The organism is Cereibacter azotoformans, assembly GCF_021391315.1.
Taxonomy (GTDB): Bacteria; Pseudomonadota; Alphaproteobacteria; order Rhodobacterales; family Rhodobacteraceae; genus Cereibacter_A; species Cereibacter_A azotoformans.
Window position 1 is genome coordinate 114,069 of record NZ_CP090022.1, and the last position, 223,929, is coordinate 337,997.

The window sequence follows — 223,929 nt, forward strand, 5'->3', positions numbered from 1 at the left end:
ATCAGGTCGGGGGCGATCTCGTTCTTGTGCTCGGCATCCGATCCCATGGCGGTGATGTGCTGCCCCGGATGGGCGGCGTGCAGGATCGGCGTCGTGGCGGGCGTCGCGGTCACGATGATGTCGGCGCCACTCGTGGCCTCGTCGGCGGTGGCGCAGGGCATGGCCTCCAGCCCGCGCTGCGCCACCCGCGCGCACAGCGCCCGGGCCTTGCCCGCATCGCGCGCCCAGACGCGGGCCGCACGGATCGGGCGGACGAGTTGCAGCGCCGCCACCTGAAGCTCGGCCTGCATCCCGGCACCCAGAACCGCCACCGTTGCGCTTTCGGCGCGGCTCAGGTGGCGCGCGGCGACGGCGCCCGCCGCGGCGGTGCGCATGTCGGTCAGGTAGCCGTTGTCGAGCAGGATCGCCTGAACCAGCCCGGTGCGCGCCGAAAGCACCACCATCAGCCCGTTGGTCGAGGGCAGGCCGAGCGCGGGATTGCCGAAGAAGCCGGGGCTGATCTTGATGGCGAAATGGTCGAGGCCGGGGATGTGGGCAGTCTTGACGTCCACCTCGCCGCGATGCTCGGGGATGTCGAGCCGCAGGATCGGCGGCATGGCGATGGGCCTCGTCGCGAGCGCGCGGAAGGCATCCTCGACGCAGGCGACGGCCTCGAGGTCCAGCGGCACCAGCGTCCGCAGGTCGGCCTCGGTGAGCAGAAGGACGGGATCTCTCACGCGCGGCCCCCGTCAAGGATGCGGGCGAAGGCCTCGGGCGCGATGTTGCCGCCGGACAGCAGCGCGACGGTGCCCGCGGCGGGGGCGCGCCCGGCCAGAACGGCGGCCACGCCGACCGCCGCCGCCCCCTCGACCGCGTCGCCGGTCACGGCATGGATATGGCGCATCGCGGCCGCGATCTCGTCCTCGGACACGAGGATCACCTCATCGAGGAGCGCCCGGCACATGGCGAAGGTGATCCGGTTTTCCAGCCCCACGCCGCCGCCAAGGCTGTCGGCCAGCGTCGGCAGTTCCGCGACCGTCACGGGATGGCCTGCCGCAAGGCTCGCGGCCATCGCGGCTCCGCGCTCCATCGAGACGCCCACCATCCGGGTCTGCGGCGACAGCGCCTTCACCGCCGCGGCCACGCCCGAGGCCAGCCCGCCGCCCGACAGCGGCACCAGAACCTGCCGGGGCGCAGGGAGATCCCCAAGGATCTCCAGCCCCAGCGTGCCCTGCCCCGCCACCACCGCCGGATCATCGAAGGGCGGCACCTCGGTCAGCCCCTCGGCGGCGACCGCGCGCGCCACCTCGGCCATCGCCTCGTCCTGACTGTCGCCCGTGATCCGCACCTCGGCGCCCAGCTCGCGCACCGCCGCGACCTTGTTCGGGGGCACCAGCCGCGACAGGCAGACGACGGCGCGCACGCCCGCCGCCCGCGCCGCATGGGCCAGCGCCCGGCCGTGGTTCCCGGTCGAGGCCGTCACCACCCCGCGCGCCAGCCGCTCGGGCGGCAGCGACAGCACCGCGTTGGTCGCCCCCCGCAGCTTGAAGGCGCCGGTTTCCTGCCGGTGCTCCATCTTCAGGACCAGCCCGGAGAGGCGCGGGTCGGCCAGCATCGGCGTCCGCCGCACATGGCCGCGAATGCGCGCCTCGGCAGCCCGGATGTCGTCGAGCGTCACGGGCAGCGTCATGCCGGCAGCCCCAGCGTCATCAGGTGGCCGGGCGCCAGCGCCGCCGCAATGCCGATGCGGCGGGCGACCTCCCACGCGGCGGCGTGGTTCGAGGACAGCGCCGGCCGCCCCGTCGCCGCCTCGATCCGGTCGATGACCGACGCCGCCCGCACCGCGGTGCAGGAGATGAAGGTGGCCTCGGACGCGGGATCGGTCGCCTCGCGGGCCAGATCCACCAGATCGTCCAGCGCGATCCGCGCCATGTCGCGGTCGTCGGCCATGGCCAGACAGGTGAGCCGGTCGATCGCGAACCCCTCGGCCTCGAACATCGCGGCCATCGGCCGCGTCGTCTCGACGAGATAGGGCGTCAGCACCGAGATCCGCCGCGCGCCCATCGCGCGAAGGCCGTTCAGCGTGCCCGAGATCGGCGTCACCACCGGACAGCCCGGCTTGCCGCGCGCCACCTGCGCCCGCACCGCACCGTCGCCGATGCAGACCGAGGCCGAGGTGCAGCCATAGACCACCGCATCCAGATCCTCGCCGGGCAGGATCAGCGCGGCCCCCTCGGCCAGATCGGCCTCCATCGCCCGCAGCGTCGCGGGCGTCACCGGATTGGCGAAGGGGATGCGGTTGACATAGATCCCCACCCCGGCCGGCGCGAGGATGCGGGCGAAATCCACCTCGGTCGTGTGGTCGGTGGCCAGCGCGATCAGCCCGATCCGGTGGGCCACCGGGCGTGGGTCCAGCCGCGGCGGACGCGGGGCGACGATGGGGTCGGTCATTTCGCAAGCCTTCCGTAGCGATGTTCAAGCCAGCGCAGCAGCACGACCGAGACGAGGCTCATGGCCAGGAACAGCACGCCCACCAGCGTCATCGGCTCGACATAGCGGTAGCTGGAATTGGCCACCGACTTCGCCTGGTTCATCAGTTCAAGGACGGTGATGGCCGACAGAAGCGGCGTCTCCTTGAACATGGCGATCAGGTAGTTGGCGAGCGCCGGGATCATCGGCGGGATCGCCTGCGGCACGATCACATGGCGCCATGTCTGGGCCGCGGTCAGGTTGGTGGCGCGCGCGGCTTCCCACTGGCCGCGGGGCACGTTCTCGATGCCCGCGCGATAGACCTCGGCGGCGTAGGTCGCGTAGTGCAGGCCCATGCCCAGGACGCCCGCGACCAGCGGCGGAAGCCGGATGCCGGCGTCGGGCAGCACGTAGAAGATGAAGTAGAGTTGCACCAGAAGCGGCGTGCCGCGGATGAAGCTGACGAACAGGCCCACCGGGCGCGCGATCCAGGCCCGGGGCGACCGGCGGGCGATGGCGAAGACCAGCCCCAGGCCCGCCGCCACCCCCGCCGACAGAAGCGTGATGAGCAGCGTCAGCTGCAGCCCCTGCAGCAGGACCGGCATGATCTCGGCGACGAAGGCCCAGTCCCATTCCATCAGCGCACCCCGTCAAGACCGCGCGTCGCGCGTCGTTCCAGCAGCCGCACCCCGCCGCCGATCGCCATGGCCATCGCGTAGTAGAGGACGAGGATCGTGACGAACGGCAGCAGCGTGTTGCCCGTCTGCGCCCGCACCACCTGCGCCTGAAAGGTCATGTCGGGCAGCGAGATCAGCGACACGACCGCGGTGGCCTTCAAAAGCTCGATCGCGTTGTTGCCGAAGGTCGGCAGCATCAGGGGCAGCGCCTGCGGCAGGATGACGTGGCGCATCCGCTGGAAGCGGGTCAGGTTCAGCGCCACCGTCGCCTCGACCTGATCCTTCGGCACCGACAGGACGGCGCCCCGCACCACCTCGGCGCCATAGGCGCCCACGTTCAGCCCCAGCGCCAGCACCCCCGCCGCCAGGGGCGACAGCGTGATCCCGGCGAAGGGCAGCACGAAATAGACCCAGAACAGCTGGACGAAGATCGAGGTGCCGCGGAAGAACTCGATATAGACCGTGGCCAGCGCCCGGACGGCGAAGAAGCGCGACAGCCGCGCAAGGCCAGCGGCGAAGGCTGCCACCAGCGCCAGCGCCGATCCGTAAAGGGTCAGCTGCGCCGTCATCAGCGCCCCCCCGGCGATCAGGGTCAGATATCCGGACCAGTCGGTCATTCAGCGCGGCACCCACGGTGAAGGGAAAGAGGCGGGCGGAGGGGCCGCCCGCCGGCCGGGTCACTCGCCGCAAAGCGCGGCGCGGCTGGTCGATTTCGCGGCCTCGGCCGAGAAGCCGTAGGGCTCGATGAGCTTCGCGAACTCGCCCGACTCCTTCATCTTCGCCAATTCCACGTCGAAGGCGTCGCGCAGCGCCGTGTCCTGCTTGCGGAAGGCCGCGCCGTCGCAATAGACCGGCGCGCCCTGAACCGGCGCCAGCATCTCGAGGTTCGGATCGGCCGCCTTCGCCATCAGGTCCGAGATCGACAGCACCGGCAGCGAATAGACGTCGATCCGGCCATCCTGCAGCATCTTCAGGCCCGACTGCCCGTCGGGAACCACGATCACCCGGTTGCGCGGAACGCCCGCCTCCAGCGCCAGCTTCTCCTCGGTGCCGCCGCCGGGGGCGCCGATGGTGGCCGTGGGGTCGGCCGCGATGTCGGCGTAGGAGCGGAAGCCCTTGGGGTTGCCCTTCGGCAGAAGGAACGCCTCGGCGTCGCAGAGGATCGGCTCGGAATAGGCGACGGCCTGGCAGCGTTCCGGCTTCATGAAGAGGCCCGCGGTGATCGCGTCGTGGCGGCGGGCCTGAAGGCCGGGGATCATCGCGCCATATTCGCTGATCGAGGCCACCACCTCGGGCACGCCCAGCCGCTTGAAGACCTCGCGCGCCACGTCGGGGGCCGCGCCCGAGACGGTGCCGTCGGCGGCGACGGCGGTGAAGGGCGGCTCGTTCGCGATGGCGATGCGGGCGAAGCCCTGTTCGCGCAGGCTGTCGAGCGTGTCGGCCACCGCCGCGGCCGGGGCGGCGATCAGCGCAAGCGTCAGAAGCGTCTTCTTCATCGGATCTCTCTCTGCTGGAGGGTGAGGGTCAGACGCGGTGCCCTGCGGCGATGATCTTGCGCAGGAAGGATTGGGTGCGTTCATGCGTCGGACGGGTGAAGATCTGGTCGGGCGGTCCCTGCTCGACGATGTGGCCGCGGTCGAAGAACAGCACGCGGTCGGCAAACTCGTGGGCAAAGCCCATCTCGTGGGTGACGAGAAGCATGGTCATGTCGGTCTCGGAAGCGAGGCGCTTCATGACCAGCAGCACCTCCTCGACCAGTTCGGGGTCGAGCGCGCTGGTGATCTCGTCGAACAGCATGATGCGGGGCTGCAGCGCCAGCGCGCGGGCAATCGCCACGCGCTGCTTCTGGCCGCCCGACAGCTGCGAGGGCATCGCGCGGGCCTTGTCGGCAAGGCCCACCATCTCGAGCAGGTCCATCGCCCGCCGCTCGGCCGCGGCCCGCGGCTCACCCTTGGTCAGGATCGGCGCCAGCGTGATGTTGTCGAGCACGCACTTGTGCGGAAACAGGTTGAAGTGCTGGAACACCATGCCGATGTGGCGGCGCATGTGGTGCAGGTGCGCCTCGTCCGCCGGCCGCTCGGCCCCGTTGCGCCGCATGTGGAACAGCTGCTCGCCGCAGACCTCGACATGGCCGCCGGTGATCGTCTCCAGCGTCATCAGGATGCGCAGGATCGTCGTCTTGCCCGAGCCCGAAGGCCCGATCAGCGCCAGCTTCTCACCCGGCATCACGTCGAACGACAGGCCGTCAAGAACCTTCAGACTGCCGAAGGATTTCTCAAGGCGATCGATACGGATGATCGGCTGCGTCACGCCTGCCCTCCTGGGGTGGTTCGCAGACAGGATCGGGGCGCGACAATATCATGTCAAAAGGAAAATAATATCATAACAATCTGCGGAGCAACCGGGACAGGAAGTCGCTCAGATCGTGGGCAACGGCGGCTCGGGCGTGTCCTTCAGAAGGCCCGCGATCAGCGACAGGCCGCGGCGAAGGTCCTCGGCGCGGGTCGACCCCAGCGAGACCCGAATCGCCTGCGGCGGCGCCTTGTCGCTGGCGCGGAAGGCATGGCCCGCGGCGACGCCCAGCCCCATGAAGCGCGCCTGCTCGACAAAGGCCTCCTCGGTCCAGCCCTCGGGCAGCGGCAGCCAGAGATGCAGGCTGTTGGGGTGGCAGACGGGCATCTGCGCCCCCAGCACCTCGCAGGCCAGCGCGTGCCGGTCGGCCATCGCGCGCGCCTGCCAGGCGGCCAGTTCGGTCACGGTCCCGTCCGTCACCCAGTGCGACAGCAGGTCCGCCATCGGCGGCGTCGCCATCCAGTTCGAGACCAGATGCCGGTTGGCGGCGGCGGTGGCAAAGCGCGGCGGCGCGTGCAGATAGGCCAGCCGCAGGCCCGGCACGGTGATCTTGGTGAAGCCGCAGATATACAGCGTCCGTTCCGGCGCCAGCGTGGCGAAGGCCGGCGCACGGTCGGCGATCATCATGTTCAGGATGTCGTTCTCGATGATCGCCAGATCGTGGCGGCGGATCACCTCGACCAGTTCGGCGCGCCGGTCGGCGGGCATCATCACCGCCAGGGGATTGATGACATTGGGTTGAAGATAGACCGCGCGGATCTGGCCGCGGCGCGCGGCCTCGTCCAGCGCGGCGGGGATCAGCCCGTGGGCGTCGATCGCCAGCCCCTCCAGATGCAGGCCCAGATAGGTGCAGAGCGGCTTCAGCGTGTGGTGCGTCAGCGCCGCCGCGGCGATGCCGGCGCCCGGCGGGGCCGCGCTCATCACCGCGGCCGTGATGGCGGGGGTGGCGCCGTTCGTCAGCACGATCCCCGACGGCTCGGCCGGCACACCCAGCCCGTTCAGCCAGTCGACCGCGACGGCCCGGTGGTGGGGCATGACCATGTTGGGCCGGAAGGACAGCGCCGAGGCCGCCGCAAGATTGTCGGCGAGCCAGGCGAAGCCCTCGCGCAGGCGGTCCATGTGCAGCGTCTCGACCACCGGCTTCAGGATCGACAGGTCGATCACCTCGCCCGGCCGCTCGGGCAGGTAGGGCTGGCGCGCCTCGCCCCCCGGCCCCAGTACGAAGGAGCCCCGCCCCACCTCGCCCTGGATCAGCCCGCGCCGGATCAGCTCGTCATAGGCGCGGCTGACCGTCTGCAGCGACAGGCCCAGCCGGTCGGCCAGCTTGCGCTGCGGCAGAAGCCGCGCGCCGGGCGGCAGGTGTCCGCCCTCGATGGCACGGGCGAACTGCTCGGCCAGCGACAGGTAGGCGGGACGGGACAGGGTGTCGGGGTTGGGCATCCAGATTGTCATGATTGCCATGCTGACGCCAATCATGTCATTCTGCAATTCATTCCTGCCGGAGGATGACATGAAGCTGGACCCGATCGACCTGCGCATCCTCGAGGCCGTCCAGAGGGAGGGGCGGATCACCAAGCTGCGGCTGGCCGAGACGGTGGGCCTGTCGCCCACGCCCTGCTGGCTGCGCCTGCGCAAGCTGGAGCAGGCGGGGCTGATCGCGGGCTACCACGCCCGGCTCGCGCCGCGCCGCGTGGCCCCCTTTGCGACCGTGCTGGTCGAGGTGACGCTGGCCAACCACCGGCAGTCCGACTTCGACCGGTTCGAGCGCGCGGTCTCGGCCCGCGACGAGGTTCTGGCCTGCTGGTCGGTGGGCGGCGGGGTGGATTACATCCTGAAGGTCGTGGCGCGCGACATCGACGCCTATCAGCGGCTGATCGACGGGCTTCTGGCCGACGAGATCGGGATCGACCGCTATTTCACCTACATCGTCACCCGCACCGTCAAGGAGGACGGCCCGCTGCCGATGGCGCTTTTCGCCGGCCCGTAGAGACTTTCTCCATCCGCCCCCCGCAGGCCCGCCCGGATGGACCATGCCCCCGCCCGACTTTGGCCCCCTTCTCTGCCTGTTTCGCTCAGGATGAACGGAGCTGAAGGAGGCCCGCATGAACGCCCGACCGCTCCAGACCCCCCACCCCGCCCTGTCGCGCCTGACCGACCGGGCGCTGTTGCGCACCCTTGGGCATGTGGGCGGCCGCTGGACCGCCGCCCCGGACGCGGCCGATTTCGCCGTGACCGATCCCGCCAGCGGCGCGCTGGTCGCGCGCGTCGCCCGGCTGGGTCCGGCCGAAACCGACGCCGCGATCGCCGCCGCGCGCGCGGCCTTCCCCGGCTGGCGCGACCGCCTTCCGCAGGAGCGGGCGCGCATCCTGCACCGTTGGGCCGAACTGATGCGGACGGCGATCGAGGATCTGGCGCTGATCATGACGCTGGAGCAGGGCAAGCCGCTGGCCGAAAGCCGGGGCGAGATCGCCTATGCCGCCGAATTCCTCGACTGGTATGCCGGCGAGGCGCCCCGCCTGAATGTCGAGGGCGTGACCCCGCATCTGCCCGAGGTCGAGATGATCGTGCGGCGCGAGGCGCTGGGTCCGGTGGGCGTGGTGACGCCCTGGAACTTTCCCAGCGCGATGATCACCCGCAAGGTGGCCGCCGCGCTGGCCGCGGGCTGCACGACCGTCGTCCATCCCAGCGCCGAAACCCCGCTGTCGGCGCTGGCGCTGGCCGAACTGGCCGAGCGCGCGGGGCTGCCTCCGGGCGTCATGAACCTGGTGCCGGGCGAGGCCGCGGGGATCGTCGGGCAGATGTGCACCGACCCCCGGCTGGCGGCGCTGTCCTTCACCGGCTCGACCGAGGTCGGCCGGCTGATCGCCACGACTGCGGCGCCGGGCCTGAAGCGGCTGGTGATGGAGCTGGGCGGGCACGCACCGATGCTGGTCTTTGCCGACGCCGACCTTGACCGCGCGGTGGATCTGGCGATGGATGCAAAATTCGCCACCTCGGGACAGGACTGCCTTGCCGCCAACCGCATCTATGTCGAGCGCCCGATCCTGCCCGCCTTCACCGAGCGCCTTGCCCGGCGGATCGCCCGGCTGAAGGTGGGGCCGGGCCTTGATCCCGGCACCGAGATCGGGCCGCTGATGCACGCCCGCGCGCTGGCGAAGGTCGCAGCACAGGTCGAGGATGCGCTGGCGCGCGGGGCGCGGCTGGTCACCGGCGGCCACGCCCATCCCGACCTGCCCCTCGCCTACATGCCGACCCTTCTCGTCGGCGCCCCCGACGAGGCGCTGATCCACCGCGAGGAAACCTTCGGACCCGTCGCCTCGCTGCTGGCGTTCGACGGCGAGGCCGAGGCGATCGCCCGCGCCAACGCCACCGACTACGGGCTGGTGGCCTATGTCGTGACGCGCGACGGGGCCCGCGCGCTGCGCATGGCAAGGGCGCTGGAGTTCGGGATGGTGGCGGTCAACCGCGTCAAGATCACCGGCGGCCCCGTTCCCTTCGGCGGCTGGAAACAGTCGGGCCTCGGCCGCGAAGGCTCGCGCCACGGAATCGAAGCCTTCACCGAACTGAAATACCTCTGCATCGACACGGCCGCCTGAGCCGGAAAGGACGAACATGCTCGACCGCGACAACGACCTGAACGCCTGGGACCGCGACCACTTCTTCCATCCCTCGACGCACATGGGCAGCCATGCCCGCGGCGAGACCCCGCGCCGGATGATCACCGGCGGCACGGGCTGCCGGATCACCGACGCCGAGGGCCGCGAAAGCCTGGACGCCTTCGCCGGCCTCTATTGCGTGAACGTGGGCTATGGCCGGACCGAGATCGCCGAGGCCATCGCCGAACAGGCCCGCCAGCTTGCCTATTACCACGCCTATGTCGGCCACGGCACCGAAGCCAGCGTCACGCTCGCCCGCATGATCATCGAGCGCGCACCCGCGACCATGAGCCGGGTCTATTTCGGCCTGTCCGGATCGGACGCGAACGAGACCAACATCAAGCTGATCTGGTATTACAACAACGTCCTCGGCCGCCCCGAGAAGAAGAAGATCATCAGCCGCTGGCGCGGCTATCACGGCTCGGGGCTGATGACCGGCTCGCTCACCGGGCTGTCGCTGTTCCACGCGCAGTTCGACCTGCCGCTCGCGCCGGTGCTGCATACGGAAGCCCCCTATTACTTCCGGCGCGAGGACCGCAGCCAGACCGAGGAGCAGTTCAGCGCCCATTGCGCGACGAAGCTCGAGGAGCTGATCCTGGCCGAAGGCCCGGACACGATCGCCGCCTTCATCGGCGAGCCGATCCTCGGCACCGGCGGGATCGTGCCGCCGCCCGCCGGCTACTGGGCGGCGATCCAGGCGGTGCTGAAGAAATACGACATCCTGCTGGTGGCCGACGAGGTGGTGACGGGCTTCGGCCGCCTCGGCACCATGTTCGGCTCGGTCCATTACGGGATGGAGCCCGACCTGATCACCATCGCCAAGGGGCTGACCTCGGCCTATGCGCCCCTGTCGGGCTCCATCGTCTCACAGCGCATGTGGGAGGTGCTGGTCGAGGGATCGGACCGCTTCGGCCCGATCGGCCACGGCTGGACCTATTCGGCGCATCCGGTCTGCGCGGCGGCGGGGGTGGCCAACCTGACGCTGATCGACGAGATGGACCTTGTGCGCAACGCGGGCGAGGTGGGCGCCTACTTCCGCGCGGCGCTGGCCGATGCGCTGTCGGACCATGCCCATGTCGGCGAGGTGCGCGGCGACGGGCTGATGGCGGCGGTGGAGTTCGTGGAGGACCGCGACGACCGCCGCTTCTTCGACCCGGCGCGGAAGGTGGGGCCGGCGGTGTCGGCGGCCCTGCTGGAAGGGGGCGTCATCGGCCGCGCCCTGCCGCAGGGCGACATCCTGGGCTTTGCGCCGCCGCTGTGCATGACGCGGGAGGATGCGGACAGGGTGGTGAGCGCCACGCAGGAGGCGGTCAGAAAGGTGCTTGGGTAGTTCAGCCGGAACACCGCGATCCGGCGGCCGCGAGCGTGGACCTGGTGCCGAACTCGTAGCGCACGCGGGCGTTCGGGCTTCGCAACGCTCCACCGGAGCGTTGCGCGGGCAGGCCCGGGCCGGGGGCGGGCGGCTAGTCCAGCCAGACGCAGCCGGCCGCCTCCAGCGCCTTGTCGACCCAGGCCCGGTCCAGCGTGCCGGCCTCGGTCTCGGCCATCTGCCGCGTCTCGGCCGCATGCTTCTTGCGGGCGGCGGCGAGGATCGTCTCGGCCTCGTCCTGCGGCACGGCCACAAGGCCGTCGTAATCGCCAAGGATCAGGTCACCCGGCCGGATCACCGAGCCCCCGAGCGAGATCGGAAGGCCGATCTCGCCGGGGCCTGTGCGATAGGGGCCACGGTGGGTAATGCCGCAGCCATAGACCGGCAGGTTGCGCTCGCGGATCGCCTCGGCGTCACGAATCGCGCCATGCAGGACGAAACCCGCCACGCCGCGGCGAATGGCATGGGCCAGCATCAGCTCTCCCATCAGCGAGTTGGTCATGTCGCCGCCCGCATCCAGCACGATGACATCGCCCGGCTCGGCCATGTCGATGGCCTTGTGCAGCATCAGGTTGTCGCCGGGGCGCGAGCGCACCGTCAGGGCGGGACCGGCCAGCACGCCCGAGCGGTGCATCGGCCGCAGTTCGGGGCCGAAGGCCGCCAGACGGGACATGCTGTCGCTGACATTGGCCACCGGCAGGTCGCGGAAGGCCGCGACCATGTCGGCTCCGATGCGGGTCCAGGTGCGTTTGATGCGGAAACCGTGGGTCATGTGTGGTCCTTCAAGCGGCAAGGTCTGCGGGGCGCGCGAGCGCGCGTTCGTCGGGCGGATTGCCGTCCAGAACGCTGATGATGTGGCGCGCGGCGATCTCGGCCATCGCGCGGGACGAGCCCGCCGTGACGCCCCCGATGTGCGGGGTGGCCACCAGCGTCGGCAACTCCCACAGCGGGTTGTCGGCCGCGGGCGGCTCGGTGGCGAAACTGTCGAGCGCCGCACCGGCGATGGTGCCCGCCCTCAGGGCGTCGGCCAGCGCCGCCTCGTCGATGATGCCGCCGCGGGCGGTGTTCACGATCACCGCCGTGCGCTTCATCATCGCCAGACGCCGCGCGTCGATCAGATCGCGGGTGGCACTCGTCAGCGGGCAGTGCAGGCTCAGGATGTCGAGCGCGGGCAGCATTGCCTCGAGATCGGCGGCGGTGGCGAACCCGTCCGCCTCGGCCGCCTCGGGGGCGTAGGGATCGTGAACGACCACCTCCATCCCCAGCGCCTCGGCCATGCGGGCGGTCTCGCGCCCGATGCCGCCGTAGCCGACGAGACCGAGCGTCGCGCCCTGGAAGTCCTTGCCGATGAAGGTGGGCTTCGGCCACGCGCCGCCCTTCACCGCGGCGTTCAGCGGCTGGATCTCCTTCACCAGCATCAGCGCCAGCGCGATCGCATGTTCGGCCACCGCGCGGGAGTTCGATCCCATCGAGCGCAGCACGGGTATCCCGCGCGCCTCGGCGGCGGCAAGGTCGATATTATCGACACCCACCCCGTGCTTGACGATGACCTTCAGACCGGGCGAGGCGCCGATCACCTCATCCGTGATCCGGCCCTGCCGCACCATCATCGCGTCGATGCGCAGCTCGGCCGCGCGGGCCGCGACCACATCGGACGGGTCGTAGGGCGGCGAGAAGAACACGTCGATGTCATGGTCGTTCAGCAGATCCACCGCGCTTTGCGCGATCTGGGTGTGGGTCACGAGGATGCGGCGGCGGCGGCCGGAGCCGTTCGGGGCGCGGGTCATGCTTGGTCCTTGTCGAAGCGGTCGAGAAGCCTTTCGGCGCGGGTCACGATGGGAAGGTCGATGAACCGGCCCTCCAGCGTGAAGGCGCCGCGTCCGGCGGCCGCCTCCTCGCGGCTGGCCGCCACCACGCGGCGGGCCCAGTCGAGCTCCTCCGGCGAGGGGCTGAAGGCCGCGTTCAGCACCGGCACCACCGCCGGATGGATGCAGCTGGCCCCGTCGAAGCCGAAATCCCGGGCCTCGAGCGCCGCCGCGCGGATGGCATCGGTGTCGGAGAAGTCGGCGGTCGAGCGGAACAGGCCGAAGGACATCACACCCGCGGCCTTGGCGGCGTAATGGATCATGAGCTTGGGTTGGCGCAGCACCTCGGGCGTGGGCTTCGCGCCCATCGAGGTGGCGAGATCCTCTCCGCCGGCCGAGAGCGCAAGGACGCGCGGCCCCCGTGCGATGGCACGGGCCTCGAAGAGACCTTCGGGGTCCTCGATCAGCGGCACGAAGCCCATGGGCGCGCGACCGCCCTCGAACGGGGCCAGATGCTCCGCCAGCCGATGCAGCAGCGCCACGTCATTGACCTTGGGCAGGTAGAGCGCGTCCGCCCCCGCCTGCGTGGCCGCCACGGCATCGTCAAGAAGCCGGTCGGACATGTTCACGCGGACGAAGACCTGCCCGCCGCCCGCCGCCACCATCGGCACCGACCGGGCCAGCATCTCGCGCGCCCCGGTCTTGGCCGCCTCGGGCACGGCATCCTCAAGGTCGATGATGACCGCATCGGCGCCGCGCTGGCCGGCCTTTTCCAGAAAGCGGGGCGTGTTGCCCGGCACATAGAGCAGCGAGCGGATCATGCGCCCTCCTCCAGATCGGCAGGCGTCATGCCGATCTCGGCGAGGATCTCGGCGGTGTGCTCGCCCAGATCGGGCGCCGGATAGCGGAAGCCGCCCGGAGTGGCCGCAAACCGCGGAAAGACATTGTGCTGCGGCAGGCTGCCGTTCCGGGCATCCTCCACCTCGACGATGATCTCGCGCTCGGCGAAATGGCGGTCGGCGGCGATGTCGGCGATGTCATAGACGGGGCCCACGGTGGCGCCGGCCGCGCGCATCTCGGCCAGGGCCTCATCCCGGCTGCGGGTCAGGAACCATTGCGCGACCGCCGCATCCACGAGTTCGCGGTGCTTCACCCGCCCGGCATTGCTGGCAAAGCGCGGATCGGTCTTCATCTCGGGCCGGCCGATCACCTCGAAGATGCGGAAGGCGACGGTCTGGGTCGAGCCCGAGAGCGCTACGAACTTGCCGTCGTTGCAGCGATAGACATTGCGCGGCGAGACCGTGTTCGAGGCGGAGCCCGACCGTTCCTTGATCTTGCCCGTGGTCTTGTAGATCGAGGCCTCGGGCCCCAGCACGGCGAAGATCGGCTCGAGCAGCGACAGGTCGATGACCTGCCCCCCCGCCGCGCCGCGCTCGCGGGCGAAAAGCGCCATCATCACCGCATTGGCCCCGGTCATCCCGGCGATCATGTCGGCCAGCGCCAGCGGCGGCAGCACGGGCTCGCGGTCGGCAAAGCCGGTGCGGGCGGCATAGCCGCTCATGGCCTCGACAAGCGTGCCGAACCCCGGCAGTTTCGCGTAAGGCCCGGTCTGGCCGAAGCCCGAGATGCGCAGCGTGACGAGCCGCGGGTTCAGCTCGGCGAGCGCCTCGGGGCCGAGGCTCATCTCCTCCAGCGTGCCCGGACGATAGTTCTCGATGAAGACATCCGCCCCGGCGAGCAGGCGGCGCAGCGCCTCCATCGCGGGGGCGTTGCGCAGGTTCAGGCTGATCGAGCGCTTGTTGCGGCCGTAGGTCTTCCAGTGCAGCGATTGTCCGCCGTCGCGCCAGTCGCGCAGCGGATCGCCCTGCGGCGGCTCGACCTTGATGACCTCCGCGCCGAAGTCGGCCAGCTGCAGCGAGGTCATGTTGCCGGCCACCAGACGCGACAGGTCGATGACACGGATGCCGTGCAGCGGGCCGCGCAGGCTTGCGTCGAAGCTGATCATCTCAGGCCCCCGCGAACTTCTCGGCGAAGACCGCGCAATGTTCGGGCGGGAAGCGCAGGGTCACGGTGGGATCGTCGATCTCCCACGTGGTCTGGATGCGGAACTCCATCTCGCCCGAGCGGACGACATATTGCCAGACCGAGCCGAGATAGACCTTCTGCATCACGCTGGCGCGGAGACCGTTCGGCCCCAGCTCGCGCACGACCTCGATCCGCTCGGGGCGGATCGCCACGACCAGTGCCCCATCCGCACCGGCGCGCCCGGGCGGCGTCACCAGTTCGGTGCCGTCGGCCAGCCGCACGCGGGCCTGATCCGTGCCGCTCTCGATCATCCGGCCGTCGAGGAAGTTCGACGAGCCGATGAAATCGGCCACGAAACTGTCGGCGGGCCGCTCGTAGATGTCGCGGGGGCTGCCGAGCTGGCGCATCCGCCCCATGCTCATGACGGCGATCCGATCCGACACCGCCAGAGCCTCGGCCTGGTCGTGGGTCACGTAGATGGTGGTGACGTTCAGCCGCTCCTGCAGCTCGCGCAGCCAGACGCGGGCGCGCTCGCGCAGCTTCGCGTCGAGGTTCGAGAGCGGCTCGTCGAGCAGAAGGAGCGGCGGGCGGTAGACCAGCGCCCGCGCCAGCGCCACGCGCTGCTGCTGGCCGCCCGACAGTTCGAACGGGAAGCGGTCGGCATAGGGCAGCATCTCCACGAGGCCGAGCGCCTCGCGGATCCGCTCGTCGCGCTGCGACTTGCCCATCTTGCGCAGGATCAGCGGGAAGGCGAGGTTGTCGGCCACGGTCTTGTGCGGCCAGAGCGCGTAGGACTGGAAGACGAGGCCGATGTTGCGCCTCTCGGGCGGCACCGTGTTCCGGGGATGGCCGTCGAACAGCACCTTGTCGCCCACCCGGATGATGCCCGAGGTGGCGTGGTTGAGGCCCGCCACCGCAAAGAGCGAGGTGGACTTGCCGCAGCCCGAGGGGCCGAGCAGGGTCAGGAACTCGCCCGAGGCCACATGGATGTTCAGGTTCTCGACGGCGGTGACTTCGCCATACTTGATGGTCAGGTTCTCGAGGACGAGATCAGCCATAGATCTTGGCTCCCAGCAGGCGGCGCGCGAGGATGACGAACAGCGCCGTGATGATGACTTGGATGGTGGCCAGGGCGGAGACGGGGCCGTTGTCTCCCTGGGCCACCAGTTGCAGCATGGTGGTGCCGATGATCTCGGAGCCCGGCTGATACAGGAACGCGGCGGTGACGTATTCCTTGAAGAAGTGGATGAACAGAAGCGCATAGCAGCTGAACAGCGCGGGCTTCAGGATCGGCAGGATGATCCGGGTGACGGTCGTCCACCAGTCGGCGCCCGAGATGCGCGCGCCGCGGTCGAGCTCTTCGCCGATCTGCGCCAGGGCGGGGGCGATGGCGCCGAACCCGACCGGGATGTAACGGATCATGAAGGCGAGGATCAGCACGAAGATCGTTCCGCGGATCAGGTCCGCTCCGGGCAGCCACAGCACGGCGTAGAAGAAGCCGAGGCCCGCGATGATCCCCGGAAGCGAGCGGGGGAACAGCGCCACATATTCAAGCGGCCGGCGGAAGCGGAAGTCGGACCGGCGCGCGATGAGCGCCACGACGGCGATGAAGAAGGTGCCGATGGCCGCCCCGACGGTCGCCACCACCACCGAGTTCACGATCGAGCGGACATAGGTCGAGGAGCCGAAGACCAGATCGAAGTTCGCGGTCGTCATCACCTTCCAGAACGGGATCAGCGGCGTGAGGAAGGTCACGGCCGAGCGCAGGAAGATCCCGCCGAAGATCGCGAGGATGGTGAAGAAGACGAAGGCAAAGACGAAGGCGAAGGCGGGCCAGCGCCACGCGCCCAGATCCAGCGTCGAGGGCCGGCTCGCCTTGCCACGGACGGTGACGAAGCGGCCCGAGGCCTTCATCAGATGGCCCTGCAGCCAGACCAGCGCCGCCACGATGGCCAGAAGGATGATCGCGGCCGCTCCGACGATGCCGTATTCCGGCCGCACGGCGGCGTTGATGCCCTTGTCGTAGAGGAAGGTCGTCACGGTCTGGATGCCCGAGGGGCCGCCGAACAGGAGCGGGATGGCCAGCATCTCGATGCCCACGACAAAGTTCAGCACGGCGGAATAGATCAACGCCGGGCGGATCATGGGGATGGTCACCGACCAGAGCGCGCGGAAGGGGCCGGCGCCGGTGGAGCGCGCCGCATCCTCGAGCTGCGGGTCGGCCTTGGTGACGGCGGCGAGGCACATCAGGTAGGTCAGCGGCGCCTGGCTCAGGCCCGCGACGATGCCCATGCCGGTGACGGAATAGAGGTTCCACGGCGCTCCGCCGAGCCAGCCCTTGGCGGCAAGGGTGATGAAGCCCGAGGGGCCGTACATCGTGAACCAGCCGAAGGCGATCACGAGGTTCGACACGAAGAGCGGCCAGATGAAGATCTCGCCCATCCACTTGCGGCCGGGCAGGTTGGTCCGGCCGACGAGGACGGCCATGACCGCGCCGAAGACCTGCGCCATGATCATCGTCAGGGCGCCGAAGTAGAAGGTGTTGAAGAAGACCTGCGCCATGCCGGGCTCGCGCACCAGCCGGGCGAAGTTCTCGAAGGTGAAGCCGGCGGTGCCGTCATAAAGCGGCTTGTCCAGGAAGGCCTGGGTGACGATCGGCAGGATCGGGCCAAGGACCAGAACGGTCGTCAGCGAGGCGACGCCCCAGTAGATCAGGCGTGACCTGTCGATCGGCCGTGCTGCACGGCCGGTTTCGGAGAGATCCGTCATCGGAATACCTTGCGGGGTTGAAGGGGGCGGCTGCCAGCCGGCGGGCCGCCCCGAAAGCGTTACTTGCCCGACAGGGCCGCGGTGAATTTTTCCGAGAAGGCCCCCGCCTCGGAGATCAGCCGCTCGTCGAAGCCCGCGATGACCAGATTGTCGGCGCCGACGATCTCGCCGATGCCCTGATAGGTGTAGCGGACCTGATCCTCCGGCACATCCTCGCGGTAGGGCACGAGGCCACCCTTGCCGATCAGCGTCTGGCCCTCGGTCGAGAGCGCGTAATCGAGGAACAGCTTGGCCGAATTCGGGTTGGCCGCGCCCTTCGGAATGCCCATGCCGCGCAGCATCATGATGGTGCCGTCGTCGGGGAAGGCGAAGCCCAGGATCTCGCCGCCCGGCTGCTCGAGCCGCGGGAAGATGGTGATGCCCGAGACGGCCACGCCGATCACATATTCGCCGGTCGCGATCTTCTCGTTCATCGGCCCGCCCGAGGTCTCGCCGCGGATCATCGGGCCGATGGCGCGCAGGTCGGTCCAGCCGGCCTCGCCCTTGGCATCGAGATAGTTCCACCAGGCCGCCAGACCAAAGCTGTTGCGCGCCGCGTCATAGGTGGTGATCCGGCCGTCGAAGGTGCCGGGATCGGCCACCGCGGCCGCCGCCAGCGAGGCAAAGCCGGTCGGACGCTGGTCCTCGGACAGGAGGGCCGCGTTGTAGGTGATGACCAGCGGATCCGAGGACATCACCGAGACGCCGGGATAGGGCTTGGCGAAGTCCGGCAGATGGGCGAACTCGGGGCTCTCGTAGGCCTCCATCAGCCCTTCCTTGCCGTAGCTGGCCCAGCGGTCGTTCGCCCCCGAAACCAGGATGTCGGCCGTGCGGGTGCTCGAGCCCTTCTCGGCCTCCCAGCGCGAATGCACCGTCCCCGAGCCGAGATCGACGGTCTCGACCCTGATCCAGGGGTATTTGGCGCGGAAGCCCTCGAGGATCGGCGCCCAGTTGTTGTCGGCCATGTTGGAATAGATCATCACGCCGGACTCGCCACGCGACGCCTCGACCAGCGCCGAATAGTCGGCCGGATAATAGTCGGGCAGGTCCTGTGCATGGAGCGCGGCGGGCGCGCCCAGGGCCAGCGCAAGCGCCAGCGTCTTCACCATGGTCATGGTTTTCCTTCTCCTCCCTTGGAAATTCGGCTGCCACGGCGGCGCAACTCCTCGGTCACCTCGGTGGCAGTCTTCAGAACGGCCGCTCCGACCAGCGCCGCATGGGCAGCCAGTCGCGGTTGCGGACCGGAAATGTTGATGGCGCCGACCGGCCGGCCGGTCGCGTCGCGGATGACCGAGGCGGCCCCTGCCGCCCCTTCGACCACGCCCTTCAGATTGAGGAAGAACCCCGCCTCCCGCGCCTTGTCGACCGCCGAAAGGAGAGCCGCCCGCTCCTCGTCCGAAAGGCCCGCGGCCTCGGCATGGGCCTCGAGCGCCGCATCGTCTCCCGCCGCGAGCAGCACCACGCCGCTGGCCACCTTGTGGGCCGCGCGCGTCATCGAGATGTCGCGGTCGTAGCGGATCTCGCGCGCGGGCAGGATCTTGTTCAGATAGCGGATCTGGCCCTTTTCAAGCACGGCGAGAAAGCCGCTCTCGCCGGTCTCCTCCACCGCGCGCGCGAGATAGGGCCCGACCAGCGCAAGAAGCGCCCCCTGCCCGGCCGCGCCGTCGCCCGGCAGGCGGCGCAGCGCGTAATCGCCCGCAGGCAGGCGCTCCAGATAGCCCCGCTCGGTCAGCGACCGAAGCATCAGAAGGGTGCTCGACTTGGGCATGTCGAGAGCGGTCGAGATCGCGGACAGCCCGTAGGGGCCCGGCGTCTCGGCCAGCCACTCCAACAGATCGAGCATCCGTTCGACGCCTCTGCCGCTCATCCCGCTTGACACCCCTCTGCTGTTCACTATACTGAACATCTGCACTATAATGAACTTCTCATTCTGCGTCAACGCGCCGCGAGGGCCTGGCTGCTGATTTTCGCCGGGAGCCGCCCTGCAGGTCATGAAGCGAGCGGCCAAGACCAGGCAATCTTGCAGTGGTGGGCGTGCGACAGCCTTCGCGCGACACCTCGCATGCGCCGCAAGGCAGTCACGAAGGCCAAGTTCGAAGAGACAGCCGCCCGACCGTGACCCGGACAACGATCCGGGCGCCGCTAGGAACCTCGGCCTCGGCGCCGGGACTGCTTGTCGGCTCACGCCGCCCAGGTGACGAAAAGCTCGGCATGCTCGGCCATCACGTCCCGGGACGTGTGGCGGGACAGGAGCTTCTGGGCGGCCTTCAGCCGCTCGATGAAGACCTCGGCGCAGATCAGGACCAGGCTCTCTCCCCGGCTGGGACGGCCACGGTGGATCCGCCCCACAGTGCCGATCAGCGCGAACTTGAGATCGAGACATGTCCCGCCCGCGGCGTCCCTGCCAAAGCGGCCATCCAGGCCGAGAATTTCCGAGCGCACGTCGTCGATTGCAGGCCCGTCCTCGAAGCGCGCGCCGACCGTGCTGCCGATCAGGCTGCGAATTCTTCCCTCGCGGATGCCGTGGCGGGCGGCGACGGCCTCCAGCGCCTCGACCAGATCCTCGCTCGGGCGCACGGGCCACGACGGGATCGCCGCCCTGAGACCGACCCGCCACCGGCACGAAGAGCGTGCGTCGCCACCAGTTCGACGATCGTCGCGTCCCCGCCGATCGCCTCCAAGGCCACTTCGCCTTGAAAGCGCGCTGCACCGTTCCCTCTTTCCTGGCACGCTGCCCGTCCCGTCCATCAACGGCACTAGCTTTGCCGACTGTCCGGGGCCGACCTCACTTCGGAAGGGATGCCCTCAGGCGCTCCGTTTGCCGAGACCGCATCCGCGCGTTGCGATCCGCGACGACGGCCCTGATGAGCGACAACCAAGTTGGCCGAAACCGTCAGGCAAGTTGGCCGCTGGGTTCAGCCGGAGGACGGGCGTAGCCCGTCCCGGAGGCTGAACCCAGCGGCTGGCCCTCGTTTCGGGGGAGAAGGGTAGGTGCTGGCCGCTGCGGGCCGGTAGGGTCGAGGTCTCTGCTACCAAACGGAGATCCGACCGTGCCGGGCAAACCCGTCACCGACCAGCAAGTGAGAGTCTACATGACCGACCGTCTCCAGCACAGCCAGCGTGTCGCCGCCGCCCGCGCCGGCTTCAGCGAACGCACCGCCCGCCGCATCGATGCCGATCCGCGCCTTCCATCGCAACGTCCGGCCCCCCGGGGCCGCACCGTGCCCGACCCGCTCGAGGCGGTGTGGGAACCGGTGCTGCTGCCGATCCTCGCGCGTGATCCAGCCGTTCAGGCCGTCACCCTGTTGCGGCACCTTCAGACGAGCGATCCGGAGGCCTTCCCCGACGACCGCGTGCGCCGGACGCTCGAGCGGCGCGTCCGCGACTGGCGTGCCCTGAACGGACCCGAGCGCGACGTGATCTTCCGCCAGACGCCGGAACCCGGCCGGATGGCGCTGTCGGACTTCACCGATGCGAACGAACTCTGCGTGACGATCGCGGGGCAGCCGCTTGAGCAGCGCCTCTACCACTTCGTCCTGGCCTACAGCGGCTGGGAACATGCCGCCGTGGTGCTGGGCGGCGAGAGCTTCCCGGCGCTGGCCGAGAACCTCCAGAACGCGCTCTGGACCCTTGGCGGAGTGCCTGGCGAGCATCGCACCGACAGCCTGTCCGCAGCTTATCGGAACCTCGATGCCGAGGCCGCGGCGGACGTCACCAAGCGCTATGACGCCTTCTGCGCCCACTACGGCATGCTCGCCAGCCGCAACAATCCGGGCGAGGCGCACGAGAATGGATCTGTCGAGGCCCACAACAACCACCTGAAGGTCGCCCTTGATCAGGCCCTGATCCTGCGCGGCTCCCGCGACTTCGCCGATCTCGCCAGCTGGCGCCGCTTCGTCGATGAACTGGTTGCTCGACGCAACCGCCGGCGCGAGTCCGCGGTGCGCATTGAGATGGCGGCGCTCAGGCCGCTGCCGGCCCGGCGCACCACCGACTTCACCGAGGTGGTCGCGCGGGTCACGAAGACCGGGGGCTTCCTGGTCCACCAGGTCTTCTACTCGGCGCCCTCCCAACTGATCGGCAAGCGGTCGAACCGGAGGTTCGCCTCCGGCGAAACGGGTCCATGTCTACGACGACCGGATCGAGGCCTTTCTCGGAGCGACCCCTGTCGTCACGCACCCCCGCCGTCGCGGCCGCGATGACGGCACCCGCGTCCACTGCGTCAACTATCGCCATGTCATCCACGCCCTGCGCCGCAAGCCGCAGGCGCTGGCCGGTTCCGTTTACCGCGACGGCCTGTTCCCGCGATCGGAATACGCCGAGGCCTGGGTCGCGTTGTCCGCCGCCTTGCCGCGTCGCGACGCCTGCCGTCGCATGGTCGATCTGCTGTGGCTCGCCCATGAGGAGGGCTGTGAGGCTGAACTGGCCGCGCTGATTGCCCAGACCCTCGGTCATGGCGAATTGCCCGAAGCCCATGCGCTAAGGAGTAAGCTGGAGCCGCGCCGGCGCGAGCTGCCCGACGACACGCCCGTCAACCTCACCGATCTCGCCCGCTTCGACGAACTGCTGGAGGCGCGCGCATGACCGCCGCTGCCCCGCGCCCCGTCGATGTGCATGCGTTGCCCGCCATGCTCACGGCTCTCCGCCTGCCCAGCATCCAGCGCCACTGGACGATGCTCGCAGACCGCGCCGACGCCGAGGGCTGGCCCGCGTCGCGCTTCCTCGCAGCTTTGGCCGAGGTCGAGCTCGCCGATCGCGATGCCCGCCGCATCCAGCGCCATCTGCAGCAGTCCGAACTCCCCGGCGGCAAGACGCTGGCAACGCTCGACTTCAAGGCACTGCCCGGCGTGACCCGGGCCCGCATCGAGGCGCTGGCCGCCGGGGATTGGGTTGAGACCGGCGCCAATCTCATCGCCATCGGCAACTCGGGCGCCGGCAAGAGCCACGTTCTCTGTGCCATCGGCCATGCTCTCGTCGAGGCCGGCAAGCGCGTCCTCTACACCCCCACCACCGACATCGTGCAGAGGCTGCAGGCCGCCCGCCGCGATCTGGTCCTCGAGGCCGCACTCGCGAAGCTCGACAAGTTCGACCTGATCATTCTCGACGACATCACCTACGCCCAGAAGGACCAGGCCGAGAGCTCGGTGCTCTTCGAGCTCATCGCCCGGCGCTACGAGACGCGAAGCCTCGCCATCGCCGCCAACCAGCCGTTCAGCGCCTGGAACCGCGTCTTCCCCGATCAGGCCATGACCGTCGCCGCCATCGACCGGCTGGTTCACCACGCCACCATCCTCGAGATGAACGGCGAGAGCTTCCGCCGCCGCGCCGCCGCACGACGCCGATCCTCCGAGCCTGTCGCTGCGCCGACAGCCTCCAGCGACAACATCGGCGTCGAAGCCACCGACAACATCAACGACAAGCTTAGGGAGATCAGCGCCGAGTAACACCAACGACCGCAGCGGTCAAAACCGGCCATCCTGGTTGTCGGTCACGGCCAAGAAGGTTGACGCTCTACACGGCCCGGCGACTCAAGTCCGCAGCTCGCGATTGCGGCACAGTTCGGACGGCCCGCAGAGGCTGCTCATCGGTCACGTCTCCTTGCGCGGCCTGAATCACGCGAACCGCCCTAGGCAAAGGGTCTGGAGCCTATGCAAGGCGGGGCAAGACCGACACGTCCGATGTCGAAGCCATCTGCGACGCGGTCCGCACGAAGAGCTGCACGCTCGGCCGGTCGGAAACGCCGGCTGAACATCTCTGCCCCAGACACACGTCGGCGGCGCATCGCGTCCCGGCCGGGGGTGACAGGGGCCGGCAATTCGGCCAAAGTCGCCGGCATCCGACCTCGCACCCTCCCGGAGCCCCATGAACCCACGCCTCCTCGCCCTCGGCCTTGCGGCGCTGCTGCTCTCTTGCGGCCGGCCCGAAGTCACCGCAGAGCTGCCCTCCGGCCAGACCGTCACCATTGCCCCGCCGAGCTTTGGGGACGCCAAGCCGCACCCGTGGGCCGGGCGCGCGCCCTCGACCTATCCGGTGCACGGCATCGACGTCTCGCGCTTTCAGGGTCCGATCGACTGGCCCACCGCCGCCTCGGCGGGCGTCTCCTTCGCCTTCATCAAGGCAACCGAGGGCGGCGACCGGCTGGATGCCGCCTTCCACGAGAACTGGCGCGGTGCAGGCCGCGCTGCTGTGCCGCGCGGCGCGTACCATTTCTTCTACTTCTGCCGCCCGGCCTCGGAACAGGCCGAGTGGTTCATCCGCAACGTGCCGAACGCGCCGCGCGCCCTGCCCCCGGTGCTCGACATGGAGTGGAACCCCTTCTCGCCCACCTGCACCTTCCGGCCGGAACCGGCCGTCGTCCGCGCCGAGGCGCTGACCTTTCTTCGTCAGGTCGGGCAGCACTATGGCAAGCGCCCGATCATCTACACGACCGTGGATTTCTTCGAAAGCAACGAGATGTGGCGCCTGACGGGCTACGACTTCTGGCTGCGCTCGGTCGCCGCGCACCCGCACGAGCGCTACAACGGCCATCCCTGGACCTTCTGGCAATATACCGGAACCGGCATCGTGCCCGGCATCGACAAGATCACCGACATCAACGTCTTCAACGGCAGCGCCGCCCAGTGGGCCGCCTGGCTTGCGCGGAACCTGCGCTGAGCCCTTCACGCTGGTCCAAATATCCTCGGGGGGACGCCGTCGGCCCCGGCCGGCGGCGCGGGGGGGCAGACAGCCCCCCGGCCTTCCGGTTCAGCCGTCCTGCCGGATCCGGGCATTCTTCGGATCGTAGGGTGAATCCTCGGCAACCACGGCCTCGTATGTCTCGCGGAACATCCGCACCTGCAGCTTCGTGCCCACCTGGGCCAGGTCGGGGCGCACATAGCCCATGCCGATCTGCTTGCCGAAAGCCACCGACCAGCCGCCCGAGGTCAGGCGGCCCACCTTCTCGCCGTTCAGCAGAAGCGCCTCCTTGCCCCAGGGATCGGCATCCGCCGGCCCGTCGATCAAGAGGGTCACGCATTTCGACCGGATGCCGGTGTCGAGCATCGCCTGCTTGCCCTGGAACTCCTTCGAGAGGTCGATGAAGCGGTCCAGCCCCGCCTCCATCGGTGTCGCGTCGCGGCCCAGTTCGTTGCCGAAGGCGCGGTAGCTCTTCTCCTGCCGCAGCCAGTTCTGCGCCCGCGCGCCCACGAGCTTCAGCCCGTGCGTCTCGCCGGCCTTTAGCAGCAGGTCCCAGAGATAGGTGGACATTTCGATCGGGTGGTGCAGCTCCCAGCCCAGCTCGCCGGTGTAGGCCACGCGCACCGCGCGCACCGGGCACATGCCAAGCTCGATGGTGCGCCAGGACAGCCAGGGGAACCGCTTGTTCGACAGCACCGTCGCGGGATCGGCGTCCTTGACGATCTCGTTCAGGATGGCGCGCGCGTTCGGCCCCGCCAGCGCGAAGACGCCCCATTGCGTGGTCACGTCGTGGATGTCGATCCAGCCGAAGTCGGCGATCTTCTCCTCGGCGCATTTCCGCAGGTAATCCGCGTCATAGGCCGTCCAGGCGCCGGCCGAGACGAGGTAATATTCGTGCTCGGCGAGCCGCACGATGGTGTATTCGGTGCGGGTCGTGCCGGTGGGCGTCAGCGCGTAGGTCAGGTTGATGCGCCCCACCGCCGGCAGCTTGTTGCAGGTGAACCAGTCGAGGAACGCCGTGGCACCCGGGCCGCGCACCAGATGCTTGGTGAAGGCGGTCGCGTCGATCAGGCCGGCGGTCGCGCGCAGCGCCTCGGCCTCTTCGCGCGCGAAGGGCACCCAGGCGCCGCGGCGGAAGCTGCGGCTGTCGTGGTCGAAACCGGGCGCGGCGTCCCGCGGGCCGTAGTAGTTCGGCCGCTCCCAGCCGTTCACCTGCCCGAACTGCGCGCCGAGCGCCTTCTGCCGGTCATAGACCGGCGCGGTACGCAGCGGACGGCAGGCCTCGCGCTCTTCGTCGGGATGGTGGAGGATGAAGACGTGCTCGTAGCATTCCTCGTTCTTCCGCGCGGCGTATTCGGTCGTCATCCACGAGCCGTAACGTTTCGGGTCCAGCGAGGCCATGTCGATCTCCGCCTCGCCTTCCGTCATCATCTGCGCGAGGTAGTAGCCCGTGCCGCCCGCCGCGGTGATGCCGAAGCTGAAGCCCTCGGCCAGCCACATGTTGCGCAGGCCAGGCGCGGGGCCGACCAGCGGGTTGCCGTCCGGCGTGTAGCAGATCGGGCCGTTGTAATCGTCCTTGAGCCCCACGGTTTCCGAGGACGGGATGCGGTGGATCATAGACATGTATTCCGCCTCGATCCGCTCCAGATCCAGCGGGAAGAGGTCGGCGCGGAAGCTTTGCGGCACGTCATAGAGGAAGCGCGCGGGGGCGTTGCGCTCGTAGGGACCGAGGATCCAGCCGCCGCGCTCCTCGCGGACGTACCACTTGGCGTCCGCGTCGCGCAGGACGGGGTGCTGGGGGTTCGACTTGCGCCACTCGACGAGCGCGGGATCGGGCTCGGTCACGATATACTGGTGCTCGACCGGGATCGCGGGGATCTTGATGCCCAGAAGCCGCGCGGTGCGCTGCGCGTGGTTGCCGGTCGCGGTCACCACGTGCTCGGCGTGGATTTCGAAGGTCTCCTCCGAAGCGACCAGGTTGCCGCCCTGCTCGACCATCCGCGCGCAGGAGACGATCCATTCGCTGCCCGTCCAGCGATAACCGTTGACCTGGATTCGGCGCTCGATGGTGCAGCCGAGCTGCCGCGCGCCCTTGGCCATCGCCTGCGTCACGTCGGCGGGGTTGATGTAGCCGTCCTGCGGATGGAACAGCGCGCCCTTCAGATCCTCGGTCCGCACCAGCGGCCAGCGCTCCCGGATCTGCGCGGGGGTCAGGAATTCGTGATAGACGCCCGCGGTCTCGGCCACGCTCGAATAGAGCATGTATTCGTCCATCCGCGCGTCGGTCTGGGCCATGCGCAGGTTGCCCACGACGTAGAAGCCGGGGTTCAGACCGGTCTCGGCCTCGAGCCCCTTGTAGAAATCGACCGAATACTTGTGGATGTGGGTGGTGGCGTAGCTCATGTTGAAGAGCGGCAAGAGCCCGGCCGCGTGCCATGTGGAGCCCGCCGTCAGCTCGTCGCGCTCGACCAGCATCGTGTCCCAGCCCGCCTTGGCGAGATGGTAGGCGATGCCGGTCCCGACGGCGCCGCCGCCGACGACAAGGGCTTTCACATGGGTCTTCATCCGCGCACTCCGTCACCGCAGGGTTTGCCGCATCAATGACTCATCGCCGCGGTTCGGGACAGGTGGGCCCGACATTTGGCGTCCGAAAACGACATGCGCCCCGGATGACGGGATCGGGACGCCCGTGGGCCGCCGTCGCCGGGGGGCCTTGCGCCCCCCGTCCGCCGCCCCGCGCCGGGGCGCGGCCCGGCGGACTTCGCCTGCGGCGAAGCCCCCCGCAGGATATTTGGACAGAGTGAAAGGATCAGGTGCGGCGCAGGAGCGCCGAGACGAGGAAGGCGAGCGCCGCGGCCGCCACGATCGAGGGACCGGCCGGCGTGTCGAAGGTGAGCGAGGCGCCAAGGCCCGCGATGCTCGCCCCTGCCCCGATCAGCGCCGCCAGCAGCGCCATCGGCTCGGGGTTGCGGGCGAGACCGCGCGCCGCCGCCGCCGGGATGATGAGCATGGCCGAGATCAGCAGCGCCCCCACCACCTTCAGCGCGACCGCCACCGTGACCGCGAGGGCAAGCGTCAGGATCAGCCTCTCGCGGCCGGGATCGATGCCCGAGGCGGCCGCCAGATCCTCGTTGATCGTGGCGGTGAGAAGCGCCGTCCAGCGCCAGATGAGGAGCGCGAGAACCAGCGCCGCGCCCATCCAGATGAAGGCGAGATCCGGCAGCGACACCGCGAGGATGTCGCCAAAGAGCCAGGCGGACAGGTCGGTGCGCACCGACGGAAGGAAGCTGACCGCCAGAAGGCCAAAGGCGAGCGCGGAATGGGCCAGCACGCCCAGCATCGTGTCCATGGCCCAGCCGCGGCCGCTGAGCATGGCAACGGTCGCGGCCATCACCAGCGCGACGATCAGCGTGCCCAGTCCCACCGGCAGCTCCGTCGCAAGCGCGAGCGCCACGCCGAGGATTGCCGCATGTGAGGTGGCGTCGCCAAAATAGGCCATCCGGCGCCAGACGACGAAGGCCCCGAGCGGCCCCGCCGCGGCCGCCACGCCAATGCCCGCGAGCGCTGCGCGGATGAGGAAATCGTCAAGCATGGTGGTGATGATCATCGTGGGTATGGTCGTGATCGTGTTCGTGGCGGTAAAGCGCCAGCACCCCCTGCGTCCCGTGGCCGAAGAGCGCGCGGTATTCCGGCGCGTTCGAGACCACGCGCGGTGTGCCCTCGCAGCAGACATGCCGGTTGAGGCAGATCACCCGGTCCGAGGCCGCCATCACCACATGCAGGTCATGGCTGACCATCAGCACGGCGGCGCCCGTGGTCGAGCGGACCTCCTCGATCAGGCGGTAGAACGCGGCTTCGCCCGGCTGGTCGAGACCCTGCGTCGGTTCGTCGAGCATCAGAAGCTCGGGATCGGTCAGGAGGGCCCGCGCGAGAAGCACGCGCTGGAACTGCCCGCCCGAGAGGTCGGCCAGCTGCCGGCCCGCCACGTCGGGCACGCCCACGCGGCGCAGGGCGGTCTCGACCTCGGCCGTCCCGTGCCTGCGGGGAAGCGACAGGAATCGCGCCGCGGTCAGCGGAAGCGTTCCGTCCACCTGCAGCCGCTGGGGGACATAACCGATCCGCAGGCCCGGCTTGCGCCTCACGGAACCGGCGGCGGGCGGCAGGATGCCCAGAAGCGCGCGCAGAAGCGTGCTCTTGCCCGACCCGTTCGGGCCCACGATGGTCACGATCTCGCCGGGCGCGACCGCGAGGCTCACGTCCGACAGGATCTCGTCCCGGCCGCGCCGCACGGCCAGGTGATGGGCAGCAATGAGGCTCATGCGGCCTCCCGGCAGGCGGGGCAGAGGCCCACGGCTTCGATGTTCGTCCGTTCGATCACGAAGCCCAGCTGCCCGGCGGCCGCGTCGAGCGCGGCCCGCACCGGTTCGGCCGGGGCCTCGGCCACCGCCCCGCAGCGGCTGCAGATCAGGAAGGCGGGCGCATGGGCCTCGCCGGGATGCATGCAGGCGGTGAAGGCGTTGAGCCGACGGATGCGGTGCGCAAAGCCCTGCTCGACGAGGAAATCCAGCGCCCGGTAAGCGACGGGGGGCTTGTTGCCGAACCCTTCCTGCGCCAGCCGGTCCAGCACCTCGTAGGCGCCGAGCGCCCGATGCTCCTCGAGCAGGATCTCGAGCGTCCGCCGTCGGACGGGTGTGAGACGCAGGCCCGCCGCGGCCGCCACCTCCTCGGCATGCGAGAGGATCGAGGCCGCGCAACGGCTGTGATCGTGCGGCTCGAAGGCCGCCGCCCCTCGGGTCCGGGCGTCCATCCACTGTCCCCCATTGACGTGTTACGTTATAACCACATAAACCTGTGCCGATCCGAAGGAAAGGCAGCCCCATGCGTTATACCATACCACTCGCCCTCGCCAGCCTGATTGCAGCCCCTGCCCTTGCCGAGGTGCCTCGCGTGGTCACCGACCTGCCGCCGGTCCATTCGCTGGTGGCGCAGGTCATGGGCGATCTCGGTCAGCCGACCCTGCTGCTCGACCGCGGGGCCGATGCCCATTCGTTCCAGTTGCGTCCAAGCCAGGCAAAGGCGCTGGCCGATGCGGATCTCGTGGTCTGGGTCGGACCGGACATGACGCGCTGGCTCGAACGGGCACTCGCAGGGCGCAAGGGAGAGGAAATCCGTCTGTCCACGCTCGAAGGCACGCATCGGCAGGATTTCGGGGACACGGCCGGCCACGACCATGACCATGACCATGACCATGACCATGACCATGACCATGACCATGACCATGAGGGAGAGCACAACCATTCCGCCGTCGAGGATGCGCATGACGACGAGCATGGGCACGAGGGCCACAGCCACGAGGGCCTTGACCCGCATCTCTGGCTCGATCCGGCCAACGCCAGGCAGTGGCTGGCCCATGTTGCCGACGCGCTGGCCGATCTCGATCCGGCCAATGCCGCAACCTATGCCGCGAATGCCGAGGCGGCGCGCGCCGACGTTGACGCGCTGGACACGGAAACGGCTCAGCGGCTCGAGGCGGCCCGCGGCCAGCCGTTCTATGTCTTCCACGACGCCTACGGCTATTTCGCAAGCCACTACGGGTTGACCATCGCCGGCAGCATCTCGGCGGGCGACGCCGCGTCGCCGGGGGCCGCGCATCTGTCCGAGCTGCGGGCGGCGATGTCGGGCGAGTCGCGCTGCATCTTTCCCGAGGCGCAGCACGATCCAAGGCTCGTGCAGCAGATCGCCGAGGACACGGGCGCCCGGATCGGCCCGCCGCTCGACCCCTCGGGCAGCTCGATGGAGCCGGGTCCGCGGCTCTATGGCGACCTCATCCGCGGACTTGCCGACGGGATCCTCTCCTGCGTGGCGCCTTGACCTCGTGCCACCCCCGGCGCAGCCTTGCGGCCTGCATCGGAGGCGGGCATGACCATCACACGCTTCGGCACCGCCCCCGACGGGCGGGCCGTCCAACGCATCACGCTTCAGGCCGGCCGCCTGCGGGTCGCACTTCTCGACCTCGGGGCCATCCTGCAGGACGTGCGCCTTGCGGGGATCGACTGGCCGCTGACGGCGGGTGCCCCGGAGCTTGCCGCCTACCTCGGCCCGTTGCGCTGGTTCGGCGCGATCGTCGGGCCGGTGGCCAATCGAATCGGAGGCGCCTCGGCCCGGATCGGCGGGCGCGACGTGAGGTTCGAGCCGAACGAGGGTCCGAACCTTCTCCACTCGGGTCCGCAGGGCTTTCATGGCCGCCTCTGGCAGGTGGTCGAAGTCGGATCGTCGCGCGCGCTCCTCCGCCTCGATCTGGCGGACGGCATCGACGGCTTTCCCGGCAACCGGCGGATCAAGGCCGAGTTTACCCTGACACCGCCGGCCACGCTCCGGCTGGTGCTGACGGCCGTCAGCGACGCCCCGACGCTGATGAACCTCGCCAACCACAGCTACTGGACGCTGGATCCCGAGCCGGGGATCGGTGGCCAGCACCTGCGCCTTGCGGCCGGGCACTGGTTGCCGAGCGCCGACGGTCTGCCGACGGGCGAGATCCGGGCCGCCGAGGGCGCCTTCGATCTGTGCAGCGGTCGACCGCTCGGACCCGCGGAAGAGATCGACCACAATTTCTGTCTGGCCCACAGCCCGCGCACCCTGACCGAGGTGGCCCGCCTCACCGGCCGGTCCGGCGTCAGCCTGACGCTTGCCACGACGGCGCCGGGGCTGCAGGTCTACACCGGGCGTGACATCGACAGCGGTGAACATGCCGGCCATCACGGCCGCCCCCTCCGCGCGTTCGACGCCCTCGCACTCGAGCCGCAGCTCTGGCCCGATGCCCCGCACCACCCGGCCTTCCCGTCGATCGACCTTCAGCCGGGGGCGCTCTTCCGGCAGGAGACCCGGTTCAGCTTCTCGGCCTGAGGTCGCGCGAGCCGGGCACCGTCCCCTTGCGGCAACCCCGCAGGGCTGCATCGACATGCGACACCTGTTTTGCCCGCTGCGGATCCTCCGGCGGCCGGCCGCGGCATTGCCTTTTGCGCAACTTGTGATTGCCGCGCCGGCACGGTCTGTTCGCGCCATCCTTGGCATTCCTGCCAGAAAAGAAGATGACGCTACGATCCTTCTCCGCCTTGACCGATCAGGAGCCGCTGTTCCGGGACCTTGCGCCCGCGGGCAGCTATGTGGCGCTGCGGGTGGGCTTTCTGGCGCCCGAGGAAGAGTCGAACCTCTTTCCATCGGAGTGGATCCGTTTCTACACGACCCACGCCTACGGAATGAAGGACCCGCTGACGCGATGGGCGGCCACCGCCAACGGCGCCACGCGCTGGAGTTCGGTGACCCTGCCTGACGAGGCGGGCGTGATGGCGGCCTATCGCCTCCACGGGCTGCGCTACGGCTGCGTGATCGGCCTGCCCGCCCGCATCTCGCGCAGCCGCAAGCGAACCTTCGGCATCTTCGCCCGCAGCGACCGCGAGATGACCAACGCCGAGATCGGCGCGCTCAGGGCGAGCCTTGCGGAACTCCATGCGCCCGAACGCGATGCCCTCACGCAAAGCCAGGCCGAGGTGCTGCGGATGCTGAGCGAGGGCGTCCGATACAAGGAGATCGCCTGGCGGCTCGGCATCACGGAAGGCGCGGTCAAGGCCCGCTTCAAGGCCGCCTGCCAGCGCCTCGGCGCCCGCACCGCCGTTCAGGCCGCCAACATCGCCCAGAAGCGCGGGCTTCTCTGACCGCTTTTTCCGTGGCGTCCGCAGCCGGTGCGACGGAACAGGCACGGGTGGCGGACGTTGGACCGGCTCTGGCAAATGGAGGTCCATGATGAGTACCCAGTCCTACACCCCCGACACGGCCGCCGCGGACGCGCTCGAGGCGCTGCACGACCGGAGCGTTGACGTGCTGGCGGGCTTCGACACCATGGTCGGGAAGGCCGAGCCAGAGTTCCGCCCGCTGGCCATGCGGTTCCAGGAACTGCACCGCCGGCACTCGACCGAACTGGCGGGCCTTCTTGCCGCGGCCGGGCGCACCCCCGGCAACGAGGGCACCTTCATGTCCACCGTGAACCGCGCCGTGGTCTCGCTGAGGTCGATCTTCGACGACATCGACGAGGACATTCTCGCGCAGGTCGAGAGCGGCGAGCAGCATGTCCTCGACGCCTTCGACGAGGCGCTGGCCCAGCCGCAGGTCCCCGATGCGCGCGCGAAGCTGAGCGACATGCGGCAGGAACTTGTCCGCCTCCTCGACGAGGCCAAGGCGGCGCGAGCCTGAGCCTGAGCCTGAGCCTGAGCCTGAACCGCGCGCTCTGGGCGAGGACGGTCCCCGACCATCGGAACGACCTTGCCCGCGGCAGGCGAGCCGGTGCGGCCACTTGACGCGGCGGCACCGGCCACTAGTTCCCCCGGAGGCCACCGGGGGAGGCAGCCATGCTCACACTGTCCGTCAACGGTCGCGACCTCAGTCTCGACGTCGATCCCGACACGCCCCTTCTGTGGGTGCTGCGCGATGAGCTGCGCCTGACCGGCACCAAGTTCGGCTGCGGAATGGCCCAATGCGGAGCCTGCACGGTGATGCTGGACGGATTGCCCACGCGCTCGTGCGTGACGCCGGTCGGCTCGGCCACGGGCGCGAGAGTCACCACCATCGAGGGCATGCGGGGCCGCGAGATCGAAGCGGTTCAGGCCGCCTGGGCCGCCATCGACGTGCCCCAGTGCGGATGGTGCCAGTCGGGACAGGTGATGTCGGCCACCGCCCTGCTGCGCGAGACGCCCAAGCCCAGCGACGCGGACATCGACCGGGCCATGAGCGGGAACCTCTGCCGCTGCGCGACCTATCTCAGGATCCGGCAGGCGATCCACGCGGCAGCCCGCACGCTGGAGGGTTGAGCCATGCCGATCCTCTCTCGCCGCAATTTCCTGTCCGCCGGCGCGGGCTTCACGCTTCTTCTGGTGCTGCCGGTGCGCTCGGGCCGGACGCAGGGCGGCCCGCCTGGCCTGCCCGCCACGCCGAACGCCTTCATCCGGGTGGGTGCGGACGACACCGTGACCGTCATCATCAAGCATCTCGAGATGGGTCAGGGCCCCTACACGGGCCTTGCGACGCTGGTCGCCGAAGAGATGGATGCGGACTGGAGCCAGATCCGGGCCGAGGCCGCCCACGCCGACGATGCCCTCTATCGCAACCTCGCCTTCGGCGTTCAGGGAACCGCCGGTTCCACCGCCATCGCCAACAGCTACATCCAGATGCGCAAGGCGGGCGCTGCGGCCCGTGCCATGCTGGTGGCCGCGGCGGCCGCGGACTGGGGCGTGCACCCCTCCGAGATCACGGTGCGCGCGGGCCGTCTGTCGCATCCGAGCGGCCGGGAGGCGGGCTTTGGCACCTTCGCCGCGGCCGCGGCTGGGATGGAGGTGCCGCAGGACCCGCCCCTCAAGGATCCGGCCGACTTCGTCCTGATCGGCACGAATGTCCCGCGGCTCGATTCCGCCGCCAAGTCGAACGGCACCGCGGAATTCACGCTCGACCTCTACCGCGAGGGGATGCTGACGGTGGTGGTCGCCCATCCGCCCGCGTTCGGGGCGACGGTGGCCTCGTGGGACGATGCCGAGGCGATGAAGGTGCGGGGCGTCGAGATGGTCCGCCAGATCCCCTCCGGGATTGCCGTCTATGCGCGCAACACCTTCGCCGCGATCAAGGGGCGCGAGGCGCTGCAGATCCAATGGGAGGAGGCCAAGGCCGAGCGCCGCAGCACGGCCGAGATGTTCGAGGACATGTCCGAGGCGCTGGAAGGCGCCCGCGTGGTCGAGCAATCCGGCGAGGCGGATGCGCTCGACGGGGCCGCCGAGCTGCTCGAGGCCGAATACCGCTTTCCCTATCTCGCCCATGCGCCGATGGAGCCGCTCGACGCGGTGATCGAGGTGACGGACGGGCGCGCCCAACTCTGGTATGGCTGCCAGTTCCCCGCGATCGACCGGCCGATCGTGGCGCAGACGCTGGGTCTTGCCACCGATGCCGTGCGGATCAACGTGCTCTTTGCCGGCGGCTCCTTCGGGCGGCGTGCGCAGGGCGACGGGCATTTTGCGGCCGAGGTCGCGCATGTGGCGCAGGCCGCGGGGCGTGACGGCGCCTTCAAGCTGCTCTGGACGCGCGAGGATGACATCCGCGGCGGCTACTACCGGCCCGCCACGCTCCACCGCCTGCGGGCGGGGCTGGACGCCGAGGGCCGCATCGTCGGCTGGGAGAACCGGATCGCCAACCAGTCGATCATGGCCGGCACGGCGCTCGAGGCCTTCATGCAGAACGGGCTCGACCCCAGCTCTTACGAGGGCTCGAACGACCTGCCCTACGCGGTGGGCGCGCGGCGCATCGCGTGGGCGCGCGTGGACAGTCCGGTGCCCGTTCTCTGGTGGCGGTCGGTGGGCCACACCCATACCGCCTTTGCGGTCGAGGTCTTCCTTGACGAGGTGCTCGAGCGGGCGGGTAAGGATCCGGTGCGGGGTCGGCTCGAGCTGCTCGGGCCCGAAGCCACCCGCCATCGCGCCGTTCTCGAAAAGGTGGCGGAGTTCGCGGACTGGAAGGGGCGCACGCGCGAGGGGCGCGGCTATGGCGTGGCCCTTGCCAAGAGCTTCGGCAGTCATGTCGCCCAGATCGTCGAGGTGGAAAACGGCGGCTCTCTCCCAAGGGTCACGCAGGTCTGGTGCGCCATCGACTGCGGCGTGGCGGTCAATCCCGACATCATCCGCGCGCAGATGGAGGGCGGGATCGGCTATGCCCTCTCGGCCGCGCTCTACGGGGCCATCACGCTCGACGGGACCGGGCGCGTGCAGCAGTCGAACTTCGACAGCTACCGTCTGCTCAGGATCGAGGAGATGCCGCAGGTGCATGTGGCGATCCTGCCATCGGCGGAACCGCCGACCGGCGTGGGGGAACCCGGCGTGCCCCCTCTCGGGCCGGCCGTGGCGAATGCCTGGCGCGCCCTGACCGGGCGGCCCGTCCGTCAACTTCCCCTCGCGCAACTGCCGGCCTGAGCGCGCCGGCCGGCCTCGCCCATCGGTTTCGTCACCGCAGCCACGCCTCCGGCTGGACGTCCTGCCGCCCTTTTGCGATCAGTCGGACATCAGCGACATCGAGGGAAGCGGGATGAGCAAGACGATCTACATTCTGAACGGGCCCAACCTGAACCTGCTGGGCCAGCGCCAGCCCGAGATCTACGGCCACGACACCCTCGCGGATGTCGAGCGTGCCTGCGCCGCCGTCGCGGCCGAGAAGGGGTTCGAGATCCGGCTTTTCCAGTCCAACCACGAAGGCGCCATCATCGACACGATTCACGAGGCGCGCCACTCGGCCTGCGGCATCGTCATCAATCCCGGCGCCTACACCCACACCTCCGTCGCGATCCTCGACGCGCTCAACGCCTTCGACGGGCCGGTGATCGAATGCCACATCTCGAACATCCACAAGCGCGAGGGCTTCCGCCATCATTCCTACGTCAGCCTGCGGGCGGACGGGGTGCTGGCGGGACTGGGGGTCGAGGGCTACGCGCTGGCCGTGCGCCGGATCTGCTCGCTCTGCTCGAAGTAGCCGGCAGCCAGCGCCGGGGCGCGGCTCGTTTCGCCAGGGCGGCACGGACCCGCGACGAGGTGGAACAGCAGGCCCGCCGGCGAAGTTGTGCCTCCGATTGCCGCCCCTGTGCGGCGTGCCGGCCGGAAGGCCCTCGGGGGGAACCATGCAGAACGAGCCGACGGGCGAGCCGGTCACAGGCGTGGTCGCGGCCCGGGATGCACCGCCAGCGCCCGCCCCGACCGGGCCCGAGACGGTGCAGCTCAACCATCTCGTCGCGATCCGCAGGCTTCTCGGGTTCATCCTGCTCGTTCTCGTCATCATGGGGCTCTATTTCGCCCGCGACGTGATCCTGCCGCTGATGATCGGGCTGCTGATCGCGCTGACCTTCAGCCCGGTCGTGCGGTCGCTGCACCGGATCGGCATCGCGCCTCCGGTGACGGCAACGGCGCTGATCGTCTCGCTGGCCGCGGTGATCGGGATCGGAGCCTTCATCCTGAGCGGCCCGGTCTCGGACTGGATCAGCCAGGCGCCAAGGCTGGGCGACCAGCTGCGCGAGCGGGCGCAGACCCTGCTCGCGTCCTTCGAGGCCGTGCAGAACGCCTCCGAGCAGGTCTCGGAACTGGCCAATGATGCCGAGGATCCGACGGTGCAGCGGGTGGCGGTGCAAACGCCGGGCATCCTGTCGTCGGCGGTGGGCAGCGTCGCCTCCGTGCTCACCACCACGATCGTGACACTCGTGCTGGCGCTGTTCCTCCTGGCCTCGGGCGATCTCTTCTACATCAAGCTCATCGAGGCCTTTCCCCGCTTCGGCGACAAGAAGCGGGCCCTGCGGATCGTCTATGGCATCGAACGGCGGGTCTCGCGCTACCTGCTGTCGGTCACGATCATCAACGCAGGCCTGGGCGTCGTCATCGGCCTCGCCATGTGGGGAGCGGGAATGCCAAGCCCGATCATCTGGGCGATCGGGGCCTTCCTGCTCAACTTCCTGCCCTACATCGGGGCGATCTCCGGCGTGGCGCTCTCGGCCGCGGTGGCGATCGTCCATTACGATCACCTGTCGCAGGCCTTCCTCGTGCCCGCGCTCTATCTTGCGGCCACCGCGATCGAGGGGCAGCTGGTGACGCCGATCGTGCTCGGGCGCCGGCTCGAGCTGAACACCGTCTCGGTCTTCGTCACCGTCATCTTCTGGGGCTGGCTCTGGGGTGTGCCGGGCGCCCTGATCGCGGTGCCGTTTCTCGTCTGCCTCAAGGTCGTCTGCGACAATGTCGAGGCGCTGCACACGTTCGGAAACTTCCTCGGCGCCCGCGAGCCGCTGCCCGAACTGGAAGCCGAGCCGGCCGAATGAGGGAACCGCCGGCGCCTCCGGCCGTTCGCCCCGCAGACCCTGAACGGAGAATCTTCCTTGACCGTCATCTGGACCATCATCATCGGCTTTGTCGCGGGCGTCATCGCCAAGTTCCTGCATCCGGGAGACAATGAGCCGTCGGGCTTCATCCTGACCACGATCCTGGGCATTGCCGGCGCCTTCGTCGCCACCTGGCTCGGGCAGGTCGTGGGCTGGTATGGTCCGGGCGAAGGCGCGGGCTTCATCGGCGCCATCCTCGGCGCGATCCTCGTGCTGATGATCTGGGGCGCCCTCACCCGCAAGCGGGGCTGACCGCGCCCGCCTTATCGCATTCCGTGCGCCATCCCGGCCGCCTCGGGCATCCGGCGCAGGGCGAGCATCGACCAGGCCCCCAGGAACGGGCCTGGCACCAGCGCAAGAAACACCCAGCGCCAGCCGATGATGCCGGCCAGCAGCGGCAGCGCCCAGATGGTGAAGATCGTCAGGGCAAAGCCCACTCCCATCTGGAAGGCCAGCGCCGAGCCCACCAGATGCGGCGGCGACAGTTCGGTGACCGCGGCCGAGAACTGCGCGCTGTCGGCCACGACAGCGAGCCCCCAGAGCAACGCCAGCCCCACGAGCAGCCAGGCCGGGCCGCTCCAGGCCAGACCGATCGCCAGCGCGCAGCAGCCCGAGACGCCGAGGGCGAGGGCGGTCGTCCGGCAGCGCCCGATCCGGTCCGACAGCAGCCCGCCCAGCACGCAGCCGGGGGCGCCCGCCGCCAGCACCGCAAAGGTCAGAAGCGAGAGGTTGCCCAGCCCGAGCCCCGCCTCGGAAGCCGCACGGGCCCAGGCCAGGAACCAGCCCCACATCGCGTAAAGCTCCCACATGTGGCCGAAATATCCGAGGTTGGCCGCCATGACCGGGCGGTTGCGCAGGATCGAGAGCGTCTGGCGCAGGTCCACGCGACCGGCTCGGCCAAAGGGATGGGGCCCATCTCGCAGCGCCAGCCCGAAGATCGGCGCCGCCGTCAGGCTGAAGAGGCCGGCGGCCGCGATCACCAGCCGCCAGTCGAGGACCTCGCCCACGCCCCGCACCAGATGGGGCAAGGCGGAACCGAGGGTCAAGGCCCCGATCAGGCAGCCGAGCGCCAATCCCCGGCCGCGCAGGAACCATGTGGCCATCAGCCGGATCGCCGGAGGATAGACGCCCGCCAGGGCGATCCCGGTCACAAGCCGCGCGGCGATGGCCGCCGCCGGGCCGGGCTCCAGCAGGAGGATGAGGGTCGAGGCACCCGCGAGCGCGGCGGCCCCTGCCATCAGCCGGTTGGGATGCAGCCGGTCAGGCAGCCCCAGGACGCTCGAGGCAAGTGCGCCGATGACAAAGCCGGCCTGCACGCCGTTCGTCAGCCAGGCCGCCTCGGAGGGCCCGAGGCTCCAGCGTGCGACAAGCTCCGGCATGACGGCGGTGGCGGAGAACCAGGTGGAAAGCGACAGGACAAGAGCGGCACAGGCCACTGCGAGAAAAGCCCAGCGGTTGCCGCTCATGCCTCACCTGCGCCCATGCGATCCTGCCCCCGGTTCCTGCCGCAAGGGCATCATCGCGGGCTTTTCGCGCTTCGCCAATGGAATTGCTTCACCACGGCGGACGGAGCGCGACGCAGAAATGAGTTTTCATCGGCAGATCGAAAATCTCTCCCACCGTCGCTCACCGGGGAAAGAGCGCAAGGCTGGCGGTCCGGGCGGCGGCAGGCGCCGCCCGGCCGGTTGGCAAGAGCCCTCAGAGGCTCCGCGCGCGCTCGACGGCGTCCATGCAGGCGGCTTCGTCGCCGCGGGCGAGCGCGCTGCGCGCCTCTTCGATGGCGCCTTCGCGGGTGGTGGCACCTTCCGCCGACGCGCCTTCGGCCGCCATCGACTCGCCGCTCTGCTGGGCGGCCGCGTCGTCGCCCGACATGGCGATGGTCGAAGTGTCGGTGCCGCCGCCGCCCGGTTGCTCGAGCGGGGCCAGCGAGCCGTCCTTGGCGATGGCCTCACCCTCGCCCGAGCCAGCCGCCGTGCCCGACCCGCCGGCCGCCATGTCGGACCCGCCCACCGCATCCGCCGTTCCCGGCCCGGTCGAGCTGGTGCCCGTGGTGCCGCCGGCCGTATCCGTTCCGCCCGTGGTCGATCCCGCCGTGCTTCCGCCCGTGGTGTCGGTTCCGGCCGCCCCACCGGCCATGTCGGTTCCGCCCGTGGCCGATCCCGCCGTGCCCGTCGTGTCGGTTCCGGTCGTCCCGGTGGTGCCGCTGGCTGCGGTATCGGTTCCGGTCGTCGAGCCGGACGCGCCACCGGCCGAAGCCGTGTCCGATCCGCCCGACGTGCCAGAGCCCGTGCTCTCCGTGCCCGTGGCCGCGGTGCCGGCCGCTCCGCCACCGGCCGTCATGTCGCTGCCCGTCGTGGACATGTCCGAGCCGGTGGCGCTTGCCGTGGCATCGCCCCCGGCCGCGGCACCGCTCGTGGCCGGCATGTCCGCCGCCCCGCCGGTGAGGGACGCCAGTTCATCCGCGCAGTCGGCATGGGCCGCCGTGGCACCGATCAGGGCCAGCGCGCAGGTCGTGAGTGTCAGGCGTTTCATGGATCTCCTCCTCTCCAAGATGGAGGCGTGCAACCGCGGGGGCCGGCGCTTGTTCCGGGCAAAGCGCCGCGCCGCGGGGCGGGCCTTTCCCGCGCCCCTCAGGACGGAAAGGAATTTCGCCGACTTCCGAGATGGCTCGGCGGCCCCCGGCGGGCGAGGACCGCCATCGATCCAGTGGGATCAGGACGCGGCGACCTCGGCACCCACATAGACGGGATTGCCCTGCCGCAGCACCTTCAGCAACAGGACCCCGCGGCCGCGCGCCTCCGCCACGGCCGAGGCAAGATCCCGCGGCGTCGCGATCGCACGCCCCCCGGCCTCCTCGATCACGTCTCCGGGCGCCAGCCGGTCGGCGTTCGGGCCGGCCGGATCGACCGCCGTCACCACCACGCCCGAGGCATCTTCGGGCAGTCCGAGTTGCCGGGCCAGCGCAGGCTCCAGCGGCTGAACCTCGAGCCCGAGCGGCGCGCCCAGCCCCTCCGGCGCGGCGGCCGCGGCGGGCTCCAGCCGGTCGGCCGACAGTTCGCCGATCGTGACCGTCATCTCACGCTCGCGCCCGTCGCGCTGAACGGTGAGCCGTGCCTCCTCGCCGTTCGGGATGGCCGCGATCAGCCGGGGCAGGCTGGACCGCTCGCCGATCTCCTGCCCGTTGACGGCGGTGATGACATCGCCGCTCTCGACGCCTCCCGCCTCGGCCGGGCTGTCCGGCTGCACCTCGGCCACGAGCGCCCCCCGGCTGCCCTCGAGACCCATCGCCTGCGCGATCTCGGGCGTCAGGGGCTGGATCGTCACGCCCAGCCACCCGCGCGAGACCGAACCCGTTTCCTGCAGCTGCGCCACGACATCCCGCACCGTGTTGGCCGGGATCGAGAAGCCGATGCCAACCGAGCCTCCCGTGGGCGAGAAGATCGCCGTGTTCATGCCCACCACCGTGCCGCTCGTGTCGAAGAGCGGTCCGCCCGAGTTGCCCCGGTTGATGGCGGCATCGGTCTGGATGTAGTCGTCATAGGGGCCGGAGTTGATGTTGCGCCCCATGGCCGAGACGATGCCCGACGTGACCGTCCCGCCAAGGCCGAACGGGTTGCCGACCGCCACGACCGCATCGCCCACGCGCAGCCGGTCGCTGTCCCCGAACTCGACGAAGGGCAGATCACTCGCATCCCGCAGCCGGATCACGGCAATGTCGGTCATGGGATCGGCGCCCACCATCTCGGCCTTGAACTCGCGCCCGTCCTCGAGCTTGACGGTCATGTCGGTGGCATTCTCGACAACGTGGTTGTTGGTCACGATCACGCCGTCCTGCGAGATCAGGAACCCCGACCCGAGCCCGTGCATGACGCGGTCCCGCTCCGGCGGGGCGGGCATGCGGAATTGCGGGTCGATCTCTCCGAAGCGGCGAAGGAACTCCTCGAGCGGGGATGCCGCCCTCGGGGCCGGCTCCTGCGACTTGGCGGACACCTCGATGAAGACGACGGCCGGCGAGACGCGGGCCACGAGATCGGCGTAGCCCTGCATCGGCACCTCGGCGTGGGCAGGCGCCACCGGCAGCGCGGTGCCGACGGCCCCTCCGGCAAGGAGGGTGCTGGCAATCAGGACGGCCTTCAGCGAGGATCGGGGGGTGGGCAGGGACATGAAAACTCTCCTTGGGTTGACCGGCGCCTGTCGGGCCAGCGGCTGGAACCGACGCGGCGCGTCCGGGCCTCGACACCAACATGGGCTGCAAGCTTGCGGGTCCGCTTACGGGCGGATTACCATTCCGTAAGCTCGCACGGACGTGATCCCAGACCTCGCGGCGCGAACCTTACCAAACGGTGAGAAGCCGGAAAGGTTGCGGCAAGCCACCCCGTCCAGAGTCGGCCCGATGGAGAGAGCCATGAAGATCCTGCTTGCCGAGGACGACAGCCAGACCGCCGCCTACCTCCGGCAGGGCCTCTCGGCCGAGGGTTACAGCGTGGATCATGTGCCCGACGGCCGCGACGCGCTGGTGCAGGCGACGCTGCAAACCTACGACCTGCTGGTGATCGACCGGATGATGCCGGGGCTGGACGGGCTGTCGCTGGTCAAGGCCCTGCGCAGCGCGCAGGTCAAGGCCCCCATCCTGATCCTGACGGCGATGGGGGGCGTGACGGACCGGGTCGAGGGGCTTCAGGCGGGGGCCGACGACTACCTTGTGAAGCCCTTCGCCTTCTCGGAGCTTTCGGCGCGGCTTGCGGCGCTTGCCCGCCGCCCGGCCCTTGCCGAAACCGGGCGCGACGTGCTGCGCGTGGGCGATCTGACGCTCGACACGACGCGCCGCACCGCAACCCGCGGCGGCGTCGAGATCGACCTTCAGCCGCGCGAGTTCCGCCTGCTCGAGCATCTGATGCGCTCGGCGGGGCGGGTGCAGACCCGGACGATGCTGCTCGAGGCGGTCTGGGACTTTCACTTCGATCCCGGAACGAGTGTGGTCGAGACGCACATCAGCCGGCTGCGCGCCAAGATCGACCGGCCCTTCGAGAAACCGCTCCTCCATACGGTTCGGGGGGCGGGCTACATGCTGAAGGCATGAAGGCGACACCACATCCTTCCCGGCTCCGGGCGGGGGCCGCGCGCCTTCTGGGCTCGTCCTCGCTCCGGCTGGCGGCGCGGCTGACCCTGATCTTCGTGGCGGCGACGCTGCTTGCCGGGGTGGTGTCGGTGCCGCTGCTGACCGGGGCGCTGAAGGACCGGCTGCGCGCCGATGCCCGGCAGATGGCCGAGGCGCTCGCCGCGACATGGCAGGTGGCGGGTCTGGTGGACCTTCACGCCCAGATCGCCACCAACATCGCCACGACCCGCGACTTCGCCAACCTCTACCTCTTCATCGACAATTCCGGCCGGATCGTCTTCGGCAACTTCCATCTGCCCGAGCCCTTTGTCGGGGCGCGCGAACTGGTTTCGGGGCGCGACATGCGGCTGCCCGGCCCCGCGCCCGAGGGGCTCGGCTTCTCGGCCTACGGGCTGCGCATTCCCGCGGGCTACGTCATGGCCGCGCGCCAGACGACGGCCCTCGACGAGGTGAGGGCCATCGTGATCCGCTCGGTGGCCTTGGGCCTCGCGCTCGCGATCCTGCTCGCCGTGGCGGTGGCGGGCGTGCTTGCATGGCGGGCCGAGCGGCGGATCGCCCGCCTGTCCGATGTGCTGACCGGCGCCGCCGGCGGCGATCTGTCGAACCGGATCCGGGATGGCGGAAGCGACGACATCGGGCGCATCGCGCAGGCGGTGAATGCCATGCTCGACCAGCTCGAACTGACGGTCGAGAGCCTGCGTCAGGTCTCGTCCGACGTGGCCCATGATCTGAGAACCCCGATCACCCGGCTGCGAAGCTCGCTCGAGCCGCTGATGCTGCGCGAGGATCTGCCCGAGGATGCGGCGGCCGAGGTCGCCCTTGCCGTCGGCCAGGCGGACCGGATCGTGCGGATCTTCAACGCGGTGCTGCGGATCGCCCAGATCGAGGGCGGCGGTGCGCGGCCGCGCTTCGCGCCGCTGGATCTGGGCCAGCTCGTCACCGACCTGCACGAGATGCTCGAACCCGTCGCGGAAGAGCTGGGTCACAGCCTCACCGCCGATGTCGCGCCGGTGCGGGTGGAGGGCGACCGCGATCTGCTTGCGCAAGCGATCTCGAACCTCGTCGAGAATGCCTTCCGGCATTGCCCTGCCTCGGCGCGGATCAGCCTCGCCGTCCGCACGGTCGGCGCGGAGGCCCTGCTCACGGTCACGGACGATGGTCCCGGCATACCGGGGCCGGAACGCGAGGCGGTCTTTCGCCGCTTCTACCGGCTCGAGCGGAGCCGCAACAGCGAAGGAAGCGGCCTCGGCCTCAGCCTCGTGGCGGCGGTGCTGCGCCTCCACGGTGGGCGGGTGGACCTTGAGGACGCGCAACCGGGGCTGCGCGTCCTGCTGCGACTGCCGCTCAGCGCCGGGTGATATCCATGCCGGCGAGCGGGCAGTTGCCCTGATCGGCCACGGCGAGCTTGAGCGCCTGCGCCTCCTTCACGAGCCGGCAGACCATCGGAAAGCTGCTCGAGCCGCTGCCGCCCTCGGGGTCCGACAGGGTCAGAAGGCCGTTCACCGCCTCCCACTGGCCGGTGACCGAAGTGTCAAGCTCCACGTTGCGCATGGTGAAGGTGCCGTCCGGGACGAAGGTCGCGAACAGCGGCCCGATCCCGTAGGTGCCGGCCCGCAACTCGCCCACTTCCGCGGCCGGAGCAGGCTGAGGAGCCTCCGCCGTCTCGGCCGCCGGTTCGTCCTCGGCCGGTGCCTCGGCGGGGGCCGCGTCCTCTGCCTCTGCCGCCTCGTCGGCCGCGGCCTCCTCAGGGGCGGCGTCCGTGGGCGCGGCTGCGGCGTCTTCGGACGCGTCAACCTCCTCGGCCTGTGCCGCGGGCTCGTCAACCTCCTCGGTCGGCACGTCAGGCTCCCCGGCCTCTTCCGCCTCGTCAGAAGCGGGAGGCGCCTCTTCGGATGCGGGCTCGGGCGCCGCCTGTGCCCCTGCCCCGGCCGCGGCCGCAAGGGGCGCCGGGCCTTCGGTGGGCACCTTGAGATCCTGCTCGCCGATCCGCCGCTCGAGCTGCACGAGTTCCTCAGACCGCGAGGCCAGAAGCTGAGCCAGCGTCTCGACCATGCCCTGCAGGTCCGTCCGCTGCCGGGCCGCCGACTGGGCCGCCGCCACCAGCGCGCCGCTCTCGGACCGCAGCCCCTCCATCCGGCGATCGAGATCCTGCACCTCGCCGGCAAGCTTCGAGACGGTCGCGCGGAGTGTGTCCTCGCGGCCGGTCAGCTCCTTCAGCCGGGCATCCGCGGCCTTGAAATCCTCGATGGCCTTGGTCGTGCCCTGCTCGGCTTCGGCCCTGCGGCTGTCGAAACTCGCAATCTCCTCGCGCATCGGCGCCAGTTCGGACGAAAGCCGCTCATGCTCGGCCTCGACCGTCGCGAGTTCGGCCTGGGCCGCTTCAAGGTGGCTCCGGCGCTCGGCAAGCTGGCTCTCGGCCGCCTTCACCTGCGAGGTCAGCCCCGCCACTTCCGTCTCGAGCGCCGCGATCGAGCCGCTCAGCGCCGACTGCCGCGCCAGCTCTTCCAGCGCAAGATTGCGCTCGTTGTACATGTAGGCGCCGAACCCGGCGCCGCCCACGGCAATCACCGCCAGCGTCGCCGGCACGGCAACCGCCATTCCCATGCTCTTCGGCATGATACCCCCTTGCTTCCAACCTGCGACCGGGGGCCTGCCCGAAAGGCCGGGCCCCGGCACCGGAAGCAAGCTTACTGGTAGCGGCCGCCGCGCTCCAAGACTTCAATCTGGTATCCGTCGGGATCCGCGATGAAAAAGAACCGGGCGATCACCTCGCCCCCGGGGGCAAAGTCCACCAATTTCCGCGGGTTGAGCCCGGCTGCGGTCAGCCGGGCATGTTCGGCTGCGACATCTGCGACCGACACGGCCAGATGGCCGTAGCCGTCGCCGAGGTCATAGGGCTCGCTCCGGCCCTTGTTGACGGTCAGTTCCAGCTCGAACCCGCTCTCCGGGTTCGAGAGATAGATCAGCGTGAAGCTGTCGAAATCCAGCCTGTCGGCCACCTCGAGGCCAAAGGCCTCGCGGTAGAAGGCCACCGAGCGCGCCTCGTCCTGCACGCGGATCATGCTGTGGATCAGCTTGGCCAAGGAACCCTCCCAAATCCGTGAAACCGGGGCGGCTCGGCCGGCCGCCCCCAACCCTCAGGCCGCCGAAGCGCCGATGCCGGCCGCGCGGCGGCGCTCGACGCGGGCGCGGATGGCGGCAACATCCGTCACCGGCGTCGCGGCAAAGAGCGTCCGCGTGTAGTCGTGCTGCGGCGCGCCAAAGACCGCGTCGCGGGTACCGTATTCCACCACCTCGCCCTTCCACATCACCATCACCTCGTCGGCGATGTAACGCACCACCGACAGGTCATGGCTGATGAAGACATAGGTCAGGTCGAACTCTTCCTGCAGGTCGGCGAGCAGGTTCAGCACCTGCGCCTGCACGGAAAGATCCAGCGCCGAGACGGGTTCATCCAGCACCAGAAGCCGCGGGTTCACCATCAGCGCCCGCGCGATGGCGAGGCGCTGGCGCTGCCCGCCCGAGAACATGTGCGGATAGCGGTGGAAGTGCTCGGGCGCGAGGCCCACCTTCACCAGCATCGCCATCGCCTTCTCGCGCCGCGTCTCGGCGCTGTCCTTCGTGTTCAGGATCAGCGGCTCCATCAGCATGTCGCCGACCTTCTGGCGCGGGTTGAGCGAGCCGTAGGGGTTCTGGAACACGATCTGCACCTTGCGGCGCAGGCCCGGCGGCAGTCCTTGCGTCGCGATATCGATCTTTTCGCCGTCGATCAGCAGATCGCCCTCGGTCGCGGGGTCGATCAGGGTGATGATCCGCGCCAGCGTGGACTTGCCGCAGCCGCTTTCACCCACCACGGCCAGGGTACGGCCCTGCTCGACGGCAAAGGAGATACCCTTGAGCGCGCGCACGGGCCGCGCCCGGCGGAAGAGCCCGCCGGAGCCTGCGTAGTCGCGCACGATGTTGCGGGCTTCGAGAACCGGGGCCATCAGACGCCTCCTGCCAGAGCTTCGGTATCGACGAAATCCGAGACCGTGGGCAGGCGGTCGCCGGTCGCAAGTTCGGGCAGCGCCTTGGTGTAAGGATGCTGCGGCGCCTCGAAGATCCCGAGCACACCCGCCTCCTCCATCTTGCGGCCCTTGTACATCACCACCACCCGGTCGGCGGTCTCGGCCACCACGCCCATGTCGTGGGTGATCATGATCATCCCCATCCCGGTGTCCTCCTGCAGCTTCATCAGGAGGTCGAGGATCTGCTTCTGGATCGTCACGTCGAGCGCGGTCGTCGGCTCGTCCGCGATCAGGAGCTTCGGCTTGCAGGCGATGGCCATGGCGATCATCACCCGCTGGCACTGGCCGCCCGACATCTGGTGCGGGTAGGAGGCCAGCCGCGCCTCGGGGTCGGGGATGCCGACCGCCTGGAACAGTTCGATCGCGCGGGCGCGACGTGCGCGGGCGCCAAGGCCGAGATGGACGCGCAGCACCTCCTCGATCTGGAAGCCAACGGTGAAGCAGGGGTTGAGCGAGGCGATCGGCTCCTGGAAGATCATCGAGATGTCGCGCCCGATGAGCTTGCGCCGGTCGGCGTCCGACATGCTCAGCATGTCGCGGCCGTCAAAGCGGAGGAGGTCGGCCTCGACCCGCGCCGTCGCGGGCAGAAGGCCCATCGTGGCCAGCATCGCCACCGATTTGCCCGAGCCGCTCTCGCCCACCACCGCCAGCACCTCGCGGCTGTTGACGGTCATGTCGATGCCCTTCACGGCGTGGAAGCGGCCGGTCGAGGTGGCGAAGCTGACCGAGAGGTTGCGGATTTCGAGAAGCGCCATGATCTCAGCTCCGCTTCAGTTTCGGGTCGAGCGCGTCGCGCAGCCCGTCGCCCACGAGGTTGATCGCCAGCACCGTGGTCAGGATCGCAAGGCCGGGGAAGGTCACCACCCACCAGGCGCGCAGGATGAACTCGCGCGCCTCGGCGAGCATGGTGCCCCATTCCGGAGTCGGCGGCTGCGCCCCCATCCCGAGGAAGCCGAGCGCCGCCGCATCCAGAACCGCGTTCGAGAAGGAGAGCGTGCCCTGCACGATCAGCGGCGCGAGGCAGTTCGGAAGGATGGTGCGGAACATCAGCCGAAGCCGCCCCGCCCCCGCCACGCGCGCGGCCATGACATATTCGCGGTTCTTCTCGGCCATCACCGCCGCGCGGGTAAGCCGCGCGAAGTGCGGTTGCAGCACGATGGCAATGGCGATCATCGCGTTGGTGAGGCCGGGCCCGAGGATCGCCACCATCACCAGCGCCAGCAAGAGCGACGGGAAGGCGAGGATGACGTCCATCACCCGCATGATGACGGCATCGACCCAGCCGCCGAAGAAGCCCGCGACGAGGCCGAGGATGATCCCGCCCGTCAGCGCGATCGAGACCACGACGCAGCCGATGAAGAGCGACTGCCGCGCGCCGAAGATCAGCCGCGAGAGGATGTCGCGCCCCACCGCATCGGTGCCCAGAAGGAAGGTCGTGCTGCCGCCCTCCTGCCAGAACGGCGGGATGAGCAGCGCGCCGCGGTTCTGCAGCGTCGGGCTGTGCGGGGCCAGAAGCGGCGCAAAGATCGCGACCAGCACCAGCGCGAGGAAGACGCCAAGGCCGATCACGGCGCCGCGGTTTTCCGAGAAGTAGAACCAGAACTCGCGCAGGATGCGGCGCTTTTCCGAGGTCGGCGGGGCGGGGGGTGTCACGGCGGTCATGGAACCCTCACGAATGACGGATGCGGGGGTTGATCACCCCGTAGAGCAGATCGACGATCAGGTTCACCACCATCACGACGCCCGCCATGAGCAGGAGGCCCCCCTGCACCGACGGATAGTCGCGGCGCGAGATGGAATCGATCATCCACTTGCCGATGCCGGGCCAGGAGAAGATCGTCTCGGTCAGGATGGCGCCGGCCATCACCACGCCCACCTGCAGGCCGATCGTCGTGACAACCGGGATCAGCGCGTTCCTCAGCGCATGGACCGAGATCACGCGGAACGGGCTCATGCCCTTGGCGCGCGCGGTGCGGACATAGTCCTCGCCCAGCACCTCGAGCATGGCCGAGCGCGACTGGCGCGCGATGACCGCCATCGGGATCGTCGCCAGCACGATCGCCGGCAGGATCAGGTGGCGCACCGCCGAAGTGAAGGCGCCCTTCTGCCCCGAAACGAGCGAATCGTAGAGCATGAAGCCCGTGCCGTTCGGGAAGTAGTAGAGCAGGTCGATCCGCCCCGAGACCGGCGTCCAGCGCAGGATGCCCGAGAAGAAGATGATGAGCAGCAGGCCCCACCAGAAGATCGGCATGGAATAGCCCACCAGCGCCGTTCCCATCGAGATCTGGTCGAACCAGCTGCCCCGCTTGATCGCGGCGAAGACGCCCAGCGGAATGCCGATCAGCGTGGCCAGCGTGACCGCCACAAGCCCAAGCTCGACCGTCGCCGGGAAGAGCGTCAGGAACTCGGTCAGGACCGGCTTCTTGGTGGTCAGCGACAGGCCGAAGTCGCCCTGGAAGAGATTTCCCAGAAAGTCGAAATACTGGACCCAGATCGGGCGGTCGAAGCCGAGCTGGGCCGAGAGCTGCGCATGACGCTCGGGCGTGATGCCACGCTCGCCCGCCATCAGCAGCACCGGATCGCCCGGCAACAGCCGCACGAAGCCGAAGGCCACGATGGTGATGCCGATGAAGGTCGGTATCAGATAGGCAAGCTTGCCGATGAGGAATCTGATCATCTGAACCCTGAATGATGAGAGGCGCGCCGGGATCCTCCCGACGCGCCTGCCCGTTACTTTAGCCGTTTCACTCTTCGATATCGACGCCCGAGAAGCCGTGTTTGCCCAGCGGGTTCATCACATAGCCCGAGACCTTCTTCGACATCGGCATGAAGACCGTCGAATGGGCGATGGTGGCCCAGGGGTTCTCGCGCTTGAAGACGAGTTGCGCCTCTTCGTAGAGTTTGGCGCGCTCGTCCTGATCCGCCGTGACCTTCGCCTTCTGGATCAGGTCGTCGAACTCCTTGTTGCACCACTGGGCCCGGTTCGCGCCGCCGTCGCCGGTGGCCGCGCAGCCCAGAAGCACGCCGAGGAAGTTGTCCGGGTCGCCGTTGTCGCCCGTCCAGCCGAGGATCACCGCGCCCTTGCGGGCCGGGTCGGTCGATTTCTTCAGATACTCGCCCCACTCGTACGAGACGATCTCGACGTTGACGCCGATCTTGGCCAGGTCTTCCTGCATCAGCTCGGCCGTGCGGCGCGCGTTCGGCATGTAGGGCCGCTGCACCGGCATGGCCCAGATCTCCATCGAGAGATCCGAGACCCCGGCCTCGGCCAGAAGCGCCTTGGCGGCCTCGGGATCGTAGGGGTTCTCCTCGACCGCGTCGTTGTAGCTCCACATGGTCGGCGGGATCGGGTTCTTGGCCACCTGCCCCGTGCCCTGGAACACGGCGTCAAGGACAGCCTCCTTGTTCAGCGCCATGTTGAGCGCGCGCCGCACATCGGGGTTGTCGAAGGGCGCGATGGTGGTGTTGTAGGCGAGATAGGCCACGTTCAGGCCCGGCTGCTCCATCACCTGCAGGTTCGGGTCGGCCTTCAGCGCCTCGATGTCGGCGGGCGCCGGATAGGGCATGATGTGGCATTCGCCGGCCTGCAGCTTCTGCATGCGCACCGCCGGGTCGGGGGTGATGGCGAAGATCAGGTCGTCGATCTTCTCGCGGCCGGCCCAGTAGTCGTCATGGGCCTGGTAGCGGATCACCGCGTCCTTCTGGTAGGCCACGAACTTGAACGGGCCGGTGCCGACGGGGGCGTTGTTGAGGTCTTCCTTGCGGTTCTCGGCCTCGAGCTTGTCGGCATATTCCTTCGACAGGATCGAGGCGAAGTCCATCGCGAGGTTCGCGAGGAAGGGCGCCTCGGGACGGGTCAGGACGAACTTCACCGTCAGGTCATCGACCTTCTGGATCTCCTTGATCACGGTCGGCATTTCCATGCCGCTGTAATATTCGTAGGTGATCCCGGTCACATACTGGTGCCACGGGTTTTCCTCATCGCCCTGGCGCAGGAACGAGAAGATCACGTCATCGGCGTTCAGGTCGCGCGTGGGCGTGAAGAAGTCGGTGGTGTGGAACTTGACGCCCGGACGCAGGCGGAAGGTGTATTCCAGCCCGTCGTCCGAGATCTCATAGCTTTCGGCAAGCCCCGGGGCGATCTCGGTCGTGCCCGGCTTGAACTCGACCAGCTGGTTGTAAACGGTCTGACTCGCGGCGTCGAAGGTGGTGCCGGACGTGTAGGGTGCGGCGTCGAAGCCCTCCGGCGAACCTTCCGAGCAATAGACCAGCGTCTTGGCGTGGGCTCCGGCAGCAGCCATCAGGGCCAGCGACGACGCGGCCAGCAGATGAGCGAATCTCATGGGTGAACCTCCATCATGTTGGAAGTGCCGTCTTCTTGCGAACGAGCGGCGCCTCGGAGCGGATCAAATGCCGTCGTGAGAACGTTTGCAAGGCCGATTCTCAAGCATGACGTAGCGGCTCCGCGGCAAAATGGGAACCTGCATTGACTATTTGCGTTCCGCAAAGCGGGCAGCGACGGTCCGCCGCAGGTCCGCAAGGAAGAGGGTGATGGCGAAGGAACTCAGGCAGGGCGACAAGGTAGCCTGGAACACGAGCCAGGGGGAGACCGAGGGCCGGATCGTGAAGAAGCAGACCCGCGACACCAAGATCAAGGGACACAAGGTCTCGGCGTCGCCCGACGATCCGCAGTATGTGGTTCAGAGCGACAAGACCGGCGCGAAGGCCGCCCACAAGCCCCAAGCCCTCCGCAAGAAGTAGCAACGCTCGCGGGTCTTTGGGGCGACATCTGGCCTGCGACCAAGCACCCGCCCTTCGGCAACCGCTCGCCGAAGCGATTTGCGGCCCTTGCGGTTTCGGATAGGCTCGGGAGCCGAGGCAGAACCAACAAGATCACAGGAGAGCGGGATGCAGGCAACGCGGCGGATGATGATGCTCGGGCTTCTGGCGGCGGGCTTGGCGGGTTGCGGCGGCGGCGTGGGTCTCTCCCCCGCTCCGGAGCCCGCCATGCGCGCGGTGCCGAACCCGGCATGGGACGCATGGGTGGCGGGCTTCCGGCCGCGGGCGCTCGGCGCCGGCATCGCCCCGGACACGTTCGACCGCGCCTTTCGCGGCGCGGGCTTCCTGCCGCAGGTCATCGAACGCGACCGCAACCAGACCGAGTTCACGCGGACGACCGAAGATTATCTGGCCATCGCCGCCTCCGACGAGCGGATCGCCCTGGGCCGGGCGGCCCTTGCCCGCCACGCGGCCGTGCTGTCGCGCATCGAAGCCCGCTACGGCGTCGAGGCCGAGGTCGTGACGGCGGTCTGGGGCCTCGAAAGCCGCTACGGCGAGCGCCGCGGCGATGTGCCTGTCATCTCGGCGCTCTCCACCCTGGCCTTCGACGGCCGCCGGGGCGCCTTCTTCGAGAGCCAGCTGATCGCAGCCCTCAAGATCGTGCAGGCGGGCGACACCGATCCGGCGCACCTGACCGGCAGCTGGGCCGGCGCGATGGGCCACACCCAGTTCATCCCCACCTCCTACCTCGCCTATGCGGTGGATTTCGACGGAGACGGCCGGCGCGACATCTGGTCGGACGATCCGACCGACGCGCTGGCCTCGGCCGCGGCCTATCTCTCGCGCTCGGGATGGCAGCGGGGCCAGCCCTGGGGCGTCGAGGTGCAACCGCCTGCGGGCTTCAATCCCGGCCTGGCCGGGCGCGGCACGACCCGCAGCCCCTCGGCCTGGGCGAGCCTCGGGGTGCGCGACATGGACGGGCGGGCCGTGCCGGACCACGGCCCCGCCTCGATCCTGATCCCGATGGGCCTCGCGGGTCCGGCCTTCATGGTGTTCCGCAACTTCACCGTCATCACGCGCTACAACAACGCCGAGAATTACGTCATCGGGGTCGGCCATCTCTCGGACCGCCTGCGCGGCCGTCCCCCGATCCGGGGCAGCTTCCCGCCCGATGCCCGCGGCATGACCATGCGGGACCGCCAGGAGCTTCAGCGCCGTCTGACCGCCGCGGGATACGACACCGGCGGGACGGACGGGGTGATCGGCTCCAGAAGCCAGGGTGCGATTTCCGCCTACGAGGCGGCCAACGGCCTGCCCGTAACGGGGCAGCCCTCGCTCGGCCTGCTTCGCAGACTGGGGGGCTGACCCGCATCCGGCCTCGACCTCACGGGCATGGCACGAGGCCGGAACCCTTGAACGCGGGCGAAGACTGCGGTATGAGCACCGGGTGAAGCCGGTGGCGCTCTGCCACCCCTTCATCATGCGGACGTAGCTCAGTTGGTAGAGCACCTGCCTTCCAAGCAGGATGTCGCGAGTTCGAACCTCGTCGTCCGCTCCAAGCCCCCTTGATTCAGTGTCGGGCCAAGCCCATAGACCTGCGGCCTTGTCATGGGCCAAATGCAAGAGGCGCCAGCAGTGCCAGCGCCCCGAGCGTCGCGATGATGGGCGTCGTGCACACGCGAAGATCGCGCGCGCCGGATCAGTTCTTCACCTTGCCGGCGGAATCCACAAGCTCGGCCTTTTTCCGTTGCGCCCACTCGCGGCCCGGATCGCCCCCCCACAGCAACCAGCCGACATATTCCGGCGACGGATCCTCCTCGTTGCCGAAGTTCTCGTCCTGCTTGTGCACTTCCTGCCGGTCGAAGAAGTTCACCATCCGCTTGATCGTCTGAGGGGACAGCGACTTGCGCCCCTTCAGATCGCGCGCCCGTGCGACACCCACATTGGTGCCCCCCCGCTTGTACTTCCGGCGGAGTTCGAGCCCCTTCTCCGCCACCGAAGCGACCTCCGGCGGCGGTGTAAGATCGATACTCTTGTCTTTCATCTTGACCATCACCCCAAAGTCTCCCCCCAAGGAAACACCTGACAACGCACAGGAAGGGAAATGGTTCCCGCTATCTCACTCCGATGAACGGAGAACTTGCGCAGGCCGCGCCCGCAGCGGGCGCAACGCAAAGCCAAGGCCCGCGAGCAGCGTGGCGACCACGCCGCCGGCGACGATGGCCAGCGCCGAGACGGGCTCGAACCGATAGCTGGCCTGCATGACGAAGGTCATCACGGCCCATCCGGCCAGACCTCCGGCGAGGATGGCCACAAGTCCCGCCGCCGCCCCCAGAAGCCCCGAGCGCAGCGCGAAGCTCGCGAGGATCCGGCCCCGCGTGGCCCCGAGCGTCTTCAGCACGGCCGCCTCGTAGATCCGCCCGCGCTCGCCCGCCGCAGCGGCGCCGATCAGCACCACAAGGCCCGTCACCAGCGTCGCCGCCGCGGCCCAGGCCGTCGCCGTGGCGATGGCCGAGAGCGCCTCGCTCACCCGGTCGATCGCATCCTTGACGCGGATGGCGGTGATGTTGGGATAGTCCGAGGCCAGCTCCCGAAGGATGCGGCCCTCGGCCTGCGGCTCGGCATAGACGGTGGCGATGAAGGTGTGGGGCGCGCCCTGAAGGGCGGCCGGGTTCATCACCATCACGAACCCCATGCCGGCCGACGAGAAATCCACCTCGCGCAGGGATGTGATCTCGGCCTCGATGTCGCGGCCCAGGATGTTGACGGTCAGCCGGTCTCCGAGCTTGAGGCCGATCTCGGCGGCCTCTTCAGCGGCAAAGGACACCTGCGGCGGCCCCTGATAATCCTCGGGCCAGAAGGTGCCCGCCACCACCCGCGCGGTCTCGTCGGGTCGGGCGGCGTAAGAGATGCCGCGGTCCCCCCGCACGACCCAGTGCTCGCCCGCCACCTCGCGCGCGGGCGTGCCATTGATCCGGGTGAGGACGCCCCGCAGCATGGGCGCCGCATCGACGCGGCTCACCTCGGCGTCGGCCTCAAGCCGGCCGAGGAAGCCGTCGATCTGGTCCTGCTGGATGTCCACGAAGAAGTAGGACGGCGCGCGCTCGGGCAGGTCGCGCGAAATCGCCGAGCGGAGGTTGGCGTCGATCTGGCCCACGGCGGCCAGCACCGAGAGGCCGAGGCCGAGCGACAGGATGACGGACGCCGCCTCTTCCCGCGGTCCGCCGATCGAGGAGAGCGCAAGACGCAGCGCCGTGCGCCCGCGGGCAAGGCGCGAGCGCGCGGCCCGCCGTGCGGCGCGACGCAGCGCAAGCGCGGCCAGCGCCAGCACCGCCAGCGCCCCTGCAATTCCGCCCGCCGATCCGAGCGCGAGAAGCGCCGTGCCCGAGAAGGCCACCGCGCCCCCCACGAGCAGCGCCGCCACCGCGCCCGTGGCCAGCAGCCACGGCCACCGCGGGCGCCCTCCGCCCCCGGTGCCGCGGTAGAGGGCGGCGGCACGGACACCCTCGGTGCGCGCCAGCGGCCAGAGCGTGAAGAGCAGCGCGGTCAGGATGCCGTAGAAGGCCGCCTCGGCCAGCGGCGCGGGGTAGATGCCGAAGGCGATCGGGAAAGGCAGCGAGGCCACGATGAAGGGCGAGGCCGCCAGAGGCAGGAGAATCCCGAGCAGCAGGCCCGCCGCCACGCCAAGCGCGGTCAGCACGCCGATCTGCAGCAGATAGGCCAGGAAGATCGTGCTGCCCTCGGCGCCCAGGGTCCGCAGCGTTGCGATCGTGGCGATCTTGCCCTCGAGATAGGCCCGCACGGCCGCCGAGATGCCGACGCCCCCCACCGCAAGACCGGCCAGCCCGACGAGGACCAGGAAGGATCCGGTCCGGTCCACGAACCGCTCGACGCCGGGGCTCGCGCGGCGGCTGTCCGACCAGCGCATCCCCTTGTCGCGGAAGGCCGCCTCGGCCTCGGCCTGCGCCGCTGCCAGATCGGTCCCGGCCGGCAGGTCGAGCCGGTATTCCGTCTCGTAGAGCGTGCCGGGGCCGAGCAGCCCCGACGCCCCCAGGGCCGAACTGTGCACGAGCGTGCGCGGGCCGAAGGCAAAGCCTCCGGTGATGCTGTCGGGCTCGCGCACCAGAACGGCGCCGAGCCGGAAGTTCTGGTTGCCGAGCCGGAAGCTTTCGCCGATGCCGATCCCGAGCCGGTCCGCCAGAACCCGGTCCATGACCGCGCCGGGCAGACCGCGGCGGGCCAGCGCCTCCTCGAGCGGGAACGGCGGATCGAGTTCCACCTCTCCCACCAGCGGGTAGAGATCATCGACGCCCTTGACCTGCGTCAGGGCGCGCTCTTCGCCCACGACGGCCATCGAGCGGAATTCGACCACCTCCGAGACGCGCTCGGCCCGCTCATCCATCCAGGCGCGCTCTTCGGATGTGGCGAAGCGGTAGGTGAACTCCATCTGCGCGTCGCCGCCCAGCAGCACCGCGCCCTGATCGGTAAGGCCGGCCTCGATGGCCGACCGAACCAGCCCCACCGCCGCGATGGCGGCCACGCCCAGCGTGAGGCAGGCGAGAAAGACGCGGAAGCCGCGAAGGCCGCCGCGCAACTCGCGCCGCGCGATCCGTGCCGCGTTCCTCATGCCGCCTTGCGCTCCTCGCCCGCGACCAGCCCGTCGGCCAGCCGCACCACCCGGTCACAGCGCGCGGCAAGCTCCGGCGCGTGGGTCACGAGCACGAGCGTCGCCCCGTGCCGGTCACGCAGCCCGAAGAGCAGATCCATGATCGCGGCCCCGTTCACCCCGTCGAGGTTGCCCGTCGGCTCGTCGGCCAGAAGGATCGCGGGCCGCGGAGCCGCCGCGCGGGCGAGCGCCACCCGCTGCTGCTCGCCCCCCGACATCTGCGAGGGATAGTGATCCATCCGCCGACCCAGCCCCACCGCGCGCAACTCGGCCTCGGCCCGTTCGAAAGCGTCGCGCACGCCCGCAAGCTCCAGCGGCACCGCCACATTTTCCAGCGCCGTCATGGTGGGGATAAGGTGGAAAGACTGGAAGACCACCCCCATATTCCCCCGGCGGAACCGCGCGAGCTGGTCCTCGTCCATCGCCGTCAGATCCTGGCCCAAGGCCATGACCGAGCCGCCGGTGGCGCGTTCCAGCCCGCCCATCAGCATCAGGAGAGACGACTTGCCCGACCCCGAAGGCCCCACAAGACCCAGCGTCTCGCCGCGCCGGATGTCCAGGTCGATCCCCTTCAGGATCTCGACCGGCCCCGCATTCCCTGCCAACGTCAGCCGCGCGTCCCTCAGCGCAAGGATCGTCTCGCTCATGCACCTCGCCTCTCTCAACCTCAGTCCCCGATATGGCGCGCTTCGCGCGATGCGCAACATGTCGCTGGCCCTTGTCTTCTCGGCCATGCCGTCGCTGGCCGCCGAGGACGTCACGGTGCTGGCCCTGGGCGACAGCCTGACCGCCGGCTACGGACTGCCGGAAGGAGAGGGCTTCGTTCCGCAGTTGCAGCAATGGCTGCGGGACCACGGCCAGGCCGTCGAGGTGGTGAATGCGGGCGTCTCGGGCGACACGACGGCGGGGGGGCTCGCGCGGCTGGGCTGGAGCCTGACCCCCGAGGTCGATGCCATGATCGTGAACCTCGGCGGCAATGACATGCTGCGCGGACTCGACCCCGGGCTCAGCCGCTCGAACCTTGAGGCGATCCTCAAGGAGGCAAGGGCGCGCGAACTGCCCGTGCTGCTGGTCGGGCTCGAGGCGCCGGGCAACTACGGCCCCGACTACAAGCGCGACTTCGACGCCATCTTCCCGGACCTCGCCCGCAGCTACGAGGCCGATCTCGAGGCCAACTTCTTCGCGCCGCTGACCGCCCGTCTCGACGAACCCGACGCGCGCCAGCGTTACATGCAGCCCGACGGCATCCATCCCAGCACCGAGGGCGTGGCGGTGATCGTCGAGGAGATCGGCCCCAGGGTGCAGGCGCTGGTCGAACGCGCGCGGAACTAGGCGATCCGCAAGCCTCGCGCGCGGCCGGCGGATCGGACAGGCACGATGGCGGGACGCGCAGCGAAGGTCCCCTCCCCGCCCTCCCGAACGGCTTGGAGCGGCCGCGCAGGCGACCTATATGACGGGCCTCTGCCACGGAGAATCCCCCCATGTCCGGCCATGTGAACATCCTGAAGCTCTGCGTCGGCGCGGAGGCCGTGGAAGATCTGCTCGACTGGCAGAAAAGTCAGCACCACCGCTGGCCCGACGGCCATCCGCGCCACATCACCCGGATGTGGCCCAAACGCGAGGCCGAGGTGCTGGCCGGAGGCTCGCTCTACTGGGTGTTCAAGGGGCTCGTGCTGGCGCGCCAGCCGATCCGGGCCCTCGAGAGCGTCACTGGCGCGGACGGGATTGCGCGCTGCGCGCTGGTGCTTGATCCCGAGGTGATCCGCACCGTCCCTGCCCCGCGGCGGCCCTTCCAGGGCTGGCGCTATCTCTCGCCCGAGGAGGCGCCAGCGGACCTGCCCAAGGGGCGGGCGAAGGAAGAGGCCCTGCCCCCGGAACTGGCCCAGGCGCTGGCCGACATCGGCCTCAGGTAGCGACGAGGTCCGGCAGCTCCAGGCCGAGGCGGCGGCCAAGCACCTGCAGCGGCGCCGCGGCTTCGCACCAGTGGGCCCTGCGCGAGGCAAAGAGCACGGCCTGCGAACTGTGGATCAGCGCATCCGACAGGATCTTCAGATTGTTAGCGCGCAAGGTCTCGCCCGACGAGGTGATGTCCGCGATCGCCTCGGCGGTGCCGTTCTTCACCGTGCCCTCGGTCGCGCCCTGGCTGTCCACCAGTTGATAGTCGGCAACGCCATTCTCGGTCAGAAACTCGCGCACGAGACGATGATACTTGGTGGCGATCCGCAGGCGGAAGCCGTGCGTGGCCCGGAAGGCCGCCGCCACCGCGTCGAGATCGTCCAGCGTGTCCACGTCGATCCAGAACGACGGCACGGCAATGATGAGGTCGGCATGTCCGAAGCCGAGCGGCGCCAGCTCGGCCACCTGCGTCCGCCAGTCGGCCAGCTTCTCGCGCACGAGATCGGACCCCGTGACCCCGAGATGGATACGCCCCGCCCCCAGCTCGCGCGGGATCTCGCCCGCCGAGAGGAGCACGAGTTCGACGCCCTCGATCCCCTCCACGGCACCGGAATATTCCCGTTCGGCCCCCGTCTGGCGCATCGTCACGCCGCGCGTGCCGAACCAGTCGAAGGTCTTTTCCATCAGCCGGCCCTTGGACGGCACTCCGATCTTCAGCGTCATGCGAGCCCCTTCAGCCTGGCCACGAGGCCCGGACGGATCACGCCACCCACGGCGGGGATGGATCGGCCCTGCCCCAGCACCGCCGTCAGCGCATCATACCGTCCGCCGGTCGAAACCGGCGGCAGTGCCGGATCGGCGGCGTGGAAGCTGAAGACGAAGCCATCGTAATATTCGAGCGAACTCTGGCCGTGGCTCGCGTCGAAGGGCAGGTGCTCCACCGCGATCCCGCGCGCCGAGAGGGCGCCCAGACGGCGCGCGAAGCGGGCGACCGACGGCCCCAGCGACGGCATCCGGCGGGCAAGCCCCTCCAGCCGGTCCAGCGCGGCCGGCGCCGCATCCTCGAGCGACAGGAGGTCGTCAAGGACCGCCGTCTCCTCGGCCCCCAGCGGCGCGGCCGCGGCATCCTCGACCAGCGCGGCGGCCCGAGCCTCGATCTCGCCCGGCTCGCGCAGGCCGATGGCGGGGCCCGCAGCCTCCATCAGTTCCACCGCGCCCGCCCCCGACAGCCGGTCCAGAAGGCGCAGCCGCGCCTCGGGCACCGGCGTGCGGCCTGCAAAGCGGTCGAGCAGCGCGCGGAACCGGTTGGGCCGCCATACATGACGCAGGAGGGCCGCCTTGCGCTTCTCGGTGGTCGAAAGACCGCGCACTGCCGCCATCAGGATGCCGATGTCGCCCGTCGCGGCCCGAAGGTCCAGCGGCGCCAGAAGCTCGGCAATCAGCGCGAAGACCTCGGCATCGGCGGCCTCGGGTTCGGCCCGGTCGAACAGCTCGAAGCCCACCTGCATGTATTCCGACGCGCGCGGGCCGACATGTTCCTGCCGACGGAAGACCTCGCCCATGTAGGTGTAGCGCGCGGGTTCGGCCCCTTCGCCCATGTGCGCCTGCACCACCGGCACGGTGAAGTCGGGGCGCAGCATCATCTCGCCGCGCAGCGGGTCCGAGGTGACATAGGCCCGTGCCCGGATATCCTCGCCATAGAGGTCGAGGAGCGTGCCCGCGGGCAGCAGGATGTCGGCCTCGACCGGCACCGCCCCCGCCGCCTGAAAGGCCGCAAAGAGCGCCTCGGCTTCCGCGCGCACCGCAGCCTTGGTCACGAGAGCATGTCCTTCACGCCCTGCGCGAGCGCCGCCCGCGGCACCTCGACCTGCGCCGGGCGGCTCTTCCATTCCTCGAGGCTCGCGCCCGCGGCGATCTTCGCACCCAGCACGAGATCCTTCAGCACCACCACATCCCGCGCCGCCTCGTCCGAGCCCTGGATCACCGCCACCGGAGATTTCCGCGCATCGGCATATTTCAACTGGTTGCCGAAGTTCTTCGGGTTGCCGAGGTAGAGCTCGGCCCTGAGGCCCGCGCGGCGCAGCTCGCCCACCATCGCCATGTAGTCGCCCATCCGGTCGCGGTCCATGACGGTCACGACCACCGGGCCCTGCGCCTCCTGCCCCGCCCGACCCTTGGCGCGCAGCGCCGCGAGCAGCCGGTCCACCCCGATCGACACGCCGGTCGCCGGCACCGACTGGCCGGTGAAGCGCTTCACCAGATCGTCGTAGCGCCCGCCGCCCGCGACCGAGCCGAACTGCCGCTTGCGGCCCTTCTCGTCGAGGATCTCGAAGGTCAGCTCGGCCTCGAACACGGGGCCGGTGTAATAGCCAAGGCCCCGCACCACCGAGGGGTCCACCACGATCCGGTCAGGCCCGTAGCCCTGCGCGTCGAGCAGTTCGGCGATGGTCTCGAGCTCCTGCACGCCTTCGCGCCCGAGGGTCGAGCCTCCGACCAGCTCGCGCAGCCGCGTCGCTGTCTCGGCGCCGGTGGCACGTTTGGCGGCCATGAAGCCCATCACCACCTCGGCCTGTTCGTCCGAGAGCCCCGCCCCCCTGGTGAAGTCGCCCGAGTCATCCTTGCGCCCCGCCCCGAGCAGGGCCCGGACACCCGTCTCCCCCAGCCGATCGATCTTGTCGATGGCGCGCAGGACGATGCCGCGCTCGGCCTCGAACTTCGACGGGTCCGAGGGATCGAGCACACCCGCCACCTCCATCACCCCGTTCAGGACCTTCCGGTTGTTCACCCGCACGATATAGTCGCCGCGGGGAATGCCCACGACCTCGAGCGCATCCGACAGCATGGCGCAGATCTCGGCATCAGCCGCGACGCTCGCCGAGCCCACCGTATCCGCGTCGCACTGGTAGAACTGGCGGAATCGCCCCGGCCCCGGCTTCTCGTTGCGCCAGACGGGGCCCATCGCATAGCGGCGGTAGGGGCTCGGCAGGTCGTTGCGGAACTGCGCCGCCACCCGCGCGAGCGGCGCCGTCAGGTCGTAGCGCAGCGCGAGCCAATCGCCATCCTCGTCCTGCCAGCCGAAGACGCCCTCGTTCGGACGGTCCACGTCGGGCAGGAACTTGCCGAGCGCCTCGACCGTCTCGACCGCCGAGGTTTCCAGCGGATCGAAGCCGTAGCGATGATAGACCTCGGCCACCGCATCGAGCATCACCTTGCGCTCGGTCACATCCGCCCCGAAATAGTCGCGGAAGCCCTTGGGCGTTTCCGCGCGCGGGCGGCGGGAAGCCTTGTCCTTGGCCATGGATCGCACCCTTCGCTGTTCGTCGCGCGCGGTGTATCGGATGGGCGGCCCGCGGACAAGCGCCGGGCGAAGCAGGAGGAGACAGGCGATGGACGACCGGATCGAGGCGGCCGAGGTGCAGATCGCGCATCTGGTGCGCAGCGTCGAGGATCTTTCGGAGGTGGTGGCGCGGCAGGCGGGCGAGATCTCGCAGCTCCGCCGCCGCGTCGAGATGCTGCTCGAACGCGAGGCCGAGCGCGAAGCCGACGGCGTGGCCGTCCTCGCCGACCAGCGCCCGCCGCACTACTGAGCGCCCGGATCAGATCTCCTCGACCATCTCGACACCCGGAACGGCGCGAAGCGCGCTGCGGATCTGGGGCGAGACGGCAAAATCCTGACCCAGCTCGATGTCGATCTCCTGCCCGCCCGAGGGGTCGCGCACGCAGATCCGCACCGGCGCCCGGGCGCGTCCCTGCGCGCGGGCGAGCAGCGCCGCCACCGAGGCGGCGGCCTCGGCGCGGTCGAGATGGACGCGCAGGCTCATGGCGCCCGCATCGGCCGCCACCGCATCAATGGGCGCGACCCCACGGGCGAGCAGCTTCAGGCTGTCGCCCTCGAGCGTGGCCTCGACCGTCAGCACCACATGGCCGCCCGGTTCCAGCAGGTCGCGCGCCTGTTCCAGCACGTCCGAGAAGACGGTGCATTCGTAAAGCCCGGTCGGGTCCGAGAGCTGGACGAAGGCAAAGCGGTTGCCCTTGGCCGACTTCTTCTCCTGCCGCGACGAGACGGCGCCCGCGAGCTTGGCCACCATCGGCCCCCGCTGCGCCAGATCGGTCAGCGCCGCGAGTGTGGTCACGTTCCGCCGCTTCAACGCCCCCATGTAATCGTCGAGCGGATGGCCCGAAAGATAGAAGCCGATGGCCTGATGCTCCTGCGCCAGCCGCTCGACCGGCAGCCAGTCGTCACGGTTGGGAAGGCGCGGCTCGGGAATGTCCGCCCCCGCCTCGCCGAAGAGCGAGACCTGGCTTGAATTTCGCGCTTCGTGAATGGCGGCGGAATAGGAAACCAGCGCGTCCAGCGCCTCGAACACCCGCGCGCGGTTGCGGTCGAGCGCGTCGAAGGCCCCGGCGCGCGCCAGCATCTCGAGCGGGCGCTTGCCGATCTTCTTCAGCTCGACCCGCCGCGCCATGTCGAAGAGCGTGGCGAAGGGCCGGTCGCCGCGGGCCTCGACGATGAGCCGCATCGCCTCGACGCCCACGTTCTTCAGCGCGCCGAGCGCATAGACCACCGCCCCGTCGCGCACCGTGAAGGTGGCGAGCGAGGCATTCACGCAGGGCGCCACGGTGCGGATGCCGAGCTTGTCCACCTCGCGCTTGTAGACGGCGAGCTTGTCCGTCAGGTGGATATCGCAGTTCATCACCGCGGCCATGAATTCGACCGGATGGTTCGCCTTCAGCCAGGCGGTCTGGTAGCTGACGACCGCATAGGCCGCGGCGTGCGACTTGTTGAAGCCGTAGTTCGCGAATTTCTCCAGCAGGTCGAAGACTTCGCCCGCTTTCTTCGTGTCGATCCCGTGGGTCTTCTTCGCGCCCTCGATGAACTTCGGGCGCTCCTTCGCCATCTCCTCGGCGATCTTCTTGCCCATGGCGCGGCGCAACAGGTCCGCGCCGCCCAGCGTATAGCCCGCCATGACCTGCGCGATCTGCATCACCTGTTCCTGATAGACGATGATGCCCTGCGTCTCCTTCAGGATCGGGTCGATGGTCGGATGCAGGCTCTCCAGCTCACGCAGCCCGTGCTTCACCTCGCAATAGACCGGGATGTTCTCCATCGGCCCCGGACGGTAGAGCGCGACCAGCGCCACGATATCCTCGATGCAGGTGGGCTTCATGCGCCGCAGCGCATCCATCATCCCCGAGCTTTCGACCTGGAACACCGCGACGGTCTTGGCCTGGGCGTAAAGCTCGTAGGTGGCCTTGTCCTCGAGCGGAATGTGCCCGATGTCGTTCTCGGCTCCCGGCGGCGGGTCGTAAAGCACCCGCCCGTCCGCCGCCATGTGCAGGGGCCGCCCCGTGCCGCGGATCAGGTCGATCGCGTTCTGGATCACGGTCAGCGTCTTGAGGCCCAGGAAGTCGAACTTCACCAGCCCCGCGGCTTCCACCCATTTCATGTTGAACTGGGTGGCCGGCATGTCCGAACGCGGGTCCTGATAGAGCGGCACCAGCTCGTCGAGCGGCCGGTCGCCGATCACCACGCCCGCGGCATGGGTCGAGGCGTTGCGCAGAAGCCCCTCGACCTGCATCCCGTAGTCGAGCAGCCGCTTGACCACCTCCTCGGTCTTGGCGGCCTCGCGCAGGCGCGGCTCGTCGGCCAGCGCCTTCTGGATCGAGACGGGCTTCACCCCCTCGACCGGGATCATCTTCGACAGCCGGTCCACCTGCCCGTAGGGCATCTGGAGGACGCGGCCCACGTCGCGGACGGCGGCCTTCGACAGGAGCGCGCCGAAGGTGATGATCTGCCCCACCTTGTCGCGGCCGTACTTCTCCTGGACGTAGCGGATGACCTCCTCGCGCCGGTCCATGCAGAAGTCGATGTCGAAGTCCGGCATCGAGACCCGCTCGGGGTTCAGAAACCGCTCGAAGAGAAGCTGGTAACGCAATGGATCCAGGTCGGTAATCGTCAGCGCGTAGGCCACGAGGCTGCCCGCGCCCGACCCCCGCCCCGGCCCCACCGGGATGCCGTTGGCCTTCCCCCACTTGATGAAGTCGGCCACGATCAGGAAGTAGCCCGGAAAGCCCATCTGCTCGATGATGCCAAGCTCGAAGGCAAGGCGCGCCTCATAGTCCTCGACCGGCGCCGCATGGGGGATCACGGCGAGGCGGGCGGCCAACCCACCCTTCGCCTGCCGCCGCAGCTCCTCCACCTCGTCGTCGGCGAAGCGCGGCAGGATCGGCGGGCGCTTTGCGGCCTTGAACGCGCAGCGGCGCGCGATCTCGACCGTGTTCTCCACCGCTTCGGGCAGGTCGGCGAAGAGCGCGACCATCTCGGCCTCGGACTTGAAGTAATGCTGCGGCGTCAGCCGCCGCCGCGGCGCCACCTGATCGACATAGGCACCCTCGGCGATGCAGATCAGCGCATCATGCGCCTCATACATTTCGGGCTTCGGGAAGTAGACGTCGTTGGTGGCCACCAGCGGCAGGCCCATCGCATAAGCGAGCTCCACATGCCCGGGCTCGGTCGCACGCTCGGCCTCGGTCAGCCGCCCGCCCTCGCCCGGATGGCGCTGCAACTCGACATAGAGCCGCCCCGGATAGACCGCGGCAAGCCGGCCCAGCAGCGCCTCGGCCTTCGCCCGCTGCCCTTCCCGCAGATGCCGGCCCACCGGCCCGTCCGGCCCGCCGGTGAGACAGATCAGCCCGCTCGCATGCCGCTCCAGCTCCTCCAGCGTCACCTGCGGCAGCGCCCCCTCCTTGCCGAGATAGAGGCAGGAGGAGAGCTTCATCAGGTTGCCGTAACCCGCTTCGTTCTGGGCGAGCAGCACGACGGGCGCGGGCGGCTTCGCCCGCTCGCCGAGCGCCGCCGTCTCATAGGCGACCGAGACCTGACAGCCGACAATGGGCTGGATCCCGGCGCCGCTTGCCAGCACCGAGAATTCCAGCGCGGCGAACATGGCGTTGGTGTCCGTCACCGCCACCGCCGGCATGGCGGCCGCGGTGCACAGGCCGATCAGCTTCTTGACCGGCACCGCGCCTTCCAGCAGCGAATATTCGGTATGGACGCGGAGGTGGATGAATCGGGGGGCGTTCGACATGGCGTGAAGCCTACAGAACCCGGGCCGGGCCGGAAAGACGCCGTGGCGCCGTCTTGTCGAAGGCCGGACCCCCTTGCCATCCGGCGTCCCGGCAGGCTTTCATGACACGATATGTCGCAGGCCCGCTTTACGCCGCATCGGGCGGACCTGCACCGGCGCAAGCAAGGCACCACAGAAGGCGGCAGGTTCTCACATGACGGACATCGCGTTCATCCTGAACGGAACGCCCCTCAGCGTCTCGGCCGAGCCCACGCGGACGCTCCTCGACTTCCTGCGCGAAGACCGCGGCCTCACCGGCACGAAGGAGGGCTGCAACGAAGGCGACTGCGGCGCCTGCACCGTCATGGTGGCTGATGAGACCGGCCCGCGCGCCCTGAACGCCTGTCTGCTCTTCCTGCCGCAACTGCAGGGCAAGGAGGTCCGCACCGTCGAGGGCCTCGCCGCGCCCGACGGCCGCCTGCATCCCGTCCAGCGGGCGATGATCGACGAACACGGCTCGCAATGCGGCTTCTGCACGCCCGGCATCGTCATGTCGCTCGCCGTGGCGCACGCAACCGGCTGTCGCGACCATGACGACACGCTCGCGGGCAACCTCTGCCGCTGCACAGGCTACGCCCCCATCATCCGCGCCGCCCAAGCCGCCGAGACAGAACCGCAGCCCCACTGGCTGCCATCCTTCACTCTGCCCCAAATATCCTCGGGGGGGACCGTGAGCGGCGGGAGCCCCTCCCCGGGAGGGGCGGTCGCGAACGCCCGCCCGGCGGGCGGGCACGGGGGGGCAGACAGCCCCCCCGCCGCCGCCAGCCGCCCGACGAGCGTCGAGGAGCTTGCGCGTCTCTACGAGGCCCGTCCCGAGGCCACGCTGATCGCGGGCGCCACCGACGTAGGCCTCTGGGTCACGAAAGAGCTGCGCGACCTGCCGACGCCGATCTTCCTTGGCGCCATCCCGGAGCTCCGCCGCATCGACGACGAGGACGGACAGCTCCGCGTCGGCGCCATGGTCACCATCGCCGAACTGCGCGCGGCGCTGGCACCCCGCCTGCCCGCCTTCGCCGAACTCCTGCGCCGTTTCGCGAGCGTGCAGATCCGCAACGCCGCCACGATCGGCGGCAACATCGCCAACGGCTCGCCCATCGGCGACACGCCGCCCGCCCTGATCGCGCTCGGCGCCACGCTGCACCTGCGTCGGGGAGAGGAGCGGCGCTCGCTGCCGATCGAGGCGTTCTTCCTCGACTACCGCAAGCAGGACCGGCGTCCGGGCGAGTTCGTCGAGGCGGTCACGATCCCGACCGAGGCCCCGGGGCTGCGCTGCTACAAGCTGTCGAAACGGTTCGATCAGGACATATCGGCGGTCTGCGGCTGCTTCAACATCGGGCTGGACGAGGGCCATGTCGTCTCGGCCCGCGTGGCTTTTGGCGGCATGGCGGGGATCCCGAAACGGGCGTCGGCGGTCGAGGCCGGTCTCATCGGCCGGCCCTGGACGCTCGCCACGCTGGAGGCCGCCCGGCCGGCGTTCGCCGAGGATTTCACCCCGCTTTCGGACATGCGCGCCTCGGCCGCCTACCGGCTGGAGGCGGCGGCCAACATGCTGACCCGCGTCTTCCACGATCTCGACGGCGGCAGGGTCTCGGTGCTGGAGGTGGGCGCATGAGCCTCGGCAAGCCCCTGCCGCACGACGCGGCCCCGCGTCATGTCACCGGCGCCGCGCGCTATGTGGACGACATCCCAACCCCGCGCGGCACCCTGCATCTGGCCTTCGGCCTCTCGCCCGTGGCGCATGGCGAGATCCTGTCGCTCGATCTCGATCCGGTGCGGCGCGCGCCGGGCGTCGTGCGGGTGATCGGCCCCGATGACCTCGATCCGATGCCGGACTGCTCGCCCTCGACCCACGACGAGCCGCTCCTTGCGCGCGGTTGCGTCCATTATGCGGGACAGCCCCTGTTTCTCGTGGTGGCCGAGAGCCATCGGGCGGCCCGCCGCGCGGCGCGTCTGGCGCGGCCCGGGATCCGGCCGCTGCCGGCGATCCTCACCGTCGATGAGGCGCTGGCCGCCGGCTCGCGCTTCGAGGAGGGGCCGGTCGTCTGGGAGAAGGGCCGGGCCGCGGAGGCCATCGCGGCCGCCCCGCACCGTGTCGAGGGGTCGATGGAGGTGGGGGGACAGGAGCATTTCTACCTCGAGGGTCAGGTGGCGCTCGCCCTGCCGCAGGAGGGGGGCGACATGCATGTCCATTCCTCGACCCAGCATCCGACCGAGATCCAGCACAAGGTGGCCCATGCGCTGGGACTGCCGATGAGCGCGGTGCGCGTCGAGGTGCGGCGGATGGGCGGCGGCTTCGGCGGCAAGGAAAGCCAGGGCAATGCGCTGGCCATCGCCTGCGCGCTGGCCGCGCGGATGACGGGGCGGCCCTGCAAGATGCGCTACGACCGCGACGACGACATGATCATCACCGGCAAGCGCCACGACCTCAGGATCGACTACCGCGCGGGCTTCGATGCGGAAGGGCGTCTTTCGGGGGTCGAGTTCCGCCACCTCTTCCGCTGCGGCTGGTCGCAGGACCTGTCGCTGCCGGTGGCGGACCGGGCGATGCTGCACGCCGACAATGCCTATCACCTGCCCGCGGTGCGGATCGAGAGTCACCGGCTGCGCACCCACAGCCAGAGCGCCACCGCCTTCCGGGGCTTCGGCGGGCCGCAGGGCATGATCGGGATCGAGCGGGTGATGGACCATGTGGCCCATGCGCTCGGCCGCGATCCGCTCGCGGTGCGGCAGGCGAACTTCTATGCGCCGATGGCGGAGGGCGGACAGGAGAGATGCGCGCCGGAGCCGGGGACAAGGCCGGGGGCTCTGCCCCCGGACCCCCGGGATATTTCCGCCAGAATGAAGGAGGAGGATGCCGCGGCGCGGAAGCGCCTCGGCGCGGAAGAGGTGGATCTGACCTCGCGCGGGGCGGAGGCCATCGGGCATGAGCTGCCTCCGCCCGTGCCCGAGGGGGTACAGACGACGCCCTACCACATGCCGGTCGAGGATTTCATCGGCGATGCGCTGGTGGCCGCACTGGCGGAGAGGGCAGGCTATGCCCGGCGCCGCGCCGAGATCGCGGAATGGAACCGGCAGAGCCCGATACTGAAGCGCGGCCTTGCAATCACGCCGGTCAAGTTCGGGATCTCCTTCACGCTGACCTGGCTGAACCAGGCGGGGGCTCTGGTGCACATATACCAGGATGGATCGGTGCATCTGAACCACGGCGGGACCGAGATGGGACAGGGGCTGTTCCAGAAGGTCGCGCAGGTGGCCGCAGCCGAGCTGGGGCTGCCGGTCGAGGCGGTGAAGATCACGCCCACCGACACCGGGAAGGTGCCGAACACCTCGGCCACGGCGGCCTCGTCCGGGTCGGACCTGAACGGGATGGCGGTGCGCGCCGCCTGCGTGACGCTGCGTGAGCGGCTGGCGGATCTGGTGGCCGGACGGCATCAGGCGCGGGCGGAGGAGGTGCGGTTCGAGGAGGGGCGGGTGCGCGTCGGCGGGGCCGACCTCTCCTTCGCCGACGTGGCGGCCATGGCCTATCAGGCGCGCGTGCCCCTATCCGCCACCGGCTATTACCGGACGCCGAAGATCGTCTGGGACCGGCTGAAGGGGCGCGGGCGGCCCTTCTTCTACTTTGCCTACGGGGCCGCGGTGTCGGAGGTCGTGATCGACAGCCTTACCGGCGAGAACCGCATCCTGCGGGCCGACATCCTGCACGACACGGGCTCGAGCCTCAATCCGGCGCTGGATCTGGGCCAGATCGAAGGCGGCTATGTTCAGGGGGCGGGCTGGCTCACCACGGAAGAGCTGGTCTGGGACGGCGAGGGGCGGCTGCGCACCCATGCGCCCTCGACCTACAAGATCCCCGCCTGCTCGGACCGGCCGCGGATCTTCAACGTGGCCCTCTGGGACCGGCCGAATCCCGAGGAGACGGTGGGGCGGTCGAAAGCGGTGGGCGAGCCGCCCTTCATGCTCGGGATCTCGGTGCTGATGGCACTTTCGGACGCGGTGGCGGCCTGTGGCGACGGCTCGGTCTATCCCGCGCTGGATGCGCCGGCCACGCCGGAACGCATCCTGATGGCGGTGAGGCGGCAGCGTGGCTGAGGGTTTCCACCTTGAAGGGTTGCGGGCGGCCGTGGAGGAACACGGGCGCGTGGCCCGGGTGGTGGTGGGCGCGGTCGAAGGATCGGCGCCCCGCGCGCCGGGCGCGGCCATGCTCGTCTGGGAGGGCGGGAGTTCGGGCACCATCGGCGGCGGCGCGCTGGAGTGGGAGGCCACCGCGCGGGCCAGGGCCCTTCTGGCGGACGGCGGGCGGCGGGTGGACCGGAGGCCGCTTGGTCCCGCGCTCGGACAATGCTGCGGGGGATCGGTGACGCTGGTCACCGAGGTCTGGGACGCGGCGACGCTTTCGACGGTTGCGGGGCCGCTGGTGGCGCGCAGCCTGGACGGGCGACCCATGGGGCTCGAGGTGAAGCGGCTGATCGACCGGGCGCGGCGCGAGGGGGCGCGGCCGGCGGTGCAGATCCGGCAGGGCTGGCTGATCGAGCCCCTGGCGATGCCGGAACGGCAGGTCTGGATCTGGGGCGCCGGCCATGTCGGCCGGGCGCTGGTGGCGGTGCTGGCACCCTTGCCCGATCTCGCGCTGACATGGATCGACGTGGCGCGCGACCGCTTTCCCGAGGCGCTGCCCGAGGGGCCGCGCGCGATCTGGTGCAAGCGGCCCGAGGAACTGGTGGCCCATGCGCCGCGCGCGGCCGAACATCTCGTGCTGACATTCTCGCACGCGCTGGATCTCGAGCTTTGCCACCGCATCCTCGCGCACGGGTCGGCCGGGCTCGGGGTCATCGGCTCGGCCACGAAGGCTGCCCGCTTCCGTGGCAGGCTGCGCGCGCTTGGCCATTCCGAGGGGCAGATCGCGCACATGGTGTGCCCGATCGGCGACAAGTCGCTCGGCAAGCATCCGCAGGCGATTGCCTTGGGCGTCGCGGTAAGGTTGCTGGGGGAAAAGCGCAGAGCGGGGGCGGAGATCGCGTCATGACGGAACTTCTGCGGATCGAGGGGGTGACCAAGGCCTATCCGGGCGTGGTCGCGAACTCGGACGTGTCCTTCTCGATCCGGGAAGGCGAGGTGCATGCGCTCCTCGGCGAGAACGGCGCGGGCAAGTCCACGCTGGTCAAGATGATCTACGGGCTGGTCCGGCCCGACGAGGGGCGGATGCGGCTGCGCGGGCAGGACTATGCCCCGCGCGAGCCGCGCGAGGCGCGGGCTGCGGGCGTGGCCATGGTGTTCCAGCATTTCAGCCTGTTCGAGGCGCTGAACGTGGCCGAGAATGTGGCGCTCGGGATGGAGAACCCGCCGAGGCTGCGTGATCTCGCCGCGCGCATCCGGCAGGTCTCGGAGGAATATGGCCTGCCCCTCGATCCGTCGCGCATGGTGGGCGACCTCTCGGCCGGCGAGCGGCAGCGGGTCGAGATCGTGCGCTGCCTGCTGCAGGATCCGAAACTGCTCATCATGGACGAGCCGACCTCGGTCCTCACCCCGCAGGAGGTGGAGATCCTGTTCCAGACCCTGCGCCAGCTGGCGGCCGAGGGGACCTCGATCCTCTACATCAGCCACAAGCTCGAGGAGATCCGGGCGCTCTGCGACGAGGCGACGATCCTGCGCCGCGGCAAGGTGGTGGCGACCTGCACCCCGCGCGAACGCTCGGCCCGCGAGATGGCCGAACTGATGGTGGGCACCGTCCTGACCCCGCCCGAGCGGCACGCGACCCCCAAGGGCGAGGTGGCGCTCGAGGTGGCGGGACTGTCGGTCGCCTCGCCGATCCCCTTCGGCACCGCGCTCAAGGACATCAGCTTCAAGGTGCGCCGCGGCGAGGTGCTGGGCATTGCGGGCGTGGCGGGCAACGGGCAGGACGAACTGCTGATCGCGCTCTCGGGCGAGCTGCGCGCGCCGAAGGATGCGGTGCTGGTCGAGGGGCACGGCGTGGGCGACCTCGGGCCGAACGAGCGCCGCACGCGGGGGCTGGTGGCCGCGCCCGAAGAGCGGCTGGGCCATGCGGCCGCGCCCGACATGAGCCTTGTGGAGAACGCGCTCCTGTCGGGGGTGGTGCGCAAGCGGCTGACATGGCGCGGCTTCATCGACTGGGCGGGCACGCGCGCCTTCGCCTCCGAGATCGTCGAGCGGTTCGACGTGCGCACGCCCGGCACATGGGTGGCCGCGCGGGCGCTTTCGGGCGGCAACCTGCAGAAGTTCGTGGTGGGCCGCGAGCTGTCGCAGGATCCGTCGGTCATCATCATCAACCAGCCGACGTGGGGCGTGGACGCCTCGGCCGCGGCGGCGATCCGGCAGGCGATCCTCGACAGGGCGGCGGCGGGGGCGGCGGTCGTGGTCATCAGTCAGGACCTTGACGAGCTTCTGGAAATCGCCGATCGCTTCGCGGCCCTGAACGAGGGCCGGCTTAGCGTGCCCCGGCCGACGCAGGGCCTGTCCATCGAGGAGATCGGCCTGATGATGGGCGGCGCGCACGGGATGGAGGTGGCCCATGCTCACGCTTGAGAAGCGGCCCAACCCGTCGCGCTTCTGGAACTGGGCGACCCCGGTGCTGGCCGTTGTCCTGACCATGCTGGCGGGCGGGCTGATGTTCGCGCTGCTGGGCAAGAACCCCGTCGAGGCGATCCGCACGATCTTCTGGGACCCGCTGTTCGGCGAGTTCGCCTGGTATTTCCGCGGCCAGCTTCTGGTGAAGGCGGGGCCGCTGATCCTGATCGCGGTGGGGCTGAGCCTCGGCTTCCGCGCGGGCGTCTGGAACATCGGCGCCGAAGGGCAATACATGATGGGCGCCATCTTCGGCGCCGCGGCGGGGCTTGCGCTCTATCCCACCGACAGCCGGCTGATCTTTCCGCTGATGGTGGCGGCGGGCGCCTTCGGCGGCTGGATCTGGGCGATGATCCCCGCCATCCTGCGCACGAAGTTCCGCACCAACGAGATCCTCGTCTCGCTCCTCCTCGTCTATGTCGCGCAGTCGATCATGGCCTCGATGGCGTTGGGCGCCCTGCGCAATCCGCAAGGGGGCGGCTTTCCCGGCTCTCGCAACCTCTCGCAGTGGCCGTCGTCGGCCAACCCCGAGCTGATCGCCGGGACGGGCATGCACTGGGGCGTGGTCGCGGCCTTTGCCGCAGTGATCGCGGCCTACATCCTTCTCCAGCGTCACATCCTCGGCTTCCAGATCCGGCTTGCGGGCCAGGCGCCGCGGGCCGCGCGTTTCGCGGGCGTCTCGCCCAACCGGCTCGTGCTGATGTGCATGGGGATCTCGGGGGCGCTTGCGGGCCTGGCGGGGCTGTTCGAGGTGACGGGGCCGGCGGGGCAGATCTCGATCGACTTCGCGCAGGGCTATGGCTTCACCGCGATCATCGTGGCCTTCCTCGGGCGGCTCAATCCGGTGGGCATCCTGCTCGCCGGGCTTCTGATGGCGCTGACCTATGTCGGCGGCGACAACGCCTCGACGAACCTCGGCCTGCCCGCGGCCTCGATCCAGGCCTTCCAGGGGATGCTGCTCTTCTTCCTCCTCGCCGTGGACCTTCTGTCGAACTACCGCATCCGCCCGCGCCGGAAGGAGGCCGCCTGATGGACCTGTTCGGAGGCATCAATCCCGCCGTCCTCGTGGCCTCGCTGATGATGGCCTCGGTGCCGATCATTCTCGCGGCCATCGGGGAACTGGTGGTCGAGAAGTCGGGCGTGCTGAACCTCGGGGTCGAGGGGATGATGATCATCGGCGCGATCTGCGGCTTTGTCGTCGCCGTCGAGACCGGAAGCCCGTGGGCGGGCTTCATCGGCGGCGCCGTGGGGGGGGCCGCGCTGAGCCTGATCTTCGCCTTCCTGACGCAGGTCCTGATGGCCAATCAGGTGGCCAGCGGCCTCGCGCTGACCCTCTTCGGCCTCGGCCTCTCGAGCCTCATCGGGCAGGGCTATGTGGGCGTGAAGCCGCCCGCGACGGGCCGGCTCGACTTCGGACCGCTGTCGGACATTCCCGGGCTGGGAACGATGCTCTTCCGGCACGACATCATGGTCTATCTCTCGATTGCCGCCGTGGCCGCGGTCTGGTTCGTGCTGCGCCACACGCGCACGGGCCTCGTGTTGCGGGCGGTGGGCGAGAATCACGAGGCGGCCCATGCGCTCGGCTACCATGTGGTGCGGATCCGGGTGCTGGCGATCCTGTTCGGCGGCGCGATGGCGGGGCTCGGCGGCGCCTACCTCAGCCTCATCCGGGTGCCGCAATGGACCGACGGGATCACCGCGGGGGCAGGCTGGATCGCGCTGGCCATCGTGGTCTTTGCCAGCTGGCGGCCGTGGCGTGTCCTGCTCGGCGCCTATCTTTTCGGCGGCATCACCGTCCTCCAGTTGAACCTGCAGGCCGCGGGCGCACGGATCCCGGTGCAATACTTGTCCATGTCGCCCTATCTGATAACGATCCTCGTGCTGGTCATCATGTCGGCGGACCGGCGCCGGAGCAGCTCGGCGCCGGCGTCGCTGGGCAAGACCTTCCACGCCTCGCGCTGAGGCAGCACTATCGGCCGGCACCGCCGGCAGGGAACAGGGAGCAAAAGAATGGATCGCAGAACGCTTCTCGCAGGCGCCGCCTCGGGTCTCGCGTTGTCGCTGGCGGGAGGCCAGGCCGCGATGGCCCAGGCCAAGGACAAGGTGAAGGTGGGCTTCGTCTTCGTCGGCCCGATCGGCGACGGCGGCTGGACCTTCCAGCACAACGAGGGCCGTCTGGCCGTCGAGAAGGAGTTCGGCGACCGCGTCGAGACGATCTACCAGGAAAGCGTTCCCGAAGGCTCGGACGCCGAGCGCGTGCTGACGCAGATGGCGCTGTCGGGCTGCGACATCATCTTCACCACCTCGTTCGGCTACATGGACGCCACCAACAACGTGGCCGCCAAGTTCCCGAACGTGAAGTTCGAGCATTGCACCGGCTTCAAGCGCGAGCATCCGAACGTGGCGACCTACAACGCCCGCTTCTACGAGGGCCGCGCGGTCTGCGGCACGATTGCGGGCATGATGACCAAGTCGAACAAGATCGGCTACATCGGCTCCTATCCGATCCCCGAGGTGGTGCAGGGCATCAACGCCTCGTTCATCCACGCGCGCAAGGTGAACCCCGATGTGACGATCTCGGTCGTGTGGGCCTACACCTGGTTCGACCCCGCGAAAGAGGCCGACGCCGCCAAGGCGCTGATCGAGCAGGGGGTGGACGTGATCCTTGCCCACACCGATTCGACCGCCCCGCTGGCCGAGGCCTCCAAGACGCCGGGCGTGATCGGCTTTGGCCAGGCGTCCGACATGGCCAACTACAAGCCCTCGCCGCGCGTGTCCTCGATCATCGACAACTGGGCGCCCTACTACGTCAAGCGCGTGGGCATGGTGCTCGACGGCACCTGGGAGGGCACCGACGCCTGGGAAGGCATCGCGGGCGGCGAGGTGCAGATCGGCGAGATCACCGAGGCGGTCCCGGCCGAGGTGAAGGCCAAGGCGATGGAGGTTCACGACGCGATCGCCGATGGCACCTACCATCCCTTCACCGGCCCGCTGAACAGGCAGGACGGCTCGACTTGGCTGGCCGAAGGCGAGACCGCACCCGATGCCGATCTGCTGGGCATGAATTTCTACGTGGAGGGCATTTCGGGCGAGATCCCGAAGTAAGGCCCACCCTTCAAGACCTATGGCCCGGACCGCAGGTCCGGGCCATTCTCTTGTCGTGACCCTTTCGCCAGACCGAGCGGCTCAGCGCGACGCTCCGCCAGGGCCAGGGTCAGGGGCTGCGTCGCGCGCGCTTCGGATCGGATGATCGGCTTATTGCGAGGCGAGGCTGAAGGCCACCGGCTCGGCGCCCACCGTCACCCGATCGCCCGCACGGGCGAAGGTGTAGATCGTGCGCAGGTCCGAAGGCATCGAGAACTGCACCCGGTCCTGGTCCTGCAGCAGCATCTTGACGACCTGCGGCTCACCCGACGGAGTGCGCGCACGGAAGGCCGCGGTGACTTCCATCCCGCCATCGGCGAGGTCATTGCGATAGGCCACGAGATCGAGCGCCCCCTCGTGCAGGCTGCGGGCCTGCATGGGGGCATCGAGCACCAGCTCACCGGCGGAAACGGACGAGGCCAGGGCCAGGGCGGCAGCGGTAACAGCCAGAAGGTTTTTCATCGTGAGACGCTTTCCAGAGGTTTGGCCCTTTGTGCACAGGCCGATTGATGAGCGGAACATAATGCTGCGCCGCAGCGGCGTCTACGTCCGGCCCTGCAGTCCCGCCATGCAGGCGGCGGGACGCTAACCGCAACAATATGCCGCACTTTCCATCCCTTGCCCGCGACCCGGTCACGCCCCGCGCGGCCCGGCCAAAGCCATTCGCAGGCGCAGCATGGTGCCCTGGGTCAACCACCCGCCCAACGGTCGATGCCTGATCTTGCCCACCGACGTTACGGAACGTCACGATGCCCTTTGACCTGCCATTTGCACTTCCACCGCACGAGCCTGCCGGATTAGCCTTCGCCGGTCAGCAGGAAGGGAGGGCTTGATGACAGCGGAACCGATCGTGATCGCGGGGGCGGCACGCACGCCGATGGGGGCGTTTCAGGGGGCGCTCAAGGGTCGAACGGCGGTCGAACTTGGCGCCACGGCCATCGAGGCCGCGCTGACGCGCGCGGGACTGGCGTCAGAGGCGGTGGACGAGCTGATCATGGGATGCGTCCTGCCGGCGGGGCTCGGGCAGGCTCCGGCTCGGCAGGCGGCGATGGGGGCGGGGCTGCCCCAGTCGGTGCCCTGCTCGACCCTCAACAAGGTGTGCGGCTCGGGCATGAAGGCCGTCATGCTTGCGCACGACCTGATCCGGGCCGACAGCGCGCGCATCGTGGTGGCGGGCGGCATGGAGAGCATGTCGAACGCGCCCTACCTTCTCGACAAGGCGCGGGGCGGCTACCGGATCGGGCATGGCCGCGTCATGGACCACATGTTCCTCGACGGGCTCGAGGACGCCTATGATCGCGGTCGCGCCATGGGCACCTTCGCCGAGGATTGCGCCGAAGCCTACCAGTTCACCCGCGACGCGCAGGATGCCTACGCGCTGGAATCCCTCTCGCGCGCGAAGGCCGCGATCTCGGGGGGCCGCTTTGCCGAAGAGGTCGTGGCGGTCAATGACGTGGCCGATGACGAGGCGCCGGGCCGGGCGCGTCCCGAGAAGATCCCGCAGCTTCGTCCCGCCTTCCGCGAGGGCGGCACGGTGACGGCTGCGAACAGCTCCTCGATCTCGGACGGGGCGGCCGCGCTGGTGATCACCAGCCTGAGCGCCGCCGAGGCGCAAGGCCTCACGCCGCTGGCGACGATCCGTGGCCATGCCAGCCATGCGCAGGCGCCGAACCTCTTCACCACCGCGCCGATCGTCGCGATCCGCAAACTGCTCGACCGGATGGGCTGGGACGCGGGCGATGTGGACCTCTTCGAGATCAACGAGGCCTTTGCCGTCGTGGCCATGGCCGCCATGCGCGACCTCGACCTGCCGCATGACAAGGTGAATGTGAACGGCGGCGCCTGCGCGCTCGGCCATCCGATCGGGTGTTCAGGGGCGCGGATCATCGTCACCCTCTTGTCCGCCCTGCGGGACCGCGGATTGACGCGGGGCGTGGCGTCGCTCTGCATCGGCGGCGGCGAGGCGACGGCCCTGGCGGTGGAGTTGCTCTGATGGATGTGAGGGATCAGGCGGCACTGGTCTCCGGCGCCGGGTCGGGTCTGGGCGAGGCCACCGCGCGGGCGCTGGCGGCGGCGGGGGCGCGGGTTGCGCTGCTGGATTTCAACCTGTCGGCGGCCGAGGCCGTGGCGGCCGACATTGGCGGGCTGGCCCTCGCCTGCGACGTCGCTTCGGCCGAGAGCGCCGAAGAGGCGGTGGAAAGGGCCGCGGCCGCGCATGGTGCGGCCCGCATCCTGGTCAATTGCGCGGGCGTGGCCCCGGCGAGGAAGATGCTGGGCAAGGGCGGCACGATGCCGCTCGACGACTTCCGGCGCACCATCGAGGTGAACCTGATCGGCAGCTTCAACCTTCTGCGGCTCTTTGCGGCGGGCGCGGCCGGGCTGGCTCCGCTCGACACGGCCGAGCGGGGCGTGGCGATCAACACGGCCTCCATCGCGGCATGGGAGGGGCAGATCGGCCAGACGGCCTATGCGGCGTCAAAGGGCGGGATCGTGGGTCTCACCCTGCCCGCCGCGCGCGAGCTGGCGCCGCTCGGCATCCGGGTGTGCGCGATCGCCCCCGGCATCTTCGAGACCGCCATGCTCAAGGGCCTGCCCGAGGCCGCGCAGGAAAGCCTCGGCGCCGCGGTGCCCTTCCCCTCGCGCCTTGGCCGCCCCGCCGAGTTTGCGGCGCTGGCGCTGCATATCCTCACCAACCCGATGCTGAATGGCGAGACCATCCGCCTCGACGGGGCGCTCAGGATGGGGCCGAAGTAGGGCGGGCCACCCTGACCCGTCCGCACAGGTCCAGGCATCCTGCGGCCAGCGGACGGGGCGGCGCTGTCAGCCCTCCAGCTCTTCGCAGCGGACGAAGAAGTGCGTCAGCGTGTGCGGGCCGAACGAGTGGATCAGCGCGACATCGGCCGCGTCACGGCCTCGCGCGACGGTGATCCGGCCGATCCTGCGCTGGTTGTTGCGCGGATCGAACGTGTGCCAGCGGCCGCCGAGATAGACCTCCATCCAGGCGCAGAAGTCCATCGGCCCCCCTGGCGGCACGCCGATGTCGCCGAGGTAGCCATTGACGTAGCGCGCCGGGATGTTCAGGGCCCGGCAGAGCGCGATCGCAAGGTGGGTGAAGTCGCGGCAGACGCCGGTGCCGTCCTCCCACGCCTCATAGGCGGTGCGGGTCGAGCTGGCGTTGGCATAATCGAAACGGATGTGGCGGTGCGCAAAGTCCGAGATCGCCTGGACCCGCCCCCAGCCCGGAGCCAGCCCGCCGAACAGGTCCCAGGCGATCTGGCTGATCCGGTCCGTCTCGCAGTAACGCGATCCGAGCAGAAACGGCAGCGTCTCGTCGGGCAGGCGGGCGACGGGCACCTCCTCGGCCGTCGGGTCTTCGGGATCGGGATGGCCCGGATCCTCGATCACACCGTCGCCGCGGATGGTGAAGTCGCCGGCCGGCACCACAAGCCGTCGGCAGATGTTGCCGAACATGTCCCGGTGGAGCGCCATCGGAACCTCCGGCTCGGTCGTGACCACCTCGGCCGAGCGGAGCTGTGGGCGATGCTCGTCCCGGATGTCGAGCAGGCAGTTCATCGGCGTGTCCCCGGCGCAGTTCACCGAGATCTCGTATCCGAAACGTATCAGCATGAACTGCCCCCTGTGGTCCCGCATTCGGCAACCCCTGCCAGACCGGCCGGTTCCGAGGCCATGCGACCAGAAAGGGCCGATCCCGCGGATGCTGCAGGCGCAGGCGAAAGGGCCGCCGATGTGCCTGTCAGGACCGCTTGAGGCGGATCACCACATCGACGCGGCTGAGTTCGGCGCCTTCGGGAAGCTCGGGGATGCGGGTGATCTCGAGCTGGTCGGCCGGGGCGTCGAAGAGGTCGGCCGTATCTTCCCAGAAGAAATGGGGGTGATTGTCCACGCGCGTGTCGAAGTAGCTGCGGGCGCCATCGACCACCACTTCCTGCATGAGGCCGGCTTCGCAGAAGGCGCGGAGCGTGTTGTAAACGGTCGCGAGGCTGACCTTGTCGCTGGACTGCCCGGCTGCGGCAAAAAGACTCTCCGCCGTCACATGCCTGTCACGCCCGTCACCGACGAGCAGGGCCGCCAAAGCCACCCGCTGACGCGTGGGGCGCAAGCCCCCCTTCGTCAGCCATTCGGTGCCGCGTTCGATCGCCGTAGGTGCCATGTTTCCATCTGCCATGAGATGCATCTTATCCCATTCCGCGCCCCGATTTCAAACGGAAACACCCGTGCGGGTCCGCCCGGCCTGCGCCGGTGACGCAGGGCGCCGCCCTTGCCAGTCCTTCGGTGCCGATGCTAAGGGGAAGCGGTTGACCCAGGGACGGACGGAGAATGATGGCGGACTATCCGACGAGCTTCGACAAGGAGGCGCTGCTGGCTTGCGCGCGGGGCGAACTCTTCGGGCCGGGCAATGCCCAGCTGCCGCTGCCGCCGATGCTGATGATGGACCGCATCACCGAGATTTCGGCGGATGGCGGACTTCACGGCAAGGGTCATGTGGTGGCCGAGTTCGACATCCACCCGGACCTGTGGTTCTTCGGGTGCCACTTTCCGGGCAACCCGGTCATGCCCGGCTGCCTCGGGCTGGACGGCCTGTGGCAACTGACCGGCTTCAACCTCGGCTGGCGCGGCTGGCAGGGCCAGGGCTTCGCGCTCGGCGTGGGTGAGGTGAAGCTCTCGGGCATGGTCCGGCCGGATCGCAAGCTCGTCACCTATCACGTCGATTTCACCCGCGTGATCGACCGTCGGCTCAAGATGGGCGTGGCGGACGGCCGCGTCTTCGCCGACGGCGAGGAAATCTACACCGTCAAGGACATGAAAGTCGGTCTGGCCGCTGCTGCCTGACCCGGGGGAGGAAAGCCCATGCGCCGCGTCGTCATCACCGGGATCGGCATCGTCTCGCCGATCGGGAACAATGCCGCCGAAGTGGAAGCGAGCCTGCGTGCCGGCCGCTCGGGCATTTCCTTTTCGGAGGAATATGCCGGGCACGGCTTCCGCAGCCAGGTCCACGGCATGCCGAAGATCGTGCTCGAGGACCATATCGACAAGCGCGACCTGCGCTTCATGGGCTCCGGCGCCGCCTACAACTTCATCGCGATGGAGCAGGCGATCAAGGACTCCGGCCTTGAGGAGAGCGACGTCTCGAACCCGCGCTCGGGCCTCGTGATGGGCTCGGGCGGGCCTTCGACCTCGAACTTCTTCCAGGCCCACAAGATCGTCATCGAGAAGGGCTCTCCCAAGCGGATGGGGCCGTTCATGGTCACCCGCTGCATGAGCTCGACCAACTCGGCCTGCCTTGCCACTCCTTTCAAGATCAAGGGCGTGAACTACTCGATCACCTCGGCCTGCTCGACCTCGGCCCATTGCATCGGCAACGGGACCGAACTGATCCAGATGGGCAAGCAGGACGTGGTCTTTGCCGGCGGCGGGGAAGAGCTGGACTGGACGCTCTCCTGCCTCTTTGACGCGATGGGCGCCATGTCGTCGAAATACAACGACGCACCCGAAACGGCCTCGCGCGCCTTCGACGCGACGCGCGACGGCTTCGTGATCGCGGGCGGCGGCGGCGTCGTGGTGCTGGAAGAGCTGGAACATGCCCGCGCGCGCGGCGCGAAGATCTATGCCGAGGTGACGGGTTACGGCGCCACCTCCGACGGGGCCGACATGGTCGCGCCCTCGGGCGAGGGCGGCGAGCGGTCGATGCGGCTGGCGCTGTCCACGCTGCCCGAGGGGCGGCGGATCGACTACATCAACGCCCACGGCACCTCGACGCCCGCGGGCGATGTGACCGAGGTCAAGGCGATCCGCCGGATCTTCGGCGAAGGCAACGTCCCGCCGATCTCCTCGACCAAGTCGCTGACCGGCCATTCGCTGGGCGCCACCGGCGTGCACGAGGCGATCTACTCGATGCTGATGATGCAGGGCGGCTTCATCGCGGCCTCGGCCAACGTGAGCCAGCTCGATCCCGAGATCCGGCCCGACGAGATCGCCACCAGCCTTCGCGAGGGGGTCGAGATCGACTCGGTCCTGTCGAACAGCTTCGGCTTCGGCGGCACCAACGCCACGCTTGTCCTGAGCAAGTTCAACAACTGAGGTCGCACGGATGGCCGAGCTGATGAAGGGTAAACGCGGTCTGGTGATGGGGGTCGCGAACGACCGCTCGATCGCCTGGGGCATCGCGCGGGCGCTGGCCGCCGAGGGGGCAGAGCTGGCCTTCTCCTATCAGGGCGAGGCGTTCGGCCGGCGGGTCGAACCGCTCGCCGCCTCGGTCGGCTCGGACTTCCTCGTGGATGTCGATGTCACGAAGGACGAGTCGCTCGACGCCTGCTTTGCGGCGCTCAAGGACCGTTGGGGGACGCTGGACTTCGTGGTCCATGCCATCGCCTATTCCGACAAGGGCGAGCTCGCGGGCCGCTTCATCAACACGACGCGCGAGAACTTCCGCAACTCGCTGACGATCTCGTGCTTTTCCTTCATCGACATCGCACGCCGCTCGGCCGAGCTGATGCCCGAGGGTGGGGCGCTGCTGACGCTGACCTATCAGGGCTCGAACCGGGTGACGCCCTATTACAACGTGATGGGCGTGGCGAAATCGGCGCTGGAATCGGCCGTGCGCTATCTGGCCAATGATCTCGGGCCCCAGAAGATCCGGGTCAACGCGATCTCGCCGGGGCCGATGAAGACGCTGGCCGGCGCCGCGATCGCGGGCGCGCGCGCCACCTACCGTCATTCCGAGGCGAACGCCCCGCTGCGCGCCAATGCCACGCTCGAGGCGGTGGGCGGCACGGCGGTCTGGCTGGCCTCGGACTACGGCGCCTGCACCACGGGCGAGATCGTGCGGGTGGACGGGGGCTACCATGTCCTCGGGATGCCCCAGCCCGAGCATCTCTAGCGCGACGGAGGGAACGCGGGCACCCACGGCCCCGTTGCAGGTCTGCGGCCCCGGCCGCATCACCTGACACCGAGGGAACCTGTCATGCCCCAGTCGATCTTCGTCAACCTGCCCGTGTCCGATCTCGCGCGGTCCATCCCGTTCTACCGGTCGCTCGGGTTCGGCCTGGACGCGCAGTTCTCGGATGACACCGCGGCCTGCATCACGGTCTCCGACACGATCCGCTTCATGCTGCTGACGCACGAGCGGTTCGAGGGATTCTGCACCCTGCCCCGCGCGGACACGAGCGCAAGCACGGCCGTCCTCATCGCGCTGTCGCGCGACAGCCGCGACGCGGTGGACGACCTGCTGGCCGCCGCGCTCTCGACCGGCGGGAAAGAGCCGAAGCCCGCCGACGATCACGGCTGGATGTATCAGCGCACGGTCATGGACCCGGACGGCAACACGCTCGAGATCTTCTGGATGGACGCCGAGGCGGCGTCGGCCGCGCGCAAGATGAACAGCGGCTGACGAAGCCACGACCCGGCCCGCCGCGAAACAGGGGTTGGTGGCACGGAAGGTCTGGTAATCCGCGGCAATCCGGCGCAGGAGAGGGACAGCCAGCCCGCCGTTCGAGGGCCCGTGCCGGAGGGTCCGGCGCGCCCCTCCGGCCATGCCAGCCGCCGCACCCGATCCCGCACGAAGGCCCTGCGATGCTCCGTCAGTTCTTCGCCTATTACCGGCCGTGGCTTGGCCTCTTCTGGTTGGACTTCGGCTGCGCCGTCGTCTCGGGCCTGCTGGAACTGGCCTTTCCGCTTGCGGTGCAAGGGTTCATCGACCGCCTTCTGCCGCGCGGCGACTGGGGGCTCACGCTTGTGGCCGCGGCGGCGCTTCTGCTGATCTATCTGCTGAACACCGGCCTGATGGCCGTGGTCACCTACTGGGGCCACATGCTGGGCATCAACATCGAGACCGAGATGCGGCGGCGGGCGTTCGAACATCTCCAGAAGCTCTCGTTCCGCTATTTCGACCGTGTGCGCACCGGCAAGCTGGTGGCGCGTGTCACGCGCGATCTCGAGGAGATCGGCGAGGTGGCCCACCACGGCCCCGAGGATCTCTTCATCGCCGTGATGACCTTCATCGGCGCCTTCGCCCTCATGCTGTCGATCAACAGCCAGCTTGCGCTGCTGACGGCGCTGATCGTACCGGCGACGGTGGCGCTGGTGACCATCTACGGCGGCCGGATGACCGCCACCTGGAGGGCCATCTACGCCCGCGTTGCTGATTTCAATGTGCGGCTCGAGGAGAATGTGGGCGGCATCCGCGTCGTGCAGGCCTTCGCGAACGAGGGGCACGAGAAGGCGCTCTTTGCCCAGGACAACGCCCGCTACCGCGACACCAAGCTTGCGGCCTACCGCGTCATGGCGGCCTCGCAGGCCCTGAACTACATGGGGATGCGGTCGGTCCAGCTGGTGGTGATGGTCGCGGGAGCGGGGTTCGTGCTCTCGGGCGAGCTGTCCACCGGCGGGTTCGTGGGCTTCCTGCTGCTCGTGAATGTCTTCTTCCGGCCGCTGGAAAAGATCGCCGCGGTGATCGAGACCTATCCGCGGGGCATCGCGGGCTTCCGCCGCTACCTCGAACTGCTCGAGACCGAGCCCGAAATCGCCGATGCGCCCGACGCCCGCCCGGCGCCGCGGCTGTCGGGGGCGATCCGGTTCGAGAAGGTGGGCTTCGACTATGACCGCGGCCGCGCGGTGCTGAGAGGGATCGACCTCTCGGTCCGGCCCGGCGAGACGCTGGCCTTCGTGGGGCCGTCCGGCGCGGGCAAGACGACGCTGCTGGCCCTTGTGCCCCGCTTCTACGACCCCGACGAGGGGCGGATCACGATCGACGGCATCCCGTTGGCGGACATGACGATCGAGAGCCTGCGCCGCCAGATCGGCATCGTGAGCCAGGACGTCTTCCTCTTTGGCGGCACGCTGCGCGAGAACATCGCCTATGGCCGGCTGGACGCCTCCGAGGCCGAGATCCGTCTCGCGGCGGAACAGGCGCAGCTTGGGCCGATGATCGCCTCACTTCCCGAGGGGCTCGACACGGTGGTGGGCGAACGCGGTGTGATGCTGTCGGGCGGGCAGAAACAGAGGGTGGCCATTGCGCGCGCCTTCCTGAAGAACCCGCCGATCCTGATCCTCGACGAGGCGACCTCGGCCCTCGACACCGAGACCGAGCGCGAGATCCAGACGGCGCTCGACGCGCTGGCGGTGGGCCGGACCACGCTGATCATCGCGCACCGCCTCGCCACGATCCGCCATGCAGATCGGATCGTGGTGATGGAGGAAGGCCGCATCGCCGAGCTGGGCACCCACGCCGAGCTTGCCGCGCGCGGCGGGCGCTATGCGCGGCTCTCGGCCGCCTGATCCTGCCAGTAGGCCGCGACGCTCATCTCGCGCTTGTGCAGGCCACGGCCGCGCAGCCTGTCGCGCGCGGCATCGGCCAGCCCGCGGTCGCCCGCCACCCACACGAGCCGGTCGGCGTCGGGCAGATCAAGCCGCTCCAGAGCGGCGAGAAGGCGGGGCCGCGCCACGCAGGCAAGCGACAGGCCCGGCGGGCGCGGCAGGTCGGGAAGGTCCGAGGGCCGCACCGCCAGATGGGCCGCCCCGCGCGTCGTCGGAGGCAGGGCTGCAAGGATGCGCGCGATGGCCGGCAGCGCGGTCTCATCGCCGAAGAAGGCGCAGAAGCCGGCCTCGGGGATCCAGCCGCCGCCCGGCCCCATCACCCCGACGACCGCGCCCGGCTGCACCTCGCGCGACCAGCGGGCCGTGCGGCCGCCCGGATGCTGGAAGATGTCGATCTCGAGCCACCCCTGGCGGGGATCGAGCGCCCGGATCGTATAGACCGGCGCGTGCAGGGCCGCGGCACCTTCGGGCCAGCGCGTCCGGCCCGAGGCGTCGATCACCGGCCATTCCGGCGGACGCCCCTCGGGCGGCAACAGCAGGCGCACATGCAGCCCGCCGTTCGCGAAGCGCGAAACGTTGCCGGTCAGGCGCACCCGCCGGAAGCTGGGCGACGCGTCGCGCACCCCCTCCACCCGCAGCAGCGACAGTGTGGGCGGCAGGTCGCCGGTGGCCACACGCTCCCACATGGGCCGGGCGCCGGCCGCCTCGAACAGGAGCGTCATTGCCTCCTGCAGCACGAAGAGCTGGCAGGCGTCGGCCGCCTCGAGCCTCAGCTCGAGCCCCGAGAGCCGAACCTCTCCGCCCCAGACCTGGACCGCGAACCCTCCGGGCACGGCCCGCACGGGCCAGTCGTCCGCCTCGGCACGGGCGAGCAGTGCCACGGCGGCACAGCCCGGCAGGCAGGCGGTCAGCGAGACGGGCATCCCGGCATCCTTTTCAACAGGCGAGAGGGCGGCGGAGATGCCCCTTCTCGCGAGGCAGGGCGTGGCGTGCCCGGCGGGCTGGCTGACCCTGCACTACCCTATTCCGACAAAAACCGTCAAGCACCCGCGACTTGATCTGTCGCAGCCGCGGTGCCATGCCGGATGTCTCCGACACCAGAGAGTTGCCCATGCGCTCCACCTTGCAGAACCCGCGGCGCCAGCCCCATGCCTTTCATGTCATGGCCAAGCCGGTCGGCCCACGCTGCAACCTTGCCTGCGGTTATTGCTACTACCTCGGGAAGGAGGCGCTCTACCCCGAACGGCACCGTTTCCGGATGGACGAGGATGTTCTTGTCCGGTTCATCCGCGACTATGTCGCGGCGCAATCGGCGGCCGGGTTGCGCGACATCACCTTCAGCTGGCAGGGCGGCGAACCCTTCCTGATGGGGCTCGACTTCTTCCGCCGTGTGGTGGATCTGCAGCAACGTCTCTGCCCTCCCGGACAGCGGATCGGAAACGCGATCCAGACCAACGGGACGCTCGTCACCCCCGAATGGGCCGGCTTCCTGCACGCGCACGAGTTTCTCGTGGGGGTGAGCCTCGACGGACCGCCCGCAATACAGGATGCGGCGCGGCCGGACCGGCGCGGGCGGGCCAGCTCGGCCAGGGTCCTTCGGGGGCTGGGGCTTCTCCAGCAGCACGGGGTCGATGTGAATGTCCTGACCGTGGTCAGCCGCGCCAACGTGGACCAGCCGCTCGAGGTTTACAGATACCTGCGGGGCCTCGGGGTCGAGGTGATACAGTTCATCCCGGCTCTCGAACGGCGGATGCCGGGGGGCGGGCAGGCCGGCCCTCCGGGAAGGGGCGACCGCGGGGCGACGCTGGCGCCCTTCTGCGTCAGCGGCGAGGACTATGGCCGGTTTCTCTGCGCGATCTTCGACGAGTGGGTGTCGGCCGATGTGGGACGGGTGTTCGTCCAGCATTTCGAGGTGATGCTGGGCATCCTTGCGGGCGAGCCCGCCTCGCTCTGTGTTTTTGCCGAGACCTGCGGCGACGCGCTCGCGCTCGAGCACAACGGCGACCTCTATGCCTGCGATCACTATGTTTACCCCGATCATCGCCTCGGCAACATCCGCGCACGCAGGATCGGTGAATTCGCCGCCCTTCCCCGGCAACGCCGGTTCGGCAAGGAGAAGGCCGGTCTCCTGCCTGCAAGTTGCCGCCACTGCCGATGGAGGGCCGCCTGCCACGGCGGTTGCCCCAAGCACCGGATCGCGCCTGAACCCGGAGGCGGCCCGGGAAAGGTGAGCCACTTCTGCGCCGGCTACCGGATGTTCCTTGACCATGCCGGAGACCGACTTGCCAAGATCGTGCGCCTCGTGCGTGCCGGCCGGCCGGCGGCGGCGATCATGGAACGGGCTGGCGGAACAGCCTGATCACGAAGACGTATTTTCTCGGACTGCGGCTCTGGCGGGACCATGCCCGGCAAAAACGTCCCGATTTTCGAGGGACTGTTGGAGGATTTCCCGCGCCGCACGGGAGAAAGATGCAGCCGGGGCTGGACATTTTGCGGCTGCTCCGTCACAAGGCCGCCGTTGCGGGAGGGCCGTCGGCCCTCCCGAAGCGCAACCTGCAGCATTCGGGAACCCTGCAACCGCAGTCGATGTTCCTGTCGTCAGGAAACCTCATCCGGTTGGATCGGGGGAATTGCGCGATCACGGAGGCCCTCCGGCCCGTCGCGTCGGGGCCTCTGCATGACAGATAGACCGGAGGGACAAACCGATGGCCGATGCCACGCATCCGACGACCCCACCTGCCGACGAGGCGATCCCGTCGCCGGAAGGCCCCACGCAGATCATCGAAACCGAATACGAGATCGGTCAGGACAATATCAGCTACCGACGAAGGTTCGTCTTCGAAATCGACATCCACAACGTCGTCTTCAGCGTCTCGGCGCTCAGCATTGTCGCCTTCACGTTCCTCACGCTGATGTTCCAGACGACGCTGGGCCCGGTCTTCACCGCCATCCGCGACACGCTGACCTCGAACCTCGCCTGGTTCTTCCTGCTGTCGGGCAACCTCTTCGTGATCGTCTGCCTTGTGCTGGTCTTCCTGCCGCTGGGCCGTATCCGGCTGGGCGGCCCCGAGGCGACACCGGACTACAACCGCCTGTCCTGGTTCTCGATGCTCTTTGCCGCGGGCATGGGGATCGGGCTGATGTTCTACGGCGTCTCGGAACCGCTCGGGAACTTCACCGCGGCCTTCCAGGGCCCTGTGTTCGAGAACGGAGTGCGGACGGACTGGGCGCCGCTCGATGGCGCGCCGGGCGATGCCGAAGCCGCGCGGCGCCTCGCCATGGCGGCCACGATCTTCCACTGGTCGCTGCACCCCTGGGCGATCTATGCCGTCGTGGCGCTGTCGCTGGCGCTCTTCGCCTACAACAAGGGCCTGCCGCTCACGCTGCGTTCGGTCTTCTATCCGATCTTCGGCGAGCGCGTCTGGGGCTGGCCGGGCCATGTCATCGACATCCTTGCGGTCTTCGCCACGATCTTCGGCCTCTCGACCTCGCTCGGGATCGGGGCGCAGCAGGCGGGCGCGGGGCTTGATTTCCTCTTCGGCCTGCCCTCGACCATGGGCATGACGGTCTTTCTCGTGATCGTCATCACCGGGATCGCCGCCGGATCGGTGATCGCGGGGATGGAGAAGGGTGTGAAGCGCCTGTCGGAAATCAACATGGCGCTGGCCTTCCTGCTGCTGCTCTTCGTCATCCTCGTGGGCCCCAGCCTGCAGATCCTGCGCGGCTTCTTCCTCAACCTCTACGCCTATGTCCAGAACCTCCCCGCGCTCTCGAACCCGTTCGGCCGAACCGACGACAACTTCCGTCACGGCTGGACGGCCTTCTACTGGGCGTGGTGGATCAGCTGGTCGCCCTTCGTCGGCATGTTCATCGCCCGCGTCAGCCGCGGCCGCACCGTCCGCGAGTTCGTGATCGCCGTGCTGCTGATCCCGTCGCTCGTCTCGACGCTCTGGATGACGGCGCTTGGTGGAACGGCGATCAGCCAGGTGGTGGTCGAGGGGCTGAGCTCGGTCCAGAATGCCGCGCTCGAGATCCAGCTCTTCGAGATGCTGTCGCACCTGCCGCTGACACAGATCACGTCGCTGATCGGCATCGTGCTCGTGATCGTGTTCTTCGTCACCTCCTCGGACTCGGGCTCGCTGGTGATCGACACGATCGCCGCGGGCGGCAAGGTCAATGCGCCGGTGCCCCAGAGGGTGTTCTGGGCGACCTTCGAGGGGCTCGTGGCGATCGCGCTGCTGCTCGGGGGCGGCCTCGCGGCGCTTCAGGCGATGGCCGTCTCGACCGGCTTCCCCTTCACCATCGTCCTCCTCGGCGCCTGCTACGCGCTGATCAAGGGCCTCGCCGCCGAGCCGCGGTGAGATGAAGCCGCGGCGCCTGCCGTCGCGCAGGCGCCGCCCATCCGGGCTTGACGCGCGCCTCAGCCTCGCTAGCTCTCGCCGGCGGGGCGACCGGAGGTGCGGCATGACGCGGCTCATCCTTGTGCTGGGCGACCAGTTGACAGAGACGCTTTCGGCCCTCCGGGCTGCCGATCCGGCGCAGGATCTTGTGGTCATGGCCGAGGTGGCCGAGGAAGGCACCTATGTTCCGCATCATCCCCAGAAGATCGCCCTGATCCTGTCGGCCATGCGCAAGTTCGCGCGGCGGCTCGAGGCCTTGGGCTTCGATGTCGCCTATTCCCGCCTCGACGATGCGGACACCGGGCCCTCCATCGGGGCCGAGTTGCTGCGCCGCGCCGGCGAGAACGGCGCACGCGAAATCCTCGTCACCCAGCCCGGCGACTGGCGGCTGATCGCGTCCCTTGAGGCGCTTCCCCTGCCGGTCCGGTTCCTGCCGGACGACCGGTTCATCTGCCCGGCCGATGCCTTCGCCCGCTGGGCCGAGGGGCGCAAGCAACTGCGCATGGAATGGTTCTACCGCGACATGCGCCGCAAGACCGGCCTTCTGATGGAGGGCGACCAGCCGGCGGGGGGCCGGTGGAACTTTGACACCGAAAACCGCAAGCCGGCCGCGCCGGACCTGCTGCGCCCGCGTCCGCTGCGGTTCGAGCCGGATGGCGAGGTCCGCGCCGTTCTGGATCTGGTGGAGGCGCGCTTTCCGCGTCATTTCGGCCGCCTGCGCCCCTTTCAATGGCCCACCGATCGAAAGGAGGCGCTGCAGGCGCTCGAGCATTTCCTCCGCGAGAGCCTGCCGCGCTTCGGGGACGAACAGGATGCGATGCTGGCCGATGACCCGTTCCTGAGCCACGCGCTCCTGTCCTCATCGCTGAACCTCGGGCTGTTGGGGCCGATGGAGGTCTGCCAGCGGGCCGAGGCCGAGTGGCGGGCCGGGCGTGCGCCGTTGAACGCGGTCGAGGGCTTCATCCGGCAGATCCTCGGCTGGCGGGAATATGTCCGCGGCATCTGGGCGCTGTCGGGGCCGGACTACATGGCCTCGAACGGCCTGGCTCATCGCGCGCCCCTGCCCGCGCTCTACTGGGGGGCGCCCACGCGGTTGGCCTGCCTCGCGGCGGCGGTGGGCCAGACGCGGGATCTGGCCTACGCGCACCATATCCAGCGGCTCATGGTGACGGGCAATTTCGCACTGCTGGCCGGCGTCGATCCGGCCGAGGTCCATGAATGGTATCTCTCGGTCTATATCGACGCGCTGGAATGGGTCGAGGCGCCGAACACGATCGGGATGAGCCAGTTCGCCGACGACGGCCTGATGGGGTCGAAGCCCTATGTCTCGTCGGGCGCCTACATCGACCGGATGTCGGATTATTGCCGCGGCTGCGCCTATTCCGTGAAGACGCGGACGGGGCCCGACGCCTGCCCCTTCAACCTGCTCTACTGGCATTTCCTCGCCCGCCACCGCGAGCGGTTCGAGCGCAATCCCCGGATGGTCCAGATGTATCGCACCTGGGACCGGATGGAGCCCGGACATCGGGACACGGTGCTGGCCGACGCCGAGAGGTTCCTCGCACGGCTTCATGCGGGCGAGCCGGTCTGAAGGGAAAAGGCCCGCCGGGACGCGCCTGCAGGCCGTTCCTGGAAAGACCGCAAGGCTGCGCGCCCGCGCGGCTCGGGCGCGCGCGGGGGCTACACGGGCGCCAGAACGGCCACACCGAACATTTGGTCCTCGTCGGTCAGGAAATCGGCAAGCCGCCATCCCGCCTCGGCCGCGCGGAGGGCGAAGCTCTCGGGCGAGAACTTGTGGCTGTTCTCGGTGTGGATCGTCTCTCCCTTCGCGAAACGGATGGTGCGCGGGCCGATCTGCACGCTCTGCGCGGCGAGGCTCTCGAGATGCATCTCGATCCGCGCCTTGTCCGCGTTCCAGATCGCGCGGTGGGCGAAGCGGTCAGGGTCGAAGTCCGCGCCGATCTCGCGGTTCATCCGGTGGAGAAGGTTGAGGTTGAAGGCCGCCGTGACGCCCGCCGCATCGTCATAGGCGCGCACGAGGGTTTCCTCGTCCTTGATCAGGTCGATCCCCACGATGAAGCCGCGGATGCCCGGCCAGTCCCGCACTCCGCGCATCAGCGCGCGCGCGCCGTCGGGATCAAGGTTGCCCAGAGTCGAGCCCGGAAAGAAGCCCACGCGCGGGTGGCCTTCGTCGTCCAGCCGCAGCGGCCGGGTGAAGTCGGCGGCCACAGGCCGGATCGGCAGACGGGGATAGGAGCTGGCCAGCCGCCGCGCGGTTTCCTTCAGGAACGAGGCGGAAATATCCACCGGCACATAGGCCGACAGGCCCTCCAGACGGTCGAGAAGAAGCCGGGTCTTCACGCTGGCCCCGCTTCCGAGTTCCACCAGTTCGGCCCCTTCGGGCACATGCGAGGCCAGCCGATCCGCGCCCGCCGACAGGATCGCGGTTTCGGTCCGGGTGGGATAGTATTCCGGCAGTTCGGTGATGCGCTCGAAAAGCGCGCTGCCCTCGGCGTCGTAGAACCACTTGGGCTCCATCCGCTTGGGCGTCTGCGACAGCCCGCGCAGCGCATCGGCCAGAAGCTCGGGGTTGCGGATGACCAGCGCGTCCATCACACGTCCCTCGCCAGCCGCAGGCCCATCATCTGCCACCTCTGATGGGGATAGAAGAAGTTGCGGTAGGTCGGCCGCATCTGCGCCGCGGGCGTCGCACAGGAGCCGCCGCGCAGCACATGCTGGTTGACCATGAACTTCCCGTTGTATTCCCCGATCGCTCCCTCGGGAGGACGGAATCCGGGATAGGGGCTGAAGGAGCTTGCGGTCCATTCCCAGACGTCGCCCCAGGGGCTGCCGCCGGGCAGCGGCCGCAGCGCCCCCTGCTCGAGGAAGTTGCCGGCGATGGGGCGATCGCGGAAGGCCACCTCCCATTCGGCCTCGCTGGGCAGCCGTCCGCCCGCCCAGCGGGCAAAGGCCTCGGCCTCGTAATAGCTCACATGGCAGACGGGCGCGTCGAGATTGACCGGCTGGGGCCCGCGCAGCGTGTAGGTCCACCAGACGTCGTCCTGCTGCCACCAGTAGAGCGGCGCATCCCACCGCTCACGCTCGCGCACGGCCCAGCCTTCCATCAGCCAGAGGGTCTGCTCGCCGTAGCCGCCGGCCTCCATGAAGGCGATCCACTCGCGGTTGGTGACGGGCCGCTCGGCGATCTCGTAGGGATCGAGCCAGACACGGTGGCGCGGACCTTCGCAATCGTAGGAGAAACCGCCGCCCTCATGTCCCACCTCCACAAGCCCGCCCTCGTGGCGTGCGAAGCGGAGCGGCCGCTCCTCGGTCACGCCTACGGGCTCGGGGTCGCGGTAGGCCGGCAGCAGCGGATTGTAGGAGAAGGCATGGAGCAAATCAGTGACCAGAAGCTCCTGATGCTGCATCTCGTGATGGCAGCCCAGTTCCGCGAGCGCCGCGACGTCGGGATTGTCGCTGTGCTCGAGCAGGGTCCCGAGAGCCTCGTCCACATGGGCGCGGTAGTCGAGCACCGCCCGCACGCCCGGCCGCGAGACCAGCCCGCGCCGGGCCCGCGCGTGGCGGGGCCCGGCCTGCACATAGTAGGAGTTGAACAGGAAGGCGAAGCGTTCGTCGGGTGAGCGATAGCCCTGCGCATGCGGCTTGAGGATGAACTCCTCGAAGAACCAGGTCGTATGGGCGAGATGCCACTTGGCCGGGCTCGCATCCTCCATCGACTGAAGCATCATGTCCTCGGGTGCCAGCGGCTGGGCGAGACGGGCCGTCATCGCGCGGGTTTGGGCGAAAAGATCCTGCGCATGGGACCGCGAGGGCGGTGCGGCGGGCTTCAGCTGGGGCATGGGCTTCCTCCTCCTCCGGGTGCCTCCAGCTAGGGCTGAGACCGGGCCGGTCCACCGCCAGACGTCGCTTTTTGACCGCTCCTGCGGCGCCGGCGGCCCGCTGGAGCGCAAAGACGGAGCCTTCAAACAATCGTCACCGAGCCCGCCTCTGCGCAGCTTTCCGCAAAGAAGGGTTGATTTTCGAGCAACGAAAGCGCAGTCGTCGGGCCCGAGAGATGCCAGCCGGAAAGACGAGACATGCCCGCATACCGTTCCCGCACCAGCACCCATGGCCGCAACATGGCCGGCGCGCGTGGCCTCTGGCGCGCGACCGGGGTGAAAGACAGCGACTTCGGCAAGCCGATCATCGCCATCGTGAACAGCTTCACCCAGTTCGTGCCGGGCCATGTCCATCTCAAGGACCTGGGCCAGCTCGTGGCGCGCGAGGTCGAGGCCGCGGGCGGCATCGCCAAGGAGTTCAACACCATCGCCGTCGATGACGGGATCGCGATGGGCCATGACGGGATGCTCTACTCCCTGCCCTCGCGCGAGCTGATCGCCGACTCGGTCGAATACATGGTGAACGCCCATTGCGCCGATGCGATGGTCTGCATCTCGAATTGCGACAAGATCACCCCCGGCATGCTGATGGCCGCGATGCGCCTCAACATCCCCGCCGTCTTCGTCTCGGGCGGGCCGATGGAGGCGGGCAAGGTGACGCTCGGCGACGGCCGCACGGTCAAGATGGACCTGATCGACGCCATGGTGGCCGCGGCCGACGAAAAGGTCTCGGACGACGATCTGACCCGCATCGAGCAGGCCGCCTGCCCGACCTGCGGCTCCTGCTCGGGGATGTTCACCGCCAATTCGATGAACTGCCTGACCGAGGCGCTGGGGCTGTCGCTGCCCGGCAACGGCACCACGCTGGCGACCCATGCCCTCCGCAAGGACCTGTTCCTCGAGGCCGGACGCCGGGCGGTCGAGCTTTGCCGTCGCTACTATGAGCAGGAGGACGAAAGCGTCCTGCCCCGGTCGATCGCGACGAAGCAGGCGTTCGAGAACGCCATGGCGCTCGACATTGCGATGGGCGGCTCGACCAACACGGTGCTGCATATCCTGGCCGCCGCGCAGGAAGGCGGCGTCGATTTCACTATGGACGACATCGACGCGATGTCGCGCCGGGTGCCCTGCCTCTGCAAGGTCGCGCCGAACAAGGCCGACGTGCATATCGAGGACGTGCACCGCGCGGGCGGCATCATGTCGATCCTGGGAGAGCTGGACCGCGGCGGCCTTCTGCACCGCGATTGTGCGACCGTTCACGCGCCGACCCTGGGGGCGGCGATCGACCAGTGGGACATTGGCCGCTCGAACGCGGGCGAGGCGCGCGAGCTGTTCCTGGCCGCGCCCGGCGGTGTGCCCACGCAGGTGGCCTTCAGCCAGTCCTCGATGTGGGACAGCCTCGACACCGACCGCGAGACCGGCGTGATCCGCTCGGTCGCGGCGCCCTTCTCGAAGGACGGCGGGCTGGCGGTGCTGAAGGGGAACCTCGCGCCCGACGGCTGCATCGTGAAGACCGCGGGGGTGGACGAGTCGATCCTCGTCTTCGCGGGCCCCGCCAAGGTGTTCGAGAGCCAGGACGCCGCCGTCTATGGCATCCTGAACGGCGGGGTGCAGGCGGGCGACGTGGTGGTGATCCGCTACGAGGGTCCCAAGGGCGGGCCGGGGATGCAGGAGATGCTCTACCCGACCTCCTACCTGAAGTCGAAAGGGCTGGGCAAAGCCTGCGCGCTGATCACAGACGGGCGGTTCTCGGGCGGCACCTCGGGCCTCTCGATCGGCCATGCCTCGCCCGAGGCGGCGTCGGGCGGCACCATCGGGCTCGTGCGCGAGGGCGATCGGATCGAGATCGACATCCCGAACCGCACCATCACCCTCGCCGTGCCGGAGGCCGAACTGGCTGCCCGCCGGACCGAACAGGATGCGAAGGGCTGGAAACCCGCCGGGCCACGCAAGCGCAAGGTCTCGCAGGCCCTGAAGGTCTATGCCCAGTTCGCGGCCTCGGCCGACAAGGGAGCCGTGCGCGTCCTGCCGGAGTGAGCCGCAGGGCCTGACGGACCGGAGATCGACCTCCGGTCCGGGACGGGGGCGCCGACCGGCCGCTCCCCCCGCTTGCGCCACAAGAGCCGCTCTGGCCAAGGGCGCCATCGCGGCACCGAATGAGTGCCGGCCTCAGATCACCCGGACCTGCGCTCCGATGGGGCAGAGCTCGAACAGCTCGGCGATCTTCTCGTTGTAAAGCCCGATGCAGCCGTCCGAAGAAGGGCGGCCGATCTTCCGCGTGTCGTGCGTGCCGTGGATGATGTAGGCGGGCCAGCCGAGATACATGGCGTGGGTGCCGAGCGGATTCTCGGGGCCGGGACCGATGGGCTTCCAGTCGGGATAACGCTCCATCTGCGAGGGCGTGGGCGTCCAGGACGGGCCCACCTTCTTGCGCACGATCTCGGTGTAGCCGCGCTTCGTCAGCTCTTCCGACATCGGCACGGAGGTCGGATAGACGCGGTACTCCTGCCCGTCCCCACTCCAGAAATGCAGCGCGCGCGAGGTGGTGTCGGCCACGATGGCGCCTTTGCCGAGACGATCGAAATGGTCTTCCCAGCTCTGCATGGTGAAGGACGAGATGTTCGCCCGGTTCACGGTCCGGGCGATGGCCGGCATCGGCAACAGAAGGCCACCCGCTGCCGCAATCCCCAGACCCAGCGCATGGCGTCGGTTGAACGATTTCATCTGTCTGCTCCTTTGCTTCCTCGCGCCCCGGATGGGGAACGGAGCTTAAGAGCAGCTTAAGGATCGGCCCGGCCAGCGGTGACGCAGGGTCGCTCACACCGAGTTGATGGCTGGACGGAGCAGCCCGCGCCGTCACTCGGGCTGGAAGCCGTGGATCAGCTGGCGCAGGCCCACCGCGGCGCCGACGACGATCGCGGCCAGCGTGACCGGGCTCGACCAGGCCAGCGTGGCGAAGCCCGTCACGCCCTGCCCGATCGAGCATCCCACGGCGACCACTCCGCCCACCCCCATCAGGGCCGCCCCCGAGACCTGACGGCCAAGCTCGCGCGGGTCCTCGCAGGCTTCCCAGCGGAAGAGGCCGCGGATCATCGATCCCGCCAGCGCGCCCAGGATCACCCCGGTGATCGAGCCCACCGAGAAGGTGATCCCGCCCGCGGTCGAGGTCATGAGGAAGATCAGCGTCCGCCCGATCGGCGCGGTGAAGGATGGCCCCTCGATGCCAACGGCGCCGAAGCTCGCATGGTTGAGCCAGCTGGTCGCGGCCAGGCACCAGACGACGGCCAGCCCCGCCGCCACGCCCCAGGCGATCATGCGGCGGTTGCGACGGAGCGGCTCGTGCAGCAGGGCCCAGGCCCCCAGCGCCAGAGAGACGGCCAGCGCCACCAGAAGCGAGCCCGCAGCGCCCGCAAGACCCAGCGAGGCCGCGATCCCCTGCGGCCCCGCCGCCTCGACCTGCGGGAAAAGCGCGATGCGCAGCGGGGCAAGCGGTCCCGACAGGGCGATGAAGGCGAAGATCCCCATCACCACCACGATCACCATCGAGCGAAGATCGCCGCCACCGAAACGGACGAGGGCCCCAAAGCCGCAGTTGCCCGCCAGCGCCATGCCATAGCCGAAGACGAGCCCGCCCAGCACGCTCGCCCAGGGGTTCCAGACCATCTGGTGATAGATCGTTCCCCCGAGATCCACGAGCCCGGCCGCGGCCAGCAGATGCGTCCCGAGGATCGCCGTGGCGAGAACGAGCCCCCAGAGCCGCAGTCGCCGCTGATCGCCCCCGTAGAGAGCCGTTTCAAGTGCGGCGAGGGTGCAGAAATCGCCCAGCCGGGCGGCAAGGCCGAGCACGATGCCCCCGGCAAGGCCAATCAGCGCCGCCAGGACGCCAAACGGTAGGCCTTCCATTCCCCTCTCCTCCCAAAGAGGTTCCGCGCGCCGTGATCGCTAGTCGCGGCGGCAGAAGAGTTCCGCGAGAAGGCGCACCATCCGCTCGACCTTCGGATCCAGGATCGAGTAGAAGATCGCCTGGCCCTCGCGCCGCGCACTCACCAGACCTTCCAGACGCAGCCGCGCGAGCTGCTGGCTGACCGCAGCCTGACGCGAAGAGAGCAGCGTTTCAAGCTCCATCACGCTCTTGGGCCCCGAGGACAGATGGCAGAGTATGGTGAGCCGCCCCTCGTGCCCGAGCGCCTTGAGAAAGCCTGCGGCATCCTCGGCCGAGGCCACGAGATCGGCCGGACCTGGCGCCCCCGTTTCCGAGGGCACCTCTGCCTCTGCCCGTTCCGCCTGCTGCCGCGACATTGCCCGCCTCTCGATCCTTTCCAGAAATGCCACGATTTCCCGGGCGGCTTCCAGCGGGAATCGGTCAGACCGGCCGCCGATCAGCCCTCGGGCCGGCCGGCAAGCATCTGCCCGAGCAGCGCCCAGAAGAAGGAGTCGCCCGGATAGCCCTCGATCCGGCCGACCTCATGACCATCGTCGGTGAGCACGAAGGTGGGCGTGAAAGTGGCGGGCCGGGCCAGCGAGACGCCCTCGGGCAGGTCCGCCCTGAGCTGCTGCCGGACGAGCGGGGCGGCCTGACCCTCCGCCGTGCGATCATAGACCGGCGCCACCTCACGGTCCCAGGCCTCGCACCAGACACAGCCCGGCTGCTCGATCATCATCAGCCGCAGCTCCGCCGCCGCCGGGGCTGCGCCCAGTGCAAGCAGAACGAAGGTCGTTCGCAACAGCATGATTGACGTCCGCCATGAAATATCGAAATATCCTAATCTATCTGGGGCCGCCTGCAAGCCACTTCATGCCCCGGTTTCGGGATCCGGTCCCGGCGAGGGAGGACAGCGGCATCGCGGGGAGGCGGTGCCGCCATCAGCGACAACGAGTGACGGGCTTCGGTCCGGCCAGTGCCCCGCAGGCGCTGCCGGCGGCTCATGAGTGCGCGGGGGGGAGGGTGGATGTTCGAGATGAGCTATGGCGGGGCGGCACTGGCGGGACTGCTGTCCTTCCTCTCGCCCTGCATCCTGCCGATGGTGCCGTTCTACCTCTGCTACATGGCCGGGATCTCGATGCACGAGATGCGCGGCGCGGCCGGGATCGCGCCGGGGGCGCAGCGGCGGCTCGTGGCTTCGGCGCTGGCCTTCGCGCTTGGCGTCACGACGATCTTCGTGCTCCTCGGGCTTGGCGCCACAGCCCTGGGCCAGGCCTTCGCCCGGTGGAAGGAGCCGCTCTCCTATGTCGCGGCCGGCGTCCTCTTCCTGTTCGGGCTGCATTTTCTCGGTCTGCTGCGCATCCCGTTCCTTTACCGGGAAGCCCGGATCGAGTCGCGGGCCGAACCGTCGAGCTTCCTCGGCGCCTATGTGATGGGGCTGGCCTTTGGATTTGGCTGGACGCCCTGCGTGGGCCCCGCCCTCGCCGCGATCCTGATGATCGCGAGCGGCATGGGCGAGCTCTGGCGCGGCGCCTCGCTGCTGCTGACCTACGGGCTTGCGATGACGCTGCCCTTCGTCCTGGCCGCGCTCTTTGCGCAGCCGTTCCTTGGCTGGGTCGGCCGCCACCGCCGCCACCTCGGCCATGTCGAGAAGGCGATGGGCGCCATGCTCATCCTGTTTGCCGTGCTGATCGCCACCAACTCCGTGAACCGGATCGCGGACTTCATGATCCGGCATTTCGACTGGAGCGGAACGCTCACCTGAGGGAGGAGAAGATGCGACTTCTGACACTGGCCGCGGCGGCCGCGCTCGCCCTGCCCGTTCATGCGGCCGAGCTGGGCGATGACGGGTTGCACAAGCCGGACTGGCTGCGCGACACCTTCAAGGATCTGCGTGAGGATCTGGCGGGGGCGAATGGCGAAGGCAAGCGGTTGCTGGTCACCTTCGAGCAGCGGGGCTGCATCTATTGCACGAAGATGCACGAGGAGATCTTTCCCGACCCCGAAATCGAGGCGCTGATCCGCGACCATTACTTCGTCGTGCAGATGAACCTGTTCGGCGATACCGAAGTCACCGATTTCGACGGCCGGGTGATGAGCGAGAAGGAGGCTGCGGCGCGGTGGGGCGTGATGTTCACCCCCACTCTGATGTTCCTTCCCGAAGAGGTGCCCGAGGGGACCACCGCCGCACAGGCCGCGGTGGCGACGATGCCGGGCGCATTTGGCAAGGGCACCACGTCAGCCCTGCTCACCTGGGTGCGCGACCACGGCTACGAAAGCGGCGAGCATTTCCAGAAGTTCGTGGCCGAGCGCATGAAGAACGACCCGTCCGAGCAGAGCCCCGGCAACTGATGCGCGAAGCCATGCAAGAATTGTAATATCTTTATTGCGCGACATGAGAGGCCGGCGTATCGTTCGAGTCGGAGGAGTTCAGGGAGGAGAGGATGAGGCACCAGTATCTGCTGGGCGTGGTGGCGGCTTGCCTGGCGCTGCCGGCGCTGGCCCTGACCGGACCGCATGACCTGCAATTCGCAGATGGCGCGCTGGCGGAGTCGCTGACCGGCCAGCCCGGCGACCCCGCCGCCGGGGCAAAGGTGATGGCCACGCGCCCGCTGGGCAATTGCGTCGCCTGCCACGAGATCCCCCCCATGGCCGATGTGCCGTTCCAGGGCGATGTCGGCCCCTCGCTTGCGGGAGTGGCCGACCGCTACAGCGAGGCGCAACTGCGCGGGATCGTGGCCAACGCCAAGATGACCTTCGAGGGCTCGGTCATGCCGGCCTTCTACAAGAACAGCGGCTACATCCGGCCGGGCGATGGCTTCACCACCAATCCCGCGCCCGCCGACCTGCAGCCGATCCTGACCGCGCAAGAGATCGAGGATGTCGTCGCCTATCTCCTGACGCTGAAAGAGTGACCGGAGAGGCCCGAAGGAGGACCCTGACATGAGGCTTTCGAGACGAGACACACTGGTGCTGGGCATGGGCGGCCTCGCGGCCCTGACGCTGCCGATGCCCGCGCTCGCGGCGGCCGACGAGGCCATTGCCGCCTTCACGGGCGGCGCGGCCACGGGCAGCGGCGGCATCACGCTGACCGCGCCCGAGATCGCCGAGAACGGCAACACCGTCCCCGTCACGGTGGATGCGCCCGGCGCTGCGGCGATCATGCTGGTCGCGACCGGCAACCCGGAACCGGCCGTCGCGACCTTCACCTTCGGGCCGGCCGCGGGCTCGCAGATGGCCGCCACCCGGATCCGCCTCGCCAAGACGCAGGACGTGGTCGCCGTGGCGAGGATGCCCGACGGCAGCTTCGTTCAGACGAGCGCAACGGTGAAGGTCACCATCGGCGGCTGCGGCGGCTGAGACAGGGAGACGAGAGACATGGCCAAGGATGCAAAACCCCGCGTGAAGGTGCCCAAGACCGCCAGCCCCGGCGAGGTCGTCACGCTCAAGACGCTCATCAGCCACCAGATGGAGAGCGGCCAGCGCAAGGACCCCGATGGCAACCTGATCCCGCGCTCGATCATCAACCGCTTCACCTGCGATTTCAACGGGGTGAACGTGATCGATGTGAAGATCGAGCCCGCCGTCTCGACCAACCCCTACTTCGAATTCGACGCGAAGGTGGATGCCTCGGGCGAGTTCAAGTTCACATGGTACGACGACGACGGCTCGATCTACGAGGACGCGAAACCGATCGAGGTCGCCTGACACCAAGGCTAGGCCGTCCGCGGGGAGGCGGGCGGCCCCACCCAGGGAGGAACCGCCACATGAGCCTGCGCCCGCGCAGCCCGCTTCTTGCCGCCATCCTTGCCCTCGCCACCGGGCCGGCGCTGGCGGACCCGCATCCCGACGCCGAGCTTGTCATCAACGACGAGATCGAGCTTGCGACACGCGCCCCGGCGCCCGACCACCTGAAGGAGGTGTTCGACACCGTCTATTCCGGCTGGCTGTTTCGCACCGACGAGACCCGCGCGCTGGAGATGGACGACTTCGACAACCCGGCGATGGTCTTCGCCGACATGGGGGTGGACCTCTGGAACGCCGCGGACGGCAGCGAGGGCAAGTCCTGCGCCTCGTGCCACGAGGGGATCGAGAGCATGAAGGGCGTGCGCGCCTCGATGCCGAAGATCAATCCCGCCGGCAACGACATCTGGTCGGTCGAGAATTTCGTCAACACCTGCCGGACCGACCGCATGGGCGCCGAAGCGTGGAAGTGGAACTCGCCCCAGATGAAGCAGATGACCTCGGCCATCTCGCTCCAGTCGCGAGGGATGCCGATCTCGGTCAAGATCGACGGCCCCGCCGAACCCTACTGGGAGCAGGGCAAGGAGATCTACTACACCCGCTATGGCCAGCTCGAACTGGCCTGCGCCTCGTGCCACGAGGTGAACATGGGCAAGATGATCCGCGCCGACCACCTGAGCCAGGGCCAGATCAACGGCTTCCCGACGTACCGATTGGCCGATGCGGGGATCGTCTCGATCCACCAGCGCTTCTCGGGCTGCATCCGCGACACCCGCGGCGAGCCCTTCGAGGCGGGCTCGCCCGAATTCCGCGCGCTGGAGCTTTACGTCGCCTCGCGCGGCATGACGCTTCCCGTCGAGGGTCTGGCGGTCCGCCAGTAAACGCTCCGGCGCGCGGGGTCCGCGCGCCCTCCCCCTTCCGGCCGATCCCCCGGCGCGTCGCCTGACGCGACCGAAGGCGGCTGCCCGCAAAGGACGATCCGATGATTTCCCGCCGCGAGTTCCTTCAGGCCAGCATGGCCGCCTCGGTGATCTGGGGCGCCTCGGGCATCGGCCGCTGGTCGCGACTTGCCGCGCAGCAGGCCCTGAGCCAGGACCAGCTGCTGCAGTTCGAGGACTTCGGCAACCTGACGCTGATCCACATCACCGACATCCACGCCCAGCTGAAGCCGATCTGGTTCCGCGAGCCCGAGATCAACCTCGGCGTGGGCGAGGCCAAGGGGCGGCCGCCGCATGTGAGCGGGGCGGATTTCCTGAAGCTCTACGGCCTGAAGCCGGGCAGCCCTGAAGCCTATGCCCTGACCCATGTGGATTTCGAGGCTCTCGGCAAGACCTATGGCCGGATGGGCGGGATGGACCGCATCGCGACCGTGGTGAAGGCGATCCGCGCGGCGCGCCCCGAGGCGCTGCTGCTGGACGGCGGCGATACCTGGCACGGCTCGATGACCTCGCTGCTGACCAAGGGGCAGGACATGGTCAATGCGATGAACGCGCTCAAGGTCGATGCCATGACCTCGCACTGGGAATGGACGCTGGGCACCGAGCGCGTGACGGAGATCGTCGACGCCCTGCCCTTCCCCTTCCTCGGCGCCAACATCTTCGACAAGGAATGGAACGAGCCCGCCTTCCCGCCCTACGAGATCTTCGAGCGCGGCGGCCTGCGCATCGCCGTGATCGGCCAGGCCTTCCCCTACATGCCGATCGCCAACCCCGGCTGGATGTTTCCCGAATACTCGTTCGGCGTCCGCGAGGAGCGGATGCAGGAGATGGTGGACGAGGTGCGCGAAAAGGGCGTCGATCTGGTCGTCTGCCTCTCGCACAACGGCTTCGACGTCGACCGCAAGATGGCGTCGCGGGTCAAGGGGATCGACGTCATCCTCACCGGCCACACCCACGACGCCCTGCCCGAGCCGCTTCTGGTGGGCGAGACCATCCTGATCGCCTCGGGCTCACACGGCAAGTTCGTGAGCCGGGTGGATCTCGACGTGCGCGACGGGCGGATGATGGGCTTCCGCCACAAGCTGATCCCGATCTTCTCCGACGTCATCGCCCCGGATGCCGAGATGGCGGCGCTGGTCGATACCGAGCGGGCACCGTATCAGGCGCAGCTTTCCGAGGAACTGGCCCGCACCGAAAGCCTCCTCTACCGCCGGGGCAACTTCAACGGCACCTGGGACGACCTGATCTGCCAGGCGATGCTGTCCGAGCGCGATGCCGAGATCGCCATGTCCCCCGGCGTGCGCTGGGGTCCGAGCGTCATGCCCGGCGAAGCCATCCGCCGCGAGGACCTGCTGAACGCCACCTCGATGACCTACGGCGCCTGCTACCGCAACCAGATGACCGGCGAGTTCCTCAGGACCGTGCTCGAGGACGTGGCCGACAACATCTTCAACCCCGATCCCTACTACCAGCAGGGCGGCGACATGGTCCGCGTCGGCGGCCTCGGCTACCGCATCGACATCTCGCAGCCGATCGGCAGCCGGATCTCGGAGATGACGCTGCTGCGCACCGGCGAGGCGATCGACCCGGCCCGCAGCTACACCGTCGCCGGCTGGGCCTCGGTCAACGAGGGAACCGAGGGGCCGCAGATCTGGGACGTGGTCGAAAGCCACCTGAAGAAGATCGGCACCGTGAGGCTGGAGCCGAACAGCTCCGTCACCATAACCGGCGCCTGAGACGAGAGGACCGCCATGACCGATACCACGAAAAAGGGCACCACCCGCCGCGGCTTCCTGGCCGGGGCCGCAGCCGGAGGCGCGCTGGCCGCCACGGCCGCGCGCGCCGGTGGACCCGACCCGCTGATCACCGAAGTGCAGCCCTGGGCCCAGTCGCTGGGCGACGGGGTGGACGCCACGCCCTACGGAATGCCGATCCACTTCGAATCCCACGTCGTGCGGCGCAATGTGGAATGGTTGACCGCGGACACGATCAGCTCGGTCAACTTCACCCCGATCCACGAGCTTGACGGCACGATCACCCCGCAGGGCTGCGCCTTCGAGCGTCATCACGCCGGCGCCATCGAACTGGCCAAGCCCGACTGGCGGCTGATGATCCACGGGCTTGTCGAACGGCCGCTCGTCTTCACCTACGACGACCTGATCCGCTTCCCGCGCGAGAACCACACATACTTCCTCGAATGCGCGGCGAACGGCGGGATGGAATGGGCGGGCGCGCAGCTCAACGGCTGCCAGTTCACCCACGGCATGATCCACAACATGGAATATACCGGCATCCCGCTGCGCACCCTTCTGGCCGAAGCCGGGGTGAAGCCGGAAGGCAAATGGGTTCTGATGGAAGGTGCTGACGCTTCCTCGATGAGCCGCTCCATCCCGATCGGGAAGGCGCTCGATGACGTGCTGGTGGCCTTCAAGGCCAATGGCGAGGCGCTGCGCAAGGAGCATGGCTACCCTGTCCGGCTGGTGGTGCCGGGTTGGGAGGGCAACATGTGGGTCAAGTGGCTGCGCCGCGTCGAGGTGGGCGACCAGCCGTGGGAGCACCGCGAGGAAACCTCGAAATACACCGATACGATGGCCGACGGCCGCTCGCGCCGCTGGACCTGGGAGATGGACGCCAAGTCGATCATCACCAGCCCCAGCCCGCAGGCACCGATCACCCACGGCCCCGGCCCCACGGTGATCTCGGGCCTCGCCTGGTCGGGGCGGGGGTCGATCCGCGAGGTGCATGTCTCGCTCGACGGCGGCAAGAACTGGCAGCAGGCGCGCCTGTCGGGGGCGAGCCACGACAAGGCGCTGCACCGCTTCTACTTCGAGTTCGACTGGAACGGCTCGGAACTGCTGCTGCAATCCCGCGCGGTGGACAGCACCGGCTACGTCCAGCCGACCAAGGAGCAGCTGCGCAGCTTCCGCGGCGTGAACTCGGTCTACCACAACAACGGCATCCACACCTGGTGGGTCAAGACGAACGGAGAGGCGGAAAATGTCGAGATTTCCTGAGCTTCTGCTGCTGACGGCGCTGCTCTCCGCCCCTGCGGCCGCGGCCGAGGCCCCGCGCATCGGCCGGATCGCCCTGCCCGAAGAGGTCGCCGCCTGGGATCTCGACATCCGGCCCGACGGGTTTGGCTTGCCCGAAGGTTCGGGCGACGTGCTGACGGGGGAAGAGCTCTTTTCCGAACGCTGTGCCCTCTGCCACGGCGAGTTCGGCGAGGGGGTGGACAACTGGCCCAAGCTGGCGGGAGGCCAGGGCACGCTCGATCACGACGATCCGCAGAAGACCATCGGCAGCTACTGGCCCTATCTTTCGACCGCCTGGGATTACGTCCACCGCGCCATGCCCTTCGGGGATGCGCGCAGTCTGACCAGCGATGAGACCTACGCGATCGTGGCCTACCTGCTCTACAACAACGATCTCGTGGACGAGGAGTTCACCCTGTCACGCGAGAACTTCCTCGAGGTCGAGATGCCGAACGCCGATGGCTTCTTCGTGGACGACCGGGCGACGACCGAGGTCCCGGCCTTCAGCCACCCTCCCTGCATGACGGACTGCAAGCAGGAGGTCGAGATCACCATGCACGCAACGGTGCTTGACGTGACCCCGGACGATACGACGGACTGAAGATGCCCCTTCACGGCCGCCGGCACGGCCCCGGCGCTGTCTTGGCCCGCAGAGACGGGAGGGGCCCGGTTCGACCCTATCCCGACCCGAAGGAGTGACGCCGATGAGACTGACCCGCCGCACCTTCCTCGCATCCTCCGCGGCCTGCCTTGCCGCACCGGCCGTCACGGGGCAGGCCCGGGCCCAAGTGCTCGTGGTTGGCGGTGGCGCAGGCGGAGCCTCGGTCGCGCGCCACCTTGCGGCCGAAGCTGCGGGTGCCGCCGACATCACGCTGATCGAGCCGAATGCGGTCTATCACACCTGCTTCTTCTCGAATCTGCATCTGGGCGGGCTCCGCAGTCTCGAGAGCCTCGCCCATTCCTACGACCGGCTGCGCGGTCTTGGCGTGACGCTCATCTCCGACCGGGTGGCGGCCGTGGGACGCGAGCGGCGCCGGGTGGCGCTGGCCGCGGGCGGAACGCTCGACTGGGACTGGCTCGTGCTGTCCCCCGGAATCGACTTTGTCGATGACAGCGTTCCGGGCTGGACGCTGGCCGCGGCCGATCTCATGCCGCACGCCTACAAGGCGGGCGGGCAGACGCGCCTGTTGCGCAAGCAGCTCGACGCGATGCCGCAGGGCGGCACCTTCTGTCTGGTCGCGCCGCCCAACCCCTACCGCTGCCCGCCCGGTCCCTACGAACGGATCTCGATGATCGCGCACCGTTTCACGCAGGTGAACCCGACGGCCCGGATCCTGCTTCTCGATCCGAAGGAGGGCTATTCGAAGCAGACGCTCTTCGAGGAAGGCTGGCAGGCGCACTATCCCAACATGATCGAGCGTCTGGGCCCGGAGATGGGAGGCGACCGCGTCGAGGTTCGCCCCGACCGGATGGAAGTGGTGATCGACGGCGAGGTGGAGAAGGTCGATGTCTGCAACGTCATTCCGGGGCAGGTCGCGGGCCGCATCATCGGCGAGGCGGGCCTTGCCGATGAGACCGGCTGGGCGCCCATTGATCCCGCCTCGATGAAAAGCCGCGACGATCCGGCCATCTTCATTCTGGGCGATGCGGCCGTGGCCGGAGACATGCCCAAGTCGGCCTCGGCGGCCAACAGCCAGGCGAAGGTGGTGACGGCCGTGCTCCTGGCCGAGATCTCGGGCAACGCGGCCCCGCCTGCCCGCTACGTCAACACCTGCTGGTCGCTCATTGCCCCCGAGGATTCGGTGAAGGTCGGTGGCACCTACGAGCCGACGCCCGAGAAGATCGCCTCGATCGACCGGTTCATCAGCCAGCCCGAAGAGGATCGCGCCACCCGCCTCGCCACCTGGCAACAGAGTCTCGGCTGGTATGCCGGCATCACCTCCGACATGTTCGGCTGAGGGACAGCCGCCGTGAACGCCCCCGCAGCGGCGGGCTGCCAAAGGGCCGCCGCTGCACCCTCCAGACGGAAAGGCCCGCCATGCTCGTCTCCCGCCGCCACTTCCTCGCCACCGCAGCCGCCGGGATCGCCCTGCCGCAGCGCCTCTGGTCCGCCAGCCGCATCGAGAGCGGGGCGATGCAGGTCGAGACGCTCTCGGACGGCCATCTGGTGCTGCCCGTTGATTTCGTCTTCGGCGGCATGCCCGAGACGGAGCTGGCGCCGATCCTCGCCCGTCACGGCATCGCGGGCGGCGCGCTCGAGCCGCCGTGCAACGTGACCCTCCTGCGCGACGGCAGCCGCACCATCCTGTTCGACGTGGGTGCGGGCGCGGATTTCATGCCGACGGCGGGCCGGCTGTCCGAGGCGCTGGACGCGCTCGATCTGTCACCCGAGGAGGTCACCCATGTCCTCTTTACCCACGGCCACCCGGATCATCTTTGGGGGCTGCTGGATGAGTTCGACGAGCCGCTCTTCGCCAACGCCCGGCACATGATGGGGCGGGCCGAGTTCGACTACCGGATGGACCCCGACACGGCCTCGACGATCGGCGAGGCGCGGCAGAGCTTTGCCGCGGGCGCGCGGCGGCGGCTTGGGGCCATCGCCGACCGGATCTCGCTGTTCGAGGACGGCGAGGCGGTGTTGCCGGGCGTCACGGCCCGTCTCACCCCCGGCCACACGCCCGGACACATGGCCTTCCTGATCGATGCGGCGGACCCCATGATGATCCTGGGCGACGCGGTGACGAACCCCCATGTCAATTTCGAGCGGCCGGACTGGCCCTCGCCCTCGGATCAGGATGCCGAGCTGGCGGCCGAAACGCGCGTGGGCCTTCTCGATCAGCTGTCGGCGGATGGCCTGATCCTCGTCGGCTTCCATCTGCCCGAGGGGGGGATCGGCCGGGTCGAGCGGGCGGCCAAGGGCTACCGCTACCTGCCGGGCTAGGCAAGGGCGGGACGCGCCGCCTGATCGACAACCAGATCGGTCAGAACGGCGCCGATCCACATGCAGAGAAGTGCGAGCCAGGCCGTCGCCACGAAGATCGAGGTTCCCGACACACCCGCCCCGATCGCGCAGCCACCCGCGAGCATCGCGCCGAAGCCCATCAGGACGGCGCCGATCATCGCCCGCCGCATGGCCGGCGCACCGTCGAAACCCTGGAACTTCAGTTCCCGCGCGAAACCGGCGGCGATCAGCGCACCCAGGAACACGCCCGGCACAAGCCCCACGTCGAAGCCGAACTCCGGCTCCGGCACCAGAAAGAACATGAGCGTGTTCGCCGAGGGCCCACTGAAGGTCGCCGAGGTGACCGCCACGGGTTCGAAGCTGACCTGCGCGAGGCTGTAGGTCAGCACCCAGCCGAGGGCTGCGGCGAAGCCCACGCCCGAGGCGAAGACGAGGGTCGAGACACCGATCCTGTTCCTGCGGGCAAGCCAGAGCGCAAAGACCGCGAGCGCAAGCCCCAGCACAAGGCCCGTCGCGCGGGGCATGCCCAGCAAATCGAGCAGATCCACGTTCCGCCCCGCCGGCGTCACCCACAGCCGCGCAAGCCAGTCGCGCAAGGGCGCGAGCCAGCCGTGCAGCGACATCTGCGCCACTACGGCGAATATCAGACCGGCCACCACCGAGCGCAGGTTCCCCGTCGCCGCCAGCACCAGAAGCCGCCCCGAGCAACCGCGGGCCAGGACCATGCCGGCGCCGAAGAGAAAGCCCCCGAGGATCGCCCCCGACCAGGATCCGGTGACGGCCATCATCCGCGCCTCGTCCGCCCGGAAGAAGCCCAGGGCCTCGGCCGCCTGCACCCAGACCAGCGCCGTCGAGAAGGTCAGCAGCCAGACCGCCATCCGCTGCCCGAACTGGCCGCGGGCAAACTCGACCGTGGCCGCCCGCAGGCAGAAGGCCGACCGCTGCGCGGAGATTCCGAAAACGAGCCCGGTGAGCAAGCCAAAAAGGGCCGATGTCCGCGCCTCTCCCACGAGATCCACGAGCGGCACGACATCCATGGCACCCTCCCCGGTTGATGCGCGATGCTACATCACACCGTCCGCAGCCCTTGTTGATCTGGATCAGCCTGCGCCACGGGCGGACACCGCGGCTCGTCCGCCCCTTCCGACGTGGGTCTCCGTCCACACGGCCCGGCGGGTGACGCAGCGGCGGACGGCCAATCACGCGCAACTTCTCGGATTGACCAAGGGGCGGGCGGTGCTAGCCTTTCGGCCAAAGCTCGAGGACATGACATGGATTTTCTGGCGCGTGCGACCTCCATCGTCGGCAACACGATGGTCCTGATGAGGCGGATCGGCTCGCCGGGCACCCAGGCGGTGGGGGCAAGCCCCGCTATCCCCGAGGCCCGGAAGCAGGGGATCATGACGCTCAAGATGCCCGCTGCGCACGGCTGGGCGCCGGGGCACCTGCCCACGCCGGCGCCCGGGCTGAAGGTCAACGCCTTTGCCACGGGGCTCGAGCATCCCCGCTGGATCGAGGTCCTGCCCAACGGGGACGTTCTCGTGGCCGAAGCGCGCCAGATCCCGACGCCCCCCAAGAGCCTGCTGGATCGGGCGGCACAGGCCACCATGCGGCGGGCGCGCGCCCTCGGCGACAGCCCGAACCGCATCACGCTCCTGCGCGACGGCGGGCAGAGCGGCGAGGCCACACAGCGCGAGACCTTCCTTGCGGGCCAGAGCCAGCCCTTCGGCATGGCGCTGGTCGGCGACACCTTCTATGTCGGCAACACCGACGGGATCGTGGCCTTCCCCTACAGCGAGGGCGCGACGCGCCTCGAGGGCGAGGGCCGCAAGCTCGTGACCTTCAAGCCCGGCGGGCACTGGACGCGCAGCCTGATCGTCTCGCCCGACGGCCGCCGGATCTATGCGGGCGTGGGATCGCTCAGCAACATCGGTGACGACGGGATGGAGGCCGAAGAGGGCCGCGCCGCGATCTGGGAGCTTGACCTGGTGTCGGGCTCGTCGCGCATCTACGCCTCGGGCCTGCGCAACCCGGTGGGGCTCGCGTGGGAGCCCGCAACCCGCGTCCTCTGGACCGTGGTGAACGAGCGCGACGGGCTGGGCGACGAGACACCCCCCGACTATCTGACCTCGGTCGAGGAAGGGGGCTTCTATGGCTGGCCCTACTGCTACTGGAACCGCATCGTGGACGATCGCGTGCCCCAGGATCCGGCGATGGTGGCGCGCGCGATCACGCCCGACTATGCGCTCGGCGGGCACACGGCCTCGCTCGGCCTGTGCTGGGTGCCGCCCGGGACGCTCCCCGGCTTTCCGGGCGGGATGGCCATCGGCCAGCACGGCTCGTGGAACCGCTCGAAGCTGAGCGGCTATCGGCTGATATTCGTGCCCTTCGCGAATGGCCGCCCCTCGGGTCCGCCCCGCGACATCCTCACGGGCTTCCTCTCGCCTGACGAAAAGCTCGCCTATGGCCGCCCCGTTGGCGTCGTGGTGGGCCCGGACGGCCGGTCCCTCCTGCTCGCGGACGATGTGGGCGACGTGATCTGGCGGGTGACGGGAGCGTGAAAGGGCGCGGCCTTGCGGTCAACGCGACCCTACGTCCCCTTCTGGCGACCGCGCGGCCCGCCTAGACTGGTCCGGTTGATCCCCGGCTGATCCGGCCGGGGGTTCCATGCCGCAAGGACCGCCACGATGATCGACCCCGCCGCCCGCCCGGAACCCCGCCGCATCCTCATGCTCGGCGCCACGGGCACGATCGGCCGCGCGACCGTCAGGGCCCTGCTCGCCCGCGGACATGAGGTGGTCTGCTTCCTCCGGCCCCGCAGCCCCGGCGGGCGCACCCATCTGCCGGATGGCGCGATCCTGCGGTACGGCGACGTCACCGATCCAGTGTCGCTCGCCCGCGACGGCTTTCGGAACGAGCGGTTCGACGCGCTGGTCTCCTGCCTCGCCTCGCGCACCGGCGTGCCGCGCGACGCCTGGGAAATCGACCACAAGGCCCATTCCGATGCGCTCGCCGCGGCCCGCGCAGCCGGTGTCACGCAGGTCGTCCTGCTCTCGGCGATCTGCGTGCAACGTCCCCTTCTCGCCTTCCAGCAGGCCAAGCTCGCCTTCGAGGACGAGTTGATGCGCTCGGGTCTCGACTGGTCGATCGTGCGCCCCACGGCCTTCTTCAAGTCGCTCTCGGGGCAGGTGAAGCGGGTGCAGGAGGGCCGCCCCTTCCTCGTCTTCGGCAACGGAGAGCTGACCGCCTGCAAGCCGATCAGCGACGACGATCTGGGCCGCTACATGGCGCTCTGCCTCGAGGACCCGGCCCTGAGAAACCGGATCCTGCCCATCGGCGGCCCCGGCCCCGCGCTCACGCCGCGGGCGCAGGCCGAGATGCTGTTCCGCCTCACGGGGCGCGAGCCGAAGGTCCGGCATGTGCCGGTCGCGCTGCTCGACACGATCATCGCGGTCCTCTCGACGCTTGGGCGGGCGGTGCCGAAGCTGCGCGACAAGGCCGAACTGGCGCGCATCGGCCGCTATTACGCCACCGAGTCCATGCTGGTCCTCGATCCGGCGACGGGACGCTACGACGCCGACGCCACCCCCTCCTTCGGCCAGGAGACTCTGGAGGAGTTCTACACCCGCCTCCTGCGCGGAGAAGCGACCGTCGATCTGGGCGAGCACGCAGTGTTCTGACGGATCGCCCGGCCGACGGACCGCGGTCGTCAGGGCAAGAGGATTGCGCGGAAGTCGTTGACGTTCGTGCCGGTCGGCCCCGTCACCACCTGCGCGCCAAGGGCGGCAAAGAAGCTGTGGGCGTCATGCCCCGCCAGCGCCTCGGCGGGATCGAGCCCTGCCGCGCGCGCGGCGCGCAGAAGCGCCGCCCCACCCACCGCACCGGCCACCTCGGCCGCGCCATCGACCCCATCCGTATCGGCCGCCAGCGCCCATCCGGGAAGATCGCGCGCGGTCAGCAGATAGGCGAGCAGGAACTCGACATTGCGCCCGCCGATGCCCGCAGGACCACGGATCGAGACGGTCGTCTCGCCGCCCGAAAGCAGCAGGCAGGGACGCGCAAAGGGTTGATTGCGCAGCACGATCTGCCGCGCGATCCCGGCGAGAACCCGCCCCGCCTCACGCGCTTCCCCCTCCAGCGCATCGCCCAGGACATGGACGGCGAGCCCCTCGGCGCGCGCGGCCTCGGCCGCCGCTTCCAGCGCCATCTGCGGCGAACAGACGATGTGGCTCTCGACCCGGTCGAGCCTCGGATCACCCGGCTTGACGCTCTCGGCGCCCTCGGCATCCAACGCCGCCGCGATCCGCGGCAGGTCGAGCCCCAGCCGACGCAGCACGGCCTTGGCGTCCTCGACCGTCGTCGGATCCGCATGACAGGGCCCCGAGGCGATGACGGTGGGATCGTCCCCCGGCACGTCCGAAACAAGCAGCGCCACCACCCGCGCCGGAGCGCAGGTCGCGGCGAGCCGGCCCCCCTTCACCCGGCTGAGATGACGGCGCAGGCAGTTCATCTCAGCGATGGTCGCGCCCGAGGCCAGCAGCGCCCGGTTCAGCTCCACCTTGTCCTCCAGAGCCAGCCCCGCGATGGGCGCCACCATGAGCGCCGAGGCCCCGCCCGAGATGACCGCGATCACCAGATCGTCAGGCCCCAGCCCCTCGGTCAGCGCCAGAAGCTCGGCGGTCGCCGCGATACCGGCGGCATCGGGAACCGGATGGGCCGCCTCGCGCAGCGCAATCCGGCGCAGCGAGCCGTCACCACCCTGCCCGTGCCGCGTGATGACGAGGCCCGAGAGGCGCGGAAAGTCCGCATAATGCTCCTCCACCGCACGCGCCATGCCCACGGCGGCCTTCCCTGCGCCCAGAACGAGGATACGCCCCGCCGGCGCAGGCGGCAGAAGCGGCGGGATGCGCGCGCCGGGCTGGGACGCCTCCACCGCGCGCGCGAAGAGCCCGCGCAGGAAGGCTGCCGCCGTGGCGTCGGTCCAGTCCGTCATCTCCCCCCCCCAGCACCCGAAAGCCTCGCGGGCCGTTCCGCCACCATTCCAGCCCGATCCGGCCAAGGCAACAGGACGTGTCAGAAGTTCACCTGATCGCCGCCCTTCAGCGCCAGCATCTCCCGCGCCTCGCCGGGGGTCGCCACCTCCAGACCCAACCCCTCAATGATCTGACGCGCCGCGCGCACCTGCTGGGCATTGCTCTCGGCCAGCCGGCCCTTGCCCGCCCACAGGTTGTCCTCGAGCCCCACGCGCACATGCCCCCCCATCGCCGCCGACATGGCCGCAATGGCAAGCTGGTTGCGCCCGGCCCCCAGCACCGACCAGCGGTAACTGTCGCCGAACAGCCGGTCGGCCGTCCGCTTCATGTGCAGCACGTCGTCGGGATGCGCGCCGATCCCGCCCATCAACCCGAAAACCGTCTGGATGAACAGCGGCCCCTTCACCAGCCCACGGTCGAAGAAATGCTTGAGGTTGTAGAGGTGCGAGGTGTCATAGCATTCGAACTCGAAGCGCGTGCCGCCCTCGCCCAGCGTCCGCATCACATGCTCGACATCGCCGAAGGTGTTGCGGAAGATGATGTCCTTGTTGCCGAGGTAGTCCCGCTCCCACTGGTGACGGAGCGCGGAGTCATAGCGGGCAAGCATCGGGAACAGGCCGAAGTTCATCGTCCCCATGTTCAGCGAGGCAAGCTCCGGTCGGTAGTGCTGCGCGGGCTGGATCCGCTCGGCGATCGACATGGTGGGCGCGCCGCCGGTGGTAATGTTCAGCACCGCATCCGTCGCCTGCTTGATCACGCCGAGGATCGGGCGGAAGGCCTCGACGCTCTGATCCGGGCGCCCGTCGATTTCCGAACGGGCGTGCAGGTGGATGACCGCGGCCCCCGCCTCGGCGGCGCCGATGGCGGCCTCGGTGATCTCGGCGGCCAGGACCGGCAGGTGCGGCGACATCGAGGGCGTGTGGATCGCGCCCGTCACGGCACAGGTGATGACGACTTTTCCTTGAAGACTCATCGGTTTTCGTCCTTGGAAGGGGAAGGGTGCGCCCGGCCGGCCAGATGCCCGGCGAGGGCTGCGAGTTCTCCGTCGCGCCAGTCCTGCCGGGCGCGGATCGCATCGGGGGTGGAAAGACCGGCGAAGGCCATGCCCACGGCGGCGGCGGCCTCGGGCGTGAAGGCCTCGTCGCGCGCGGCGGTGCGGGCAAGGTCGGCCATCATCTGCCCGTAGCGCATCAGATAGTCGGCCGCACCCCCCGGCGCGTTCAGGTTGATCGTCTCCATCGGCCCCATGAAGGCCCAGCGGCGGCCGAGCCCGTGGCGCACCGTGTCATCCAGCCCGACCACATCGACATAGCCTTCCGAGATCAGCCGCAGGCTTTCGGCGAGCACCACGGCCTGCAGCCGGTTCAGGATGAAGCCGTCGATCTCGCGCCGCAGCACCACCGGCACCTGCCCCGCCGCGGCGTAGATCTGCCGCGCCCGCTCGGTCACCGCCGGATCGGTGAAGGGCGCGGGCGAGATCTCGACCACCGGCACCAGATGCGGCGGGTTGACCGGATGGCCGACAAGGCAGCGCGCCGCCCCCGGCAGGCCCGCGGCAAAGGCCGAGGCCAGAAGCGCCGAGGAACTCGAGGCGAGGATCGTGCCCGGATCGGCCGCGGCATCCAGATCGGCAAAGAGCGCCCGCTTGGTCTCGAGCCGTTCGGGCCCGCTTTCCTGCACCAGGTCTGCCCCCCGCAGCGCGGTGCGCAGATCCGGCTCGGCCCGAATGCGGCCGCCGAGCCCCTTGGGATCGGGCCCGGCCTGCCCGTAGGGCGCGGTACGCGCGACCATGGCCGCGATGTCCCCGCCGAGTTGGTCCAGCACCTCGGGCGCCGGATCCCAGACGCGGACGTGGAAACCTGCACGGGCGAAGAGGAAGGCCCAGGAGCGGCCGATCAGGCCGGCTCCGACGATGGCGATTTCGGTCATGGGCTCCCCTTACATCCAGAGCATTTCGCGGCGCAGGTCGAGATCCTGCGCAATCCGGCGGGACTCGATCTCGTGCAGCACGCGACCGCGTTCCAGAACGACCGTTCGGTCCGACAGCGCAAGCGCCAGATCGAGATTGTGATCCACGATGACGATGGACAGCCGGTCGCGCAGCCGGTCAAAGGTTCGGAACAGCTGTTCGACAATCGCCGGCGCCAGCCCCTCGAAGGGCTCGTCGAGCAAGAGCACCCGGATGTCGCCCGACAGCGCCCGCGCCACCGCGGCCATCTGCTGCTCGCCCCCCGACATGCGGTCGGCGGGCGTGTCGAGACGTTCGGCCAGCCGCGGGAAGTAGTCGAGGATCTCCTCGAGCGACCAATGCGTGCCCTCGCCGGTCTGGCGGCGGATGCGGCCAAGCTCGAGGTTCTCGCGCACCGTCATGCCCGCGAACAGCCCACGCCCCTGCGGCACATAGCCGATCCCGCGCCGCGCGATCTGCGCGCTGGACAGCCCCGCAAGTTCCTGCCCCATCAGCCGGACCGACCCCGACGAGGGCGCCTTGATCCCCGTCACCCCCTTCAGGACCGAGGATTTCCCCGCCCCGTTCCGTCCCAGCAGCGCCAGGATCTCCCCCTTGTGCAGATCGAAGCTCACGTCCTGCAGGATATGGCTCTTGCCGTAATGCAGGTTCACCCGGTCGAGCGTCAGGATCTTCTCGGCCGAGAACTGGCCCTGCCGGGCCGAGGCCGCGACCTCGGTCGTGCCCGAGCCGATGTAGATCTCGCGCACCTTCGGCGAATTGCGCGCATCCTCCACCGTGCCGTCCACCAGAACCTGCCCATCGGCCATCACCGTCACATGATCGGCAAGATCGAAGACCCGGTCGATGTCATGCTCGACCAGCAGGACCGGCAGATGGCGCGAGACGTCCTTGATCAGCAGACCCACCCGCTCGCGCTCGGCGACGGAAAGCCCCGCCAGCGGCTCGTCGGCCAGGAGGATCCGCGGCTCGGTCGCGAGCGCAAGCCCCAGATCGAGCAGCCGCTGCCCGCCGTAGGAGAGCGAGCCGGCCCGCGCATGATCCATGCCCGACAGGCCCACCCATTTCATCATCTCCTCGACCTTGGTCTGCACCTCGGTCACCGCGCCCGCATCCGCCAGCGCATCGGTGCGGCTCGGGTGGCGGGCCTGCACGGCAAGGCGCAGGTTCTCGCGCACCGTCAGGTCGGGAAAGAGGCTGGTGATCTGGAACGACCGGCCAAGCCCCAGCCCGGCGATCCGGTCGGGCGACTGGCCCGAGATGTCCTGCCCGAGCAGCGTCACGCGCCCCTCGCTCGCTGGCAGGATGCCGGTCAGCAGGTTGAAGGCCGTTGTCTTGCCCGCCCCGTTCGGCCCGATCAGCGCGTGAAGCGTCCGGTCGCGCACGCGGATCGAGACACGATCCACCGCCTTCAGCGCGCCGAACCGCTTCGAGATCCGGTCCGAGGCCAGCACGTCGCCGCCACTGCCGCTCCGTGCGGTGATGGTGGCGGGCAGCGGGTGCGTGTCGGCCTTGCGCCCGGCCATCGCCGCGCCGGTCATGGGCGCCGGGAAGAACCGCTCGCGCAGCTGCGCACCGATCCCGACCAGGCCCTGCCGGGCGAAGAGCACGAAGCCGAGGAAGATCAGGCCGAACCAGAACAGCCAGTTCTCGGTGTAGCTGGACAGGTACTCGCGGAAGAGGATGTAGAAGAGCGCGCCGAGCGCCGGGCCGAGAAAGCCCCGCATCCCCCCGATCACCACCATCGCAAGAAGTTCGCCCGAGAAGATCACCGACATTGGCTCGGCCGAAGTGAGGCGGTTCTTGTAAAGCAGCAGCCCCCCCGCCAGCGCCGTCACCGTGGCCGACAGCACATATGCCATCAGCTTGTAGCGCTGCACGTCATATCCCAGCGCCTGCGCCCGCCCCTCGTTCTCGCGGATCGCGACGAGGACGCTGCCCACCGGCGACTGCAGCACGCGCAGGACCGCCGCCCCGACAAGGAAGGCCAGCACCGCCACGAGGATGTAGAAACTCAGGTTGTCATCGAGAAAGCCCGGCCGCTCGATCCCGCCAAGGCCGTTCTCGCCACCCGTCACCTCGGTCCAGCGGAAGGCGAGCTGGAAGCCCATGGCCGAGAGGGCCAGCGTCATCAGCGAGAAATAGACCCCACGGCGGCGCAGGACCAGAAGCCCGATCCCGAGCGCCACGACCGCGCTCGCAGCGACCCCGATCAGCAGCGCAAGCGCCATGCTCGCATTGCCCATCGCCAGCGCCGACAGGCCCGCCGCATAGGCACCAAGGCCGAACCAGACGCCATGCCCGAACGAGACGAGGCCGGTGTAGCCTACGAGGATGTTGAGGCCGAGGGCCGCGAGGGCGAAGATCACCACCTCGACGGCGCTCGTCGCGCCGAGCCCGATCAGGGACAGCAACACCGGCAGCAGCGCAAGGGCGGCCGCGACGGTCAGCAAGGTTCTCAGGTTCTGCATCATGCGCCTATTCGAAACGGGTGATCCGCTCGCCCAGCAGGCCGCGCGGGCGCAGCAGCAGGACGACGAACATCAGCAGGTAGATCGCGAGCATCGAGTACTGCGACAGGCCGATGCCGATGATCGCGCCCTTGACGAGCCCGACGAGCAGCGCCGCGATCACCACGCCCCAGAACGAGCCGAGCCCGCCGATGATGACGACGACGAAGGCCGCCGTGCCGACCTCGACCCCCATCATCGGATGGACGGGCTGGATCGGCGCCATGAGCACCCCCGCCAGCGCCGCGATCCCGATGGCAAGCGCCACCACGGTCGAGAGATAGGGCCGGAGCGAGATCCCGAGCGTGCCGAGGATGTCGGGGTTCTGGATCCCCGCCCGGACGATCCGGCCGAAGGCCGTCCGGTTCAGGAGAACCCAGACCCCCGCGACCGTGACGATGGCCACCGCGATCAGGAACAGCCGATAGCGGGAATAGACGAAGTCGCCCATGAACACCTGCCCGCGCAGGATATCGGGCATGGAATAGGCGCGCGGCGTCGCGCCGAAATACCAACGCAGGCTCTGCTCGATGATCATCGCCATGCCGAAGGTCAGCAGCAGCGAATAGAGCGGATCCTCGCGGTAGAACCGGGTGAAGAGGAACCGCTCGACCACGACGGCCAAGGCCGCGGCGACCAGCGGCGCCACGATCAGCGCCCCGAAGAAGCCGAGCATGGGCGTCAGCACGAAGGCGAGATAGGCCCCCAGCGTGAAGAAGGCGCCATGCGCAAGGTTCACGATCCCGCCGAGCGAGAAGATCAGCGACAGGCCGAGCGCGATGAGCATGTAGTAGAAGCCGTCGAGCAGGCCGTTCAGGAGATGCGACAGGAAGATGATGGTCATCGGGCTGGCACGATCCATGCGGGTTTGACCGAAGCGCGGGATGCCGCGCTTCGGGGTCGGGGCGGTCAGGCGCCGCCCCGGTCAGGCGAGAGGAGTTCTTCTCAGAACGAGCAGGTTCCGCCGACGGCGCCCTTGATCAGTTCCTCGAGCGGCGCATCCGCGCCGGGCAGCGCGCCCGAGGTGGTGAAGATGTCCCATTCGTTCGGCGCCTCCGAGGGATCGACCGCCGTGACGGCATAGACCTCCTGCAAGAGCTGGTGCGAGGCGGGATCGAACCGGCCCTTGCGCTCCTTCAGGATGTCGAACTCGGTCGCCGGATCCTCGAGATAGGCAATCAGCGCATCGGTGTCGGTGCCGCCCGTGGCCTTGATCGCCTCGGCCGCGATGCGGATGGCGATATAGTCGGAATAGGCCTGGTTCTCGGCCGGCTTGCCGTATTTCGCCTGAAAGGCCTTGGCAAAGGCCTGCGATCCATCGGTCTGGACCTGATGGGTCCAGATGCAGGGCCAGGTGCCCTTGAAGTCGCGCACGCCCGTCGCCCAGGCGATCGAGCTGTTGTAGTCGAAGCCGCCGATCGGAAGCTCAAGCCCGAATTCGCCGAACTGCTTGAAGAAGCTGGCCGTTTGCGTGCCGGCGAGGTTCACCACCACCAGATCGGGCGCCTGGCTGCGGATGGACAGCAGGTAGGACGAGAAATCCGTCGCATCGGTGGGGATCAGCTCGTCGCCCACCACCTCGCCGCCGTTGCGCTCGAGGAAAGCCAGCGCGCCGTTGCGAAGGTCATGGCCGAAGGCGTAGTCGGCGCTGACGATGAACCACTTCTTGCCCTTCACCATGTCGTTCTGCAGGAAGAAGGCGCCCTCGGCGTTCACATACATGGCGTTCTGCGCCTCGGTATGGAACATGGTGCGCTTGCAGTCCTTTCCGCGAAGCGTGTCGGAATTGGCGCCGGTGTTGATGAAGAGCTTGTTCGCCCGCGCCGTCACCTGCGCGATCGACAGCGCCGAAGCCGAGGAGATCTCGCCCACGATCATCGCGATCTCGGGCCGCTCGACCAGGCGCTCGGCCTTGGTGGTCGCCGTCTGCGGGTTGACCGAATCTTCCTTGACGATCTGCAGTTCGCGCCCGTTGATGCCGCCGGCCGCGTTGATCTCCTCGACGGCCAGGTCGGCGGCCATGACGGCATATTCACCCATCGGCCCGAGAAACCCGGTGCGTGGCGTCAGATGCGCAATGACGAGCGGATCGCCCTGCGCGCGCAGGATGGACGGCATGGCCAGGCTGGCCGCGCCGAAGGCTGCGCCGGTCTTGAGCAGCTGGCGCCGTCCCATGGTCCGAAACATGAAGATCTCCTCCCCGAGATATCCGTTGATCCGAAGGCGTTGGTCCGAGTTTGGTGACTTGACTTGCACCGCGATCAAGTGTGATCTCAGATCATACTGAGAGGCGACACCCGATCTGTCAACCCGCCGGGAATATCGGAATGAGCGAATTGCACATCCAGCGGCTGCCCGCGCAGGCGCCCTCGCTGACCGGTCAGGTCTATGACGCGATCTGCCGGATGCTGCTCGACAGCACCCTCAAGCCGGACAGCCGGACCTCGATCCGCGAGCTTGCGGACGAACTCGGCGTCTCGACCATGCCGGTGCGCGAAGCGGTCGGTCGCCTCGTGGCGCAGGGCGCGCTTTCGGTGCGCAAGAATCGCGCCGTCGAGGTGCCCCGCATGACGGAGGACGAGTTCCGCGAACTCACCCGCACCCGCCTGCTGCTCGAATGCGAGGCGGCGCGGCTGGCCGTCGAGCGGATGGTCCCGGACGAGGTGGCCGGCATCCGCGCGCTTCATGCGCAGTTCCGGGACGAGATGGGCTCGGGCAATCGCTCGGCGGCGCTGATGACCAACCGGCTTCTGCATTTCGCCCTCTATGACGCGGCACGGTCGCCCACGATGCGCCAGATGATCGGCATGGCGTGGCTGCGGGCCGGGCCGCTGATCTCGCTCGACATCGGCGCGCGGACGGGTGGCAGCCGGGCGGAACATTCCATCGTGGCGCACGGCCAGCTTGTCGCGGCCCTCGAGTCCCGCGATGCCGAGGCCGCTGCCGAGGCGATCCGCTCCGACATCGCCGTCGCCGCGGCCACCATCCTCGATCAGAGGGCCTATTTTCACAGGAAGGAGACAAGGGATGGATCTGGGGCTTGAGGGCGCGAGGGTCATCGTCACCGCAGGCGCAGGCGGCATCGGCCGCGCCATCGTCGATGCCTTCCTGCGCGAAGGTGCGCACATCGCCACCTGCGACATCGATCCGGAGGCGCTCGGCAGCCTGCCCGACAGCGTCTTCGCGCGCCGCGTGGACGTATCGGATCCCGAGGCTCTCACGGCCTTCATGGATGAGGCCCTTGCGGAGCTTGGCGGGCTCGACTGTCTGGTGAACAACGCCGGCATCGCGGGACCGACCGGCCGCATCGAGGAGATCGACCTTGCGGGATGGCGTCAGACGATCGACGTGGTCCTGACCAGCCAGTTCCTCACCGCGTCCCGCGCCGTCCCGGCCCTTCGGCAGAGCCCGAACCCCTCCATCGTGAACCTCTCCTCCGTCGCCGGACGGACGGGCTTCGCGCTGCGCACGCCCTATGCCGCGGCGAAGTGGGGGGTGATCGGCCTCACGAAGTCGCTTGCGATCGAACTGGGCGAGGCCGGCATCCGCGTCAACGCCATCCTGCCGGGTCTTGTGGCGGGCGACCGTCAGCGCCGGGTGCTCGAGGCCAAGGCCCAGAGCCGCGGCCAGAGCTTCTCGGAGGTGGAGGCCGAGGCCTTTCGCTACACGTCGATCAAGGAATATGTCCCGCCCGCGGCCATCGCCTCGCAGATCCTGTATCTCGCCTCACCCCTCGGCCGCTTCGTGTCGGGCCAGAGTCTTTCGGTCTGCGGCGATACGCGGATGCTTGCCTGACACGACCCATGCCGGGTCACTCGGCGGCGGCCTGCACCGGCTCGGTCACCAGCCGCAACTCCTCCATCCGCTCGGCGTCAAGGATGTAGATCTCGCGCGCGGGCGTCTCCATCCCGTGCATCATCAGCCGCGGGTCGATGCCCATCCTGTCGAGATAGCGCATGACCTCGGCCTGCCCGCGCTGGACATCCTCAACCGCGAGGAAGGCGGGCAGCAGGCTGTTCTCGCCGAAGTAATGCTGGTGCACCCCGACCAGCCCTCCGGGCCGGACCCGGCGCGGATCACCCCCCGCCAGAAGATAGGGGCAGGCCGAGAGACAGACGCCGCCGCCGCCAACCTCCGTGGCCGCACCGAGCGCGCGGATCTGCCGACCGATCAGCAGCGCCTCGGCGACGACCCCGCCCGAACTGTCGAGCGCGATCGTGTCGGGCCGCAATGCCTGCTCCTCGAGAAAGCGGGCAAAGCGGGCCGCGTCGCCCTGCGCGATCTGCCCGGTGACGGCAACCCGGCCGTCTTCGTGCGCGAACTCGAGACGGGCGGGCATCGGCCGCATCTGGGGCCCGTCCGTGCCGGGCGCCGGGCGAACGTCGGGGCGATAGGGCCGCATCTGGGGCACCGTGGCCGGGGCGAAGAGATCGGCCGGAGACGGCGGCGCGGGCCGGGCCAGGTCCATGCCGATCAGCGCGGCCCCGATCGCCACCTGCAGGATCAGCATGGCCCAGATGGCCCGGCGCGGCGCGGCGGGGACAGTCACCCAAGGGCCCTCACCGGCCCGCATCCCGGTGCGCGTCGGCGTCCTGCAGAAGCCGGGCGGCCGCCAGTGCGGCCCGCAATTCCGCCACCGTCATCGTCTCTTCCGACATCCCCTCCCCGCGCCCTGCCCGGATGGCCGCCTGTGTCACCATCACGATGAAGACAAGCACCGCCGGCAGCAGGTCGATGGCGATGGCTCCGGCCCAGCTGGGCACGAAATTTCCGGCGTAGCGGATCACGGCATCGGCGGCAGAGATGGGGGTGTAGATCGTTTCCTCCGTCGCGGGCAGCGCCTCGACCTCGGCGGCGGCACCGCGCAGCGTCTCGGCCCGCTGACGCAGGAGCAAGAGGACGGAATCGATGGTGCTTGCCTGGCTCGACCGCGCGAGGTCCGATCCGCCATCGAGTTCGGGAAGCACGACGGATTCGGCCAGATCCTGCGCGGCCCGCGCCACCAGCGGCGCGACGTTCAGCTGCCTGAGCTGCGCCACGATGCCAGCAAGCCGCACCGCCTCTTCCGAGAACCGCACCGAACGCTGCTCGACCGGCCCTGCCTCCACCGTCAGGGCCCGCATCCGGCTGAGGATGGCGTTGCCTTCGGCGAAGGCCGCCGCCACCGGCGCATCCTGCGCCCCGATCTGCGTCTCGAGCGCCGCGAGCTCTGCGGCCTTCTGGGTCAGGACGCGGAACACGGCCCCGCGCCCGGCGAAGCCCGAAAGGTCGCCCGTCGCCTCCTGCTCGGAGAGGTCGCCGAAGCTCTGCCTCACCCGCGCGACGTCGCGCCCGAGGCTCTGGCCCGCGATCGCATTGGCGTGGGCGCGTTCCAGCGAGGCCTGATAATCCTGCACCGTCACCGCCAGATGCTGCTCGACCGCCGCCGCCCCGGCCAGCGCGGCTGCATTCAGCCACGAGGACATGGCGATGATGGCGAGACTGCCCAGGGCCATCGAGCACAGCAGCCCGATGCGGGACGAGGCGCTGCGCATCGCGGGCAGCAGCCGCATCATGTAGGACCAGAACACGAAGATCCCGACCGAGACCGCAATGGAATAGGAGAGGGCCGCGAAGGTCGTCCAGGCGCCGGTGTCGTCGAGCAGCGTCCGCACGCCGAGATAGGTGTAGATGCCGGAAGCCACCGCCAGCACTCCCAGCGCCACCCCGGTGAAACTGTCGAGCCAGCCGAGATGCTGTTCCAGCTCCCGCGCATGTCGGGCGCCCAAACGCTCGGAGGGCGAGGTCATCCCCATCCCGGGACGAGGATCCTGCGGCGCTGGGGCGGCCGGGTCCGCCTGACCTGCGGGCCGCAGGGCGCCCTGCGGCATCTCGGTGGGGGTGTCGGGCATGCGCTCAACCTTCCGTGCAAGGCTCGGCGTCGGAGGGGTCCGCGCAAGGGCCGATCTATGCTGCGCGGCGGCCCCGGCGAAGGTGCATCCCCTTCACGCCTCTTCAAGAAGTTGCGAGGGGCGGCTCATCGCGCCGCCACGATCCTCGCCGTTGCGGGGATGAAGGCCATGAGGGCGGCCAGCATCCAGAAGGCGATGGGCAGGCTGGTCAGGTGCGAGGCAAAGCCGATCAGGGCCGGCCCGGCCAGGATACCGGCATAGCCGGTGGTCGTGACGGCGGCGATCGCCAGCGCGGGCGGCATGACGGTCTGGCGTCCGGCGAGGCTGAAGAGCACCGGCACGATGTTCGACGCCCCCAGCCCGATCAGGACGAAGCCCGCCAGTGCCCCCGGCTGCCAATCCCACGAGAGGAGAATGGCAAAGCCTGCCACCGTCAGAAGGCCCCCCTGCACCAGCACGCGCCGGTCGCCCAGGGCCATCACGATCCGGTCTCCGGTCAACCGGCCCACGGTCATCGCGATCGAGAAGAGCATGTAGCCAAGGCCGCCCCCGGCCGGCTCCACCAGCCCACGGCCCACAAGGAGCAGCGCCCCCCAGTCCAGAAGCGCGCCCTCGACGAGGAAGGTGATGGCGGCAAGCCCGGCGAGCAGGAGGACCGCCGCCCGGGGCACGGCGAGCTTGGGCGGCTCGCCGCCTTGCGCGCGCAAGAGCCTCGGGGCGGCGCCGAGGACGGCCGCCAGCGCCACCGCGCTTCCCACGCCGGCCGCCGCAAGGGGCGACAGCCCCTGTGACAGCATGAGGGTGACAAGCCCCGCCCCTCCAAAGCCGCCCACGCTGAAGAGCGCGTGAAAGCCGGACATCAGCGGCCGGTCCGACTCCCGCTCGACCGCCACCGCATGCACGTTCATCGCCACGTCGAGCGTGCCGAGCGACGCGCCGAACAAGAGCAGCGCCAGCGCCAGAAGCCAGGGCTGCCCGGCGGCGGCCAGAACGGGCAGGCAGAGGGCCATCCCGATCCCGCCCAGGAGGATCATCGGACGCGAGCCGCTGCGTGCGCTGAGCCAGCCGGTGACGGGCATGGCAATCAGCGAGCCGATCCCGAGGCACAGGAGCAGGAGGCCAAGCTGGGCCTCATCCACGCCCGAACGCGCCTTGGCAAAGGGCACAAGCGGCGCCCAGCAGGACATGGCAAAGCCCGCCGCAAAGAAGGCGAGACGGGTGGCAAGGCGGGTGTCGGACGTGTTGGCGGAGGTCAAGGGCGAGGGGCTCGCATGGGAGAGGCGTCCATCGACGCAAAGGGGGTCATCGCCCCACCCCGGCGGATGCGGCACGCGCGTCAGTCGCGTTTCTGCTTGAACCGATCCGTGGTCAGCGTCTCCGTGGTCACCTCGATCTTCTGAGGGATCTTGTAGGGCTCCAGCCGCCCTGACAAGCCCTTGCGGACAAGTGTCCGGATCTCGGCCGCGGAATGGCGGGCGTCCTCCATCCGGACGCGGGCGCAGACCGCCGTGCCGAGCAGCGCATGGGGCATCCCGTAAACCGCCGCTTCGGCCACGCCCGGCAGCCCGAGGATGGCGCCCTCGACCTCGGCGGGAAACACTTTCTGGCCGCCCACGTTGATCATGTCTCCCGACCGCCCGAGGAAACGCAGCCGGTCGCCGTCCACCTCGACGAGATCGCCCGTGCGATACCAGCCATCCTCGGTGAAGGGGCTGGGCGCGTTGAGATAGCCCAGCATGGCGGTCTCGGTGCGGATCTCGAGCAGACCCTCCCGCACCCGCCAGGATGCGCCCGCGCCATCGAGCCGGATCCAGCGCGACCGCCCCTCCTCCGAGCGTGACCGGAGGGCCCCCAACTCGGATGTGCCGTATTTCTGGACAAGCCGCGCCGCCGGGAAAGCGTCGGCCACCCGCTCCAGCAGCGCCTGCGGCATCATCTCGGCACCGTAGGTCACGACGCGCAGGCTCGGCAACCGCAGGTCGGGCCCGCCGTTCAGCAGGAGGAGGTTGAGGAACGAGGGCGCCGTCGGCAGCACCTCGACGCCGTGGCGGGCGATCCGGTCAATCACCGTCGGCACGGACCTGTCCGGCAGACAGACGAGGGTCGAGCCGTTTGCAAGCGCATAGAGCAGCGTGTCGATGCCGGCGATATGGTCGAAGAGCAGGAAGGCCAGCGTCACCAGATCCTTGCCCGGCGTCGCGAACTTCGACAGCAACCGCCGCACGTCATGGACCGCCCCCTTTGGCGCCCCGGTCGTGCCCGAGGTGAAGATCACAAGACCCGGCGCATCCTCGCTGTTGAGCCCCTCGATCAGCGGATGGCGCGAGGCCCCGCCAAGCGGGATCAGACGCTCGCTCGCCGCATCGACACGCCAGCCGGCATCGGCCACGGCGGCGAAATCCTCCTGCCGTTCGGCGCTGCTCGGGGCCACCGGTGTGACAACCGCCCCATGCCGCCAGAGCGCAAGCAGCCAGGCCACGGCCGCCGCGCTGAAGTCGCCGCACAGCTGGACCGACGCCCCCCGCGCAACCTGTGCGGCGGCCAGCCGTCCGGTCGCCTCCTCGATCCACTGCAGGAGGTCGGCGTGGCTGACCTCGGTTCCGTCCGGCTCGACGATCGCCACCTTCCCGCCCGCAGCCCTCATCGGGTCAAACAGGATGCCGAGGGCGTCGGCCATGTCAGACGCCTCCCAGATAGATCGTCTGGCCGGTCACGAAATCGGACTCGGGCCGCAGGAAGAAGTCGCAGACGTTCAGGACGTCCTCCATCGTGCCATAGCGCGGAATGGCCTGCCGGGCGATCAGCGCGCTCATCTTCTCCTCGGGGACGGCGCCCACAAGATCGGTTGGCACCGGCGTCGGGCCCACGGCGTTCACGGTGATGCCCATCGGCGCCAACTCGCGGGCGAGAACCTCGGTCAGGGACACGACCGCCGCCTTGGAGGCCGCATAGGCCGCCTCTCCCTCCAGCTTGAGCGGCGTGGCCACCGTCGCGAAATTGACGATCCGGCCGAACCGATGCCGCCCCATGAGCTTGGCCGCCTCACGGCAGAACAGGAACGTTCCCAGCACGTTGGTGGCGAAGACGCGCTGCACCGTCCGGCCCGGCGTCAGCAGCACATGGTTCATCGACGCAATACCCGCATTGTTCAGAAGCGCGTCGAGACGGCCCTCCCGCCGGCGGACGTCCTGCATCATGCCGGCCACCGCCCGCTCGTCCGCCACATCAAGCTCGTAGTGGCGGTAGCGCTCGTGGGCGAGGTCGCTCGCATCGCGCGAGCAGCCGACGACGGTCCAGCCCCGCTCGAGGTAGGTCTCGGCCAGAGACCGGCCGATGCCCTTGCGCGTCCCGGTGATCGCGATCACCCCGCTCATGCAGCGTCGGCCCCGGCGGCGATCTCGGCGGCGTAGTCGGCCAGGCTGCGCAGGCTCCGATAGGGGCTGCGCTTGCGCGACATGGCCGACTCCGAGGCCAGCACGATGTCGAGACCCGTTTCGTCGCCCACATGCTGCTCGGCCGCCATGACGAAATTGACCAGTCCGAGAGAGTCGAGCGGGCTGCCCTCTCCGTAAAGGACGGCGTCGGGATCCGAAGAAATCTGCCGGTCGGCCGGAAGCGACAGGTTCACCTCCTCGACCGCATTCTGAAGGGCCTTGAGCAGCTGGCTCTTGTCCACGTTCATCGAAATATCCTCCATCAAATAGGTTCGTCAGCGATTGTCCGGCTTCGCCTTGGGCAGAACCCGTGGCGGCGGCACGAACAGCGTGCAGTCCGACGGCACATCCGCCGAGATCACGCAGTTCGGGCCGATGGTGACGTTGTTGCCGATGGTCACGTTGCCCATGACCACCGTGCCCACGCCAAAGCGCACGCTGTTTCCGATCACCGGCCCCCGGCCCTCCGTCCAGTCTGTGCCGACGCCGAACGTCACGTTCTGCCGGATCACGCAGTTGTGGCCGATGGTGGCGTAGCGGTGGATCACGATCCCGCTCTGGTGCCCGATCTCGAGCCGTCGGCCTACGCGGACGGTGTCCTCCAGCTCTATCCCATAGATATTGCGGCAGAAAAGCTGGCCTGCGCGGTGAAAGACCCGCGCAAGCTGGCGCAGAGGCGCGCGCAGGTTCTGCGCATGAACACCCACCCGGTGGACCCAGAGCGCGTGGAGACCCGGCGCGAACGGTTCGCGCCTGTGCGCCCGGAAGTCCTCGCCGATCAGAAAGCGGAACCCGACCCGGCGGATGAGCGCCGCTTCGTCTCCGTCGAACGGCTGCTCGAGCATCCGTTCCAATTCATGCTCCCGCGATTGAGCCTCTCGCTGCGCGGAAAAATCCCTGTTCAAATCCTGTTCAGTCAAATCAACGTTTTCTGTCATGCTCACCAATCGATTGTCGCTTCGACCGACATGGCGGCTGCGGCCCGGAACATGCGGGATCGTTTCGCGGGACGCGACGAAAGATCGTCCTGCCTGGCATGGACCCCTGCTCTCTTGAAAAACCGCAGGGAACCGCGTCCGATGTTGAACCTACAGCATCAGATCGAAGCAAATCAGCGTTGTCCGGCGGATCAGCGGCCGGAATAGCCACCCGGGATCGCACCGGGTCCAAGCGATGGAAAACAGGGTAGCGTGCTCATCCCGTGTGACAAGCCTTTAAAGCAAATCGTGGCGGCATGTCGAAGACCACCTCTGGAGGATCGCGGGAAAAGTTCTCGTCCACAGGAGGTTGGCGTCTGACTGTCCGATTGGCTTGGCCCAGCATCACCCTTTTTCGGGAAGGCCGGACCTCCGGAGCCGGCGGCGGATGATTCGGTGCGCTGCCAAGGGGCCACTTGTCGCAGATTGTGCGCATTCTTCGTGCCCCGACGCCCGGGAAACGCCGCGCGGAGGGCGGTTGGCAACTACAACTAAAGCTTTTTCCGCCGTTATCGATGCGGGACGTGGCAAGGAAAGGCGCACATGAAACTGAACATCAAGATCAAGCTGGCCGGTGCCTTCTTCCTGGTCTTCCTCCTCATGGGAACCGGCACGATACTGGGAATCATCGATCTGCGGCACTCGAACCAGGTGCTCCAGACGATCGTCGAGAAACAGGCCGCGCGCGTCGAGTCAGCGAGCCGGCTGGAGATCCAGCAGACACAGTTCAACGTCGTCCTGCGGGACTATGTGGTCGCCGAGGATGAGGCCAAACGCGCCGCGCTCAAGCAGGACATCGTGCAGATCCGCGCCGACATGAGCGCCAGCATCGAGCGGCTCGAGGCGCTGGCCGACGATGTCGGGATGCCGATGATCAAGGCCTATGCCGAGCAGCGCAAGGCCGCCGCCGCGATCAACAACCGCGTGTTCGAGCTTGCCGATGGCGGCGATACGGCGGCCGCCTCGCGCCTGCTTGCCGGCGAGGCGCGTCAGGGAATGGAGAAGCTCGCCGCCAATCTCGAGGCCTTTCGCAGCACCTACAGCAACCAGATGGCTGAGGCGACCGCCTCTGCCAGCCGCGATCTGGCGGCGAGCGTGCTCAACCTGTCCCTCCTCGCTCTGGCCGGTGTGCTGTTCGGGACAATCGCCGCCACGCTCGTGACGGCCTCGATCGCGCGCGGCCTTCAGCGGACACTGGACCTGACGCAACGCGTTGCGCACGGTGATCTGACGACGCTGGCCGATGACCGGGGCTCGGACGAGATCGCGCAACTGCTCAAGGCGAGCAACTCGATGATCCTCCGCCTCCGCGAGGTCGTGGGCCGCGTCACGCTTGCGACCAACCAGGTGGCCGCCAACAGCCGGATCATGGCCTCCACGTCCGAGCAGCTGTCGCAGGGCAGCAGCGAACAGGCCTCGTCCACGGAAGAAGCGTCCGCCTCGGTCGAGCAGATGGCGGCCAACATCAAGCAGACGGCGGACAACTCCGCCCGCACGGAACAGATTGCCATCAAATCGGCCGAGGATGCGCGTGCCTCCGGTGGCGCGGTGCGCGAGGCGGTGTCGGCCATGGGTGCGATTGCCGAACGTATCCTCGTGGTGCAGGAGATCGCCCGTCAGACCGATCTTCTGGCGCTCAACGCGGCTGTCGAGGCCGCCCGCGCAGGCGAGCACGGACGCGGCTTTGCCGTCGTCGCGGCCGAGGTGCGCAAGCTGGCCGAGCGGAGCCAGTCCGCGGCCGCGGAGATCTCGCAGCTTTCGTCGCGGACCTCGGCAGCGGCTTCCACGGCGGGCGAAATGCTCGAGCGGCTGGTGCCTGACATCGAGCGCACCTCCACGCTTGTCTCCTCGATCTCGGTCGCCTCGCGCGAGCTTTCCACGGGGGCACAACAGGTGGCGCTGGCGATCCAGCAGCTGGATCAGGTGACCCAGCAGAACAGCCACTCGGCAGAGGCTCTGGCCGAGGGGGCAGGAGAGCTGTCGACCGAAGCCGACCAGCTCAAGGACGCGGTCGGGTTCTTCCTGATCGACGCGACGCCGGAGCGGCCGGCCCGTGATCCTCAGCCCGCGCCGAAGTCCGTCCCGCCGGCCGTGCGCAAGCCTGCACTTCAAGTCGCCGCAAAACCGAAGGGGTTCCACTTCGACATCGGGGAGAGCGACATGGACGAACTGGACGCAGCGTTCCAGCGCACCGCCTGATCCGTGCTGCCGCCGATCACCCCGTGGCGCAGCCCAAGCTGCGCCATGGTGCCATCGGCTCCCCGCAGCCTGACGGCTGACCTTTCTACCGGGCCTGAGCGGCTGGTTTCCGGCGCGGCCTCTTCGGAGCTGCGGTCTCGCCGGAAGCCGCCCTTTCAGAGCCTTCTCCTTCAGCCTTCGCCTTCCGGGCCCGCGGCTTCGGCGCGGGGGCCGAAGCCGCCGGAGCCGCGGCCTCGGCTTCCGCCGCAATCTCGGCTTCGGCGCGCAGCCAGAAATCCTGATCGCGATCGGCGGGCTGACCCTCCGCTTCCCAGAGCTCGTAGGCGCGCTGGCGCACGCGGGCTTCGCGGTCATTCATCGTTTTGTCCCTCCGGTCATGGAAATCCCTTCGCCTCCCGCCCATGGGGCGCAGCTTTCCGTAGCATATGAAGATTTTCCGAAATCCGCAAAGCTGTCCCGTCTGGCCTCGTCCGCTCTTCCCCGCCAGCGCGATGGCTGGACGATGCGAAGGCAACGGCCTGCACGCGGGGCAGTTCCGCTGTCATTGTCGGAGAGGGAGACTCGGTTCCTCGACAAGACCGCGACAGGCAGCGTCGTGACGAGACGCCGTCAGCCGGCGACCGAGCGATACCAGCGCACGATCGTCGCCCGCTCTTCCGGCTCCATGAAGCTCAGGTTGCCGGGAGGCATGGCATGGGTGATGCCGGACTGCAGATAGATGCGGCGCGCCTCGTGCGCGATCTCGGCCGGGGTTTCGAGCCGCACGTTCTTCGGCGGCCAGTGGAGTCCGTCCCAGCCGGGCTCGGCCGCGTGGCACATCGAGCACCGGCCCATCACGATGTCCGCCACCTCGGGAAAATCCGGTGCGGAGGCGAAGCGCACCGCGGACCCGCCGAGCAGGGCAGCCTCCTCGGGCGCCTCTCCCCGCATCGGAGCCGTCGAAAGCCAGGAGATCACGAGAAAGATCACCGCGGTCACGGCCCAGGTCCAGTGGGGGTTGCCCTTCCGCGCGTGCCGCATGTTGAACCAGTGCCGGATTGTCACGCCCATGAGGAAGACGAGCGACGCGATCAGCCAGTTCCACTCCGTCGCGAAGATCAGCGGGTAGTGGTTCGACAGCATGAGGAAGATCACGGGGAGGGTCAGGTAATTGTTGTGCGTGCTGCGCTGCTTGGCGATCTCTCCGTAGCGCGGGTCCGGTCGCCGGCCCGCCTTGAGGTCGGCCACCACGATCCTCTGGTTGGGCATGATGGTGATGAAGACGTTTCCGCTCATGATCGTGGCGGTGAAGGCCCCCAGATGCAGCAGCGCCGCCCGCCCCGAGAAGACCTGCGTGTAACCCCAGGCCATACCCACCAGAACTCCGAAGAGCAGGATCATCAGAAGGGTCGGATACCGTCCAACCGGCGACCGGCAGAGCCCGTCATAGACCAGCCAGCCAAGCCCGAGCGACCCGAGCGAGATGGCCACGGCCTGCCACACCGTCAGGTCCATGACATTGGGATCAATCAGGAACAGCTCCGCCCCGAAGTAGTAGAGCAGCACCAGAAGCGCGAAGCCCGAGAGCCAGGTGGCATAGCTCTCCCACTTGAACCAGGTGAGATGCCCGGGCAGGAAGTCGGGCGCCACGAGATACTTGTTGATGTGGTAGAAGCCGCCCCCGTGGACCTGCCACTCTTCGCCATGGGCCAGTGGCGGCAACGACGCCGTCTTCCGCAAACCAAGATCCAGCGCAATGAAATAGAAGGAGGATCCGATCCAGGCGACAGCCGTGATGACATGTGTCCAACGCGCGGCTATCATGAGCCACTCCCAGAGCACGGCGTAATCATACATCGGAAAGCTCCCCCGCTGCGGCCACAAAGGCGTCAGCCCGTTGTTCCCGGATCGCGCGGAAAGTTCAATCGCCTGCTCTAGGCGCGGCGGCATTCGACGCAAGGTTGCCGAAGATCCGGCCAGCCGCCGCCCGCCCGGCGTGCTCTGGCCGCGCCGGAAGACCACGGAACGCCTCGGCCGCACGGGCCGGGCCATGAACAGGAGCCAGCACCCCACCATGAAGGAGCCGTCTTTCAACGTCCTCGGCCGGCCGCTCGAGACCTGCTCGCGCGATCCACTGACCGGCTTCTTCCGCAACGGCTGTTGCGACACCGGCCCGTCCGATCTAGGCCAGCACACGGTCTGCGCCGTGATGACCGCCGAGTTCCTCGCGCTCTCGAAATACCTTGGCAACGACCTCTCGACGCCGCGGCCGGAGTTCGGCTTTCGCGGCCTCAAGGCGGGGGACCAGTGGTGCCTCTGCGCCGGCCGGTTCCTGCAGGCGCACGAGGAGGGGGCGGCGCCGCGCGTGCGGCTGGAAGCCACGCACCGCCGCACGCTCGAAGTGGTTCCCCTCGACGTGCTCAAGCTCTATGCAGTCGACCCCACCTGAGCGGGACCGGGCCGCCAGCGAAAGGACGAACCCGGCAGCCCCTGCCGGTTCAGATCTTCATGTCGAAGCCGAGATGCTTCGCCACCGTGAAGATGTCCTTGTCGCCGCGCCCGCACATGTTCATCACGATGATATGGTCACGCGGCAGGTTCGGCGCGATCTTGAGGACATGGGCCAGCGCATGTGACGGCTCCAGCGCCGGAATGATCCCTTCCAGCGCGCAGCAGAGCTGGAAGGCCTCCAGCGCCTCGGCGTCCGTGATCGAGACATATTCGGCCCGGCCCGTGTCATGCAGCCAGGCATGCTCCGGCCCGATTCCGGGATAGTCGAGGCCCGCCGAGATCGAGAAGCCCTCGAGGATCTGGCCGTCCTCGTCCTGCAGCAGGTAGGTACGGTTGCCATGCAGCACGCCCGGCCGCCCGCCGGTCAGCGAGGCGCAATGTTCCATCCGGTCATCGACACCCTTGCCCCCGGCCTCGACCCCGATGATGCGCACGGAGGGATCGTCGAGGAACGGGTAGAAGAGCCCCATCGCGTTCGAGCCACCGCCGATCGCCGCCACGACCGTGTCGGGCAGGCGGCCCTCGCCCTCCTGCTCGGCCAGCTGCCAGCGCACCTCCTTGCCGATGATCGACTGAAAGTCGCGCACCATTGCCGGATAGGGATGCGGGCCGGCCACGGTGCCGATGCAGTAGAAGGTGTCGCGGACGTTGGTCACCCAGTCGCGCAGCGCGTCGTTCATCGCATCCTTCAGAGTGCCGCGGCCGCTCGTCACCGGCACCACCTCGGCGCCCAGCAGCCGCATGCGGAACACGTTCGGCGCCTGCCGCTCGACATCATGCGCGCCCATGTAGACCACGCATTTCAGACCGAACTTGGCGCAGACGGTGGCCGTCGCCACGCCGTGCTGGCCCGCGCCCGTCTCGGCGATGATCCGGGTCTTGCCCATGCGGCGGGCCAGGATGATCTGGCCCAGCACGTTGTTGATCTTGTGCGCGCCGGTGTGGTTCAGCTCATCGCGCTTGAGGTAGATCTTCGCCCCGCCCAGATGCTCGGTCAGCCGCGGCGCGAAATAGAGCGGCGAGGGCCGGCCGACGTAGTGCGTCCAGAGATCCTCCATCTCGGCCCAGAAATCCGGGTCGGTCTTGGCATGTTCGTAGCGCGCCTCGAGGTCGAGGATCAGCGGCATCAGCGTCTCGGAGACGAAGCGCCCGCCGAAGATGCCGAAGCGACCCTGCTCGTCGGGGCCGGTCATGTAGCTGTTGATGCCGTCCTCGGCCATGGCGCGCACTCCCTGTCAGTCCATCGACCGTTTATACCCGATGTGCGAGGCGGTAAAGCCGAGCCGCTCGTAGAAGCGGTGGGCGCGCTCGCGCGAGCGGTGGGTGGTCAGCTGGATCAGGCTTGCTCCGGCGGCGCGGGCACGCGCCTCGGCATCGGCCATGAGCGCGGCGCCAATGCCCTGCGAGCGGAGGGCCGAGTCCACTCGAACCGCTTCAACCAGCGCCCGCGTCGCCGCGCGCAGCGACAGGCCGGGCAGGATCGCAAGCTGGTAGGTGGCCACGACACGCCCCCCGATCTCGCCGACGATCAGGAACAGGCCCGGCGCCTCGGCCATACGGTCGAAAGCCGTCAGGTAGCTCTCGGGATCCGCTGTCTCACGCGCGGCGCCAAGCGGGTCATCAGCGAGAAGCGCCACGATGCGGCCCACATCCTCGCGCCGGGCGGCGCGGAAACGGATCACCGGGTGGCCTTCAGGAAGGCCTCGATCCTCGCCGCATCCTTCACGCCGGGCGCCGATTCGACGCCCGAGGACACATCCACCTGCGTGGCGCCCGTGCGCCGCACGGCCTCGGCCACATTCCCCGGCCCAAGGCCGCCTGCCAGCATCCAGGGCCGGATCCAGTGCCGCCCCGCGATCAGACGCCAGTCGAAGGTCAGCCCGTTGCCGCCGGGCAAGGCCGCGCCCCTGGGGGCCTTCGCATCGATCAGGATCTGATCGGCGGCCAGCGAATGCTCCAGTATCTGGGGCAGGTCGGCCTCGTCCGCCACGCCCACCGCCTTCATCACCGGCAGGCCATAGCGGGCGCGAACCTCGGCCACACGTTCGGGCGTTTCATGTCCGTGCAGCTGGAGCATGTCCAGCGGAACGGCCTCGACGATCTCATCCAGCGCCGCATCGTCGGCATCGACGGTCAGCGCAACCTTCGCAACCCCCGGAGGCGCCGCAAGCGCCAGCCCCTGCGCCTGAGCCAGAGAGAGATGACGCGGCGATTTCGGGAAGAACACCAGACCGACGTAGGCCGCGCCCGAAGACGCGGCCGCTTTCACATCAGCTTCCGTCCGCAATCCACAGATCTTGACGCGGACAGCCGCCATCAAGCCGATTTCGACAGGGCCGTCAGAACATCGTTCTTCGGCGCACCGACCGCGTTGGCCGTCTCGACCTTGGACTTCAGGGTCGAGACCTCACGCTGCAGGTTCTTCACTTCCTTCGACTTGCGGCGCACCTCGGCCCGGTGCTTGTGCTCGCGCATCCACTCCCAGAAGAAGCCGATCAGCAGGCCGGCCACGATGCCCCCGAAGATGACGGCGTAAAGCGGAAGCGCCATGGACCAGGCGGCCCAATCGGTGCCGACGAAGGTCGCCAGATTCTCCGGCATGAGTTTCACCGTCACCGGATCCCGGTGAGCCAGCGCGACGGTCAGAAGCACGACCGCAAGGAGGACGAGGAACAGAATACGCAACCAACGGATCATTGGGTCCTTGCTCACCATTAGAGGGGCAATGCCGCGCGTTCACTTCGCGTTCAGGCGGTCGCGCAGCAGCTTGCCGGTTTTGAAGAAGGGAACCTTCTTGTCTTCGACTTCGACGGCTTCACCCGTTCTCGGGTTGCGGCCGACTCTGGCATCCCGGGACTTGACCGAGAATGCGCCGAATCCGCGCAGTTCCACCCGGTCGCCGCGCGCCAGTGCCTCGATGATCTCCTCGAAGACCGTGTTCACGATCCGCTCGACGTGGCGCTGGGTCAGATGGGGGTTCTCGTCGGCTATTTTCTGGATCAGTTCCGATCGGATCATCCTTGCCCCCCTGAGCCGCCTTCGGCGGACGCCTTGTTCTGGAAAGGATAGAGGAAAAGATGGCGCGGCACAAACTGGAAAACCGTGGATTCTGCTGCACTTCCGGGCCATGGGCGAAGAAATGCAAGGGGCCCCGCGTTCCCGCGGGGCCCCCGTTTGGTCCTGAGGCGAACTCAGCCGCGCTCGCTGTTGCGCAGCGCCGCGCCGAGGATGTCGCCCAGCGACGCGCCCGAATCGGACGAGCCATACTGTTCGACGGCCTCTTTCTCTTCCGCGATCTCGCGCGCCTTGATCGACAGGCCCAGGCGGCGGGTCTTGGCGTCCACGTTGGTCACGCGCACATCGACCTTGTCACCGACCTGGAAACGCTCGGGGCGTTGGTCGGCGCGGTCGCGGGACAGGTCCGAACGGCGGATGAACGACTTCATGCCGTTGTAGTCCACCTCGATCCCGCCGTCCTCGATCGCCGTCACCGCCACGGTGATCACCGAGCCGCGCTTCACGCCCTCGATGGCTTCCGAGAAGGTGTCGTCGCCGAGCGCCTTGATCGAGAGCGAGATCCGCTCCTTGTCGGTGTCCACCTCGGTCACGACCGCCTTCACGACGTCGCCCTTGCGGTAGTTCTGGATGGCTTCCTCGCCGCGCTGGTCCCAGCTGAGGTCCGAGAGGTGCACCATGCCGTCGATGTCGTGCTCGAGACCGACGAACAGGCCGAACTCGGTGATGTTCTTCACCTCGCCCTCGATCTGGGTGCCGACCGGGTGCGTTTCCGCGAAGACTTCCCACGGGTTGCGCATGGTCTGCTTCAGGCCCAGCGAGACACGACGCTTGGCGCTGTCGATCTCCAGCACCATGACGTCGACTTCCTGCGAGGTCGAGACGATCTTGCCGGGGTGCACGTTCTTCTTGGTCCAGCTCATTTCCGAGACGTGGACCAGGCCTTCGACACCGGCTTCCAACTCGACGAACGCGCCGTAGTCGGTGATGTTGGTCACGCGGCCCTTGTGGACCGAACCGATCGGGTAGGCCTTTTCCACCGCGTCCCACGGATCCGACTGGAGCTGTTTCATGCCCAGGCTGATGCGGTGGGTTTCCTTGTTGATCTTGATGACCTGGACCTTCACGGTCTCACCGATCGACAGGATCTCCGAGGGGTGGTTCACGCGGCGCCACGCCATGTCGGTGACGTGCAGCAGGCCGTCCACGCCGCCGAGGTCGACGAACGCACCGTATTCGGTGATGTTCTTGACGACGCCGTCAACGGTCTGGCCTTCGTAGAGGTTCGAGATGACCTCGGCGCGCTGTTCCGCACGCGACTCTTCCAGAATGGCGCGGCGCGACACGACGATGTTGCCGCGGCGACGGTCCATCTTGAGGATCTGGAACGGCTGCTTCATGCCCATGAGCGGGCCGGCATCGCGCACCGGACGGACGTCAACCTGCGAGCCGGGCAGGAAGGCCACGGCGCCGCCGAGATCGACGGTGAAGCCGCCCTTGACGCGGCCGAAGATCGCGCCCTCGACGCGGGTCTCGTTGGCATAGGCCTTCTCGAGACGGTCCCAGGCTTCCTCGCGCTTGGCCTTGTCGCGGCTGATGACAGCCTCGCCCCGGGCGTTCTCGACGCGATCGAGATAGACCTCCACCTCGTCGCCGACCGACAGATCGACCGAGCCGGACATGTCGGCAAATTCCTTCAGGTCGACGCGGCCTTCCATCTTGTAGCCGACGTCGATGATGGCCTGGCCCGCCTCGACGGCGATCACGCGGCCCTTCACGACCGAACCCTCCTGGGGGGTGTCGATCTGGAGGCTCTCGTTCAGGAGGGCCTCAAATTCTTCCATGGTTGCTTTGGCGCACATGCAGTCAGTTTTCCTTTTCACGCATTTCACGGGCCAGGCGGTTGTCTCCGCCGGTCTTTTCACCTGCCCAAGGCCAGCCTCGCTCAAAACGACAAGGGCCGCGGATTACTCCCGACCCTGCGCCTGCCTGAGTCCGATGGCTTCGATCGCCTTGTTCACCGCGGCGTCTATAGTCAGTTTCGTCGTGTCAAGCAAGAGCGCATCCGGGGCCGGCCTGAGCGGAGCCGCCTCGCGCTCGCGGTCCCGCCGGTCGCGCTCGCGCAGATCCTGCAGAATCTCGGCCTCGGATTGCCCGCTCCCCTTGGCCGCCAGCTCCAGCCAGCGCCGCCGCGCGCGCTCCTCGTCTGAGGCGGTCACGAAGAGCTTCACCTCCGCCTCGGGACAGATCACCGTGCCGATGTCGCGCCCGTCCAGCACCGCCCCGCCCTCGCGCCGCGCGAAACGGCGCTGGAACTCCACCAGCGCCGCCCGCACCTCGGGCAGCGCCGCCACCCGGCTCGCCGCCTGCCCCGCCTCGGCCGAGCGCAGATCGCCGCGCTCGAGATCGGACATTTCCAGCCCGCGCGCCGCCGCCACCGGCTCCGCCCCTTCGGCCACCCTCGCCCCGACGGCCCGGTAGAGCAGCCCCGTGTCCAGATGCGCAAAGCGGAAATGCGCCGCGACCGCCCGAGAGATCGTGCCCTTGCCCGCGGCCGCCGGCCCGTCGATCGCCACCGTGAAGCGCATTCCGCAGCCTTTCATTCTGGCCCAAATATCCCGCGGGGGTGCGGGGGCGCGAAGCCCCCGCGGCCGCCCTCAACCGTCCGACAGATCCGCCCCGAGCGTGCGCATCAACCCCATGAAGATCGGAAAGGAGGTCTCGATGGGCGAGCCGTCGTCCACCGCGACCGGCGCCTCCGCAGCCATGCCGAGCACGAGAAAGCTCATCGCGATGCGGTGGTCGAGGTGGGTGGCGCAGGTCGCCCCTCCCGGAACGCTCCCCCTCCCGTGCACGACCAGCGTGTCCTCGTCCTCCTCGATCCGCACGCCGCAGGCCTCGAGGCCGCGCGCCATGGCGTCGATCCGGTCGCTCTCCTTCACGCGCAACTCCTTCACACCGCGCATGATGGTGGTGCCGTCCGCGAAGGCCGCCACCACCGACAGGATCGGATATTCGTCGATCATCGACGGCGCGCGCTCGGGCGGCACCTCCACCCCCTTCAGCTCCGAGGCGCGCACGCGGAGGTCCGCGACCGGCTCGCCCCCTTCCTCGCGCTCGTTCTCGAAGGCGATGTCCGCCCCCATCTCGAGCAGCGTCACATAAAGGCCATCCCGCGTCGGATTCCGGCTGACCCCCGGCACGAGGATCTCCGACCCTTCCACGATCAGCGCGGCGCAGACCGGAAAGGCCGCCGAGGACGGATCGCGCGGCACCGCCACCGTCTGCGGCCGCAGCTCGGGCTGCCCCGTCAGGGTGATGATCTGCCCTTCGGGCGCGGCCTCGACCGTCAGCTCCGCCCCGAAGCCGCGCAGCATCCGCTCGGAATGGTCCCGCGTGGCCTCGCGTTCGACGACCACCGTCTGGCCCGGCGCGTTCAACCCCGCGAGCAGGACGGCCGACTTCACCTGCGCCGACGGCACCGGCACCGTGTAGTGCACCGGCACCGGCTCGGCCGCCCCCACCAGCGTCATCGGCAACCGCCCGCCCTTGCGGCCGTAGGCGCGCGCCCCGAACAGCGCCAGCGGATCGGTCACCCGCCCCATCGGCCGCTTGCGCAACGAGGCGTCGCCCGTGAAGGTGGCGGTGATCGGCGACGTCGCCATCGACCCCATGATCAGCCGCACCCCCGTTCCCGAGTTGCCGCAGTCGATCACCTCGGCGGGTTCGGCAAAGCCGCCCACTCCCACCCCATGCACCGACCAGTCGCCCGGGCCGTGCTGGATCAGCTCGGCCCCGAAGGCGCGCATCGCCTTGGCCGTATCGAGCACGTCCTGCCCCTCGAGCAGGCCCGTGATCCGCGTCTCGCCAACAGCCATCGCGCCGAGGATCAGCGCGCGGTGGCTGATCGACTTGTCGCCCGGGATCTCGGCCCGCCCCCTGAGCGGCCCCGAGCGGCGGGCGGTCATCGGTTGCGCGGCCCCGTGTCCGGACATGGTCTTCCTCCAGATTGACGGCGCGAGCCTTACCCAATGCGCCCCGTCCGGTCCAGCGCCAAACCCGGCCCGACCTGTCGCCCCCGAAGGTCGCCGCCGCTTGTCGGCCGGTCCTCCCCGAAGCCGTCGTGCGACCGCGCGACAGGCCGGCGCGAGAATGCTCGCGCAGGATGTGAACAACTCCCCGCAACGCACTCCCGCAACAAGGGAACTGTCTCTCCGACCTCAACCCATCCGCCGGAAGGTCAGGTAATGCGGCTCCCGCCCTTCGCGCAGCGCCTTCTGCTCGTAGCGGGTCGAGAGCCAGTCCTCCCACGGAGTGCCGCTCTGGTTCACCAGATCGAACCCCGCAAGCGGCACCTCTTCCAGCGTCTGCCGGACATAGTCGGGAATGTCGGTCGCCACGCGGAACTCGGCCCCCGGCGCAAGGACACGCGCCAAGGGCTGCAGATGGCCCTGCGTCACGAAACGGCGCTTGTGATGGCGTTTCTTCGGCCAGGGATCGGGATAGTTCAGAAAGGCCTTCCGGATCGAGCCTGCCGGCAGCACGTCAAAGAGATCGCGCACATCCCCCGGGTGGACGAGCAGGTTCTCGACCCCCGCCTCGCGGATCTTGCCAAGCAGCATCGCCACGCCGTTCACGAACGGCTCGCACCCGATCAGGCCCACGTCGGGGTTCCGGGCGGCCATATGGACCATGTGTTCGCCGCCGCCGAAGCCGATCTCGAGCCAGACCGGCCGACCACCGAACAGCACCCCGAGATCCAGAGGCCGACGCTCGGGATTTTCTTCAGGCGAGATGCCGGCGGGGCGAAGCCTGCCGAGATCCTCGGTGAGGTACGTCTTCTGCGAGGGACGGAGCGTCTTGCCCGACCGCCGCCCATAGAAGTTGCGCCAGCCCGACGCCGGCTCGCCCTCCGAGCCCGGCGCCACCCCGGCCTGTGTCTGTCCGATGCCGGATTCGGCAGCCTTGTCTTCCGTCATGTCGGCACCTCTCACCGCCTGTGCCTGCCCCTAAACGTCGCCGCCGCGCAGGTCAACCGCCCGTCGCGCAAGATCCTGCCCTCCCGGGAACCCGGACATCTGCAGAATACAGAACCCTTCATCGTCAAAGGGTTACAGGCATGTCAGGGCGGCTGTTATCCGATAGCAACGCGGGGTTTTTGCCTGACACCGACGTTCGACCCATGTTGCGGAGCAGCAAACGCACCGCCTCGACCCGGGGCGCGAACCATGGAGACGCAGATGACCATCAACCTTCGCAAGACCGCCATCGCCGCGCTGGCCGCCCTGTCGCTGGTGCCCGCGGCCGCCGCTCCGGCCCATGCGCTCGGCAAGAAGGACAAGGCCTTCATCGCGGGTGCCGCCACCGCCGCTGTGGCCGGCGTGGTGATGCAGAACATGCGGGCCAACGGCCAGTGGCCCTTTGCCCAGCAGCAGCCGCGCTACGCCGCCCCGCCGGCGCAGCCGCAGTATTACGTCCAGCCCCGCGCGACCTATGCCACGACCGCGCCGCGCCCGGTGACCTACCAGCCGCGCTACGTCGCCCCCAGCGTCCATTCCACCCCGGCCGCGCAGGCCTTCCGCGAACTCTCGCCCCAGATGCGGCGCGAGGTGCAGATCTCGCTCGCCCGTTACGGCTATTACTCGGGCTCGATCGACGGCGCCTGGGGCCCCGGCACCTCCTCGGCCGTCGAGGCCTACGCGCGGGAAAGCGGCCGTTCGGGCCAACTCGGCAGCATCGCCGGAGCCTACAGCGTGATGGACAGCCTCGGGGGCTGAACCGGATTTCACCAAGGCCTTTTCAGCAAGAGTTTCAGAACGACAGAAGCCCCGGCGATCCGCCGGGGCTTCATTTTGAACGTCGCTCTCGTCAGGCGCCGGATCAGACGGCCTTGAGCAGCGCCTCGGTCAGGTCGGTCCGCTCCCACGAGAAGCCGCCGTCTTCCTCGGGCGCGCGGCCGAAGTGGCCATAGGCCGAGGTCCGTGCATAGATCGGACGGCAGAGGTTCAGATGCTCGCGGATGCCGCGCGGGGTCAGGTCCATGCACTCGGCCACGGCCTTCTCGATCTGCGCCGCATCCACCTGGCCCGTGCCATGGGTGTCCACATAGATCGACAGCGGCTTGGCCACGCCGATGGCGTAGGAGACCTGCAGCGTGCAGCGATCCGCCAACCCGGCCGCCACCACGTTCTTCGCCAGATAGCGCGCGGCGTAGGCAGCCGAACGGTCCACCTTGGTCGGGTCCTTGCCCGAGAAGGCACCGCCGCCGTGCGGGGCCGCGCCACCATAGGTGTCCACGATGATCTTCCGCCCCGTCAGGCCCGCGTCGCCGTCCGGCCCGCCGATCACGAAGGTGCCGGTCGGGTTCACCCACCATTCGGTGGCCTCGGTGATCCAGCCTTCGGGCAGGACCTCGCGGATGTAGGGCTCGACGATGGCGCGGATGTCGGCCGAAGTCTGCTCTTCATGGGCGTGCTGGGTCGAGAGCACGATCGAGCGCACCTCGACGGGCTTGCCGTCCTCGTAGCGCAGCGACAGCTGTGACTTGGCGTCGGGGCGCAGGTCGGGCTCCTGCCCGGACTTCCGCACCTCGGCCAGACGGCGCAGGATGGCATGGGCATACTGGATCGGCGCCGGCATCAGCTCGGGCGTCTCGCGGCAGGCATAGCCGAACATGATGCCCTGATCGCCGGCGCCGTCCTTGTCCACGCCCTGCGCGATATGGGCAGACTGGCGGTGCAGGAAGTTCTGCACCTCGATCGTGCGCCAGTGGAACTCCTGCTGCTCGTAGCCGATGTCCTTCACGCAATCGCGGACGATCCCGTCCACGCGCCCCATGAACTCGTCCAGCTTCTGGGGGTCGGACAGGCCGACCTCGCCCCCGACAACGACACGTCCGGTCGTGGCGAAGGTCTCGCAGGCGACGCGGGCGTTGGGCTCCTCGGCCAGGAAGGCATCGAGGACGGCATCCGACACGCGATCGCACAGCTTGTCGGGGTGACCTTCCGAGACCGACTCGGAGGTGAAGACGTAGTTCATGCGGGACATGGAAAGTGCTCCGTTGGGGTTATCCCCGCCACGCCAGGAAGCCGTTGTGACGGTTGCCCCCCGCGCTACACCCCGCGGGGGAGCCGGGTCAAGCGCGGTGAGGGTCGCGGGTCGCGAAGAGAAGGCCGCAGAGGGCAAAGAGACATGCCAGAAGCGGCAATTCTCCCAAGCGCGAGAAGGGCGTAGCCGGAAACGCCCCCGGCAGTGCGACATCTTTGTATCCCGCCTCGCCCAGCGGCAGTTCGGCCAGCACCCGCCCCCGCGCATCGATCAGGGCCGAAACACCGGTGTTGGCCACGCGGGCCAGCGGCAGCCCCATCTCGATCGCCCGGAGTCGCGTCTGGGCCAGATGCTGATAGGGCCCGTTGAAGGTGCCGAACCAGGCGTCGTTCGTGATCTGGAGGATCCAGTCCGGCCGCTCCTCGGTGCGCAGATCCTGCGGGAAGACCGCCTCGTAGCAGATCAGCGGCAGCGCCTTGCCAAGTCCGGGACCAAGATCGAGCACCTGGGGCCCCTCGCCCGCAGAATAGCCGAACCCCTCCTGCGCCGCAAAGGCGCGGATGCCGAAGAGGTCGAACATCCGGTCGCCCATGGGAACATACTCTCCGAAGGGCGCCAGATGGTGCTTGTCATAAAGGCCGGTGATCCGCCCGTCGGGCGCGACCACCGCAAGGCTGTTCCAGAAGCGCCAGCCCTCGCCGCGCTGGATGCCCACCACGACCGGCGCCCCCCGGCCTGCGGCCGCGATCTCGCTCAGGATACCCGGAGAACGGTCGAGCAGATAAGGGACCGAGGTTTCGGGCCAGATCACCAGGTCGGGGCGCGGGCCCTCGGAACTCAGGGCCAGCAGGCGGCCGAAATGGGTGGCGGCCAGATCCGGGTCCCACTTCATCCGCTGCTCGGCGTTGGGCTGCACAAGGCGCAGGACCGGCCCGGCGGGTGCCGGCTCGGGCAGGGACAGGCGCCAGAGCCCGAAGCCCGAAGCCGCCGCCAGAAGGGCCGCCGAAATACCAAGGCCCCGCCAGCGCAACGCCACCGGCAGCGCGGCGGCAAGCGTGGTCAGAAGCGTGAGGCCCGAGGGACCGACGAGGCTGGCCACCTGCGCCGGCCAGGCGCCGACCCAGACATGGCCGATCAGCGCCCAGGGAAAGCCTGTCAGCACATACCCGCGCGCCAGTTCCACCGCGGCGAGGGCCGTGGCAAAGGCCACCGGGCGCCGCCAGCCGGGCGCGACATGCGCCAGCCAGCCCGCAAGCCCCCAGAAGAGCGCAAGCCCGAAGGCCATCAGCACCAGCGCGAAGGGCGCCATCCAGCCATAGGTCTCGACGTCGATGAGGAAAGGCTCGATGATCCAGCTGAGCGCGAAGGCGAAATGGCCCGCGCCGCCGAACAGGGCGATCAGCGCCGCCTGCCGGCGGCTCGCGGCGCCTGCGACGAGGGCCACCAACCCGGCCAGCGCGGGCAGCGCAAGCCACCACAGGCCGAAGGGCGCCTGTCCGGTGGCCAGCAACAAACCCGCCCCGGCGGCAAGGCCGAGGCGCGCACCATAGGGGCGGCGTTGAGCAAGCGCGATCATCCGGTCTCCGGTTGGCTGGAGCCGTGGGTGCCCCGGACGCCCTCCGGCGTCAAGGGCTCCCCCGTCGCGAGCGCGTGATCGCGCAATGTCGTCCGGGGACCCGCCTTCCGCGTCCCCGGCGACGGTTCAGCCGGAAGGAAGAGGCTGTTCCGCCTTGGGGCGCGCCCCGGCCGAGGTGGTGGCATGACCCGGCAGACGCACGCGCAGACGCTTGATCTTGCGGGCGTCCGCGTCGATCACCTCGAACTCGGCGCCGCTTTCGTCGGGCACGATCTCGCCACGGACCGGCACGCGGCCGGTACGCAGGAAGACGAGCCCGCCCAGCGTATCGATCTCTTCGTCCTCCTCGTCGCGGCGCAGGCGCAGGCCGATCTCGGCCTCGAACTCGTCGAGCGGCGCGCGCGACTGCGCCATGTAGACCCCCGGCTTCTCGAGGGTCCAGAGCGGGCCTTCAGCCTCGTCATGTTCATCCTCGATCTCGCCGATCACCGTCTCGATCAGGTCCTCGATGGTCACGAGCCCGTCCACGCCGCCGTATTCGTCGATCACCAGCGCCATGTGAACCCGCTCGCGCTGCATCTTCTGCAGCAGGACGCCGATGGGCATCGAGGGCGGCGCGTAAAGCAGCGGCCGCAGCATGGACCGGAAATTGAACTCGCCGCCGCCGTTGAACCCGTGCTGCAGCGCAAGATCCTTGAGCAGGACCAGACCCAGCGGCTGGTCGAGCGTCTCGCGATAGACCGGCAGGCGCGAGAAGCCATGCTCGCGGAACACCGCGACCAGATCCTCCTTGCCGAGATCGACGGGCACCGCCACGATCTCCACCTTGGGAATCGCCACATCGTCCACCCGCAGGCGGCGAAGGTTGGCAATGCCGGGAAGGGTCAGGCTGCTCTGTGCGATGGCGAATGCCCGGTCCTCTGGAGACAGGGCGCCATTTCCACCCTCGGCGGGCGCAAAGGCACTGAAAAGTCGGCCGAACAGGCCCTTGGGCCCAGATTCCGCCTGGTCGTCTTCCGTCTGGTCGGGCGCGCTCTGCGCTGCCATAGACCCGTCGCCGCTACTGTCCATCTGTCCTTTCCGAATGGCCGCGCCCGATCCGGCGCAAAATCAATATGGGTCTGGGACCCCCAGCCCCGCAAGTATTCTCGTCTCGGTGGCTTCCATGAGGTCGGCATCCGCCTCATCGACATGGTCATAGCCCAGCAGATGCAGGATACCATGGACGAGAAGATGCGTCACATGGTCCGGGACGGGCTTGCCCTGCTCGGCCGCCTCGCGCGCGCAGGTTTCGTAGGCGATCGCGATGTCGCCAAGATGCTCGGGATCCTCGGGCTCGCCGGGTTCGGGCGGCTCGGGCGCAAGGCCGGCCTCGTCCGAGGCGCGCTCTTCCGACGGCCAGGAGAGGACGTTGGTCGGCTTGCCCTTCTGGCGGAAGGTGCCGTTCAGTTCGGCGATCCGTGCGTCGTCGCAGCCCATCACCACCAGGCTGAACCCCTCCGGACGCAGGTCGAGCCCGGCAAGGGTCGCCTCGGCGGCGCGGGTCGCGAGCGCGGGGAGGTCAAGCTCCTCCCAACGCCCGTCTTCGATCACTGTATCAACCAGAGGCTCCATCTTCGGCCTCATACGCCTCGATGATGCGGGCCACAAGCGGGTGCCGCACCACGTCCTTCGCCGAGAAGTAGTTGAAGGACACGCCCCGCACCGTCTTCAGCACCCGCTCTGCGTCGGCCAGCCCCGAGGCCATGCCCCGCGGCAGGTCGATCTGGGTGCGGTCGCCGGTCACGACCATGCGGCTGCCCTCGCCCAGACGGGTGAGGAACATCTTCATCTGCATGGTCGTGGCGTTCTGCGCCTCGTCCAGCACCACGAAGGCGTTCGAGAGCGTGCGGCCCCGCATGAAGGCCAGCGGCGCGATCTCGATCCGCTTCTCCTCCATCAGCTTCTGCAGCTGTTTCTGCGGCAGGAAGTCGTTCAGCGCGTCATAGAGCGGCTGCATGTAGGGGTCGATCTTCTCCTTCATGTCGCCGGGCAGGAAGCCCAGCCGCTCGCCCGCCTCGACCGCGGGACGCGACAGGATGATGCGATCGACCACGCCGCCGATCAGCATGGTCACCCCCACCGCCACGGCGAGATAGGTCTTGCCGGTGCCCGCAGGCCCGATGCCGAAGGCAAGCTCATGGTCGAAGAGGTTCGCCACATAGGCCTTCTGCGCCTCGGTCCGGGGCTCGACCGGCTTCTTCCGGGTACGGATCTCGTATTTTCCCGGAGTGAAAAGTTCGATCTGCTCGCCCTGCGCCGCGTCGGGGGCCGGACGGCCCAGCCGGATGGCGCCGTCGATGTCGCCCGCCACCAGACCCCGGCCCGCTTCGAGACGCGAATAGAGCGCGCGCAGGACGCCCGCCGCCTGATCCCTCGCCTCCCTGTCGCCGATCACCGCGAGCCGGTTGCCCCGGCGCAGGATATGCACTCCCATCTGGTGTTCGATCTGCGCGAGGTTGCGGTCATATTCGCCGCAAAGATCGATCAGCAAACGGTTGTCCGGGAATTCGAGAAGCGTTTCCACGACATCCTCGGAACGGGTCGGGGGGGTCAGCGCGCTGATGCCCAAAGACATCTCCTTGTGCTGGAGGGCAATGAAATAAGAGTGGGGTCGCAACCTCTTCAAGGCAAGAAAATAGGTGACGAAACCACAAATTCTTGTGACGCTCTCACATGAGGACCCAAGAAATGAACAAGGCCGCGGGCGATGCCGCGGCCCCGCTCCAAGCTGTTTCCCGTGGGTGCCTCAGACGCCGATCCGCTCTCCGGCCAGCGAGTTCGGGCCGCTTGCGGTGATGCGCACCCGCACGAGATCGCCGGGGCGTGCGCCGGGATCCTCGACATGCACCGCATGGAGATAGTCGGACTTGCCGACCATCTGGCCCGGCAGCCGGCCCGCCTTCTCATAGAGGACCCCCAGTTCGCGCCCCACCATCGCCGCCTGCGCGGCGCGCTGCTGTTCGCCCAACAGCGCCTGCAGGGTCTGAAGTCGCGCGTCGCACAGCTCGGCCGGCAGTTCCGGCTTCTCGGCGGCCGGCGTTCCGGGCCGCGCGGAATATTTGAACGAGAAAGCCGAACCGAAGCCGACGGCGCGGATCAGGGCCAGCGTCGCTTCGAAATCGGCGTCCGTCTCGCCCGGAAAACCCACGATGAAATCCGAGGTCAGCAGGATGTCGGGGCGGGCCGCCCGGATCCGCTCGACCAGTCGCAGATACTGTTCGGCCGTATGCTTGCGGTTCATGGCCTTGAGGATCCGGTCGGACCCGGACTGCACCGGCAGGTGAAGGTAGGGCATGAGCTTGGGCTCCTGCCCATGGGCCTCGATCAGATCGTCAGCCATGTCATTGGGATGCGAGGTGGTGTAGCGCAGCCGCTCGAGCCCGTCGATGCGCGCAAGCTCTCGGATGAGCCCGCCGAGGCCCCGGCCGTCGTTCGACCAGGCGTTGACGTTCTGGCCCAGCAGCGTGATCTCGCGCACACCCTTTTCGACCAGCGCGCGGGCCTCGGACATCAGGCGGGCAAAGGGCCGGCTGACCTCGGCGCCGCGGGTGTAGGGCACGACGCAGAAGGCGCAGAACTTGTCGCAGCCCTCCTGCACGGTCAGGAAGGCGGTGGGGCCGCGCAGCGCCTTGCGCTCGGGCAGATGATCGAACTTGTCCTCTTCGGGGAAGTCGGTGTCGATCACCCGCGCCCCGCCTTCGGTGCGCTCCAGCATGTCCGGCAGGCGGTGGTAGCTCTGCGGCCCCACCACCAGATCGACGAGCGGCATACGGCGCAGGATCTCCTCGCCCTCGGCCTGCGCCACGCAGCCGGCCACGCCGATCTTGAGATCCGGCCGCGCCACTTTCAGCGGGCGGAGGCGGCCCAGATCCGAATAGACCTTCTCGGCGGCCTTTTCGCGGATGTGACAGGTGTTCAGGAGAACCATGTCCGCCTCTTCGGCGACCTCGGTCAGCACATAGCCCTTGGCACCCAGCGCCTCGGCCATGCGCTCGCTGTCATAGACGTTCATCTGACAGCCGTAAGTCTTGATGAAGAGCTTGCGGGATTCGGACATGGATGCGTCCCCCTTTCGATGAGGGCGCGTCTTAACCGGAATCGCAGGGGTCTTGCAATCGGTACGGCCTGCAAAGCCCGCCTAGTGGCCCGACGGCGGCCCCCGGACCAGATCCCAGATCGCGAGGAGCAGCGTCGCCGCGATCACCAGCCCCAGGTCGAGCCGTGGCACCTCCATCACGAGAATTCCAAGGAAGGCCGCAAGCACCACGAGGGCCAGCAGCGGAAGGAGTCGTGCAGTCATGGGGCCGTCTCCGATGCCGATGGTGATGGTGACAAGCGCCCGACAAGCCAGCGCGCCGTGCGCAGAAGCCGTGCATCGCCGCCGCGGGGTCCGACGAGCTGCGCGCCCATCGGCAGCCCCTCGGACGAGGCAAAGAGCGGCAGGGTGATGGCCGGGAGGCCACAGAGCGTCCAGAGGCCGTTGAAGATCGCATCCCCGGTCGTCTCGCGGCCCGGCGCCGGGCCCGGCGCGGCCGGACAGAGGATCGCGTCGCAGCGGTGGAAGATCGGCGCAAGACCGGCCAGAAGATCGGATCGGGCGTCGAGCGCCCGAAGATAATCCGTGGCCGGGATCGCGCGCCCCTCGGCCAGCGCCTCACGCAGCAGCGGCGACAGAGGCGCTTGCGCCTCCAGATCCGCGTAATGGTGCGCCATCTCGGCCAGGTTGATCCGGCGCCGGAGATCGGCGGCCGCACCGAACGACGGAGGCAGGTCCAGCGCGATGCAGTCGCGCCCCAGAAGCGATGCCAGCTCTTCCAGGGCAAGGCGCATGTCTTCGGAGGCCGCCTCCCAACCCGGAGGCCGCACGAAGGCCAGCGTCGGCGCCACCGGGGGCGCGCTGGCGGCGGTCTCGGGCAGCCGCGGCGCGGGCATGGGCTCGCTCGCCGGATCGGCGGGATCGTGGCCCGCCAGCGCCTCGGCCAGCAGCGCCACATCCTCGACGCTGCGTCCGAAGACCCCCATCGTGTCGAGGCTTGGCGACTGGCTGAGCACGCCCGTGCGGGGAATGAGGCCGAACGAGGGCTTGAACCCGGTGATGCCGCAGAAGGCGGCGGGCCGGATGACCGAGCCGCCGGTCTGGGTGCCGATGGCGAGCGGCACCATTCCCGCGGCCACGGCGGCCGCGGACCCCGAGGAGGAGCCGCCAGGTGTTCGAGCCGGATCGTGCGGATTGCGTGTGGCGGGCGGCTCGAGGAAGGCCGCCTCGGCGGTTGCGGTCTTGCCGATCAGGATCGCGCCCGCGGCCCGCAGCCGCGCCGCCACGAAGGCATCGGTCTGCGCCACGCGCCCGGCCCGGTCGGCAAGGCCGTGGCCGGTGGGCATTCCCCGGACGTCGATCACATCCTTCACCCCCACCGGCAGCCCGTGCAGCGGCCCGATCGGGGCACCGCTGAGGCGCCGGGCATCGAGCGCACGGGCCTGGGCCAGCGCGTGCGCGCCGTCGAGGAAGGCCCAGGCCCGGACATCCGGCTCGCGCGCGGCAATGCGGGCAAGGCAGGCCTCCACCAGTTCCACCGCCCGCAGCGCGCCGCTTGCCAGCCGGTCGCGCACCTCGGTCGCGGGCAGCGCCAGCAGGGCGCCCTTGGGATCAGCGTGCCCCATAGACATACTCCGGAAGAGCAAAGACGATCTGCGGATAGAGATACATCAGCGCCATGCAGAGGAAGACCATGCCGACATAGGGGATCGAGCCTGCGAAGATCTGCGTCAGCTGCACCTGAGGGGGCGCGATACCCTTGAGGTAATAGGCCGACATCGCCATGGGTGGTGTCAGGAACGAGGTCTGCAGGTTCAGCGCGACCAGCACGCCGAAGAACAGCGGGTCGATGTCGAAGATCGCCAGCAGCGGCAGGAAGATCGGCACGAAGATGATGATGATCTCGGACCATTCCAGCGGCCAGCCGAGGATGAAGATGATGAGCTGGGCCAGGATGAGGAACTGGAACGGCGTGAGGTTCAGCCCGCCCACGAAGTCGGCGATGAGATGCTCGCCGCCAAGGTAGGAGAAGACCGCCGAGAAGGTGTAGGAGCCGACAAACAGCCAGCAGACCATCGCCGTCGTCCGCACCGTCAGATAGACGCTTTCGCGCAGGCGCTCGAAGGTCATGGCGCGGTAGGCGACGGCCAGCAGCATCCCCCCCAGGGCGCCGATGGCCGCGGCCTCGGTGGGGGTGGCCAGCCCGAAGAGGATCGAGCCCAGCACCGAGAAGATCAGCACCGCCAGGGGAAAGAACGAGGTCGCCAGCATCCACAGAAGCTGACCCATCGGCACGTCGGGCACCTCGGTCTTCGACGGCCGCGGCGCCACGCTCGGCTGCAGGATCGAACGGCCGATGATATAGACGAGATAGAGCCCCACCAGCGTCAGCCCCGGCAACAGCGCCGCCGCATAGAGCCGCACGATCGACACGCCCGAGGCCGCCGCATAGACGATCAGCATGATCGAGGGCGGGATCAGGATGCCCAGAGTTCCGCCCGCACAGATGATGCCCGAGGCGAAGGACTGGTCGTAGCGGGCCCGCAGCATGGCGGGCAGCGCCAGCAGCCCCATCAGCGTCACCACCGCCCCGACGATCCCCGTCGCGGTGGCAAAGAGCGCGCAGGTGATCAGCGCCGCCACCCCCATCGAGCCGGGGATGCTCTTGGCGGCGATGTTCAGCGTGGTGAACAGCCGGTCCACGATGTTCGCCCGCTCGACGATGTAGCCCATGAACAGGAACAGCGGGATCGCCGTCAGCACCTCGTTCGACATGACCGTATAGGTCTGGTTGATGAAGAGGTCGAAGATCCGGTTGTTGAAGAAGCCCTCGATCCAGGTGGTGAGCGAGGTCCAGCCGTCCGCTTCCTCGCCGAGCCGGTTGAAGGCCCGCCACATGCGACCCGGATCGAAGTAGGCGTAGTAGCCAAAGCCGATGCCGAGGGCCATGAGGGTGAAGGCGATGGGAAAGCCGAGAAAAACCAGCGAGATGAAGATGCCCAGCATCATGAGGGCGACTTGGGGGTCGGTCACTCGGCCGTCTCCAGGGTGATGGGATGAAGCGAGCTGGTCCGGTTCAGGTCGGGCGCAGACGCCGGGGCTTTCGCCGCCGCGGGAGCACGCACGGGGGCGCCGCCTGCCGCGCGTTCACGCGCGAGGGCGCCGCTCATGTCGCCTCTCCGCCATGGTTGCGCGCGAGGGCGGATTCGGTCTCCTCCACATCCTCCTCGCCGGACAGCCAGTAGCCGTCGCGCAGGCAGAGGATGCAGCGGCAGACCTGGGCCAGTCCCTGGATGAAGAGCAAGAGCCCCGCCGCCACCAGCACGGACTTGAACTGGTAGATCGGGATGCCCGCGGGGCTGTTCACGCTCACCTCGCCATAGCCCCAGGACCGGGCGGAATATTTCCAGCCCGACAGGATCAGCGCGGTGATGCCCGGAAAGAAGAAGAGGATGTAGAGCACGAGATCCACCGCCGCCTGCGTGCGCGGGCGCCACATGCGGTAGAGGAAGTCGCCCCGCACATGGCCGTTGCGCGACAGCGTGTAGGCGCCGCCCATCATGAAGAGCGTGCCATACATGATGAAGGACACATCCAGCGACCAGGGCGTCGGCGCGTTGAAGACATAGCGGACGAGAACCTCGTAGCTGACGCCGAGGGTCATGAGGACGACGAGCCAGCCGAAGGCATGACCGAAAGCCGCCGACAGCCGGTCGGCAAAGCGGATGAAGGCGCGCATGGGATCTCCCGCAGGAAGGGGCCCCGGGACCGCCCCCGGGGCCGGATCGCGTCAGAGCTGGAGCTTGCCGGGGAAGTAGTGCTCGTAGGCCAGCCGCAGGTCGGCCTCGTTCATCAACTCGTAATAGCTGACCTGCTCGACCCAGGCGCGCTGGCTGTCGAGGACCTTCTTGAAGAAGGCATCGCCCTCCAGATCGGTGATCAGCCTGTCCCAGGCCTCGAGCTGGCCCGAGAGGATCTCGGTCGGTGTCCGGCGCACCTGCACCCCGTTCTCCGAGGCAAGCGCCGCGAGGTCGGCCGAGTACTGGCGCAGCGCCAGCGCGGTGTTCGAGGTCGAGGCCGCCTCGACCGCATATTTCAGGATCGCCTGCAGGTCGGGCTCCAGATCCTCGTAGAAGTCGCGGTTGAAGGTGTACTCAAAGCTCTCGGACGCCTGGTGGTACGAGGAGAGATAGTAGTTCTTCGCCACGTCCTGCGCGCCGAAGCGGCGGTCGGACGAGGGGTTGTTGAACTCGAAGGCGTCGATCACGCCGCGTTCCATCGCGGGCACGATCTCGCCGCCCGGAAGCTGGGCCACCGACATGCCCATCGCCTGCAGAAGGTCGGCGGCAAGGCCGACGGTGCGATACTTGAATCCCTGGATGTCGGCCACGCCGTTGACCTCGGACTTGAACCAGCCAAACGGCTGGGCGGGCATCGGAAAGCCGTAGAAGCCCACGATGTTCATGCCCAGGATGTCCTGCGTCAGCTCGCGGTAAAGATCCTGCCCGCCGCCCTGGTAGAACCAGCCGAGCATGGTCGTGGCCGAGCCGCCAAAGACGGGGCCGGTGCCGAAGAACGAGGCCGCCTTGGACTTGCCATACCAGTAGGCCGAAACGGAGTGCGATGCGTCGATCACCCCGTCATGCACGGCGTCCATCACCTGAAAGGCGCCGACCACGGCTCCGGCCGGCAGCAGGTCCACCCTGAGCCGACCGCCCGACATCTCTTCCACCCGCGTGACATATTCGCGGGCAAAATCCATCCAGATGTCCGAAGCGGGCCAGGATGTCTGCATCTTCATCACGATCGGAGACTGCGCCAGCACCGCCGGCGCGGCGAGCATGGATCCCGCAGCGGCGCCTCCGGCCAGGGCGCCGGTGCGCAGGAAAGAGCGGCGGGAATAGGCCGCCTTCTTCTCGATAGCCGTCATGTCATTCCTCCCAGTTGGCCGCACCCTCCCAAGCGCAGCCTTCGAAGTGTTGCCCGCAAGGAACGACATTTCAACAATTTCCGGCGGCCCTCGTCGTTTCGGATGAGGTGACGCAACGGAAACAGGCGCTGGCCGCGGGCCCCGCACCACCGGGACAGGGGTCTGATGGGCCCCGCCGCAACCGGAACGGCAGTTCCCGCGCCGCGCCGCCGCGGGGGCGGCGTCACTGATGGCGCAGCGCCTCGATCGGGTCAAGGCGGGCGGCACGGCGTGCGGGGAAATAGCCGAAGATCACCCCCACGAGCGCCGAGAAGCCGAAGGCCAGCAGCACGACCAGCGGGTCCGGCGTGAAGGGGATCAGCATGTAGCGCGAGGCCGCGAAGGCGAGACCGAGGCCCGCCGCGATTCCGATCATGCCCCCCAGCACCGACAGCACGACCGCCTCGACAAGGAACTGTGTCAGCACCTGTCCCGCCGTTGCCCCCACCGCAAGGCGGATGCCGATCTCGCGCGTGCGTTCGGTCACCGACACGAGCATGATGTTCATGATGCCGATGCCGCCCACCAGCAGGCTCACGGCCGCGACCGACGACAGCAGCCCCGCAAGCACCGTGTTGATGGAGGTCAGCATGGAGGCGATCTCCTTCATGTCGGTGACCGAGAAATTCTCCTCGTCGCCCGGGCCGATACGGCGCCTCTCGCGCAGGAGAGCGCTGATCTCGCGGATGCCGCGGGTGGCCGAGACGCCCTCCTGCAACGCGATCGACATGCCCGAGACATCCTGATCGCCCGCGAGCCGCCGCTGCACGGTGCGGATCGGCATCAGCACGAGATCGTCCTGATCCTGCCCGAACGAGCCCGCGCCCTTCGCCTGCAGAAGGCCCACCACCTCGCACGAGATCGACCGGATCCGCACCGTCCGGCCAAGCGGATCGGCCGCCCCGAAGAGCTTCTGGCGCACCGTGTCGCCCAGAACGCAGACGGCGGCGCCCTGCCGTTCTTCGGCCATCGTGAAGGCCCGCCCGCTGTCGAGCACCCAGTTCGCCACGGTCAGATAGTCGCTCGTGGTGCCGGTGATGGAGGTGGTGGCGTTGGCATTGCCATAGATCACGGTCTGGCCCGAAGAGGTGTTGGGCGCGACCGAGCGGATCACGGGCAGCTCCTGCAGGGCCTCGACATCGCGCAGCGTGAAGGCGGGCGAGGTGTCCCGCGTCCCCGGCCCCATCATCCGCTTGCCCGGCCGCACGATCAACACGTTGGTCCCGAGGCTTGCCACATTGGCCGAGACCTGCGCCGACGAGCCCTGCCCCACCGTCACCATGGCGATGACCGCGGCGACCCCGATCACGACCCCGAGGACCGTCAGGAACGACCGCAGCTTGTTCCTGACAATGGCGATGAAGGCGAGGCGGATCGTCTCCCACAGCATCTCAGGCCCTCGCCCTGACCGGTTCGTCGCGCGCAAGCCGCCCGTCGATGAAGGTGACGAGGCGGCTTGCATAGGCCGCGATATCCTCTTCGTGGGTGACCATGACGATGGTGATCCCTTCGCGGTTGAGCGCCTGCATCAGCTGCATGATCTCGTGGCTGCGGTGGCTGTCGAGGTTGCCGGTGGGCTCGTCGGCGAGGATGACCATCGGCTCGCCCGCAAGGGCCCGCGCAATGGCGACCCGCTGCTGCTGTCCACCCGAGAGCTGCGAGGGGTCGTGATGCTCGCGCCCCCCCAGCCCCACCCGCTCGAGCGCCGCGCGGGCCTTGTCGATCCTCTCGGCGCGGGGGATGCCCTTGTAGATCAGCGGCAGCTCGACATTCTCGAGCGCGGTGGTGCGGGCCAGCAGGTTGAAGCCCTGAAAGACGAAGCCGAGGAAATGCCGCCTGAGCAGCGCCCGCCCGTCGCGGTCAAGGCCCGAAACATCCGTGCCTTCGAACAGGTAGCGCCCCGAAGTGGGCCGGTCCAGACAGCCGATGATGTTCATCGCCGTGGACTTGCCCGAGCCCGAAGGCCCCATGATCGCCACGAACTCGCCGCGCCCGATGCGCAGGTCCACCCCGTCGAGCGCCCGCACCTCGGCCTCGCCCTCACCGTAGCGGCGGCCGATGCGCTCCAGCTCGATCAGCGGAACAGAGGTCATCAGCCGGCCTCGCGCTGGTCGGTGATCACGGCGTCGCCCTCGGCCAGCTCGCCGCCCCGGATCTCGGTGCGCCGCCCGTCGGTCTCGCCGGTCTCGACCGCCACCGCCTGCGGCTCGCCGCCGCGCAGCACCCAGACGCTCGGGCCGCCATCGGTCGCCGGACCGGACGAGGGCCCCGGAGGGCGTGGCATGATGAGGCCGAGGAGCCCGCCTCCGCGGTTGCCGCCCTGCCCGCCCGCGCTGGGTGCGGCGGGTGGGACGAAGCGCAGCGCGGCGTTCGGCACGAGCAACGCCTCCGCCACATCCGCCACCGTGATGGTGGCCGTGGCCGTCATGCCCGGCCGCAGCAGCCGGTCGCTGTTGTCCACCGAAAGGATCGCCTTGTAGGTCACGACCCCCTCCGTCGTTTCAGGCGCGTAGCGCACCTGCACGATCTCGGCCTTGAAGCTGCGGGCGGGGAAGGCATCGACCCGGAAGGTCGCGCGGTTGCCCATGCGCACGCGCCCGATGTCGGCCTCGTCGATATCGACGCGCAACTCCATCCGGTTCAGATCCTCGGCCAGGGTGAAGAGCACCGGCGTGTTGAGCGAGGAGGCCACGATCTGCCCGGTCTCGGCCGCCCGGTCGAGCACTATCCCCTTGATCGGCGAGCGGATCACCGACTTGGCCAGATCCACCCTCTGCACATCAAGGCTGGCGCGGGCCAGCGTGAGATCGGCCTCGGCGATCTTCACCTCGGCGATGGCGCGGTGGTTGGCCGCCTCGCTTGCGATCAGGTCGAGATGGGACGCGATCCCGCGCTGGTCGAGCGTCGAGCGCGAGCGGTAATTCTCGGCCGCCTCGCGCGCGGTGGCCTGGGCCTGCTCGAGCCGCCCCTCCGCCGCCTCGAGCGACGCCTCGGCATTGGCCACCTGCGCCCTCAGCCGTGTGTCGTCGAGCCGCGCCAGCGCCTGGCCGACCTCGACCTCGTCGTTGTAATCGACCTCGACCGCGGCAATCGTGCCCGAAAGCTCCGAGGAAACCTCGACCTGCGTCGTGGGCTGGACCGTGCCCGTCGCCGTCACGGTGACGGTCAGCGCACCCCGCGCGACGGGTTCGGTGACATAGGCGACGGCCGTCCCCGCGCCCTGCCGTGCCGCCCAGACCGCGGCCGCCCCCGCCAGCAGCACCAGCGCCAGCAGCGGCCAGAGCCACCACCTGTTGCGGCGGCGCCTGTTGAGGATGCGGGCCAGTTCGTCACTCTTGTCGCTCATCAATCCTTCTCCGGCGATCCTCCGCCACATTTTCTGCATAGGCGAGCCGCCGACGGAAGGGTTTGCGCCAGATCATGCCCCGCACATCGGTTTGCCCGCGCCCGTCGCGCCGGACCCGCCCCACATCAAGCAGATAGCCCCCATTACGGCCGACCATGGGCAATCCGTCCCTTCCAGCCCTCACATGCCCGTGAAGTCCCCCCGCAGGGCTGCGCCGCCTCGGCGGCTCAAGCATGCGTGCCACGAAGGCACTGGCGCCTCCCGGTGCCCGCGCGATGGGCAGCCCGAGGCAGATCCGGCGCAACTGACGGGAGGTCGCGTCGCATGGTCAAACCTTGCGGAAAGGAGCAGTGCTGCAGACGGGGCCGCCGGGTTCGGGCCAGGGCAAGCGGAGGAAGGCACGACGCTTGCACGGGCCTGGCGGAGACAGCCGCGAAAGAGCGTGACAGGACGATGAAGCTGTTGGTTTACACGGGGCCTCGCGGCCCGGTGCCGGAAAACCGGATGGAGTTCGTGCGCAAGATCCGTCAGGCGCTGAGCATGCGCGACTGCGCCATCGCCCCCGAGGATGCCCATGCCGCCTGGAGCGCCTATTCCGCCTCGGCCGGCTGGCCGTGGGTGCGGGTCCCGGAAGACACCTACGAGGTTCTGTCGCGCATTCGCCCCCACCTGCGCCCCGAACCGGCGGCTTCCCGCTAGGCTTGGCCGTCCATCGCGGCGCTTTCCGGCGCCAACCTGTCCGCATGTCCTGTGCGCAGCCTCTTCAGGAACTTCCGCGCGCCGATGCCGTTGTGCGCGGTAGCCGAAGGGCACTTGACAGAATATGCATTCGAAAGGACAGAAAATGATTCGCAGCAAGACGATCTGGCTTTCCGCAGCGGCCGCGCTGCTGGCCGGCGCCGCCTCGGCCCAGGTGCAGGAAGCGCGTCCGATCACGGATCTGAACCTGCGCTCCGGCCCCGGCTCGAACTACACGATCGTGGGTGTCGCGCCGCTGGATGCGCTGGTCATGGTCGAGGGCTGCGTCGAAGGTGCCAACTGGTGCCGCGTGAACTACGAGGGCACGTCGGGCTGGGCGGCGGGCAACTATCTCGCCATGTCGATCGAGGAGACCGCCGTGCCGCTGGCCTCGGGCGATCCGCGCGTGACCTACGAGACCATGACCTATGAGGAGGACAACGACGGCGCCAGCGTCCTCGCCGGCGGGGCCGCCGGTGCAGCCTCGGGCGCGGCGATCGGCGGCCCCGCGGGCGCGCTGATCGGCGGCGTTCTTGGCATGGCGGGCGGCGACGCGCTCGATCCGCCCGACCGCACGACCGTCACCTATGTGCAGCAGCATCCGGTCGAGCCGGTCTGGCTCGAAGGCGAGGTGGTGACCGGCGCGGCCATCCCCGACACGGTCACCCTGACGCCGATACCGGAGAGCACCTACTCCTACAGCTATGTCAACGGCGTCCCGGTCATCGTCGAGCCGCAGCAGCGCCAGATCATCCACATCGTCCGCTGAGCCAAGGGCGGAGGACGCCGGGCGGGTCATCCGCCCGGCAGCCCCTGTCACGGCAGCAGCACGGTCGCGCCGGTGGTGCGGCGGCCCTCAAGGGCGCGATGCGCCTCGGCCGCGTCCTTCAGCGCGAAGGTCTGGCCGATCTTCGGCACGACCCGGCCCGCGGCCACCATGGCGAAGAGATCCGCCGCACGCGCCTCAAGCTCCTCACGGGCCGCAATGAAGTGGAAGAGCGACGGCCGGCTGGCCGTGAAGCTCGCCGTCGCGAGATCCTTGAAGCGGAAATCGTCGAGCAGCCCCGACGACTGGCCGAAGCAGATGAAACTGCCCCGCGGCCGCAGGCTCCTGAGCGAGCCGCGCCATGTCGAGCGGCCGACCGAGTCATAGACGACGTCGCAGCCACGCCCTCCGGTGAGGTCCATCACGGCCTCGGCGAAATCCACCGCCTCGTAGTCGATGACATGATCGTACCCGTTCGCGCGGGCCAGCTCGGCCTTGGCCGGGCCACCCACCGTGCCGATCGTGACGGCGCCCTTCTCCTTCAGCCACTGGCCGAGAAGCTGGCCCACCCCTCCGGCCGCCGCATGGACGAGGACATGATGCCCCGCCTCGACCCGGAAGCTCGAGTGGATCAGATAGTGCGCGGTCAGGCCCTTCAGCATGATCGAGGCCGCCACCTCGTCGGCGATCTCGTCGGGCAGCTTCACCAGCCGGTCGGCCGGCACGACCCGCGCCGTGCGGCAGGCACCGTTGGGCATCGTGTAGGCCACGCGGTCGCCCGGAGCCAGGCCGCTCACGCCCTCGCCCAGCTCCTCCACGACACCGGCCGCCTCGCCACCCGGGACCAGCTCGGCGCCGGGCCAGGGATAGTTGCCCGACCGGAAGTAGCAGTCGATGAAGTTGAGGCCCACCGCCGTCTGGCGCAGACGGACCTCGCCGGGGCCGGGGCGGCCTGCAGGGCGCTCGGCCCATTCGAGCACCTCGGGACCGCCGGGGCGGGTGGCGATGATGGCGAAGTCTGTCATGTCTGCACCTGGAATTCGGGATCGACCGGCACCTGAAGCGCGGTCACGAGTTGATTGGTCTGCGCGGCCATGCCGAGAACGGCCAGGAACTCGGCCTCCTGTGCCTCGGTCAGGCCCTTGGCGCGGGCGGCGGCGGTGTGGGAATGGGCGCAGTAGGAACAGCCGTTCGTCACCGAGACGGCGATGTAGATCAGCTCCTTGGTCAGAGGGTCGAGCGCGCCGGGCGCCATCACCTGCCTGAGCCGCGCCCATGTGCTTTCCAGCAGCTCGGGCTGGGTGGCGAGCGCGCGCCAGAAATTGTTGATGAAGTCGGTGTTCCGCGTGGCGCGGATATCGGCGAAGACGGCCGCCACGCGCGGATCGCGGGCGGCCTCCTCGTCGGTCAGAAGCCGGACTGTGGCCATGGAATCCTCGGGTTGGGCCGGCCCGCCGGGGCCGGCGCGATGGTCAGATCAGCGCGATGATGCGGGCCGGACCGCCGGTGCCGCCGCGGTGCTTGGGCGCGCCGATGACAAGAGTAGCGCCCGTCGCCGGCAGCTTGTCGAGATTGGCCAGACATTCGATGCCGAACCGCCCCGATGGCAGCCAGGCATAGTGCGTTGCGAAATCCGGCGACATGCCGTGGTCGAGCGAGAGCGTATCCACCCCGATCGAGCCCGCCTGCGTCTCGAGCAGCATCTGCGCCGCCTCGACATGGAAGCCCGGATAATGGCCCATGTCGTCCTCACCCTTGTTGCGGTAGCGGTCCGTCGCGACATGCCGGCCCCAGCCCGAATGCATGGCCACGCAGGCGTTGGGCGGGATCTCTCCGTGCTGCGCGATCCAGGCCTGCAGGTCGTCGGGCGTCACCTGGGCGTCGGCGTCATCCTCGGCCCGCGCCGCGATATCGACGATGCAGAGCGGCACCACCAGATTGCCCACCGGGATCTCGGCCACGCTCATCCCGTCGGCCGAGAAGTGGAGCGGGGCGTCGACATGGGTTCCGGTATGTTCGTTCACCCGGAACTCGGCGAGGTTGAACTTGTGCTCGGCGTAATTGAACTTCTGGTCGAAGAAGAACTGCTGCTCGCCGAAGAAGGTCGGGAAGCCCTCGTGCAGCTCGTGCGTCAGATCCTCGACCGACTGGTGGCCCTGGGCGAGCGCGGCGGGAGCCTGGAACGCGGCTCCGGCCGCCGCCAGACCGGCCGCGCCTGCAAAGAAGCTCCGGCGCGAGAGCATCCGCTCCTTCACCGCGTTGGTCACGCAGACGTCACACATAAGGTTCTCCCTGTTTTCCGCTTATTCTCCCGCGCAGCCTGCCCGAGTGACGGCGGCTGTCAAGCGCAGCGATGGTCTGATCTGCCCCCACGGAACCCGGCTTATGCAGATGCAAACTCTTCGTGAGCGGCTTGCCCCCGGACCGCCGGCACTAGATCGCCCCGAGAGCGCCCGGAAAAACGAGAGCAGACGCCATGCTGACCGCGGAAATCCTGGCACGGATACAGTTCGCCTTCACCGTGTCGTTCCATATCATCTTCCCGGCCTTTTCCATCGGGCTGGCCAGTTACCTCGCCGTCCTCAACGGGCTGTGGCTTCGGACGAAGGACGAAACCTACCTCACGCTCTTCAACCACTGGAAGAAGATCTTCGCGGTGGCCTTCGGCATGGGCGTCGTCTCGGGCATCGTGATGTCTTACCAGTTTGGCACGAACTGGTCGGTCTTCTCGGACCGCGCGGGGCCGGTGGTGGGCCCGCTGATGGCCTACGAGGTGCTCACCGCCTTCTTTCTCGAGGCGGGCTTCCTCGGGATCATGCTCTTCGGCCGCAAGCGCGTGGGCGACGGGCTGCACATGTTCGCAACCGCGATGGTGGCCTTCGGCACGCTGCTGTCGGCCACCTGGATCCTGTCGGTGAACAGCTGGATGCAGACGCCCGCCGGCTTCTCGATCGGCGAGAACGGGCAGTTCCTGCCCGAGGACTGGTGGGCGATCGTCTTCAACCCCTCGTTCCCCTACCGGCTGGTGCATATGGTGCTGGCGGCCTACCTGACGACGGCGCTGGTGGTGGCGGGGGCCGCGGGCTGGCACCTGCTGCGCGACCGCACCAACCCGGCCACGCGGCGCATGTTCTCGATGGCGACGGGCATGATCCTCGTCGTGGCCCCGATCCAGATCATCGCGGGCGACATGCACGGGCTGAACACGCTCGAGCATCAGCCGGTGAAGGTCATGGCGATGGAGGGCCATTTCGAGAGCCACCCCGAAGGCGCGCCGCTGATCCTCTTCGGCCTGCCCGACCAGGAGGCGCAGCAGATGCGCTGGTCGGTCGAGATCCCCAAACTCTCGAGCCTGATCCTCAAACATTCGCTGGATGCGCCGCTCGACGGGCTGGACACGGTGCCCTACGAGGATCAGCCTCCCGTGGCCATCGTCTTCTGGTCCTTCCGGGTGATGGTGACGCTGGGAATGCTGATGCTGGGGCTGGGGCTCTGGTCGCTCTGGGCGCGTTACAAGGGCCGGCTTTACGACTGGCCGGCGCTGCATCGGGCGGCGTTGGCGATGGGGCCCGCAGGCTTCGTCGCGGTGCTGGCCGGCTGGATCACGACCGAGGTCGGCCGCCAGCCCTATACGGTTTACGGGCACCTGCGCACCTCCGAGAGCCTGTCGCCGCTCGATGCCTCGGCGGTGGCAAGCTCGCTGGTGGCCTTCATCGTGGTCTATTTCTTCGTCTTCGGCGCGGGCACCTTCTATCTGCTGCGCATGATGTCGCTGCCGCCGGGAACCGAGCGGATGGGCCTGCGCGACGGCCCGATCCGCACCGCCGGCATCACGCCCGGTCTGGCCGAGGATCCGCGCGAGAGGAGCGACTGACATGCTGGGACTGGAGCTTTCCTTCATCTGGGCCGGGATCATCGCCTTCGCGGTGCTGGTCTATGTCATCCTCGACGGGTTCGATCTGGGCGTGGGCATCCTCTTTCCCTTCGCCAAGGATGAACGCGAGCGCGACGTGATGATGAACTCGGTGGCGCCGATCTGGGACGGCAACGAGACGTGGCTCGTCCTTGGCGGCGGCGGGCTCTTCGCGGTCTTTCCGCTGGCCTATGCGGTGGTGATGCCCGCGCTTTACGTCCCGATCATCGCGATGCTGCTGGCGCTGATCTTCCGCGGCGTGGCCTTCGAATACCGCTGGCGCACGGTGCGCTGGAAGCGGCTGTGGGACTGGGCCTTCTTCGGCGGATCGCTGGTGGCGGGCCTGTCGCAGGGGATCGCGCTCGGCGCGCTGGTGCAGGGGATCGAGGTCGAGAACCGCGCCTACGCCGGCGGCTGGTTCGACTGGTTCACGCCCTTCTCGCTGTTGACCGGGCTCGCCGTCGCCACGGGCTACGCGCTGCTCGGCGCGACCTGGTGCAACATGAAGCTCGAGGGCCGGGTGCAGGAGCACATGCGCCGCCTTGCCCGGCCGCTGGCGCTGGCAACGCTCGGCTTCCTGGGTCTCGTCAGTCTCTTCACCCCGCTTCAGGACGCCGTCTATGCCGAGCGGTGGTTCCGCTGGCCCACGATGGTCTGGTCGCTTGCCGTGCCGGTGCTGGTGGCGCTCGCGGCCTGGCGGCTCTGGCGCGGACTCGAGCAGGGCGACGATCGCGCGCCCTTCCTCTGTGCCCTCGGCTTCTTCGTGCTTGGCTTCGTCGGGATCGGGATCAGCTTCTATCCGATGATGGTCCCGCCCGAGCTGACCATCGTCGAGGCGGCGGCCCCCGACGAGAGCCTGCTCTTCACCCTCGTCGGGACGGTGGTGATGGTCCCGATCATCCTAGCCTACACCGCCTACACCTACTGGGTGTTCCGCGGAAAGATCGATCCCGACGAGGGCTACCACTGAGAGGTCCTGCCGCAAGGGCGGCGGCAGGACCGCGACGCCGGGGCCTGCCGCGGATCGCCACCGGCCCCGTGCTAGACGGAACCGGGCCTGACCCACTCGAAGATCTCGACGCTCCGGGCCGCGCTGCAGCCGCCGCAGCCCGACGAGGCGCAGCCCGGATCCACCGTCCGGCGCACGAGGCCCTTGGCGATCCAGTGGTCGAGCATTCCCCGCATCGCCTCGGGGTCACGCCCGAAATGGAGCGCGAGGTCGGTCAGCGTAACGCGCCCCCGCTCCTGCACGAGCCTGCGGATGTCCAGCAGCATCTGTGCCTCCCCCTCAGACCACGGCCGGGACGTTCGGCCCACCCTGGCGGCCGAGACGGCGCAGGACCAGGATGGTGAGCCCGAAGACACCCAGGATCCCCGCGATCCACAGGCCCGACGAGACCGGATGCCGCGCCAGTGTCGCCGCCTGATAGAAGAGCACGGCCGAGCCCCAGCCCATCAGCAGCGTCCAGCCGCTGACGAAGGCGGTCCAGCGGGCCCCCGCCTCGCGCCAGATGGCCGAGATCGCCGCGGTGCAGGGCACATAGAGCAGCACCATCAGCAGATAGGCGAAGGCTCCCACCTGGCCGTCGAAGAGCGCGCGCATGGCGCCGAACGTCCCGGCCTCGACGCCCTGCTCCTCGGCTGCGGCGTCGATTTCCGCAATCTCCCCCACCGAGAGACCGAGCGGGTCGGCCACGCTGTCCGCGATCCCCGACAGATTCTCGCCGATCGTGCCCCAGGCCTCGGAAAGGCCGGCCGCGAGATCGTAGGAAGGTGCCTCATCGCCCATGCCGGGATCGTCCGCACCGGCGGCCGACGCCTCGGCCAGACCGGAATAGAGCGCGTTCAGCGTGCCGACCACCGCCTCCTTGGCCAGCAGGCCGGTGAAGACGCCGACCGTGGCGGGCCAGTTTTCCTCGCGGATGCCCATCGGCTCGAAGACCGGAACGATGGCCTGACCGATGCCGGCCAGAACCGAACTCTCGGTGTCCTCGTTCCCAAAGCTTCCGTCGCGGCCCCACGAGTTCAGGACGGCGATCACCGCCACCACGGGCACCAGAACTCGGCCCGCACGGATCACGAAGGCCTTCAGCCGGTCCCATGTGCGGATCAGCACCGTCCGAAGCGTGGGCAGATGGTAAGGCGGCAGCTCCATCACGAAAGGCGAGGTCTGCCCCGGCAGCAGCGTGTGCTTCAGCACGAAGCCCGTGAAAACGGCGGCCAGAATCCCGATCAGATAGAGCGCGAAGACAAGGTTCTGCCCGTTGGTGGGGAAGAAGGCCGCGGCAAACAGGGCATAGACCGGCAGCCGCGCCCCGCAGGACATGAAGGGGGTCATGGCGATGGTCATCGTCCGGTCGCGCTCGGCCTCGAGCGTGCGGCTGGCCATCACGGCAGGCACGTTGCAGCCAAAACCCACGATCAGCGGCACGAAGCTCTTTCCCGGCAGGCCGATCAGCCGCATGAACCGGTCCATCACGAAGGCGGCCCGCGCCATGTAGCCCGAATCCTCCAGCGCCGAGAGGAAGAGGAACAGGCAGGCGATGATGGGGATGAAGGTCGCCACCGTCTGGATGCCGCCGCCCACCCCCGAGGCCAGCACCGTCGTCAGCCACTCGGGGCTGCCCGCCTGCCCCAGCAGATGCGCCACCCCATCCACGAAGATCGTCGCCGCCGCGATGTCGAAGAAGTCGATGAAGGCGCTGCCCACGTTGATCGTGAACATGAACATCAGATACATCACGAAGAGGAAGATCGGGATGCCCAGCAGACGGTTCAGCACGACGCGGTCGATCCGGTCCGAGAGCGACCGGCCGACCAGTCCCGCGCGCCGCACGACGCCCTCGGTCAGGGCGGCCACGGCCTCGTATCGGCCGCTCGCGATCATCGTGTCGGCGTCGCAGCCGAGATCCGCCTCAATCCGCGCCCGAAGCTCATCCACGCGGGAGCCGAGGGCGGGAAAGCGCGCCACGAGCCTGTTGTCGCCCTCGAGCAGTTCCAGCGCCAGCCAGCGCTGCGCGCGCAGGCCCCCGGCCGCCTCGAGATGCGGCACCAGCTCCTGGACCGCGGCCTCGATCTCCTCGACATAGGCGATGGGCGCATGGGTGGCCGTGCCCGTGTCGGCAACACGCGCCACCGTGGCCTTCAGATCCTCGATCCCCCCACCCCTCGAGGCGACGATCGGCACCACCGGGCAGCCGAGCCGCTCCGAAAGGGCGGGAATGTCGATGGTGATGCCCTCGGCCTTCGCGATGTCGGTCATGTTCAGCGCGAGGATGAGCGGCACGCCCATCTCGATCAGCTGCACCGTGAGATAAAGGTTCCGCTCGAGGTTCGAGGCATCGATGATGTTGACCACAAGCTGCGCCTCGCCCGACAGGGCGAAGTCCCGCGCGATGCGCTCGTCGGTTGAGACGGAATGGCCCGACCCCAGTGAGTAGGTGCCGGGCAGATCCACCACCGTCCAGGTGTGGCTGCCGATGCGGACCAGCCCCTCCTTCTTCTCGACGGTGACGCCGGGCCAGTTGCCGACCATCTGGCGCGTCCCGGTGAGCGCGTTGAAGAGCGTGGTCTTGCCGCAGTTGGGATTGCCGAGCAGGGCTACGGTGCGTTCCGTCACGGGCGGACCTCCTCGACCAGAAGCGCCTCGGCCTCGGCCTTGCGCAGCGAAAGCCGAAAGCCGCGCAGTTCGATCTCGACCGGATCGCCCAGCGGCGCGGCGCGGACCATGCGGAACGCGGTTCCGGGCGTCAGGCCCATCGACAGCAGCTTGCGCCGGTAGGCCGCGCCGCCCTCGGCATAGCCGGACACCCGTCCTGCGGCCCCTGCCACCATGTCACGCAGCTTCATGCTCACATTCACACCCTTCACGCCTGCACCTGCATCACGAAGATCTTTCGCGACACCTCCTGCCCAACCGCCAGCCGCGTATCGCCGACCGTCACGACGACGGGTCCGCACTGGCCGCACCGCACCACCCCCAGCTCGCAGCCCGGAATGATTCCCAGATCGGCCATCCGACGGCGCACCTCGCAGCCTCCGATCAGGGCCTTCACCGTCACCCGCCGCCCTTCGGGCACCATCGCCAGCGGCATCTGTCCTGCTTGCATTTGACTCTTTTCCGCCGTCCTGCGGCTGCCCGACTTCTCTCCCGCGGCTTATAAGTGTTTTTGTCAGGTTTTCATGTAGGTCAGCTTGACGCACCCCCCGCCTGCAGCGCGCACGATGGCACCGGCGACGCGACGGGGCCCCCTGGCGGAGGTTATCCGCCTCCGTCGCCTCGGGATGCACAAGCTGGAACTGGCTCTGCCAAACGCAGGTTCGTCCAAGGCGCCGGCAGGGATGTCACCGCCCTCATGGCGGAGTTCTTCGAACGACACCTCGGGCCGCGGACGTATCGCCGTTGTGCCCGGTCCCGCGCCGATTGGCCGCGACAGTGGCCCGCGACGCGGGAAGCGTGTCATCGGAGGTGGCAGGTCAAGCGTCAGGACCTGAACGCGTCGTGCCACTTGCCAGATGCCGGGACGAAAGAACTGGCATCTTCATTCAAGTGGCGGCCGGAGCTTTTGGCCTTGACGCGCCCGGACGCATCCCCTAGTGCAGCGTCCACCGACGGCGAGGTAGCTCAGCTGGTTAGAGCACACGACTCATAATCGTGGGGTCGGGGGTTCAAGTCCCCCCCTCGCCACCATCGGACCCCCCACAATCTGTTGGTCGATCCCAAGCAGCCGCTCCATGTTGCCGCGGACCTCGACCAGGACGTCGCCGGTCTCATCCTTGGGATGGACAGTGATCTCGGTGATGATCCGGCGCAGGGCCTCGACCGAGGTCGCGTCGAACGTGCCGTCGCCCCGCTGCAGCGCGGCCGAAAGATCGGCAATGGCGCGGGTATAGGCGGCCGTCGCCTGCGGGTGCAGCTCCACCACATTGTCCTCGCTCGAGGCGATCTCGAGCTCGCTCCGCGCGATTTCTGCGGCCTGCTTGGCCTGCAGCACCTGGGCGTCGGCTTCCTCGCCCTCGATCAGACCGCGCGCCATCATGTCCACCAGCCGCATGTAGCGGGCCCGGCTGTCCGCCGCGGCCCTCTCCAGCCGTGCCCGGTCGCGGCGCGCCGTCTCCGTCAGGCGACGGCGCTCTTCGGCATAGACCCGGACGAACTCCTTCAGATAGTCCGGGCGGTCGAGCTGCGCCCGAAGGCGATGGAAGATCGCCTCCTCGATCTTCTCGAGCCGATAGCGCGCCTTGTTCTCGCAGCTCCCGCTCTCGTTCGCCGTGCTGCACCGGATCCGGATCGCCTCGCCGCAACGGTCGTGGATGCTCATGCCGCCTCCGCAGCAGGCGCACCGGATCAGGCCTGAGAAAGGCCGGGGCGGCGCCTTGGTGAGCTTGCCCGTCCGCACCGCCTCGGCCTGCTGCGCGTGGCGCCGGACGGCAGCTTCAAAAAGGGGGCGCGGGACAATGCGCAGATGCTCGGCCTCGACCTCCTGCCGGGCATCCAGCGGATTCTCGCGGTTCACGCGCCGCCCGGTGTCCGGATCGCGCACCATGGTGACGCGGTTCCAGACCAGACGGCCGTCATACATCGGGTTGCGCAGGATGCCGTAGCCGCGCTGCGGGTTGCCGTTCAGCGTCGAGGCGTTCCACTTCGGCCCGCGCGGGGCGGCGATCCCCCGCGCATTCAGCTCGCCCGCAATGGTGCGCGGGCTCTTCCCCTCCACATAGGCCGCGAAGATCTCCCGGATGATCTCGGCCTCGTGCGCCACGATCTCGCGCTTTCCCGGCTCGCCCGGGACGCCGCGATAGCCGTAGGTCTGCCCACCCGCGTGGCGGCCGTCGCGGATCACGCCGGCGAGGCCCCGGCGCGTCTTGGCCTTCAGCGCCTCGAGGAACATCGTCCCCATGAGCCCCCGCAGGCCCACCGACACCGAATCCGCGACACCCTCATGCATCTGCGTGTTCCACGGGATGGTGGGCAGGGATTCCACGGGATGATGGGCGCGGGATCCACGTGATCGTGGGCAGCGATTCCACGCGATCGTGGGCGCGCGTTCCACGGGATGGTGGGCAGTTCTGGCCGACAGTCTGAAGCTACGGTGCCCTCGTTTGAGCGAGGGAACCTGAATGCCAACGGAACGACTGTCGATGCGCCTGATACGTGATGTGCTGCGTTTGAAGCATGCCCAGAGGCTGAGCGAGCGGGCGATCGCCGCCTCGCTCGGGCTGGGCAAGGGAACCGTGGGAGCCTACTTGGGCCGGGCGCGGAAGGCCGGCCTGACATGGCCGCTTCCCGAGACATTGACCGACGACGACCTTGAGTTGCTGCTGTTCCCGGCGGCACCTTCCGTTCCGGATCACGAGCGTCCCGTGCCTGACTGGTCCGTGGTCGACAGGGAACTGCGGCGCCCCGGCGTCACGCGGGCCTTGCTCTGGGAGGAATACCGCGCGGCCCATCCCCTCGGGTTTGGCTACGCCTGGTTCTGCGAGCACTATGAGGCCTGGAAGGGCCGGGTCCGCCCCACGATGCGCCAGACGCATGTGGCCGGCGAGAAGGTCTTCGTCGACTTCGCGGGCGACACGGCCGAGCTGATCGACGCGGAGACCGGCGAGGTCCAGGCGGTGAAGCTGTTTGTCGCCGCGATGGGAGCGTCAAACTACACCTACGCGGAAGCCGTGGCATCGGAGGGCCTCGAGGACTGGATCGGCGCACATGTCCGGATGTTTGCCTTCCTGGGCGGCGTGCCGAAGGTGGTGGTGCCTGACAACCTCAAGTCGGCAGTGTTCAAGGCGGATCGGTTCGACCCGGGACTGAACCGAACCTACGCCGAGATGGCCGGCCACTACGGCACCGCTGTCCTGCCGGCGCGTCCCTACCGGCCGCGCGACAAGGCGAAGGTCGAAGTCGCGGTGCAGGTCGCGCAGCGCTGGATCCTGGCGCGTCTGCGCAATCGGCGGTTCTTCTCGCTGGCCGAGCTGAACGCTGCGATCCGGCAGCTGGTCGATGAACTGAACATGCGCGTGATGCGTGGCTACGGCGCCAGCCGTGCCGATCTCTTCGCCACCCTCGACCGACCGAACCTGCAACCGCTGCCGCCGGAGCCCTACATGTTCGCCCGCTGGAAGCGCGCCCGCATCGCACCGGATTACCACGTCGAGGTCGACAGCTGCTGGTATTCCGTGCCGTTCGGGCTGATCCGCCAGGAGGTGGATGTCCGCATCTGCGGCGGAACCGTCGAGATCTTCCACAAGGGCCAACGGGTTGCCAGCCACGCCCGCAGTTCCGGACGGCGCAGCCATGTCACGGTGCCCGAGCACATGCCCTCGGCGCATCGCCGCTACGCCGAATGGACACCGGCACGCATGCTGGCGCAGGCGGCGAAGCTCGGCCCCTCGGTTGCCGCCTTCTGTGAGGTGGTGATGGCCGATCGCCCCCACCCCGAGCAGGGATTTCGCACCTGCCTCGGCGTCCTCGCCCTCGCCAGAAGCTTCGGTCCGGCGCGTCTCGACGCGGCCTGCCGGCGAGGCCTGTCCATCCGCGCGCGTTCGGTCGCCTCGATCCGGTCGATCCTGCAGAGCGGGCTCGACCGCGCCTTTCTTGAGGAGGAGGCCGGGCAGCTTCCCCTGCAGCACCCCAACATCCGCGGCCAAGGCTACTATCATTGAAAGGAGACTGACCTTGCTGACCCATCCCACTTCCGAGCGCCTCACCGCCCTCGGGTTGACCGGCATGGCGAAGGCGCTGGACGAGCAGCGCTACGCCCCGGCCACCTTCGACAGCCTCGGCTTCGAAGAGCGGCTCGGCCTTCTGGTCGATCGCGAGGCCACCGAGCGGGACGCCAAGCGGCTGGTTGCCCGGCTCAAGTTCGCCGCCTTGCGGCAGGCCGCCTGCGTTGAGGATCTCGATCTGCGCACCCCGCGCGGCATAGACCGCACCGTGATGGCCCACTTGGTCGACGGTGCCTGGATCGCCCGCCACGAGAACCTGCTCATCACCGGCCCCACCGGCCTCGGCAAGAGCTGGATCGCCTGCGCACTCGGCCAAAAGGCCTGCCGGGACGGGCGAGTGGTAGTCTACCACCGGGTCCCGCGCCTCTTCGAAGCGCTTGCCATCGCCCGGGGCGACGGACGGCACGCCCGGATGCTCAAGGCTCTGGCGCGGACTGATCTGCTCATTCTCGACGACTGGGGACTTGCCGTCCTGACATCATTCGAGAGGCGCGACCTGCTGGAGATCCTCGAGGACCGCCACGGCCGCGGCGCTACCATCGTCACCAGCCAGCTCCCGCTCGAGCACTGGCACGAGGCCATCGGCGACCCGACGCTGGCCGACGCCATTCTGGACCGGCTCGTTCACAATGCCCACCGCCTGACGCTGGCGGGTGAAAGCATGCGTAGGCGCGCAACGAGGCTGAAACCGCTTGACCCTACCGATCAAGCCTGACTCCATGTGCGGGTCGGCCAAGCTGCCCGAGCCGTGGAACGGCTGCCCACGATGCCGTGGAATCCGTGCCCACCATCGCGTGGAATCGATGCCCATCATCCGTAGAATGCGCACATGCACCGTCAGGATGTCGATCCGGGCGAAGCTCAGCCGCTTGTGGATATGCGCCAGATCCTCCTGGTCGCGGCTCAGCCGATCGAGCGCCTCCACGATCACGACGTCGAACTGGCGGGCCCGCGCCTGCTCCATCATGCGCGCGAGGCCGTCGCGGCCGAAGATGCTCGCTGAGGTCTTCGCGCGGTCGTCATAGGTCGCGACGACCGTCAGCCCGCTCCGCGCGGCGTGCTCGCGGCAGAGCGCCACCTGATCGTCAATCGATCGTCCGTCCTGGAGCTCCGTCGAGTAGCGGGCGTAGATTGCGGCGCGCCTGCCATGCATCCTGATTCTCTCTCCTGTCCCTCTGCATGATGCCGCGCGGCGTAGCTGCGGGCCAAGGTGCGCACGAAATCGAGCACCGGATCTTCGTGGCGAAACGGCGCGCTCATCGGCCCCCCCCTCGCCCGCCGCCGCAGGACTGCGGCCTTGTATAAACCGCTCATCCCGTCACCTCCGGCCAGTCGAGCTCGGCCGGCACCCAGGCGTCGATCTTCGCGCAGTCCTCGCGGCTGAGGCCCAGGGCCTCACGGGTGGCGGGGTCGGCGAAAAGCGCCTCAAGCCGCTTGGCCTTCTCCCCCTTCTTCAGATTCTAGAAACTCTGATCCGCTTCGGCCGCCGGCACGAGCTCGCTCCAGAGCCGGTCGAGATAGCCTGCGCTGCAGCGGCCGAGGAAGCCCTGTGCGGTCGGTGTCCAGATCCGCCGCACCTCGACTCCGAGCTGGCGCGCGAGCGCGGCGGAGAGGCCGGAGCTCTCGATGCAGAACGTTCGAGCGAGGGCCTCGGTCAGGATCTGGTTGCGGTGTTTCTTGCCTTGCGCCCGGAAGGCCTCGAACTCGGCCGGGGTGCCGTCCGGCCCGAGGCTCGTGTTCGGCTCGAGCCGCGCCGCGAGCCGCGGCGGGTAGCGCGTGCCCTCCCACTTCTCCGGCGCGATCGGCTGATCGGTCGGCGAGATCGCGAGCGGGCGCGCCCAGGGGCGCATGCCCCCTCCGAGCGACCAGGCCAAGAGGTCGAGCATGAGCTCGGACTGGTCCATCAGCCGCGCCTGCAGCGCCCCGAGCCGGATCCGGTGCAGATCCTCGATCAGCGACTGCGGCAGGTCGGGCGCCGCCTCGGACGCGCCGCGCGGGACCGCCCGCGGCTGCTGATAGGCGCGCTCTACCGAGAGCCCGTCCCGGCTGCTGCAATAGACGAAGATCCCGGCGGAGGCGCGCTGCGCGTCGGTGAAGCCGCCCTCGCGCCGGGCCTCGAGCTCCGCGAGCCGCGCGCGGCCTGCCGCGTCGAGATCACCCTCGGCATCGCGCTCCTCGAGCGCCTCGAGCTCCGCTTCCTCTCCCTCCGAGAGCTTCCCCGACCGGGCATGGAGCCGCACCAGCTTCTGCGTCGCGGTCCAGGGCACATATTCCTCCGGCACCCATGTCGCCCATTCCCAGCCCTCGGCGGCGCGGATCCGCTCGGCCTCCGCCGCGCCCTTCTCGGCGAAGAGCCGGTCGAGGAGCGCCTCGTCCTCCAGCAGCGTCCGGTCGGCGAAGAGATCGCGCTGAGAGGTTCCACCGGCCGCCAGATAGGCCTCGAGCCCCACGAAGAGCGCCCGCCGGTCGGTCGAGGGCACGGTGCCGGGCGTGAGCTCGCGCCGGACCTGCTCGGGCCGCACGTCGCGCCCCCGCACCGATTCCAGCACCTCAAAGCAGCGCTCCCCGCTCGGCGCCAGCGTCAGCGCCTTCGCCATCTCGAACGAGATCTCGTTCGCGCGCAGCGCCGCCAGCGCCTCAACCGGCAGGTCCGCGAGCTTCAGGCGCCGCTCGACATGGGCCTCGGAGCGCGCAAAGCTGCGCGCGATCCGCGACAGGCTCGCGCCGCGTTCGCGCATCGCGGCATAGGCGCGGACCTCGTCGGCCGGGTGCAGCGCCGAGCGCGCGCTGTTCTCGGTGCCCGCCCAGGCCACCGCCTCCTGCAGGTCGGCCGTCACCTTCACCGGCACCGGATCTATCGGAATGAGATCCTCATGCCGGCTCCAGCCCTCGGCCGCGAGGAGCTGCAGCGCGCGGAGCCGGGTGCCGCCGCCGACGATCTCGACGCCCTGAGGTGTCAGATGGCCGATCAGGTTCTGCAGGAGCCCCGCCACGGCGAGGCTCTCGGCCATGACCAATGCGCCCGACCTGACGCCAGTTGACGCGGTCGTGCGCTACAAGGCGCTGGCCGACATCGAGCGAGGCTTCCGGGTGCTGAAGTCCGATATCGAGATCGCCCCGGTCCACCACCGGCTGCCCGAGCGCATCCGCGCCCACGCGCTGATCTGCTTCCTGGCGCTCGTCCTCTACCGCGTCATGCGCATGCGGCTGAAGGCGAAGGGCCATGCGGCGAGCCCCCGCACCGCACTCGATCTGCTGGCGCGCATCCAGAAACACAGAACCCATATCGGCCCCAGAACTTTCGAAGGAGTCTCTCGTCCCGAGCCCCGGCAACTCGAACTCTTCTCTGCCCTCAGTCTTCCAAAGCCCGTCTGACGGACGCGTTGTGGCAAATCTGGCACAGCCAGATCAACAAAATCAATAACTTGCCGTTTTAGACGTCGAAGTTGGGATATCAACATGCTGCCGCCGTATGGTGGCAGAAAACTGGCTCCTGCGGCGACAAGGAGCCAGCAATGAAAAGCCATTTACCTCTACCATGCACATTCGGATTGGTCCGCTTTGCTCGACAACCCGATGCAGAGCGGATTGTCGAGATGGCCGTAAAGCTCGCGGATCACCACGGGGATACACCCACACTGACGGCGAACGACCTTATCCGGGATATTTCGGGTGAGAATCCATGGCTGTATGTCCTTGTCGCTGAAGCAGATGGTGAACTTGTTGGCTATGTCGCCCGTTGCCGACTGATCCGGCTCCAGTTCGGATTGCGTGGAATGGACATGCATCATCTGTTTACCGAGGCCCCGTTCCGGGGGCACGGAGCCGGACATAGCTTGGTGGAGGCCAGCAAGATTAAGGCCCGCGCCTTGTCGTGCAGCTACATGACGGTCGGCACCCATCCAGACAATCACAAGGCCCAAGCGTTCTACGAGGCATTGGGGTTCGAGCGCAAAGATACCCATCCCCCCGCCTTGCGATTCAACTATGAGGCTGATCGTCCGAAATGAGCCGAGGCTGTGTGAAAACCCCTACCTGTGGTAGACTTTCTGAGGTCGGAGGGGTTCAGGATGGCAGGTTTCATCGAGGGCGTCGAGCGCAGCCAGACGGTGCTGTTTCCGGATCGGCTTGAGGATTGGATCAGCGAGGATGCCCTTGTGCGCGTCGTCGATCTTTTCGTCGACGAACTGGATCTGGCGGAACTCGGCTTCGTCCGATCGGCTGCGGCACGCACGGGTCGGCCGGGGTATCACCCGGCCGTGCTGCTCAAGCTGTTCATCTACGGGTACCTGAACCGCATACTGATCCCGACGCCCGCGCGATGGCGACCAGCGCGCGGCACAGCGGCCTGGTCGGATACAACGCGCAGTGCGCGGTCGATGCCGAGACGCACCTGATTGTCACCCATGATGTCACCAACCACGGCTTCGACCGCGACCAGTTGAGCCCGATGGCGACGGCGGCCAGGGAGGCTCTTGGTCACGACGACCTGCACGCAATCGCTGACAAGGGCTATTTCAGCGGCACCGAGATCCTCGCCTGCCATGAGGCCGGCATCACCACGACCGTGCCGCGGCCCATGACCTCCGGCAACGAGGCCAAGGGCATGTTCGTGAAGACGGACTTTCTCTACGACCCGGAGCGCGACATCTACACCTGCCCGGCCGGCAACGGGTTGACCTACCGCGGCACCCGCGAGGAAGGCGGCCTGCAGGTCCGCCGATACTGGATCAACGACTGCCAGGCCTGTCCCATCCAGCGCCGCTGCACGAGCGGCACGGAGCGGCGGATCACCCGTTGGGAGCACGAGCACCTGATCGACGCGATGCGGGAACGCCGCGCCCGCGATCCCGACCCGATGACGATCCGGCGCCGCACGGTCGAGCATGTTTTCGGCACCCTCAAGGCCTGGATGGGCACGACCCATTTCCTGACACGGCGTCTGAAGAACGTATGGACGGAGATGGCGCTGAACGTCCTGGCTTACAACATGAAGCGGATGATCTCGTTGATCGGTGCCCGGCGCCTGATGGAGGCAATCCCCGGCTGATCGGCGGAAACGAGCGCCGCTATTTGCAACGAGGAGCCCCACGCGGCTCCTGCCGCCGCCGAACCATCCCCCAGATCCGCTTGCCGGAAATCCCACCCTACAGGGCGCAGGGCCGTTCCTAACGAACGTCAGGCCGGGAGTTTCCACACAGCCTCGGCTCTTCGCGTCAGTTTGCGGATCCCTGGGCGTGCCCGCAAAAGGGGCTATGCGGACGGGCTGCAATCAGACAAGAGATTGCACATCCCGGGACACTCCTGGCGGCCGAAGAGCGGATATCCCGCAGCATAGGGCGGAACCCCGTCCGAAGACATCAGTCTCACGTCGCGACGGCTGCGCCAGGCTTCCGTCCACGCGAAGCCTGCCGCTCCGCCGCTTCGCGCGCCATCGCAAGGAACGCCGCGAAGCCGGCGGAGGGGTTCCGCCGCCCGGGATAATAGAGGCTGAAGCCGGGGCGTGGCGGGGTCCAGTCTTCCAGCAGCCGGATCAGCCGACCGGCGGCGAGATCCTCGGCCACGTCCTGCTCGAGGAAGAAGCCGATCCCCGCCCCATCCAGTACGGCGGCGCGGGCGATGGCGGCCTCGTCCAGCGTCAGGCGGCCCCGGGGGTCGATCTGCAGCTGCTCGCCGCCCCGCTCGAATGGCCAGCGCAACAGCGCGCCGTTCGGCAGGCGGATGCGGATGCAGTCCTGCACCGGCAAGTCGACGGGCGTGAGGGGGGCGGGACGGGTCGCAAGCCAACCCGGCGCCACGACGACGGCGTGGCGCTGCGGCTTGCCCAGCGGCAGCGCGATCATGTCCCGCGGCACCAGATCGGCGGGGCGGATGCCCAGATCGAAGCCTTGGGCCACGATGTCGACCAGTCGCCCCTCGGTGACCAGATCGACCTGCATGTCGGGATAGCGGCGCAGGAACGCCAGCACCAGCGGCGCGATCTCGCGCCCGCCGAGGGCCGAGGCGTTGATGCGCAACAGCCCCGACGGCCTGTCACTCCGGGACCGTGCCATGTCCATCGCCGCGCGGATCTCGGCCAGCGCCGGGGCGATGCGCTCGACGAAGCCGCGCCCGGCATCGCTGAGCGCCACGCTGCGGGTGGTCCGGTTGAACAGCCGCACGCCGAGCGTCGCCTCCAGCCGGGCGATCGTGTGGGACAGGGCCGTGGTCGACATGCCCAGCTCCAGCGCCGCCGCGCGGAACGAGCCCCGGCGCGCGATGGCCAGCACCGCCTCCAGCCCCTGCAGGCCCGCCTCCTTCATTGTCCCGATCCTGTCATCGTTTCATGTCGATCTATCCCGATTATCCGGGCGCCGGTCGAGCCGTATCTTCGATGTCAGCTTGACAAGGAGCGCCGACATGAACCTCCCCACGCCGATCAGAACCTATTTCACCGCCCGGGCGCCGCAGGATGCCCAGGCCTTCGCAGCCGCCTTCGCGCCCGATGCCGTCGTCCATGACGAAGGGGGCCGGCATCACGGCCCCGAGGAGATCCGGGCCTGGTGGCAGGCGGCCGAGGAAAGGTATCGCCACAGCGCCGAACCGCTGGAGGCGACCGAGGCCGCAGGAAAGACCGTGGTCCGTGCGCGGGTCAGCGGCGACTTTCCCGGCAGTCCCGCCATCCTGACCTTCACCTTCGGCCTCGCGCGCGACCGGATCACCGATCTGGAGATCGGCTGATGACCGGCTTCCTGACGCTGGCGGGCCAGCGCGCCCTGATCACCGGCGGCACGCAAGGCGCCGGTGCGGCCACCGTGGCCCTTTTCCGCGAGCTGGGCGCGCAGGTGCTGGCGACGGCCCGCAATCCCCCCGAAACCAGGCCAGAGGACGCCGGCACCGATCTTCAAGGCGGCCGGCGGATGATCATGGACGCTCTCGGCGGCATCCCGATCGGTCGGCCCGCGCAACCCGCCGAGGTCGCCAGCCTGATCGCCTTCCTCGCCTCGGACCGCGCGGCAACCATCACCGGCACGGAACATGTGATCGACGGAGGCCCCCCCGTCAGGGTAGTTGTCACCGGTTCTGGATCTGGAAGTGTATCCTGAGGCGGGCGGGACAGGACGACGGGTTTGGCTTACTCACCGGAACGAAAGGCGGCGGTTCTTACGAAGATGCTGCCGCCGAACAACATGCCCCTGGGCCAGTTGGCCAAGGAGGAAGGGATCAGTGTCGCGACGCTCGCTAAGTGGCGGGCGGAGGCTCGGGCGAAGGGCCAGCTCCTGCCGGATGCGAACGCCGGGCCTGAGGGCTGGACCTCCCAGGACAAGCTGGCGGCGGTGATCGAGACCGCTTCGATGAACGAGGCGGAGCTGGCTGAGTACTGCCGCCGCCGTGGCATCTACCCCGAGCACTCGCTGTCTGGCGCGAAGCCTGCGCGCGCGCCAACGACTGGGAGCGGGCAGCCGCGAGCCGGATCGCCCGCGAGACGCGCGACGACAAGAAACGGATCCAGCAGCTGGAGCGTGAGTTGGCGCGCAAGGAGAAGGCGCTGGCCGAGGCGGCCGCGCTGATGATCCTGCGAAAAAAGGTCGAGGCGATCTGGGACCGCAGGGAGGGCGAGGACGAATGACCTCAGCCCCGGATCGCCAGGAGATTGCCGCCCTCGTCGCTGCCGCCACGGAGGCCGGGGCCCGGCCCTCGGCCGCCTGCGCCGCAGCGGGCCTCAGCCCGCGCACCCTGCGCCGCTGGCAGGGCCCCGACGGCGGGATCCGCGAGGATCGCCGCCCCTCTGCCGACCGCCCGGCGCCGGCCAACAAGCTCACCGAGGAGGAGGGCGACCGGATCGTGGCGACCTGCGCCACGCCGGAATTCGCGAGCCTTCCGCCGAGCCAGATCGTGCCCCGGCTGGCCGACCGAAACATCTGGATCGCCTCGGAATCCAGCTTCTACAGGGTGTTGCGCGAGCGCGGGCAGAACCATCGCCGTGGCCGCGCCCGCCCCGCTGCGCGCCGGAAACCACCGACGAGCTTCGAGGCGAAGGGGCCGTGCCAGGTGTGGAGTTGGGATATAACGTGGCTTCCAGGGTCGATCGCGGGGACCTTCTTCTACCTCTACCTCATCGTCGACATCTTCAGCCGGAAGATTGTCGGCTGGGAGGTCCACGACCGCGAGACCTCGGAGTTCGCGGCCGAGGTGCTCAGGCGCGCCGTCTGGTCGGAGCGGTGCCTGACCAGCCCGCTCGTACTCCATGCGGACAATGGCAGCCCGATGAAGGGCGCGACGATGAAGGTGACGATGGAGCGGCTGGGCGTCATCGCCTCCTTCAGCCGGCCCCGCGTCAGCAACGACAATGCCTTCTCCGAGGCGCTGTTCCGCACCTGCAAGTACACGCCCCGCTGGCCGACCCGGGGCTTCGCCACGATCGAGGAGGCGCGGACCTGGGTCCAGAGCTTCGTGCGTTGGTACAATCTCGAGCACCGTCACAGCGCGATCCGCTTCGTCACCCCCGACCAGCGCCACCGCGGCGAGGACAAGGCGCTGCTGGCCGAGCGCCACCGCGTCTACCAGCTGGCCCGCGCCGCACACCCCGAACGCTGGTCAGGCCAGATCCGCAACTGGCAGCCCATCGGCCCGGTCTGGCTGAACCCGGAACGGCCCGATGCCGGGCGCGGAGGCCATGGGTTCGCCGCCGCGCTCCCCCATCAAGCTGGCGGCGGCGGACCCATGGCCGGGTCGGCCGTACAGGCAGCCTGAAAACGAGAGACCGGGACAACTAGCTTGACGAACACCGGAGGGACGGTTCCGACAGCGTGACGCCCCGCGAGGGGCCGCTGCGCGGGTGGACGGGTCTCGCGCCTGCGCCACCAGAAGGGGCAGCCGTTCAAGGCCCCATCAGCCCCGGGACCCCAGCCGATCGGACGGCGCGCAGGAACGCAAGCACGCCTCCCGCGTTGGATTTGGCGCTGCCGACGGGATCGGGCTGCGGGACCCTCGGGCACGAGGCCGGCCCGTGGCACACGATCACGGCCGCGATCCCGGAACCGAGAAGATCCCAGAGCCGAGAAGGAGACCCCATGCGCATCCAGATCAACACCGACGACAACATCGACGGCGTCGACAGCCTGACGTCGCGGTTCGAGGCGGAGATCGCGGAGGGCCTGTCGCGGTTCTCCGACCAGATCACGGCCGTCGAGGTGCATCTCAGCGACGAGAACGCCGGCAAGGGCGGCAGCGACGACAAGCGCTGCCTGCTGGAAGCGCGCCCCACAGGGGCGGCGCCGGTCGCGGTTCGCCACCAGGCGGCCACCTCGGACGAGGCGCTGAAGGGCGCGGTGCAGAAGATGCAGCGCAAGCTGCAGAGCGAACTGGGCCGCAGGAACAACGCCAAGGGCAGTCCCTCGATCCGCGACATGGACCCGCTCTGACCTCTGACCCGCCCTTCCCGCGAACAGGAAATGGACCCGAAGATGATTTCGAACGACGACCTGCTTGATCTGGTCAATGCCTCGCCCGACCTCGCCGTCTCGCTTTACCTGCCGACGCAGCGGCTTGGGCGCGAGACCCGGCAGAATCCGATCATGCTGAAGAACCTGCGCACGCAGGCCCGCGAGCAGCTGGACGCGCTGGACCGGCCGGCGGCAGAGACCGAGGCGCTGTTGGCGCCGCTCGAGGTGCTGATCGAGGATCACGACTTCTGGCAGAACCAGGAGGACGGGCTCGCGATCTTTCTCGACGGCGACGGGATGCGCATCCACAAGCTGCCTGCCCCGGTGGCCGAGACGGCCGTGGCGGGGGCAGGCTTCCACATCACCCCGCTGCTGCCCCTGATGGACCGGAACGCCCCCTGCCTCGTGATGGCGATGACCGCCGACACGGTGCAGGTCTGGCGGGCGACCCGCTTCGGGATCGAGCCGCTGGAGGTTCCGGATCTGCCCGCCAGCGTCGAGGATCTGGACGGCGAGGCGGATTACGAGGCCCCGGTGAACTCACATGGCGCCGGCCGCCCCCGGACCGGCGGCCATGGCATGCCCAAGACCCAGGTCTTCGGCGACAGCCCCGAGGAATGGCGGAAGGGGCGCCTCGTCGAATATGTGCGCCGGTCCGCCAGCGGCCTTGCCGCGCATGTGGCGGGGGAACCGGCCGACCTGGTGATCGTCGCCGATGCCGAGATCGGCGGGCAGCTTCGCAACGCCGAGGCGCTGGCGGACCTGATCGCGGGCCATGTCGAGACGAACCCCGCGGCGCTGAGCGAGGCCGATCTTCATGCCGCCGCCCGGTCGGTGATGGAGCCGATCGAGCTCAGGGCAAGGGAGGATTCGCTCGAGCGGCTGCAGGCGCATCTCGGCCGGGGCGACGGTCTTGCCTGCACCGACCCCGCGGAACTGGTGGCCGCGGCCCATGCCGGGCGGATCGACCAGCTGTTCCTGGCCGACGGGGCAAGCCTGCACGGCACCTTTGATGCCGAGACCGGCCTTCTGTCGGAGGGCCCGCAGGATCTGGCGGACCAGGCGGCGCAGATGACCCTTCGGACCGGTGGTGGAACCTGGATCGTCGAGCCGGATCATCTTCCGGAGGGCGTCGGGATGGCCGCGATCCTGCGCTACTGACCACGGACGGCCCGCGGCGGCCGCGCGGGACCTCCGGCGCGCGTGGCGCGTCGGAGGCGCGCCGGATGGGCAGCCCGCCGTGCCCTTGACGCTGCCCACTGTCACATCGGTGATGCAGAAGCGGGTGTATGGCCAGCGCGACATCTACTGGACAAGGAGATGTCCACGACCCTGCGCAGCCAGCTTCTTGCAGCCAGCGCCCGGATCGCCGCCCCCCTGCTTGCCCATGCCGGCGAGATCGCCTTCAACCCCGTGCCCTTCGCCGCCGACGATGCGGCCCGGCGCGCGGTGATCACCTCGGATCGCGCCACCATCGACGGCCGCGAGGTGATCGGGTTCACCACGCTGGCCCGCTCGGGCGATCGGATCGGAGAGGCGGTCATTGCGGCGCTGACCGATCGCCGCGGTCAGGAAGCAGCCCGTGCAGCGGCAGCGTCGGCTCGCTCTTGACCAGCGACCGCACCGCCGGAACGCGCGCCGACAGCCAGGTGATCGCATATTGCAGATAGACCAGCAGCGCGAGCGCCACCACCCCCTCGACCCGCGGCACCGAGGGGCTGAGCAGCACCGTCGCCAGCGTCGAGCCAAGCGCCACCATCACCACAAGGTCGAAGGCGTTCATCTTGCTCAGCGTGCGCTTGCCCGAGGCGCGCAGCATGACGACGAGCAGCCCGTGGGCGGCAAGCCCCACCCCCAGCACCCGCGCACGCCCGCCCAGTCGTCGAAGAGGATCGGCTCGGTCATCGTGGCCTTCCCGTGGTTGGTGATGCGCAATGCCCGCCCTCAACGTGCCGGGGCGGGGGAATGATCCGCCGGGCGGCGGCATCCTGCAGGCCGCGGCGCATTCGTTGGAACATAACCGGCGCAGGTTCATTGGTGCAGTGCAGCATCTCTTGATGCAGTGCAGCATCCGCGTCGCGACGAGCCGCGTGGATTTGAATGGGACCGCTGCGACCCCAACCCCAACACATGCTTGTCGTGCCCGGCCGCCCCGCGGAATACCCGCAGGTCGCCACGCCCGCAGAGAGGACTGACCATGACCACCATCCGCCAACTGATCGAGTCGAGCCCCAAGCGCGCCAACGAACTGTTCGCCCGCCTCGTCGACACGTCCGAGACCGCGATCAAGACGCGCGACCGGCTGTTTTCGCAGCTGAAGGACGAGCTGGAGCTTCAGGCCAGGCTCGAGGAGCAGCATCTGCTTCCGGTGCTGAAGAAGCACAAGGACACGAAGGGGCTTGTCGCCGACGCGCTGAACGACAACCGCCAGACCCGCGAGCTTCTGGCCGAGCTGGAGCGCACGCCCAAGGAAAGCGAGGCCTTCGGCACCAAGGTGGCCGAGCTGCGCAAGGCCTTCCAGCAGCATGTCCGCGATGACAAGAAGGACTTCCTGCCCGTCGTGGTGAAGGCGCTCTCGGACGAGGAAGCCAGCGCCGTCGTCGGGAAGATCGAGGACGGGAAGGCGAAGCTCGAGGCCGAGCAGCGCGCCGAGGCCGACGAGCGCCGCGCCGACACCCGCCGTCAGGCCGACGAGGCCGAGCGCGAGAAGGCCGGCCAGGCCAAGGCCGAGCAGGACGAGGCCGCCCGGGCGAAGGCCGAGACCGAGCGCAGCCGCAAGGAAGCGGCCGCAGCCGAGGCCACGCCGCCGGCCGCCGCCCGCAAGGCCGATGACGGGAAAGGAAACCGCAAGGAAGCCCCGCGCCAGTCCGAGAGCCGGGACAAGGCCGAGGCGGAACGCCCCGCGGCAGAGCTGGTCGATGCCGGCGAAAAGGTTGCCCGCATGGTGATGACCGCCGGCGCCGAGGGCACGCGAGATCTGGGCAAGGCGCTCCGCGTGGCCAGCGGGGCCGACCAGCCGCAGGAGGCCGCGGCCAAGGCCGAGTCCCTTGTGCCCGGCCCCTCGATGATGGACCTGCTGGGCGAACAGGCGCGGCACGCGATGCAGGTGACGGTGGCGGTCAGCACGGCCCGCTCGATGAACGACATCGCCCGCGCGCAGGGCGACTTCCTGACCGGCAGCTTCCAGCGGATGACCCAGCTCAACGCGCGCTATCTCTCGCTCTTGCGCGACGGGATGGGGTTCGGGGCGTTCCTGAACCCGCGTCACTGAAGGCGCGCCCGGCCTCTGGCCGGGCCCCCACCCTCCCCGGCCTCCCCTGGAAGGAGCTCCCACGCCCGACCCTGTCCGAGACAGCCATGCGGCGTCCGACCGCCGGGTCATCCCGATTGTCGAGGAGCGGGCCGTCGTTGTCACGCGCAGGGCACCGGCCGAGAGCCTGCGCCTCCGCACGATCGTGCACGAGGAGAGGCCGTGTTCTACGTCGCGATGACCGGGGCGCGCTCGAGCCTCACCGTGCTGGCGCAGGGGCGTCATCCGTTCCTGCGATCCGTGGGCGGTGCGGTGCTGCAGCGCGAGGTATCTCCGGACCCTACCTCGCTCCCGAACGCCGGGCACCGGATCATTGCCCCCGATCCCAGGCTCGTCGATCTCTCGTTCGCCGGTCGCCTGAAGGACGGAGCCCCATCGCTCGCGGCAATCGCCGAGGCGGCGGTGGGCGATCCCGTCACCCTGTCGCGCCACGGGCGACCGCTGGCTGATCCTGGATGGCCGGGAACGTGTTCTAGGTCGCACGGCGAAGGCGTTCGTGCCGCCCGAAGACGCGGAGGTCATCGGTGGAGAAATCGCGGTCGTGCTCCAATGGCGGAAGCCAAGGGCCGCCGTGATGGCAAAGACATGATCCGTAAAGCCCCCCTGTATCGGCAAAGCTCTCGCGGACCCGCAGGCCCTGCTCGTTCATCAGCAGGCCGTCGAGGATGTAAGGCGCCTCGTTCACTGTCGCCGGAATGGTCTGGGTCGCGAAGGGGCCGAACTGGTCCGAGACATGGGTGTAGGCCTTCACGCCCGGCTCGCTGCCGATCTGGCGTTCACGAGGTTCATCGCTTCGCCCTTCCGGGCGGCCTGAAAGAACTGGCCGCCGCTCGATGCGGTGAGACCGGCACCCCAGAATCGCGCCATCGGCAGCGCGGCCTGCGCCTCGATCACCGTGGCGAGCGCCCGGTTCATCGCGGCACTCTCGACATGCCAGCGCGACAGGCGCGAGAGCTGGAAGTAGTCATGGCTGTCGGTCGCCTCGGCCATCTTGCTCAGGCCGAGGTTCAGGCCCTCGGCGAGCAGCACGTTGAGCCGCCCGATCCGGTCAGCGCAGGCCGACCCGGTGCGCAGGTGGGTGAAGGCATCGGTGAAGCCGGTTTCCCTCTCCACCTCGAGCAGGAGGTCGGTGATCCGCACCTCGGGCAGACGCCGGTAGAGGTCGAGCACCAGTGCGTCCGCCTCGGGCGGAACGGCCGCGGTCAGACGCTCGATCTTCAGCGTGCCGTTCTCGATGGAACCGCCGGGGATTGCCCGGCCTTCGCGGCCGACGCGAGGCGCTTCAGCGCCAGGGCCATCCGCTCCTTCCGGTCCGCGAACCAGTCCGCCGGATCGAACGGCACCGCGAGGCCGGCCGTGGCCTGCGCCGCCGCGATCGGCACGAGCGGCGAAGGAAGGTGGTGGGGCGCTGACCGGCGGGAGCATCCTGAGCGATCATCTTCGCGGCCGCGAGCAAGGGCTCGGCCACCTGTGCCGCCCGGATGTCGAGCGCGCGGATCATGCACGGCGGGTAGCGCCGGAAGCGCGGATAGCCTTGAGCGGCATGGGCCAGCGGGTCCGCCGCCATCGTGTCGTTGAGCGAACTGGCGGACGCGAGCAGACCCTGCAGCTTCTGCCAGCCGCAGGAGGATGCGACAGCCCCATCGAGCAGGGCGCCATCGCCGTGCGCTTTCCAGCGGGGCGGCACCCAGATCCGAGAAGGACCGCAGCGTCTCCTGCAATGCCGCCTGGGCATCGGCAATGCGCACATCGCAGCGTGCCGTCGCGTCGCGCCACGTCCGCCCGACGATCCGGTCCTGCGTCTCGACGATCGCGTCGGCAAGGCCGGCCTGTCACTCCACCGCGCAAATGGCCAGGATCGCCAGCCGCCGATCGCCCGAAACATCGCGCAGATCGTCGGTGAAATAGCGCTCCCCGAGCCTGCGCAGCCGGGCGATCCGGTGCGGCGGCACCTGGTAATCCTCCCCATGGGTAAGGGGATGCGACCGTAGAATTTTCTCGGCAAGATGGACGAGGAGCTTCCGATGAAGAAGAGCCGTTTGACCGAGGCCCAGATCATGAGCGTGCTACGTCAGGCTGAGGGCGGGATACCCGTGCCCGAGCTATGCCGCGAGCATGGGATCAGCAGCGCGACGTTCTACAAGTGGCGGGCCAGGTATGGCGGCATGGACGCGTCCATGATGAGCCAGATGAAGGCCTTGGAGGACGAGAACCGGCGCCTGAAGCGCATGTTCGCGGACCTGAGCATGCAGGCCGATCTGCTGCGAGAGGCGCTTGGAAAAAGTGACGCGGCCAGCTCAGCGCCGAGAGTTGGCCGAGAAGGCGGTGGCGACGAAGGGGGTCAGCATCGCGCTCGCCTGCCGGGCGTTCGGGGTCAGCGAGACCTGTTTCCGTTACTGCCCGAAGCGCGACGACGAGAACGAGATGATCGCCGATCTGCTGGTCGGGCTGAGGAATGTCCACAAGACCTGGGGCTTCGGGCTGTGTTTCCTGCACCTGCGCAACGTGAAGGGGCATGTCTGGACCCACAAGCGGGTCCACCGGATCTACTGCGCGCTGGAGCTGAACCTGCGCATCAAGCCTCGACGCAGGCTCAAGCGCGAGAGGCCTGAGGAACTGGCGGTTCCTGAAGCCCCGAACCTGGTCTGGTCCATGGACTTCATGGCCGATCGCCTGGCCGACGCGCCAGTTCCGGCTTCTGAACGTGCTGGACGATTTCAACCGTGAGGGCCTGGGGATCGAGGCCGACTTCTCGCTGCCCGCCGAGCGGGTTGTCCGGTCGCTGAACCAGATCATCGAGTGGCGCGGCAAGCCCTTGGCGATCAGGGTCGACAATGGCCCCGAACATGTCAGTTCCACACTGATGACCTGGGCCGAGAGGCAGGGTATCGCGCTGACCTACATCCAGCCCGGCAAGCCGCAGCAGAACGCCTATGTCGAGCGCTACAACCGGACCGTCCGGCACGAATGGCTCGACCTCTACATCTTCGAAACCATCGAGGAGGTGCAGCGGACCGCCACCGAATGGCTATGGACCTATAACAACGAACGCCCCAACATGGGCATCGGCGGGGTCACACCCGCCATGAAGCTGAAAATGGCCGCATAATTCTAAGGTCGCGCCCCGTTAAAGTGGGGAGGATTACCCAGCCCCGCCGGGCGTAGCAGGCTCGTCACCCTCCCGGCGGTCTGCTGCAGCGGCAACTTGAACAACACCTTAATCGACAAGCAGAACGGGATCGCCGCATCTGAGAAGACCGGCGGGCGCCCCGGACGGCCCTCATGCGGCGCGTGCCAAGCCATCTCCTTGTCCAGCCAGATCAGCAACGACCCGCGCTTGCGGAGCGCAGCGGTGTAGGTGGACCAGTTCGTCGTGCGGTAACGCGCGGGCTTGGGCTTGCTCATCCCATCCGTCTGACCGCATGAATTCGTGATGTGCATCCTTCACGCTCAGTGTTCTGCAACAACGCCGCGCCGAGGTCGACCCTCCCGATCTGCGCCGGAGTCGCGCGAAGCCGGGCCCCACGTTTGCACCGGCATGCCTCAGGGGCCGTTCCCCAACCCTCGATACACCTTGGGATAGATATCCGGCCTTAGAGAGAGGCGAGCCCGCATCGGACAGGGTCAGGCGGTAACCAACCGCGGATGAGAGTATGACAATCATCGATTCCGGCCGCCGTCTTCAGCGCCTGCACAGGCGCCATCATTGACCCAACCCGCGGCGGCGGGATAATCTTGTCGTGCCGGGGAAATCACATCCGCTCATGAGGGGTGTCATTCGGCCCCGTCCGGCATCAGACCCCAACTGGCCCAGGGGCATGTTGTTCGGCGGCAGCATCTTCGTGAGAACCGGCGCCTTTCGTTCCGGTGGATAAGCCAAACCCCTCGTCCTGTCCCGCCCGCCTCAGGATACACTTCCAGATCCAGAACCGGTGACAACTACCCTGACCGAGGGGGGCCTTTACCCGTAAGCTGACGCCGAGGCCGGTTCGGCCAGATGCGCCCGCGGCGCGTTCGTCAGCATCGTCCGCTGGCGCACCAGAAGCTCCGGCGCCTGGTGGAACCGTAGATCAAGCGCTTTCTCGGCGGATCAGACCGCCAGCATGGCGACGATCCGGCCGATATCCGCCTTTGTCAGATCGGTAAAGCAGGGTAAGCCGATGACGCTGCCGGCCACATCGGCGCAGACCGACAGCGGATCGCGTGAGAGCTGAGCATAGGCCGGGTGCTCGGACAGCCCTGCGCCATACCAGTTTCGGATGTCGACCCCCGCCGTGATCAGTCTTGCACCGATCATCGCGGCCTGTGGGGGGCTCGATGCCTCGATCAGCGCATAACAGCCCGAGGTCTCGGGGGCAGTCCAAAGCCTTGCTCCTATCGCGTTCCCGGCCGTGGCATAGGCCGCCGCAACCCTGCTCCACTGCGCGCTCTTTTCATCGAACCCATCAAGTTCGGCCAGGGCGACCGCAGCGGTGTATTCGCTCATCTTGCCGTTCAGCCCGACAGTCTGCGCATCACGCGACCCGAGGAAGCCGTTGTTGAATACCTTGTAGGTTTCTTCCAGCAGCGTGGTGTCCCGCGACAGCACCAGCCCACCCTCACCGCAGCCGAAGCTCTTGGTGGCGTGCAGGCTGACCGCGAGGGGGATCGTCTTCGGCAGGGAAATCCCGGGCTCCATCAAGCGGTCGAGACAGGCGGCCGCATCGATCACCACCGGGATCCCGGTCTCGTCGTGGAAGTCCTGCCACCCCTGCAGGTCGATCATCCTGCCATAGGGAGCCACCGGCAGCACAAGCCCGACCTCTGAAAGCCTCGGATGCTGGCGCAGCGCCGCAGGCTCGATCGCCCAGGTCCTGCGGTCGATGTCGACGAGATGGCAGTCATAACCGCAAGACAATGCCGCACCCGCCGTCGCGACGAACGTATAGGCCGGAAGCAGGCACAGACGGCCGCGATGCCCCGAGAGGTTGCGCGCCGCGCGGATCGCGCCGACCAGTGCCATCGTGCCGGTGCTGCAGGCTATGACCTCGCGCTTGCGAAAGCCCAGACGTTCCGCCAGCCGGGTTTCGAACCTGTCCACAAGCGGGCCATGGTTGGTGTAGATTCGCGCCTCGTCGATCTGGCGCAGATATGGAACAAGAAGGTCGGTGCGCGGCAGCGCGGGCCAGGCGACCGGGATGCGTTCCGTGACATCGGATGAGGGCGCGCCGACAGGACGTGGATTCAGCATATGAGGAGTTCCAGATTGGACATCATTCTGTTCGGTGTCGGCCAGATCGCCGAAGTAATGGCACATTACGTTCAGCAAGATCCGGCCCTCAATCTGGTGGGATTCACTGTCGATCGTCAGTATCTGCCGCCATCGGGCGCGTTCAAGGGCCTGCCCGTGGCGGCCTGGGAAGATGTCTCCAGCACCTTCCCTCCCCACCTCATACGCCTTCTCGGGCCCGTCAGCTATCGGGGCAACAACACCTTCCGTCGCGACCGTCATCTTGAGGCCAGGGAGAAGGGCTACCGGTTTGCCAGCTATGTCCACCCCTCATCCCATGTCGGCGGGGCCGAGATAGGTGAAAATTCCGTGATCCTGGAGGATTGCACGGTGCAGCCCTACGCGCGTCTCGGTGCGGGAACCATCCTGTGGAGCAAGGTCCACATCGGTCACCATGCGCAGATCGGCGACTTCTGCTTCTTCGCCTCCTTCTGCGGCATCGCCGGCAATGCGCGCGTCGGCGATTGCACCTTCTTTGGCGGCCAGACGGGGCTTGCCGACAATCGCAGCGTGGGATCGGGCTGCATCGTCGGTGCGGGAACGGTCCTGACCGAGGATGTGCCCGACGGGGCGCTTGCGGTGGCGCGCGGGGTGCGGATCGTGCAGAACGGTGCGCGGCGTTTTGCGCGGACCCTTCTGGGCTGATCGGGCGACGCGGGGCTGCTGGAGACGTCCATGAAGACCGTTGCGGTGATGCAGCCCTATTTCTTCCCCTACGCCGGCTATTACCGCCTGCTTGCAGCGGCGGATACCTTTGTCATCCTCGACTGCGTGCAGTTCCCGCGTCGGGGTCGGGTGCATCGCTGCGCCCTGCCGGGGACGGGCCGATGGATCACTCTGCCGGTAGAACCCGCGCCGCGTGACAGCCTGATCCGCGAGATGCGCCTGGCCCCCGATGCGGCCGAACGGTTGCGCGCACAGTGCCGCAAACTGCCCTCGCCGATGCACGGCGATACGCCGCTTCGCAGGCAGGTTGCAGATCTTCTGGCGTCCCCCGAGGGGCCGTTGGTGCCCTATCTCGAACGATCCCTGCGGGTCGTGGCCGAGGCCTTCGGCTTTGGCTGCCAGATCTGCCGCAGCAGCGATCTGGACCTTCCGGCAAGTCTGGGTGCCGAGCAGCGGATCATCGAGATCGTCCGCAGGCATGGCGGAACGCGATACATCAATTCTCCGGGGGGCACCGGTTTGTATAACTTTGATACTTTTAGGCGCGCTGGCATTGAACTGAAGTTCCTGACTCCTTACCAAGGTGGTAACACACACTTCCTGTCGGCGATCTTTGAGAAGAACGTGGCGGATCTGTGCGGGGATATCGCGGGGGGATGCACCTTCCAGCCAGTACCGGCAGAGGAACTGCCTGAAGGGAGAAGCTTCCGTGGAGACACGCGAAAACCGTGACACCGCCATGGCGCGTGCGCCGGATTTCGTGGATCCCGTGACCCATGCGCCCCTTCGGCGGGGTGCCGACGGAGTAATGCTGGTCGAACCCCTGAGCGGTGCCGTTTATCGAATCGAGAATAACATCGCGGACCTTGTCCACCCTCGGCCGCAGGATGATGACCCGCGCGCGCCGCGGTTCGACCGTCCCCTGCCTGCCGTTGTCGAGGCCTTTCTGACATGGACCTTTGGCGCCTTTGGCGGTGACGAGGCCGAGCTGCGCGGCCGGATCATCGACAAGCTCGATCTCGCCCCGGATGCGATCGTTCTGGACAACGCCTGTGGCACCGGGGCGAGCACGCGCCACCTGCAGGCGCGCCTGCCGCACGGTATCCTCTGCAACACCGATCTCTCGATGGAGCTGCTTGCTCATGGCGCGAGCCAGACGGCGGCAGAGGCGGAAGGCGTGACCTGCCGGACCATCTGGTGCGGGGCGAATGCGCTGCATCTTCCCTTCGCGGACAACAGCTTTGACGCCGTGCTGAGCATCGGCGGGTTCAACCAGTTCGGCGATGCCGCGAAGGCGGTCGCCGAAATGACGCGCGTGACGCGGACCGGGGGGCGGATCGTCATCGCGGATGAGGGCTATGCGCCCTGGCTGCGGCAGACGTTGTTGGGGCGGATGGTGATCAACGACAACCCGCTGATGGCCTTCGAGCCACCGGTTGCCGCCCTGCCCGAGGTCGCGCAGGATGTGCGGCTGGAATGGATGCTGGGCAACGCCTTCTATTGCCTCGATTTCCGGGTCGGGGATGCGCCGCCGCAGATCGACATCGACCGACCCCATGAAGGGCTGCGCGGCGGCACAATCCGCAGCCGATACGAGGCCGCCCGGCAGCGCCGCGGCGAGGCCATGAACGGGGAAGACACTGGCCGCGGCAAGGTGTTCTGCATCGGGTTTCCCAAGACCGGGACCACCTCGCTTGAAGTCGCGTTGCAGCGGCTGGGCTACAACGTCTGCCGCGGCTCGTCGCGCAACAATCACAGCAACTTTCTCATGGCGCTGCAGGTTCATGGCGATACCGACGAGATCGCTCGCGTCATTCGCCATTTCGACGCGTTCACCGACCTGCCGTTCGGGGGGACCGATCTCTATCTCTGGCTGTCGCGCCGCTATCCCGAGGCGCGGTTCCTGCACACCTTCCGCGCGCCGGAGCCTTGGTATCGATCGATTCTGAACCAGCTGGAAAAGGCCGGTGGCGTGCATGGCGCCTCGCTCGAGGCGCTTCATGCGTCGGGCGGATATGGTGCGTCGATGACTGTCCAGAGGGTCTGGGGCATCACCGACCCGGTGGCGCGGAAAGACGCCATGCTGCGCTACTACCAGGACCTGAATGCAGCCATCCTTGCCCATTTCGATGGCTGCGAGAACTTCCTGTCCATCGATCTGACGCAGGAGCCTGACTGGAGATTGCTGTGCGGCTTTCTGGGACTGCCCGTGCCGGACCAGCCGTTCCCGCACGAGAACCCCGGCCAGGGCAAGGCACCAGGACGCGCTTCGGATGCCGCCTGACGCCATGACCGCGACCGACGCTGCAGGAAGCAAGGTGTCCGACGCCTGCGGGGCGCCAGCTGCATGGTTCATCGTCACCAGCCATGGCTGGAGCGCGAGCCACTGGCTGGCCCATAACCTCAGCCGCCATCCCCGTGTCGCTTGCGTCCATTCCAGCGCGGCCCTGCCCGGCGACCGGGATGAACCCTACGATGTCTCGGAGCTGCTCGCACGCAAGGATTTCGCCACCATCTTCGCCATGCTCGCGCAGTTCCGCGCGGGCTATGGCGCTCGCGGGGTCATGCGCCCGGCCGATCTCTACCGCCCGATGGAAGCGCAGGGGGATGCGCGGCTGATCGGGTCGGTACATACCTTTCGGCTGCGCGATCTGCCGGGCATGGTGTCGGATCTGTCCCCACCGGACCGGAACCTGCGGATCGTGAACCTGATCAGGCATCCGGTGAACCTCGTCAATTCGGGAGCGGGACAGTTCGAGCTGACCTTCCGCCTCGACCTGAACGAACTGCAATGGATCACGCGGCGCATTGTCGAAACCGGGCTTGAGACATTTGAACGGATCGCGGCGCGGCACCAGCTGTTCCCCGGCGATCCCGAAGTGCTCAGCTTTTTCGGCGCCTGTGTCACGCTCAAGGGGCTTGCCGCCGATTTCGCGGCCCGCGACGCGCTTCTGGGGCACGGGCTGGCGGGCTATGCCGGATCGCTCCGGCAAGAGGATGTCACACGCGAGCCCGCGGTGTTCCGTGATCTGGTGCATCGGCTCGGCGACGGGGCGGTGGGCTGTCCTTCGGCCTATCTGGATCTGGTCTTTGCCGATAGCAGACGCAATGTTCACAACGCGCGCCGCCGGCCGACCGACCCTTCCGCCTTGTTTGCCGACTGGGCTCCGTGGCAGCAGGAGGCCTTTGCCTTCTGCCTCGACACTTTCGGGCTGAGAGCCCCGTATGAGGCCGAGGGCTATGACCTGTCGATGGTGCCGCCGGGGCAGACCTTCGCATGACAATCGTTGCCAATATCCAGGTCGGCAACGAGGTTGAACTGATCGACCAGCACATCGCCTACCACCTCGCGCTGGGAATCGATGGCTTCGTGATTGCGGATATGGCTTCGGTCGATGGCACAACCGAACGGCTGAACCGCTACCGTGGCGACAAGCGCTTCGTCATCCGCACCTACGACATGGACTCCCTGATCGACGAGAACGGCCCGAGAACCGCCGAGATCGGTCGATGGATGCTTGAGGCAACCCGCGATCACTTTGCGCCGGATTGGGTCGTCAGGATGGACGCGGACGAGTTCCTCTATTCGGCCAGCACCCTCGACAGCTTTCTGTCAACCCTGGATGCCCAAGCCACGCTGCAGATCGAGCGGCGGAATGCGGTCTTCGAGGCGGACCAGACGATCCCACCGCTGCCCTGCACACCGGCGGCGCTGTCAGCGGTTTCGGTCGTGGCACAGCCGGTAAAGACCTCGGGTCCGAAATACGGGATGGATGACAGCTTGCCGTTGATTCTGACCGAAGTCGGACCCAAGGTGCTTGCCCGCCCCGGGCAGATCTCGGCCTATACCACGGGCGGCCACGCCGTGCTGGATGGCATGGGCGCCCGGCAGGTCGGGCCGGTGGCCGATGGGCTGCTGCTGGTCCATTTCTGGTTCACGACGTCCGAGCGCTTTCTCCGCAAGGCGCGGTTTACAGCCTATGCGGAAGAGCTGCTCAGCCGCCGCCCCCAGGCCGTGAGGGGCTGGCAATGGTCCCGATGGGCCGGGATCGCGCAGGGGGACGCCGCCACAAGTGAGGCTGCGATCCTGCAAGAATACCACCGCCAGTTTCCCGATGCTGCGACGCTTGACGCCTTGCGCTGCGCGGGGACCGTGCGGCGCGTTGCCGATTATTGGACAAGGTGATGGGGCAGGTGGTGTCATCCCTTTGGCGGCGTAAGGGACGCATTCTCGGCCCGGCAGATCTCGAGAACATGCGGCTGGTGCAAACTCCCACGGCCTGGCAGCTGCCGGACGGAACCGTGCGTATCGCCGCTTCCTGCCGGACGGCAGAGAATGTCTCTGTCATGCAGGTGATGGAATGCGATCCCTCGCAGGACATGAAGATCGTCCGCCCCCCGCAGCCGGATCCGACGGCGCTGCACGCGATCGAGGCCGGCGGCCTTTCCGGGTTCGGCGCTTGCGATGCGACGTGGGACTGCGAGACGCTGGTGCTGGCTGCCTCGTCGATCGTGGTTCAGGGGCGGTTCTACGATACCTCGATCGAGTTGATGACCAGCAGCGATGGCGGTGCGACCTTCTCCGCTCCTCGCACCGTTCTGACCTCGGCCGCGAACGGGGGGTATCCGGTCACCCTGCCGTGTGTGCGACGTCTGGATGGTGGAGGCTGGCGCATGTGGTTCACCGCCTTCACCGAATGGCTGCCCGAGGTGCATCCGCATCCCGACGCCCGCTATTGCATCCGTTCGGCGCAGTCGCCGGATGGGGAGGCTTGGACGGTCGATCCCGAGCCGTCGATCCCCCGGACGCCGGGCGAGGCCGGATTGGCGCGCCCCACGATCCTGCAAGCGGATGGGACCTTCGAGATGTGGTTCAGCGCGCGGGGGCCCTATTCGGCTGATGACCCGATACTGCGCCGCTACCGCCTGTGCTATGCGCGCTCGGACGACGGCGCATTCTGGCAACGGCATGACGACCGGCATGGCTTCGTCAATCCGCCGGAGGATGACGACTGGGATGCGCAGATGCAATGTTACCCATCTGTGCTTCGGCTCGCCGATGGGCAGCAGGTGATGTTCTATTGCGGAAATGGTTACGGCCAGTCCGGTTTTGGCTGGGCAACGCGGGAATGGAACGGAGCGTAGAGCGTGGCGGCCGACGGAACCAGGACTGCGGATGAGCAATTGGGGCGTGTGCTGCGCATCTGCATCATCAACCCCAGATTCAATCCCTCGATCTGGAGCAACGATTACGCGATCGCCCTTTATGGCGGTCCGGCCAAATGCAACATGGTTACGGGCTGCCTGGCCACGCTGGCGGCCCTTGTCGACCCGCGGCACCATGTCCGGATCATTGACGAGAATGTCGAGGACATCGATTTCGAAGAGCTGCGCGGATATGACGTCATCGGCGTAACCGGCATGATCGTGCAGCGCTGGCATATGTACCGCATCCTCGACGCCCTGCGCGGGATCGGCGGGCGCGTTGTTGTCGGGGGGCCGCTTGTGACCTGCGACGAGGCGGCCTTCGAGGGCAAATGCGACGTCGCCTTCATCGGCGAGGCCGAAATGACCTGGCCTGCCTATCTGGAAGACCTCGCCGCCGGGCGGCCCACCCTGACGCGCTATGCCCAATCCGCGCGCAGCGACATGACGAGAATTCCCAAACCGCGCCTCGACCTGATCAAGAGCGAGCGCTATCGGGTAGCCTCGATCCAGTTTTCGCGCGGCTGTCCCTATCTGTGCGAGTTCTGCGACATCATCGTGATGTTCGGCCGTGTGCCCCGGCTCAAGACCGTCGAGCAGGTGATTGCCGAGCTTCAGGACGTGCATGATGCTGGCTTTCGCCAGTGTTTTCTTGTGGACGACAACTTTATCGGCAACAAGCGCGAAGCCAAGAGGCTGTTGCAGGCCATCGCGGCCTGGCAGAAGACGTTACCGCGTCCGCTGAATCTCTCTACAGAGGCGAGCGTCAATCTCGCGGATGAGCCGGATCTGCTGGACTTGATGCGGCAGGCAAACTTTGACCGCGTGTTTGTCGGGATCGAGACGCCCAACCTTGCCTCACTGAAAGAGACACGGAAAACCCAGAACCTGCGCGGCGATTCACTTGTCGCCAAGGTTCAGCGCATCCGGAATGCCGGACTGATCGTGACGGGCGGTTTCATCGTCGGATTTGACGAAGACACGCCCGAGATATTCGAGGCCCAGTACAAGTTCATTCATGATAGCGGCATCGTCATGTCGAGCATCGGCATTCTTGCCCCGCTCCCCACGACGCCGCTTTATGAAAGGCTTGAAGCCGAGGGTCGTCTTTTCCCGGACGATCCGGAATGTGCCTTCATCCCCAAGCAGATGACCCGCGAGCAGCTCAAGGCCGGGCACCGCGCACTGATCGAACGGGTCTTCGCCCCTGATGCCTTCTTCGAACGCGCCTTCCGCTCCCTGCACGAGTCGCAGAACTACAATACTGTCCGGCGCCAACGCTACAGGCCTGCCGCGGGTGCCCGGGCCGCCTTGGGGCAGGCGGCAACTTGGCTGCGACTGCTACGGGCGATTGCCTCGAAGGGATACTTGTCGCTGGTTGCGGCCTATCACAGGGCCTGGCGTGCCAATCGTGACCTCGGCGATCGCGCGATGCCTGCTGCCGAGTTCCTGTCGCTGTGCCTTGCCCACTGGCACATCTACTGCATCAGCCGCGGCCCACAGGATTCCGTCTACCTCGAGCAGAAACGGCCCCGCAGCTAATGATCTGCCTGTCACATCCCGCGTGATTGTAGACCCGCTTTCTGAACAGGTTGGGTGTTTGGCGTTGCCAGTCCTTGAGGGCGTCGATGGGCGTCAGGCCCTTCGTAACCGGCCGTTCTGTACCGCCTTCCTGCGCCATTTTTCAGATCTTCGCCTACGTCGTTATGTACGTCGTTTACGACGTCGTACCAGGCGTCCCAAGTTCATCAGCAAAAACGCTAAGCATTCGACATCGTTCAGGCCGATTGGCCGAAAATGTGACAACACGAGCGGTGTCAGGCCGGTTTTGGCAGGCTCGGGGCGTGAAAGAGGTCGAGTTGCTCCGGGGTGGTTTTGCTCAGGCCGTGGAAGCTGCGCTTGCCGGCGTGGGCGGTGTGCTTCTGGATGCGCGCCAGCAGATCGAGCGCGGTGCGGGGGCTCGCCGCATGGCCCTTCGCCTTCAGCCGCATGCGCATGACACGATTGATGAGCGACAACCAAGTTGGCCGAAACCGTCAGGCAAGTTGGCCGCTGGGTTCAGCCGGAGGACGGGCGTAGCCCGTCCCGGAGGCTGAACCCAGCGGCTGGCCCTCGTTTCGGGGGAGAAGGGTAGGTGCTGGCCGCTGCGGGCCGGTAGGGTCGAGGTCTCTGCTACCAAACGGAGATCCGACCGTGCCGGGCAAACCCGTCACCGACCAGCAAGTGAGAGTCTACATGACCGACCGTCTCCAGCACAGCCAGCGTGTCGCCGCCGCCCGCGCCGGCTTCAGCGAACGCACCGCCCGCCGCATCGATGCCGATCCGCGCCTTCCATCGCAACGTCCGGCCCCCCGGGGCCGCACCGTGCCCGACCCGCTCGAGGCGGTGTGGGAACCGGTGCTGCTGCCGATCCTCGCGCGTGATCCAGCCGTTCAGGCCGTCACCCTGTTGCGGCACCTTCAGACGAGCGATCCGGAGGCCTTCCCCGACGACCGCGTGCGCCGGACGCTCGAGCGGCGCGTCCGCGACTGGCGTGCCCTGAACGGACCCGAGCGCGACGTGATCTTCCGCCAGACGCCGGAACCCGGCCGGATGGCGCTGTCGGACTTCACCGATGCGAACGAACTCTGCGTGACGATCGCGGGGCAGCCGCTTGAGCAGCGCCTCTACCACTTCGTCCTGGCCTACAGCGGCTGGGAACATGCCGCCGTGGTGCTGGGCGGCGAGAGCTTCCCGGCGCTGGCCGAGAACCTCCAGAACGCGCTCTGGACCCTTGGCGGAGTGCCTGGCGAGCATCGCACCGACAGCCTGTCCGCAGCTTATCGGAACCTCGATGCCGAGGCCGCGGCGGACGTCACCAAGCGCTATGACGCCTTCTGCGCCCACTACGGCATGCTCGCCAGCCGCAACAATCCGGGCGAGGCGCACGAGAATGGATCTGTCGAGGCCCACAACAACCACCTGAAGGTCGCCCTTGATCAGGCCCTGATCCTGCGCGGCTCCCGCGACTTCGCCGATCTCGCCAGCTGGCGCCGCTTCGTCGATGAACTGGTTGCTCGACGCAACCGCCGGCGCGAGTCCGCGGTGCGCATTGAGATGGCGGCGCTCAGGCCGCTGCCGGCCCGGCGCACCACCGACTTCACCGAGGTGGTCGCGCGGGTCACGAAGACCGGGGGCTTCCTGGTCCACCAGGTCTTCTACTCGGCGCCCTCCCAACTGATCGGCAAGCGGTCGAACCGGAGGTTCGCCTCCGGCGAAACGGGTCCATGTCTACGACGACCGGATCGAGGCCTTTCTCGGAGCGACCCCTGTCGTCACGCACCCCCGCCGTCGCGGCCGCGATGACGGCACCCGCGTCCACTGCGTCAACTATCGCCATGTCATCCACGCCCTGCGCCGCAAGCCGCAGGCGCTGGCCGGTTCCGTTTACCGCGACGGCCTGTTCCCGCGATCGGAATACGCCGAGGCCTGGGTCGCGTTGTCCGCCGCCTTGCCGCGTCGCGACGCCTGCCGTCGCATGGTCGATCTGCTGTGGCTCGCCCATGAGGAGGGCTGTGAGGCTGAACTGGCCGCGCTGATTGCCCAGACCCTCGGTCATGGCGAATTGCCCGAAGCCCATGCGCTAAGGAGTAAGCTGGAGCCGCGCCGGCGCGAGCTGCCCGACGACACGCCCGTCAACCTCACCGATCTCGCCCGCTTCGACGAACTGCTGGAGGCGCGCGCATGACCGCCGCTGCCCCGCGCCCCGTCGATGTGCATGCGTTGCCCGCCATGCTCACGGCTCTCCGCCTGCCCAGCATCCAGCGCCACTGGACGATGCTCGCAGACCGCGCCGACGCCGAGGGCTGGCCCGCGTCGCGCTTCCTCGCAGCTTTGGCCGAGGTCGAGCTCGCCGATCGCGATGCCCGCCGCATCCAGCGCCATCTGCAGCAGTCCGAACTCCCCGGCGGCAAGACGCTGGCAACGCTCGACTTCAAGGCACTGCCCGGCGTGACCCGGGCCCGCATCGAGGCGCTGGCCGCCGGGGATTGGGTTGAGACCGGCGCCAATCTCATCGCCATCGGCAACTCGGGCGCCGGCAAGAGCCACGTTCTCTGTGCCATCGGCCATGCTCTCGTCGAGGCCGGCAAGCGCGTCCTCTACACCCCCACCACCGACATCGTGCAGAGGCTGCAGGCCGCCCGCCGCGATCTGGTCCTCGAGGCCGCACTCGCGAAGCTCGACAAGTTCGACCTGATCATTCTCGACGACATCACCTACGCCCAGAAGGACCAGGCCGAGAGCTCGGTGCTCTTCGAGCTCATCGCCCGGCGCTACGAGACGCGAAGCCTCGCCATCGCCGCCAACCAGCCGTTCAGCGCCTGGAACCGCGTCTTCCCCGATCAGGCCATGACCGTCGCCGCCATCGACCGGCTGGTTCACCACGCCACCATCCTCGAGATGAACGGCGAGAGCTTCCGCCGCCGCGCCGCCGCACGACGCCGATCCTCCGAGCCTGTCGCTGCGCCGACAGCCTCCAGCGACAACATCGGCGTCGAAGCCACCGACAACATCAACGACAAGCTTAGGGAGATCAGCGCCGAGTAACACCAACGACCGCAGCGGTCAAAACCGGCCATCCTGGTTGTCGGTCACGGCCAAGAAGGTTGACGCTCTACACACGATAGAGCGTTAGTGCCAGGAAGCAGATCAGCGCGTGGGCGTGGATACGCTCGGGCAGGCGGTGGTGGACCGGGGCGATCTCGATGTCGGACTTGAGCACCCGGAAGCCGCGCTCGATGTCTGCCAGCGCCTTGTAGCGCACGACCGCGTCAACTGGCGTCAGGTCGGGCGCATTGGTCAGCAGCGCGAGCTTGCCGTCGAAGAGTTCCGCTTCCGCAATGGCGGCCTCGTCTAGCGACCAGCTGAAGCGGTCGGCGGTGAAGTCGGCCTTGAGGAAGCGCGTCAGTTCGGCCTCGGCGACCGCGCGGGTGAACCGGCTGTAGGCACCGCGGTCGGAGGCCCGGCGGCCTCGGTCTGTCGCCCCGTCCGGCCCCGGATCCTCCACTGGAGGATCCGCCGCTGCGCGGTCCGGTCCGAACTCCTGGGCGTCGAGCTTGCCGACCATGCGCTCGGCCAGGGTTTCCAGTTCGGCGATGCGGGCGCGGCGCTTCTCGGACTGCTCGGCCGCGCGCAGCGGATCGTGCGCTACGATCAGGCGGTGGCCCGCGAAGCCGGCCTCGGCCAGGCCCGCCTCGTCGAACGCGAGGCCGCGGAAGGTCTCGACCAGCTCGCCGAAGCGGCGGGCGGGGACGGCCAGGATGAACTCGAGCTTGCGGCCGCCCTGATCGGCGAGCGTGGTGAGGGTATCGATATTGTCGAGGCTCAGCAGCCCTCGGTCGGCGACGAGGATCACCCGCTGCACCGGGAAACGCTGCAGGACGGTGGTCAGCATGGCCTGCCCGCCCGCCATGCCGGACCACTTCCGCCTCGCAGAGGCGTGCCACCAATTCGCGCAGCCGCGCATCGTCAAGCCCGCGGAGTTGCGGGACGGTGAGGTCGAACATCGAACGCCTCGTGATCAGCTTCGCTGTCCGGTCTAACTCGATGCGATGCACCCTGCCAGTGACGTCGCTCGACATCATCTGCCGGGACGCGAGCGCTACCACAGTATCACCGTCGCCTATAGGCGCGGCGTTGCGGACGCTATGTCAGCATGGGTTCATCAGTCGCATGTGGGGGACCGCGCGCTGATCGGCCCGCGCGGTTGATGCAATGCGTCATCGCGAGACTATTGCCGCAGGAGATGGACAGAACGGCCTCCAAAACCGGGATAGCAATCACGGTTCCTCGTGATCCAGCACTCCGGCTGGCGGCCAGTGCGGCAAGACATAGCGCCGACGCCAGCGCCGGATCCTTCGACACGGGCGGCGCGACATCTTGCGAGGCATGCGAGTGGGTTGTGGGACTTCCGGCATCCTCAGACGCCGCGGGTTCCTCCGGATCAATGCACCTGATCTGATCCGTGTGTGCCATATTCGCGCGCGGTAGGTCGTGAATGTCCGCGAAGAGGCCGCCTGACGCGTTGTCGTCTACGGCGACGGACAGGTCCACGTGCCCCCGTGCATCGCAGGCGTCGATGATGGACTGCCAACGCTCGGCCATCTGGATTCCGACATAGAGGGCAGGCGCGGATGCCTCGGACATGGTGATCTCCCGGTCTTTCACAGCCATGGTTCGGGGACGCCGCGAAAATCGCAAACGGACTGAGGGAGTTTGTTTGTCGGTCCCGGTCGGAACCTGCCCGGCGCCATCGGTGAACGTGCCGACATCGGTTGCGGGTGTACGGGTGCCGCCCCGGCGAAGGCTCAACCTTTGGTCGACGCAAACCGGGACGTTCGGCTCAAAACCCGGCATGACGCCCGGAACGCCCAGGGTCCGGAACTGGCTCCGGCAGCCGAGTGGCGGCTCGCCTTCCCTTCCCCTGCCGCCCCCTTCCCCACCCGACAAGCGCATGTCGATGTGCGCCGAGGGGTTGCCTCTTTCCGATGGAGAAGCCGCCTCAGCGGCGCCGATGATCGGGAACAGGGCGGCTGCTTGCAGCCGGGGGACGGGAACCCGTCCCCATACCCTGCTCTGCTCTGGACAGGGCCACCCTTTCCGTGGCGGGGGTCACTCACCATGACAGGAATTACCCGATGACGAAACGGTTTACCCGTAAAGGGGATGCCGGCGGGCCGGATTGATCGGCGCATGGAGCCTTCCTTCCCTTCCGATCCGGGCACCGGCTTGCCGGATAGGCGGATCCTGATGCGCCCGCTGATCTCCGTAATTTTTACATGAAACGCCGGTTTCTCGCGGGCTGAACCGATTTGGCCGAGGCTTGTCGGGGGCGTGCCCCTCCGCGCCTCAGGGGAAGGGGGCGGTAGGGAAAGGAGGTGTGAAAGGATTTTCGGTGTGGGCGCCTAGACTCCGGCGGTGGACCTCAGGGAGACAGGGCATGGCACGAGCCGGAGATGGAAAGACGCGATCGGACAAGCGGCGGGCGGACCGGCGTCTGTCGAAGCGCGTGACGGAGGAGGAGTTTCTCCGGTTCGAGGCCCGGGCGCGGGCCGCGGGGTACGAGTCGGCAAACGCCTACCTCTCGGCGTTCGTGCGCAGTGACGGGCAGGACCACTGGATCGACCGGAAGGACGCCGCACGCATCTTGGTCGCGCTGGCGAAGATCGGCACCAACGTGAACCAGATCGCACACCGATTCAACGCGGGCCGGGCATGGGCGCTCGCTCTGGAGGATCGGCGGATCATCGACGACGCGATCAAGGTCTGCGAGCAGGTCATGCGTGCGATCCGGAGCCATCTGACGTGATCTGCGAGATCATCCAGGTGCCCGGCGAGCCGGGTTCCGGTGCCGGCCCGGACGCGTTTAAGCCGGGCATCGACTACGTGTGTTCGAAGGCCTCGCGGATCGAGTTGCGCAACCTCGAATCGCGCGACTGGCGGGAGGCGGCGCGCGAGATGCGGCTGACGGCCGAGCTGTCCGAGAAGGTCCGGAAGCCCTACTATCACCTCGTGCTCAGCTGGCACGAACATGAGCAGCCGACCGATGACCAACAGGTCGAAGCCATGGACCATCTGATCCGCAGCCTCGGGCTCGAGGAGCACCAGGCGGTGATCGGCACCCACCGCGACACGCGGCGCTGCCATATCCATGCCGTGATCAACACCGTGCATCCGCTGACGGAAAAGGTCTGGTCGAAGTCGAAGGACCACGAGAAGGCCGAGCTTGCCTGCCGCCAGATCGAGCTGGACCAGGGTTGGAGCCACGACCGGGGCCATTTCGATCTTGTGGTCGTCGTGACCGAGGGTCGCCGTGTCGCCCGCCTGCTGCCGAAGCCCGCCGCGCACTGGGACAAGGTCAGGACTGACCGCGAGGCCGGGCGGCGCCCGAAGACCTCGGCCGAGATCCGCACCGAGAAGCGGACCGGGTTCGAGACCTTCGACCACAGCCTCCCGGATCCGCTGAAGGCGAAGGTGCGAGCGGCGGTGGAGGGATCCGCGGACTGGCCGACGCTGCATCTGGCGCTGCGCGAACTCGGGCTGCGCTACCAGCCGTTCGGCTCGGGCGCCCGGGTCCACCTGATCGGCTCGACGGAATACGCCAAGGCCAGCTCGTTCGGGTCGTGGTTCTCGCTTTCCCGAATGGAAAAGCGCCTCGGGCCCCATGTCCCAGCAATCGCCGATCCGGAACCGGACGCGGATGCCCACCTGGATCACCCCGTCCCCGCCGGCCCGATCGGCCTTGAAGGCGCACCGTCGCCGGAGGACGAGAAGGCAACCCGGGCGGAGGCGTTCAAGGTGACCCTGCTGCGCCGCCTCTACGTCAACATCCACGTCGACCCGCGCATTGCCCGGGAAATCCGCTTCGTCGCGCTCAATGCTCGGCCGCCGAGGATCGCGTTCCGGGACGGCGTGACGGTGCGCGATCATGGGCCGGAGCTCACGACCTCAGCCTCCACCCGAGCCGCCCGGGCGACGATGATCGCCATGGCGAAGGCCAAGGGCTGGACGACGGTAGTCCCCTCCGGCGAGGATGCCGACTACATCCGGCAGATGTCGCTCGAGGCGGCCGCGGCCGGCCTGCGGGTCATGGGTGTTCCGCCGGAGGTGCAGGCCGAGGCGGACCGGATCTACGCTCGGTGGCAGGCGACCCGGCCGATGATCGACCACCACGCCGAGGCGGCGCGGCAGGCGCATCTGGAGGACCAGGCCGACCGGGAGGCGGCGGTTCGGGACAACGCCGCTGCTCGGAAGCATGTCGCCGACCAGAAACGTGAGGTCAGCGCCGAGGCCCAGGCGGTGATCGATGTCATCGGGCCCGGACGTGAGCCGGCCGCCAGCGAGAAACGGCGAATGGTCCGCGAGGTGCGCGACCGCCTGCTGGCGAACCTGTCGAAGGCAATGCCGGCGCCGAAGCCCAAGCCGGCACCGGACGCAGCGAAGACCGATCCCGCCGGTGCCCGCCGCATCCAACGCCAACTGCGCGAGAACGATGCGCGCGAACTCGACGACCTGAAGCGGCTCGACATCGGCATGGTCGCCGCGGCGGGCGGCTGGTCCGACGTCTCGGCCACCCATCCCGACAGTTCGGACCGGCAGGGTCGGCGATTCCGCATCTACCAGCGCGGTGGTGACACGATCAAATGCACGCTGACAAAGGCGGGCCACTGGCTCTGGACGTCGAACAAGAGCGGCAGGGCCGGATCGGTGTTCGACCTCTGGCGCCTCGACAACCCGGGGCGGACCTTGGGCCACGCCCGCGCTGCGCTCCGCGAACTGGCCGGGACGACCCCCGTGTCGGCCTTGGCCGAGCGCCCGGTTCCTGCGGCGCCCGCCGATCCCGAGGATCACGACCACACCGCGGCCCGTCAGCGGTGGGAGCAGGCGTCCATGATCCGGGGTGCTGCGACCTATGCCGAGGTCCGCGGTATCGCCCGCAGCACCCTCGACCGTTTCGCGACCGAGCTGCGCTGCGGCCCGTTCGCCGGCATCCTCTTCGCCCACCGCAACCTCGAGACCGGCGACATCCAGGGCTTCGAGCAACGCTGGGAAAGGGATGGCGCGAAGAACCAGGCGCGGTTCGCGAAGGGCGGCCGGAAGTCGCTCTGCGTTCTGGGCGACCTGCGCAGTTCCACGCGGATGGTGGTCTGCGAAGGCGGCCTCGACGCCCTCGCCGTGGCCGAGATCGAGAATCGCGCCGACACTATCTACGTCTCGACCGGCGGCGGCTTCGGCCCGGAGACGGTACGGGCTTTGGCCCGACTGGCCGAGGGCCGCCGCGTGTTCGGCGCCTTCGACGCCGACGTGGCGGGCGAGACGCTGCACGCGCGCCTTGTGACCATCGTCCCCAGCGCGCGGCGGCTCGCCCCGCGGGGCCAGGTCGCTGGATCGAGCCGGATCTGCAAGGATTGGCTGGAGGTGCTGAACGCAACGAAGGGGACCCGCCCTCTACACCCACCAGCCGACAGCCCCTCGCACCCGTCGCAGGCTCCCCTGTCCGCTCCGACCCCCGACGATCTGCCGTCGCTGGGATGGAACTGATGCAGCGTCCGGCGTCGGTCAGGCTGCCCGCGCCGCCGATGTTGCCGCTCGAAGCGGGCAGGGTCAGAACCGACGCTGCTCGCCGCGGCCGTTCTTAGCCAGTCCATTGGAGACGTTCCCCTGAGGCTAGCATGGCAGGACGGGCAGGTCCGAACGCCTCCTCCTGGACAACCCGGTGAAAACCCCTAGCGTGGCGCGGTGCTTGAGGTTCCGCATTGTCCGATCCGTTGCCTGATTGCCCGATTTTTCGGTCGCTCGGTCCCCTGACCGCGCCCCTGTATGTCGGTTGCTTGTCCGACCTGGCCGCGGCGGAGCAATTCCAGCTGCTGGCGAAGATGGGAGAAGCCCCAGCCGCCGCCGGGGTGCGGGGCTTTCACGTCGCGATCGAGCACGGCCACTTCATCCTGCGCGAAGCGCAGCCCGGCCCCAGCCGCATCGCCACCGGCGTCGATGACGCCCTGCTGCCGCTGATCGCAGAAGGAACCGCCCGGGCCGACATCGTCAATCTGGCGGGGGCCTTCGCGATGGACTCCGGCGTCCATCTGATCGAGCCCTGGTTCCGCGGTAATCCTCCCCACTTTAACGGGGCGGCCGACTGCGGATTGTCGTCGGCGACTACATGGATGTGACCGGGTCGGCGGCGCTGCACCGGCTCGCCGATCTCGAGGGCACATCTGCGGGCAGACTGGAGGCGTGCGATGTCTCGCCGGGACAGTTTTGCGGTGACCTCGTCCAATCGGCTGAAGCCCCAAGGACGTCGATGCGCATGTGGAGGCACCCGACGCGGACATCTTCATGAGGCCACGTCCTCGGACAGGTCCATGACCCCTGCATGAACAGGAAATCAGGCGTGATCACACCCCGCAATCAAAGGGCCGAAACACAGTGGACAGCCTGTTGTCAGTCCTGCTTGAAGACCGATGCGGTCGGGGCGGCCATGATCTGTTCTGCGGCGGCTGGGGTCCTGACCAGATCGGCAAGGGTGAGGGATTCGATCAGCAGCAGGTATGACCAGAAGATCTCGGCAAAGACCTTGCGGATGCGGCAGGCGGCCTCGTCGGTGCAATCCTCGCAGCGCTGGTAGGATCTGCGCGACAGGCAGGGCAGCGGCGCGATCGGACCGTCGATCATCCGCAGCAGGTCGCTCAGCGGAATCTGCGACGGCTCCTTGATCAGCAGATAACCGCCCGACCGGCCGCGCAGGCTGGCGATGAAGCCCGCGTTGCGGATGTCGAGCAGGATGTGCTCCAGAAACCGCTTCGGCGTGCCCGACCGCGCGGCGATATCCTCGATGCGCAGCGCCCGACGCTCGCCCGCGCGTTCCTCGGCCAGCACCATCAGGGCCTTCAGCGCGTATTTCATCTTTTGCGTGATCATGAGCTGAAACTATTGTTCCGCCGAGAACGCGACAAGGAAATTCGACATCTCGGGTCGTATATGGCCGCAACACCGGCCGCCTGCGGCACCGGCCCCGCCTCTTTCACACATCGATTCGCGCTCGCTGCTTCGAAGCTGAGCGCCGGATGGCGGCCTCGGAGACAGGGGCGCCTCCGCATTCGCACAAGAAATGGGCGACTTGCCAGCCGGGGCAATTCATTCCGAGCCGCGAACACCCGTTTCCCGCAAGCCCACATCAACCGCGGCAAAAGCCTGCACTGACCGGGGTTCTTTCCGATCTTCTTCCCGGCGCTGCCGGGGCCAGAGAACATTCTTCTCCTGAACGGCCGAAGATCGCCCATTCTCTTTCCTTGTCATACACGATTTTATCTGTCGTATTTATCGGGACGGCAGCGGGTCCGTCGGAAGCCAATGGGAGACGATCATGGAAGCGAGAGCGTTCGACAGCCGTCAGCCGCAGGGCTTCCGGCGGATGTGCCGCGACCGCGATGCGGCGCAGGCCGGCCCGGTCTGGAGCCTGCATCTGGTTCACCGCGAAACCGGCGACGTGCTGCGGCTGAACGGGATGCCGCTGGTGATCTACACCCGCGACGCCACCGAAGGGCTGGCCAGCCTGCTGGAGGACCGCGATCCGCGGTTGTGGCGGGCCGAGGTCAGCCGCGTCGCCGAGCCGCTTGCCCGGATCTGACCGGCAGGAATGGACGCCGGCCCACCAAAGCGGGCCGGCCTGACGACAGACAGGAATAGAGAGAGACAGATGACCAGGATCCACCAGAGTTTCCCGCGCGCGCTGGCCGTGGCGGGCCTTGCGCTGGCCGCAGCCTTCGGGGCGCCGGCCTCGGCCGAGACGCTGCTGAACGTCAGCTACGACCCCACGCGCGAACTTTACCGCGAGGTGAACGAGGCCTTCGCGAAACACTGGCAATCGCAGGGCCACGAGGCGCCGACGATCGAGACCAGCCACGGCGGGTCCGGCGCACAGGCGCGGTCGGTGATCGACGGGCTGAATGCGCAGGTGGTGACCCTGGCGCTGGCCTCGGACATCGACGCGATCGCCGAAAGATCCGGCAAGCTTCCGGCCGACTGGCAGTCGAAACTGCCTCACAATTCCTCGCCCTATACCTCGACCATCGTGTTTCTGGTGCGCGAGGGCAATCCCAAGGGCATCGCCGATTGGGGCGATCTGGTGAAGGACGGGGTGCAGGTCATCACGCCGAACCCCAAGACCTCGGGCGGGGCGCGCTGGAACTATCTGGCGGCCTGGGCCTGGGCCGAGAAGAACGGGCAGGACCCGAAAGAGTTCGTCGGCGCGCTGTTCCGCAATGTGCCGGTGCTGGATACCGGCGCCCGCGGGTCGACCACGACCTTCGCGCAGCGGGGCCTTGGCGACGTGCTTCTCGCCTGGGAAAACGAAGCCTGGCTGGCGCTGAAGGAACTGGGCGAGGACCGGTTCGACATCGTCGTGCCTTCGGTTTCGGTACTCGCCGAACCGCCGGTGGCGCTGGTCGAGGGCAACATCGCCTCGGATGCGCAACGCGAGCTGGCGACCGCCTATCTGGAGTACCTTTACACCCCCGAGGCGCAAGCGGCGGCCTTCCGGCATTTCTACCGCGCCTGGGATGCCTCGGCCGCCGATCCGCAGGATGTGAAGCGCTTCCCCGAACTGGAACTGGTCGAGATCGGCCATTTCGGCGGCTGGGCCAAGGCACAGCCCGAACATTTCGGTGACGGCGGCATCTTCGACCAGATCTACGAGGCAAAGTGACATGCGCCCGCTTGCACTCCGGGCACCCACCGCCCTTCCCGGCTTCGGCCTTTCGATGGGGATCACGCTGACCATCCTGTCGCTGGTGGTGCTGCTGCCGATCGGCGCGCTGCTCCTGCGGGGGGCGGCGATCGGGCCGGCCGACATTCTGGCCCTGCTGGCGCGCGAGAGGGTGCAGGCGGCACTGATCCTGTCGTTCCGGGCGGCGCTGGTGGCGGCGCTTTTCAATCTCGTCTTCGGCCTGGCGCTGGCCTGGGTGCTGGCGCGCTACCGCTTCCCCGGCCGCCGCCTTGTCGATGCGGCGGTGGACCTGCCCTTCGCGCTGCCCACCGCGGTGGCCGGCATCGCGCTGACCGCGCTTTACGCCCCGAACGGTCCCCTCGGCCAGCTTCTCGCCCCCTTCGGGCTGCGCGTCGCCTATACCGAGGCCGGCATCTGGATCGCGCTGATCTTCGTAGGCCTGCCGTTTGTCGTCCGTTCGGTTCAGCCGGTGATCGAGGAAATCGACCGCGAGGTGGAAGAAGCCTCGGCCACGCTGGGCGCCTCGCGGGCACGGACCTTCACGCGCGTCATCCTGCCGATGCTGGTGCCCGCGCTGCTGACCGGCTTTGCGCTGGCCTTGGCGCGCAGCGTGGGCGAATACGGATCGGTCATCTTCATTGCCGGCAACCTGCCGATGGCAACCGAGATCGCGCCCCTGCTGATCGTGATCCGGCTGGAAGAATTCGACTATGACGGCGCCGTGGCCATCGCGCTGGCCATGCTGGGAATTTCCTTCGCGCTGCTTTTGGCCATCAACCTTGTCCAGATCTGGAGCCGCCGCCGAATGGGCGCGGTCTGAGCCATGTCACACACTCTTTCCCTGCCCACCCCCCTTGCGGCCACCGCCGAGCCTGTCTGGGTCCGCCGCCTGCTGATCCTGACCACGCTGGCCCTCCTGGCCATGCTGGTGCTGGCCCCGCTGCTGGCGGTCTTTGCCGAGGCGCTGAAACAGGGCGTGGCTCTGGCGGTGGCCTCGCTTGGCAACCGCGACGCGCAGGCAGCGATCCAGCTGACGCTGATCGTGGCCGCGGTCTCGGTGCCACTGAACGCGGCCGCGGGCATCGCCGCCGCCTGGGCGATCACCAAGTTCGACTGGCGCGGCAAGGCCTTCCTGATCACGCTGATCGACCTGCCGTTCTCGGTCTCGCCGGTGGTGGCGGGGCTGTGCTTCGTGCTGCTGTTCGGTGCCAATTCGGCGATCGGCGGCTGGCTGGTCGCCAACGGCTACCCGGTGGTCTTCGCCATTCCCGGCATCGTGCTGGCCACCATGTTCATCACCTTCCCCTTCGTCGCGCGCGAGCTGATCCCGGTGATGACCGAACAGGGCCGCGCCGAGGAGGAGGCCGCGCTGACCCTTGGCGCCTCGGGCTGGCGGATGTTCCTGACCGTGACGCTGCCGAACATCCGCTGGGCGCTGCTTTACGGCGTGCTGCTCTGCAACGCCCGCGCCATGGGCGAGTTCGGCGCCGTCGCCGTCGTCTCGGGCAAGATCCGCGGCAAGACCTCGACCATGCCGATCATGATCGAGATGCTCTACAACGAATATCTCTCGGTCGCGGCCTTTTCGATGGCGGCGCTGCTGGCGGCGCTCGCCCTTGTCACCCTGACGCTGAAATCCGCCCTGGAATGGCGCTATGCCGACCAGCTGGCCGCCACCCACCGCCACTGAGGAGAGGCCCATGCATATCCAGATCGACGAGATCGCCAAGGAATTCGGCCCCACCACCGCGCTGCATCCGGTCAGCCTGTCGATCCCCTCGGGCGCGCTGATCGCGCTTCTGGGGCCGTCGGGCTCGGGCAAGACCACGCTCTTGCGCATCCTCGGCGGGCTGGAGTTTCCGACCTCGGGGCGGGTGCTCTTCGACGGCCAGGACGCGACCGGCCTGACGGTACAGGAGCGCCGCGCGGGCTTCGTGTTCCAGAGCTATGCGCTGTTCCGGCACATGACGGTGTTCGAGAACGTGGCCTACGGCCTGCGCGCCCGTCCCCGCCGCCACCGCCCCACCGGGCCAGAGATCGACCGCCGTGTCCACAAGCTGCTCGATCTGATCCAGCTGCCCGACATCGGCGCGCGGTATCCCTCACAACTGTCGGGCGGCCAGCGCCAACGGGTGGCGCTGGCCCGCGCGCTGGCCATCGAGCCGCGGATGCTGCTCCTCGACGAGCCCTTTGGCGCGCTCGACGCCCGCGTCCGCAAGGAGCTGCGCCAGGGCCTGCGCGAGATCCACGACGCGACCGGCCTGACCACCGTCTTCGTCACCCACGACCAGGAGGAGGCGATGGAGCTCGCCGACCTCGTCGTGGTGATGTCGATGGGCCGCATCGAGCAGATCGGCAAGCCCGGGGACATTCGCGCAAGGCCAAAAACCGACTTTGTCAGACAGTTCATCTCGGCCTGAGCGATGGCGCCCGGCCGAAGTCCCGGCAGCGGGCTCGCAGCCCTGCTGCCCGCGCGCCTCGCGCTATGGGCGACCACCGCCCCTTTCCGCCCCGATCCGCGGTTGCCACCCGATCTGCTGGACGCGATCCGGGTACTGGCGGTGAAGGGATGGCGCCTGCGCCGCGCCGGGCCGCGCAACCATGCGGTCTGGCTGGCAGAACCGGAGCTTCAGCACCGACTGCGGGCGGTGGTTCTGCCCGACGGACGCGCCCGGCTGGCGCTGCCGGAATGGAACGCGCTGCTGCGCCACCGGCTGCAACCGCTTCTGCCGGGACTGGCACCTGCCGATCCGCTCGCGCTCGGCCAGGCGGCCCAGCGGCTGCGGTCCGCGCTCGCACCTGAGTGGCTCGGCCCTGGCCGGCCCCTCGGCCCCTTCCGCTGCGCTCCGGCGCCTGAACTCCCCGTGAGGATGGATGGATGACAATGCTCGACACACACACGGACTCTCCGCCCCGCGCGCCGGCCATGGACCGGATCGACCGCAAGATCATCCACGAGCTGCAACGCGACTGCTCGATCTCGATCGCGCAACTGGCCGACCGGGTGGGCCTGTCGCAGACCCCGTGCTGGAAGCGCATCCAGCGGCTGGAACAGTCGGGCGTGATTACCGGCCGGGTGGCGCTGGTCGATCCCGGGCGGATCGGGCTTGGCTTGACGGTCTTCGTCGAGATCGAGGCCCCAGACCACAGCCCCGCCTGGCGCGCGCGCTTCGTCGAGACGGTGACCGGCCTGCCCGAGGTGGTGGGCGTCTGGCGCATGGCCGGCGACGTCGATTACCTGCTGAAGGTGGTGATGCCCGACATGCCCAGTTTCGACCGTTTCTATCAGCGCCTGACCGAGGCCACCGCCCCCCGCAACGTCACCTCGAAATTCGCCATGGAGCGCATGAAGGATACCACCGTCCATCCCGTCAACACGACTGATCCCTGACCCGGCGAGTCGACCGTGGTCCAACAGGGGAGGGAACAGGTTTCTACGAATGGCGACCCCGACAGAAAGACGTCATCGCTCCCGGCTGGAAAAGAGGCAGATCCAAACACGACAATCATGCTAGTCTATTTGCGGATGGAATGGAGGCGCCGAGCGATGCATTCAGCACAGACACACTTCGGGACCGCGGCAACGAAGTCCGTATCTGCAGACCCGGCCCGTGCTGCGACGCTGGGCAAGGCGCAGGTGCGCGTCCTGTCGGCAACGCGGCCTTGCCCGGTCGGCCTGGCGGTGTTCCTGCTGGCCTATGCCGCGGTGGTGGGGATCATTCTAGCGCCGTCCGGAAGCCTCAGCTCCGCCGGTGCAACTGTTGGCCAGATCCGGTGACGTGATGTTCCACGGCCCCGATCCGGAGCTTGCCCGTCTGCTGGTCCCCCTGCTGCAGTCGAACCCCAAGGCCCACGAGGCGTCCCTTCTCCGTCGGTTCGGGCGGGCTTTCGCACCCGTCACCCTGCGGTTGTCTCGCGAAGCCCAAGCCAACCCGACTGTCGCGGCACCCGACGATCGGCAAGCCTGACAGGCTCCTTCCTCCAAAGAACATGAGCCGACCGGCGCCCGCTGGAACGGGCGCCTGCCGTCGGTTCAGGTCGACGATGGCGCCGCCGCGATCCGCCGGGCCTCTTCCCGCAGGGCAGCCTTCTGGATCTTGCCGGTCGCGGTCTTCGGCAGGTCGCGGAACACCACACGCCGCGGCGCCTTGAAATGCGCAAGGTGATCACGCACCCATGCGATCAGATCGGCCCCGGAGGGCGCGGGGCCTTCGGCGCGCAGCGTGACGAAGGCGGCCGGGGACTCGCCCCAGAACGGGTGCGGCTCGGCCACCACGGCCGCCTCGAGCACGGCGGCATGGCGCGACAGGACTTCCTCGACCTCGAGCGAACTGATGTTCTCACCGCCCGAGATGATGATGTCCTTGGCGCGGTCCTTCACCTCGACATATCCGTCGGGATGCAGGACGCCCAGATCGCCGGTGCGCAGCCAGCCATCCGCCAGCGTCTCGGACGTGGCCGCCGGGTTCTTCAGATAGCCCAGCATCACCGTGTTGCCGCGAAAGGCGATCTCGCCCAGCGTCCGGCCATCGGCCGGAACCGGTCGGCCCTCCGGGTCCAGCACTGTCACATCCTCGACCGCCACCAGCGGCACCCCCTGCCGCGCGCGGACCGTGGCCAGCTCGGCCGGGGCGAGGTCGGCCCATGCCGCCTGCGGCGCGCAGACCGTGGTCGGGCCATAGCTTTCGGTCATGCCATACATGTGGATCACATCGAAGCCCCGCGCCGCCGCGGCGGCCAGCACGGCCGAGGTCGGCGCCGCGCCGCCGGTGCCGATGATGACCGGACGGCTGCCGGGGCCGCGCTCGGGCACGCCGTCGCGGACGTTCAGAATCATCGTCAGCACGACCGGGGCGGCGCAAAGATGGGTGATTGCCGCCTCGTCGATGCGGTTCAGGATCGCCACCGGATCGACCCGCGGCAGGCAGACCTGCGTGGTTCCCGCCGCGGCGGCGGCCCAGATGCCGCTCCAGCCGTTGCAGTGGAACGCGGGCAGCGTCCAGAGATAGCGGCTGTCGCTGCGCAGGCCCAGCACCGCCATGTTGGCCAGCGCCGCCAGATGGGCGCCGCGGTGGTGCAGCACCACGCCCTTCGGGTTGCCCGTGGTGCCGCTGGTGTAGTTGATGGCGATCGGATCCCATTCGGAGTCGGGCAGCCTCCACGGCGCAGGCAACGCCGCGGCCAGCGCGGCCTCGTAGTCCGCGGCGCCCGAGAGCCCGGCGGGCAGCGGACCATCGCCCGCCACCAGAACCGCAGGCGGATGGTCAAGGCCCGCCAGAGCCTCGTCCGCAAGCGTCGCAAGGCTCGCGTCGACCAGCAGCACCTTCGCCTCGCTGTGGGCAAGGATGAATGCCAGCCCCGCCCCGTCCAGCCGGGTGTTCAGCGGGTTCAGCACCGCCCCGGCCAGCGGCACCCCGAAATGCGCCTCGAGGATCAGCGGCACGTTCGGCGCCAGCACCGCCACCACGTCGCCCGGTTCCACCGAAAGCGCGGCCAGCGCCCCCGCAAGCCTGCGGCAACGCTCGGCGTAGTCGGCCCAGGTGAAGCGCCGGTCGCCGTCGATCACGGCGACCTGCCCCGGCCAGACCCGCGCCGCCCGGCGCAGGAAGGTGAGGGGCGACAGCGGCACATCCGTTGCCGGCGAGGGGGTCAGGCAGGCCCATCGGTTCTGCGGAAAAGGCATTGCGAAAATCCCTTTCACCACGTGGGCAGGATGGTGCCATCGAAACGCGTCAGGATGAACTCCTTCACCTCGGGCGAGCGGTAGAGGTCGATGAAGGTCTTCAGCCGCGCATCCTCGGCATTGTCGCGGCGGGTGGCCCAGACCAGATGCCAGCGGCTGTGCTCGTCTTCCAGGATCAGCGCCGTCTTCGGATCGAGCCCCGCCAGCACGGCATAGTTCAACGTGATGACGGCGGCATCGACATCGGGCAACGACGTAGGAAGCTGCGCCGCGTCCAGTTCCACGAAGCGCAGGTTGCGCGGATTCCCGGCCAGATCGAGCACCGTCGCCGTGATCCCCGCGCCTTCCTTCAGCCGGATGACGCCGGCCTTTTCCAGCAGGAACAGTGCGCGGGCCGCGTTGCTGGGATCGTTCGGAATGGCGATGGTGCCGCCTTCGGGCAGGTCGGCGAGCGAGGTGAGACGCGCCGAATAGACCCCGGTCGGCACCACGATCGAGGCCGGCCCCGGCACCAGATCGAAACCGCGCGCGGTGATCTGGTTCTGAAGATAGGGGATGTGCTGGAAGTTGTTGGCATCAAGGTCGCCATGCGCCAGCGCCTCGTTGATCAGCGGCCAGTCGGTGAACTCGATGATCTCGGCCTCGATGCCCTGCGCGGCCGCCAGTTCGGCCGTGTGGCGCAGGATGTCGCCATAGGGGCCGGCCGAGACGCCGATCTTCAGCGGGTCGGCGGCCCAGGCGGGCAGCGCAAGGCCCAGCGTGGCGCCAAGGCCAAGGGCCGCGATCAGGTGGCGGCGAGTCGTCTTCATCTGTCGTCCTCTCGTGTCTCTTGTCTGGCCAGCGACGGGAATCGCCCCGCGGCCGGTGTCGGTTGTCGACCGGCACCGACTGTAGGCGCGGGATGTTCCACGCCGAATTCCAAAGACGACTTGTATGGTAGAGATTTATCCTCCCGCTCCGCGCAGCCGGAGAGAGTTGTTCCCGGGCGGCCCGTCCGCCTGTGCATTGACCGGTGCAAGCGCGCTGGAAGGGGTCGGCCTGCCCGCCGCGGGCGGGGAATGGTCTTCTCCCGAACGGCCCGCCGGGAGACGGGACGCGTCGTATTCCGCCGGTCTTTGGATTGGAACGCGCAGCACCCGGCCCTTATCAATTCTCTCAGATAAGGTTTCGTCAGAACAGAAGGTTGCCGCCATGCCCTGCCAAGTGCCGACATGCCGACTCCGCACGGGGAGACAGCCATGAGCCTGCTGCGCCCGCTTTTCGCCCTGCCTTCCACCCTGGCCGAAGCCGCCACCGGGACGCCCCCTGCCGTCGCGTTCGAGCATGTATCGAAAAACTATTCCTCTCGTCATGGACAGACGCCGGTTCCGGCGCTGCGCGATGTCAGCGTCAGCGTGGGTCCGGGCTCGATCACCGGCGTCATCGGCCCCTCGGGCGCCGGCAAGTCGACGCTGATCCGGCTGGTCAACGGGCTGGAGCATGCCACCTCGGGCCGGGTGAGCCTGTTCGGCCGCGAGGTCGGCGCCCTTAGCGAGGCCGAATGGCGGCGCGAGCGGCGTTCGATTGGCATGATCTTCCAGCATTTCAACCTGCTGTCCTCGCGCACGGTGTTCCAGAACGTGGCCCTGCCGCTGGTCATTGCCGGGGTTCCGTCAGCGCAGATCCGGCCCCGGGTCGAGCGGCTGCTGGATCTGGTGGGCATCGCCGACAAGCGCGACCGCTATCCGGCCGAACTGTCGGGCGGGCAGAAGCAGCGCGTCGGCATCGCCCGGGCGCTGGCCAACGATCCGCGCATCCTGCTGTGCGACGAGGCGACTTCGGCGCTCGACCCTGAAACCACACTGTCGATCCTGCGGCTGCTGCGGCAGGTGAACCGGGATCTGGGCGTAACCATCCTGCTGATCACCCACGAGATCCCGGTCATCAAGGAAATCTGCGACCGGGTCGCGGTGCTCGAGGCCGGGCGGATCGTCGAAAGCGGCCCGGTGTTCGACGTCTTCACCCGCCCCGCCACCCCCATCGCGGCGCGTTTCGCGGTCGCCGCGACCGGCGTGGACCTGCCCCCCGAATGGGAGGCGCGCAAGCTCGCCCCCGGTCAGGCGGGTGCGCACAGCCTTGTCCGCATCACGCTGGCCGGGCAGGCCGGCGCCGCGCTGGCCCGCCTCGGCGCCCTTGGCCCCGGCGTCGAGATCGTCTCGGCGCGGATCGACTCCATCGGCGGGCGACCCTTCGGTGTGGTTCTGGCGCTGCTCGATCCGAAAACCGTGCCGCTGGCCCGGCTGCGGGCGGCCCTGCCCGATCCCCGCCCCTTGATCGAGGAGATCGCCCATGTCGCCTGAACTGATCCGCCTGATCGTCGAGGCCACCCGCGACACGCTCTACATGGTTGCCATCTCGGGTCTGATCGGGGCGGCGGCGGGGCTGCCGCTGGGGCTGTTTCTCGCCACCAGCAAGCGGGGCGAGCTGTTCGCCGCGCCTTGGCTGAACGCGGTGCTTGGTGTCCTTGTGAACGCCACCCGCTCGACCCCGTTCATCATCCTGGTGGTGGCGATCGTGCCGCTGACGCGGGCCATTGCCGGCACCTCGATCGGCACCACGGCTGCGATCGTCCCGCTGTCCATCGCGGCCGCCCCCTTCATCGCCCGCATCGTCGAGGGCGCGGTGCGCGAGGTCGATCACGGCCTGATCGAGGCCGCCCGCGCGATGGGGGCAACGCCCCTCCAGATCGTGACCCGCGTCCTGCTGCCCGAGGCGCTGCCCGGCATCCTGCTGGGCCTGACGCTCGCCCTTGTCAGCCTGCTTGGCTATTCGGCGATGGTCGGCGCGGTCGGCGGCGGCGGTCTGGGCGATCTCGGCATCCGCTACGGCTATCAACGCTTCATGCCCGAGGTGATGGCCGTCGTCGTCCTCGTCCTCGTCCTGCTGGTGCAGGCCACCCAGACCGCGGGCGAGCGGCTGGCCATCCACCTCAACAAGCGCATCCGCCGGCCCTGACCGGCGGCGCCTTCACCCGAAAACGGAGATCGACATGTCCCGAACCCTGCTGTCCCGCGACCTTCTTCTGGGCGCGACCGGAGCCGCCTTGCTTGCCCTTCCCGCACTGGCCGAAACCCTGCGGATAGGCGTGACGCCGGGGCCGCACGCCCAGATCCTCGAGGCGGTGCGCCCGATTGCGGCGCAGAAGGGCCACCAGATCGAGATCATCGAATTCTCGGACTATGTGGTGCCGAACGAGGCGCTGAACGCCGGCGAGATCGAGGCCAATAGTTTCCAGAATCAGCCCTATCTCGACAACCAGATCCGAGACCGGGGCTATGACATCGTGCCGGTGGCCCAGACGGTCAACTTCCCGCTGGGGATCTATTCAACGAAACATGACGACTGGGCCAGCCTTCCTGAAGGCGCCACCGTCGCGATCCAGAACGATCCGACCAACGGCGGCCGCTCGCTGCTGCTGCTGCGCGACCACGGCGCGATCACCCTGCGCGAGGGCGTGGGCTTCACCCCCACCGTGGCCGACATCGTCGAGAACCCGAAGAAGCTGAAGATCCTCGAGATCGATGCGGCGCAGACGGCGCGTTCGCTGCCCGACGTGGATGCGGCGGCCGTCAACACCAACTATGCCACCGAGGCCGGGCTGAAGCCGTCGGACGCGATCCTGCGCGAGGACCCCAAGGGGCCCTATGTCAACCTGATCGCCGTGCGCAAGGCCGATGCCGACGCCGCATGGGTCAAGGATCTGGTCGGCGCCTATCACTCGCCCGAAGTGCGCGCCTTCATAGACGCCAAATTCGAAGGGTCCGTCCTGCCGGCCTGGTAGGCCCGCGACGGACCGGGGGTCGTCGACCTCCCCCGACGACCCCACTCTTTTCGCAGGAAATCCGATGACCGAACTAGTCCCTGTTCCACAGGATCTTGCGGCGCGTGCCCATGTCGATCTGCCGACCTACCGCCGCCGCTATGCCGAGTCTCTGCGTTCGGCCGACGACTTCTGGGCTGCCGAGGCTGCCTTCCTCGACTGGATCCGCCCGTTCCGCGAGGTTTCGGATACGAACTTCGACCCGGCGGACCTGCGCATCCGCTGGTTCGCCGATGGCACCCTGAACGCCTCGGTCAACTGCATCGACCGGCACCTGCCGGCCAAGGCCGATCAGCCCGCCCTGCTGTGGGAGGGCGACCGGCCCGGCGAAAGCCGCACCGTCACCTGGGCCGAGCTGGCCGATCAGGTCAACCGCCTCGCCAACGTGCTGCGGGGGCTGGGGGTGGCCAAGGGCGATGTCGTCACGATCTACATGCCGGTCATCCCCGAGGCGATCGTGGCGATGATGGCCTGTGTCCGCATCGGCGCGGTCCATTCGGTGGTGTTCAGCGGATTCTCGGCCGAGGCGCTGGCGGACCGCATCCGCGATGCGGGCGCGCGCGTGGTCATCACGGCGGACGAGGGGTTGCGCGGCGGCCGGGTGGTGCCGCTCAAGCGCAATGCCGACCATGCGGCGGCCGCGGCCGGAGGCGTCGCGCATCTGATCGTGGCCGCGCGCACCGGCGCCGCGGTGCCGATGACCCCCGGTCGCGACATCCGCTGGGGTCCGGCGCTGACTGCCGCCGATCCCTGGTGCCCGCCCGTCGAGGTCGGGGCCGAGGATCCGTTGTTCGTGCTCTACACCTCGGGGTCGACCGGGCGGCCGAAGGGTCTGGTCCACACCACGGGCGGCTATCTGGTGCAGGTCGGCACCAGCTGGCGCACCATCTTCGACTGGCACGAGGGCAATGTCTTCTGGTCTACCGCCGATATCGGCTGGGTGACCGCGCACAGCTACAAGATCTACGGGCCGCTGCTGAACGGCGCCACCTCGGTCCTGTTCGAAGGGGTGCCAACCTTTCCCGATTCCTCGCGCTGGTGGTCGATCATCGAGAAGCACCGTGTCGCGATCTTCTACACCGCCCCCACCGCGATTCGGTCGCTGATGCGCGAGGGCGAAGCGCCCGTGCGCCGCCACGACCTGTCCTCGCTGCGCGTGCTGGGCTCGGTCGGCGAGCCGATCAATCCCGACGCCTGGCATTGGTTGCATCGCATCGTGGGGGGCGGGCGCTGCCCGATTGTGGACACCTACTGGCAGACCGAGACCGGCTCGGTGCTGCTGGTGCCGATCCCGGGGCCGGTGGCGAACAAGCCCGGCGCCGCCGGCAAGCCCTATTTCGGCATCCGGCCCGTCGTGATGGACACCGCCGGCCGCCCCGTGGCCGGCGCGGGGCGCGGCAGCCTGTGCTTCGCCGGATCGTGGCCCGCGCAGGCGCGCACGATCCTGCACGACCACGACCGCTTCCTGCGCACCTATTTCTCGCCCTTCCCCGGTCATTTCTTCACCGGGGACGGAGTCGAGCGCGATGGCCTTGGCTATTACCGCATCACCGGGCGGATCGACGACGTGCTGAACGTCTCGGGCCACCGCCTGGGAACGGTCGAGCTGGAAAGCGCCATCGCAAGCCACCCCGCCGTGGCCGAGGCGGCGGTGGTGGGCGTCCCCCATCCGGTCAAGGGACAGGCGATCTTCGCCTTCGTCACGCTGAAGGCCGACCAGCCGGAGAACGAGGCGCTGAAGGCCGCGATCGTGGCGCTGGTGCGCGAAAGGATCGGCCCGATTGCCACGCCCGAGGCGCTGCTCTGGGCGCCGGCCCTGCCGAAGAACCGCGCCGGCAAGATCCTGCGCCGCATGCTTGCGAGGATCGCCGCCGGGGACTACCACGATCTGGGCGACACGACGACCCTCGCCGATCCCGAGGCGGTCGACGAGATCATCCGCCGCCACCGGGCCAGCCAAAAGGAGCCGACATGAACGCCGAGGACCTGCGCGTCCTGCAGGCGCCGCTGAAGGAAAGCTACAAGGCCGATCCCGCGGCGGCGCGGGTCACGCTGCGTGCCACCGGCACGCTTGGCGACGGCCTGTCGTGCCGGCTGGAAACCGGCCGCGCGCTGGTCGAGGCCGGACTGCATCCCGCCACCGGCGGCAGCGGCGCACAGGCCTGTTCGGGCGACATGCTGCTGGAGGCGCTGGTGGCCTGTGCGGGCGTCACGCTGAACGCGGTTGCCACGGCCATCGGATTCGATCTGCGCGGCGGCACCGTCACCGCCGAGGGCGATCTGGATTTCCGCGGCACGCTGGGCGTGGACCGCGAGGCGCCGGTCGGGTTCTCGGCGATCCGGCTGCGCTTCGACCTCGACACGCCCGAGCCGCAGGAGCGCATCGACACGCTGACAAAGCTCTCGGAACGCTACTGCGTCGTGCTTCAGACGCTGACGGTGCCGCCCGCCATCGCGCTGGAGGTCGCCGCGCATGACTGACCGCGCGCCTGCCCCCGAGACGCTGGCCGCGCAGGCACTGGGGCGGATCGATGGTGCGACCGGGGCGCTGATCCCGCCGATCCACCCCTCGACCACCGACGAGCGCGACGCCGACACCGGCTATTCCCGCGCCATCGCCGGGATTGCCCGCGCGGCGGGGCGCGGCTGGCGGTGGATTCCACCGTGGGCACGCCGGTCCTGACCCGGCCGCTGGAGCTCGGCGCCGATATCGGCATGCATTCGGCCACGAAATACCTCAACGGGCACAGCGATCCTCGGCCCGTTCGAGGCTTGGCTGCTGCAACGCGGGCTGCGCACGCTGTTGGCGCGGGTCCGCTGGCAATGCGCCTCGGCCGCGGTGCTGGCCGACCGGCTTGCGGCGCATCCGCGGGTGGCGGGCGGGCGCAAGGCCGCCATCGCCACCGCGGCGCGGGTGCGGGTCTGGACGCGGGCGACCTCGCTTGGCGGGGGGGGGAAAGCCTGATCGAGCACCGCGCCAGCATCGAAGGGCCGACCTCGCCGGTGCCCGACGACCTGCTGCGCCTGTCGGTCGGGCTGGAGGCCGCCGAGGATCTCTGGGACGATCTGGCCGCCGCGCTTGGATGAGCAGGGGCCGGACCCGCGAGAGGGTCCGGCCCGTTCAGTCCAGCCGGTGGATCAGCGACTGGTCGAGCACGGCCATGACCTGCCGCCGCAGATCCTCGAACCCATGGGCGCTGCGGTCGCGCGGACGCTCGAGGCTGACCCGGATCTCGGCCTGAACCCGCCCCGGGTGGGGCCGCAGGATCACGATGCGGTCGGCCAGCACGATGGCCTCGTCCACGTCATGGGTCACCACGATCAGCGTGGGCCGCGGGTCTGTCTGCTGCCACACATGCAGCAGATGGTCCTGAAGGTCGATCCGGGTGAAGGCGTCGAGCGCCGAGAACGGCTCGTCCAGCAGCAGCACCTCGGGGCGGGTCACCAGCGCGCGGGCGATCGCCACCCGCTGGGCCTGCCCGCCCGACAGCTCGCGCGGCCAGACGCCCGCCTTGTCAATCAGGCCCACGCGGCGCAGCGCCTCTTCGACCAGCACCCGGCGGTCCCGGGCGGGCCTGCGGCCCAGCCCGAAGCCCACGTTCCCCGCCACCGTGAGCCAGGGAAAGAGCCGCGGCTCCTGAAACAACACGCCGATCTTCTCGTGCGGGCCACTCACCTCTGCGCCATCCAGCACGACCCGACCCGGGGCGGGCCGGTCCAGCCCCGCGATCAGCCGCAGCAGCGTGGACTTGCCGCAGCCCGAGCCGCCGAGAATGGCGAGGATCTCGCCCGGCTCCACCCGCAGCCCGACGCCCTCCAGCGCCTGCACGCCGTTGGGATAGGTCTTTCCGATATTGTCCAGCGCCAGCATGGGATCTCCTAGTGGTGGCGGGCGAAGCCGTCTTCCCAGCGCAGGAACGGCGCCGAGATCCAGCCCAGAAGACTGTCGGTGGCCTTGCCCAGCAGGGCGAAGGCGATGATGGCGGCCACGATCTGGCCCGGCTTGCCCAGCTGCTGCCCGTCGATCAGCAGATAGCCCAAGCCCTCGGACGCGCCCATGAACTCGGCCGCGACCACGAACATCCAGCCAAGACCCAGGCCCGAGCGCAGCGCGGTGACATAGGCGGGAAGCACCGCCGGCAGCAGGATGCGTCCGACCATCGCCGGCCCGGACAGCCGGTAGATGCGGCCGACCTCGACGATCCTGCGGTCGACGGACCGGATCGCGGCCATCAGGCCCAGATAGACCGGGAAGAACACACCCACCGCGATCAGCACGATCTTCGAGGTCTCGAAGATGCCGAACCACAGGATGAACAGCGGCACCCAGGCGATGGAGGGGATGGCGCGCAGCGCCTGAAGGCTCGGGTCCAGCAGGCGGCTTGCCAGGCACGAATAGCCCGTCAGCGCACCCGCCAGCGTCCCCGCCGCCACGCCAAGACCGAAGCCCGCGCCGACCCGGCCAAGCGTCGCCAGCGCGTGATCGGCCAGCCCGCCGCCCTGCCAGAGCGACCAGAGCGTGGCCCCGACCGCGGACGGGGGCGGAAGCAGGCGGCCGCTGTTCAGCCCCAGAGCCACCGCCGCTTCCCACAGAAGACCCAGCGCCCAGCCGGTTCCGCCGAGACGCCGGGCTGACGGACGCGGCACGGAGAGCGAGGTGTCGGCCATCGCCCCTGCCCTCAGTTCGTCGTCACGGGCAGGCGGTCATCAAGCAGCGCGTCCACCGTCGCCGGGACATCGACCGTCGCCTCGATCACGCCTGCCGCCTGCAGGGCGACGCCGGCCCGCAGGATCGACTCGCGCTGCGAGACGCCGATGCGGGGCTGCGACAGATCGGTGCGCTCGTCCAGTTGCCGTCGACCACCGCGGCCGGCAGGCCCGTGACCCCGGCGACGATGCGCTTCAGCCCGGCCGGATCGGCCACCGCCTCGTTCCGCGCCGCCTCGTAGACCCCCAGCACACGCTCGACGATGGCCGGGTTCTCCTCCAGAAACGCCTCGCGCACGTTCAGGATGCCCCAGGTATTGGCCGCCGGATCGCGGTGGAACAGCACCGCCCCGTCCTCCACCTCGGCCGAGGCCATGATCGGGTCGAGACCGGCCCAGGCGTCGACGTCGCCGCGGATCAGCGCGGTGCGGCCGTCGGCATGTTGCAGCAGCACCACCCGGACATCGTCCTGGCTCAGCCCCGCCTCGGCGAGCGCCCGCACCAGAAAGACATGCGGATCGGTTCCGCGGGTAACGGCGACGGTCCGTCCCTTCAGATCGGCCACCGAGGCAATCCCGCTGTCGGCCCGCGTGACCAGCGCCGTCCATTCCGGGCGCGAGTAGCTGTAGACCGACCGGATCGGGTTGCCGTTGATCCGGGCGAGCAGCGCCGCCGACCCGGCGCTCGACCCGAAGTCGATCGAGCCCGCGTTCAGGAACTCCAGCGCCTTGTTCGAGCCGGCAGACTGCACCCAGGTGATGGCGATGCCGTCCTTTTCGAACTCGCGTTCCAGCAGGCCCTTCTCGCGGATCAGCAGGGACAGGGGATTGTAGGTGGCCCAGTCGATGCGGATCTCGCGCGGGGGATCGGCAAGGGCGGGACCGGCGGCCAGCGCAAGGGCCGCGGTGGCGGCGAGGAACAGGCGACGGGTCAGGGTCATGGCAAGCCTTCATTGATCGCGCCGACCGTTGGGGGCGCGGAAGTCGGGGAACGGGATGAAAGGGACCGCCGCGGGGGCTCGCGGCGGCGATGGCTCAGGCGGCCGCGGTCTGGCGGCCGGCGGCCTCCAGCGCCTGTTCCAGATCGGCCAGAATGTCGTCGATATGCTCGATGCCGATCGACAGGCGCACATAGCCGGGCGTGACGCCGGTCCGAAGCTGGTCCTCGGCGGTCAGCTGCGAATGGGTGGTCGAGGCCGGGTGGATCGCAAGGCTGCGCGCGTCCCCGATGTTGGCGACATGGTAGAAGAGTTGCAACGCGTCGATGAAGCGGCGACCTGCGTCCCGCCCCGCAGCCAGTTCGAAGCCCACAAGACCGCCCTGCCCGCGCGGCAGGTATTTCGCGGCCCGTTCGGCGGCAGCCCCGGTCTGGAAGCCCGGATGGATCACGCGCGACACCTCGGGTCGGGCAGAGAGGAATTCGGCCACCCGCGCGGCGTTTTGCGAATGCCGCTCGATCCGCAGCGGCAGGGTCTCGATCCCTTGCAAAGTCAGGAAGGCGTTGAAGGGCGCGAGCGCAGCGCCAAGGTCACGCAGCAGCGTCGTGCGCGCCTTGACGATATAGGCCACCGGTCCCAACGCCGCCGTCGCTTCCACCCAGACCGCGCCGTGATAGCTAGAGTCGGGGGTGTTCAGCGCCGGCTGGCGGGCGGGATGGGCCGCCCAGTCGAAATTGCCGCCATCGACGATCAGCCCGCCGATCGAGGTGCCGTGCCCGCCCAGATACTTGGTCGAGGAATAGACCACGATCGCAGCCCCATGGTCGAACGGGCGCACCAGCAAGGGCGCCGCGGTATTGTCCACGATCAGCGGAATGCCCAGCGGCCGGCCGAGCGCCGCCACTTCGGCGATGGGGAACACCTCGAGCTTGGGATTGGGTAGGGTCTCGGCATACCAGGCGCGCGTACGCTCGTCCGAGGCGCGCAGGAAGGCCTGGGGATCGGCGGGATCGACGAAGCGGACCTCGATCCCCTGATCCTTCAGCGTGTTGGCGAACAGGTTCCATGTGCCGCCGTAGAGGTCGGTCGACGACACGATGTTGTCGCCCGCCCGCGCGATGTTCTGGATCGAATAGGCCGAGGCCGCCTGACCCGAGGCCACGGCCAGCGCCGCAGCCCCGCCTTCCAGCGCGGCGATACGCTGTTCAAGGACGTCGGTCGTGGGATTGCCGAGGCGGGTGTAGATGTTGCCAAGCTCTTGCAGCGCAAACAGGGCCGAGGCGTGGTCGGCATCGCGGAACTGGTAGGATGTCGTCTGATAGATCGGCACCGCCACCGCCCCCGTTGTCGGATCGGCGCGGTAGCCCGCGTGAAGGGCAAGTGTCTCGTTGCTTTGGCTGGTCATGGTGTCTCCACAGGTCGGCACAAGGCGATTTGTTCTGTCGTGATTAAAGCCGATTTCCCTCCGGCGTGAATTCCAAAGACCGGCGCCGGAACGATGGCGGCCTGCTGCGACTCTGGCCGGATCGGGAAGATTGTTCTCTGCGGCCGCCATCCATGCCCCCGCGACCGCAGCGCGTCGGGGGATCGCCGGGCGTCATGCCGGAAATCCCTTCCCCGAAGCCTACCGCCCGCGGGCAATCCGTTCCCCTGAGGCGGCACAACTTGGAATGGACCGAGACAGGCCCTTCTGTATCCTTAAATCACGACATGTTTTGACGAGTATTGTCCCCCGGGACATCGCAGAGGAGCTTTCCATGATCCGAATTCCTTCGGCCACGGCGCTGCAAGACACGCCCGCCGCCCGCGCATGAACGAGGCCCATCCATGACCGCACAACAGATCGGACTGAAGGACCGCCTCTGGAAGGAACTGGCGCTGAAGGCGGAGCTGAACACCGATGGCATAGCCATCAGCCGCGAAGCCCTGGAATTCATCGCGCCGGGCGTGAAGACGCAGGAACAGGTGCATACGCTGTTCGAGATGGATTTCGAGATCCACGACGACGAGCTTCCCGCCTATCTTCGCCTCGACCACGGGCTGGTGGTACCGTTCCGCTGGAATCCCGATGCACGCCACCGGATCGTGCTCGACGGCAACCGCACCATCGTCGTGAAGGACGACGAGCAACTGGCCGAGGCACATTTTCCCGAGCGGCCCGCCTATTACGGGCAGAAGACCTCGGACGGGGCGGTGATGGCCACCATCGGCTCGCTCGGATCGGACCGGCAGTTCTTCGTCGCCTACTCCAACGAGTGTTCCTACAAGGACAAGGGCGAGGACTGCCTGTTCTGCAACATCAACTTCACCAAGGATACCTACGGCGAGAAGTCGGGGATCTTCTGGAAGACCGCGAAGCAGATCGGCGAGACCTATGCCGAGGTTCACCGCCAGGGTCTTGTCGATCACGTCAACATCACCGGCGGCGTGATCCCGGAACGGCGTGAACTGGAATACTACCTCGACGTGGCCGACGCGATCCGCAAGCATTCGGGCGTCGAGGATTTCAACGGCACGGCCGTGGTCGCGGCCCCGATCGACCTGCGCAACCTCGACCGGTTCCGCGAGGCGGGCTATCGCACGGTGGGCCTCAACCTCGAGTTCTGGGACAAGGGCATCTACAACGCCATATGCCCCGGCAAGGCGCGGGATTCCGGCGGCTGGGACCACTGGCTGCGCGCCATCGAATATTCGGTAGGCGTCTTCGGCCACGGCAACGTGCGGTCGAACTTCGTGGGCGGGATCGAGCCGAAGAAGAGCCTGCTGGCGGGTATCCAGTACCTGGCCGACAAGGGCGCGGTCGGCACGGCCTCGATCTGGTGCCCGAACCCGGGGTCGGATCTGGAAGGCCACCGCGCACCCGAGGCGCAATGGTATCTCGATCTGGGGCACAAGATCGCGGCGATCTGGAAGAAGGCCGGGTTCACCTGGGCCAACCTCTACGACTCGAACGCCTCGGTCGACACGCTCCAGCACGACATCTGGCGCATCGAGGCCGAGACGCTGCCGATCTTCCAGCGCGACGCCGTCGCCGCCGAATGACATCGGGCGGCGTGCGCGCCGCCCCCTTCCCCTTATCCGCAGGTCAGTCCCGTGAGCAACAGTCAGCCCCGCCACATCGCCATCTACGGCAAGGGTGGCATCGGCAAATCCACCACCACCTCGAACATCGCCGCCGCGCTGGCCGAAGCGGGTCACCGCGTCATCCAGATCGGCTGCGACCCGAAGAGCGACTCCACCACCATTCTTCGCGGGGGCGCCGAGCTTCCCACCGTGCTCGACAGCTTGCGCGACCGTTCGCGCAAGCCGAAACTCGAAGAGATCTCGGCCACCGGCTTCGGCGGCGTCCTGTGCATCGAGGCCGGTGGCCCGGTTCCCGGCGTCGGCTGCGCCGGTCGCGGCATCTCGGCCGCCGTCGATCTGCTGGAAGATCTGCGCGTGTTCGAGACCTTCCAGCCCGACTATGTGCTTTACGACGTGCTGGGCGACGTGGTCTGCGGCGGCTTTGCCGTGCCGATCCGCGACGGCATCGCGGACCGCGCCTTCGTCGTCACCTCGTCGGATTTCAT

Annotated in this window: 204 protein-coding genes, 2 tRNA genes, 12 pseudogenes, 1 riboswitch and 1 other annotated feature (2 of these 220 running past the window's edge); of the genes and pseudogenes, 106 read left to right on the forward strand and 112 right to left on the reverse strand. The window is 68.5% G+C overall.

Going from position 1 to position 223,929, the window contains the following annotated elements:
* From LV780_RS15625 to ehuR, 8 genes are all read right to left on the reverse strand, one after another.
* A protein-coding gene (locus tag LV780_RS15625) for a cyclodeaminase (RefSeq protein WP_108220712.1) crosses the window boundary here: on the reverse strand, window positions 1-716 show its 5' portion. Its footprint begins 268 nt before the window's first position; the window shows 716 of its 984 coding nt (coding positions 1-716); it begins with the start codon at window positions 714-716; its stop codon lies off the left edge, out of view.
* A complete protein-coding gene (gene eutB / locus LV780_RS15630) occupies window positions 713-1,669 on the reverse strand; it encodes a hydroxyectoine utilization dehydratase EutB (RefSeq protein WP_181318477.1) in 957 nt (318 codons plus the stop codon). Before eutB ends, LV780_RS15625 begins: the two co-directional genes overlap by 4 nt.
* Entirely contained in the window at window positions 1,666-2,430 is a 765-nt protein-coding gene (locus tag LV780_RS15635) for an aspartate racemase/maleate isomerase family protein (RefSeq protein WP_101340904.1), read from the reverse strand. Before LV780_RS15635 ends, eutB begins: the two co-directional genes overlap by 4 nt.
* Window positions 2,427-3,086 (reverse strand): ectoine/hydroxyectoine ABC transporter permease subunit EhuD, encoded by a 660-nt coding sequence (gene ehuD, locus LV780_RS15640; protein ID WP_108220713.1) that lies wholly within the window; start codon window positions 3,084-3,086, stop codon window positions 2,427-2,429. Before ehuD ends, LV780_RS15635 begins: the two co-directional genes overlap by 4 nt.
* The gene (gene ehuC / locus LV780_RS15645) at window positions 3,086-3,742 is read right to left on the reverse strand and encodes an ectoine/hydroxyectoine ABC transporter permease subunit EhuC (RefSeq protein ID WP_108220714.1); all 657 of its coding nucleotides are present in this window, start codon (window positions 3,740-3,742) and stop codon (window positions 3,086-3,088) included. The genes ehuD and ehuC overlap by 1 nt, the downstream gene beginning before the upstream one ends.
* 60 nt (window positions 3,743-3,802) lie before the next feature.
* Window positions 3,803-4,621: an ectoine/hydroxyectoine ABC transporter substrate-binding protein EhuB gene (gene ehuB, locus LV780_RS15650; RefSeq protein ID WP_117345063.1), complete on the reverse strand. Its 819-nt coding sequence runs from the start codon at window positions 4,619-4,621 to the stop codon at window positions 3,803-3,805.
* Window positions 4,622-4,649: 28 nt separating this feature from the next.
* On the reverse strand, window positions 4,650-5,435 hold the full coding sequence (gene ehuA / locus LV780_RS15655) for an ectoine/hydroxyectoine ABC transporter ATP-binding protein EhuA (protein WP_117345062.1): 786 nt from the start codon (window positions 5,433-5,435) through the stop codon (window positions 4,650-4,652).
* Window positions 5,436-5,543: 108 nt separating this feature from the next.
* The gene (gene ehuR / locus LV780_RS15660; RefSeq protein WP_117345116.1) at window positions 5,544-6,929 is read right to left on the reverse strand and encodes a MocR-like ectoine utilization transcription factor EhuR; all 1,386 of its coding nucleotides are present in this window, start codon (window positions 6,927-6,929) and stop codon (window positions 5,544-5,546) included.
* 58 nt (window positions 6,930-6,987) lie between these two features.
* Between ehuR and LV780_RS15665 the strand changes: the two genes are divergently transcribed.
* From LV780_RS15665 to LV780_RS15675, 3 genes are all read left to right on the forward strand, one after another.
* Window positions 6,988-7,464: an Lrp/AsnC family transcriptional regulator gene (locus LV780_RS15665; RefSeq protein ID WP_101340909.1), complete on the forward strand. Its 477-nt coding sequence runs from the start codon at window positions 6,988-6,990 to the stop codon at window positions 7,462-7,464.
* Between the two features lie 115 nt (window positions 7,465-7,579).
* Window positions 7,580-9,073 (forward strand): NAD-dependent succinate-semialdehyde dehydrogenase, encoded by a 1,494-nt coding sequence (locus LV780_RS15670; protein WP_108220717.1) that lies wholly within the window; start codon window positions 7,580-7,582, stop codon window positions 9,071-9,073.
* 16 nt (window positions 9,074-9,089) lie between these two features.
* Window positions 9,090-10,463 carry an aspartate aminotransferase family protein gene (locus LV780_RS15675; protein ID WP_117345061.1) on the forward strand — a complete coding sequence of 458 codons (1,374 nt, stop codon included), beginning with the start codon at window positions 9,090-9,092 and terminating at the stop codon, window positions 10,461-10,463.
* 133 nt (window positions 10,464-10,596) lie between these two features.
* Here the strand turns inward: LV780_RS15675 and LV780_RS15680 are convergent, their stop codons facing one another.
* The 9 genes from LV780_RS15680 to LV780_RS15720 form a co-directional block, all read right to left on the reverse strand.
* Window positions 10,597-11,274, reverse strand: a complete 678-nt coding sequence (locus tag LV780_RS15680) for an RraA family protein (RefSeq protein WP_117345060.1) — start codon at window positions 11,272-11,274, stop codon at window positions 10,597-10,599.
* A gap of 10 nt (window positions 11,275-11,284) precedes the next feature.
* Window positions 11,285-12,289, reverse strand: a complete 1,005-nt coding sequence (locus tag LV780_RS15685; RefSeq protein WP_117345059.1) for a hydroxyacid dehydrogenase — start codon at window positions 12,287-12,289, stop codon at window positions 11,285-11,287.
* Window positions 12,286-13,128: an HpcH/HpaI aldolase/citrate lyase family protein gene (locus LV780_RS15690; protein ID WP_117345058.1), complete on the reverse strand. Its 843-nt coding sequence runs from the start codon at window positions 13,126-13,128 to the stop codon at window positions 12,286-12,288. Before LV780_RS15690 ends, LV780_RS15685 begins: the two co-directional genes overlap by 4 nt.
* Window positions 13,125-14,312: a CaiB/BaiF CoA transferase family protein gene (locus LV780_RS15695; protein ID WP_108220721.1), complete on the reverse strand. Its 1,188-nt coding sequence runs from the start codon at window positions 14,310-14,312 to the stop codon at window positions 13,125-13,127. Before LV780_RS15695 ends, LV780_RS15690 begins: the two co-directional genes overlap by 4 nt.
* Before the next feature lies 1 nt (window position 14,313).
* A complete protein-coding gene (locus LV780_RS15700) occupies window positions 14,314-15,390 on the reverse strand; it encodes an ABC transporter ATP-binding protein (RefSeq protein WP_108220722.1) in 1,077 nt (358 codons plus the stop codon).
* Window positions 15,383-17,101 (reverse strand): ABC transporter permease, encoded by a 1,719-nt coding sequence (locus LV780_RS15705; RefSeq protein WP_011910103.1) that lies wholly within the window; start codon window positions 17,099-17,101, stop codon window positions 15,383-15,385. The genes LV780_RS15700 and LV780_RS15705 overlap by 8 nt, the downstream gene beginning before the upstream one ends.
* Window positions 17,102-17,160: 59 nt before the next feature.
* Window positions 17,161-18,255: an ABC transporter substrate-binding protein gene (locus tag LV780_RS15710; RefSeq protein ID WP_011910102.1), complete on the reverse strand. Its 1,095-nt coding sequence runs from the start codon at window positions 18,253-18,255 to the stop codon at window positions 17,161-17,163.
* Entirely contained in the window at window positions 18,252-18,983 is a 732-nt protein-coding gene (locus LV780_RS15715) for an IclR family transcriptional regulator (protein ID WP_233864140.1), read from the reverse strand. Before LV780_RS15715 ends, LV780_RS15710 begins: the two co-directional genes overlap by 4 nt.
* Before the next feature lie 338 nt (window positions 18,984-19,321).
* The gene (locus LV780_RS15720) at window positions 19,322-19,717 is read right to left on the reverse strand and encodes a PCC domain-containing protein (RefSeq protein WP_233864142.1); all 396 of its coding nucleotides are present in this window, start codon (window positions 19,715-19,717) and stop codon (window positions 19,322-19,324) included.
* 473 nt (window positions 19,718-20,190) lie between these two features.
* On the opposite strand from LV780_RS15720, the pseudogene istA (LV780_RS15725) reads away from it, so the two are divergent.
* The 3 genes and pseudogenes from istA (LV780_RS15725) to LV780_RS15735 all read left to right on the forward strand — a co-directional run bounded on the left by istA (LV780_RS15725) (window position 20,191) and on the right by LV780_RS15735 (window position 23,794).
* Window positions 20,191-21,724 (forward strand): annotated as a pseudogene (gene istA / locus LV780_RS15725) (IS21 family transposase).
* Window positions 21,721-22,584 carry an IS21-like element helper ATPase IstB gene (istB, locus tag LV780_RS15730; protein WP_101339570.1) on the forward strand — a complete coding sequence of 288 codons (864 nt, stop codon included), beginning with the start codon at window positions 21,721-21,723 and terminating at the stop codon, window positions 22,582-22,584. Before istA (LV780_RS15725) ends, istB (LV780_RS15730) begins: the two are co-directional and overlap by 4 nt.
* Window positions 22,585-23,002: 418 nt before the next feature.
* Window positions 23,003-23,794, forward strand: a complete 792-nt coding sequence (locus tag LV780_RS15735) for a glycoside hydrolase family 25 protein (protein WP_108221200.1) — start codon at window positions 23,003-23,005, stop codon at window positions 23,792-23,794.
* Window positions 23,795-23,884: 90 nt separating this feature from the next.
* On the opposite strand, the gene LV780_RS15740 is transcribed toward LV780_RS15735, so the two are convergent.
* The 4 genes from LV780_RS15740 to LV780_RS15755 all read right to left on the reverse strand — a co-directional run bounded on the left by LV780_RS15740 (window position 23,885) and on the right by LV780_RS15755 (window position 28,622).
* Window positions 23,885-26,380 (reverse strand): GcvT family protein, encoded by a 2,496-nt coding sequence (locus LV780_RS15740; RefSeq protein WP_108221199.1) that lies wholly within the window; start codon window positions 26,378-26,380, stop codon window positions 23,885-23,887.
* 244 nt (window positions 26,381-26,624) lie between these two features.
* Window positions 26,625-27,407, reverse strand: a complete 783-nt coding sequence (locus LV780_RS15745) for an iron chelate uptake ABC transporter family permease subunit (RefSeq protein ID WP_108221198.1) — start codon at window positions 27,405-27,407, stop codon at window positions 26,625-26,627.
* Window positions 27,400-28,134: a metal ABC transporter ATP-binding protein gene (locus LV780_RS15750; RefSeq protein WP_108221197.1), complete on the reverse strand. Its 735-nt coding sequence runs from the start codon at window positions 28,132-28,134 to the stop codon at window positions 27,400-27,402. Before LV780_RS15750 ends, LV780_RS15745 begins: the two co-directional genes overlap by 8 nt.
* The gene (locus LV780_RS15755; protein ID WP_011910095.1) at window positions 28,131-28,622 is read right to left on the reverse strand and encodes a transcriptional repressor; all 492 of its coding nucleotides are present in this window, start codon (window positions 28,620-28,622) and stop codon (window positions 28,131-28,133) included. Before LV780_RS15755 ends, LV780_RS15750 begins: the two co-directional genes overlap by 4 nt.
* Window positions 28,623-28,693: 71 nt before the next feature.
* Between LV780_RS15755 and LV780_RS15760 the strand changes: the two genes are divergently transcribed.
* From LV780_RS15760 to LV780_RS15800, 9 genes are all read left to right on the forward strand, one after another.
* Window positions 28,694-29,686 carry a zinc ABC transporter substrate-binding protein gene (locus tag LV780_RS15760; protein WP_117345057.1) on the forward strand — a complete coding sequence of 331 codons (993 nt, stop codon included), beginning with the start codon at window positions 28,694-28,696 and terminating at the stop codon, window positions 29,684-29,686.
* 48 nt (window positions 29,687-29,734) lie between these two features.
* Window positions 29,735-30,718, forward strand: a complete 984-nt coding sequence (locus tag LV780_RS15765; protein WP_108221195.1) for an aldose epimerase family protein — start codon at window positions 29,735-29,737, stop codon at window positions 30,716-30,718.
* 185 nt (window positions 30,719-30,903) lie between these two features.
* Window positions 30,904-31,527: a helix-turn-helix transcriptional regulator gene (locus LV780_RS15770; protein WP_011910092.1), complete on the forward strand. Its 624-nt coding sequence runs from the start codon at window positions 30,904-30,906 to the stop codon at window positions 31,525-31,527.
* Between the two features lie 88 nt (window positions 31,528-31,615).
* Window positions 31,616-32,062, forward strand: a complete 447-nt coding sequence (locus tag LV780_RS15775) for a ferritin-like domain-containing protein (RefSeq protein WP_108221208.1) — start codon at window positions 31,616-31,618, stop codon at window positions 32,060-32,062.
* A gap of 155 nt (window positions 32,063-32,217) precedes the next feature.
* Window positions 32,218-32,676, forward strand: coding sequence for a (2Fe-2S)-binding protein (locus LV780_RS15780; protein ID WP_101340925.1), 459 nt, complete (start codon window positions 32,218-32,220; stop codon window positions 32,674-32,676).
* 3 nt (window positions 32,677-32,679) lie between these two features.
* Window positions 32,680-34,815, forward strand: a complete 2,136-nt coding sequence (locus LV780_RS15785; RefSeq protein ID WP_117345056.1) for a xanthine dehydrogenase family protein molybdopterin-binding subunit — start codon at window positions 32,680-32,682, stop codon at window positions 34,813-34,815.
* A 112-nt stretch (window positions 34,816-34,927) separates the two neighbouring features.
* Window positions 34,928-35,368 (forward strand): type II 3-dehydroquinate dehydratase, encoded by a 441-nt coding sequence (aroQ, locus tag LV780_RS15790; RefSeq protein ID WP_011910088.1) that lies wholly within the window; start codon window positions 34,928-34,930, stop codon window positions 35,366-35,368.
* Between the two features lie 145 nt (window positions 35,369-35,513).
* Window positions 35,514-36,695: an AI-2E family transporter gene (locus LV780_RS15795; RefSeq protein WP_011910087.1), complete on the forward strand. Its 1,182-nt coding sequence runs from the start codon at window positions 35,514-35,516 to the stop codon at window positions 36,693-36,695.
* 57 nt (window positions 36,696-36,752) lie between these two features.
* Complete coding sequence (locus LV780_RS15800) at window positions 36,753-37,007, forward strand: GlsB/YeaQ/YmgE family stress response membrane protein (RefSeq protein WP_011910086.1); 255 nt, start codon at window positions 36,753-36,755, stop codon at window positions 37,005-37,007.
* A gap of 11 nt (window positions 37,008-37,018) precedes the next feature.
* Here LV780_RS15800 and LV780_RS15805 read toward each other — a convergent pair whose 3' ends face one another.
* From LV780_RS15805 to LV780_RS15815, 3 genes are all read right to left on the reverse strand, one after another.
* Entirely contained in the window at window positions 37,019-38,221 is a 1,203-nt protein-coding gene (locus LV780_RS15805; protein WP_108221193.1) for an MFS transporter, read from the reverse strand.
* 232 nt (window positions 38,222-38,453) lie between these two features.
* Window positions 38,454-39,287 carry a hypothetical protein gene (locus LV780_RS15810; protein ID WP_108221192.1) on the reverse strand — a complete coding sequence of 278 codons (834 nt, stop codon included), beginning with the start codon at window positions 39,285-39,287 and terminating at the stop codon, window positions 38,454-38,456.
* A gap of 180 nt (window positions 39,288-39,467) precedes the next feature.
* Window positions 39,468-40,919, reverse strand: coding sequence for a DegQ family serine endoprotease (locus tag LV780_RS15815; protein WP_108221191.1), 1,452 nt, complete (start codon window positions 40,917-40,919; stop codon window positions 39,468-39,470).
* 241 nt (window positions 40,920-41,160) lie between these two features.
* On the opposite strand from LV780_RS15815, the gene LV780_RS15820 reads away from it, so the two are divergent.
* Together LV780_RS15820 and LV780_RS15825 are read left to right on the forward strand one after the other, a co-directional pair.
* A complete protein-coding gene (locus tag LV780_RS15820) occupies window positions 41,161-41,835 on the forward strand; it encodes a response regulator (protein ID WP_108221190.1) in 675 nt (224 codons plus the stop codon).
* A complete protein-coding gene (locus tag LV780_RS15825) occupies window positions 41,832-43,232 on the forward strand; it encodes a HAMP domain-containing sensor histidine kinase (RefSeq protein ID WP_108221189.1) in 1,401 nt (466 codons plus the stop codon). Before LV780_RS15820 ends, LV780_RS15825 begins: the two co-directional genes overlap by 4 nt.
* Here LV780_RS15825 and LV780_RS15830 read toward each other — a convergent pair.
* The 7 genes from LV780_RS15830 to LV780_RS15860 all read right to left on the reverse strand — a co-directional run bounded on the left by LV780_RS15830 (window position 43,219) and on the right by LV780_RS15860 (window position 50,284).
* Window positions 43,219-44,490, reverse strand: coding sequence for a hypothetical protein (locus LV780_RS15830; protein ID WP_108221188.1), 1,272 nt, complete (start codon window positions 44,488-44,490; stop codon window positions 43,219-43,221). The two genes, LV780_RS15825 and LV780_RS15830, sit on opposite strands and share 14 nt — an antisense overlap.
* 71 nt (window positions 44,491-44,561) lie before the next feature.
* Window positions 44,562-44,957 carry a VOC family protein gene (locus tag LV780_RS15835; protein ID WP_011910844.1) on the reverse strand — a complete coding sequence of 132 codons (396 nt, stop codon included), beginning with the start codon at window positions 44,955-44,957 and terminating at the stop codon, window positions 44,562-44,564.
* 54 nt (window positions 44,958-45,011) lie between these two features.
* Window positions 45,012-45,860 carry an ATP-binding cassette domain-containing protein gene (locus LV780_RS15840; RefSeq protein ID WP_108221187.1) on the reverse strand — a complete coding sequence of 283 codons (849 nt, stop codon included), beginning with the start codon at window positions 45,858-45,860 and terminating at the stop codon, window positions 45,012-45,014.
* The gene (locus tag LV780_RS15845; protein ID WP_117345115.1) at window positions 45,860-46,696 is read right to left on the reverse strand and encodes an ABC transporter ATP-binding protein; all 837 of its coding nucleotides are present in this window, start codon (window positions 46,694-46,696) and stop codon (window positions 45,860-45,862) included. The genes LV780_RS15840 and LV780_RS15845 overlap by 1 nt, the downstream gene beginning before the upstream one ends.
* Window positions 46,697-46,700: 4 nt before the next feature.
* Complete coding sequence (locus LV780_RS15850) at window positions 46,701-47,603, reverse strand: ABC transporter permease subunit (RefSeq protein ID WP_011910841.1); 903 nt, start codon at window positions 47,601-47,603, stop codon at window positions 46,701-46,703.
* A 7-nt stretch (window positions 47,604-47,610) separates the two neighbouring features.
* Window positions 47,611-48,618: an ABC transporter permease subunit gene (locus LV780_RS15855; protein ID WP_011910840.1), complete on the reverse strand. Its 1,008-nt coding sequence runs from the start codon at window positions 48,616-48,618 to the stop codon at window positions 47,611-47,613.
* Window positions 48,619-48,685: 67 nt separating this feature from the next.
* Window positions 48,686-50,284, reverse strand: coding sequence for an ABC transporter substrate-binding protein (locus LV780_RS15860; RefSeq protein ID WP_108221186.1), 1,599 nt, complete (start codon window positions 50,282-50,284; stop codon window positions 48,686-48,688).
* 208 nt (window positions 50,285-50,492) lie between these two features.
* On the opposite strand from LV780_RS15860, the gene LV780_RS15865 reads away from it, so the two are divergent.
* The 3 genes from LV780_RS15865 (at window position 50,493) to LV780_RS15875 (ending at window position 52,278) form a co-directional block, all read left to right on the forward strand.
* Window positions 50,493-50,702: a hypervirulence associated TUDOR domain-containing protein gene (locus LV780_RS15865; protein ID WP_108221185.1), complete on the forward strand. Its 210-nt coding sequence runs from the start codon at window positions 50,493-50,495 to the stop codon at window positions 50,700-50,702.
* A gap of 147 nt (window positions 50,703-50,849) precedes the next feature.
* The gene (locus tag LV780_RS15870) at window positions 50,850-52,085 is read left to right on the forward strand and encodes a lytic murein transglycosylase (protein ID WP_108221184.1); all 1,236 of its coding nucleotides are present in this window, start codon (window positions 50,850-50,852) and stop codon (window positions 52,083-52,085) included.
* 117 nt (window positions 52,086-52,202) lie between these two features.
* Window positions 52,203-52,278 (forward strand) — tRNA-Gly (locus LV780_RS15875).
* Window positions 52,279-52,419: 141 nt separating this feature from the next.
* Here LV780_RS15875 and LV780_RS15880 read toward each other — a convergent pair.
* From LV780_RS15880 to LV780_RS15890, 3 genes are all read right to left on the reverse strand, one after another.
* On the reverse strand, window positions 52,420-52,773 hold the full coding sequence (locus LV780_RS15880; protein ID WP_044249411.1) for a hypothetical protein: 354 nt from the start codon (window positions 52,771-52,773) through the stop codon (window positions 52,420-52,422).
* Window positions 52,774-52,839: 66 nt separating this feature from the next.
* Window positions 52,840-55,347, reverse strand: coding sequence for an ABC transporter permease (locus tag LV780_RS15885; RefSeq protein ID WP_108221183.1), 2,508 nt, complete (start codon window positions 55,345-55,347; stop codon window positions 52,840-52,842).
* A complete protein-coding gene (locus tag LV780_RS15890) occupies window positions 55,344-56,033 on the reverse strand; it encodes an ABC transporter ATP-binding protein (protein ID WP_011910832.1) in 690 nt (229 codons plus the stop codon). The genes LV780_RS15885 and LV780_RS15890 overlap by 4 nt, the downstream gene beginning before the upstream one ends.
* Here LV780_RS15890 and LV780_RS15895 point away from each other — a divergent pair.
* Both LV780_RS15895 and LV780_RS15900 read left to right on the forward strand, forming a co-directional pair.
* Complete coding sequence (locus LV780_RS15895; protein ID WP_181318501.1) at window positions 56,032-56,718, forward strand: arylesterase; 687 nt, start codon at window positions 56,032-56,034, stop codon at window positions 56,716-56,718. The two genes, LV780_RS15890 and LV780_RS15895, sit on opposite strands and share 2 nt — an antisense overlap.
* A gap of 149 nt (window positions 56,719-56,867) precedes the next feature.
* Window positions 56,868-57,299 carry a DUF1489 family protein gene (locus LV780_RS15900; RefSeq protein ID WP_108221182.1) on the forward strand — a complete coding sequence of 144 codons (432 nt, stop codon included), beginning with the start codon at window positions 56,868-56,870 and terminating at the stop codon, window positions 57,297-57,299.
* Here LV780_RS15900 and hisG read toward each other — a convergent pair.
* The 3 genes from hisG to hisS are packed head-to-tail and all read right to left on the reverse strand — an operon-like array spanning window position 57,292 to window position 60,580.
* Window positions 57,292-58,005: an ATP phosphoribosyltransferase gene (gene hisG, locus LV780_RS15905; protein ID WP_108221181.1), complete on the reverse strand. Its 714-nt coding sequence runs from the start codon at window positions 58,003-58,005 to the stop codon at window positions 57,292-57,294. The two genes, LV780_RS15900 and hisG, sit on opposite strands and share 8 nt — an antisense overlap.
* Window positions 58,002-59,099 carry an ATP phosphoribosyltransferase regulatory subunit gene (locus tag LV780_RS15910; protein WP_108221180.1) on the reverse strand — a complete coding sequence of 366 codons (1,098 nt, stop codon included), beginning with the start codon at window positions 59,097-59,099 and terminating at the stop codon, window positions 58,002-58,004. The genes hisG and LV780_RS15910 overlap by 4 nt, the downstream gene beginning before the upstream one ends.
* Window positions 59,096-60,580, reverse strand: a complete 1,485-nt coding sequence (gene hisS, locus LV780_RS15915; RefSeq protein WP_101339966.1) for a histidine--tRNA ligase — start codon at window positions 60,578-60,580, stop codon at window positions 59,096-59,098. The genes LV780_RS15910 and hisS overlap by 4 nt, the downstream gene beginning before the upstream one ends.
* 88 nt (window positions 60,581-60,668) lie before the next feature.
* On the opposite strand from hisS, the gene LV780_RS15920 reads away from it, so the two are divergent.
* A complete protein-coding gene (locus tag LV780_RS15920; RefSeq protein WP_108221179.1) occupies window positions 60,669-60,869 on the forward strand; it encodes a SlyX family protein in 201 nt (66 codons plus the stop codon).
* Between the two features lie 9 nt (window positions 60,870-60,878).
* Here the strand turns inward: LV780_RS15920 and dnaE are convergent, their stop codons facing one another.
* The gene (gene dnaE / locus LV780_RS15925) at window positions 60,879-64,370 is read right to left on the reverse strand and encodes a DNA polymerase III subunit alpha (RefSeq protein ID WP_108221178.1); all 3,492 of its coding nucleotides are present in this window, start codon (window positions 64,368-64,370) and stop codon (window positions 60,879-60,881) included.
* Window positions 64,371-64,563: 193 nt separating this feature from the next.
* On the opposite strand from dnaE, the gene xdhA reads away from it, so the two are divergent.
* The 7 genes from xdhA to LV780_RS15960 are packed head-to-tail and all read left to right on the forward strand — an operon-like array spanning window position 64,564 to window position 74,093.
* Window positions 64,564-66,021: a xanthine dehydrogenase small subunit gene (xdhA, locus tag LV780_RS15930; RefSeq protein ID WP_108221177.1), complete on the forward strand. Its 1,458-nt coding sequence runs from the start codon at window positions 64,564-64,566 to the stop codon at window positions 66,019-66,021.
* Window positions 66,018-68,498, forward strand: coding sequence for a xanthine dehydrogenase molybdopterin binding subunit (locus tag LV780_RS15935; RefSeq protein ID WP_117345114.1), 2,481 nt, complete (start codon window positions 66,018-66,020; stop codon window positions 68,496-68,498). The genes xdhA and LV780_RS15935 overlap by 4 nt, the downstream gene beginning before the upstream one ends.
* Window positions 68,491-69,432: a xanthine dehydrogenase accessory protein XdhC gene (gene xdhC / locus LV780_RS15940; protein ID WP_108221175.1), complete on the forward strand. Its 942-nt coding sequence runs from the start codon at window positions 68,491-68,493 to the stop codon at window positions 69,430-69,432. Before LV780_RS15935 ends, xdhC begins: the two co-directional genes overlap by 8 nt.
* Window positions 69,429-70,949, forward strand: a complete 1,521-nt coding sequence (locus tag LV780_RS15945) for an ABC transporter ATP-binding protein (protein ID WP_101339961.1) — start codon at window positions 69,429-69,431, stop codon at window positions 70,947-70,949. Before xdhC ends, LV780_RS15945 begins: the two co-directional genes overlap by 4 nt.
* Window positions 70,936-72,018 (forward strand): ABC transporter permease, encoded by a 1,083-nt coding sequence (locus LV780_RS15950; protein ID WP_101339960.1) that lies wholly within the window; start codon window positions 70,936-70,938, stop codon window positions 72,016-72,018. The genes LV780_RS15945 and LV780_RS15950 overlap by 14 nt, the downstream gene beginning before the upstream one ends.
* The gene (locus tag LV780_RS15955; RefSeq protein WP_108221174.1) at window positions 72,018-72,950 is read left to right on the forward strand and encodes an ABC transporter permease; all 933 of its coding nucleotides are present in this window, start codon (window positions 72,018-72,020) and stop codon (window positions 72,948-72,950) included. Before LV780_RS15950 ends, LV780_RS15955 begins: the two co-directional genes overlap by 1 nt.
* Window positions 72,951-72,998: 48 nt before the next feature.
* Window positions 72,999-74,093 (forward strand): BMP family ABC transporter substrate-binding protein, encoded by a 1,095-nt coding sequence (locus LV780_RS15960; RefSeq protein WP_108221173.1) that lies wholly within the window; start codon window positions 72,999-73,001, stop codon window positions 74,091-74,093.
* A gap of 150 nt (window positions 74,094-74,243) precedes the next feature.
* On the opposite strand, the gene LV780_RS15965 is transcribed toward LV780_RS15960, so the two are convergent.
* A complete protein-coding gene (locus LV780_RS15965) occupies window positions 74,244-74,594 on the reverse strand; it encodes a hypothetical protein (protein ID WP_101339957.1) in 351 nt (116 codons plus the stop codon).
* Window positions 74,595-74,964: 370 nt separating this feature from the next.
* Here LV780_RS15965 and LV780_RS15970 point away from each other — a divergent pair, with 370 nt between their 5' ends.
* Window positions 74,965-76,125 (forward strand): acetyl-CoA C-acyltransferase, encoded by a 1,161-nt coding sequence (locus LV780_RS15970; protein ID WP_108221172.1) that lies wholly within the window; start codon window positions 74,965-74,967, stop codon window positions 76,123-76,125.
* Window positions 76,125-76,886 (forward strand): SDR family NAD(P)-dependent oxidoreductase, encoded by a 762-nt coding sequence (locus LV780_RS15975; RefSeq protein ID WP_108221171.1) that lies wholly within the window; start codon window positions 76,125-76,127, stop codon window positions 76,884-76,886. Before LV780_RS15970 ends, LV780_RS15975 begins: the two co-directional genes overlap by 1 nt.
* 66 nt (window positions 76,887-76,952) lie before the next feature.
* On the opposite strand, the gene LV780_RS15980 is transcribed toward LV780_RS15975, so the two are convergent.
* Entirely contained in the window at window positions 76,953-77,759 is an 807-nt protein-coding gene (locus tag LV780_RS15980; protein ID WP_108221206.1) for a transglutaminase-like domain-containing protein, read from the reverse strand.
* 127 nt (window positions 77,760-77,886) lie between these two features.
* Complete coding sequence (gene irr / locus LV780_RS15985) at window positions 77,887-78,327, reverse strand: Fur family transcriptional regulator Irr (protein ID WP_011910813.1); 441 nt, start codon at window positions 78,325-78,327, stop codon at window positions 77,887-77,889.
* A 146-nt stretch (window positions 78,328-78,473) separates the two neighbouring features.
* Here irr and fabA point away from each other — a divergent pair, with 146 nt between their 5' ends.
* From fabA to LV780_RS16010, 5 genes are all read left to right on the forward strand, one after another.
* Window positions 78,474-78,983, forward strand: a complete 510-nt coding sequence (gene fabA, locus LV780_RS15990; RefSeq protein ID WP_108221205.1) for a bifunctional 3-hydroxydecanoyl-ACP dehydratase/trans-2-decenoyl-ACP isomerase — start codon at window positions 78,474-78,476, stop codon at window positions 78,981-78,983.
* An 18-nt stretch (window positions 78,984-79,001) separates the two neighbouring features.
* Entirely contained in the window at window positions 79,002-80,231 is a 1,230-nt protein-coding gene (fabB, locus tag LV780_RS15995; protein WP_011910811.1) for a beta-ketoacyl-ACP synthase I, read from the forward strand.
* Window positions 80,232-80,241: 10 nt separating this feature from the next.
* Window positions 80,242-81,030 carry an enoyl-ACP reductase FabI gene (locus LV780_RS16000; RefSeq protein WP_011910810.1) on the forward strand — a complete coding sequence of 263 codons (789 nt, stop codon included), beginning with the start codon at window positions 80,242-80,244 and terminating at the stop codon, window positions 81,028-81,030.
* A gap of 84 nt (window positions 81,031-81,114) precedes the next feature.
* Window positions 81,115-81,540, forward strand: coding sequence for a VOC family protein (locus LV780_RS16005; RefSeq protein ID WP_108221170.1), 426 nt, complete (start codon window positions 81,115-81,117; stop codon window positions 81,538-81,540).
* A 182-nt stretch (window positions 81,541-81,722) separates the two neighbouring features.
* A complete protein-coding gene (locus tag LV780_RS16010; RefSeq protein ID WP_108221169.1) occupies window positions 81,723-83,426 on the forward strand; it encodes an ABC transporter ATP-binding protein in 1,704 nt (567 codons plus the stop codon).
* On the opposite strand, the gene LV780_RS16015 is transcribed toward LV780_RS16010, so the two are convergent.
* Window positions 83,402-84,388: a siderophore-interacting protein gene (locus tag LV780_RS16015; protein ID WP_108221168.1), complete on the reverse strand. Its 987-nt coding sequence runs from the start codon at window positions 84,386-84,388 to the stop codon at window positions 83,402-83,404. The genes LV780_RS16010 and LV780_RS16015 overlap by 25 nt on opposite strands.
* Before the next feature lie 188 nt (window positions 84,389-84,576).
* On the opposite strand from LV780_RS16015, the gene LV780_RS16020 reads away from it, so the two are divergent.
* The 3 genes from LV780_RS16020 (at window position 84,577) to LV780_RS16030 (ending at window position 89,456) form a co-directional block, all read left to right on the forward strand.
* A complete protein-coding gene (locus LV780_RS16020) occupies window positions 84,577-85,824 on the forward strand; it encodes an anaerobic sulfatase maturase (RefSeq protein ID WP_108221167.1) in 1,248 nt (415 codons plus the stop codon).
* A 346-nt stretch (window positions 85,825-86,170) separates the two neighbouring features.
* Window positions 86,171-87,826 carry a BCCT family transporter gene (locus LV780_RS16025; RefSeq protein WP_011910805.1) on the forward strand — a complete coding sequence of 552 codons (1,656 nt, stop codon included), beginning with the start codon at window positions 86,171-86,173 and terminating at the stop codon, window positions 87,824-87,826.
* 103 nt (window positions 87,827-87,929) lie between these two features.
* On the forward strand, window positions 87,930-89,456 hold the full coding sequence (locus tag LV780_RS16030; protein WP_108221165.1) for a cryptochrome/photolyase family protein: 1,527 nt from the start codon (window positions 87,930-87,932) through the stop codon (window positions 89,454-89,456).
* A gap of 89 nt (window positions 89,457-89,545) precedes the next feature.
* Here LV780_RS16030 and egtD read toward each other — a convergent pair whose 3' ends face one another.
* Both egtD and egtB read right to left on the reverse strand, forming a co-directional pair.
* A complete protein-coding gene (egtD, locus tag LV780_RS16035; RefSeq protein ID WP_108221164.1) occupies window positions 89,546-90,478 on the reverse strand; it encodes an L-histidine N(alpha)-methyltransferase in 933 nt (310 codons plus the stop codon).
* Window positions 90,478-91,725 (reverse strand): ergothioneine biosynthesis protein EgtB, encoded by a 1,248-nt coding sequence (egtB, locus tag LV780_RS16040; RefSeq protein ID WP_117345113.1) that lies wholly within the window; start codon window positions 91,723-91,725, stop codon window positions 90,478-90,480. Before egtB ends, egtD begins: the two co-directional genes overlap by 1 nt.
* Window positions 91,726-91,962: 237 nt before the next feature.
* Between egtB and ilvD the strand changes: the two genes are divergently transcribed.
* Window positions 91,963-93,801, forward strand: coding sequence for a dihydroxy-acid dehydratase (ilvD, locus tag LV780_RS16045; protein ID WP_117345112.1), 1,839 nt, complete (start codon window positions 91,963-91,965; stop codon window positions 93,799-93,801).
* A 132-nt stretch (window positions 93,802-93,933) separates the two neighbouring features.
* On the opposite strand, the gene LV780_RS16050 is transcribed toward ilvD, so the two are convergent.
* The 4 genes from LV780_RS16050 to LV780_RS16065 all read right to left on the reverse strand — a co-directional run bounded on the left by LV780_RS16050 (window position 93,934) and on the right by LV780_RS16065 (window position 96,494).
* Window positions 93,934-94,488, reverse strand: coding sequence for a L,D-transpeptidase (locus LV780_RS16050; RefSeq protein ID WP_101339947.1), 555 nt, complete (start codon window positions 94,486-94,488; stop codon window positions 93,934-93,936).
* A gap of 132 nt (window positions 94,489-94,620) precedes the next feature.
* Entirely contained in the window at window positions 94,621-95,667 is a 1,047-nt protein-coding gene (locus LV780_RS16055) for a YeeE/YedE family protein (protein ID WP_101339946.1), read from the reverse strand.
* Between the two features lie 39 nt (window positions 95,668-95,706).
* Window positions 95,707-96,063 (reverse strand): ArsR/SmtB family transcription factor, encoded by a 357-nt coding sequence (locus LV780_RS16060; RefSeq protein WP_011910798.1) that lies wholly within the window; start codon window positions 96,061-96,063, stop codon window positions 95,707-95,709.
* A gap of 80 nt (window positions 96,064-96,143) precedes the next feature.
* Window positions 96,144-96,494: a thioredoxin domain-containing protein gene (locus LV780_RS16065; RefSeq protein WP_101339945.1), complete on the reverse strand. Its 351-nt coding sequence runs from the start codon at window positions 96,492-96,494 to the stop codon at window positions 96,144-96,146.
* Between the two features lie 219 nt (window positions 96,495-96,713).
* On the opposite strand from LV780_RS16065, the gene LV780_RS16070 reads away from it, so the two are divergent.
* From LV780_RS16070 to LV780_RS16120, 11 genes are all read left to right on the forward strand, one after another.
* Window positions 96,714-97,451: a cytochrome c biogenesis CcdA family protein gene (locus tag LV780_RS16070; RefSeq protein WP_011910796.1), complete on the forward strand. Its 738-nt coding sequence runs from the start codon at window positions 96,714-96,716 to the stop codon at window positions 97,449-97,451.
* Between the two features lie 11 nt (window positions 97,452-97,462).
* A complete protein-coding gene (locus tag LV780_RS16075; RefSeq protein ID WP_108221162.1) occupies window positions 97,463-98,038 on the forward strand; it encodes a SoxW family protein in 576 nt (191 codons plus the stop codon).
* A gap of 92 nt (window positions 98,039-98,130) precedes the next feature.
* A complete protein-coding gene (gene soxX, locus LV780_RS16080; RefSeq protein WP_101339942.1) occupies window positions 98,131-98,601 on the forward strand; it encodes a sulfur oxidation c-type cytochrome SoxX in 471 nt (156 codons plus the stop codon).
* 28 nt (window positions 98,602-98,629) lie between these two features.
* A complete protein-coding gene (soxY, locus tag LV780_RS16085; RefSeq protein WP_101339941.1) occupies window positions 98,630-99,046 on the forward strand; it encodes a thiosulfate oxidation carrier protein SoxY in 417 nt (138 codons plus the stop codon).
* An 18-nt stretch (window positions 99,047-99,064) separates the two neighbouring features.
* On the forward strand, window positions 99,065-99,394 hold the full coding sequence (soxZ, locus tag LV780_RS16090) for a thiosulfate oxidation carrier complex protein SoxZ (RefSeq protein WP_108221161.1): 330 nt from the start codon (window positions 99,065-99,067) through the stop codon (window positions 99,392-99,394).
* 59 nt (window positions 99,395-99,453) lie between these two features.
* A complete protein-coding gene (gene soxA, locus LV780_RS16095) occupies window positions 99,454-100,311 on the forward strand; it encodes a sulfur oxidation c-type cytochrome SoxA (RefSeq protein WP_011910791.1) in 858 nt (285 codons plus the stop codon).
* 101 nt (window positions 100,312-100,412) lie between these two features.
* A complete protein-coding gene (soxB, locus tag LV780_RS16100; protein WP_108221160.1) occupies window positions 100,413-102,104 on the forward strand; it encodes a thiosulfohydrolase SoxB in 1,692 nt (563 codons plus the stop codon).
* Between the two features lie 15 nt (window positions 102,105-102,119).
* On the forward strand, window positions 102,120-103,382 hold the full coding sequence (gene soxC / locus LV780_RS16105; protein ID WP_108221159.1) for a sulfite dehydrogenase: 1,263 nt from the start codon (window positions 102,120-102,122) through the stop codon (window positions 103,380-103,382).
* Window positions 103,366-104,001, forward strand: a complete 636-nt coding sequence (locus LV780_RS16110; protein WP_108221158.1) for a c-type cytochrome — start codon at window positions 103,366-103,368, stop codon at window positions 103,999-104,001. The genes soxC and LV780_RS16110 overlap by 17 nt, the downstream gene beginning before the upstream one ends.
* Window positions 104,002-104,104: 103 nt before the next feature.
* Window positions 104,105-105,358, forward strand: a complete 1,254-nt coding sequence (locus tag LV780_RS16115; protein WP_108221157.1) for an NAD(P)/FAD-dependent oxidoreductase — start codon at window positions 104,105-104,107, stop codon at window positions 105,356-105,358.
* Between the two features lie 80 nt (window positions 105,359-105,438).
* Window positions 105,439-106,341: an MBL fold metallo-hydrolase gene (locus LV780_RS16120; protein WP_117345111.1), complete on the forward strand. Its 903-nt coding sequence runs from the start codon at window positions 105,439-105,441 to the stop codon at window positions 106,339-106,341.
* Here LV780_RS16120 and LV780_RS16125 read toward each other — a convergent pair.
* Complete coding sequence (locus tag LV780_RS16125; protein ID WP_108221155.1) at window positions 106,338-107,399, reverse strand: YeeE/YedE family protein; 1,062 nt, start codon at window positions 107,397-107,399, stop codon at window positions 106,338-106,340. The genes LV780_RS16120 and LV780_RS16125 overlap by 4 nt on opposite strands.
* A 234-nt stretch (window positions 107,400-107,633) precedes the next feature.
* Here LV780_RS16125 and LV780_RS16130 point away from each other — a divergent pair, with 234 nt between their 5' ends.
* Both LV780_RS16130 and LV780_RS16135 read left to right on the forward strand, forming a co-directional pair.
* Complete coding sequence (locus tag LV780_RS16130; protein ID WP_108221154.1) at window positions 107,634-108,923, forward strand: PQQ-dependent sugar dehydrogenase; 1,290 nt, start codon at window positions 107,634-107,636, stop codon at window positions 108,921-108,923.
* A 126-nt stretch (window positions 108,924-109,049) separates the two neighbouring features.
* Entirely contained in the window at window positions 109,050-110,042 is a 993-nt protein-coding gene (locus LV780_RS16135; protein ID WP_108221153.1) for an NAD(P)H-binding protein, read from the forward strand.
* 29 nt (window positions 110,043-110,071) lie between these two features.
* On the opposite strand, the gene LV780_RS16140 is transcribed toward LV780_RS16135, so the two are convergent.
* From LV780_RS16140 to LV780_RS16165, 6 genes are all read right to left on the reverse strand, one after another.
* Entirely contained in the window at window positions 110,072-111,355 is a 1,284-nt protein-coding gene (locus LV780_RS16140) for a glycerate kinase type-2 family protein (RefSeq protein WP_101339930.1), read from the reverse strand.
* 80 nt (window positions 111,356-111,435) lie between these two features.
* Window positions 111,436-112,368, reverse strand: a complete 933-nt coding sequence (locus LV780_RS16145) for a BKACE family enzyme (protein ID WP_101339929.1) — start codon at window positions 112,366-112,368, stop codon at window positions 111,436-111,438.
* Window positions 112,365-113,324, reverse strand: coding sequence for a 3-hydroxyacyl-CoA dehydrogenase (locus tag LV780_RS16150; protein ID WP_108221152.1), 960 nt, complete (start codon window positions 113,322-113,324; stop codon window positions 112,365-112,367). The genes LV780_RS16145 and LV780_RS16150 overlap by 4 nt, the downstream gene beginning before the upstream one ends.
* A 9-nt stretch (window positions 113,325-113,333) precedes the next feature.
* A complete protein-coding gene (locus LV780_RS16155; protein WP_233864147.1) occupies window positions 113,334-115,835 on the reverse strand; it encodes a branched-chain amino acid ABC transporter ATP-binding protein/permease in 2,502 nt (833 codons plus the stop codon).
* A gap of 7 nt (window positions 115,836-115,842) precedes the next feature.
* A complete protein-coding gene (locus LV780_RS16160) occupies window positions 115,843-116,718 on the reverse strand; it encodes a branched-chain amino acid ABC transporter permease (RefSeq protein ID WP_044249396.1) in 876 nt (291 codons plus the stop codon).
* Window positions 116,719-116,819: 101 nt separating this feature from the next.
* On the reverse strand, window positions 116,820-118,061 hold the full coding sequence (locus LV780_RS16165; protein WP_011910778.1) for an ABC transporter substrate-binding protein: 1,242 nt from the start codon (window positions 118,059-118,061) through the stop codon (window positions 116,820-116,822).
* A gap of 140 nt (window positions 118,062-118,201) precedes the next feature.
* On the opposite strand from LV780_RS16165, the gene LV780_RS16170 reads away from it, so the two are divergent.
* A complete protein-coding gene (locus LV780_RS16170; RefSeq protein WP_011910777.1) occupies window positions 118,202-118,918 on the forward strand; it encodes a GntR family transcriptional regulator in 717 nt (238 codons plus the stop codon).
* Window positions 118,902-119,669 carry an SDR family oxidoreductase gene (locus tag LV780_RS16175; protein ID WP_101339925.1) on the forward strand — a complete coding sequence of 256 codons (768 nt, stop codon included), beginning with the start codon at window positions 118,902-118,904 and terminating at the stop codon, window positions 119,667-119,669. The genes LV780_RS16170 and LV780_RS16175 overlap by 17 nt, the downstream gene beginning before the upstream one ends.
* 16 nt (window positions 119,670-119,685) lie before the next feature.
* Here the strand turns inward: LV780_RS16175 and LV780_RS16180 are convergent, their stop codons facing one another.
* From LV780_RS16180 to LV780_RS16210, 7 genes are all read right to left on the reverse strand, one after another.
* Complete coding sequence (locus LV780_RS16180; RefSeq protein ID WP_108221204.1) at window positions 119,686-120,423, reverse strand: COG3904 family protein; 738 nt, start codon at window positions 120,421-120,423, stop codon at window positions 119,686-119,688.
* 10 nt (window positions 120,424-120,433) lie between these two features.
* The gene (locus LV780_RS16185) at window positions 120,434-121,663 is read right to left on the reverse strand and encodes a hypothetical protein (RefSeq protein WP_407647926.1); all 1,230 of its coding nucleotides are present in this window, start codon (window positions 121,661-121,663) and stop codon (window positions 120,434-120,436) included.
* Window positions 121,664-121,890: 227 nt separating this feature from the next.
* On the reverse strand, window positions 121,891-123,021 hold the full coding sequence (locus LV780_RS16190) for an MFS transporter (protein WP_044249394.1): 1,131 nt from the start codon (window positions 123,019-123,021) through the stop codon (window positions 121,891-121,893).
* Between the two features lie 80 nt (window positions 123,022-123,101).
* Window positions 123,102-124,442, reverse strand: a complete 1,341-nt coding sequence (locus tag LV780_RS16195; protein ID WP_108221149.1) for an ANL family adenylate-forming protein — start codon at window positions 124,440-124,442, stop codon at window positions 123,102-123,104.
* A 1-nt stretch (window position 124,443) separates the two neighbouring features.
* Entirely contained in the window at window positions 124,444-125,139 is a 696-nt protein-coding gene (locus tag LV780_RS16200) for an SDR family NAD(P)-dependent oxidoreductase (RefSeq protein WP_101339922.1), read from the reverse strand.
* The gene (locus LV780_RS16205; protein ID WP_011910770.1) at window positions 125,136-125,447 is read right to left on the reverse strand and encodes a hypothetical protein; all 312 of its coding nucleotides are present in this window, start codon (window positions 125,445-125,447) and stop codon (window positions 125,136-125,138) included. The genes LV780_RS16200 and LV780_RS16205 overlap by 4 nt, the downstream gene beginning before the upstream one ends.
* A 27-nt stretch (window positions 125,448-125,474) precedes the next feature.
* Window positions 125,475-125,747: an LbetaH domain-containing protein gene (locus tag LV780_RS16210; protein ID WP_233864149.1), complete on the reverse strand. Its 273-nt coding sequence runs from the start codon at window positions 125,745-125,747 to the stop codon at window positions 125,475-125,477.
* On the opposite strand from LV780_RS16210, the gene LV780_RS16215 reads away from it, so the two are divergent.
* Window positions 125,739-126,344, forward strand: coding sequence for a hypothetical protein (locus LV780_RS16215; RefSeq protein ID WP_233864151.1), 606 nt, complete (start codon window positions 125,739-125,741; stop codon window positions 126,342-126,344). The genes LV780_RS16210 and LV780_RS16215 overlap by 9 nt on opposite strands.
* Window positions 126,315-126,370: a sequence feature (sul1 is cis-regulatory element that is thought to sense ions involved in sulfur or methionine metabolism; They are found in Alphaproteobacteria), on the reverse strand. (Overlaps the previous gene by 30 nt.)
* Before the next feature lie 349 nt (window positions 126,371-126,719).
* Window positions 126,720-128,375: a methyl-accepting chemotaxis protein gene (locus LV780_RS16220; RefSeq protein ID WP_101339921.1), complete on the forward strand. Its 1,656-nt coding sequence runs from the start codon at window positions 126,720-126,722 to the stop codon at window positions 128,373-128,375.
* Window positions 128,376-128,460: 85 nt separating this feature from the next.
* Here the strand turns inward: LV780_RS16220 and LV780_RS22095 are convergent, their stop codons facing one another.
* Both LV780_RS22095 and LV780_RS16225 read right to left on the reverse strand, forming a co-directional pair.
* A complete protein-coding gene (locus tag LV780_RS22095) occupies window positions 128,461-128,778 on the reverse strand; it encodes a DUF2934 domain-containing protein (protein WP_407647927.1) in 318 nt (105 codons plus the stop codon).
* Window positions 128,779-128,984: 206 nt separating this feature from the next.
* On the reverse strand, window positions 128,985-130,211 hold the full coding sequence (locus LV780_RS16225; RefSeq protein WP_108221148.1) for a urate hydroxylase PuuD: 1,227 nt from the start codon (window positions 130,209-130,211) through the stop codon (window positions 128,985-128,987).
* A 217-nt stretch (window positions 130,212-130,428) separates the two neighbouring features.
* On the opposite strand from LV780_RS16225, the gene LV780_RS16230 reads away from it, so the two are divergent.
* Window positions 130,429-130,803: a DUF2237 family protein gene (locus tag LV780_RS16230; RefSeq protein WP_044249594.1), complete on the forward strand. Its 375-nt coding sequence runs from the start codon at window positions 130,429-130,431 to the stop codon at window positions 130,801-130,803.
* Between the two features lie 49 nt (window positions 130,804-130,852).
* Here LV780_RS16230 and trpB read toward each other — a convergent pair whose 3' ends face one another.
* From trpB to trmB, 9 genes are all read right to left on the reverse strand, one after another.
* Complete coding sequence (gene trpB / locus LV780_RS16235) at window positions 130,853-132,085, reverse strand: tryptophan synthase subunit beta (RefSeq protein ID WP_108221147.1); 1,233 nt, start codon at window positions 132,083-132,085, stop codon at window positions 130,853-130,855.
* A gap of 15 nt (window positions 132,086-132,100) precedes the next feature.
* Window positions 132,101-132,547 carry a GNAT family N-acetyltransferase gene (locus tag LV780_RS16240; RefSeq protein ID WP_117345110.1) on the reverse strand — a complete coding sequence of 149 codons (447 nt, stop codon included), beginning with the start codon at window positions 132,545-132,547 and terminating at the stop codon, window positions 132,101-132,103.
* Window positions 132,544-133,182, reverse strand: coding sequence for a phosphoribosylanthranilate isomerase (locus LV780_RS16245; RefSeq protein ID WP_108221146.1), 639 nt, complete (start codon window positions 133,180-133,182; stop codon window positions 132,544-132,546). The genes LV780_RS16240 and LV780_RS16245 overlap by 4 nt, the downstream gene beginning before the upstream one ends.
* A complete protein-coding gene (locus LV780_RS16250; protein WP_011910761.1) occupies window positions 133,182-133,562 on the reverse strand; it encodes a LapA family protein in 381 nt (126 codons plus the stop codon). The genes LV780_RS16245 and LV780_RS16250 overlap by 1 nt, the downstream gene beginning before the upstream one ends.
* 39 nt (window positions 133,563-133,601) lie before the next feature.
* Window positions 133,602-133,883 (reverse strand): integration host factor subunit beta, encoded by a 282-nt coding sequence (gene ihfB, locus LV780_RS16255; RefSeq protein ID WP_011910760.1) that lies wholly within the window; start codon window positions 133,881-133,883, stop codon window positions 133,602-133,604.
* 173 nt (window positions 133,884-134,056) lie between these two features.
* Window positions 134,057-135,742 carry a 30S ribosomal protein S1 gene (rpsA, locus tag LV780_RS16260; protein WP_011910759.1) on the reverse strand — a complete coding sequence of 562 codons (1,686 nt, stop codon included), beginning with the start codon at window positions 135,740-135,742 and terminating at the stop codon, window positions 134,057-134,059.
* A 105-nt stretch (window positions 135,743-135,847) separates the two neighbouring features.
* Window positions 135,848-136,468 carry a (d)CMP kinase gene (locus LV780_RS16265; RefSeq protein WP_101339915.1) on the reverse strand — a complete coding sequence of 207 codons (621 nt, stop codon included), beginning with the start codon at window positions 136,466-136,468 and terminating at the stop codon, window positions 135,848-135,850.
* 69 nt (window positions 136,469-136,537) lie between these two features.
* Window positions 136,538-137,875: a 3-phosphoshikimate 1-carboxyvinyltransferase gene (gene aroA / locus LV780_RS16270; protein ID WP_108221145.1), complete on the reverse strand. Its 1,338-nt coding sequence runs from the start codon at window positions 137,873-137,875 to the stop codon at window positions 136,538-136,540.
* A 225-nt stretch (window positions 137,876-138,100) separates the two neighbouring features.
* Window positions 138,101-138,859 carry a tRNA (guanine(46)-N(7))-methyltransferase TrmB gene (trmB, locus tag LV780_RS16275; RefSeq protein ID WP_233864153.1) on the reverse strand — a complete coding sequence of 253 codons (759 nt, stop codon included), beginning with the start codon at window positions 138,857-138,859 and terminating at the stop codon, window positions 138,101-138,103.
* 261 nt (window positions 138,860-139,120) lie between these two features.
* Between trmB and LV780_RS16280 the strand changes: the two genes are divergently transcribed.
* A complete protein-coding gene (locus LV780_RS16280) occupies window positions 139,121-139,657 on the forward strand; it encodes a peptidoglycan-binding protein (RefSeq protein WP_101339972.1) in 537 nt (178 codons plus the stop codon).
* 103 nt (window positions 139,658-139,760) lie between these two features.
* On the opposite strand, the gene metK is transcribed toward LV780_RS16280, so the two are convergent.
* From metK to LV780_RS16350, 14 genes are all read right to left on the reverse strand, one after another.
* Window positions 139,761-140,927, reverse strand: a complete 1,167-nt coding sequence (metK, locus tag LV780_RS16285; protein ID WP_011910754.1) for a methionine adenosyltransferase — start codon at window positions 140,925-140,927, stop codon at window positions 139,761-139,763.
* Window positions 140,928-140,933: 6 nt separating this feature from the next.
* A riboswitch (SAM-SAH riboswitch) is annotated at window positions 140,934-140,983 on the reverse strand.
* A gap of 32 nt (window positions 140,984-141,015) precedes the next feature.
* The gene (gene lnt / locus LV780_RS16290) at window positions 141,016-142,503 is read right to left on the reverse strand and encodes an apolipoprotein N-acyltransferase (RefSeq protein ID WP_108221144.1); all 1,488 of its coding nucleotides are present in this window, start codon (window positions 142,501-142,503) and stop codon (window positions 141,016-141,018) included.
* Window positions 142,504-142,629: 126 nt separating this feature from the next.
* Window positions 142,630-143,574: a hemolysin family protein gene (locus LV780_RS16295; protein WP_011910752.1), complete on the reverse strand. Its 945-nt coding sequence runs from the start codon at window positions 143,572-143,574 to the stop codon at window positions 142,630-142,632.
* Window positions 143,575-143,613: 39 nt separating this feature from the next.
* Window positions 143,614-144,117, reverse strand: coding sequence for an rRNA maturation RNase YbeY (gene ybeY, locus LV780_RS16300; RefSeq protein ID WP_108221143.1), 504 nt, complete (start codon window positions 144,115-144,117; stop codon window positions 143,614-143,616).
* Window positions 144,101-145,120 carry a PhoH family protein gene (locus tag LV780_RS16305; protein WP_011910750.1) on the reverse strand — a complete coding sequence of 340 codons (1,020 nt, stop codon included), beginning with the start codon at window positions 145,118-145,120 and terminating at the stop codon, window positions 144,101-144,103. Before LV780_RS16305 ends, ybeY begins: the two co-directional genes overlap by 17 nt.
* 171 nt (window positions 145,121-145,291) lie before the next feature.
* The gene (miaB, locus tag LV780_RS16310) at window positions 145,292-146,602 is read right to left on the reverse strand and encodes a tRNA (N6-isopentenyl adenosine(37)-C2)-methylthiotransferase MiaB (RefSeq protein ID WP_108221142.1); all 1,311 of its coding nucleotides are present in this window, start codon (window positions 146,600-146,602) and stop codon (window positions 145,292-145,294) included.
* A gap of 81 nt (window positions 146,603-146,683) precedes the next feature.
* On the reverse strand, window positions 146,684-146,845 hold the full coding sequence (locus LV780_RS16315; protein WP_108221141.1) for a hypothetical protein: 162 nt from the start codon (window positions 146,843-146,845) through the stop codon (window positions 146,684-146,686).
* Window positions 146,842-148,206 (reverse strand): amidase, encoded by a 1,365-nt coding sequence (locus tag LV780_RS16320; protein ID WP_108221140.1) that lies wholly within the window; start codon window positions 148,204-148,206, stop codon window positions 146,842-146,844. The genes LV780_RS16315 and LV780_RS16320 overlap by 4 nt, the downstream gene beginning before the upstream one ends.
* Window positions 148,193-149,614, reverse strand: coding sequence for a TRAP transporter large permease (locus LV780_RS16325; RefSeq protein WP_011910746.1), 1,422 nt, complete (start codon window positions 149,612-149,614; stop codon window positions 148,193-148,195). The genes LV780_RS16320 and LV780_RS16325 overlap by 14 nt, the downstream gene beginning before the upstream one ends.
* Before the next feature lie 133 nt (window positions 149,615-149,747).
* A complete protein-coding gene (locus LV780_RS16330; protein ID WP_011910745.1) occupies window positions 149,748-150,320 on the reverse strand; it encodes a TRAP transporter small permease subunit in 573 nt (190 codons plus the stop codon).
* Between the two features lie 51 nt (window positions 150,321-150,371).
* Window positions 150,372-151,511, reverse strand: coding sequence for a TRAP transporter substrate-binding protein (locus LV780_RS16335; protein ID WP_011910744.1), 1,140 nt, complete (start codon window positions 151,509-151,511; stop codon window positions 150,372-150,374).
* 223 nt (window positions 151,512-151,734) lie between these two features.
* Window positions 151,735-152,940, reverse strand: coding sequence for an ABC transporter permease (locus LV780_RS16340; protein WP_011910743.1), 1,206 nt, complete (start codon window positions 152,938-152,940; stop codon window positions 151,735-151,737).
* Between the two features lies 1 nt (window position 152,941).
* On the reverse strand, window positions 152,942-153,643 hold the full coding sequence (locus LV780_RS16345; protein ID WP_108221139.1) for an ABC transporter ATP-binding protein: 702 nt from the start codon (window positions 153,641-153,643) through the stop codon (window positions 152,942-152,944).
* On the reverse strand, window positions 153,643-154,896 hold the full coding sequence (locus LV780_RS16350) for an efflux RND transporter periplasmic adaptor subunit (RefSeq protein WP_180325108.1): 1,254 nt from the start codon (window positions 154,894-154,896) through the stop codon (window positions 153,643-153,645). The genes LV780_RS16345 and LV780_RS16350 overlap by 1 nt, the downstream gene beginning before the upstream one ends.
* Before the next feature lie 453 nt (window positions 154,897-155,349).
* Between LV780_RS16350 and LV780_RS16355 the strand changes: the two genes are divergently transcribed.
* Both LV780_RS16355 and LV780_RS16360 read left to right on the forward strand, forming a co-directional pair.
* A complete protein-coding gene (locus LV780_RS16355; protein ID WP_233864155.1) occupies window positions 155,350-155,595 on the forward strand; it encodes a hypothetical protein in 246 nt (81 codons plus the stop codon).
* 145 nt (window positions 155,596-155,740) lie between these two features.
* Window positions 155,741-156,403, forward strand: coding sequence for a DUF1236 domain-containing protein (locus LV780_RS16360; protein ID WP_108221138.1), 663 nt, complete (start codon window positions 155,741-155,743; stop codon window positions 156,401-156,403).
* Window positions 156,404-156,450: 47 nt separating this feature from the next.
* Here LV780_RS16360 and LV780_RS16365 read toward each other — a convergent pair whose 3' ends face one another.
* The 3 genes from LV780_RS16365 to LV780_RS16375 are packed head-to-tail and all read right to left on the reverse strand — an operon-like array spanning window position 156,451 to window position 158,682.
* Entirely contained in the window at window positions 156,451-157,425 is a 975-nt protein-coding gene (locus LV780_RS16365) for a quinone oxidoreductase family protein (RefSeq protein WP_101339904.1), read from the reverse strand.
* Window positions 157,422-157,829 carry a carboxymuconolactone decarboxylase family protein gene (locus LV780_RS16370; RefSeq protein WP_011910737.1) on the reverse strand — a complete coding sequence of 136 codons (408 nt, stop codon included), beginning with the start codon at window positions 157,827-157,829 and terminating at the stop codon, window positions 157,422-157,424. Before LV780_RS16370 ends, LV780_RS16365 begins: the two co-directional genes overlap by 4 nt.
* 43 nt (window positions 157,830-157,872) lie before the next feature.
* Window positions 157,873-158,682 carry a cyclase family protein gene (locus tag LV780_RS16375; protein ID WP_108221137.1) on the reverse strand — a complete coding sequence of 270 codons (810 nt, stop codon included), beginning with the start codon at window positions 158,680-158,682 and terminating at the stop codon, window positions 157,873-157,875.
* A 194-nt stretch (window positions 158,683-158,876) separates the two neighbouring features.
* Here LV780_RS16375 and LV780_RS16380 point away from each other — a divergent pair, with 194 nt between their 5' ends.
* Both LV780_RS16380 and cydB read left to right on the forward strand, forming a co-directional pair.
* Window positions 158,877-160,274 carry a cytochrome ubiquinol oxidase subunit I gene (locus tag LV780_RS16380; protein WP_011910735.1) on the forward strand — a complete coding sequence of 466 codons (1,398 nt, stop codon included), beginning with the start codon at window positions 158,877-158,879 and terminating at the stop codon, window positions 160,272-160,274.
* Window position 160,275: 1 nt separating this feature from the next.
* The gene (gene cydB / locus LV780_RS16385; RefSeq protein WP_101339901.1) at window positions 160,276-161,283 is read left to right on the forward strand and encodes a cytochrome d ubiquinol oxidase subunit II; all 1,008 of its coding nucleotides are present in this window, start codon (window positions 160,276-160,278) and stop codon (window positions 161,281-161,283) included.
* Window positions 161,284-161,354: 71 nt separating this feature from the next.
* Here cydB and LV780_RS16390 read toward each other — a convergent pair whose 3' ends face one another.
* From LV780_RS16390 to LV780_RS16405, 4 genes are read right to left on the reverse strand one after another with little or no spacing between them, the layout of a single operon-like run.
* Window positions 161,355-161,588, reverse strand: coding sequence for a FeoC-like transcriptional regulator (locus tag LV780_RS16390; protein WP_011910733.1), 234 nt, complete (start codon window positions 161,586-161,588; stop codon window positions 161,355-161,357).
* Between the two features lie 13 nt (window positions 161,589-161,601).
* Entirely contained in the window at window positions 161,602-163,932 is a 2,331-nt protein-coding gene (gene feoB / locus LV780_RS16395; RefSeq protein ID WP_108221136.1) for a Fe(2+) transporter permease subunit FeoB, read from the reverse strand.
* On the reverse strand, window positions 163,929-164,162 hold the full coding sequence (locus LV780_RS16400; protein WP_044249593.1) for a FeoA family protein: 234 nt from the start codon (window positions 164,160-164,162) through the stop codon (window positions 163,929-163,931). The genes feoB and LV780_RS16400 overlap by 4 nt, the downstream gene beginning before the upstream one ends.
* 17 nt (window positions 164,163-164,179) lie before the next feature.
* On the reverse strand, window positions 164,180-164,422 hold the full coding sequence (locus LV780_RS16405) for a FeoA family protein (protein ID WP_044249384.1): 243 nt from the start codon (window positions 164,420-164,422) through the stop codon (window positions 164,180-164,182).
* A gap of 504 nt (window positions 164,423-164,926) precedes the next feature.
* Here LV780_RS16405 and LV780_RS16410 point away from each other — a divergent pair.
* A tRNA-Met gene (locus tag LV780_RS16410) sits at window positions 164,927-165,003 on the forward strand.
* On the opposite strand, the gene LV780_RS16415 is transcribed toward LV780_RS16410, so the two are convergent.
* On the reverse strand, window positions 164,960-166,261 hold the full coding sequence (locus LV780_RS16415) for a recombinase family protein (RefSeq protein ID WP_326489524.1): 1,302 nt from the start codon (window positions 166,259-166,261) through the stop codon (window positions 164,960-164,962). The two genes, LV780_RS16410 and LV780_RS16415, sit on opposite strands and share 44 nt — an antisense overlap.
* A 172-nt stretch (window positions 166,262-166,433) precedes the next feature.
* Between LV780_RS16415 and istA (LV780_RS16420) the strand changes: the two genes are divergently transcribed.
* Window positions 166,434-167,972: an IS21 family transposase gene (gene istA / locus LV780_RS16420; protein ID WP_117345026.1), complete on the forward strand. Its 1,539-nt coding sequence runs from the start codon at window positions 166,434-166,436 to the stop codon at window positions 167,970-167,972.
* 13 nt (window positions 167,973-167,985) lie between these two features.
* Window positions 167,986-168,750, forward strand: coding sequence for an IS21-like element helper ATPase IstB (gene istB, locus LV780_RS16425; RefSeq protein WP_117345027.1), 765 nt, complete (start codon window positions 167,986-167,988; stop codon window positions 168,748-168,750).
* 174 nt (window positions 168,751-168,924) lie between these two features.
* Here the strand turns inward: istB (LV780_RS16425) and LV780_RS16430 are convergent.
* Window positions 168,925-169,188, reverse strand: a pseudogene (locus tag LV780_RS16430) (recombinase family protein); the annotation flags it as partial.
* 157 nt (window positions 169,189-169,345) lie between these two features.
* Window positions 169,346-171,046, reverse strand: a pseudogene (locus LV780_RS16435) (ParB/RepB/Spo0J family partition protein).
* Between LV780_RS16435 and LV780_RS16440 the strand changes: the two are divergent.
* The 3 genes and pseudogenes from LV780_RS16440 to LV780_RS16450 all read left to right on the forward strand — a co-directional run.
* A pseudogene (locus LV780_RS16440) lies at window positions 171,033-171,410 on the forward strand (IS1634 family transposase); the annotation flags it as partial. The pseudogenes LV780_RS16435 and LV780_RS16440 sit on opposite strands and share 14 nt — an antisense overlap.
* 221 nt (window positions 171,411-171,631) lie before the next feature.
* Window positions 171,632-172,045 carry a GNAT family N-acetyltransferase gene (locus LV780_RS16445; protein ID WP_181318500.1) on the forward strand — a complete coding sequence of 138 codons (414 nt, stop codon included), beginning with the start codon at window positions 171,632-171,634 and terminating at the stop codon, window positions 172,043-172,045.
* Window positions 172,046-172,105: 60 nt separating this feature from the next.
* Window positions 172,106-173,085: pseudogene (locus LV780_RS16450) on the forward strand (transposase).
* Window positions 173,086-173,401: 316 nt separating this feature from the next.
* On the opposite strand, the gene LV780_RS16455 reads toward LV780_RS16450, so the two are convergent.
* Window positions 173,402-174,337, reverse strand: a complete 936-nt coding sequence (locus tag LV780_RS16455) for a LysR substrate-binding domain-containing protein (RefSeq protein WP_108222799.1) — start codon at window positions 174,335-174,337, stop codon at window positions 173,402-173,404.
* Window positions 174,338-174,434: 97 nt separating this feature from the next.
* Between LV780_RS16455 and LV780_RS16460 the strand changes: the two genes are divergently transcribed.
* The 6 genes and pseudogenes from LV780_RS16460 to LV780_RS16485 all read left to right on the forward strand — a co-directional run bounded on the left by LV780_RS16460 (window position 174,435) and on the right by LV780_RS16485 (window position 179,071).
* A complete protein-coding gene (locus tag LV780_RS16460) occupies window positions 174,435-174,755 on the forward strand; it encodes a nuclear transport factor 2 family protein (RefSeq protein ID WP_011910710.1) in 321 nt (106 codons plus the stop codon).
* Window positions 174,755-175,120 carry an SDR family oxidoreductase gene (locus tag LV780_RS16465; protein WP_108222800.1) on the forward strand — a complete coding sequence of 122 codons (366 nt, stop codon included), beginning with the start codon at window positions 174,755-174,757 and terminating at the stop codon, window positions 175,118-175,120. Before LV780_RS16460 ends, LV780_RS16465 begins: the two co-directional genes overlap by 1 nt.
* Window positions 175,121-175,186: 66 nt before the next feature.
* Window positions 175,187-176,675: pseudogene (locus LV780_RS16470) on the forward strand (IS3 family transposase); the annotation flags it as partial.
* 413 nt (window positions 176,676-177,088) lie between these two features.
* Window positions 177,089-177,439, forward strand: a complete 351-nt coding sequence (locus LV780_RS16475; protein WP_011910712.1) for an HPF/RaiA family ribosome-associated protein — start codon at window positions 177,089-177,091, stop codon at window positions 177,437-177,439.
* Window positions 177,440-177,481: 42 nt separating this feature from the next.
* Window positions 177,482-178,621 (forward strand): baeRF3 domain-containing protein, encoded by a 1,140-nt coding sequence (locus LV780_RS16480; protein WP_233864157.1) that lies wholly within the window; start codon window positions 177,482-177,484, stop codon window positions 178,619-178,621.
* Window positions 178,622-178,780: 159 nt separating this feature from the next.
* Window positions 178,781-179,071, forward strand: coding sequence for a hypothetical protein (locus LV780_RS16485; protein ID WP_181969644.1), 291 nt, complete (start codon window positions 178,781-178,783; stop codon window positions 179,069-179,071).
* Here the strand turns inward: LV780_RS16485 and LV780_RS16490 are convergent.
* Window positions 179,001-179,312 carry a DUF421 domain-containing protein gene (locus LV780_RS16490; protein ID WP_180325242.1) on the reverse strand — a complete coding sequence of 104 codons (312 nt, stop codon included), beginning with the start codon at window positions 179,310-179,312 and terminating at the stop codon, window positions 179,001-179,003. The two genes, LV780_RS16485 and LV780_RS16490, sit on opposite strands and share 71 nt — an antisense overlap.
* Before the next feature lie 345 nt (window positions 179,313-179,657).
* Between LV780_RS16490 and LV780_RS16495 the strand changes: the two genes are divergently transcribed.
* Window positions 179,658-180,731, forward strand: a complete 1,074-nt coding sequence (locus LV780_RS16495; RefSeq protein ID WP_117345108.1) for a hemerythrin domain-containing protein — start codon at window positions 179,658-179,660, stop codon at window positions 180,729-180,731.
* 591 nt (window positions 180,732-181,322) lie between these two features.
* On the opposite strand, the pseudogene LV780_RS16500 reads toward LV780_RS16495, so the two are convergent.
* Window positions 181,323-182,722: pseudogene (locus LV780_RS16500) on the reverse strand (Tn3 family transposase); the annotation flags it as partial.
* A 72-nt stretch (window positions 182,723-182,794) separates the two neighbouring features.
* Between LV780_RS16500 and LV780_RS16505 the strand changes: the two are divergent.
* Window positions 182,795-183,879, forward strand: a pseudogene (locus LV780_RS16505) (IS3 family transposase).
* A 29-nt stretch (window positions 183,880-183,908) separates the two neighbouring features.
* Here LV780_RS16505 and LV780_RS16510 read toward each other — a convergent pair.
* Both LV780_RS16510 and LV780_RS16515 read right to left on the reverse strand, forming a co-directional pair.
* A pseudogene (locus LV780_RS16510) lies at window positions 183,909-184,175 on the reverse strand (transposase); the annotation flags it as partial.
* Between the two features lie 685 nt (window positions 184,176-184,860).
* The gene (locus LV780_RS16515; protein ID WP_233864162.1) at window positions 184,861-186,000 is read right to left on the reverse strand and encodes a DegT/DnrJ/EryC1/StrS family aminotransferase; all 1,140 of its coding nucleotides are present in this window, start codon (window positions 185,998-186,000) and stop codon (window positions 184,861-184,863) included.
* Between the two features lie 15 nt (window positions 186,001-186,015).
* On the opposite strand from LV780_RS16515, the gene LV780_RS16520 reads away from it, so the two are divergent.
* The 7 genes from LV780_RS16520 to LV780_RS16550 are packed head-to-tail and all read left to right on the forward strand — an operon-like array spanning window position 186,016 to window position 193,452.
* Window positions 186,016-186,684, forward strand: coding sequence for an acetyltransferase (locus LV780_RS16520; RefSeq protein WP_233864163.1), 669 nt, complete (start codon window positions 186,016-186,018; stop codon window positions 186,682-186,684).
* Window positions 186,685-186,714: 30 nt separating this feature from the next.
* Entirely contained in the window at window positions 186,715-187,437 is a 723-nt protein-coding gene (locus LV780_RS16525) for a WbqC family protein (RefSeq protein WP_108222728.1), read from the forward strand.
* Window positions 187,415-188,989 carry a sulfotransferase gene (locus LV780_RS16530; protein WP_108222727.1) on the forward strand — a complete coding sequence of 525 codons (1,575 nt, stop codon included), beginning with the start codon at window positions 187,415-187,417 and terminating at the stop codon, window positions 188,987-188,989. The genes LV780_RS16525 and LV780_RS16530 overlap by 23 nt, the downstream gene beginning before the upstream one ends.
* 34 nt (window positions 188,990-189,023) lie before the next feature.
* The gene (locus tag LV780_RS16535; protein WP_233864165.1) at window positions 189,024-189,986 is read left to right on the forward strand and encodes a hypothetical protein; all 963 of its coding nucleotides are present in this window, start codon (window positions 189,024-189,026) and stop codon (window positions 189,984-189,986) included.
* Window positions 189,983-190,891: a glycosyltransferase family 2 protein gene (locus LV780_RS16540; protein WP_108222725.1), complete on the forward strand. Its 909-nt coding sequence runs from the start codon at window positions 189,983-189,985 to the stop codon at window positions 190,889-190,891. The genes LV780_RS16535 and LV780_RS16540 overlap by 4 nt, the downstream gene beginning before the upstream one ends.
* Complete coding sequence (locus LV780_RS16545) at window positions 190,891-191,850, forward strand: glycoside hydrolase family protein (RefSeq protein ID WP_233864167.1); 960 nt, start codon at window positions 190,891-190,893, stop codon at window positions 191,848-191,850. The genes LV780_RS16540 and LV780_RS16545 overlap by 1 nt, the downstream gene beginning before the upstream one ends.
* A 3-nt stretch (window positions 191,851-191,853) precedes the next feature.
* Window positions 191,854-193,452, forward strand: coding sequence for a B12-binding domain-containing radical SAM protein (locus tag LV780_RS16550; RefSeq protein WP_108222724.1), 1,599 nt, complete (start codon window positions 191,854-191,856; stop codon window positions 193,450-193,452).
* Between the two features lie 275 nt (window positions 193,453-193,727).
* Here LV780_RS16550 and LV780_RS16555 read toward each other — a convergent pair.
* Window positions 193,728-193,922 (reverse strand): annotated as a pseudogene (locus tag LV780_RS16555) (IS1634 family transposase); the annotation flags it as partial.
* Window positions 193,923-194,103: 181 nt separating this feature from the next.
* Between LV780_RS16555 and istA (LV780_RS16560) the strand changes: the two are divergent.
* A pseudogene (gene istA / locus LV780_RS16560) lies at window positions 194,104-195,637 on the forward strand (IS21 family transposase).
* Window positions 195,634-196,497: an IS21-like element helper ATPase IstB gene (istB, locus tag LV780_RS16565; RefSeq protein ID WP_101339570.1), complete on the forward strand. Its 864-nt coding sequence runs from the start codon at window positions 195,634-195,636 to the stop codon at window positions 196,495-196,497. The pseudogene istA (LV780_RS16560) and the gene istB (LV780_RS16565) overlap by 4 nt, the downstream one beginning before the upstream one ends.
* Before the next feature lie 70 nt (window positions 196,498-196,567).
* Here istB (LV780_RS16565) and LV780_RS16570 read toward each other — a convergent pair.
* A pseudogene (locus LV780_RS16570) lies at window positions 196,568-197,347 on the reverse strand (IS1634 family transposase); the annotation flags it as partial.
* Between the two features lie 248 nt (window positions 197,348-197,595).
* The gene (locus LV780_RS16575) at window positions 197,596-198,096 is read right to left on the reverse strand and encodes a hypothetical protein (RefSeq protein ID WP_146172328.1); all 501 of its coding nucleotides are present in this window, start codon (window positions 198,094-198,096) and stop codon (window positions 197,596-197,598) included.
* Window positions 198,097-198,889: 793 nt separating this feature from the next.
* Here LV780_RS16575 and LV780_RS16580 point away from each other — a divergent pair.
* The 3 genes from LV780_RS16580 (at window position 198,890) to LV780_RS16590 (ending at window position 202,619) form a co-directional block, all read left to right on the forward strand.
* Entirely contained in the window at window positions 198,890-199,258 is a 369-nt protein-coding gene (locus LV780_RS16580) for a plasmid mobilization protein (RefSeq protein ID WP_108222336.1), read from the forward strand.
* Complete coding sequence (locus LV780_RS16585; protein WP_181318552.1) at window positions 199,255-201,990, forward strand: relaxase/mobilization nuclease domain-containing protein; 2,736 nt, start codon at window positions 199,255-199,257, stop codon at window positions 201,988-201,990. Before LV780_RS16580 ends, LV780_RS16585 begins: the two co-directional genes overlap by 4 nt.
* Before the next feature lie 290 nt (window positions 201,991-202,280).
* Window positions 202,281-202,619 carry a phospholipase D-like domain-containing protein gene (locus LV780_RS16590; RefSeq protein ID WP_233864169.1) on the forward strand — a complete coding sequence of 113 codons (339 nt, stop codon included), beginning with the start codon at window positions 202,281-202,283 and terminating at the stop codon, window positions 202,617-202,619.
* A 271-nt stretch (window positions 202,620-202,890) separates the two neighbouring features.
* On the opposite strand, the gene LV780_RS16595 is transcribed toward LV780_RS16590, so the two are convergent.
* Window positions 202,891-203,367 (reverse strand): RrF2 family transcriptional regulator, encoded by a 477-nt coding sequence (locus tag LV780_RS16595; RefSeq protein WP_011910658.1) that lies wholly within the window; start codon window positions 203,365-203,367, stop codon window positions 202,891-202,893.
* A 445-nt stretch (window positions 203,368-203,812) separates the two neighbouring features.
* Between LV780_RS16595 and LV780_RS16600 the strand changes: the two genes are divergently transcribed.
* The 7 genes from LV780_RS16600 (at window position 203,813) to LV780_RS16630 (ending at window position 208,565) form a co-directional block, all read left to right on the forward strand.
* Window positions 203,813-204,076 (forward strand): hypothetical protein, encoded by a 264-nt coding sequence (locus LV780_RS16600; protein ID WP_101342214.1) that lies wholly within the window; start codon window positions 203,813-203,815, stop codon window positions 204,074-204,076.
* Between the two features lie 69 nt (window positions 204,077-204,145).
* Window positions 204,146-205,153 (forward strand): sulfate ABC transporter substrate-binding protein, encoded by a 1,008-nt coding sequence (locus LV780_RS16605; RefSeq protein WP_108222338.1) that lies wholly within the window; start codon window positions 204,146-204,148, stop codon window positions 205,151-205,153.
* A 1-nt stretch (window position 205,154) separates the two neighbouring features.
* The gene (gene cysT, locus LV780_RS16610; protein WP_108222339.1) at window positions 205,155-205,994 is read left to right on the forward strand and encodes a sulfate ABC transporter permease subunit CysT; all 840 of its coding nucleotides are present in this window, start codon (window positions 205,155-205,157) and stop codon (window positions 205,992-205,994) included.
* A 3-nt stretch (window positions 205,995-205,997) separates the two neighbouring features.
* A complete protein-coding gene (gene cysW / locus LV780_RS16615) occupies window positions 205,998-206,864 on the forward strand; it encodes a sulfate ABC transporter permease subunit CysW (RefSeq protein ID WP_108222340.1) in 867 nt (288 codons plus the stop codon).
* A 10-nt stretch (window positions 206,865-206,874) separates the two neighbouring features.
* A complete protein-coding gene (locus tag LV780_RS16620; protein ID WP_108222341.1) occupies window positions 206,875-207,594 on the forward strand; it encodes a sulfate/molybdate ABC transporter ATP-binding protein in 720 nt (239 codons plus the stop codon).
* A 3-nt stretch (window positions 207,595-207,597) separates the two neighbouring features.
* A complete protein-coding gene (locus tag LV780_RS16625) occupies window positions 207,598-208,056 on the forward strand; it encodes a hypothetical protein (protein WP_181318553.1) in 459 nt (152 codons plus the stop codon).
* Entirely contained in the window at window positions 208,053-208,565 is a 513-nt protein-coding gene (locus LV780_RS16630; protein ID WP_180325177.1) for an Lrp/AsnC family transcriptional regulator, read from the forward strand. The genes LV780_RS16625 and LV780_RS16630 overlap by 4 nt, the downstream gene beginning before the upstream one ends.
* A gap of 642 nt (window positions 208,566-209,207) precedes the next feature.
* Here the strand turns inward: LV780_RS16630 and LV780_RS16635 are convergent.
* Both LV780_RS16635 and LV780_RS16640 read right to left on the reverse strand, forming a co-directional pair.
* Window positions 209,208-210,857, reverse strand: a complete 1,650-nt coding sequence (locus LV780_RS16635) for an AMP-binding protein (RefSeq protein WP_108222344.1) — start codon at window positions 210,855-210,857, stop codon at window positions 209,208-209,210.
* A gap of 14 nt (window positions 210,858-210,871) precedes the next feature.
* On the reverse strand, window positions 210,872-211,666 hold the full coding sequence (locus tag LV780_RS16640) for a MetQ/NlpA family ABC transporter substrate-binding protein (protein WP_108222345.1): 795 nt from the start codon (window positions 211,664-211,666) through the stop codon (window positions 210,872-210,874).
* A gap of 429 nt (window positions 211,667-212,095) precedes the next feature.
* On the opposite strand from LV780_RS16640, the gene LV780_RS16645 reads away from it, so the two are divergent.
* The 7 genes from LV780_RS16645 (at window position 212,096) to LV780_RS16675 (ending at window position 217,803) form a co-directional block, all read left to right on the forward strand.
* Window positions 212,096-213,196, forward strand: coding sequence for a methionine ABC transporter ATP-binding protein (locus LV780_RS16645; RefSeq protein WP_233864171.1), 1,101 nt, complete (start codon window positions 212,096-212,098; stop codon window positions 213,194-213,196).
* On the forward strand, window positions 213,186-213,851 hold the full coding sequence (locus tag LV780_RS16650) for a methionine ABC transporter permease (protein ID WP_108222346.1): 666 nt from the start codon (window positions 213,186-213,188) through the stop codon (window positions 213,849-213,851). Before LV780_RS16645 ends, LV780_RS16650 begins: the two co-directional genes overlap by 11 nt.
* Before the next feature lie 34 nt (window positions 213,852-213,885).
* Complete coding sequence (locus LV780_RS16655) at window positions 213,886-214,677, forward strand: MetQ/NlpA family ABC transporter substrate-binding protein (protein ID WP_117345105.1); 792 nt, start codon at window positions 213,886-213,888, stop codon at window positions 214,675-214,677.
* A 64-nt stretch (window positions 214,678-214,741) separates the two neighbouring features.
* Window positions 214,742-216,691, forward strand: a complete 1,950-nt coding sequence (gene acs, locus LV780_RS16660) for an acetate--CoA ligase (RefSeq protein ID WP_108222348.1) — start codon at window positions 214,742-214,744, stop codon at window positions 216,689-216,691.
* Window positions 216,688-217,197, forward strand: coding sequence for an OsmC family protein (locus tag LV780_RS16665; RefSeq protein ID WP_108222349.1), 510 nt, complete (start codon window positions 216,688-216,690; stop codon window positions 217,195-217,197). The genes acs and LV780_RS16665 overlap by 4 nt, the downstream gene beginning before the upstream one ends.
* Window positions 217,190-217,399 carry a hypothetical protein gene (locus LV780_RS16670; RefSeq protein WP_117345104.1) on the forward strand — a complete coding sequence of 70 codons (210 nt, stop codon included), beginning with the start codon at window positions 217,190-217,192 and terminating at the stop codon, window positions 217,397-217,399. Before LV780_RS16665 ends, LV780_RS16670 begins: the two co-directional genes overlap by 8 nt.
* Complete coding sequence (locus tag LV780_RS16675) at window positions 217,381-217,803, forward strand: PLP-dependent transferase (RefSeq protein WP_425320093.1); 423 nt, start codon at window positions 217,381-217,383, stop codon at window positions 217,801-217,803. The genes LV780_RS16670 and LV780_RS16675 overlap by 19 nt, the downstream gene beginning before the upstream one ends.
* A gap of 34 nt (window positions 217,804-217,837) precedes the next feature.
* Here the strand turns inward: LV780_RS16675 and LV780_RS16685 are convergent, their stop codons facing one another.
* The 4 genes from LV780_RS16685 to LV780_RS16700 form a co-directional block, all read right to left on the reverse strand.
* Window positions 217,838-218,587 carry an ABC transporter ATP-binding protein gene (locus LV780_RS16685; protein WP_108222350.1) on the reverse strand — a complete coding sequence of 250 codons (750 nt, stop codon included), beginning with the start codon at window positions 218,585-218,587 and terminating at the stop codon, window positions 217,838-217,840.
* 8 nt (window positions 218,588-218,595) lie between these two features.
* A complete protein-coding gene (locus LV780_RS16690) occupies window positions 218,596-219,384 on the reverse strand; it encodes an ABC transporter permease (protein ID WP_108222351.1) in 789 nt (262 codons plus the stop codon).
* A gap of 85 nt (window positions 219,385-219,469) precedes the next feature.
* Entirely contained in the window at window positions 219,470-220,363 is an 894-nt protein-coding gene (locus tag LV780_RS16695) for an aliphatic sulfonate ABC transporter substrate-binding protein (protein WP_205025753.1), read from the reverse strand.
* Window positions 220,364-220,457: 94 nt separating this feature from the next.
* Entirely contained in the window at window positions 220,458-221,765 is a 1,308-nt protein-coding gene (locus LV780_RS16700; protein WP_108222352.1) for an O-acetylhomoserine aminocarboxypropyltransferase/cysteine synthase family protein, read from the reverse strand.
* Between the two features lie 422 nt (window positions 221,766-222,187).
* Between LV780_RS16700 and LV780_RS16705 the strand changes: the two genes are divergently transcribed.
* Together LV780_RS16705 and LV780_RS16710 are read left to right on the forward strand one after the other, a co-directional pair.
* Window positions 222,188-223,402 (forward strand): radical SAM protein, encoded by a 1,215-nt coding sequence (locus LV780_RS16705; RefSeq protein WP_108222353.1) that lies wholly within the window; start codon window positions 222,188-222,190, stop codon window positions 223,400-223,402.
* Window positions 223,403-223,453: 51 nt separating this feature from the next.
* Window positions 223,454-223,929, forward strand: the 5' portion of a protein-coding gene (locus LV780_RS16710; protein ID WP_108222354.1) for a nucleotide-binding protein. It continues 397 nt past the right edge of the window; 476 of the gene's 873 nt are visible here — the first part of the coding sequence; the start codon lies at window positions 223,454-223,456; the stop codon falls past the right edge of the window.

What these genes read in the sequence shown, in the direction of transcription:
- eutB (WP_181318477.1), bottom strand. Translation starts at nt 1,669, where the DNA reads ATGACGCTGCCCGTGACGCTCGACGACATCCGGGCTGCCGAGGCGCGC.
- LV780_RS15635 (WP_101340904.1), bottom strand. Translation starts at nt 2,430, where the DNA reads ATGACCGACCCCATCGTCGCCCCGCGTCCGCCGCGGCTGGACCCACGC.
- ehuD (WP_108220713.1), bottom strand. Translation starts at nt 3,086, where the DNA reads ATGGAATGGGACTGGGCCTTCGTCGCCGAGATCATGCCGGTCCTGCTG.
- ehuC (WP_108220714.1), bottom strand. Translation starts at nt 3,742, where the DNA reads ATGACCGACTGGTCCGGATATCTGACCCTGATCGCCGGGGGGGCGCTG.
- ehuB (WP_117345063.1), bottom strand. Translation starts at nt 4,621, where the DNA reads ATGAAGAAGACGCTTCTGACGCTTGCGCTGATCGCCGCCCCGGCCGCG.
- ehuR (WP_117345116.1), bottom strand. Translation starts at nt 6,929, where the DNA reads ATGACAATCTGGATGCCCAACCCCGACACCCTGTCCCGTCCCGCCTAC.
- LV780_RS15665 (WP_101340909.1), top strand. Translation starts at nt 6,988, where the DNA reads ATGAAGCTGGACCCGATCGACCTGCGCATCCTCGAGGCCGTCCAGAGG.
- LV780_RS15670 (WP_108220717.1), top strand. Translation starts at nt 7,580, where the DNA reads ATGAACGCCCGACCGCTCCAGACCCCCCACCCCGCCCTGTCGCGCCTG.
- LV780_RS15675 (WP_117345061.1), top strand. Translation starts at nt 9,090, where the DNA reads ATGCTCGACCGCGACAACGACCTGAACGCCTGGGACCGCGACCACTTC.
- LV780_RS15680 (WP_117345060.1), bottom strand. Translation starts at nt 11,274, where the DNA reads ATGACCCACGGTTTCCGCATCAAACGCACCTGGACCCGCATCGGAGCC.
- LV780_RS15685 (WP_117345059.1), bottom strand. Translation starts at nt 12,289, where the DNA reads ATGACCCGCGCCCCGAACGGCTCCGGCCGCCGCCGCCGCATCCTCGTG.
- LV780_RS15690 (WP_117345058.1), bottom strand. Translation starts at nt 13,128, where the DNA reads ATGATCCGCTCGCTGCTCTATGTGCCGGGCAACACGCCCCGCTTTCTG.
- LV780_RS15695 (WP_108220721.1), bottom strand. Translation starts at nt 14,312, where the DNA reads ATGATCAGCTTCGACGCAAGCCTGCGCGGCCCGCTGCACGGCATCCGT.
- LV780_RS15700 (WP_108220722.1), bottom strand. Translation starts at nt 15,390, where the DNA reads ATGGCTGATCTCGTCCTCGAGAACCTGACCATCAAGTATGGCGAAGTC.
- LV780_RS15705 (WP_011910103.1), bottom strand. Translation starts at nt 17,101, where the DNA reads ATGACGGATCTCTCCGAAACCGGCCGTGCAGCACGGCCGATCGACAGG.
- LV780_RS15710 (WP_011910102.1), bottom strand. Translation starts at nt 18,255, where the DNA reads ATGACCATGGTGAAGACGCTGGCGCTTGCGCTGGCCCTGGGCGCGCCC.
- LV780_RS15715 (WP_233864140.1), bottom strand. Translation starts at nt 18,983, where the DNA reads ATGCTCGATCTGTTGGAGTGGCTGGCCGAGACGCCGGGCCCCTACGGG.
- istB (WP_101339570.1), top strand. Translation starts at nt 21,721, where the DNA reads ATGACCGCCGCTGCCCCGCGCCCCGTCGATGTGCATGCGTTGCCCGCC.
- LV780_RS15735 (WP_108221200.1), top strand. Translation starts at nt 23,003, where the DNA reads ATGAACCCACGCCTCCTCGCCCTCGGCCTTGCGGCGCTGCTGCTCTCT.
- LV780_RS15740 (WP_108221199.1), bottom strand. Translation starts at nt 26,380, where the DNA reads ATGAAGACCCATGTGAAAGCCCTTGTCGTCGGCGGCGGCGCCGTCGGG.
- LV780_RS15745 (WP_108221198.1), bottom strand. Translation starts at nt 27,407, where the DNA reads ATGCTTGACGATTTCCTCATCCGCGCAGCGCTCGCGGGCATTGGCGTG.
- LV780_RS15750 (WP_108221197.1), bottom strand. Translation starts at nt 28,134, where the DNA reads ATGAGCCTCATTGCTGCCCATCACCTGGCCGTGCGGCGCGGCCGGGAC.
- LV780_RS15755 (WP_011910095.1), bottom strand. Translation starts at nt 28,622, where the DNA reads ATGGACGCCCGGACCCGAGGGGCGGCGGCCTTCGAGCCGCACGATCAC.
- LV780_RS15760 (WP_117345057.1), top strand. Translation starts at nt 28,694, where the DNA reads ATGCGTTATACCATACCACTCGCCCTCGCCAGCCTGATTGCAGCCCCT.
- LV780_RS15765 (WP_108221195.1), top strand. Translation starts at nt 29,735, where the DNA reads ATGACCATCACACGCTTCGGCACCGCCCCCGACGGGCGGGCCGTCCAA.
- LV780_RS15770 (WP_011910092.1), top strand. Translation starts at nt 30,904, where the DNA reads ATGACGCTACGATCCTTCTCCGCCTTGACCGATCAGGAGCCGCTGTTC.
- LV780_RS15775 (WP_108221208.1), top strand. Translation starts at nt 31,616, where the DNA reads ATGAGTACCCAGTCCTACACCCCCGACACGGCCGCCGCGGACGCGCTC.
- LV780_RS15780 (WP_101340925.1), top strand. Translation starts at nt 32,218, where the DNA reads ATGCTCACACTGTCCGTCAACGGTCGCGACCTCAGTCTCGACGTCGAT.
- LV780_RS15785 (WP_117345056.1), top strand. Translation starts at nt 32,680, where the DNA reads ATGCCGATCCTCTCTCGCCGCAATTTCCTGTCCGCCGGCGCGGGCTTC.
- aroQ (WP_011910088.1), top strand. Translation starts at nt 34,928, where the DNA reads ATGAGCAAGACGATCTACATTCTGAACGGGCCCAACCTGAACCTGCTG.
- LV780_RS15795 (WP_011910087.1), top strand. Translation starts at nt 35,514, where the DNA reads ATGCAGAACGAGCCGACGGGCGAGCCGGTCACAGGCGTGGTCGCGGCC.
- LV780_RS15805 (WP_108221193.1), bottom strand. Translation starts at nt 38,221, where the DNA reads ATGAGCGGCAACCGCTGGGCTTTTCTCGCAGTGGCCTGTGCCGCTCTT.
- LV780_RS15810 (WP_108221192.1), bottom strand. Translation starts at nt 39,287, where the DNA reads ATGAAACGCCTGACACTCACGACCTGCGCGCTGGCCCTGATCGGTGCC.
- LV780_RS15815 (WP_108221191.1), bottom strand. Translation starts at nt 40,919, where the DNA reads ATGTCCCTGCCCACCCCCCGATCCTCGCTGAAGGCCGTCCTGATTGCC.
- LV780_RS15820 (WP_108221190.1), top strand. Translation starts at nt 41,161, where the DNA reads ATGAAGATCCTGCTTGCCGAGGACGACAGCCAGACCGCCGCCTACCTC.
- LV780_RS15825 (WP_108221189.1), top strand. Translation starts at nt 41,832, where the DNA reads ATGAAGGCGACACCACATCCTTCCCGGCTCCGGGCGGGGGCCGCGCGC.
- LV780_RS15830 (WP_108221188.1), bottom strand. Translation starts at nt 44,490, where the DNA reads ATGCCGAAGAGCATGGGAATGGCGGTTGCCGTGCCGGCGACGCTGGCG.
- LV780_RS15840 (WP_108221187.1), bottom strand. Translation starts at nt 45,860, where the DNA reads ATGGCCCCGGTTCTCGAAGCCCGCAACATCGTGCGCGACTACGCAGGC.
- LV780_RS15845 (WP_117345115.1), bottom strand. Translation starts at nt 46,696, where the DNA reads ATGGCGCTTCTCGAAATCCGCAACCTCTCGGTCAGCTTCGCCACCTCG.
- LV780_RS15850 (WP_011910841.1), bottom strand. Translation starts at nt 47,603, where the DNA reads ATGACCGCCGTGACACCCCCCGCCCCGCCGACCTCGGAAAAGCGCCGC.
- LV780_RS15855 (WP_011910840.1), bottom strand. Translation starts at nt 48,618, where the DNA reads ATGATCAGATTCCTCATCGGCAAGCTTGCCTATCTGATACCGACCTTC.
- LV780_RS15860 (WP_108221186.1), bottom strand. Translation starts at nt 50,284, where the DNA reads ATGAGATTCGCTCATCTGCTGGCCGCGTCGTCGCTGGCCCTGATGGCT.
- LV780_RS15865 (WP_108221185.1), top strand. Translation starts at nt 50,493, where the DNA reads ATGGCGAAGGAACTCAGGCAGGGCGACAAGGTAGCCTGGAACACGAGC.
- LV780_RS15870 (WP_108221184.1), top strand. Translation starts at nt 50,850, where the DNA reads ATGCAGGCAACGCGGCGGATGATGATGCTCGGGCTTCTGGCGGCGGGC.
- LV780_RS15880 (WP_044249411.1), bottom strand. Translation starts at nt 52,773, where the DNA reads ATGGTCAAGATGAAAGACAAGAGTATCGATCTTACACCGCCGCCGGAG.
- LV780_RS15885 (WP_108221183.1), bottom strand. Translation starts at nt 55,347, where the DNA reads ATGAGGAACGCGGCACGGATCGCGCGGCGCGAGTTGCGCGGCGGCCTT.
- LV780_RS15895 (WP_181318501.1), top strand. Translation starts at nt 56,032, where the DNA reads ATGCACCTCGCCTCTCTCAACCTCAGTCCCCGATATGGCGCGCTTCGC.
- LV780_RS15890 (WP_011910832.1), bottom strand. Translation starts at nt 56,033, where the DNA reads ATGAGCGAGACGATCCTTGCGCTGAGGGACGCGCGGCTGACGTTGGCA.
- LV780_RS15900 (WP_108221182.1), top strand. Translation starts at nt 56,868, where the DNA reads ATGTCCGGCCATGTGAACATCCTGAAGCTCTGCGTCGGCGCGGAGGCC.
- hisG (WP_108221181.1), bottom strand. Translation starts at nt 58,005, where the DNA reads ATGACGCTGAAGATCGGAGTGCCGTCCAAGGGCCGGCTGATGGAAAAG.
- hisS (WP_101339966.1), bottom strand. Translation starts at nt 60,580, where the DNA reads ATGGCCAAGGACAAGGCTTCCCGCCGCCCGCGCGCGGAAACGCCCAAG.
- LV780_RS15920 (WP_108221179.1), top strand. Translation starts at nt 60,669, where the DNA reads ATGGACGACCGGATCGAGGCGGCCGAGGTGCAGATCGCGCATCTGGTG.
- dnaE (WP_108221178.1), bottom strand. Translation starts at nt 64,370, where the DNA reads ATGTCGAACGCCCCCCGATTCATCCACCTCCGCGTCCATACCGAATAT.
- xdhA (WP_108221177.1), top strand. Translation starts at nt 64,564, where the DNA reads ATGACGGACATCGCGTTCATCCTGAACGGAACGCCCCTCAGCGTCTCG.
- LV780_RS15935 (WP_117345114.1), top strand. Translation starts at nt 66,018, where the DNA reads ATGAGCCTCGGCAAGCCCCTGCCGCACGACGCGGCCCCGCGTCATGTC.
- LV780_RS15945 (WP_101339961.1), top strand. Translation starts at nt 69,429, where the DNA reads ATGACGGAACTTCTGCGGATCGAGGGGGTGACCAAGGCCTATCCGGGC.
- LV780_RS15950 (WP_101339960.1), top strand. Translation starts at nt 70,936, where the DNA reads ATGCTCACGCTTGAGAAGCGGCCCAACCCGTCGCGCTTCTGGAACTGG.
- LV780_RS15955 (WP_108221174.1), top strand. Translation starts at nt 72,018, where the DNA reads ATGGACCTGTTCGGAGGCATCAATCCCGCCGTCCTCGTGGCCTCGCTG.
- LV780_RS15960 (WP_108221173.1), top strand. Translation starts at nt 72,999, where the DNA reads ATGGATCGCAGAACGCTTCTCGCAGGCGCCGCCTCGGGTCTCGCGTTG.
- LV780_RS15965 (WP_101339957.1), bottom strand. Translation starts at nt 74,594, where the DNA reads ATGAAAAACCTTCTGGCTGTTACCGCTGCCGCCCTGGCCCTGGCCTCG.
- LV780_RS15970 (WP_108221172.1), top strand. Translation starts at nt 74,965, where the DNA reads ATGACAGCGGAACCGATCGTGATCGCGGGGGCGGCACGCACGCCGATG.
- LV780_RS15975 (WP_108221171.1), top strand. Translation starts at nt 76,125, where the DNA reads ATGGATGTGAGGGATCAGGCGGCACTGGTCTCCGGCGCCGGGTCGGGT.
- LV780_RS15980 (WP_108221206.1), bottom strand. Translation starts at nt 77,759, where the DNA reads ATGCTGATACGTTTCGGATACGAGATCTCGGTGAACTGCGCCGGGGAC.
- irr (WP_011910813.1), bottom strand. Translation starts at nt 78,327, where the DNA reads ATGCATCTCATGGCAGATGGAAACATGGCACCTACGGCGATCGAACGC.
- fabA (WP_108221205.1), top strand. Translation starts at nt 78,474, where the DNA reads ATGGCGGACTATCCGACGAGCTTCGACAAGGAGGCGCTGCTGGCTTGC.
- fabB (WP_011910811.1), top strand. Translation starts at nt 79,002, where the DNA reads ATGCGCCGCGTCGTCATCACCGGGATCGGCATCGTCTCGCCGATCGGG.
- LV780_RS16000 (WP_011910810.1), top strand. Translation starts at nt 80,242, where the DNA reads ATGGCCGAGCTGATGAAGGGTAAACGCGGTCTGGTGATGGGGGTCGCG.
- LV780_RS16005 (WP_108221170.1), top strand. Translation starts at nt 81,115, where the DNA reads ATGCCCCAGTCGATCTTCGTCAACCTGCCCGTGTCCGATCTCGCGCGG.
- LV780_RS16010 (WP_108221169.1), top strand. Translation starts at nt 81,723, where the DNA reads ATGCTCCGTCAGTTCTTCGCCTATTACCGGCCGTGGCTTGGCCTCTTC.
- LV780_RS16015 (WP_108221168.1), bottom strand. Translation starts at nt 84,388, where the DNA reads ATGCCCGTCTCGCTGACCGCCTGCCTGCCGGGCTGTGCCGCCGTGGCA.
- LV780_RS16020 (WP_108221167.1), top strand. Translation starts at nt 84,577, where the DNA reads ATGCGCTCCACCTTGCAGAACCCGCGGCGCCAGCCCCATGCCTTTCAT.
- LV780_RS16025 (WP_011910805.1), top strand. Translation starts at nt 86,171, where the DNA reads ATGGCCGATGCCACGCATCCGACGACCCCACCTGCCGACGAGGCGATC.
- LV780_RS16030 (WP_108221165.1), top strand. Translation starts at nt 87,930, where the DNA reads ATGACGCGGCTCATCCTTGTGCTGGGCGACCAGTTGACAGAGACGCTT.
- egtD (WP_108221164.1), bottom strand. Translation starts at nt 90,478, where the DNA reads ATGGACGCGCTGGTCATCCGCAACCCCGAGCTTCTGGCCGATGCGCTG.
- egtB (WP_117345113.1), bottom strand. Translation starts at nt 91,725, where the DNA reads ATGCCCCAGCTGAAGCCCGCCGCACCGCCCTCGCGGTCCCATGCGCAG.
- ilvD (WP_117345112.1), top strand. Translation starts at nt 91,963, where the DNA reads ATGCCCGCATACCGTTCCCGCACCAGCACCCATGGCCGCAACATGGCC.
- LV780_RS16050 (WP_101339947.1), bottom strand. Translation starts at nt 94,488, where the DNA reads ATGAAATCGTTCAACCGACGCCATGCGCTGGGTCTGGGGATTGCGGCA.
- LV780_RS16055 (WP_101339946.1), bottom strand. Translation starts at nt 95,667, where the DNA reads ATGGAAGGCCTACCGTTTGGCGTCCTGGCGGCGCTGATTGGCCTTGCC.
- LV780_RS16060 (WP_011910798.1), bottom strand. Translation starts at nt 96,063, where the DNA reads ATGTCGCGGCAGCAGGCGGAACGGGCAGAGGCAGAGGTGCCCTCGGAA.
- LV780_RS16065 (WP_101339945.1), bottom strand. Translation starts at nt 96,494, where the DNA reads ATGCTGTTGCGAACGACCTTCGTTCTGCTTGCACTGGGCGCAGCCCCG.
- LV780_RS16070 (WP_011910796.1), top strand. Translation starts at nt 96,714, where the DNA reads ATGTTCGAGATGAGCTATGGCGGGGCGGCACTGGCGGGACTGCTGTCC.
- LV780_RS16075 (WP_108221162.1), top strand. Translation starts at nt 97,463, where the DNA reads ATGCGACTTCTGACACTGGCCGCGGCGGCCGCGCTCGCCCTGCCCGTT.
- soxX (WP_101339942.1), top strand. Translation starts at nt 98,131, where the DNA reads ATGAGGCACCAGTATCTGCTGGGCGTGGTGGCGGCTTGCCTGGCGCTG.
- soxY (WP_101339941.1), top strand. Translation starts at nt 98,630, where the DNA reads ATGAGGCTTTCGAGACGAGACACACTGGTGCTGGGCATGGGCGGCCTC.
- soxZ (WP_108221161.1), top strand. Translation starts at nt 99,065, where the DNA reads ATGGCCAAGGATGCAAAACCCCGCGTGAAGGTGCCCAAGACCGCCAGC.
- soxA (WP_011910791.1), top strand. Translation starts at nt 99,454, where the DNA reads ATGAGCCTGCGCCCGCGCAGCCCGCTTCTTGCCGCCATCCTTGCCCTC.
- soxB (WP_108221160.1), top strand. Translation starts at nt 100,413, where the DNA reads ATGATTTCCCGCCGCGAGTTCCTTCAGGCCAGCATGGCCGCCTCGGTG.
- soxC (WP_108221159.1), top strand. Translation starts at nt 102,120, where the DNA reads ATGACCGATACCACGAAAAAGGGCACCACCCGCCGCGGCTTCCTGGCC.
- LV780_RS16110 (WP_108221158.1), top strand. Translation starts at nt 103,366, where the DNA reads ATGTCGAGATTTCCTGAGCTTCTGCTGCTGACGGCGCTGCTCTCCGCC.
- LV780_RS16115 (WP_108221157.1), top strand. Translation starts at nt 104,105, where the DNA reads ATGAGACTGACCCGCCGCACCTTCCTCGCATCCTCCGCGGCCTGCCTT.
- LV780_RS16120 (WP_117345111.1), top strand. Translation starts at nt 105,439, where the DNA reads ATGCTCGTCTCCCGCCGCCACTTCCTCGCCACCGCAGCCGCCGGGATC.
- LV780_RS16125 (WP_108221155.1), bottom strand. Translation starts at nt 107,399, where the DNA reads ATGGATGTCGTGCCGCTCGTGGATCTCGTGGGAGAGGCGCGGACATCG.
- LV780_RS16130 (WP_108221154.1), top strand. Translation starts at nt 107,634, where the DNA reads ATGGATTTTCTGGCGCGTGCGACCTCCATCGTCGGCAACACGATGGTC.
- LV780_RS16135 (WP_108221153.1), top strand. Translation starts at nt 109,050, where the DNA reads ATGATCGACCCCGCCGCCCGCCCGGAACCCCGCCGCATCCTCATGCTC.
- LV780_RS16140 (WP_101339930.1), bottom strand. Translation starts at nt 111,355, where the DNA reads ATGACGGACTGGACCGACGCCACGGCGGCAGCCTTCCTGCGCGGGCTC.
- LV780_RS16145 (WP_101339929.1), bottom strand. Translation starts at nt 112,368, where the DNA reads ATGAGTCTTCAAGGAAAAGTCGTCATCACCTGTGCCGTGACGGGCGCG.
- LV780_RS16150 (WP_108221152.1), bottom strand. Translation starts at nt 113,324, where the DNA reads ATGACCGAAATCGCCATCGTCGGAGCCGGCCTGATCGGCCGCTCCTGG.
- LV780_RS16155 (WP_233864147.1), bottom strand. Translation starts at nt 115,835, where the DNA reads ATGCAGAACCTGAGAACCTTGCTGACCGTCGCGGCCGCCCTTGCGCTG.
- LV780_RS16160 (WP_044249396.1), bottom strand. Translation starts at nt 116,718, where the DNA reads ATGACCATCATCTTCCTGTCGCATCTCCTGAACGGCCTGCTCGACGGC.
- LV780_RS16165 (WP_011910778.1), bottom strand. Translation starts at nt 118,061, where the DNA reads ATGTTTCGGACCATGGGACGGCGCCAGCTGCTCAAGACCGGCGCAGCC.
- LV780_RS16170 (WP_011910777.1), top strand. Translation starts at nt 118,202, where the DNA reads ATGAGCGAATTGCACATCCAGCGGCTGCCCGCGCAGGCGCCCTCGCTG.
- LV780_RS16175 (WP_101339925.1), top strand. Translation starts at nt 118,902, where the DNA reads ATGGATCTGGGGCTTGAGGGCGCGAGGGTCATCGTCACCGCAGGCGCA.
- LV780_RS16185 (WP_407647926.1), bottom strand. Translation starts at nt 121,663, where the DNA reads ATGACCTCGCCCTCCGAGCGTTTGGGCGCCCGACATGCGCGGGAGCTG.
- LV780_RS16195 (WP_108221149.1), bottom strand. Translation starts at nt 124,442, where the DNA reads ATGGCCGACGCCCTCGGCATCCTGTTTGACCCGATGAGGGCTGCGGGC.
- LV780_RS16200 (WP_101339922.1), bottom strand. Translation starts at nt 125,139, where the DNA reads ATGAGCGGGGTGATCGCGATCACCGGGACGCGCAAGGGCATCGGCCGG.
- LV780_RS16205 (WP_011910770.1), bottom strand. Translation starts at nt 125,447, where the DNA reads ATGAACGTGGACAAGAGCCAGCTGCTCAAGGCCCTTCAGAATGCGGTC.
- LV780_RS16220 (WP_101339921.1), top strand. Translation starts at nt 126,720, where the DNA reads ATGAAACTGAACATCAAGATCAAGCTGGCCGGTGCCTTCTTCCTGGTC.
- LV780_RS22095 (WP_407647927.1), bottom strand. Translation starts at nt 128,778, where the DNA reads ATGGGCGGGAGGCGAAGGGATTTCCATGACCGGAGGGACAAAACGATG.
- LV780_RS16225 (WP_108221148.1), bottom strand. Translation starts at nt 130,211, where the DNA reads ATGTATGATTACGCCGTGCTCTGGGAGTGGCTCATGATAGCCGCGCGT.
- LV780_RS16230 (WP_044249594.1), top strand. Translation starts at nt 130,429, where the DNA reads ATGAAGGAGCCGTCTTTCAACGTCCTCGGCCGGCCGCTCGAGACCTGC.
- trpB (WP_108221147.1), bottom strand. Translation starts at nt 132,085, where the DNA reads ATGGCCGAGGACGGCATCAACAGCTACATGACCGGCCCCGACGAGCAG.
- LV780_RS16245 (WP_108221146.1), bottom strand. Translation starts at nt 133,182, where the DNA reads ATGGCGGCTGTCCGCGTCAAGATCTGTGGATTGCGGACGGAAGCTGAT.
- LV780_RS16250 (WP_011910761.1), bottom strand. Translation starts at nt 133,562, where the DNA reads ATGATCCGTTGGTTGCGTATTCTGTTCCTCGTCCTCCTTGCGGTCGTG.
- ihfB (WP_011910760.1), bottom strand. Translation starts at nt 133,883, where the DNA reads ATGATCCGATCGGAACTGATCCAGAAAATAGCCGACGAGAACCCCCAT.
- rpsA (WP_011910759.1), bottom strand. Translation starts at nt 135,742, where the DNA reads ATGTGCGCCAAAGCAACCATGGAAGAATTTGAGGCCCTCCTGAACGAG.
- LV780_RS16265 (WP_101339915.1), bottom strand. Translation starts at nt 136,468, where the DNA reads ATGCGCTTCACGGTGGCGATCGACGGGCCGGCGGCCGCGGGCAAGGGC.
- aroA (WP_108221145.1), bottom strand. Translation starts at nt 137,875, where the DNA reads ATGTCCGGACACGGGGCCGCGCAACCGATGACCGCCCGCCGCTCGGGG.
- trmB (WP_233864153.1), bottom strand. Translation starts at nt 138,859, where the DNA reads ATGACGGAAGACAAGGCTGCCGAATCCGGCATCGGACAGACACAGGCC.
- LV780_RS16280 (WP_101339972.1), top strand. Translation starts at nt 139,121, where the DNA reads ATGACCATCAACCTTCGCAAGACCGCCATCGCCGCGCTGGCCGCCCTG.
- metK (WP_011910754.1), bottom strand. Translation starts at nt 140,927, where the DNA reads ATGTCCCGCATGAACTACGTCTTCACCTCCGAGTCGGTCTCGGAAGGT.
- lnt (WP_108221144.1), bottom strand. Translation starts at nt 142,503, where the DNA reads ATGATCGCGCTTGCTCAACGCCGCCCCTATGGTGCGCGCCTCGGCCTT.
- LV780_RS16295 (WP_011910752.1), bottom strand. Translation starts at nt 143,574, where the DNA reads ATGGACAGTAGCGGCGACGGGTCTATGGCAGCGCAGAGCGCGCCCGAC.
- ybeY (WP_108221143.1), bottom strand. Translation starts at nt 144,117, where the DNA reads ATGGAGCCTCTGGTTGATACAGTGATCGAAGACGGGCGTTGGGAGGAG.
- LV780_RS16305 (WP_011910750.1), bottom strand. Translation starts at nt 145,120, where the DNA reads ATGTCTTTGGGCATCAGCGCGCTGACCCCCCCGACCCGTTCCGAGGAT.
- miaB (WP_108221142.1), bottom strand. Translation starts at nt 146,602, where the DNA reads ATGTCCGAATCCCGCAAGCTCTTCATCAAGACTTACGGCTGTCAGATG.
- LV780_RS16315 (WP_108221141.1), bottom strand. Translation starts at nt 146,845, where the DNA reads ATGACTGCACGACTCCTTCCGCTGCTGGCCCTCGTGGTGCTTGCGGCC.
- LV780_RS16320 (WP_108221140.1), bottom strand. Translation starts at nt 148,206, where the DNA reads ATGGGGCACGCTGATCCCAAGGGCGCCCTGCTGGCGCTGCCCGCGACC.
- LV780_RS16330 (WP_011910745.1), bottom strand. Translation starts at nt 150,320, where the DNA reads ATGCGCGCCTTCATCCGCTTTGCCGACCGGCTGTCGGCGGCTTTCGGT.
- LV780_RS16335 (WP_011910744.1), bottom strand. Translation starts at nt 151,511, where the DNA reads ATGACGGCTATCGAGAAGAAGGCGGCCTATTCCCGCCGCTCTTTCCTG.
- LV780_RS16340 (WP_011910743.1), bottom strand. Translation starts at nt 152,940, where the DNA reads ATGCTGTGGGAGACGATCCGCCTCGCCTTCATCGCCATTGTCAGGAAC.
- LV780_RS16345 (WP_108221139.1), bottom strand. Translation starts at nt 153,643, where the DNA reads ATGACCTCTGTTCCGCTGATCGAGCTGGAGCGCATCGGCCGCCGCTAC.
- LV780_RS16350 (WP_180325108.1), bottom strand. Translation starts at nt 154,896, where the DNA reads ATGAGCGACAAGAGTGACGAACTGGCCCGCATCCTCAACAGGCGCCGC.
- LV780_RS16355 (WP_233864155.1), top strand. Translation starts at nt 155,350, where the DNA reads ATGAAGCTGTTGGTTTACACGGGGCCTCGCGGCCCGGTGCCGGAAAAC.
- LV780_RS16360 (WP_108221138.1), top strand. Translation starts at nt 155,741, where the DNA reads ATGATTCGCAGCAAGACGATCTGGCTTTCCGCAGCGGCCGCGCTGCTG.
- LV780_RS16365 (WP_101339904.1), bottom strand. Translation starts at nt 157,425, where the DNA reads ATGACAGACTTCGCCATCATCGCCACCCGCCCCGGCGGTCCCGAGGTG.
- LV780_RS16370 (WP_011910737.1), bottom strand. Translation starts at nt 157,829, where the DNA reads ATGGCCACAGTCCGGCTTCTGACCGACGAGGAGGCCGCCCGCGATCCG.
- LV780_RS16375 (WP_108221137.1), bottom strand. Translation starts at nt 158,682, where the DNA reads ATGTGTGACGTCTGCGTGACCAACGCGGTGAAGGAGCGGATGCTCTCG.
- LV780_RS16380 (WP_011910735.1), top strand. Translation starts at nt 158,877, where the DNA reads ATGCTGACCGCGGAAATCCTGGCACGGATACAGTTCGCCTTCACCGTG.
- cydB (WP_101339901.1), top strand. Translation starts at nt 160,276, where the DNA reads ATGCTGGGACTGGAGCTTTCCTTCATCTGGGCCGGGATCATCGCCTTC.
- LV780_RS16390 (WP_011910733.1), bottom strand. Translation starts at nt 161,588, where the DNA reads ATGCTGCTGGACATCCGCAGGCTCGTGCAGGAGCGGGGGCGCGTTACG.
- LV780_RS16400 (WP_044249593.1), bottom strand. Translation starts at nt 164,162, where the DNA reads ATGAAGCTGCGTGACATGGTGGCAGGGGCCGCAGGACGGGTGTCCGGC.
- LV780_RS16405 (WP_044249384.1), bottom strand. Translation starts at nt 164,422, where the DNA reads ATGCAAGCAGGACAGATGCCGCTGGCGATGGTGCCCGAAGGGCGGCGG.
- LV780_RS16415 (WP_326489524.1), bottom strand. Translation starts at nt 166,261, where the DNA reads ATGCATGAGGGTGTCGCGGATTCGGTGTCGGTGGGCCTGCGGGGGCTC.
- istA (WP_117345026.1), top strand. Translation starts at nt 166,434, where the DNA reads ATGCCAACGGAACGACTGTCGATGCGCCTGATACGTGATGTGCTGCGT.
- LV780_RS16445 (WP_181318500.1), top strand. Translation starts at nt 171,632, where the DNA reads ATGGCCGTAAAGCTCGCGGATCACCACGGGGATACACCCACACTGACG.
- LV780_RS16455 (WP_108222799.1), bottom strand. Translation starts at nt 174,337, where the DNA reads ATGAAGGAGGCGGGCCTGCAGGGGCTGGAGGCGGTGCTGGCCATCGCG.
- LV780_RS16460 (WP_011910710.1), top strand. Translation starts at nt 174,435, where the DNA reads ATGAACCTCCCCACGCCGATCAGAACCTATTTCACCGCCCGGGCGCCG.
- LV780_RS16465 (WP_108222800.1), top strand. Translation starts at nt 174,755, where the DNA reads ATGACCGGCTTCCTGACGCTGGCGGGCCAGCGCGCCCTGATCACCGGC.
- LV780_RS16475 (WP_011910712.1), top strand. Translation starts at nt 177,089, where the DNA reads ATGCGCATCCAGATCAACACCGACGACAACATCGACGGCGTCGACAGC.
- LV780_RS16480 (WP_233864157.1), top strand. Translation starts at nt 177,482, where the DNA reads ATGATTTCGAACGACGACCTGCTTGATCTGGTCAATGCCTCGCCCGAC.
- LV780_RS16485 (WP_181969644.1), top strand. Translation starts at nt 178,781, where the DNA reads ATGTCCACGACCCTGCGCAGCCAGCTTCTTGCAGCCAGCGCCCGGATC.
- LV780_RS16495 (WP_117345108.1), top strand. Translation starts at nt 179,658, where the DNA reads ATGACCACCATCCGCCAACTGATCGAGTCGAGCCCCAAGCGCGCCAAC.
- LV780_RS16515 (WP_233864162.1), bottom strand. Translation starts at nt 186,000, where the DNA reads ATGCTGAATCCACGTCCTGTCGGCGCGCCCTCATCCGATGTCACGGAA.
- LV780_RS16525 (WP_108222728.1), top strand. Translation starts at nt 186,715, where the DNA reads ATGAAGACCGTTGCGGTGATGCAGCCCTATTTCTTCCCCTACGCCGGC.
- LV780_RS16540 (WP_108222725.1), top strand. Translation starts at nt 189,983, where the DNA reads ATGACAATCGTTGCCAATATCCAGGTCGGCAACGAGGTTGAACTGATC.
- LV780_RS16545 (WP_233864167.1), top strand. Translation starts at nt 190,891, where the DNA reads ATGGGGCAGGTGGTGTCATCCCTTTGGCGGCGTAAGGGACGCATTCTC.
- istB (WP_101339570.1), top strand. Translation starts at nt 195,634, where the DNA reads ATGACCGCCGCTGCCCCGCGCCCCGTCGATGTGCATGCGTTGCCCGCC.
- LV780_RS16575 (WP_146172328.1), bottom strand. Translation starts at nt 198,096, where the DNA reads ATGTCCGAGGCATCCGCGCCTGCCCTCTATGTCGGAATCCAGATGGCC.
- LV780_RS16580 (WP_108222336.1), top strand. Translation starts at nt 198,890, where the DNA reads ATGGCACGAGCCGGAGATGGAAAGACGCGATCGGACAAGCGGCGGGCG.
- LV780_RS16595 (WP_011910658.1), bottom strand. Translation starts at nt 203,367, where the DNA reads ATGATCACGCAAAAGATGAAATACGCGCTGAAGGCCCTGATGGTGCTG.
- LV780_RS16600 (WP_101342214.1), top strand. Translation starts at nt 203,813, where the DNA reads ATGGAAGCGAGAGCGTTCGACAGCCGTCAGCCGCAGGGCTTCCGGCGG.
- LV780_RS16605 (WP_108222338.1), top strand. Translation starts at nt 204,146, where the DNA reads ATGACCAGGATCCACCAGAGTTTCCCGCGCGCGCTGGCCGTGGCGGGC.
- cysT (WP_108222339.1), top strand. Translation starts at nt 205,155, where the DNA reads ATGCGCCCGCTTGCACTCCGGGCACCCACCGCCCTTCCCGGCTTCGGC.
- cysW (WP_108222340.1), top strand. Translation starts at nt 205,998, where the DNA reads ATGTCACACACTCTTTCCCTGCCCACCCCCCTTGCGGCCACCGCCGAG.
- LV780_RS16620 (WP_108222341.1), top strand. Translation starts at nt 206,875, where the DNA reads ATGCATATCCAGATCGACGAGATCGCCAAGGAATTCGGCCCCACCACC.
- LV780_RS16625 (WP_181318553.1), top strand. Translation starts at nt 207,598, where the DNA reads ATGGCGCCCGGCCGAAGTCCCGGCAGCGGGCTCGCAGCCCTGCTGCCC.
- LV780_RS16630 (WP_180325177.1), top strand. Translation starts at nt 208,053, where the DNA reads ATGACAATGCTCGACACACACACGGACTCTCCGCCCCGCGCGCCGGCC.
- LV780_RS16635 (WP_108222344.1), bottom strand. Translation starts at nt 210,857, where the DNA reads ATGCCTTTTCCGCAGAACCGATGGGCCTGCCTGACCCCCTCGCCGGCA.
- LV780_RS16640 (WP_108222345.1), bottom strand. Translation starts at nt 211,666, where the DNA reads ATGAAGACGACTCGCCGCCACCTGATCGCGGCCCTTGGCCTTGGCGCC.
- LV780_RS16645 (WP_233864171.1), top strand. Translation starts at nt 212,096, where the DNA reads ATGAGCCTGCTGCGCCCGCTTTTCGCCCTGCCTTCCACCCTGGCCGAA.
- LV780_RS16650 (WP_108222346.1), top strand. Translation starts at nt 213,186, where the DNA reads ATGTCGCCTGAACTGATCCGCCTGATCGTCGAGGCCACCCGCGACACG.
- LV780_RS16655 (WP_117345105.1), top strand. Translation starts at nt 213,886, where the DNA reads ATGTCCCGAACCCTGCTGTCCCGCGACCTTCTTCTGGGCGCGACCGGA.
- acs (WP_108222348.1), top strand. Translation starts at nt 214,742, where the DNA reads ATGACCGAACTAGTCCCTGTTCCACAGGATCTTGCGGCGCGTGCCCAT.
- LV780_RS16665 (WP_108222349.1), top strand. Translation starts at nt 216,688, where the DNA reads ATGAACGCCGAGGACCTGCGCGTCCTGCAGGCGCCGCTGAAGGAAAGC.
- LV780_RS16670 (WP_117345104.1), top strand. Translation starts at nt 217,190, where the DNA reads ATGACTGACCGCGCGCCTGCCCCCGAGACGCTGGCCGCGCAGGCACTG.
- LV780_RS16685 (WP_108222350.1), bottom strand. Translation starts at nt 218,587, where the DNA reads ATGCTGGCGCTGGACAATATCGGAAAGACCTATCCCAACGGCGTGCAG.
- LV780_RS16690 (WP_108222351.1), bottom strand. Translation starts at nt 219,384, where the DNA reads ATGGCCGACACCTCGCTCTCCGTGCCGCGTCCGTCAGCCCGGCGTCTC.
- LV780_RS16695 (WP_205025753.1), bottom strand. Translation starts at nt 220,363, where the DNA reads ATGACCCTGACCCGTCGCCTGTTCCTCGCCGCCACCGCGGCCCTTGCG.
- LV780_RS16700 (WP_108222352.1), bottom strand. Translation starts at nt 221,765, where the DNA reads ATGACCAGCCAAAGCAACGAGACACTTGCCCTTCACGCGGGCTACCGC.
- LV780_RS16705 (WP_108222353.1), top strand. Translation starts at nt 222,188, where the DNA reads ATGACCGCACAACAGATCGGACTGAAGGACCGCCTCTGGAAGGAACTG.